Genomic DNA, 228,634 nt, shown 5'->3' with positions numbered 1-228,634 from the left:
GGGCATGACGCCGATGTCGCCGGACGTGGTGCGGGCGACAACAAGGGTGGCCTCGCCGGACCAGACATTGCGGTCCGCCGCGACCAGCTCGACGTGCAGCTCAGCAGCCAAGGTGGCTCCTCGGGTCACCACCCGGCGGGTCAGCCGGGTGTTGGGTCAAATTCTAATGGGCGTGGGGAGAGGGACGGGACACACCCGTCCCTCTCCGTTGAAACCTGCGAACCGGATGCGCCCCTCGCGGAGCGCGCCGGATCAGGAGACGCCCAGCTCCTTGGCGTTGGCCTTCAGGTCCTCGATGCCACCGCACAGGAAGAACGCCTGCTCGGGGAAGTGGTCGTAGTCACCGTCGCAGATCGCGTTGAACGCGGTGATCGACTCGTCGAGCGGAACGTCCGAACCGTCCACGCCGGTGAACTGCTTCGCCACGTGGGTGTTCTGCGACAGGAAGCGCTCGACGCGACGGGCACGGTGGACAACGAGCTTGTCCTCCTCGCCCAGCTCGTCGATACCGAGGATCGCGATGATGTCCTGGAGGTCCTTGTACTTCTGCAGGATCCCCTTGACGCGCATCGCCGTGGCGTAGTGGTCCGCCGCGATGTACCGCGGGTCGAGGATGCGGGACGTCGAGTCCAGCGGGTCCACGGCCGGGTAGATGCCCTTCTCGGAGATCGGACGGGAAAGAACCGTCGTCGCGTCGAGGTGGGCGAAGGTGGTCGCCGGCGCCGGGTCGGTCAGGTCGTCCGCGGGGACGTAGATCGCCTGCATCGAGGTGATCGAGTGACCACGGGTCGAGGTGATGCGCTCCTGGAGGAGACCCATCTCGTCGGCCAGGTTCGGCTGGTAACCCACCGCGGAGGGCATACGGCCGAGCAGGGTCGACACCTCGGAACCCGCCTGGGTGTACCGGAAGATGTTGTCGATGAAGAACAGCACATCCTGCTTCTGCACATCGCGGAAGTACTCCGCCATGGTCAGACCGGCAAGCGCGACGCGAAGACGCGTGCCCGGCGGCTCGTCCATCTGGCCGAAGACAAGGGCGGTCTTGTCGATGACGCCCGAGTCGGCCATTTCCTCGATGAGGTCGTTGCCCTCACGGGTACGCTCACCGACGCCCGCGAACACCGACACACCGTCGTGGTTGTTGGCGACGCGGTAGATCATTTCCTGGATCAGAACGGTCTTGCCGACACCGGCACCACCGAACAGACCGATCTTTCCACCCTTGACGTACGGGGTGAGAAGGTCGATGACCTTGACGCCGGTCTCGAACATCTCGGTCTTCGACTCGAGCTCGTCGAAGTTCGGGGCCTTGCGGTGGATGGGCCAGCGCTCGGTGATCTCGGCGTTCGCCTCGGGGTAGTTCAGCACCTCACCCAGCGTGTTGAACACCTTGCCCTTGGTGAAGTCGCCGACGGGGACGGTGATGCCCTCGCCCGTGTCGGTCACCGCGGCCTGGCGGACCAGACCGTCGGTCGGCTGCATCGAGATGGTACGGACGAGGCCGTCACCCAGGTGCTGCGCGACCTCGAGGGTCAGGGTCTTGAGCTTGCCGTCCTCGGCCGGGTCGGTGACCTGGACCTTGAGGGCGTTGTAGATCTCGGGCATGGCGTCGACGGGGAACTCCACGTCGACGACCGGGCCGATGACCCGGGCGACGCGGCCCGTGGCGGCGGCCGTCTCAACAGTGGTCGTCATTACTTGTCACTCCCCGCGGTCGCGTCAGCCATGGCGCTCGCGCCACCGACGATCTCGCTGATTTCCTGGGTGATTTCGGCCTGGCGGGCCGCGTTGGCAAGCCGGGAGAGGCTCTTGATGAGGTCTCCGGCGTTGTCGGTCGCCGACTTCATCGCGCGGCGGCGGGCGGCGTGCTCGGAAGCGGCCGACTGCAGCAGTGCGTTGTAGATGCGGCTCTCGACGTAGCGCGGCAGAAGGGCGTCGAGGACGTCCTCCGCCGACGGCTCGAAGTCGAACAGCGGAAGGATCTCGCCCTTCGTACCGCTCTCCTCCGCAGCCTGGTCGAGGCTGAGCGGCAGCATCCGGCTGTCGACCGCGTTCTGCGTCATCATCGACACGAATTCCGTGTAGACGACGTGCAGCTCGTCGACGCCGCCCTCGGCCGTCTCCGTCTGGATGGCCTCGATCAGCGGCCCCGCGACGCGCTTGGCGTCGGCGTAGGCCGGGCTGTCGGTGAAGCCGGTCCACGAATCCGTGACCTTGCGCTCACGGAAGCCGAAGTAGGCCAGACCCTTACGGCCGACGATGTACGTGTCGACCTCCTTGCCCTCGCCGCGCAGCCGCTCGGTGAGCCGCTCCGCCTGCTTGATGGCGTTGGAGGAGTAGCCGCCGGCCAGACCGCGGTCGCTCGTGATGAGCAGAATCGCGGCACGGGTCGGCGTCTCGACCTCGGTCGTCAGGGCGTGCTTGGTGTTCGAACCGGTCGCCACCGCGGTCACCGCACGGGTGAGCTCGGTCGCGTACGGCATCGATGCCGCCACCTTGCGCTGCGCCTTGACGATGCGCGAGGCGGCGATCATCTCCATCGCCTTGGTGATCTTCTTGGTCGCCGTGATGGCACGGATGCGACGCTTGTAGACCCGGAGCTGCGCTCCCATGAGTCAGGTCCCTTCCGTCGTCACTTGGAGACGTTGACGGCCGGTGCGTCCTCGCCCAGGAGCTTGCCGTCCGAGGTCTCGAACTGGCGCTTGAAGCCGGCGATGGCGTCAGCGATCGACGTCAGCGTGTCGTCCGACATCTTGCCGCCCTCGGCGATGGAGGTGAGGAGGTCCTTGCGCTCGCGGCGCAGGTGCTCCAGCAGCTCCGACTCGAAGCGACGGATGTCGTTGACCGGGACGTCGTCCATCTTGCCGGTGGTGCCGGCCCAGACGGAGACGACCTGCTCCTCGACGGGCATCGGCTGGTACTGGCCCTGCTTGAGCAGCTCGACCAGACGCTTGCCGCGCTCCAGCGAAGACTTCGACGCGGCGTCCAGGTCGGAACCGAAGGCGGCGAACGCCTCCAGCTCACGGTACTGGGCGAGGTCCAGGCGCAGACGGCCGGAAACCTGCTTCATGGCCTTGTGCTGGGCGGAGCCACCGACGCGGGAGACCGAGATACCGACGTTCAGCGCCGGGCGCTGGCCCGCGTTGAACAGGTCGGACTCCAGGAAGCACTGGCCGTCGGTGATGGAGATGACGTTGGTCGGGATGAACGCCGACACGTCGTTCGCCTTGGTCTCGACGATCGGCAGACCGGTCATCGAACCGGCACCCATGTCGTCGGAGAGCTTCGCGCAGCGCTCCAGCAGACGGGAGTGCAGGTAGAAGACGTCACCCGGGTAGGCCTCACGGCCCGGCGGGCGGCGCAGCAGCAGCGACACGGCGCGGTAGGCGTCGGCCTGCTTCGACAGGTCGTCGAAGATGATCAGGACGTGCTTGCCGGCGTACATCCAGTGCTGGCCGATGGCAGAACCGGTGTACGGCGCCAGGTACTTGAAGCCGGCCGGGTCGGACGCCGGGGCGGCGACGATCGTCGTGTACTCGAGCGCGCCGGCGTCTTCCAGGGCGCCGCGAACGGACGCGATGGTCGAGCCCTTCTGGCCGATGGCGACGTAGATGCAGCGGACCTGCTTGTTCACGTCGCCCGAGCGCCAGTTGTCGCGCTGGTTGATGATCGTGTCGACGGCCAGAGCGGTCTTGCCGGTCTGACGGTCACCGATGATCAGCTGACGCTGGCCGCGGCCGACCGGCACCATCGCGTCGATGGCCTTGTAGCCGGTCTGCATGGGCTCGTGCACCGACTTACGGACCATGACGCCCGGGGCCTGCAGCTCGAGGGCGCGACGGCCTTCGGTCGCGATCTCGCCGAGACCGTCGATCGGGTTGCCGAGCGGGTCGACGACGCGGCCGAGGTAGCCCTCGCCGACGCCGACGGAGAGCACCTCACCGGTGCGCTGCACCGGCTGGCCCTCCTCGATACCGCTGAACTCGCCGAGGACGACCGCACCGATCTCGCGCTCCTCGAGGTTGAGGGCGAGACCGAGGGTGCCGTCCTCGAACTTCAGCAGCTCGTTCGCCATGGCGGAGGGCAGGCCCTCCACCTTCGCGATGCCGTCGCCGGCAACGCTGACCGTTCCGACCTCCTCGCGCGAGGCCGCGTCCGGCTGGTACGACTGGACAAAGTTCTCCAGTGCGTCCCGGATCTCCTCCGGCCGGATCGTGAGCTCCGCCATCTGGGTTCCCTGCTCTCCTTGTTGGGCCTGAAGCTTCTTAGGGGTCTGGGGGCGACCCCCAGGAATCTTCTGCAAGTTCTGCACGGCCCAACCGGGCCGCTAGGAATGCGTTGTTCTAGTTGGTGGCTGGTCAGCCGGCCATGCGACGGGACGCCTCGGTGAGGCGCTCCGCGATGGTGCCGTCGATGACCTCGTCACCGACGCGCACCTGGATTCCGCCGAGGACCGCGGGGTCCACGTCGAGGTTCAGGTGCATCTGGCGGCCGTACAGCTTCGCCAGCACCGCGCCGAGACGCTGCTTCTGCACGTCGCTGAGCGGAACCGCGCTGGTCACGGTGGCGACCATGCGGTTGCGGCGCTCGGCGGCGAGCGTGGAAAGGGCTTCGAGGCCCGCTTCCAGGCTACGTCCACGCGGGTGCGTGACGAGACGCGTCACCAGGCGCTCGGTGACGGCGTTCGCCTTGCCGCCGAGCAGGCTGCGCAGCAGCTCGCTCTTGGCGGAGGCGGTGGCCGCCCGGTCGGTCAGCGCGGCGCGCAGCTCGGTGTTCGAGGAGACGATCCGGCCGAACCGGAACACCTCGTCCTCGACGTTGTCGAGCGCGTCGCCCTGCTGGGCCGCCGTGAGGTCGGCGGTGGCCGCCAGCTCCTCCAGCGAGTCCACCAGGTCACGGGACTGCGACCAGCGGGACCGCGCCATGCCGGACACCAGGTCGAGGGTCTCCCCGCCCACCTGGCCGGACAGCAGTCGGCCCACGAGCTCGGCCTTGGCCTCACCGGACTGCGCCGGGTCCGTGATGACCCGACGCAGCGAGACCTCACGGTCGAGCAGCGCGGTGACGGCTGCCAGCTCGCCGGCGAGCTTCGCCGCGTCGACGGACGTGTTGTCCGTCAGCGCGTCGAGACGCTCGCGCGCGGAGGCCAGCGCCTCGCGGCTCGCTCCGTTCATCGGGCCGCCTCGGCCTTCTCCTCAAGCTCGCTGAGGAAGCGGTCGATCGTACGGCTCTGCCGGGCGTGGTCCTCAAGGGACTCGCCGACGAGCTTTCCGGCCAGGTCGGTGGCGAGCTTGCCAACGTCCTGACGCAGCGCCTGAGCGGCGGCCTTGCGGTCTGCCGCGATCTGGGCGTGACCGGCAGCGATGATCTCCTCACGCTGCCGCTGGCCCTCTGCGCGCAGTTCTTCCTTGAGCGCAGTGCCCTGCTCCAGCGCTTCCTGGCGCAGGCGCGCGGCCTCGTGCCGGGCTTCGGCGAGCTGGGCCTTGTACTGCTCCAGGACGCTCTGGGCCTCGGTCTGAGCGGCTTCCGCCTTCTCGATACCGCCCTCGATCGCCGCGTGGCGCTCGTCCAGAACCTTGTTGATGTTCGGGAGGAGCTTCTTCGCGAGGAAACCGAAGACGATGACGAAGGCGATCAGACCGATGACGAGCTCGGGGATCGGCGGGATGAGGGGGTTCTCCACCTCAGCCGCGAGAACCAGGAGGTTCACATCAGTGCCTTTCGTCTAGTGGGCTGTTCGTCGAGACCGAGGATCAGGAGGTCGGGTAGACGAACGGCATGACCAGACCGATCAGGGCGAGCGCCTCACAGAAGGCGAAGCCGAGGATCTGGTTGGCGCGGATCAGGCCGGCAGCCTCGGGCTGACGGGCGAGAGCCTGGGTGCCGTTACCGAAGATGATGCCGACGCCGACGCCGGGGCCGATGGCCGCGAGACCGTAACCAACGGAGCTGAGGGAGCCGGTGACGGCGGCAAGGGTCTGGGACATGCCAGTTCTTCCTTCTCTTTCACGGACCGGTGGGGGTTGGCCACCGGACGAATCGGGGGTTTGAGCGGGGGCGGGCCTGGCTCAGTGGTGCTCGGCGAGCGCGCCCTGCAGGAAGCTGCACGCCAGGAGGACGAAGACGTACGCCTGGACAGCCTGGATGAAGAGCTCGAAGGCGGTCATCACGATGACCATCACGAACGAGACACCCGCGTAGGCGATGCCGATGCCGTTCAGCAGGTACCAGCTGGCGATCGTGAAGAGCAGCAGCAGGGTGTGACCGGCGAACATGTTCGCGAACAGTCGGACCGCGTGGGTGAACGGGCGGACCAGGACGTTCGAGAAGAACTCGATCAGCATGACGAGCGGGAGCACCGGGCCGAGCGACTTGTCGTAGCCGGTCAGGTTCTTGAATCCGCCGACGAAGCCGTGCCGCTTGAAGGTCACGCTCATCCAGATCACGTACACGATCGCGGCGAGGCCGGCGGGGTACGCGATGATCGACGTCACCGGGAACTGTGCCACCGGGATGATCGACCAGAGGTTCAGGATCCAGACGAAGAAGAACAGCGAGACCATGAAGGGGACGTACTTCTCGCCCTCCTTCTTGCCCAGCGTCTCGTACACGATGCCGCGGCGCACGAAGTCGTAGCCGGCCTCGGCAACCATCTGGAGCTTGCCCGGGACGACCTTCGGACTGCGGAAGGCCAGCCAGAAGAAGCCGACGATGACGACCGTGCCGAGCAGGGCCAGCAGCATCGTCTTGTTGAAGTAGGTGTTGCTGTCCGCATTGCCGAAGATCGGCTCGAACAGGAACGAGTGCAGGCCGGGAGCCGGGAAGCCACAACCGTCGAAGATGTGGCAATCGGTCTCGAAGGCGAGCACCGTCGTCGGGTCAGCACTCACCGCGGGCTCCTTCAGCGTGGCGCATAGGTACGGCAACCTCGTTGTGTCGGCGCGGCGCGAAGCCGCGGTTCGGCACTGGACTGGTGTTACGGATGGTGGGGCGGCAGTCAGGCATCGAGCCTCGCGATGGAACAGGCGTCAGCTCGTGTGCCCGGCGCCCGCAGTGCCGCATATGGCACCGGACGATAGCAGGATCCCGAACGCGCACTTATCCCGCCCCTACCCTTCACGACTTCGACCCCGGATTTTCGGGCTTTTCACCCTTGTCCGAGTCCGGTTCGACGTAAAGGATCTTGGCCTTCATGTGAGCACGGGTCTGCGCGGCGATCCACACGAGGGTGGTGGCCACGAGCGTGATCGCGAATGCCCTGGGGTTGAACAGCGTCGTGTTCTTGAACACGGCGAGGAAGACGAAAAGCAACAGGATCTGGGCCGCATAGAGCATGAGCCCCATGGCCTGGAACAGGTGCGGAAGCGACTTCGCGGTGCGCTGCAGAACGATGAATCCGATGCCCATGAACAGAATCACGACCAGCGTCGCGACGAGTGCACCGACCGCCCCCTTGCCACCGGCCACGAGACCGCTGATCACGGCGGCGATAGCGCCGGCGACAGCGGTGGGTACGGCGGTTTGCAGGAGGGGTCGGACGTCATCTGACCGCATGGCGGTTTGCTCCGCTTGTGGTGGTGGGGGCACGGGACTCGTACGGGACGAGCGTAAGCCCGGTCCGAGTAAGGTCCTCGGGCCAATGGACCGTCGCACTACGGTCCTTCGGCTCTGTCGCCGGGTTTAGTGAACGGTATCACAAACTATTTGATGAGAGCTTTACCTGCTGGGTGTGCTGACTGTCACACATGAGAGGGACCCTGCGCGTGTGTGCGCGACAGGCGTGCGACTTGTCTGCTAAAGGGGCTCCATGTCGGACATGCGCCCCCGGTCGTCAGCGGGTCGATTCGGCCTTACGCCGGTCGGGGAAGCGCGAACGGGGGCCCACGGCGGTCGCCCCGTTGACGCCGGAGACCCCTGCCGCGATCGGCCTGGCGCGCTCCGGCTCGGTGCCCGAGGCGTCTCGCGCGGCCGCCTCCGCCGCGGCCTCGGCGGCCCGCGCCGAGTGCCGGTAGCGCGGCGGGACCAGCCCCTCGGCCCAGCGCGGGGCGCGCGGGGTGAAGCGCGGCAGGAGCAGCAGGACCAGCCCCACGGCGCTGAGCGCGGCGATGGCGAGCACGATCCACATCGAGGTGGAATGCACCGAATAGGCCACCGCGCCGAAGGCGATCAGCCCTGACCAGAAGTACATGATGAGCACCGCGCGGCTGTGCGAATGCCCGAGTTCCAGCAGCCGGTGGTGCAGGTGCCCGCGGTCGGCCGCGAAGGGCGACTGGCCCTTCCACGTACGCCGGACGATGGCCAGGACCAGGTCCGCCACCGGGATGGCGATGATCGTCAGCGGCAGCACGAGGGGCATGAAGACCGGGAGCATCGCGTGCGTCGCGTTGCGCTCGCCGCCGGCGAACAGCGCCATCGCGTCCGGGTCCACCTGACCGGTCATTGAGATCGCGGCGGCGGCGAGGACCAGGCCGATGAGCATCGAGCCCGAGTCGCCCATGAAGATGCGCGCGGGATGCATGTTGTGCGGCAGGAAGCCGAGGCACATGCCCATCAGGATCGCGGCGAAGAGGGTCGCGGGGGCGGCCGCCTCGATGCCGTAGCCGAACCAGATGCGGTACCCGTAGAGGAAGAACGCGGCCGCGGCGATGCAGACCATGCCGGCGGCCAGGCCGTCGAGGCCGTCCACGAAGTTCACCGCGTTGATGGTGATCACGACGAGGGCCACGGTGAGCAGGTTGCCCTGCCACTGGGTGAGCGCGACCGTGCCGATGAAGGGCACCGGGAGCCACAGCATCGTCAGACCCTGCATGACCATCACACCGGCGGCGATCATCTGCGCGCCGAGCTTGATCAGGGCGTCGATCTCGAACTTGTCGTCGAGTACGCCGATCAGCCAGATCAGGGCCGCTCCGGAGAGCAGCGCGCGCGGTTCGTTCGACAGCTCGAAGACGCCGTTGAGGTTGCGCAGGTGGTCGGCGACCAGCAGCCCCGCGCACAGTCCGCCGAACATCGCGATGCCGCCGAGCCGCGGCGTCGGCTCGCGGTGCACGTCACGGGCGCGGATCTCCGGCATGGCCCCGGCCGCGATCGCGAACTTCCGCACGGGCCCGGTCAGCAGGTAGGTCACCGCGACCGTGACGCAAAGCGTCAGCAGATATTCACGCACGGGCTGCCCCAGATGTATCGCCGGCCATCTCAGCCCCACACATTAGCTGCGATGTCCCCTCCACCGAGGACGCGAGGGGGCGGTATCCCGGTTGCGGTACGACCTTCTTGTGCCCATTACTCCCCGTAAGGGGGAAATTCTTGCGTGAGACCGGCGACCTCCGTACGGGTCTTCGCGGCGTCCCCGCGCAGGGCCCGGGCGAACAGCGCCGCGATCTCGGGCATCTGCTCCTCCCCCATCCCCTGGGTCGTGACGGCAGCCGTGCCCAGGCGGATCCCGCGCTGGTCCCCGTACGGCAGGGCGCAGGTGTCGAGCACGATCCCGGCGGCGGCCAGCAGTCCCCGGGCGGTCGGGCCGTCCAGGCCCAGCGGCGCCGGATCGGCGGTGATCAGGTGCGTGTCCGTGCCGCCGGTGGTGATCGCGAACCCGCGCTCCTCCAGGGCCTCCGCGAGCGTCCGCGCGTTGGCGACGACCCGGTGGGCGTACGTGGCGAAGGCGGGGGTCGCCGCCTCCCCGAACGCGACCGCCTTCGCGGCGATGGTGTGCATCTGGGCCCCGCCCTGCGTGAAGGGGAACACCGCCCGGTCGACGCGCTCGGCGAACTCGGAGCCGCACAGGATCATCCCGCCCCGCGGGCCGCGCAACACCTTGTGCGTGGTCGCGCAGACGATGTCGGCGTACGGGACGGGGCTCGGCGCCGCCCCGCCGGCCACCAGCCCGATCGGATGGGCCGCGTCGGCGATCAGGTAGGCCCCGACCTCGTCGGCGATCTCCCGGAAGGCGGAGTACTCGGGGTGCCGGGGATAGGAGATCGAGCCGCACACGATCGCCTTGGGCCGGTGCGTGCGGGCCAGCTCCTGCACCTGCCGGTAGTCGATCAGCCCGGTCGCGGCGTCGACCCCGTACCCGACGAAGTCGAACCAGCGGCCGGAGAAGTTGGCGGGCGAGCCGTGCGTGAGGTGGCCCCCGTGCGCGAGCCCCATCGCCAGCACCGTGTCCCCGGGCCGCAGCAGCGCGGCGTAGGCAGCCAGCACGGCGGAGGATCCCGAATGCGGCTGCACGTTGGCGTGCTCGGCCCCGAACAGCGCGGTGGCCCGCTCGACGGCGACCCGCTCGGCCACATCGACGTACTCGCAGCCGCCGTGGTAGCGGGCGCCGGGGTACCCCTCGGCGTACTTGTTGGCGAGCGGCGATCCGAGGGCGGCGAGCACCGCGCCGGAGGTGAAGTTCTCGGCGGCGATCAGCTGCAACGTACTGCCCTGGCGCTGTCGCTCCCCGGCGAGTACGTCTGCCATCTGCGGATCCTGCTGCCGCAACAGGTCCGTGGGCTGGGTGATGACGCTCATGGCGCGACTCCAGGGGGTACCGGGTACCAGCCACTGTAGGCCGAAGCCACGCATCGCGCCTCGCGCCGGGCGGGCTGGATTGCCCGCAGGGCAATTTCAGCCTCGCCGGCGTTCGAGGCGCGGGGTCCGGGGCAGAGCCCCGGCAGCGGCGCCGCAGGTCAGCGCGAAGCGGGAACGCCCGTAAGCGCCGTGACCACCGGTTCCAGCGCCTGGTTGATCTCGTCGCCGATCGACCGGAAGAAGGTGATCGGCGCCCCGTACGGGTCGTACACCTCATCGGCGTCCGGCGAAGGAGCCAGCAGCCACCCCCGCAGCGCCGCGGCCGCCCGCACCAGCGCCCGCGCCCGCTCCGCCATGCCGTCGTCCAGCGGCGGCAGCGTGGCCGGATCTATGGCCCGCACCAGCCGGGTGAACTCCTTCAGCGTGAAGGTCCGCAGCCCGGCCGAGTGCCCCATCGAGATGACCTGCGCCCGGTGGTCGCGGGTGGCGGTCAGCACCAGGTCCGCGCGTATGACGTGCTCGTCCAGCAGCTCCCGCCCGGTGAACCCGGACGCGTCCGCCCCGAAGTCCGCCAGCACGGCGGCCGCGTTGGCCTCCATGGGGGCGCCCTCGTGACCCCACGTACCGGCGCTCTCCACGATGAGGTCGCCGGTGACGAGCCCGCCCAGCCGGTGCGACAGGGCGTGCCGCGTCAGCCGCTCGGTGATCGGTGAGCGGCACACGTTGCCGGTGCTGACGTGGAGTATGCGGAACGAGCTACTCGCTATGCCACGCCCCTCAGGGCTCACGGGGCGACCTCGAGGTCGGGTACGACCTCCCGCAGCTGCTCCGCGGTGAGCGCGCCCGCCCGCAGCAGGACGGGAACCTTCCCGGTGACGTCGACGATCGACGACGGCTGGATGCCGGGCGTCGGCCCGCCGTCCAGGTACACGGAGACGGAGTCCCCGAGCATCTCGCGGGCCGCGTCGCAGTCCTCCGGCGCCGGCTGGCCGGAAATGTTCGCCGAGGAGACGGCCATCGGGCCGACCTCGGTCAGCAGCTCGATCGCGACGGGGTGCAGCGGCATGCGCACGGCGACGGTGCCCTGGGTGTCCCCCAGGTCCCACGCCAGCGAGGGCTGGTGCTTGGCGACGATCGTCAGCGCGCCCGGCCAGAAGGCGTCGACGAGCTCCCACGCCTGCTCGGAGAAGTCCGTGACCAGGCCGTGCAGGGTGTTCGGGGAGCCGATGAGCACCGGGGTGGGCATGCCTCGGCCCCGGCCCTTCGCGGCGAGGAGGTCGTGGACGGCCTCGGGGCTGAAGGCGTCCGCGCCGATCCCGTACAGGGTGTCGGTGGGCAGCACGACGAGCTCGCCGCGGCGCACGGCGGATGCGGCTTCACGCAGGCCCGTCTTGCGGTCCGTCGCGTCGTTGCAGTCGTATCGCCGGGCCATCAGCGGGACTCCTCGTGCAGCAGGGGGGTGGCGGGATAGGTCGCGGGCGTCACGGCAGGGCCTTGCGGGCGGTCGCGAAGCGCGGGCGGTTGTTCAGGTCGGGGTGGTCGGCCGCGTCGGCCCAGCCCAGCTCCTCGGCGAAGATCCACGGGACCTGGCCGCCCTGGGTGTCGGCGTGCTCGACGACGACGATGCCGCCGGGCCGCAGCAGCCGGTGGGCGGTGCGCTCGATGCCGCGGATGGTGTCGAGGCCGTCCTCGCCGGAGAACAACGCCATCTCCGGGTCGTGGTCGCGGGCCTCGGGGGCAACGTACTCCCACTCGGTGAGCGGGATGTACGGCGGGTTGGAGATGACGAGGTCGACCTGCCCGTCCAGCTCCGGCAGCGCGCTGAGCGCGTCGCCCTGGTGAACGGTGACCCGGGAGCCCTCGGCGTTCTTGCGGGTCCACCGCAGCGCGTCCTCGGACAGCTCGACGGCGTGGACGCGCGAGCGGGGCACCTCCTGTGCCATGGCCAGCGCGATGGCGCCGGATCCGGTGCACAGGTCGACGATCATCGGCTCGACGACGTCCATCGCGCGGACGGCGTGTATGGCCCAGTCCACGACCGACTCGGTCTCGGGCCGGGGCACGAAGACCCCGGGCCCGACCTGGAGCTCCAGGTACCGGAAGAAGGCACGGCCGGTGATGTGCTGGAGCGGCTCGCGCGCCTCGCGGCGGGCGACGGCCTCCCAGTAGCGGGCGTCGAAGTCCGCGTCCTTGACGTGGTGCAGTTCCCCCCGTTTGACGCCGTGCACGAAGGCCGCGAGCTCCTCCGCGTCGAAACGCGGTGAGGGCACGCCGGCGGCGGCCAGCCGCTGGGTGGCCTGGGCCACCTCGGCAAGCAGCAAGTTCACGCTGGTCCTCCGGGCTGCTGTCGTACGGGGGGTGGAACGGGATCGATCTGTTACTGCGCGGCCGCGAGCTTCGCGGCGGAGTCGGCGTCGACGCAGGCCTGGATGACCGAGTCGAGGTCGCCGTCGAGCACCTGGTCCAAGTTGTACGCCTTGAAGCCGGTGCGGTGGTCCGAGATCCGGTTTTCCGGGAAGTTGTACGTACGGATCTTCTCGGAACGGTCCACGGAGCGCACCTGGCTGCGGCGCTGGTCGGAGGCCTCCTGCTCGGCGGCTTCCTGGGCGGCGGCCAGCAGGCGCGAGCGCAGGATGCGCATGGCCTGCTCCTTGTTCTGGAGCTGGCTCTTCTCGTTCTGGCAGGAGGCGACCACACCGGTCGGGATGTGCGTGATGCGCACGGCCGAGTCGGTGGTGTTGACGGACTGGCCGCCGGGGCCCGAGGAGCGGTACACGTCGATGCGGAGGTCGTTCATGTTGATCTCGACCTCGACCTCCTCGGCCTCCGGGGTGACGAGCACGCCGGCGGCGGAGGTGTGGATGCGGCCCTGGGACTCGGTGGCCGGAACCCGCTGGACGCGGTGCACGCCGCCCTCGTACTTCAGGCGGGCCCACACGCCCTGGCCGGGCTCGGTGGCGCCGTTGCCGCCCTTGGTGCGGACGGAGACCTGGACGTCCTTGTAGCCGCCGAGCTCGGACTCGGTGGCGTCGATGATCTCGGTCTTCCAGCCCACGCGCTCGGCGTAGCGCAGGTACATGCGCAGCAGGTCGCCGGCGAACAGGGCCGACTCGTCGCCGCCCGCGCCCGCCTTGACCTCGAGGAGCACGTCCTTGTCGTCGCTGGGGTCGCGCGGGACGAGCAGCAGGCGGAGCTTCTCGGTGAGCTCTTCGCGCTGGGCGCTCAGTTCCTTGACCTCGGCGGCGAAGTCGGGGTCGTCGGCCGCGAACTCCTTGGCCGTCTCGATGTCCTCGGCGGACTGCTTCCAGGCGCGGAAGGTCGCCACGATCGGGGTCAGCTCCGCGTAGCGCTTGTTCAGCTTGCGCGCGTTGGCCTGATCGGAGTGGACCGAAGGGTCGGCGAGCTTCTTCTCAAGGTCGGCGTGCTCGCCGACCAGTTCCTCGACCGCCTCGAACATCGGGGACTCCTGGGGTAAAAGTACGAAAGGGCTGGCAGGTGTGACGGGCCGGACGACGACAAAGGCGCCGGTCCAGCCGCCCCCGCTTGGACAGGGAGCGACCGGAGACCGGCGCCTGGGTCGCGCTACTTCTTGGCCGCACCCTTGCCGAAGCGAGCCTCGAAGCGGGCCACACGGCCACCGGTGTCGAGGATCTTCTGCTTGCCCGTGTAGAACGGGTGGCACTCGGAGCAGACCTCGGCACGGATGGTGCCCTCGGTCAGGGTGCTACGAGTGGTGAACGACGCGCCACAGGTGCAGCTGACCTGGGTCTCGACGTACTCGGGGTGAACATCGCGCTTCAAGGTGTCTCCTAGATTCGGGAGGGCACCGGGTCGCAGGAGCCGAATTGCGCACTACGTGAACCGGGGCCGACAGACCAGTCTGCCAGGACCGGGCTGCCTGTCAAAATTCTGAGGACGCCTCCCTCAACGGCAGGGGGTGTGCATCTATTCCGGGAGCGCCCCCGGGCTCCCCTACTGGACGATCGAGCCGGTCGCGCCCTTGTCGCCGGCGGAGTTCGCGGTGGCTTCCGAGGGGACCGGCCGGTCGGCGAGGAGGGCGTCCCAGACCATCTGGGACTCCTTCTTCAGCGGGGCGACGCGGTTGGGGTCGACCGGGTCCGTGGTGACCGGCAGGGTGATCATGTGCATGCCCTGCGCGTCGATGCCCTGGAGGCTCTGGGCGAAGCCCGCGAGGGACTTCACGTCACCGAGGCCGGTGTCGGTGGTGAGCGCCTTGGTGCCGGTGTCGGCGAGGTCGAGCAGCTTCTTCGGGTTGTCGAACAGGCCGATGGTCTTGACCTGCTTGATCAGCGCCTTGATGAAGGCCTGCTGGAGCTGTATTCGGCCGAGGTCGCTGCCGTCGCCGACGCTCTTGCGCGTACGGACGAGGCCGAGGGCCTGCTCCCCGTTGAGCTTGTTGGGGCCGGCCGCCAGGTCCAGGTGGCTGGCGCTGTCCTTGATGGGCTTGGTGGTGGTCACCTCGACCCCGCCGAGGGTGTCGATGATCTTCTTGAAGCCCGTGAAGTCGACCTCGATGTAGTGGTCCATGCGGATCCCCGACATCTTCTCGACGGTCTTGACCGCGCAGGCGGCCCCGCCGATGGTGTAGGCCTCGTTGAACTGCCGGCGCTGGCCGCCGGGGTCCGTCTTGCCCTTGCCGGTGGCGCACTCGGGGCGGACGGTCATGGTGTCGCGGGGTATCGACACGATGCCGGCCTGCTTGTGGCCCTCGTACAGGTGGACGATCATCGCCGTGTCGGCGCGTGCGGAGCCGCCGTCGTCCTGGCCGTACTCGGAGTTGGCGCCGCCGCGGGAGTCGGAGCCGAGGACGAGTATGTCCATCGAGCCGTTGTCGACGTTCTGCGGGCGGTCGGTGCCGAGCGCCTGGTCGATGTCGACGGTCTTCAGGTTGCCGTTCAGCTTGAAGTAGAACCAGCCGAGACCCGCCCCGCCCAGCAGGACCACGGCCGCCGCGCTCCAGGCGGCTATGACGAGGCCCCTGCGGCGCGTCGCGGGTTTGCGTCGTCGCCGGCCCGCGGCACGCCGGCCGCCGCCGTTGCTGTCCTGGCTCATGCTCTCCTCAGTCCTGAATGCGGTCCCCTGTCCCTTGACACAGACGGACGAATGCACTCCAGGGTTCCACGGCCGCCGGGGCCCCCGGACCGGGGCGGCGGAGGTCCCCTTCCGGGACGGACGCCGTGCAAGCCCGCGCCCACCTGCGGTTTCACGGCGGGACGCAGGACGGCGACCCGGGGTTCAGCCGGAACCGGCGTGTGGCGAAGGTCGCACCGTACGAACACGGCCGCCCCCGTCGCATGCGCGACGGGGGCGGCCGTGACCACAGGACGGAGACTCAGTCGTCGTTCTTGCCCGACGGGGTCGTCTTCGCGATCTGCATCAGGAACTCGGCGTTCGACTTCGTCTGCTTCATCTTGTCGAGCAGCAGCTCGATCGCCTGCTGCGAGTCGAGCGCGTGCAGCACCCGGCGCAGCTTCCAGACGATGGCGAGCTCCTCCGCGTTGAGGAGGATCTCCTCCTTGCGGGTGCCCGACGGGTCGACGTCGACGGCCGGGAAGATGCGCTTGTCGGCGAGCTTCCGGTCGAGCTTGAGCTCCATGTTGCCGGTGCCCTTGAACTCCTCGAAGATCACCTCGTCCATGCGCGAGCCGGTGTCGACCAGCGCGGTGGCCAGGATGGTCAGCGAGCCGCCGTCCTCGATGTTGCGCGCGGCACCGAAGAAGCGCTTCGGCGGGTACAGCGCGGTCGAGTCGACACCACCGGACAGGATGCGGCCGGAGGCGGGCGCCGCGAGGTTGTACGCGCGGCCCAGACGGGTGATGGAGTCCAGCAGGACGACCACGTCGTGACCCAGCTCGACGAGGCGCTTGGCGCGCTCGATGGCCAGCTCGGCGACGGTGGTGTGGTCCTCGGCCGGGCGGTCGAAGGTCGAGGAGATGACCTCGCCCTTGACCGACCGCTGCATGTCGGTGACCTCTTCCGGACGCTCGTCGACCAGGACGACCATCAGGTGGCACTCGGGGTTGTTGGTGGTGATCGCGTTGGCGATCGCCTGCATGATCATGGTCTTGCCGGTCTTCGGCGGGGCCACGATCAGGCCTCGCTGACCCTTGCCGATCGGCGACACGAGGTCGATGATGCGGGTCGTCAGCACGCCCGGGTCGGTCTCCAGACGGAGCCGGTCCTGCGGGTACAGCGGCGTCAGCTTCTGGAACTCCGGCCGCCCGCGGCCGGATTCGGGAGCCATGCCGTTGACGGAGTCCAGACGCACGAGGGCGTTGAACTTCTCGCGGCGCTCGCCGTCCTTGGGCTGGCGCACGGCACCGGTGGTGTGGTCGCCCTTGCGCAGACCCGCCTTGCGGACCTGGGCGAGGGAGACGTACACGTCGTTGGGGCCGGGCAGGTAGCCCGAGGTCCGGATGAACGCGTAGTTGTCGAGGATGTCGAGGATGCCCGCGACGGGGATCAGCACGTCGTCGTCGGCGACCTGCGGCTCGTTCGGCGCGAACTCGTCGCGGCCGCGACGGCCACGGCGGTCGCGGTAACGGCCGCGACGGCCACGGCGGCCGCCCTCGTCGTCGAAGTCGTCCTGCGGACCGTTGTCCTGGGGACCCTGGCGGTCCTGACGGCCCTGGCCCTGGCCCTGCCCGCGGCCGCCCTGCTGCTGGCGGTCGCCGCGCTCGGCACGGTCCTGACGGCCGCCCTGGCCGCCCTGCGCGCCCTGGCCCTGCTCGTCGGCCTTGGCACCGCGGTCGCGGCGGCCCTGCTGGCGGTCCCCGCGCTCGGCGCGGTCCCCGCGGTCACGACGGTCGCGACGGCCGCGGCCCTCGCCGTCCTGGCCCTGGGCCTGACCTGCGGAGACCGCCGTGGCGGCCTCTGCCTTGGCCTCCGGCTGCGCCGCCGGGGCGGTCACGGTCTCGGTCTTCTGCTCGACCTGCACCGCGGCGGGGGCCGAGCCCTCCGGGCTGCCGGACGGGGCGGTGGCCCGACGGCGACGGCGCTCGCCGACCGGCGCGTCCTCGCTGGCGGGCTGACCCGGGATCTCGATCTGCGCCGGAGCGGCGGCGGGCTTCTCGGCGGGCGCCTCGGCGGCGGCCTCGCCCGTGCGGGCCTTGCTGGTGGCGCGGCGCTTCGGCTTGGCCTCGGCGGTCTCGCCGGCGGCAGCGGAGGCTGCGGCCTTGGGGGCGCCGCCACCAGCCTGCGCCTCCTTGATGACCTCGATCAGCTGGCTCTTGCGCATCCGCGCGGTGCCCCTGATACCGAGGCCGGACGCGACCTGCTGGAGCTCGGCGAGGACCATGCCGTCAAGGCCGGTGCCGGTGCGGCGACGCTTGGGCGCGGCGCCCGCGGCGGGGGCACTGGTGTCGACAGAGGTGTCGGCAGCGCCCATCAGATCGGTGGTGTCGCTCACGAAGGGTCCTTCCCTGGAGCGGACGTCGGCCTGTCTGGCTCGGCGACCGGTTGTGCTGTCCGACAGCAGTCCTAGGTGTGGACCGTGCCGGGGCGGTGGTCCGCCGGTAGAAATACGGCGGAGAGAAACGTGCGAACGTGCATGGGTGGTTCCGGCGAGAAGCCCCCGAGCTGAAAGCGTGGGAATGTCACGCCGATTCCGGAGCGTGCTCGAAACTGCTGGAAGTGATCAAAGCAGTCGGGGAGGCTCCCGGAAGAAAGGTGGTCCCGAATGGGGACACTGAGCACCGAGCCATGACGGCTTCCGATGCGTACTTGAGACTAACACTACCGGATCCAACAGATATTCCCCCTCTCGATCACCGGCAATCACGCCCTTCCGCGCGGGCGGCCTGCCCTGGCCGCCCGCCCCTGGCCGGCTCTGCCCTGCCCTAGCCGCCCTGGGTACCCAGCGGAAGCACGCTCGCGCCCGCGGCGTCGAGCGCGAGCCGGTTGGCGGCCCACCCCTCGCCCGCGAGCTGCGCGACCTTGTCGGCCGCGTCGTTGTCGACCAGCGCGAGGACCGTGGGGCCCGCGCCGGAGATGACCGCGGGGATGCCGTCCGCCCGCAGTCGGTTCACCAGTGCGACGCTCTCGGGCATCGCCGGGGACCGGTACTCCTGGTGGAGCCGGTCTTCGGTGGCCGGCAGCAGGAACTCGGGACGCCTGGTCAGGGCCTCCACGAGCAGACCCGCGCGGCCCGCGTTGACGGCCGCGTCCACGTGCGGGACGGTGCGCGGCAGCAGGCCGCGCGCGGTCTCCGTCAGGACCGGCTTGGAAGGTACGAAGACCACCGGAACGATGGAATCGGCGGGGTCCATCCGGATCGCCTTGGCGCTCCCCCCGTCCATCCACGCCAAGGTGAAGCCGCCCAGCAGGCAGGCGGCGACGTTGTCGGGGTGCCCCTCGATCTCGGTGGCGAGCTCCAGCAGCGCCGCGTCGTCGAGCTTGGCCTCTCCGCCTATGGTCACGGCGCGGGCGGCGACGATGCCGGCGCAGATGGCGGCGGAGGAGGAGCCGAGGCCGCGGCCGTGCGGGATGCGGTTGGCGCAGACGACCTCGAGGCCGCGCGGCTGTCCGCCCAGCAGGTCGAAGGCGGTGCGCATGGAGCGTACGAGCAGGTGGCTCTCGTCCCGCGGGAGGGTGTCGGCGCCCTCACCCGCGATGTCGATGTTCAGGCCTGAGTCGGCCACCCGGACGACTACGTCGTCGTAGAGCCCCAGGGCCAGGCCGAAGGCATCGAAGCCGGGGCCGAGATTGGCACTGCTGGCGGGGACGCGCACCCGTACGGCGGCGGCGCGGAACGCTGGACCGGCCATCGTCCGATGACACTCCTTGTGACTGTGCGAGAACTTCGCTCTTCGCTGGCTCGCTGCGAAATGTACTTGAGAACGTACGACACCCGAAGGCCCTCGGGGCAGCACCACGGTCATATGCGCGGTGGCGGATGTAAGTACAGCGTATCGAAGGAAGGTTCTCATCCGACATAGGGCGCACAGGAGGCGCACGATGCGTGTCGCATCCTTTGACGGGCTGCGACCGGATCGGCCCGGCTTCGACCGCGCTTTTGTTGCGGTACGGGGCGAGTTGCCCGGCTCCGGAGGGCCGCGGGGGCCCTCCGGAACCGGCTCGGATCTCAGACCAGGCCGAGACGGATCGCCGCGGCTTCGGCGTCCACCGGAATGGTGACCGGCTGCGGAGCACCGGCGACCGCCCAGTCGGGGTCCTTCAGGCCGTTGCCGGTGACCGTGCACACGATCTTCTGGCCCGGGTCGACCAGGCCCAGCTCGGCGGCCTTCAGCAGACCGGCCACGGAGGCGGCCGAGGCGGGCTCGACGAAGACGCCCTCCTGCGCGGCCAACAGCCGGTAGGCGGCCAGGATCTGGCGGTCCGTCACCTCGTCGATGAAGCCGCCCGACTCGTCGCGCGCCTGCAGGGCGTAGTCCCACGAGGCCGGGTTGCCGATGCGGATCGCGGTGGCGATGGTGTGCGGCTCCTTGACGACCTCGCCGCGCACGATGGGCGCGGAGCCGGAGGCCTGGAAACCCCACACGCGGGGCGTACGGGAGGCCAGGCCATCGGCCTTGTACTCCTTGAAGCCCCTCCAGTACGCGGTGATGTTGCCGGCGTTGCCGACGGGCAGCACGTGGATGTCGGGGGCGTCACCGAGCGCGTCGACGATCTCGAACGCGGCCGTCTTCTGACCCTCGATGCGTACCGGGTTGACCGAATTGACCAGCGCCACCGGGTAGTTGTCGGACAGCGAACGGGCCAGGTCGAGGCAGTCGTCGAAATTGCCGTCCACCTGAAGGATCTTGGCGCCGTGCACGAGCGCCTGGCCCATCTTGCCGAGCGCGATCTTGCCGCGGGGCACGAGCACCGCGGAGACCATCCCGGCGCGCACCGCGTACGCGGCGGCGGAGGCCGAGGTGTTGCCCGTGGAGGCGCAGATGACGGCCTTGGCGCCGTCCTCCTTGGCCTTGCTGATGGCCATGGTCATACCGCGGTCCTTGAAGGACCCGGTGGGGTTCGCCCCCTCGACCTTGAGGTGCACCTCGCAGCCGGTGCGCTCGGAGAGCACCTGCGCGGGGACGAGAGGAGTGCCGCCCTCCCGGAGCGTGACCACGGGAGTCGCGTCCGTCACCGGCAGGCGGTCCCGGTACTCCTCGATGATGCCGCGCCACTGGTGGGTGCGATTGCTGCTCATGGGTCCTTACTCCCCTTCAACACGCATGATGCTGGCGACACCGCGGACGGTGTCCAGCTTCCGCAGCGCCTCGACGGTCCCCGAGAGGGCCGCGTCGGGCGCGCGGTGAGTGACGACGACGAGGGAGGCCTCGCCGTCCTTGCCCTGCTGCCGCACGGTGTCGATGGAGACGCCGTGCTCGGCGAAGGTGGTCGCGACCTGGGCGAGCACGCCCGGCTTGTCGGCCACATCGAGGGAGATGTGGTACCGCGTCACGACGTCGCCCATGGGGCTCACCGGCAGCTGGGTGTACGCCGACTCGCCCGGCCCCGTTGCCTCGGCGAGCTTGTTGCGGCAGACGGCGACCAGGTCGCCGAGGACCGCGGACGCGGTCGGCGAACCGCCCGCGCCGGGCCCGTAGAACATGAGCCGCCCGGCGGCCTCCGCCTCGACGAAGACCGCGTTGTACGCCTCGCGGACGGAGGCGAGCGGGTGCGTGAGCGGGATCATCGCGGGGTGGACGCGCGCGGTGACGGACTCGCCGTCGGCGGCCCGCTCCAGGATGGCCAGCAGCTTGATCGTGCAGCCCATCCTCTTCGCGGAGGCGAAGTCCGCGGCGCTGACCTCGGTCATGCCCTCGCGGTAGACGTCGTCGAGGCGGACGCGGGTATGGAAGGCGATGCCCGCCAGGATCGCGGCCTTGGCGGCGGCGTCGTAGCCCTCGACGTCCGCGGTGGGGTCGGCCTCGGCGTACCCGAGGGCCGTGGCCTCGTCGAGCGCCTCCTGGTAGCCGGCGCCCGTGGAGTCCATCTTGTCGAGGATGAAGTTCGTCGTGCCGTTGACGATGCCCATCACGCGGTTGATCTTGTCGCCCGCGAGGGACTCGCGCATCGGACGGACCAGCGGGATGGCGCCGGCGACGGCGGCCTCGTAGTACAGGTCCAGCCCGTGGGTCTCGGCCGCGGCGTGCAGCGCGGCGCCGTCCTGGGCGAGCAGCGCCTTGTTGGCGGAGACGACGGAGATGCCGTTCTCGAACGCGGTGGTGATCAGCGTCCGAGCGGGCTCGATCCCGCCGATGACCTCGATCGCCACGTCGATGTCGCCGCGTTTGAGCAGGGCGGTCGCATCGGTGGTGATCAGCGCCGGGTCGATGCCCTCGCGCACCTTGGACGGCCGACGCACGGCGACGCCGGCGAGCTCGACGGGCGCGCCGATCCTGGCCGTCAGGTCGTCGGCGTGCGTCGTCATGATGCGGGCAACTTCCGAGCCGACCACTCCACAGCCCAGCAGCGCCACCTTCAGCGGACGCGTACGCATCATTCGACCTACGCCTTTCGATCTTCCATCAGTACCCCGCGCGCGGCTTGCGCGCGGGGTGAGAACAAGTCTCACGCAATGGACAGCAGTTTCCACCCTCGGTCCAATGAGTGAGACGCCCTGTGAGACTCCTGAGGCCATTATTTCTGGGTTCCGAGGGGCTCTCCCAGAAATAAGGGAATCATCCGAGGTCGAGTCGCAGGAGATCTTCCTCCGTCTCGCGCCGGACGATCACCCGGGCCTGACCGTCGCGCACGGCGACGACCGGCGGCCGCAGCGCGTGGTTGTAATTGCTGGCCATCGACCTGCAGTAAGCGCCGGTGGCGGGCACCGCGAGGAGGTCTCCGGGCGCCAGGTCGGCGGGCAGGAAGGCGTCCTTCACGACGATGTCACCGCTCTCGCAGTGCTTGCCGACGACGCGGACGAGCATGGGCTCGGCGTCGGAGGTGCGGGACACGAGCGCGATGGAGTACTCGGCGTCGTAGAGGGCGGTCCGAATGTTGTCGGACATCCCTCCATCAACACTTACATACGTGCGGAGCCCTTCGAGCGGCTTGATCGTGCCGACCTCGTACAGCGTGAAGGCGGTCGGACCGACGATCGCCCGGCCGGGCTCGACGGAGATCCTCGGCGCCTTCAGCCCGGCGCTCTCGCACTCCCGGGCGACGATCTCGGTCAGCGCCTTGGCGATCTCGTGGGGCTCGCGCGGGTCGTCCGAGGACGTGTAGGCGATACCCAGCCCGCCCCCGAGGTCGATCTCGGGCAGCTCCACCCCGTGCTCGTCCCGTACGGCGGCGAGCAGCTGCACGACCCGCTTCGCCGACACCTCGAAGCCGGCCATGTCGAAGATCTGCGAGCCGATGTGCGAGTGCACGCCGAGCAGCTCCAGCGACTCGTGCCCGAGCGCCCGGCGCACCGCCTCGGCGGCGCTGCCGTCGGCCACCGCGATCCCGAACTTCTGGTCCTCGTGGGCGGTGGCGATGAACTCGTGCGTGTGGGCCTCGACCCCGACCGTCACACGGATCTGCACGGGCTGCCGCACGCCCATCTCACGGGCGATGTGCGCGACGCGGGCGATCTCCTGGAAGGAATCGAGCACGATGCGCCCGACCCCGGCCTCGACGGCCCGCCGGATCTCCCCTTCGGACTTGTTGTTCCCGTGAAAGGCGATCTGCTGGGCAGGCATCCCAGCGGCAAGCGCCGTAGCCAGCTCCCCACCGGAACACACGTCCACGTTCAGCCCTTCCTCCCGCAGCCACTTCACGATGGCCTTGGAAAGGAATGCCTTCCCCGCGTAGAACACATCTGCGTCCTTGCCGAAGGCGTGCGCCCAGGCGCGGCAGCGGGCCCGGAAGTCCTCTTCGTCGAGGAAATAGGCAGGGGTCCCGAACTCCTCGGCGAGCTTGGTGACCTCAATTCCTCCCACCATGACGACCCCATCACCGTTACGGGTGACGGTCCGGGCCCAGACCTTCTCGTCCAGCACGTTCAGGTCGGCGGGCGGCGGGGAGTAGTGCCCCTCGGGCAGGACATCGGCGTGGCGGGGCCCGGCGGGGTGCGCGGAACGGCTCATCGGTCTCTCATTTCACGGATCACAGGCGTTCGGGTGCGTCGATGCCGAGCAGGGCGAGGCCGCCGGCCAGCACCGTCCCGGCGGCTTCGGCAAGAGCCAGCCGGGCTCGGTGGGCGGCCGAGGGTTTCTCGTCCCCCTCGGGCAGTACGCGGTGCTGGAAGTCGAGCAGCGCGTCGGCCAGCTCGACGAGGTACCGGGCGAGCCGCTCGGGCGCACGGTGGTGCGCGGCGGCTTCGAGGACGAGGGGGTAATCGGCGAGGGCGCGCAGCAGCCCGGGGGCGTCGGGTACATCCCCGGCCTCCGCCCCGAACCCCATCGCGGCGGCGTTCCGCAGGAGCGCGCGGCTCCGCGCGAAGGCGTACCGCACCCGGAAGAACTCGCTGCTCTCGCCCTGCACGAGCAGCAGGCCGGAGAACCCGGGGGTCTCCCGCGCGGGCACGGCGAGCATGGCCCAGCGCGCGGCGTCGCCCCCGTACCGCGCGACCACGTCCCCGTCCCGCTTGGCGACGGGCGCGATGGAACCCGCCTCGGGCACGCCTCCACCGCGGGCGCCCTGACTCCGCACGAGCCGCAGCACGCTCTCGCGCACGACCCGTTCGCGCAGCCCGAGCCGTTCGCCATCCACCGCGACATCCACCGCGACAGCGACATCGGCGAAGGCAGTCCCTCCCCACACCAGCGCATCGCTGACGAGACGGGGAACGGACGGCGGCCGCAGCCAGAAGTTCAAGAACCCCGCGCCGGTCACCTCGACGCCTTCGATCCCCGGCTCCGCACCGAGCCGACGGGCGAGCACCCCGGCAACCTCACGGGGCGCGCACCCGGCCGCCTTGGCGACCTGAAAGGCAACGGGGGTGGCGTACTCCCCCACCCCACCGGGCCGGGTCCGCTCGACGACGACCCGCTCGGGCACGACCACACCGGCGGCGAGCTCCCCCTCCGCGACGGCGCAGCGCACGGCGCGCACGACGGTACGGGGGAGGTCAGCGGGGTTCACGGGTCCCAGCCTAGGGGAGACGCCCTCTCACCCCACGAAGGGTTTCGCCATATGAACAGGAGCCGACATTCCGGTCAGCCCCGTCCCCTCCCCGCGGGCGCCCCCCGCCGCCCGTCACGCCGGTCCTTGCGCTCGATCAGCCGCCGCACGACCCGCACCAGCTCGGTCGGCTCGAAGGGCTTGGCGAGGAACGCGTCCACGCCGGCGGCGATCCCGGCCTCGACCTCCTGCTGCGTACAGGCACTCACGATCGCAACGGGCACACCCCGGGTCCGCGGATCGGCCCGCAACTGCGAGGCGGCCCCGAACCCGTCCAGCCGGGGCATGACCACATCAAGAGTGATGACATCAGGACACACCCGATGCACCACATCCAGACACTCGGCACCATCGTTCGCGGTCACGACCTCGAAGCCCTCCAGCTCGAGATTGACCTTGATCAGCTGCCGGATGACCTTGTTGTCGTCGACAACAAGCACCCGGCCTGAGACGCCTGGCACAACTCGAGAGTAGGTCGACCGGGCCCCCCGCGTCCGGGTTTTCGCCACTTCCACCCCCTCCGGGCGACCCACCCCCCTCTCCTCCGCAAACCGGTTCCTGATCACCCCGTGGAAGCTGGTAGTGTTCAACCCGTCGCAGCAACACCAGCGACAGCGCCCCCGTAGCTCAGGGGATAGAGCAACGGCCTCCGGAGCCGTGTGCGCAGGTTCGAATCCTGCCGGGGGCACTTCGCAGGAAGTGCCCAAAGACCCCGTGATCAGCGAGTTCGCTGACACGGGGTCTTCGCGTATACGCAGCCAACTGCCGCCGCCAGCAACCGTATTACAGCCGCCGTGGACTACTCGCGGACAGGATCGGACTGGGTGATCGACGGTGCCGGTGGTCTCGGCGGCTTTGGTCGCGTTCTTGGCGAAGTAGGGGGCGACGGCCTCCGTGAGATCTTCCCCGTTGCCGAAGGCGCCGATGGGCGGCACGTCGATCTGATCTCCTCAGCGGAGCACCCAATCGTCAGCGAAGCCTGCCTCCGGGTTGGCCGGTACGACGACGCGGACTCGGGCGGCGGCTCGGACGGCGTCGGCGAGCAGGTCGAGGGTGGCCCAGGCCGGGGGCGGGGTGTGGGCCCGTCCGATCCGTCAAGCGAACTACGACGTTGGAAGTGGAGGACCCCGCGCTTTTGGTAATCGGCGACCTTGCGGAGGCGGGGCTGTTCCACGGCACCGCGCCGACGTAGTCGTCATCGGACCGAGAGGCCAGCGGGGCTGCGTCCGCTACATCGAGCAGGCATTGGCCAAGGACCGCGTGACCATCGACTTGGCCGGCATCTCCAGCGAAACCTTGCGCCCTCGCCGAGCTGGAGCACGACCTGTTACAGGTTTCTCTACCTCATAGATCACGGCCCCAACGACGTGCTTTTACCGGGCAGGTCCACAGACTGACCGACGCGCCGGAGGCTTAGGGGGGCATGGTCACTCACGCCAAAGCAGCTCCAGCCCAAAGCCGCTCCACTGATCGCCGCACTGGCGTGTGGGCGACGGTGAGTGACTGCGCTGTCGCTCTCCAACGAATCCGGACGCAGTCCGCTCGGCTACTCCGTCAGGCGGCAAGGAGGGCCCCTTGCTATACACTATCGCGACTACCCACGACCGCTTCGGCAGGGAACCAGTGACGCAGCAAAGCACACTCGATCTCGGTGTTACCTTTAGAGATAATAGGAATCAAGCCGTTCATAGCTGGTATCCCTATGTCGAGGGATTTTCTGCAGATTACGTTCGCCAGAAACTCGCTCGCCACGAAGGGGTCGCAAATGTTTACGACCCGTTCGGCGGGTCAGGCACGGTTCAATTGGTCGCTTCTCACGCCGGGGTAAATTCCTCTTACTCAGAGATTAACCCCTTCATGTCCTTCGTGGCAGAGACAAAGGTCAACTCGGCGCGTGCAGCCAGGGAAAACCAATCCGAGTTCGAGGCGGCGGCAAATCAGTTCCTGAAGCACCTGCACTCCGAACGTCTCGAGCATGAAGCAAAACTCGTCGACCTATCGGCGTACCATGAAGCTTTCCCAAAGCGTGACTTCTTCGAAGAGGATCACCTTCGCACGCTACTCGCCATCAAAGACCTAGCCTATCGCATCAGCGATGGCCGCGTATGGCTTCGCAACCTTCTGCTGCTGGCTACTGCATCCAATGCTGTAGCCAGCTCTCATATGACCCGTCGCGCGGATCTCAGGCGCCGACGGGCCAACGAATACGTTACGCGAGTCGTCAACGTCCCGGGTTTCGTGCACTCTTCCGTTACACAAATGGTTCGCGATATCAACACGATTCCGAATCAGGCGGCCTCCATGACCAAACTCTCGGAGGATTGCCGCGACGTTCGCCACAGCGAAGCAGAGCACTTCGATCTGGCAATCACATCACCACCCTACCTCAATGGGACGAATTACTTCCGAAATACTAAAATCGAGCTTTGGCTCCTCGACTTCATCAAGGCCGAGAAAGAGCTTCCGGGACTATGTAGAAAGGCTGTGACAGCTGGCATCAACAATGTCAGCAAGACTCGCACCCTGGAGCACACCTACCAAAGCGTCGAGGAGGTGGCGTCTGCGCTCGATGTGGCTTCTCCGGACAAGAGAATCCCGCTTCTGGTACGCCAGTACTTCTCTGATATGACGCAAGTTTTCCAGGCAGTGGAGCACAGTCTAAAGACTGGTGGAGAGTTCATTTTCGACATCGGCGACTCCAAGTTCTATGGCGTTCATGTCCCTACGGATCGCCTACTTGTCCAGGTAGCTGAACACGTCGGATTCGAAGTTGTGTCTGACGAGGTAATTGCTCGTAGGTACTCACGCGATCGCAGCGAGCTTCGGCAGGTCGAAATCATTTTCCGAAAGGTCTGACTGTGAAGCGCTCCGACTTGGAAGCCGCGATCGACGACTTCCAATCATCGCTCCCCTACACTGAGGGCGCATATGCAAGCCGCTCTTGGGGGCACAAGCTGCATTCCCTTTGTTCTTATCAGGGAAAATTTAAGCCGGCGATGGCCCACTGGCTTGTGAAGTCGTTCTCACCAGAGGGCGGCAGAGTTCTGGATCCCCTCGGCGGAGTGGGAACCGTGCCGTTCGAGGCAGCCCTCCTGGGAAGAAGGGCGATCACGAACGACAAAAGTCCACTCGCGGCTACAGTCGGCGCAGCCAAGATGAGGCCGCCCACGCTCAATGAAGCACTAGAGCAGATTTCTCGACTGGAAAAGCAAATGCTGACAGTCGATCTCAGTACCGACGAAATCGCCGAAGCTGAATTCGGCCTCAATGCGTCAGTTTCTGCCTACTACCATCCCGAGACGCTTTTGGAAGTACTGAGAGCTCGCAAAGTATTCCTGAAGGAGGGAGTGCGAGGCGACGCTTTCATGTGGGCATCCCTATTGCACGTTCTTCACGGCAACAGGCCGTACGCCTTGTCGCGCACCTCCCATCCGATCACTCCATTCAACCCGACCGGCGAATACATCTACAAGTCGCTAATTGAGCGATTGCAAAATAGAGTGACTTCCGCCCTTGCTGTACCACTGCCGCCGGACTTCGTAAAAGGCGAAGCTCACCATGGCGACTTCAGGGAACTGCCCAATAAAATCGCGGATCCGGTCGACGCGATTATCACAAGCCCTCCATTCATTGGGATGCGTTTCGATCGACCCAATTGGTTGAGGATGTGGTTTTGCGGCTGGGGTGCAACGGACTTCCACACCAAGAGTCTAGATTTCCTTGAGCGGCAGCAAACGAAATCGACCAGCGTCTACGCCGAATTCTTCTCGACCTGCACCCAACTACTGGCACCCGGGGGTGTAATGGCGGTGCACATTGGAAGCGGCGGCCGGGGTGATCTTGTGGGAGATCTGCGGGCTTTGGGTAAAGAGTCCCTAGATTTCGTTGGGGAGTCGGTGGAAAACGTCGAGCAGGTCGCTAATCACGGCCTCAAGGACAAGGGCCTTACAAAGCACCACCATATGCTGTTTTTCCAACGAGCCTAGGCATGTCGAGAGTTAGCGGTGGGCCTCAACATGCCGGAGGCCCACCCGCTCCATGCACTACTGTTCTTCCATCATCCTTACTGCCGCAGCACGGTCAAGCAGATCCTCATAAATTTTCGGGCTCAGGCGCTGGAGCTGTTCGCTCAGTTTGATTTCAGGGTGAAGCTCCTGAACTTTTCGGGCTACGGAAAAGAAGGTTCTAGGTTCCCAAGTAATGGCATATTTGATTATGTCATCGGTGATCTTTTCGAGCTGCTCCATGTTCACGCGTTTCTGAACAAGCTCTCCATAAGGAAGTCCACAGATTTGCGAAAGCTCCCGGAGTTGCGAATCGCTATAGAAGTCTACCGGGAAGCGATCCTTCTTGTTGTTGTTGCATTCTGCACATAGACATGTCGCATGCTCATCGATCGGCCACAGATAGGCCAGCGGACGCGTATGGTCCAGTTGCACTTGACTGAGAGAAATACTCCTTTTACAGCTGAAGCAACGTCGATCGAACCTGTCCCAGACTTGAGACTTGAGTCCCTCGCCTGTCCGCTTTTTGATTTCTTGGAGGATGCTGGACTCACGCAGGAAAATCTTTCTTTCCCGCGTGATCACCGAAGACTCGTGTAGCTGATCTACCGTACGGGATGGGTTGAAATTGTCATTGATTCTCCATTTTTTACACGACCTGCACTCGTTCTGATGGCGGGTTCGCTTTGCGTTGTGCTTGTGAAAGGCCAGTGACCCCAACTTGCTCATGTTGACGGGTAGAAGGCGCCCGCAATAGGAGCACTTCTTCAGATGTAGCAAACTACCTTCTTCTGCTATGGCTGAAGCAGTCGAGGATTCCAAGTCCGCATTGAGCGCGATCGCATGATCAAGGTAGTACGTTTCGGGGGCTATAGACCTGCCGGCCTCCAAAATCTCCTCGTGCGTGACCCCATCAGGGATTGCGGCAGGGCCAATATCAAGCCCCCACACGTCTAGCGCATCTCCCCCAGTCCAGGAGAGCTCCAGAGAAATCGGCCCCTGACCATCTGCACTCAGCGCGAACCCGACTCGCGTGAAATCTGCGGATAGATCGAACACCCCGTCCTCGGAAACCTTGCCTCGACTGAGTCGCGCCGTGAGCTCCAGAGGAGTCTCAGCGGCAATGTAGGCACCGAAAGCCACGAGGGTACCGAATGCAGTGTCGGCGGCCGGTCCGTTAGTGAAGATGAGGCGATTGTTCCAGTTCGCCGCGGGGCAGACCCTGACACTCTGAACTTGATGAAGTTCCTGATAGTCCCTTGTGGATGCATACGCGTCGTCTCGGGTTTGCTTCGCAAGGCGTCTCATGGCGGCTGATCGTAGATCACTGTGTGGACCATCCGTGGACGAATCCAGTCGTCCGCCCGCCTCGTTCAGCTCTGACCTGCCAACCCGCGACTTCGCGAAGGGGTCCCCGCTGCTTACGGCTACGGTGCCGCCGGGTCGGCGGCCCAGGCCGGGGCTTCGGGTTCGGGGGCGGCCGACTTCGGGTGGGGTCGTCCGTGGGGGATTCCGGCCAGAGTTGGCGGCGGATGCGGTCGGCGTCTTCCCGGCGGTCGGCCGCCGCCAGCCAGAGCAACAGACGGTGTAGGAACGCCGAGCGCTCAGCGGACGGCTCAGCCAGACCGAGGCCGTCCAAGAGCTGTTCCATGCGGGCCACGGTGTCCAGGGGTTCGTCGTGGGGGTGGTCTCGGGGCAGGGTGTCCTCCGGCCGGGAGGTGGGGCCGGGGTGCGGCAGGCCTTCGACCAGGTGCCGGAACAGCTCCGCCACCTCGGTGTTGTTCGCTGCGGCGGAAAGCTGGGCGAGGGGGCCGAGGAGGTCCACGGCCCCCTCGATGTCATGGTCGTGGCGGGCGAGCCACCAGACGACCGCGCTGCCCGGGGTTTCCAAGATCTCGTCCGCGAGGTATCTCCGCTTGCTCCGCTCGTACTGGCGCTCCTGCTCCCACGTGTCCTCCTCCTTCCGGAGGCCCGCGAGCTTCCGCAACCGGTCGCGGTCCTCGGGAGCGAGGGTCAGCATCACATCCGTGACCATCACGACCAGCGTGGCCGTGTCGTCCAGGGTGTGGGTGCCCAGCTTTTCCTCCAGCGTGTACTGAACGGACCCGTAGCGCTCCGGGTGTTCGCGCCGCGTCAGCTCCTGCGTCCTCCTGAGCACGCTGGCTGCCGCCAGCCCGGCCCTGTTTCCGTGCGGTACGTCGCCCTCCGTTACGGCCGGCCGCCACGACACCGAGGCGGAGAAGAGGAAGTCGTAGTCGGGCAGCATGCTGGGCACGGCCACTCTGTCCAGGTACACCTCCTGGAACGGGGCCTCGGCCGACCGCTCCGGCGGGGCCGGTGCCGTGGCCCGGAATGCTTCCTCCTAGCGGGCACGGGAACGGTCACGAAGGCGGGCGCGTTCGACTCGCTTTATGAGGACGAGACCGACTGCGGCGGCGAGGGCCGCCCCGAGGAAACTCCAGAGGATGTAGGTGTTCACTGGGTGCCTCCTGACACCGATGGTGCGAAGACGTCGTCCGCCGCGAGGCCCTGGGCCGCGTCGATCTGCTGCCAGAGCCAGGTCGCCGTGGGCTGCCGTTCCGGTCGGTTCCTCGCCCAGTCACATGTGATCGCGTACAGCTGGTTGCTGTGGCGGTCGCTGCCGGAGACGGCGTTCACAAGAACGTCGAGCGCGGGCTCGCGCCGGGCGCCGGGGGCGGGCGTGAACGCGGTCAGCCAGGCCCGGGCCGGTGGCGACCAGTAGTCCGGTGTGCTGTGGTCCATGGCAGCGCGCCACACGCCGGTCAGTTCCCGCCATGGCAGGGGCGGAGGCGGATCGCTCTCCGCGAGGAGGCCGAGGAGCAGTTCGAGGTTGCCGAGTGCCCGGGGGCCGGCCTGGGCCGGTGCCGCGATCCGGCTGATCAGGAAACGACGCAGTCCCACGTCGGCACGTACGAGTTCGAACAGTGCGTCACGGGCGTCCGCGCCGTGACGGGCGAGGTGGTGGAGCCGGACGACTGCCTGGTGAGGGTGGGTCACGGACATCATGCCCCGGCAGACCCCGGTCAGGAGCCGGAAGAGGCCGCGTGGAAGTTCCGGCGCCGTGGCCCAGACGCGGATCTTCTGCCGGATCGCCCTGCCGTGGCGCTCGTCGCTGAGCCCCAGTTCCAGGGCGGCTGTCGCCTCCCCCAGTAGGGAGGGTTGGAGGTTCCCGGCCCATTGCTCGGCCACGTCCAGGAGGTCGTCGGGGCGGCCGGCCGCGAGGACCTGCTCGGTGAAGCGCGAAACGAGGTCAGCTCGGTCGTCCCGGGTGAGGTCGTCGAGAGTGATGGTCTGCTCGATCCAGTTGCAGAGCGCTCCTCGCAGGGCGGGGAAGCTCAGCCAGAAGTGCCGGCGGACCGCCGCGTCGTACTCCAGGTGCTCGAAGGCGATCAGCCCCTCCCGGTCCCTGCGGATGCCCAGTGACTTCAGCTGGTCGAGCAGGTCGCCGCCGGCCAGGCCGGGCGGGTCCTCGACGCTGTGTCCGAGTTCTTCCAGCAGTGCGTTACGGCTGTGGAAGACCGCGTCGGCCGAGGCGCCGTGCAGCATCGCGGCTGCCAGCAGCAGCCCGCGTTCCTCGGCGGTCTCAAGGGACGCGACCTGCTGCGCCGCCTCGGCCGCCCGGTCGGTGACGGCCGCCAGCGCCTCCTCGCACCACGCATCGAACTCCGTGCCGTGCCGGCCGCCGTCCCTGGCCCGCACGACCGTCTCGCAGAAGCGCGCCAGCTCTCGCATGGGGACGTCGGTGATGAACGCCGCCAGCGCTGGGGGGCGCAGTTGGTCCGCTTCGCAGTCGATTCCGGCCACGCGCAGGCCGAGGCGGACCACCGCAATGGGCAGGGGTCGCTCCAATCGGACGGTCAGGCAGCCGAACTGGGGGTCCAGGAGGTGGTCGAGTCCGGTCGGCAGCACGACGACGAGCCGGGCCTTGGCCTGCTCAACGGCGGCTCGGTGGTACGCGAGGGTCTCCTGGGCCTCGGGGTAGTAGTCATAGGCGGTGCCGGAGAGATCGAGGAGGAAGCGGTCGTGAGGGCCGGCGTCCAAGCGCCCTTCGGGTTTGTCCGCCGTCAGCTGCTCGAAGCGGCCCTTCTCCCCGGGGCCGGTGTCCGTCGCCTCGTGAAGGAGCATGGTCGCGGCGGCGCTCCGGCCGATGCCCGGCGGCCCCTGGAGCAGGACGACCGCTCCCGGTGCTTCGAGCCGGCCGGCCGCCTCCCCGTAATGGCCAGGGTGCACGAAGCGCCTCCGCAGTTCCGCGCGCCGGTCCCGCACGATGTGCAGGCCGTCCCGGCCTTGCCCGGGCGGCTGGAAGCCCACGTACACGTGCTGCGATCCGGAACCGTGGTGTGACGGGCCCGAGCCGCCCAAGACGAAGCTGTGGGAGTCTCCCGGCATCACTCTTCGTCCTTGCGGCGCCCGGCGCTGTCGGTGGTCTGGCGCATGCGGCCGGAGTTGTCGCCCGCCACGTAGTTCACCCCCATGCCGTCACCGGAGAAGGACGGGGCATTGTGCTGAGCCCCGGAACCGGTGTGCACCGGTCCGGTGGGCTCGTTGACGAACGTCCCGACGTTCCCGTTGACATTGCCGATGCCGCGCACATCGCCGGCCTGCATGCGGACGGAAGGGGCCCCGCCCTGCGCTGGTTCCGTGTCGGACGACGGCGGCGTCTTGTCCACAGCTGCCAGTTGGGGAACGAGGTCGGCGAGATCGTCGCCGAGTCGTGTCAGGTCGATTTCGGCGCACCGGTGGTCGAATCTGCGGTACTGGCGGTCTGCCAGTCCCTCCAAGTCGCGGGGCAGCGTGCTCCGGTCGAGCCGTGTCGCGCGGCCCACGAGGACCGGGATGACGTGGGCGCCGCTCTCGAAGCCTTCCAGGATCTCGCGCCGCGTCCAGTCCTCGGGGTCTTGGAGGGCAGGGCGGCCGTCTCGGGTGGTGGCGTCCGCCCACCGGGAGCCGATCACCACAAGCAGGACCCTGCAGCGGCGCACGGCCGTGAGCAGTTGCTGGGGAAACGCCTGTCCGGGGCGGATGGACTTTGCCGGCGCGAAAGACCCGGTCGGTTCCGAATCGGCCGGACCAATCGCGTTCGATGAGGGTCGCGGTCGCTTCCTCGTCTCCGGTGCGCTAATTGACGAAGATTTCGGGCATGACGGAATTCCTCTCCTGGCATCAAAGGTGCGGGGAAGGGTGCTCGGGCGGGTTGGCCCGTTTCAGATCCGGGCGGGTTTCAGGGCCCACGCCAAGGCAGGCTGGAGGTCGCGTACGGCGCGATTGACTCGAAAGCGTCCCAGCTCGTCGGCGAGGCGCCGGATGTCACTCCGTACGGTTGCCGACGGGGCGGCGACGCTGACGTCGAGCAGCTCCCGGGCAATGGCACAGGCGTGTTCGATCTCGCCGGCCGCGGCATGGGCGAGGGCCCGCCGGAATCCGTATCGCGTCCGAGTCCTCAGCGCGTTCGGGGGAATCCTGAGGAATTCCCGGTCCAGTACTTGAGCGGCTTCCCGCGGACTGCCGAGGTCATGCAGGCACCAGCCCGTGACCATGGCCGCCGGGTCGGCCAGGTTCGTCGTCCCGATGACTGGACCTGGTTCGGCCTCTTCAGCTGCTGAGACGAAACAGCGCCGGGCCCGCTCCAGGGCCCGCATACAGGCGAGTTCGTCACCGGCGAGGGCATGTCCCTGAGCTTCGCGCTGTGCGGCCAGACCTCTGATCCTGGGCGGCACAAGCCCGTTCGACTGCGCTTGGGCGGCGAGACCGACCGTGGCGACCGCGTCGCCGTCGTAGAACGTGACGAGCGCGCGCCGGACCAGGGCGTACGCGGCGAGGTGCCGGTCACCGCCCGCCTGGGCCAGCAGTACGGCGTCCGCCGTCCAGGAAAGCGCGGCCCGGGTGTTCCCTGCTTCCTGGGCCATCCAGCCGGCGAACTCGGCGAAGCGTGAGGCGAGGAGCAGCAGCGGCAGCCTGTTGTGGGGGGGGAGAGCCCCTGGAGACGAGTCCGACGACGGCCCGCGTCTGGGACTCCAGCAGGGGCAGCAGCAGGGCTGGGTCGGAGCATTGGCCGAGCGCACGCGACTGGTCGAGTTGCGCGACGAGTGCGTCCGGCAGGGCGGTCCCGGTCGGGGCCATCGCGCTTCCCGGCCTCTTGAGGGTCCTGCCGAGCAGCGAGGTGACGCCCGATTCGAGGATGTGCCGCCGGTCGAGCTCCCATTGGCGGGCACCCGGCTCTGGAGTGGCATCGGGGCCCGCGGCCGTATCCGGCCGCTGCCCCGGCGATAAGGGTTCGGCCAGTTTCCGCAGCGCGCCACCGGCTCGGAGGAATCGGTCGACACGGTGAATAAGTTCGGCCGACGGCTGTCCCCGCCGTTGTTCCACCTTTTTCGGGCGATGTTTCCATCGGAGCCAACTCCCAAAAGTCGTCCCGCTCTTGGAGATCGATTCAGAGGAGAGTGTGACACGCGCTCCGGAATTGCGGGCGCGATCCACGAGGTTTCCTGTTGCCAGAACTGAAGGCGACGTTCCGGCCGGGCGCCGGTCACCCTCTGTGCTCGTCCTGCGTTCGGGCCGCATTCCCGGGCGGAGTCTCCGGTGGTCTGTACGAGGGAGGTGGGGTGCGGTCTGTGGGTTTGGGGGGTGGGTGGGGGTGGGGGGTGTGCCTAGGGTGGACGGCGAGGCCGCAACGTGCCGTTGACCTGGTGCTTTGCGGGGAGAGCTCGCATGAGGATGGGGCGACGCGGATGCGTGATCTGGTGGAGACGGCGCGGCAGTGGGTGGCCGAGGGGCGGGCCGGGTATCTGGCGCGGCCCGTGACCGAGCAGGGGTTCGGGCCGCGGGATCCGGGTGGGGCCGTGCTCGTCGATGCTCGGGGGGAGTGCGCCGGCAGTCTTTACCAGGGCGTTTTCGATGCCGAGCTCGTTGCCGAGGCCGGGGCCATGGGGGCCGGGCAGACCGCGCGGGTGTGCGAGGTGTCCGTGCGCGGGGCCGAGGCCGAGGAGGCGGGGCTGACGTGCGGCGGGCAGGCCGAGGTGCTGCTGCAGCCGTTGAGCGCGATCCCGGGCGAGTGGTGGGAGCTGCTCGGGAGGGGCGTTGGGGTGGCCCTGGTGACCCGGCTGAACGAGGACGCCGATCAGGCCGTGAGCGAGGTGGTCCGGGCCGACGCCGCGGCCGAGGATGACGCCTCGCGGCGGGCCGGGGAGCTGCTGGCCACGCGGCGGGCCGGGCGGGACGCGCTCTACGGGGACTCCGGGCTGGTGCTGGTGGAGGCGTACCCGTCGGCTCCGTACGTGGTCATCGGCGGCGGGGGCGAGCTGGCCGGGCTCATCGAACGGCAGGCCCTGCTGCTGGGCTGGGAAGCCGTGCTGGTGGAGGGCGCGGAGGAGGCCCGGAAGGTGATCGGAGCGCGGCGGGACTCCGCGTGCGTGGTCATGCTGAGCCACGACGAGGCGTTCGACGTGCCGACGCTGCGGTTCGCGCTGGCCGAGCAAGTTCCGTACATCGGGGCGCTCGGGTCGCGGCGTACGACGACGCGCCGGCGGGAGGGCTTGCTCGCCGCCGGGGTGAGCGAGGCCCAACTGGTGCTGGTTCACGGGCCGATCGGGCTGGACCTGGGTGCGCGGACGCCGGCTGAGACGTCGCTGGCGATCTGCGCCGAGATCCTGAGCGTGCTCGGGGCGCGCACCGGCGCGGGTGCGCTGCGGGATGCCGAGGGGCCCATAAACAGCTGACGCGCGGCACCAGGGGGGTGCCCGTGTGCGGGCCCGTGTGCGTGGCCGCGTGTGGGCGGTGGGTGATCTTGGGTGGGGGCCTCGCGGCATCACCGGGTAGCGCATATCGGAGTGAAGTGCGGGAAAATGGTCGGTATGGACACGATCCTGAGCGTGGATGCGATCGTCACCGACATCGCGTGGTTCCTGGTCGTCGGCCTGGCCGTCGTCGGCCTGCTGCTCGGCGGGTTCAAGCTGGGCCAGCGGGTCCGGGCCAAGGAGCCGCCACCCCCGGCGGCCGACGAACAGCCGCACCTGCCCAATGGTGGGGCGGTCTACGAGGTCCGCGAGGAGCGGGACCCCGTGGAGATCCCCGAGGGCGGGCTGCGGCCGCATGAGATGCAGGGCTACGGGAACTTCGGCTCCACCACCTCCAGCCATCCGGAAGACGTCCGCAAGGAACGCGAGTCCGGGTTCAAGCGCCCCGAGGGGCCGGGCCCGCACCCGCAGCCCGGGGCTCCCCCGGACGCCGGGCGGGGCGCCCACGCCTGATGCGCCACTCCCCCCTCTGACCCGCGCCTCCCTCGCGGGTCAGAGGTCTGTTCGCAGCCGGAGCACCTCCGGGGGCGGGTGGCGGGTCGAGGTGTGGCGGACTTCGGCCGTGAGGGGCGGGTCGAGGGGGTGGAAGGGGACCTCGCCGACGCCGATCGCCGTGATGGTGGGCCAGGGGCCGCGAGGGTGCGTGCGGGAGGCCAGTTCCGCCGCCAGGGCGGCGCGGAGGGCCGAGGTCAGGGGGCTGGAGACGAGGGGGGTCTCGTCGCCCACGGGGAGGACCAGCACCAGGGCCTGCGGGCGGCGCGGAGTGCCCGTGTAGCCGACCACGGCCGCGTCGCGGACGTCCGTGTGCCGCAGCTTCTGCCAGCCGCGCCGGCCGGCCGGGTAGGGCTGGTCCAGGCGTTTGACGACCAGGCCCTCGATACCGCTGGCCGGGAGGGTCTCGTACCAGGTGGCGGCCAGCTCCGGGTCCGTGGTCATGGGGACCGGCTGGAGGGGCGGGCCGAGGGGGAGCAGGAGGTCCACGAGGAGCGCGCGGCGGCGTTCGTAGGGGCGGGGGCGCAGGTCGAGGCCGGCCAGTTCGAGGACGTCGAAGGCCGCGTACGAGGCCGGCAGGCTCTGCGCGAGGACGGCCGCCCGGGCGGCGGTGGCCGCCGCGCGCCGCTGGACGAGGGCGAAGTCCGTACGGCCCGCGTGCCAGACCACCACCTCGCCGTCCAGGACCGTCCCGGCGGGGAGTTGGCGGGCGGCCGCGGCCAGGTCGGGGAAGGCGCTGGTCACGATGCGGCCCGAGCGGGCCTGGAGCGCCACGCCGTCCTCCGTGCGCAGGACGAGGAGGCGGTGGCCGTCGAACTTCGGCTCGTACGCCAGACCCGCCCCGCGCGGCAGGGTCCGTACGGCCGCCGCCAGCGCGACGCGGATCACGGCAGTCGCCCCGCCAGGCCGGGGTCGGTCAGGGGGGCGAAGAGGTCGCCGTGGCGGGCCAGGCGCGGCGGGATGTCGTCGGCCAGGAAGACCAGGTCGTCGGGGGTCCGGCAGGCCTCGACCTCCTCCCAGGAGACGGGCGCGGACACGGTCGGCCGGGCTCTGGCGCGCAGGGTGTAGGGGGCCGCGGTGGTCTTGGCGGCGGCGTTCTGGCTGTGGTCGACGAAGACCTTCCCGGGGCGCAGGGCCTTGGCCATGCGGTGCACGACGAGGTCGGGGAGGGCGCGCTCCGCTTCCTGGGCGAGGAGTTTGGCGTACGAGGAGACCTGCGCGGACGGGGTCGGCTCCAGGGGGGTGGAGACGTGCAGGCCCTTGGAACCGGAGGTCTTGGCATAGGCGCGCAGGCCGTCGGCGGCCAGGCGGTCGCGCAGCCAGAGGGCGGCTGCGCAGCATTCGACGACGGTGGCGGGCGGGCCCGGGTCCAGGTCGAGGATCAGGCGGTCCGCGACGGCGGGGCTGCCGGCCGGCCACTGGGGGGTGTGGAACTCGACGACCAGGTTGGCGGCCCACATGAGGGAGGGCATGTCCGAGACGACCACCTGTTCGGCGGTGGGCTCGTCGGAGCGCGGCACCGGGGCGGTCTTCACCCAGTCGGGCGTGCCGGGCGGAGGGTTCTTGGTGAAGAAGATCTGGCCTTCCGGGCCGTCCGGATAGCGGAGGAAGGACACCGGGCGGTTGTGGACGTGGGCGAGGAAGGTCTGCGAGATGGAGGCGTAGTAGTGCAGCACCTCGCCCTTGGTGAAGCCGGTCTCGGGATAGATGACCTTGTCGAGATTGCTGAGCGCGATGCGACGGCCCTCCACCAATGTGATCGGCGTCATACGATGAGACTGCCACGAAACAGGAGGAAGCGGGCGAGCGATGCGATCCATATGGAACGGGGCGATTTCCTTCGGCTTGGTCAGCATCCCGATCAAGCTCGTGAACGCCACCGAGAGCCACTCGATCTCCTTCCGACAGATCCACCTGAGCGACGGTGGGCGCGTGCGCTACCGCAAGGTGTGCGAGCTCGACGGGGAGGAAGTGCCGACTGAGGAGATCGGCAAGGGTTACGAGGAGGCCGACGGGTCGATCGTCCCGATCACGGAGGAGGACTTGGCGCGGTTGCCGCTCGCCACCGCCAAGACCATCGAGATCATGTCGTTCGTGCCGGCGGAGGAGATCGATCCGCTGCAGATGGACGCGGCGTACTACCTGGCGGCGAACGGGGCGACGGCGGCGAAGCCGTACACGCTGCTGCGGGAGGCGCTGAAGCGGAGCCGGAAGGTCGCGATCGCCAAGTACGCGCTGCGGGGGCGGGAACGGCTGGGGATGCTGCGGGTGGTGGGCGATGTGATCGCCATGCACGGGCTGTTGTGGCCGGACGAGATCCGGGCGCCGGAGGGGGTGGCGCCGGAGGCGTCGGTGTCGGTGCGGGAGGCCGAACTGGATTTGGCGGATGCGTTGATGGCCACGCTGGGGGAGGTCGAGCTCGGCTCGCTGAAGGACGAGTACCGGGAGGCCGTCGAGGAGATGATCGCGGCCAAGGCGGGCGGGGCGTTCGAGCCGTCGGAGGCGGTGGTGGAACCGGCCGGCGGGCAGGTGATCGACCTGATGGCGGCGCTGGAGAAGAGCGTGCGGGCGGCGAAGGCGTCTCGGGGGGAGGGCGGGGGCTCTCCCGAGGGGGAGGCGGCGGAGGTCACTCCGATCCGGCGGAAGCGGGCGGGTGCGGCTGCGGCTGCGGCTGCGGCTGCGCCGAAGGCGGTTGGGGGGAAGAAGTCGACTGCGGCTTCGGCCAAGAAGACGGCGGCGGCGAAGAAGTCGACCGCAGCGACGGGTACGGGTACGGGCAAGGCCGCGGCCAAGTCGACTGCCGCCAAGTCGACTTCGGGCACGGCGTCAGCCAAGAAGACGGCTGCGGCCGCGAAGAAGACGGCTACGCCGCGGAAGCGGACCTCCGCCTGAGCCCGGGGGCGCGGCGGGCGGGGTAGGCCTGCGGCGCCTTCCCCCACCCCGCCCCTTCCCGTAACTGGGGCTCCGCCCCAGACCCCGCTCCTCAAACGCCGGAGGGGCTGGGGTTAGCCGGGCGGGACCGGACGGGGACGGGTGGGCGGTGGGGCGTCCCCACAGGGCGTCGAACACGACCACCCTCGGCCCTCCGGCCCCTGGAAACGTCCGGCCCCGGCTGGAACGCCCTAGCCGGCCAGCCAGGTTCCGGCGTCGCGGGCCAGGGCGTACAGGGCTTCCACGTCCGGGGGTTTGAGGGTGGTCGGGGCGCCCTTGAGGGTGGCGGGGGCGGTCAGGGGTTGGAGGATCTGGAGGTCTCGGACCGTGGGGGCCACGTCGATGCGGGAGGCCTCCACCACCGCCAGGGCCGGGGTCACCTGGGCCGCCAGGGCTCGGGTGGCGCGGGCCGCCGCGCGGCGGGTCCAGCGGGGGTCCGGGCGGGGTTCCGCACGGCCCACCGTGAGGAGGAGGTCGCCGACCGCCGCGCGCTGGCGGCGGCCCGGCGCGGTGCGGACGCAGAAGACGCCCGCCGGGCCGATGAGGAGGTGGTCGATACGGCCCAGGCCGGGGAGCGGGACGCAGTGCAGGGTCCGCCAGCCGTCCGGTTCCAGGGCCTCCAGTACGTCGCCCATCCGCTGCTGGGCCGCCAGGTCCTGGCGGAGGCGGTGCCGGGCCCTGGTGCCCGCCGGGCCGTGTTCCAGCTCGCCCAGCAGGGTCTCCCCCGGGCGGTTCGGGGCGAGGTCCGCGTCCGGCGGGAGGGCGAGCCTCCGCAGGTCGGCCGCCGTGGGGACCGGGGGCGGGCCTATGGAGACCGTGCCGCTCAGGTAGGGGCGGAGGGCCGCGAGGATCGCCTCCCGCTGGTCGTCCGCCAGGACGCTGATGCGGTTCGCCTGGCGGTCGTACCAGGCCACCGCCTGCCCGTCGGGCAAGTTGACGTACAGTCTCCCGCGGCCGGCCCGGCCGACCGATGGCAGTACCTTGAGTGGCGACATCGCCCTCACCCCCCGGCGTCCATGGGAGCAGCCCCCGCGGCGCACGGCAATCCCCCGGATGTGTCTGTGTAACGACTCCGACGGAACCTTGCGACTCCGCTGTTACAAGAACGGGGCTCCGCCGCAACGGCCGGCCCTTAGGTTTGTCCCGCCTGGAGATGCCAGGCCCTGACCCTGACCAGCACCGAAGGACTCCCGTGAGCACCGTCCGCCGCCGCACTCTCGTTCGCGCCGCCGCCGTGACCGCATGCGCCGGAAGTCTGCTGGCACTGCCCACGGCCGCCGCGCTCGCCGAAGGGGTCCCCGCGGCCTCCTCCGCGCACTCCGCCGCCCCGCAGCGCACCCTCGTCAAGACCCTGGCCCTCGCGGACGGGGTGTCCACGGCGAAGGTCTACCGGGTCGCGAAGGACGCCTACCAGGCCGACATCCTGGCCGCCGACGGCCGCCGGGCCACCACCCTGACCAGCCGCGACGGCGTCACCGGTGTCGGCGGTGCCGGGGAGCTGCACGCCTCGCTGGCCTCCGACGGGCGGCTGACCTCCTGGGTCGGCGACGCCCCCGCGCAGGGCGGCCACGCCGTCGCGTACAAGACCGGGACCCGTACCGGGCAGGTCGTCCCCGTGGCGGCGGCCGCCGCGAAGACGGAGCCCGAGAGCACCGGGTCCGCCGACGCGCGGCGGCTGGGCACCCTGGCAGACGGGCCGGGTGAGGGCGTGCTGCTGCTCGCCGCCGGCGGCGGGATCGCGGCCGTCGGCGCCGCCGGGCTGGGCTTCGCGATGCTGCGCCGCGGGCGTACGGACGGCTGACATACGGGCGGCGGACGGGCTACGGATCACTGACGGACGTAACCGCCGTGCGCAAAAAGGGTGTAGCTCCGCATAAGGTTGACGCGACCGGCTGGCGTGGCGCGGGCAGGAGGGCGCGGAGTTCTGTGAACAGCTTTCCACTGCGTGCGGCCGCCGTCGCCTGCGCCCTGGGCGCGCTCGCGCTGCTCCCCCTGCTGGCGGGCTGCGGCGACACGGGCGGGCTGTCCGCGGCCGGAGCCACGCCGACCGCGCACGGGCCCGTACACCTGTGGCCGGAGCGCAAGGGCGCGTCCGTACCGCCCGCCGATCCCGGTGGCGCCCCGCCCGAGTACGTCAAGGGGATCCCGCCGGTCAAGGACCAGGACGTGCACGCCGTCGACCCGCTGGCCCTCGTCCAGGCTGAGCTTCGGGCCCGCCCGTACGCGGACGTCGGCCCCGACGGGATGCCCCGGCAGACGGCCGCCGCGATCCTCGCGTGCCCGCAGGACGGGGAGGACGGCCAGGGCGACACGGAATGCCCGGTGCTGAAGCCGTACTACCGGGACCTCACGGGCAACGGCAAGGACGAGCTGATCATCGGCATCGAGCTCGGCACCGGCCCGGACGCCCCCGAGAGGGAGATGTCCGTACGGGTGTACACGGCGGACCCCGACGGACGGCTCAACCGGATCATGGCGACCACGCAGAGCGTGATCACGGTGGAACTGGCCGGGCGGGACGTGGTCCTGCGCGTGCCCAGCGGGAACAACGGCTACGAGCTGATCACCGCCTGGTCCTGGGACGAGAAGCAGCTCACGATGCTGCCGACGCGCGAGCAGATCGTACGGGTCCCGGTGAATCCGCAGGCCCCGAGCGGCAAGCCGCGCTCCCCCCGTCCCGCGGGCCCCGGCTCGGGTGCCGGTACCGGTCCCGGCACCGGCTCGCCGTGAAGGTCCGGCTGCCCGCCTGGACGGCCACGCTGACCTGGAAGGCGGCGTGCTTCATCGTCGTGATGTGCTGCACGCTGGCGGCCCTGCTGGGCGCCCTCGTGCACGTGGAGGTGACCCGGCAGACGGTCGCCACGGCCCGGGAGAAGGCGCTCGGCAAACTGCACGACGTCTCGCGCGCCTACGAGGCCGGCGAGGCCCTGCCGCCCGGTTCCGGGCTGGACCCCGCGGGGCTGCCGCCGAAGCTGCGGAACCTGGCCGTCGCAGGACGCCGGGGCACGATGGTCGCGAACCGCGACGGCCGCCCGACGATGTGGGCGGCGGCCCCGGCGGACGGACGGGCGCTGGCCACCGCCATCGACTACGAACAGAGCGCGCGCACGATCAACGGGCTGGACAACGCGATCATCGGCTCATCGGTGCTCGCGATCGGCGGAACCCTGCTGGTCGGCGCCTTCGCGGTGACCCGGGTGACGCGGCGGCTGCACCAGACGGCGACCGTGGCCCGCCGGATCACCCAGGGCGACCTCGACGCCCGGGTGGGCGACCCGCGCACCGAGGACCCCTCGCGGCACCAGGACGAGGTGTCGACCGTCGCCGGGGCGCTGGACACGATGGCGGGGAGCCTGCAGACGAAGCTGGAGAGCGAGCGGCGTTTCACGGCGGACGTGGCGCACGAGCTGCGGACCCCGCTGACGGGTCTGCAGGCGGCGTCGGAGCTGCTGCCGGACGGCCGGCCGACGGAGCTGGTACGCGAGCGCGTGCGCACGATGCGCCAGCTGACGGAGGACCTCCTGGAGATCTCCCGGCTGGACTCGGGCAGCGAGGTGGTGGAGACCGACCTGCACCAGCTGGGCCGGCTGGCACGGCGCGTGGTCCGGGCGTCGGGGACGGACACGGAGGTGGTCGTGGTCCGGGACGCGCACGTCGAGACCGACCGGCGGCGGCTGGAGCGGGTGCTGGGCAACCTGGTGGCCAACGCGCACAGGCACGGGCGGCCGCCGGTGGTCCTGACGGTGGACGGGCCGGTGGTGACCGTACGGGACCACGGGGACGGGTTCCCCGACTACCTGATGGAGCACGGGCCGCAGCGCTTCCGGAGCGGCGGGGGCAAGGGGCACGGGCTGGGGCTGACGATCGCGGTGGGCCAGGCCGAGGCGATTGGCGCGCGGCTGTCGTTCGTGCGGGCGGAGGGCGGTGGCGCGCGTGCGGTGCTCACGCTGCCGGATGCGGGTGGCTTGGCGGAGTAGGGCCCCGCGCCTCAAACGCCGGCGGGGCTGAGGTCTGCCGGTTCCGACGGGGTCGGGTGTGTGTCGGGGCGTCCCCGCAGGGCGTCGAACACAACCACGCTCGGCCCTCCGACCCCTGGAAACGTTCGACGCCCGAGGAGACGCGCCGGCGCGCGCCCGGCCCCGGCGGGGCCCCCGTCTCGTGCGGGCCGCTGCGCGGGGCCTTCCCCCACCCCGCCCCTTCCCGAAACTGGGGCTCCGCCCCAGACCCCGGTCCTCAAACGCCGGACGGGCTGAAAGGGCGCCTCAAACGCCGGCGGGGCTGGGTGGGGGCGCCTCGAACGCCGCCGGGGCTGGGTGGCGGCGCTCAGCCCCGCGGCTGCTTCGTCCACGGCCAACGGGGCTTCGGCTTCACGCCCGTCGGGCGGTAGGCGTACTTCCAGCCCTTCTGGAGGCCCAGCCGCTTGGAGTAGCCCGACGGGACCCGCTCGTACAGCAGCACCGTCGGCGGGCCGTCCGGGTTCGGGACCGGGATCTCGTACCACTTCGGCGGGTGGCCGGTGGGGCCCAGCAGGATCGGGAGGACCCGGCCGTCCATCGGGCCGCCCTCGAAGGGGGTCGGTTGGCTTCTCACGCCACCAGTGTCACAGGAGGTGGGCGGCCTCGGAGACCACCGGGATGACCCGCCGGGCCAGGACGCCGACCGGGCCGTCGGCGGATTCGAGGGCGAGGGCGGCCCGCGCGGCGGCCGCCGTTTCGGGGTCGGTGGCCGCGGTGGCCGTCAGGAGGGCGACGAACTGGTCGACCAGCCAGTCCCGCAGCGACTCGACCTCGGGCTGCTTGCCCTCGTCGATCCAGATGAGGGAGGCCGCCTCGACGGCCGTGATCCACGTACGGACCATCATCCGCAGCCGGGGCCCGGGGGTGGGAACGGAGAGGTGGACGAGGATCTGCTCGGCCGCCGCCCGGCGGATGCCGTCGACCGTGGCCGTCGTACGGGAGGTGGAGACGACGCTTCCGCCCTGGAGAAGGGCCGCGAAGCCGGCGTCGTGTTCGTCGACGAAGGCGAGGTAGCGGTCCAGGGCCCGGGAGAGCCGCTGGGTGAGGGGGCCTTGCTGCGGTTCGGCGAAGCAGAGTTCGAGTATGTCGGCCGCCGAGCGCAGGGCGGCCTCGTACAGCTGCTGCTTGCCGCCCGGGAAGTAGCGGTAGACGAGCGGGCGCGAGACGCCCGCGGCCTCGGCGACGTCGTCGAGCGAGACCTCCTCCGGCGCCCGGTGCGCGAACAGCGAGAGGGCGGCGTCGAGGAGTTGGGCTCGCCGCTCCTCGACGCTCAGCCTGCGGTAGGCGCGTTCGGTCCGTACGGTCGTCATGCCCGCAGGGTAGACGACGCCCCGGAGGACCGGTCTTACGCGAGGAGGCCCGAGCTCTTCCACAGCCGGCGGCCGACCCCGCGCATGACGCCGATGTCGTCGAGGAAGTCGGTGAGCCGCTTGGCTCCGGTCTGCATGACCTCGCGGCGGTGGCCGCTCGCCCTGACCTGGGCGACGGCTTCGCGCCGGTCGAGGCCGATGTTGTCGTAGACGGCCGGGTTCACGAAGGCCACCGAGAACACGCGGGCGGCCTCGCCGCAGCTGACCCGGGTGAGTTCCCGCTCCCAGCGCGGGGCGGTCAGCATCTGGCGGCGCAGTTCCTCGCGGGCGTAGCGGACGTGCCGGGCCTCTTCGATGACGTGGATCCGGGTGACTCCGCGCACGAGGGGCTGGACGCGCTCGTCCGGGAAGGTCAGGCGCTGCATCCAGTCGAGGATCTCCTCGCCGAGGAGGGTGCAGGCGAAGGAGCCGGGGGTGGTGGAGACCGTCTTCAGGATCCGGGCGAGGTTGTGGTTGAGGCGGGTGACCGGGTACTCGGGGGCGCCGCCCTTCTGGATCATGCGGGCGAACATCATCGAGTGGCGGCACTCGTCGGCGATCTCGGTGAGCGCGTAGCGGACGTGGTTGCTGGTCAGGGACTTGTCGTAGATGTGCCGGACCAGCAGCTGCATGAGGATGATCTCGAACCAGATGCCGAGCGAGCCGAGCGCCGCCGCCTCGTGGCGGGAGAGGTCGATGCGCTGCTCCTCCCCCATCTTCTTCCAGAGCGGGGTGTCGTAGAGGGAGAGCAGCTCGGGCGGCCAGTAGTACTTGCCCTCGATCGTGGGGGCGTCCCAGTCGAGTTCCTTGTCGGGGTCGAAGGAGTGCTTCGCCGAGGATTCGAGCAGCCGCTCGGCGATCTGTTCGCGGTCCTTGAGCAGGCCGAGGGCGTCCCTCAGCTCGGCTCGGTGGGTCACCGTCGTCATGGCTTCGGACACCTCATGGTTGGGTTACCGGCGGTCACCGCTTATGAGACTGCCTGTCAGCAAGACCGTCAATCCCTCGCGCGCGACTTGTTGACCGCGCGTCTACCAACGTGTGACGCTGCCAACTGTCCAGTCCTGCAAGCCAGTAGGTGACAAGGGGGCGTCAGTGTCGACGCACGAGCTCTACACCAAGGACCCGGGCGAGGGCGTGTGGCAGGTCCCCTCCTCCGGCTCGGCCCGCTTCAGCTGGGAGTACGACGGGGGCCGCGAACGCCTCCTCGCGCTCTACCAGAAGGGCAAGGACAAGCAGTGGGACGGCGCCAAGCGCATCGACTGGGACATCGAGGTGGACCCGTACGATCCGCTGGGCACCCCGGACGAGGTGCTGACCCTGTACGGGACCCGGCACTGGGCCAAGCTCACCGAGAAGGACAAGGGCGAGCTGCGCCGGCACTACGCCGCCTGGAACTTCAGCCAGTTCCTGCACGGCGAGCAGGGCGCGATGGTGTGCGCGGCACGCATCGTGGAGTCGGTGCCGGACCTGGACGCGAAGTTCTACTCGGCCACCCAGACCATGGACGAGGCCCGGCACGCCGAGATCTTCGGGCGCTTCCTGCACGAGAAGGTCGGGATGCTGTACCCGATCAACGACAGCCTCCAGGGGCTGCTCGGCGACACCCTGCGCGACTCCCGCTGGGACATGCCGTACCTGGGCATGCAGGTGCTCATCGAGGGGCTGGCGCTGGCCGCGTTCGGCATGATCCGCGACACGACGGACAAGCCGCTGCCGAAGCAGATCCTGGCGTACGTGATGCAGGACGAGGCCCGCCACGTGGCCTTCGGGCGGATGGCGCTGCGGGACTACTACAAGCAGCTGACGGACGCCGAACTGCGCGAGCGCGAGGAGTTCGTGATCGAGGGCTGCTACCTGATGCGGGACCGGCTGCGCGGGGTGGAGGTGCTGGAGAACTTCGGCATCCCGAGGAAGGAGGCCGAGGAGTACAGCGAGCAGTCCGAGTTCCTGCACCTGTTCCGCAAGCTGCTCTTCAGCCGGATCGTGCCGTGCGTGAAGGACATCGGGCTGTGGGGCGAGCGGCTGCAGAAGGCTTACCTGGACATGGGCGTCTTCGAGATGGGCGATTCGAACCTCGACCTGCTGATGAGCCAGGACGAGGAGATCGCCGAGGCCCTCGACCGCGAGCGGTTCGCGGCCGAGGAGTCGGAGCGGGTGGCGGAGGTACGGGAGGCCATCGCGGAGGGGGCCGACGCCGGCTAGTGCTGTGGCCGCGCAGCCCGTACCCCCGCGCCACCGGGGCCGGGTGTGCGGCGGGGCGCCCCCGCAGGGCGTCGAACACAACCACGCTCGGCCCTCCGGCCCCTGGAAACGTTCGACGCCCGAGGAGGTGCCCCGCCGCGCGCCCGGCCCCGGCGGCCCCTGCCCCTCGGGGCGCGGGGGTGGGCCGCTGCGCGGAGCTGCTCCCCGCCCCGCCCTTCCACCGTTCCCCGGGCTCCGCCCGGACCCTCCCCCAGACTCCGTCCGGGGGTACCCCCGTCCTCAAACGCCGGACGGGCTGAATGGTGCGGCCCAGCGGCCGGCGCTACGGCGCGATCGGGAGCTGGCGCTTGTGCTCGGTGAGCCGGTAGCGGCGGGCGATGATCTCGAAGGCGCGCCCGTCCACCGGCTTGCCCTCCAGGAAGTCGTCGATGTCGTCGTACGTGACGCCCAGCGCGTCCTCGTCGGCCTTGCCCGGGTCGAGGGTCTCCAGGTCGGCCGTCGGGACCTTCCACACCAGCTCGGCGGGGGCGCCCAGGGCGTCCGCGACGGCGCGCACCCGGCGCTTGGTCAGGCCGGTCAGCGGGACGAGGTCGGCGGCGCCGTCGCCGAACTTGGTGAAGAAGCCGGAGACCGCCTCGGCGGCGTGGTCGGTGCCGACGACCAGGCCGTCGTGCGCGCCGGCCACCGCGTACTGCGCGATCATGCGCTGGCGGGCCTTGATGTTGCCCTGGACGAAGTCCTGGTGGTGCGCGTCCCGGAAGGTCACCCCGGCGGCGAGCGAGGCCGCGAGGGCGGCGTCGCTCGCCGGCTTCACGTCGACGGTGAGGACCTGGTCGGCGCGGATGAAGGAGAGGGCGAGCTGCGCGTCCTTCTCGTCCGCCTGGACCCCGTACGGCAGGCGCATCGCGTAGAAGGCGGCCTCGTGCCCGGCCGCGCGGGCCCGCTCCACCGCGAGCTGGCAGAGCCGCCCGGCGGTGGTGGAGTCGACGCCGCCGCTGATGCCGAGGACGAGGGAGCGCAGGCCGGTCGAGGTGAGCCGCTCGGTGAGGAAGGCCACCCGGCGCTCGATCTCGCGCTCCGCGTCGAAGATCTCGCTCACCAGGAGGTCCCGGGCGATCTCCTGCTGCAGTGCGGTGGACGCGGGGGACGCGGGCTCGCTCACGGCTGCTCCTCGGGGTCGTGCGCGGGGTCATGCGCGCGGGGTTATTGCGGCTGGCCGCCTCCGAAACCCTAGTCGACGGCCCGGGGGCCGGTCCCCGGGAGGAGGTGCCGATGCCGACGTACGGGGCGGTTCCGACGGGGACGGCTGTGCGGTGGGGCGTCCCCGCAGGGCGTCGAACGCAACCACGCTCGGCCCTCCGACCCCTGGAAACGTTCGACGCCCGGGGAGACGCCCCGGCGCGCGCCCGGCCCCGTCCGGGCCGGCCCGGCCCACTCCCCGGCGCCCGCGGGCGGCCACCCGCATTCTCAGCGGGCGGACAGCGCCGCCTCCATCACCGCCCGCGCGATCGGGGCGGCGGCCAGGTTGCCGCTGATCTCGCCGCGGTCCGCCGACGCGTCCTCGACCACCACCGCCACCGCGACCGCCGGCAGCGGCGCGCCCTCGGCCTTCGCCCAGGAGATGAACCACGCGTACGGGGTTCCCGCGTTGCCGACGCCGTGCTGCGCGGTGCCGGTCTTGCCGCCGACGACCGCGCCCGGGATCGCCGCGTTCCGGCCCGTGCCGTCCTCCACCACCTTCACCATCAGCTGCTGCAGCCGCATGGCGGTCGCCGGGTTCATGGCCCGGCCCAGGCTGCGCGACCCGCCGCGGCGGACCTGGTCCCCGTCGTCCTGCGTGGTCCGCTCCACCAGGTACGGGGAGTTCAGCTCGCCGCCGTTGGCGACGGCCGCCGCCACCATCGCCATCTGCAGTGGGGTGGCCTTGGTGTTGAACTGCCCGATGGAGGAGAGGGCGAGCTGGTCCTGGCTCATGTCGGTGTCGAAGTTCGAACGCGAGACCCAGGAGGGCACGCGCAGCCCGTCGTCGTTGAAGCCGAACCGTTCCGCCGCCTCCACCATCCCGCGCAGACCGACTCGCACGCCGATCTTCGCCATCACCGTGTTGCAGGACCACTGCACGGCGTCCGCCATCGAGGCGTCCTGGCAGCCCGTGCCCGCGTTCGGGAGGAGGGTGCTGGTGCCGGGGAGGGGGTACGGGTCGGGGGTCTCGGTCGGGGCGTCGACGTCCGTGACGACGCCCGCGTCGAGGGCGGCGGCCGCCGTCACGATCTTGAAGGTGGAGCCGGGAGGGTACGTCTCGCGCAGCGCCCGGTTGAGCATCGGCTTGGCGGGGTCCGCGTTCAGCCGCGTCCAGGCGTCCTTGACCCGGGCGCCCGTACCGGAGAGCAGGGCCGGGTCGTACGAGGGGCTGCTGACCAGCGCGAGGATCTTCCCCGTGGCCGGCTCGACGGCCGCGACGGCGCCGCGCTTGCCCGCGAGCCCCGTGTACGCGGCCAGCTGCATGGAGGCGCGGATCGTGGTGAGCGCGTTCCCCCCGGCGGGGCGGCCGCGCGAGAGGTCGTACCAGAGGGGGAAGGCGGAGAGCCCGGAGTCGGTGCCCGAGAGGATCCCGTCCTCGGCGCGCTCCACGAAGCTGGTCCCGTACGTCTGGGAGGAGAAGCCGGTGACAGGGGCGTAGAGCGGGCCGTTCTTGTACGTGCGCTCGTAGCGGAGGAGTTGGCCGCTGTCGCGGGAGCCGGTGATCGGGCGGCCGTCGACGAGGATGTCGCCGCGGGGCTCGGCGTAGCGCTCGATGACGGGGCGCTTGTTGGCCGGGTTCGCGCCGTAGGCGGCGGATTCCCAGACCTGGACGCGGGCGACGTTGACCAGCAGGGCGACGAGCAGGGCCGCGCAGAAGTAGGCGCACCAGCGGATGTAGCGGATCACTGGGCTGTTGCCTCCTGTGCCGGGCGCGGTCTGCGGGTGTAGCGGATCACGGGGCCGTCTCCTGCGCCGGGGCGCCGTCCGCGGACGTAGCGGATCACTGGGCCGTCTCCTGCGCCGGGCGCGGTCGGCGGGTGTAGCGGATCACTGGGCCGTCTCCTGCGCCGGGCGCGGTCGGCGGGTGTAGCGGATCACTGGGCCGTCTCCTGCGCCGGGCGCGGTCGGCGGGCGCTGTCGCTCAGGCGGATCAGCAGGGCCACGATGATCCAGTTGGTGACCACCGAGGAGCCGCCCTGGGCGAGGAAGGGCATGGCCATGCCGGTCAGCGGGATCAGCCCGGTGACGCCGCCGGCGATGACGAAGACCTGGAGCGCGACGATCGAGGAGAGCCCGGTGGCGAGCAGCCGGCCGAAGGGGTCGCGCAGCGCGAGCCCGGCGCGGAAGCCGCGGGCGACGAGGAGTCCGTAGAGGAGCAGGATCGCGGCGAGGCCGACGAGGCCGAGCTCCTCGCCGGCGGTGGCGAGGATGAAGTCCGATTTGGCCGCGAAGCCGATGAGGAAGGACTGCCCGTGGCCGAGGCCCGCTCCGAGCAGGCCGCCGGCGCCGAAGGCGAAGAGGGACTGTGCGAGCTGGCCGGGCCCCTCGCCGCGGTCGATGGAGGCGAAAGGATTCAGCCAGTCGTCGACGCGGCTGTTCACGTGCGGCTCGAAGGTCCCGACGGCGTACGCGCCGAGGCCGGCGAGGAGCAGGCCGATGGCGATCCAGCCGATCCTGCCGGTGGCGGTGAACAGCATGATCACGAAGAGGCCGAAGAAGAGGAGGGACGTGCCGAGGTCGCGTTCCAGGACGAGTACGCCGACGCTCAGCAGCCAGATCGCGAGGATCGGGCCGAGGACGCGGCCGGGGAGCAGCCGCAGCTTCCAGAAGAGGCGGCGGCCGGTGAGGGCGAGGGCGGTGCGGTTCGCGGCGAGGTACGCGGCGAAGAACACGGCGAGCAGGATCTTGGCGAACTCCCCCGGCTGGAAGGAGAGTCCGGCGAAGCGGATCCAGATGTGCGCGCCGTTGACCGCCGGGAAGAAGACCGGGACGAGCATCAGGGCGAGGGCGGCGGCGACGGAGAGGTACGCGTAGCGCTGGAGCACGCGGTGGTCGCGGAGCAGTGTGATGACGAGGATGAAGAGGGTCATCCCGAGGGCCGACCACCGGAGTTGGTCCCCGGCGGCGAGGTGGGCGGGGGTGGTCGCGTCGAGCCGCTGGATGAGGACGAGGCCGAGGCCGTTGAGCAGGACCGCGATGGGGAGCACGAGGGGATCGGCGTACGGGGCCCGCAGGCGGACGGCGAGGTGCGCGAGCAGGGCGGCCCCGGCGAGGCCGCCGGCGTAGCGGGTGGCGGGGGCGGGGATGCGGCCGGTGGTCGCGAGGCCGACGTAGAGGTAGCCGAGGACGGAGATCAGGACGGCTCCGGCGAGGAGCGCCAGCTCGACCCCGCGCCGCTTCGGGGCTCCGGCGTCGGGGGGTGGGGGCGGGGCGGGCTCCGCCACCTGTGCCGTCAGAGCGGTCATACACCGAAACGTAGCAAGCAAATGGATGCTATGTCCGTTTATGTCATAGTGTGCCGAAGAGTCGTCAGAAACGGTCAGGTCGGCGGGGGCGGGAGCGGAGGAAGCTCATGGGGCCCGTGGAGTTCATCGTCCTCGCCTTCCCGGAGGAACAGCTTCGGGTGCCCGCGGTCGAGGCCGTGATGGGGCTGCGCAAGACGGGAGTGGTCCGGCTCATCGACGGACTCGTCGCGACGAGGACGGCGGCGGGGGAAGTCCTCGCGGCGGAGTTCGACGAGTTCGTCGAACTCCAGGGCCTGCTCACGGGTCGGGAGGCGGCCCGGCTGATCGGCCCGGAGGACGTACGGGAGGCCGCGGAGCTGCTCGAACGCGGCAGCTGTGCGCTGCTGCTGCTGGTCGAGCATGTCTGGGCCGAGGACGCGGCGATCGCCGTACGGGCGGCGGGCGGGCGGATCGCGGGGTCGGTGCGGATTCCGGCGGACCGGGTGGCGGGTGACCCGGCTGACCCGGCTCACCCGGCTCACCCCCAGGTGGAGGCTTCCTGATGTTCATCCGTCCGGTGGGAGTGACGGTGCGGTCGGCGGACCGGCCCGCGGGGCACCCCCTGCTGCGGGGGCTGCTGGCACAGGCAACGGGGACGGGGACTGGCACGGTGGACGTGGACGGGCCGCGCCACGGGGTGCGCTGGAGGACGACCGGGCCGATCGAGCCGGAGGTGGTTCCGGAGGTGGAGGCGGAGGAGGTGCGGGAGGTGGTGCCGGAGGTGGGGGCCGCTGCCCCGCTGGTGGAGGAGGAGAGGTCGGAGCCCGCCCCGGTAGCGGAGCCGGCTCACCCGGAGGGCGCCCCGGCGGACGCGCTGGTGGCGGCACTGACCCAACTGGCCGCCTTGGCTCGGGAGGGGCTGCTGACCCCGCAGGAGTTCACGACGGCCAAGGCGCGGCTGCTGCGGGGGTGACGGCCGGGCGGAATCAGGGAGGGCGCGGGGGGTTTCCCGTCAGTCCCATGGTCCTTCCGTGTCGGGCCGGCCTGTAAAGGGCGCTCACTTCGTTCGCGTCGCTTCGCGATGGCCTTCGGCCACCCTTGACAGGCCGTCCCGCCACGGAAAGACAAGAGACTGCCGGGAAACCCCCAAAAGAACGGGCCGGGCGGAAAGAGGACGGACGGGCCGGTCAGGGATGTCCGACCCCCCGAGGCGAGGGGGCACGCCCCGCCTCGGGCCCTCCCAGGCCGGTTCCCGGACCCGGCAGGCGGCCACCTGCCGACAAACCTCGACCACAAGGAGCTCAGGGCCGGTGGGCGCGTCAAATCGCTACGCGCTCCTCCATGACGGCGTCTGCGGGCTGTTCGGGGCTGGTCATGGCAGTTCGGCCGTGGAGGCGGCGCGGTGCTCGGAGGCCGCGGCCGGGTCGGTCGTGGCGAGCAGGGCTGCCATCCCCTGGTGGGCCAGCGCTTCCTCGTGCCGGTATCCCAGCTTCGGGGCCAGCTCCAGTGCCTGGCGGTGCAGCCGGAGGGCTTCCTCGGGCAGGCCGGCGAGGCGGCAGGTCTCGGCGTAGGCGTTGAGGAAGCGGATCTTCCAGTGCTCCTCGAAGAGCGCGTCCAGGAGGGCGAACGCCTCGCGGTGCGCGGCGAGCGCCTCTTCGTAGCGACCCATCTGGCGCAGTGCGACGCCGAGGCAGTTGAGGGACCAGGCCTCGTTGTTCATGTGGCCGTCCTCGCGGGCCAGCGTCAGCGCGCGGTTCAGGTGGGCCGTGGCCTCGTCGGGCGCTTCGGTGGCGACGGCCACGCCGAGGGTGATCCGGGCGGTCAGGGTGGGCGGCCAGGCCGGGTCCGGATGGGGGATGTCCAGTACCTCCCGGGCGCGCTGTGCGGCCTGGTCTCGGTGACCCAGTTGCAGGAGCGACCAGGCCTCCGACGCGGCGGCGTGGGCGGCGCCCGTGGGGCAGTCGGCCTCCTCGTACAGCTTCGCGGCCAGCCGGAAGAACTCCAGCGGCTCCTCGGTCCGCCCCTCGTCCCAGCTGAGATAGCCACGCCGCATGGCCAGCTCGGCCTCGACCCGCGCGTCCCCCGCGAGCCCGGCCGCCTCGTAGGCGGCGGCGGCCTCGGCCATCCTGCCCGCGTTGTACCGGGCGAAGCCCAGATCGCTGTGGGCTTCGGCCAGTTGCAGGGGGTCGCCGAGGCGTTGGGCGGCGGTGAGTGCGCGTTCGAAGAGGAAGTTCAGGTGCGTGGTGCCGCAGCGGCGGGCGAAGTACGCGCGCAGGAACCGCGGCAGCTCGCAGACGTGCACGTCGGCGCCTACGGCGTCCGCCGTCTCGAAGGCGGCGATCATGTTCTCGTACTCCGTCGTGAGCCAGCCGATGGCCGCGTACTTGTCGCCGAACTGCGGCAGTGCGGTTGGGGGTTGGCCAGCCAGCGGGGAACGGCTGGGGGCCAGGACGGGCATCGCCGCGTCGGCGGCGGCCGCAGCGTGGACGTAGAAGTCGAGGAAGCGGCCCAGTGCCCGTTCACGGTCGGTCGGGGTGTCCTGCTCCTCGCATGCCCGGCGGGCGTGCTGGTGCACCAGGTCGTGCAGCCGGTAGCGGTCCGCCGTCGGCTGCTGGACCAGGTGCGCGTCGAGCAGGTCCTCCAGCAGCGCGCGGGCGCTGCCCAGCGGCAGGTCCGCGAGGGCCGCCACCAGGTACTCGTCGAAGGTCCCCCCGGGCAGCAGCCCCAGCAGGCGGTACAGGCGGGCCTGGGGCCGGTCCAGTTGCCGGACGGACATGGCGAGCGCGGCGTCGAGCTCGCCCGTGCCCTGCGAGAGGCGCTCGGCGAGGACGCCCACGGTCCAGCCCGGCCGGTGCCGTAGCCGGGCCGCGGCCAGGCGCAGGGCGAGGGGGAGGTGGCCGCACAGGCGCAGCACCTCGGCGGCGGATTCCGGGTCCTGGGACAGGCGGGTGTCCGCGCCGCTCGCGCGGGTCAGCAGCTCCGCGCTCTCCTCGGTGCTCAGGACATCCAGCGAGACCGGGGGCACCTCGTCCAGGCCCAGCAGCCGGTTGCGGCTCGTGATCAGGACGACGGAGGGGCCGGCGCCGGGGAGCACCGGACGTACCTGCTCGGCGTCGGCGGCGTTGTCGAGCACCACGACGGCCCGCCGCTGGGCCAGCTCCGCGCGCCAGCAGGCGGCCAGCTGCTCCAGACCCTCCTGCGGGACCCGCTCGGACGGCACGTCCAGCGCGCCGAGCAGCATCCGCAGCACGGAGTCCGGATCCATCGGCTCGCGCCCCTCGGTGAACCCGTGGAGGTCCACGTACAGCTGGGCGTCCGGGTAGTCGGCGGCGAGCCGGTGCGCCGCGTGCACCGCCAGACAGGTCTTGCCGACCCCGGCCATGCCGTCGACGGCGACGATCCGGTCGCTGTCCACCGCAGCGAGCACCGCGGCGAGTTGGGCCTCGCGTCCGGTGAAGTCGGGCACGTCGCGCGGCAGGTCGTTCCTGGGCTTCGGCTGAACCTGGCGGCTGGCCTTCGGCGGCGCCGGCAACGGGTTCGAGGAGCGTTCCCACAAGGGGCGCAGCGGACGGGGGTCACGCTTCACGAGCCGGCACAGGGCGACCACGGCGGGCCAGGGCGGCACGGTCTGTCCGCTGAGGTAGCGCGAGAGCGACGAGGAGCTCAGTCCCGCGTCCCGGGCGAGGGCGCGTACGCCTAATCCGGACAGCTCCTGCAGCGCCCTCAGCCGGCCCGCCAGCTCGTCCTGTTGTCCCACGGCCACCCCCGCCTTCCCCGTCCCGCCCGACCGCAAGTATTTCCGGCCGGTTCTCCGCTGGTCAATGGTGTTCCGGCTGTCCCACGGTGTCCCACCTCCATCGCTCCGAACCCCGCGAACGGCTGTCATGGAGTCACACACCGAGGAACAAGAGGAGCAACCGAAATGAAGTCTCGTATGCAGAACCCCGCCATGGTGCTGTCCGACGCGATGCAGCCCATCCAGGAGATCTTCAAGGCCGTGCACTCCGGCGGGGTGGACGGGCAGACGCTGGAACTGGTGCACCTGCGGGTCAGCCAGATCAACGGCTGCAGCGCCTGCGTCGACGGCGGCGCGAAGTCGGCCCGGAAGGCCGGCGTGAGCGACGAGCGGCTGGCCACGGTCGCCGCGTGGCGGGAAGCCCCGTACTTCACCGACGAGGAGCGCGCGGCCCTCGCCCTGGCCGAGGCCGCGACCCGGCTCGCCGACCGGCCCGACGCGGTGGACGACGAGGTCTGGGACGCCGCCGCCACGTACTTCGACGAGAAGCAGCTCGCCGCGATCATCCTGATGATCGGCGTCACGAACATGTTCAACCGTCTGAACGCCACGACCCGCCAGATCGCCGGCGCCTGGGGCTGAGCAAAACCGATCATACAATCCAAAAAGCCACACAACGGGAGGACGTCACCATGAAGACCACGAAGAAGGCCACCGACACCACCGCCGACAACTTCACCGACGAGGAACGCGCCGCGATGAAGGAGCGGGCCAAGGAGCTCAGGGCGTCCGCGCGCCGCACCTCGAAGGCCGACAAGGCGGCGGAGGACGAGGCCGCGGTGGTGGCGAAGATCGCGGAAATGACCGGCTCCGACCGCGTCCTGGCCGAACGCATCCACGCGATCGTCAAGGACAACGCCCCGCACCTCGCCCCGAAGCTCTGGTACGGGATGCCCGCGTACGCCAAGGACGGCAAGATCCTCTGCTTCTTCCAGAGCGCGGAGAAGTTCAAGGCCAGGTACGCGACCCTCGGCTTCAACGACCCGGCGAACCTCGACGAGGGCACCATGTGGCCCACCGCCTTCGCCCTGACGGCCCTCTCCCCGGCCGCCGAGGCCACGATCGCCGCCCTCGTGAAGCAGGCGGCGGGCTGACCTCACCCGCACGAGCCCCGGCCACCCGCTCCACGGGCCGGGGCCGCCCCATGCCCGCCGACAGCCGTCCGGCGCACCAGCCCCAGACGACCGACGGACGCCATCGTCGAGAAGCGCGTAGCGATCCGACGCGCCCCACCCGCCCCGAGGCGCTCGTGGCCGAGGCCTGCCCATGGCTGCCGCCTGCCCAGCTCGGCGACCGGCCCTCAAGGCCCCCGGCCCCGGGCCTTCCGGTGCGGGCACCAGCCCCAGACGACCGGCGGACGCCATCGTCGAGAAGCGCGTAGCGATCCGACGCGCCCCACCCGCCCCGAGGCGCTCGGCCCCGGGCCGGGGCCCGCCCCCACCAGAGCGGGGCCGGACATCCCCGACCACCCCGCCCCGGGCACTACGGACCGGCCCGTCCCTTTGGGGGTTTCCCGGCAGTCTTCGTTTTTCCGTGGCGGGACGGCCTGTCAAGGGCGGCCGAAGGCCGTCGCGCAGCGACGCGAACGAAGTGAGCGCCCTTGAGGGACCGGCCCGACGCGGAAGGACGATGAGACTGACGGGAAAGCCCCAAGACCTCTCTGCTTCCGGCCGACCAGGACCCGCCAACCGGGTGACCCCGCCCCCGCCTCCCGACCCGCCTGGCCGATTTGTCATACCGGGCGTGGAAGCATCGGGCGCCTCGGAGGTGATCCCATGTCACAGCGGCCGCTTCGCGCTGCCTGTATCGCCGCGGTGCTGCTCCTCGCCGGGCCCGTCCCGCAGGCCGGCGCCGAGCCGGCCAACCCCACCGCACCCCACCCCGCAGCCCCCGCCGCCCCCGCCGCCCCCGCCCCGGAATCCGTCGGCGTGCTGCTCACCCGTCTCCAGGGCCTGTACCAGAAGGCCGAGGAGGCCACCGAGGCGTACAACGCCACCGAGGTGGCGCTCAAGGCCGGCCAGGACGAGGAGCGGCTGCGCAGCGCCGAGCTCGGGAAGGCCCGCGGCGCGCTGGACGCCGAGAAGGCGCTGGCCGGGCGCCTCGCGCGGGAGCAGTACCAGGGCACCCGGGGCGCGCTCTCCCCGTACGCCCGGATGCTGCTCGCCAAGGACCCGCAGTCCGCCCTCGACGAGCGGCGGCTCGCCGCCCGCGAGGGGGCGCGGCGGGCCGGCGTACTGGACCGGCTCACCCGGAGCAGGAACGAGGCCGACGCGCTCGCCGCCCGGGCCCGCAAGGCCCTGGAGACCCAGCAGGCCCTGGCGGCCCGCAAGAAGGCCCACAAGGACGAGGTCGCGACACAGCTCAAGGAGGTCGAGCGGCTGCTGGCTTCGCTGACCCCCGCCCAACTCGCCCAGCTCGGCGCGCGCGAGGCCGCGGACACCGCCGCGGCCCAGCGGGAGCTGGTGGACTCCGGCCGGCTCCCCACCCGTACCGGCACGCCCACCGCGGCCGGCGGCGCGGCCCTCAGCTACGCGGCGGCCCAGATCGGCAAGCCGTACGTGTGGGGCGCGGAGGGGCCGGCCTCCTTCGACTGCTCGGGGCTCACCTCGCAGGCCTGGGCGCACGCGGGGCGGGCGATCCCGCGGACCAGCCAGGAGCAGTGGGCCCGGCTGCCGAAGGTGCCGCTGGACCAGCTGCGGCCCGGGGACCTGGTGGTGTACTTCCCGAAGGCCACGCACGTGGGCCTGTACATCGGCGGCGGCAAGGTGATCCAGGCGCCCCGGCCCGGGGCCCGCGTCAAGGTCTCCCCGATCGCCGCGAACCCGCTGCTCGGGGCGGTGCGCCCCGACCCCGACGGAACCCCGCTCGCGGAGTTCACCCCGCCACAGCTCCCTGACGAGGCCGCGGCGGGGGACGACACCGGCTACTCCTCCGAGGAGGCACCCACGGAATCCACGGAAGCCACGGAAGCCGAGACCTCCGCCAGGTAGTCCGCCGCGTCCTCCGGGTCGTAGAAGTACGCGTTGAAGTCGGCCGGGTTGTCGAAGCCGTTGGCGAATCGGTTCGCCACCGGCTGCAGCTGCCCGGCCGCACCGATCAGGTTCAGCACGTGCTCCGGCGGGACGCCCAGCATCGCGTTCGTCCACTGGGTCACCGGCTGCCCGGTGGTGAACCAGTACTTGTCGAAGGTGGCCTTCATCCACGCCTCGTCGAACGGGCCGTCCCCGTGCATCAGGATCGACGAGAGGTACGACGCCGCGCACTTGGCGGCCGAGTTCGAGCCCTGCCCCGTGATCGGGTCGTTGGCCACGACCACGTCCGCCACGCCCAGCACCAGCCCGCCGCCGGGCAGCCGCCCGATGGGCCCGCGGACCACGGGCGCGTACCGGCCCGCCAGGGTGCCGCCCGCGTCCGTCAGCTCGACCTTCGTCGCCCGCGCGTACTCCCAGGGCGTGAACTTCTCCATCAGCTCCAGCGTGAGCGCCAGGTGCTCCGCCGGGTCCTGCACGCCGTTGAAGACATCCAGCGGGCCGCCCGGGATGCCCTCCCAGAAGAGGATGTCCGCGCGCCCCGACGTCGTCAGGGTCGGCATGACGAACAGCTCGCCGACGCCCGGCACCAGGTTGCAGCGGACAGCCTCGGTCTCCGGGTGCTCCGGCCGCGGCCCGAGCCCGTGCACGTACGAGACGGCCAGCGCGCGCTGCGGGGCGTCGTACGGGGAACGCGCCGCGTTCCGCTCGAACATCGACACCAGCTCGCCCTTGCCGGCGGCGACCAGCACGAGGTCGTACGTACGGGAGAAGAAGTCCAGGTCGGCGACGGACGCGCCGTGGATGACCAGCTGTCCGCCGCGCTGCGCGAAGGTGTCCAGCCAGCCGGCCATCTTCACGCGCTGGTCGACGGACTGCGCGTACCCCTTGAGCTCGCCCAGCCAGTCGATCGCGCGGCCGGTGTCGGGAGCGGCGACCGAGACGCCGAGGCCCTCGATCTTCGGGGCCTGCTGCTCCCAGAAGTTGATCTGGAGGTCACGCTCGTGCTGGAGCGCCGTGTCGAACATGCACTGCGTCGACATGACCCGCCCGGTACGGATCTCGTCCGCCGTCCGGTTGGACATGAGGGTGACCTCGTACCCCTTCGACTGGAGTCCGAGGGCAAGCTGGAGACCGGCCTGGCCGGCTCCCACGACGAGTATCTTGCGCATCTCTCACGTTCTCTATTCGGGAGTGGTGTCGAGGGCGTGGCCCACCAGCGTCAGCAGGGATTCGACCACCGTGTGGCGGTGCCGCGCGTCCATGATCACGACGGGTACGTGCGGCGGGACGGTGAGCGCCTCGCGCACGTCCTCGGGCTCGTACGACTGCGAGCCCTCGAAGTGGTTCACGGCCACGGCGTACGGCAGCCCGCAGCTCTCGAAGTAGTCGAGCGCTGGGAAGCAGTCGCGCAGCCGCCGGGTGTCGGCCAGCACGATGCCGCCGATGGCGCCGCGCACGAGGTCGTCCCACATGAACCAGAACCGCTCCTGGCCCGGGGTGCCGTACACGTACAGGACGAGGTCGTCGTCGAGCGTGACGCGGCCGAAGTCCATGGCGACGGTGGTGGTGTTCTTGTCCGGGGTGCCGGACAGGTCGTCCGTCGGGACGCTGGCCTGCGTCATCACCGCTTCGGTGCGCAGCGGGGTGATCTCGGAGACCGAGGAGACGAACGTGGTCTTGCCGACGCCGAAGCCGCCCGCGACCAGCACCTTGACGGCGACGGGGGCGCGGGAGCGGTCGTACTGCCAGGGCTGGACGGGCTCGTCGTCGATCGAGGGCGGGTCAGAGACGGCGAAGACCACTGAGCACCCTTTCCAGCAGCGCGCGCTCGGGACGGCCCGTGCCGTGGCCCGTCCCGTAGACGCGGATCCTTCCCTGGTCGGCGAGGTCGCTGACGAGCACGCGGACCACGCCGAGCGGCAGCTTCAGCAGCGCGGCGATCTCGGCGATCGTGCGCATGCGGCGGCAGGCCTCGACGATGGCGCGCATCTCGGGCATGCGGTCGGGCTTCTGCGGGTCGGAGGCCTTCGTCTCCAGGGCGGCGACGAAGGTCTCGACGAGCAGGACCTGTGTGAACCGGGTCCGGCCGCCCGTGAGGGAGTACGGGCGCACACGGGCGGGGCGGCGGTCGGCGCCGCGTATCGGCAGCCGGTCGGAGGCCGGACTCCTCACGGGGTTTTCTCCATCGACTGGCGCAGCTCACTGCGGACTTCGGGGGTCAGGACGTGGCCGGCGCGGCCGACGAACAGGGCCATGTGGTAGGCGACGACGCTCATGTCGCAGTCGGGGGTGGCGTGCACTCCCAGCAGCGAGCCGTCGCTGATGGCCATGACGAAGACGGAGCCGTGCTCCATCGCCACCATGGTCTGCTTGACGGATCCGCCGTCCATGAGGGCGGCGGCACCGGTGGTGAGGCTGCCGAGTCCCGACACGATGGTGGCGAGGTCGGCGGAGGCGCCGCGCGGGCCCTTGGTCGTGCTCCTGGCCTGTGGTTCGCCCGCACCGGGGTCGGAGGACAGGAGCAGCAGCCCGTCCGAGGAGACCACGGCGACGGAATTGACGCCGGGTACCTCCTCGACCAGGTCGGTCAGCAGCCACTGCAGGTTGCGGGCCTGGGTGCTCAGTCCGTACGTACTGGGCGCGGTCATGTGCGTGCCTCCTGTGCGGTGTCCCCCCGGTCGGTGTGCCCCTGCGCTTGCGCTTGCTCCTGTGCCCCTGCGGCCTCGGCCGCCTCTGCCGCCTCGGCGGCGACGACCCGGCGGCCGTCCTGGGCCCCCTGGTAGAACCCGCCCAGCCGGCGCCGCAGCTCGTCGGCGTCGACGCGGCGGGGCGGCTCGGGCCGTACGTCCTCGGCGCGGCCGGCGGCGACGGAGCGCGGGGTCCGCTTGGGCAGGCCCTTGTTCGTGACGGCCTCCGCGTCGCCCTCGGCTTCGGGGTGACTGCCCTGGCGGGGCAGCCAGTTCCCCTCGGCGGGGGCGTGGCTGTGCGGGTCCGGCTCCGCCGGGGTCTCCGGTACGTCGGCCACCTGGTCGGCGGCGGCCGCGTCGGGCACGACCCGCGCGAGCAGCTGCCGCTCCCCTGCGGTGTCCAGGCCGGACTCCGGCTCCGCTGCGGCGGTGGCCGGCTCCGCCGGGACGGTGAAGACCTGGTCAGCGGGCGGCAGCCCGGCCGTGGCGGCGGGGCCCGCCAGGGCCTCGGCCAGGGTGATCGGGGCCGCGGCCGGGGCGGCGGGCTCGGCCTCCGGCTCCACGTCAGCGGTGGCCGGCTCCGCCGGGACGGTGACCACCTGGTCGGCCGACGGCAGCTGCGCCTCCTCCGGGGGAGCCGGCTCCACATCGGCGGCCGGGGCGGCGGCGGTCACCGCAGCCGGGGCGGGCTCCTCCTGGCTTGGCCGAGCGTCAGCGGAAGCGGCGCCGCGCGGGCGGGCCGGGAGGGTGTTCTCGTTGGCCTCCGCTATCACGCCCGGCAGGTGGAGCGCGGGCGCGCCCGGGGTGGCCAGGGTGTGGATCGGGGAGGCCGGCGGGGTGTCCGGGAGGAGGGAGGCGGGGACGACGACCAGCGCTTCGGTGCCGCCGTGCCGCGGGGCGCGGAGCTCCGCCGTGACGCCGTGCCGGGCCGCGAGCCGGCCGGCCACGTACAGGCCGAGGCCCAGGCCGTGTTCCGCCTCGGGCTCCTCGTCGTACGCGTCGGGATCGGCCAGGCGGGCGTTCAGCGACTCCAGGCGGTCCTCGGTGACCCCGATGCCCTCGTCCACGACGGACAGCACCACGTCACCGGAGTCCAGCAGCCACCCGGACACCTTCACCTTCGCGTCCGGCGGCGAGAACGTCGTCGCGTTCTCCAGCAGCTCGGCCAGCACGTGCGAGATGTCGTCGGCCGCGTGGCCCGCGACCTGCGTGTACGAGGGCAGGCCGGCGAGGTCGACCCGCTCGTAGCGTTCGATCTCGCTGACGGCGGCCCGCATGACGTCGACGAGCGGGACCGGCAGCCCCTGCCCGTGGCCGTGCTCCTGGCCGGCCAGGACCAGCAGGTTCTCGTTGTGGCGGCGCATGACCGTCGCCAGGTGGTCCAGCTTGAACAGGGTCGCGAGCCGGTCCGGGTCCTGCTCCTTGGACTCCAGCTCCTCGATGACCGCGAGCTGACGTTCCACCAGGCCCAGGGTGCGCAGCGAGAGCGAGACGGAGGTCGTCGACATGATGCGGCGGTGTTCTTCCAGACCCGCCCGCAGCTTCGTCAGCTCCTCCTCCAGCACCTCGCGGCTGGAGGTCAGCGCCTCGTTGCGGCCGTTGAGCCGGCGCCGGTCGGCGTCGAGCCCGGCGATCCGGGTGTGCAGGGAGACCGTCTGGTCGCGGACCGCGTTGAGGTGGCGTACGACTTCGGCGAACTCGTCGTTGCGGCCGGTGAACCGGACCGGTTCCACGGAGCCCTCCGGCGTCGCCAGCCGCTCCGCGCCGCGGCGCAGGACGGACAGCGGCCGGGTGAGCGAGCGCGCGACGGCGGTCGCGAAGCCCACGGCGAAGAGGAAGAGCACGCCCATGGCCGCGATGACCAGTTCGAGCCGGGTCACGTCGTCGTCGCGCAGGGCGGCGAGGGCGGAGGACCGCTGGCCCGCCAGCGTCGATTCCACGGACCGCATGCGGTCGATGCGGGCGGTGAGCGCGGTGCCCACGGCCGCCCCGTCGGTCTTGCGGTCGGCGGAGGTCAGGGTGGGCCGGTCGGTGAGCCGCTTGAGGTAGTCGTCGGCCGCCTTGACCTCGGGGCCGGTGACGGTCGCGGCGAGGGTCTGCCGTACGTCGGGACGCGCGGCCCGCGCGAAGTCGTCCAGGGCGGCCTGTTCCCGTACGCGGGCCCGCTGGGCGGCGGTGGTGAGCTCGTCGACCACCGCGGAGTTGGGGGCCTGGTCGCCGCGGGGGACGGCCAGTGCGGCGAGCAGCAGTCCGCGGGTGGCCGAGGCCTGCTCCACGGCCTGGCCGAGCGGGGCCAGGGGGCGGGTGGTGGCGAGGGCGTCGGTGGCGCGCGGCGGGGTCAGCTCGGCGAGCCGGTCGCCGGGGGCGAGGAGTTCGGCGATGACGCCCGCGTAGGCCTGGTGGGCGGCGAGGGCGCTGCCCTTGCCGTCGACGGCCTCGGCGCGGACGGCGCGGATGCGGGCGAGGGTGCGGGCGGTTTCCTCGTCGGCCTCGGCCTGGACCTCGGCGAGTTGCCGGTCGGTGCGGGCGGCACGCTCCTGGACGGGCCCCTTGGCGTTGCCGGGGCGGCCCTTGGCGGCGTACTCGACTGCGGCGTCGCGCTCGTCGCCGAGGAGGTGCGCGAGGGTGAGCGCCTGACCGGTCTGCTCCGCGAGGGTGACCAGGTGCTGGGAGTCGTTCAGTTCCCTCGTGGCGGAGACGACGGCGGGTGCGCCGGCCGCGAGGACGGTGAGGCCGGTGACCGCCACTCCGACGACCAGCCTGCGGCGCACGCGGACGCGTCGTCCTGCGGGGGCCGGGCCGTCGCTGGCGGTGCCGTTCTTCCGAGACCGCTTCTTCTGCACCGGTGCTCGCAATCCTGTACGTGTGCTCTTGCTCGTCTACTCGTGTGGCCGAGGTAACGGCCGGTCAACAAGTAAACGCCCCCTGCCCCCTCGTACCGCCTCAGACCTTTGCAGCGTGTTGGGGAGAGAGCCGCACATCGCCCACCCGGCCACTCGAACGAGTGAACATCACGGATGAGTTGGCTTCCAACTCGGACAGGTGGCGCCAGGGCGCTGCCGTGGACAGGCGGTTGAAAGATCGATGGGGGCTTTGGCAGGATGCCCGCCCACACCGGCGGGGGCCGACGCCTGCCGCCCGTACGGGAGCCGCGCGGGGCGGTCCGCCCCGTCCCGCTTTGGTACGGACCTGCCCGCGCGCGGGGCGGCCCGCCGGGCAGTATGTCCGTATGCGCATCGACCTCGCCTCAGCCCCCGGCAACCCGGAACGCCCCAATGAGGACTGGGCGTCGGCGGCGATCCCCGCCTCCGGCGGCGGGGTCCTGGTCGCCCTGGACGGGGTCACCCCGCCGAGCGGCGACGACGGGTGCGTGCACGGCGTGCCGTGGTTCGCGGCCCGGCTCGGCGGCCGATTGACCGAACTGTCCGGATCGCGGCGGGACATGCCGTTGCGTCGGATCCTGGCGGAGGCGATCCGCGGGGTGGCCGAGGCGCACGGGGGCGGGTGTGACCTTTCTCACGTCCGCACGCCGCAGGCGACGGTGGTGATGGTCCGCTGGGACGCGGCCTGCGTGGAGCACCTCGTGCTCTCGGACTCCGTACTGCTCCTCCAGGCGCCGGAGGGCGAGGTGACGGCGGTGCTGGACGACCGGCTGGACCGGGTGCCGCGGGAGGTGCTGCGGTCGGTGGCCGCGACGGACGCGCTGCGCAACGCGGAGGGCGGCTTCTTCACGGCGGCCGCGGATCCTGCGGTGGCGGAGCGGGCGGTGACGGGGCGCACCCCGCGCGAGCGGGTACGGGCGGTGGCCGCGCTGACGGACGGGGCGAGCCGGTGGACGGACACGTTCGGGGAGGGCGACTGGGCGGAGTGCGTGGCCTTGCTGCGCAAGGAGGGCGCGGAGGGCCTGATCGGCCGGGTCCGCGCCATCGAATCCGACCCGACACGGGCGGTCCCGCGCGGAAAGCGCCACGACGACGCGTCGGCGGTCTACGCGGAGCTGTAGTCCGGGTGGCTGCGGTGTTCCGCCAGGCCGGGGCGGGGCCTGCCCGGGCCTTCCGGCGCCGGCCGGGCAACTCCAGCCCGTCCGGCGTTTGAGGACCGGGGTCTGGGGCGGAGCCCCCCACGCGGCGGAGCCGCATATTTCGGTACGCCGGGAAGGGGCGGGGGGGGGAAGGCTCCGCGCAGCGGCCGCACCCCCGCGGGGCAAGGGCCGCCGGGGCCGGGCGCGCGCCGGCCTACTCGCCGCCCGCGTTCAACTGGTTCAGCAGGCGGGCCAGTTCCGCCACCTCGCCGCGGTCCCAGTCGGCCAGCTTGCGCATGTACTGCTCGCGGCGGGCGTCCCGTACGCGCAGGAAGCGTTCCCGGCCCTCTTCGGTGAGGCCGACCAGGAAGGCCCGGCCGTCGGCGGGGTCCGGCTCGCGGGCGACCAGGCCGAGGACCTCCAGGGCCCGCAGCTGCCGGCTCATGGTGGCCTTGCCGACGCCGAAGTACGCGGCCAGTTCGGTGGCCCGCTGCCGGCCGGCCGCCTCCAGGCGTACGAGGAGTCCGTACGCGGCCGGTTCCAGCTCGGGGTGGAGCTCGCGGGCCATCTCGCCGGAGGAGGCGCGGGCCCGCCGGAGGAAGACGGACAGTTCCCGCTCCAGGGCAAGGAACTCCTGGTCTTCGCTCGCGTGCACGTACGGCTCCTTCGGTGGTGTGTGAGCAGCCAGTATTTCGCAGCCCACCCGGCGAAGGCCCGGGACCCCGCCGGTTCCGACGGGGTCGGGAGTGCGGCGGGGTGCCCCCGCAGGGCTCCGAACTGGGCCCCCTCGGCCCTCCGACCCCTGGAAACGTTCGGAGCCCGAGGAGGTACCCCGGCGCGCGCCCGGCCCCGGCGGAACCGACCCCTTCGAACCCGGCCCGGGGTAGGCCGGCGCAGTTGCCCGGCCGGTCCGGAACTCCCGCCGGGCCGCGGCCTGGCGGGAGGCCCGGGCGGGAGGCCCGCCCGGGCCCGGCTCTCCCCCCGCCCCGCCGGACCCAGGCGTTACGCGGCGGCCGGGAGCGGGACGGCCGCTTCCGCCAGGGCCAGCGCCAGCACCTGGCGGACGTCCGTCACCGGGTGGACCTCCAGCCCCTCCAGCACCTCGGCCGGGACGTCGTCCAGGTCGGCCTCGTTGCGCTTCGGGATGATGACCGTGGTCAGCCCGGCCCGGTGCGCGGCCAGCAGCTTCTGCTTGACCCCGCCGATCGGCAGGACCCGCCCGGTGAGGGAGACCTCGCCGGTCATCGCCACGTCCGTGCGGACCGTCCGCCCGGACAGCAGGGAGGCGAGGGCCGTGGTCATGGTGACGCCCGCGCTCGGGCCGTCCTTCGGCACCGCGCCGGCCGGGAAGTGGATGTGCACGCCCCGGTCCTTCAGGTCGGCGACCGGGAGTTCCAGTTCGGCGCCGTGCGAGCGCAGGAAGCTCAGCGCGATCTGCGCGGACTCCTTCATGACGTCGCCGAGCTGGCCGGTGAGGGTGAGCCCCGCGGCCCCCGTCTCCGGGTCGGCCAGCGAGGCTTCGACGAAGAGGACGTCGCCGCCCGCGCCGGTCACGGCGAGCCCGGTGGCCACGCCGGGGACGGCCGTGCGCCGCTCGGCCGGGTCCTGGGCGGACTCCGGTACGTGGTGCGGCCGCCCGATGAGCCCCCGCAGGTCGTCGGCGCCGATGCGGAAGGGCAGTTCGCGCTCCCCCAGCTCGTGCTGCGAGGCCACCTTGCGCAGCAGGCGCGCGATGGACCGCTCCAGGGTGCGCACGCCCGCCTCGCGGGTGTACTCCCCGGCCAGCTTGCGCAGCGCGTCCTCCTCCAGCGCCACCTCGTCGGCGCCGAGGCCGGCGCGCTCCAGCTGGCGCGGCAGCAGGTGGTCGCGTGCGATGACGACCTTCTCGTCCTCGGTGTAGCCGTCGAGGCGGACGAGCTCCATCCGGTCGGCGAGGGCCTCGGGGATGGCCTCCAGGACGTTGGCGGTGGCCAGGAAGACCACGTCGCTCAGGTCCAGTTCCACCTCCAGGTAGTGGTCGCGGAAGGTGTGGTTCTGCGCGGGGTCGAGGACTTCGAGGAGGGCGGCGGCCGGGTCGCCCCGGTAGTCGGAGCCGACCTTGTCGATCTCGTCGAGGAGGACGACCGGGTTCATGGACCCGGCCTCCTTGATGGCCCGTACGATGCGGCCCGGCAGCGCGCCGACGTACGTGCGGCGGTGGCCGCGGATCTCGGCCTCGTCCCGGACGCCGCCCAGGGCGACCCGGACGAACTTGCGTCCCATGGCGTGCGCGACGGACTCGCCGAGCGAGGTCTTGCCGACGCCGGGCGGCCCGACGAGGGCCAGTACGGCGCCGCCGCGGCGGCCGCCGATGACGCCCATGCCGCGCTCGCCGCGCCGCTTGCGGACCGCGAGGTACTCGGTGATGCGGTCCTTCACGTCGCTCAGCCCGGCGTGCTCGGCGTCGAGGACGGCCCGCGCGCCCTGGATGTCGTACTGGTCCTCGGTGCGCTCGTTCCAGGGCAGTTCGAGGACGGTGTCGAGCCAGGTCCGGATCCAGGAGCCCTCGGGGCTCTGGTCACTGGACCGCTCCAGCTTGTCGACCTCCTTGAGCGCGGCCTCGCGCACCTTCTCGGGGAGGTCGGCGGCCTCGACGCGGGCCCGGTAGTCGTCGGACTCCTCGCCGTCCTTCTCGCCGTTCAGCTCGCGCAGTTCCTTGCGTACGGCTTCCAGCTGGCGGCGCAGCAGGAACTCGCGCTGCTGCTTGTCGACGCCGTCCTGGACGTCCTTGGCGATGGACTCGGCGACGTCCTGCTCGGCGAGGTGGTCGCTGAGCGCCTTGATCGCGAGCTTGAGCCGGGCGACCGGGTCGGCGGTCTCCAGCAGCTCGACCTTCTGGGCCGCGGTCAGGAACGGGGAGTAGCCGGAGTTGTCGGCGAGCGCCGAGACCCCTTCGATCTGCTGGACCCGGTCCACGACCTGCCAGGCCCCGCGCTTCTTCAGCCAGCTGGTGGCGAGCGCCTTGTACTCCTTGACGAGCTCGGTCACCGCGCCCGGCAGCGGGTCGGGCACCGTCTCGTCGACGGTCTCGCCCTCGACCCAGAGCGCGGCCCCGGGCCCGGTGGTCCCGGCGCCGATCCGGACCCGCCCGCGGCCGCGGATGAGGGCGCCGGGGTCCCCGTCGGAGAGCCGCCCGACCTGCTCGACGGTCCCGAGCACGCCCGTCCCGGCGTACGTCCCGTCGACGCGCGGCACGAGCAGCACCCGGGGTTTCCCCTTCCCCGCGCCCGCCGCGGCCTGCGCGGCCTCCACGGCGGCCCGCACCTCGGCATCGGACAGGTCCAGCGGAACGACCATTCCGGGCAGCACGACCTCGTCGTCGAGCGGCAGCACGGGCAGAGTGAGCGTTACGGACGTCGAAGCCATGATCTTCCCTCCGGCAGTGAAGTTGAGCTATGCCGACTCAATGCATCTGCGCGGCCCTATGTTCCCCAACGCCCGTTCGCCGGGGGCGAACAGTGCTCACACGGCGGAGATGCGGACGTCGCCCGAGGTGGTCTTCGCCGAGAGGCGGGAGGGGGCCGCGGGGTCCGTGGGGAGGGTGACGTCCCGGGAGCCGGAGGTGGTGGAGACCGCGAGCTGGTAGGGGGCCGGGGGGACCTTCAGGGTGACGCTGCCCGAGGAGGTCTCGGCGCGCACGGAGGAGGGGGCCTTCGCGAAGTCCAGGCGGGTGTCGCCGGAGTCCGAGCGGACGTCCGCGTCCGGGCCGGTCAGGCCGGTGGCGGTGATCGTGCCCGAGGACGTACGGATCTTCAGCGGGCCCGCGATCCGGTCGGCGGTGACCTGGCCGGAGTCCGCCGCCACCTCGGCCGCCGCGACGCCCGTCACGGTGATCCGGCCGCTGCTGCTCTCCAGCTTGACCCTGGCGGCGGCCGGGACCTCCAGGCGGTAGTCGACGTAGCAGGTGGAGGAGCCGGAGCAGCCGCTGGTGAAGGTCAGCACGCCGTCGGCGACCCGCTGGCCGGGCGTCGGCGCGGTGTCGCCGCGGTAGTGGACGGTGCGCCGGACCGTGACGCCGGGGCCGGTACCGGGGGTGACCTCGATGGAGCCGGCCCGGACATCGCCCACCTCCACGGAGGTGACGGGCTCGGTGACGGTGGCGTCGGCGGTGGCCGTCTTCTTCGGGCCGCCCCCGAAGGAATCCCCGAAGGAGCAGCCGGCCAGGAGGAGTCCGGCCCCGAGGGCGACGGCTGCGGTGCGGGCGAGGCGGGCCGGCATGGCGTGAGAAGTCATGCGTCGATGCTCGCGCGGGACGGCGGCGCGGCCGATGGTGCCGGTACCCGAACCGCGGGTGGGGTTAACCCCCGATGTTTGACCTCAAGTGGGCTTGAGGTACTACGGTTCGAGAAAGAACGATCTTGCAAGGGGGAACCGCAGATGACCACGACCCAGCACCTCACCGACACCGAACTCGCCGCGCAGCCGGCCGCGTACTGGACCGGACTGGCCTACGAAGCCCTGATCTCCTTCACCCGGGCCCGGCAGGCCGAGCTCGGCCACACCCAGCCCGGGTTCTGGCTGCTGCGCAACCTTTCGCCCAACGACCTCTCCGCCGACGGCGAAGGCATGACGATCCCTCAGCTCCAGGAGGCCATGAGCAGCTACCTGCGGCCCGAGGACGACCTGGCCGCGGAGGCCGAGGTCCTGCTGGAGCGCGGCTGGCTCACCCGCGACGGCGACGGACGGCTGTGGATCGCCGAGGCGGGCGAGGAAGCCCGCGTCGGCCTCAAGCAGCACTTCCCCGCCCTCCGCGGCGCGATCCACGAGGGCATCGACGACGCCGACTACGTCACCACGCTGAAGGTGCTCCGGCAGATGATCCTCAACGCGGGAGGCACCCTTCCCTAAGCGGGCTGCTCCGGCGCCGTGGCGGCGATGACGGAGAACACGGCGCCCTGCGGGTCGGCCAGTACGGCCATCCGTCCGGCCACCATGTCGAACGGGGGCGCCAGAACGTCGGCGCCCGCCCGCACCGCCGCGGCGCTGACGCTGTCGACGTCGTCCACGGCGAAGTACGCCATCCAGTGCGGAGGGGTGCCGGGCGGGGCCTTCTCCAGGGTCATCATGCCGCCGACGGCCCGGCCGTCGACCTGCCACTCCACGTAGCCGTCGGCGCCCTCCATCCCGGAGGGCTTCGGCGTCATGGGCAGCGTCGCCGCGTAGAACCGGCCCGCGGCGTCCGTGTCGCTGGTGCTCAGCTCGTTCCAGATCAGCGCGCCCGGCTCGTTGACGATGCCGGCACCCGTGAAGGACTTCGCCTCCCACAGCCCGAACACCGCCCCCTGCGGGTCGGCCACGACCGCCATGCGGCCGAGGTCCATGACGTCCATGCCCGGCACGACCACCTTGCCGCCGGCGTCGCCGATCCTGTCGACGGTCGTGTCGGCGTCGTCCGTGGCCAGGTACGTCGTCCAGACCGCCCGGGGCATCGGGTCGGGGGTGGTGCCGTCCGGGTTCATGGCCGCCATGATCCCGGCGACCGGCTTGCCCTTGAGCGAGCAGACCGCGTAGCCGCCGGTCTCCGGCGGCCCGGCCTCGCCCTGCCACCCGAAGAGGTCGCTGTAGAAGTCGATCGCGCTCTGCTGGTCCGGGACCATCAGGTCGATCCAGCAGGGCGTACCTGCCTTGTAGGGGCCGTTCTTCTCGGGCACGGGGTCTCCATTGGGGCGGATGGGTGAGGACGGGCGTTCCGTACCCCCACGACGCCCCGGAAATCCGCCCGTTCGGGTGACTTTGCGGCCCTCAGGTGGTCACCGGGCGCCCGTTCGAGGGAAGGCCCCACTCGCTCCAGGAGCCGTCGTAGACCGCCGCCTCCCCGTAACCGGCCAGGTCCGCGCCGAGGGCGAGCACGCAGGCGGTCACGCCGGATCCGCAGCTGAAGTAGAGCCGTTCCCGGTCCCCGGCCAACGCCTCGAAGGCCTCGCGGAGTTCCGGTGCGGGCCGCATCCGGCCGTCCTCCCGCTGGAGCTCCCCGAAGGGCAGGTTCAGCGCGCCCGGCATGTGCCCGGAGCGCAGCCCCGGGCGGGGTTCCGGGGCGGTGCCGGCGAAGCGCCCGCGCGTGCGGGCGTCGAGGACGGCGGCGGCCGGGTCGGCCAGGGCCGCGGCCACGGTGTCGCCGTCGACCAGCAGCCCGGGGCGCGGCCGGGCGGTGAAGGAGCCGCGGGGGCCGTCGTAGGACGCCGGCCGGCTTTCGACGGGCAGTCCGGCGGCCGTCCAGGCGGGCAGCCCGCCGTCCAGGACCGCGGCCCGGTCGAAGCCCATGGCGCGCAGCATCCACCAGGCGCGGGCGCTGGAGTAGACGCCGGCGGCGTCGTAGACGACGACGGTGGAGTCGTCGTCCACCCCGAGGGCCCGCATCTCCTCGGTGAACTCCCCCGCCCCCGGCATGGTGTGCGGGGCCGCGGCCACGTGGTCGGACAGCGCGCCGTCGAGGTCGAAGGGGCGCGCGCCGGGTATCCGCCGGGGGGCTCCGCGGTGTTCCCCGACGGAGGCGTCGAAGACGACGAGCCCCTCCCCGAGCCGCGGGGCGGTCCATTCGGCCGCGACGAGGGGGCCGGGGAGCGGTGTCGCGGGTGCGGGCATGCGGGGCCTCCGGGGGGCGTGCGGGCTGACCGCCCCATCCTCGCGCACCGGGCCCCCAGTGCGGCCGGCCGCTGCGCGGGGCCGGGTCCCCTACCCGCCCTTCCCCCGTTCCCCGGGGCTCCGCCCCGGACCCCGCCGTCGTCCGCCTGCGGACCGTGTCCCGGGGGCCAGCCCCCGGACCCCCGCTCCTCAAACGCCGGAGGGGCTGAAACCAGCAGCACGTGGCGGTCTACGGGAGCGAAATCCAGCCCCTCCGGCGTTTGAGGAGCGGGGTACGGGGCGGAGCCCCGGTCTTTGAGCCGCGCCCGACGGACGGCAGGAGGCAAATCCAGCCCCTCCGGCGTTTGAGGAGCGGGGTCTGGGGCGGAGCCCCAGGGGTGGCGGCGGCTCGACCGGCCGGCCCCCGGGGGTCAGGGGCAGTGGCCCGGGCGGGCGTACACCGCCACCCGCGCCCCCCGCACCCCTGTCAGCGAGCAGCGCTCGAACCCGTCCGCCAGGACCTCCCGTTTGGCCGCTTCCCCCGGGTACGGGTCCAGCGGCTGGTCGGCCGGGTCCGACAGGGCGATGACGCGCGGGGAGGCGAGCAGGGCCGCGCGGATCGCCTCCGGGGGGAGTTCCGTGCCCTGGAGGCTGCGCGAGGCCGCCGGGGAGCGGTCGAGGGCCACGTCCCGCAGCCCCTCGTAGACCCCGGGCGAGGACAGCAGCCACTCGCGCCGCCGCGAGGGCATGAACACCACCGCGTCCCCCGGCCGGGCCCGCTCGCGGACCGCGGCGGCGACCGCGAGGGCGTCGTCCTTGCGGCTGTCCGGAGTCCGGAGCCACACCGACCACCACCCGAACGGCACCAGCAGGGCCACGACCAGCAGCCACGGCCACGGCCGCCACCCGCGGAGGGCCGCCAGCCGGGCCCCGGCCAGCAGGGCGAAGCCGGCCAGCGCGTAGAGCACGTACCGGTCGACGTACCAGGGGTGCACGAGGGAGAGCGCCATCAGCAGCCCCGGCGGCAGCAGCGCGAGCGGCAGTGCGACCCGTACGAGTTCCCGTTCCGCGCCCCGCGCGAGAAACAGGGAGGCTGCCGCGAGGACCAGGTACGCCGTCCAGTCCTGCCAGCTCGGCCGGCCGAGCCAGCCCAGCTGCTGCTGCGCCTGCCGCGCGCTGACCAGGGCCAGCGGCAGCAGCAGGACCGCGACGGCCCCGGCGGCGATCCGCCAGCCGCGCGAGCGCCACGCGGCGCAGGCGTGGGCGAGCAGGGCCAGCGCGGCGAACTCGTGCAGCCAGCACCCCGCCAGCAGCACCACCGCGTACGCGGTCCAGCGCTCGCGCAGCATCAGGTACGTCGCCCACACCACGGCCGCCGCGACGAGGGCGTACGAGCGCCCCTCCTGGGCGTACGCCTGCACGGGCGGGAGCAGCGCGTACCCGAGGCCCGCGAAGAGCGCGGCCCGCTCCCCCGCGAGCCGGTGGGCGACGGCGGCCACCCCGGCGGCGGCCACGGCGGTGGCGGCGACGGAGGGCAGGCGCAGGGCCCACAGGCCGCCGTCCCAGGCGAGGAAGACGCCGTGCATCAGCAGGTAGTACAGGCCGTGCACGGCGTCGACCTCGCCCAGCAGCTCCCGGATCCCGCCGAGCGGCCGGTGCGCCACCTGCCAGGTGACGGATTCGTCGCGCCACATGCTGCCGCCGCGCTCCAGGCCCCAGAGGCCGAGGAGTACGGCGAACAGCGGAGGCAGCACGCGCCAGGGGGCGATGCGGCGGATGTCGGCCTCCGGGATGCTGTCGTTGCGGGTGTGGGGACTCCATACTCGTGGTTCGGCCCGAGTACCTGCGGAGGTGGGTGTGCGCGCGTTCCGAGCGGTGGCGGCGGTACTGCTGAGTGCGGTGGTCCTGGCGGGGTGCGGTCCGGCCGGCTCGCCCTCCGGCTCGAAGACCGGCTCCCCGGGCGGCTCGGCGTCCCAGGCGCCGTCCGACGCGCCGTCCGGCCCGCCGTCCGGGTCGTCGAGCACCAACGGGGACACGCCCCCGCCGGCCTCCCCCGGCCCCACCACCGCCGCGCCCCCCGCCGCCACCGAGACCCTCGTGCGCGTCAGCCGCAGCGGCGGCTTCGCGGGCCTGACCCACACCGTGATCGTCAAGGGCGACGGCTCCTGGACGCAGCTGGACGCCAAGGCGAAGACGACCGGCACCGGAAAGCTGTCGCCGGAGCGGCTCGACACCCTGCGCGCCGCGCTCAAGGCGGCCGACTTCCCGCACCTGCCGAGGGTGTCGACGGGCGGCCCGGTGATCTACGACGGATACACCTACGCCTTCGTCCACGGCGGCTTCGAGGTGGCCTCCGACCAGGGGTCCATGCCGCCCGCGCTGACCGCCGTACTGGACGCGCTTCCCCCCTTCACCGGGTAGGGCGACACCCTTCGCATACCGCCCCCCATCAGGACTTTCGATGCAAATCGTCCTGTGGGAACCCCGCATAGCCGCAGGCCGGAGCCTCCTCTACGCTGCACCCCTGACACACGAGACCAGACGGATCAAACAGATCAGACGGATCAGACGGATCAGCACGGGTCGGCACCGGGACGGGACATGGAACAGACACACACCACCCACAACGGCGGCGCGGCGACCCCTGGCGCCCAGCGGCGCGTACTCGTCGTCGAGGACGACCACACCATCGCCGAGGCCATCGCGGCCCGCCTGCGGGCCGAGGGCTTCCAGGTACAGACGGCCGGGGACGGGCCGGCCGCGGTCGCCGCGGCGGAGAGCTGGATTCCCGAGCTGATCGTCCTGGACATCATGCTGCCCGGCTTCGACGGGCTGGAGGTCTGCCGCCGGGTCCAGGCCCAGCGCCCGGTCCCGGTGCTGATGCTCACCGCCCGGGACGACGAGACGGACCTGCTGGTCGGGCTCGGGGTCGGCGCGGACGACTACATGACGAAGCCGTTCTCGATGCGCGAGCTGGCCGCCCGGGTCCACGTGCTGCTGCGGCGCGTGGAGCGGGCCACCCTCGCCGCGCACACCCCGCGCGGGGCCACCCTGCGCCTGGGCGACCTGGAGATCGACCACGCGCAGCGCCGGGTCCGGGTGCAGGCCGAGGACGTGCACCTGACGCCGACCGAGTTCGACCTGCTGGTGTGCCTGGCCGGGACCCCGCGCGCGGTGCTCTCCCGGGAGCAGCTCCTCGCCGAGGTCTGGGACTGGGCCGACGCGTCCGGGACGCGTACGGTCGACAGCCACATCAAGGCCCTGCGGCGCAAGATCGGCGCGGAGCGGATCCGTACGGTCCACGGCGTCGGGTACGCCCTGGAGACCCCGGCGCAGACGTGACCGGCCGCCGGCCGCCGGGGGAAGGGCTGCGGCCCTTCTCGCCCTTCTCGATCAAGACCAAGCTGGGCACGCTCGTGGTGGTGTCGGTCTTCATCACGACGGGCCTGCTGCTGGTGGCCCTGCGCACCGACACCGAGCTGCGCTTCATCACGGTCTTCTCGGTGATCGCCTCGATGCTGATCACGCAGTTCGTGGCGCACGGCCTGACCTCGCCGCTGGACGACATGACCACGGTGGCCCGGGCGATCTCGCACGGCGACTACACCCGCCGGGTGCGGGGGGCGGGGCGCCGCGACGAGCTGGGCGACCTGGCCGCCACGATCAACCTGATGGCGGACGACCTGGAGGCGGTGGACCGGCACCGCAAGGAGCTCGTGGCCAACGTCTCGCACGAGCTGCGCACGCCGATCGCCGCGCTGCGGGCGGTCCTGGAGAACGTGGTCGACGGGGTGTCGGCCGCGGATCCGGAGACCATGCGCACGATGCTGAAGCAGACCGAGCGCCTGGGCCGGCTCGTGGAGACCCTGCTGGACCTGTCGAGGGTCGACAACGGGGTGGTCCCGCTGAAGGCGCGCCGCTTCGAAGTGTGGCCGTACCTGTCGGGCGTCCTGAAGGAGTCGGGGCTGGCGGCCGCCGGCCGGCCGGGGCTGCTGTCGGGTTCGGGCGGGCACACGCGCAACGACGTACACCTGCACCTGGACGTGTTCCCGCCGGAGCTGACGGCGTACGCGGACGCCGAGCGGCTGCACCAGGTGGTGGCGAACCTGATCGACAACGCGGTCAAGCACAGCCCCCCGCACGGCCGGGTCACGGTCCGCGCCCGGGGCGGCGACGCGCCCGGGAGTCTGGCGCTGGAAGTACGGGACGAGGGCCCCGGCATACCCGAGTCGGAGCGCGCCCGGGTCTTCGAGCGGTTCAACCGGGGCAGCGCGCGCGGCGGTGACGGCGGTACCGGGCTGGGCCTGGCGATCGCCCGCTGGGCCGTGGAGCTGCACGGAGGCCGGATCGGAGTGGCCGAATCGTCACGCGGCTGCCGCATCCTCGTCACGCTTCCGGGCAGCTCGTAGGCGCGGTGTTGACGTAGGGTTCGAGTGGGAAGGACATGATCTCGGCCACACGTACCCGGGGTCCGTCAGGGGTGCGAAGCCAGGGGGCCGCAACCTCGGTGCCCCCTACCCGAACCACGCTTGTTTCCCGCCATTCCAGACGGTGAAACCCGCCGTTCGATGTGACCTGCATGACGGATGTCCCGCCCGGTCTGCATCTCACGGCCCGAGAGGCGTAGCCTTTATTCCCGCTGTCCATACCTTGTGAAGCGGAAGAGGGCGGTTGCCGCCGTGTCGCCACAGTCCCCCAGTAACCCGAGCACCACGACCGAAGCAGCAGAGGGCGGGAAGAACCCTGCCTCAGGCTTCGGCGCGAACGAGTGGCTCGTCGACGAGATCTATCAGCAGTACCTCCAGGACCCGAACTCGGTCGACCGGGCCTGGTGGGACTTCTTCGCCGACTACAAGCCGGGGGGCGCCGCCGCTCCGGTCAAGGCCGAAGAGCCCGTGAAGACCGCGACGAATGATGGCGCCTCCGCACAGGCCGCCACGACCGTCGCCGGAACTCCTCAGGTCGCCGAAGCTGCCGCCACGGGGGCGGCCAGCACCGCGCCCGCGCCGACCGCGCCGCCCACACCTGTGTCAGCTCCTGCCCCTGCTCCTGCCACCCCCTCTGGTGCCCCTGCTGTGACTGTCACCTCCCAGGCCCCGGCCGCCGCACCGGCCGCGCCCGCCACCCCCTCCGTAGCCCCGCAGAAGGCCGCGCCCGCCACCGAGGCCCCCACGGGCCCCGAGCTGGTGACGCTCCGCGGCCCGGCGGCTGCCGTAGCCAAGAACATGAACGCCTCCCTCGAGGTCCCGACGGCCACGTCCGTCCGCGCCGTCCCGGTGAAGCTGCTGTTCGACAACCGCATCGTCATCAACAACCACCTCAAGCGCGCGCGGGGCGGGAAGATCTCCTTCACGCACCTCATCGGCTACGCGATGGTGCAGGCGATCAAGGCCATGCCGTCGATGAACCACTCCTTCGCGGAGAAGGACGGCAAGCCGACCCTGGTCAAGCCCGACCACGTGAACTTCGGCCTCGCCATCGACCTGGTGAAGCCCAACGGCGACCGCCAGCTCGTCGTCGCCGGCATCAAGAAGGCCGAGACCCTCAACTTCTTCGAGTTCTGGCAGGCCTACGAGGACATCGTCCGCCGCGCCCGCGTCGGCAAGCTGACGATGGACGACTTCACCGGCGTGACGTGCTCCCTCACCAACCCCGGCGGCCTGGGCACCGTGCACTCCGTGCCCCGCCTGATGCCCGGACAGTCGGTCATCATGGGCGTCGGCTCCATGGACTACCCCGCCGAGTTCCAGGGCACCTCGCAGGACACCCTGAACAAGCTGGGCATCTCCAAGGTCATGACCCTGACCTCGACCTACGACCACCGGGTCATCCAGGGCGCGGCCTCCGGCGAGTTCCTGCGCATCGTCGCGAACCTGCTGCTCGGCGAGAACGGCTTCTACGACGACGTCTTCGAGGCGCTGCGCATCCCGTACGAGCCCGTCCGCTGGCTCCGGGACATCGACGCCTCGCACGACGACGACGTCACGAAGGCCGCCCGCGTCTTCGAGCTGATCCACTCCTACCGGGTCCGCGGCCACGTCATGGCCGACACCGACCCGCTGGAGTACAAGCAGCGCAAGCACCCCGACCTCGACATCACCGAGCACGGCCTCACCCTGTGGGACCTGGAGCGCGAGTTCGCGGTCGGCGGCTTCTCCGGCAAGTCGATGATGAAGCTCCGCGACATCCTCGGCGTGCTGCGCGACTCGTACTGCCGCACCACCGGCGTCGAGTTCATGCACATCCAGGACCCGAAGCAGCGCCGCTGGATCCAGGACCGCATCGAGCGCCCGCACACCAAGCCCGAGCGCGAGGAGCAGCTGCGCATCCTGCGCCGGCTGAACGCGGCGGAGGCCTTCGAGACCTTCCTGCAGACGAAGTACGTCGGCCAGAAGCGCTTCTCCCTGGAGGGCGGCGAGTCCGTCATCCCGCTGCTCGACGCCGTCATCGACTCGGCCGCCGAGGCCCGCCTCGAAGAGGTCGTCATCGGCATGGCCCACCGCGGCCGCCTGAACGTCCTCGCGAACATCGTCGGCAAGTCGTACGCGCAGATCTTCCGCGAGTTCGAGGGCAACCTCGACCCGAAGTCGATGCACGGCTCCGGCGACGTGAAGTACCACCTGGGCGCCGAGGGCACCTTCACGGGCCTGGACGGCGAGCAGATCAAGGTCTCGCTCGTCGCGAACCCCTCCCACCTGGAGGCCGTGGACCCGGTCCTGGAGGGTGTCGCCCGCGCGAAGCAGGACGTCATCAACAAGGGCGGCACGGACTTCACGGTCCTCCCCCTCGCGCTCCACGGCGACGCGGCCTTCGCCGGCCAGGGCGTCGTCGCCGAGACGCTGAACATGTCGCAGCTGCGCGGCTACCGCACCGGCGGCACCGTGCACGTGGTCATCAACAACCAGGTCGGCTTCACCGCCGCCCCGGAGTCCTCGCGTTCGTCGATGTACGCGACCGACGTGGCCCGCATGATCGAGGCGCCGATCTTCCACGTGAACGGCGACGACCCGGAAGCGGTCGTCCGTGTCGCGCGTCTGGCCTTCGAGTTCCGCCAGGCGTTCAACAAGGACGTGGTCATCGACCTCATCTGCTACCGCCGCCGCGGTCACAACGAGTCGGACAACCCGGCGTTCACGCAGCCGCTGATGTACGACCTGATCGACAAGAAGCGCTCGGTGCGCAAGCTGTACACCGAGTCCCTCATCGGTCGCGGCGACATCACCCTCGAAGAGGCCGAGCAGGCGCTGCAGGACTTCCAGGGCCAGCTGGAGAAGGTCTTCGCGGAGGTCCGCGAGGCCGCCACGCAGCCCGCGATCGCCCCGCCGGTCTCCCCGGCCGCGCAGGCCGAGTTCCCGGTGACCGTGAACACGGCGATCTCTCAGGACGTCGTCAAGCGCATCGCCGAGTCGCAGGTCAACATCCCCGAGGGCGTCACCGTCCACCCGCGTCTGCTGCCGCAGCTGCAGCGCCGCGCGGCGATGATCGACGACGGCACCATCGACTGGGGCTTCGGCGAGACCCTGGCCTTCGGTTCGCTGCTGATGGAGGGCACCCCGGTCCGGCTGTCCGGCCAGGACTCCCGCCGCGGCACCTTCGGCCAGCGCCACGCGGTCCTCATCGACCGGGAGACGGGCGAGGACTACACCCCGCTGCTGTACCTGTCGGACGACCAGGCCCGCTACAACGTCTACGACTCGCTGCTCTCCGAGTACGCGGCCATGGGCTTCGAGTACGGCTACTCGCTGGCCCGCCCGGACGCGCTGGTCCTCTGGGAGGCCCAGTTCGGCGACTTCGTCAACGGCGCCCAGACCGTCGTCGACGAGTTCATCTCCTCGGCGGAGCAGAAGTGGGGCCAGACCTCCGGCGTCACCCTGCTCCTCCCGCACGGCTACGAGGGCCAGGGCCCGGACCACTCGTCCGCCCGCCCTGAGCGCTTCCTCCAGCTGTGCGCGCAGAACAACATGACGGTGGCCATGCCCACGCTCCCGTCGAACTACTTCCACCTGCTGCGCTGGCAGGTCCACAACCCGCACCACAAGCCGCTGGTCGTCTTCACCCCGAAGTCGATGCTGCGTCTGAAGGCCGCGGCGTCGAAGGCGGAGGAGTTCACGACCGGTTCGTTCCGTCCGGTCATCGGTGACTCGACGGTGGACCCGAACGCGGTCAGCAAGGTCGTCTTCTGTGCGGGCAAGGTCTACTACGACCTGGAGGCCGAGCGGGAGAAGCGCGGCGTCACCGACACCGCCATCATCCGCATCGAGCGCCTGTACCCCCTCCCGGGTGCGGAGCTCCAGGCGGAGATCGCGAAGTTCCCGAACGCGGCCAAGTACATCTGGGCGCAGGAGGAGCCGGCGAACCAGGGTGCGTGGCCGTTCATCGCGCTGAACCTGATCGACCACCTCGACCTGGCGGTCGGCGCGGACGTCCCGGCGGGCGAGCGCCTGCGGCGCATCTCGCGCCCGCACGGCTCGTCCCCGGCGGTGGGCTCCGCCAAGCGCCACCAGGCGGAGCAGCAGCTGCTGCTGAACGAGGTCTTCGAAGCCTGAGCTTCGTGACCGCGGAAGGCCCGGCCCCCTTCGGGGAGCCGGGCCTTCCGGCTGTGCGGACCTGCCCGCCACTGACCTGGCCGGGGCAAGTAGAGTCCGCTTGGCGGAAGACCAGCCCCACATGTGACCGCCCGTCCTTCTTCCTCCTCGGACAGGCCTCGCACTTTGACCCCAACTCCCCGGCTGCTCCGCGGCATCGCCGCGTCAGCCGTCGTCGCCACCCTCTGCGGCCTCGTCACCGCCGCAGGCGCCTCCTCGGCCGCCGCCGCGACGGTGAACTGCCCCTCGCCGCAGTTCACCCGCGTCTTCTTCCCCGACGCCACGTTCACCGGGACGCCCGTACGGACCGACTGCGACACCGCGGTCGACGAGAACTGGGGCACCGGCGCACCGGCCGCCGGAGTGCCGGCCGACAACTTCGGCGTCCGCTGGACCCTGGCCCGGGACTTCGGTTCGGGCGGCCCGTTCACCCTGACCGCCACCGGCCAGGACGGCATCCGCGTCTACCTCGACGGGGTCCGCCAGATCGATCTGTGGAAGAACGTCTCGGCCGACCAGACGCAGAGTGTGAACGTGACGATCCCGCCGGGCACCCACACGCTGCGCGTCAACGTCGCGAACTGGACCGGCGCCGCCAACGTCAAGTTCGGCTACGCGCCCCGGACCTCGGCGGCCGACGACAAGGTCAAGCCCGTCGCCCCGACCGGCGTCAGGTCGGTGCTCGACAACGCCACCGCGCAGGCGAAGGTGTCCTGGGCCGCGAACAAGGAGATGGACCTCGGCGGCTACCGGGTCTACCGGCGGCCGGAGGGGACCACCGCCTGGACGCTGGTCCGGACCACGAAGGCGACCTCCTTCTCCGAGCTGCCGCCCGAAGGCGCCGGCCTCACCTACCACTACCAGGTGCGCGCCTACGACCTGGCCGGGAACGTGTCCGCCGCGACCGCCGGACAACCCGTGACCACGTCCACGGCCGCCACCCCCGGGACTCCCAAGGCCACCGCCGACGACGCCGGCGTCTCCCTGACCTGGCCGGCTTCCCCGGGAGCGACCGGCTACCTGGTCAAGCGGACCGGTGACCCCACGGTCCGCACGGCCGCCACGCCGAGCTTCACCGACACCACCGCCCCGCGCTCGGTCGTCTCCGAGTACCAGGTCGCGGCCGTGGACTCGGCCGGCCGGGCCTCCCGCTACAGCTGGGCGGCCACCGCTCGCCGACCGGTCGCGGCACCGCACGAGGTCACCGCGGCTCCGGTGTCGGGCCGCTACGTCGACCTGTCCTGGAAGGTCCGTCCCGGAACGGACGGCGCCTACGAGGGCTTCACCGTGTACCGCTCCACCACCCTCCCGGTGAACACCCGGACGGCGGAGGTGTTCTGCGGCAGCCGCACCTCGAAGACGCTGCCGGACGGGCGGATCCAGTGGACCTGCCAGGACAACGGGACCGCCGCCGACACCAAGTACCACTACGTGGTCCAGGGCTGGGGCACCGACCGGTACGCCGGCAACACCTCCGTGGACTCCAACACCGCCACCGTCACCACCGGTACCAAGGACCTGACCCCGCCCCCGGCGGTCACGGGGCTGACCGCGGAGGCCACCGCCTACGGCATCGTCCTGAAGTGGAACGCCAACCCGGCGGCCGACCTCCAGCGCTACGAGGTCTACAGCGGAACCCCCCTCGGTGAGGAGAAGGTCTGCTCGGCCGGCGTGAGCGCGTACCTCGGCAAGACGGACACGTCGTACCTGGTGGAGACCCTGCCGGACGGCGGCGAGCGGTGCTTCTTCGTCGATGCCGTCGACACGGCGGGCAATTCCGCCTTCCAGTGGACCGGCGAGGCTTCGGTCACGAGCGTGACCGAGCTGGACGTGACGCCGACCGTCGAGACTCCCGAGAGCGGACCGGTCTCCCTCGGCGCCGCCCGTGCGGCCTCCGGCACCGCCGTGGACCTCACGTGGAACACCGTCGCGGACGCCACGGGCTATCTGGCCTACCGGTGGAACCCGGCCACCAAGGCCTACGAGAAGCTGACCGCCAACCCCGTCACCGGCACCGCGTACACGGACTCGGGCCCGGCCACCGGCACCACCCATTTCTACCGGGTGACCGCGGTGTACGCCGACGGCAAGGAGTCGGCGCCCGGCGGGGACTACGCGATCCTCCCGCCGCACCAGTAGGACGGAAGGCGGGGCGGCGGCCGAGCACGCCCCGCCCCGCCGCACCGCCTAGGGCTGGGGTTCGAAGTCCCAGTACGGGCGGACCCGTTGCTTCGCGGAGATGGTGTGGACGTGCTGGGCGCCGAGGGTGCGGGTCAGCGCCTTGATGCCCGCGTCCTCGTGCTTCGCGGCCTCCTCGTCCTCGCGGACGGAGCGCAGGTCCGCGGCGAGGGCGATCTGCGCGCTGAGCGCCATCGGGTGGTCCGGTCCCAGGACCTGTTCCGCGCCCCGCAGCGTCTCCCGGCTCAGGGACAGGGCGTCCTCCCGGTGCCCGGTGATGTTGCGGTGCCCGGTGGCGTTCAGGGCGCAGCCCAGGGTCCACGGGTGCCGGTCGCCGAGCGCGCCCCGCATGCCGACCAGGGCCTGTTCGGCGAGGGAGAGGGCCTCCGCGCGTTCGCCCTGGGCCCGCAGGATCAGGCCCAGGTTGCCGACGGTGCCGATGCTGTACGGGTGGGCGAGGCCGAGTTGGGACTGGTAGCCGCGGACGACGTCCTCGGAGATCCGGCGGGCCTCGCCGATGTCCCCGTATTCCCTCAGGTACGTCGCGTAGTCGGAGGCCACCATCAGCGTCCACGGGTAGTCGACGCCGAAGACCCGCGTGGCCCGTTCCCACACGATCCGCAGCCGCTGCCCCGCTCCGGGGATGTCCCCGCTGCGGCGCAGGCACAGCCCGAGGTTGTGTTCGGCCCGCAGGGTCTGCGGGTGGTCCAGGCCCAGGACCTGGGTGTTGACCTTGAGGCCCTGTTCCTGGCGGGTCTGCGCCTCCCGGTAGCGGCCCATGAGCCGCAGCCCCATCGCGCAGGCGATGCCCGAGGACAGGGTGGAGATGTGGTGGGCCCTCAGGACGCGCTCGCGGCGCCGCAGGGTGTCCAGGTCGAGGTCGTAGGAGTCCTGGTAGCGGCCGAGGAGGCGGTAGGTGGCGGCGAGGTTGTTCTGGGCGGCCAGCGTGGTGGAGTCGTCCTCGCCGAGCAGCTCGCGGTAGGTGTTCAGGCAGTGCTCGAAGATCTCCCGGGCCGGCTCGAACTTGGCGATGCACAGCAGGACTCCGCCGTAGGAGCTGGTGGCGCGCAGGGTCTCCAGGTCTCGGTCGCCCCGCTCCTCGGTGAGCTCGACGGCGCGGGCCCGGGTGAGGGTCTCGGCGCGCCGGAACAGGCCGAGGTTGCGCAGGGCTCCGCCGTACTGGTAGCTGAGTTCGCGGACCTTGGGGTGGTCCTCGCCGAGCATGGCCCGCCAGGCCTGGTCGGTTTCCTCGGACAGGCGCAGGCAGGTGCGGTACTCGCCGGCGAGGATGAGGTAGCGCAGGCAGTGCAGCAGGAAGGTCTGGATGCGCGGGTTGCTGCTGGTGATCACCCCGGAGGGGCCGAGGTGCGGGATGAGTTCGGCGTACCGGGGCCAGAGCCGGGAGTCGGAGGGCCGGCCGGGGTCGGCCGCGGCGAGGACCTGGCGGACGGCTCGGGAGAGCGGTTCGGCCTCCTCCTCGGAGAGGTTCTCGCGGACGATGCCGTGGACCATGCGGTGCAGCTGTACGGTTTCCAGCCCGCCGCCGCCCTCCTCCACGGGCAGGTCGGAGTACTCCAGGCGGACGACGGAGAACTGGACGAGCTTGTTGAGGGCGGCGTTCCAGCGGATCTGGTCGTTGATCAGCCCGGCGAGCTGTTCGGGCACGTCGTCGGCGGGGAATTCGCGCAGCAGCCGCAGCGGCACGGGCCCGGGGGCGAAGAAGACGAACAGCCGCAGCAGGGCGAGGGCGTCGGGGAAGTTCTCCCGTACGTTGTTGAGGAGTATGGCCAGCGCGGTGGGGAAGGGCAGCGGGTAGTCGTCGGAGACGGTGACGGCCTCGCGGGAGTCCAGCCGGCGCTGGAGCAGCGCCAGGTAGTCGCCGACGGTCAGCGGTGAGTCGGCGAGCCAGCCGGCGGTCTGGTCGAGGGCGAGGGGGTAGTCCTCCAGGGCCTCGGCGAGCTGGTCGGCCTCGTCGGGGCTGAGCCGGCGGGCCCGGCGGCGGATGAAGGTGACGGACTCGGGGCGGGCGTAGAGCGGGACTTCGACGAGGCTGGTGTGCCGGGCTGCCCACTCGCGGTTGCGGGAGGTGATGATGACGTCGCCGGCGCCGGAGGGCAGCAGGTCGATGAGGTCGTCGGGGTTGTCGCAGCCGTCGAAGACGATCAGCCAGCGGCCGTACGGGGATCCGCGCCGCAGCGCCTCCAGTACGGCCCGGATCTGCTCGCCGTAACTGCCCGCGCCGCGGGGCAGGCCGAGGGCGGGGGCCAGGTCGGCGAGGCGTTCGCGCAGGGTGGGCCGGTCCTCGGCGGGGACCCACCACACCAGGTCGTACTCGGAGGCGAAGCGGTAGGCGTACTCGGTGGCGACCTGGGTCTTGCCGACGCCGGACAGCCCGAGGAGGGTCACGGTCGAGGCGCCGGGCGGGGCCTCGGCGAGGGCCTCGCGCAGGGTGCCGATGACGTCGTTGCGGCCGGTGAAGCGGGGGTTGCGGCGCGGGACGCGGCCCCAGATCTCGGGCGGGTCGTTGGGGAAGCGGGGGCCGCGGCGGCCCGACTCGGTGCCGATCCGGTCGGTGGGCAGCTCCAGGCGGCGCAGGACGCGGTACTCGGCCTCGTAGGCGTCCAGCCCCCACAGGTCGGTCTTCTCCAGGACGGCCACGGCGCTGGGCAGCGGCGCGTCGGTGAGGCAAACGGCCGCGTACCGGTCGGGATGGCGGTCGGTGACCGCCCGCAGCGCGGTGTTCCACTCCTCGTCCGGGTGCGTGCCCGCGGAGAAGTAGCGCTCGCTGAGGACGAGCAGGACCCGGCTCCCGGAGCGGGCGAGGTCGTCGAGGGCCGGGTCGAGGCCGGTGGTGTTCTGCGGGTCCCAGCGCTGGAGGGACACGCGGTGGCCGTGCTCCTCCAGCCGGTGGGCGATCCAGACGGCCCAGGGGCGGTTGAAACCCGCGAAGCTGATGACGAAGCGCTGGGGGCCGGCGGCTGGGCCCTGGTCCTGCCGAGTACCGGTGGTCATGCGGCCTCTCCCTGGAATCCGGGCAGTGGCAGTGGACGGGGTTGAAACCTACCGCAGCCGACGCTCCGTCAACCTCGTACGAACGCCGCGAGTTCGGGGTGTGCCTCGCACCAGGCGCGGCGTTCGCGGTCGACGGCCCGGCGGGCGGCGGTGTGCTGGTCGCCGGGGGGCGGGAGTTCGTCCATGGCCCGTTCGGCGGCGGCCATCGCGTCGGTGAACTCCCGTCCGGCGGGGGTCAGTCGCTCGTGGGCCCGCAGGGCGGGCAGTACGGCGGCCACCTGGGCGCGGATCCGGGCGTGCTGGGCCCAGGCTCCGCGGGCCCCGTAGAGGGCGGCGCGCTGCCAGTACCCGGCCAGGGCCAGGTGGGCGTAGGTGCCGTGCAGGAGTCCCTCCAGCGGGCGGGGGTCGCTGCGCCAGGGGGCCCAGTGGCGGGGGGTGCGGTCGGCGGTGTGCAGGGTCAGGACGTCGGCGAGGGCGGCCAGTTTGCCGTGCTGCACCTCGTGGACGAGGGTGGCGGCCAGCGCGGGCGGGGCCTGCGCGCGGGCCAGGACGGAGCCCGCGGCCGCGGGGAGGGTGGCGCCGCTGGAACGGGAGCCGCCGCCGAGCGGGACGAGGGAGCGCAGCAGCTGGACGGTTTCCTGCGCGCGGGTGGTGTCGTAGCGCCGGAGCAGGGTGAGGGCGCCGGCCCACTGGGTGTCCCAGCGTTTGTGGCCCTTGGGCGTGAGGCGGCGGGCGGGGCGGACGGGCGCGGGGCGCGCGGGGCCGGGTGCCCGGTAGGGGTCGAGGTCGTCGAGGGCGGTGCGGCCGCCGGGCAGGACGTGCAGGGGCAGGGTGGCGGGGTCCTCGGGGTCCCAGGAGCGTTCGGTGAGGGCGAGCGAACCGGTCCGGTCCGGGCGCAGCAGTCCGAGGGTGGGCAGGACGAGCCGGCCGTGCGCGGGCCGCAGGGTGTGGGTGAAGGCGATCCGGGCGCGCAGGGCTGCGGCGACGGCGAGGGCCCCGAGGTGGCCGAGGTCGGCGGGCGGCCCGGAGGGGGCGTGCAGCCGGCGCAGGGTCTCCTCGGCCCACACCCCGGTGGCCGGGTAGTGCAGTACGTCGCGCACCGCGTCCGGATCGCGGAGTTCGGCCTCCTCCAGGAGGGCCCAGTGGTCGGCGGCCTCCCCGGAGCGGCCGCCGGGGGCGGCGTCGAGGACGGCGCGCAGCAGGAGCAGGCGCTTGGAGCGGCGCACGTCGCGCACCAGGCGGGTGCCCTCCGCGGTCGGCTCGGTGGAGGCGAGGGCGCGCAGGACCGGGGAGGAGACGCTGAAGGCGGCGAGGGCGACGGCGGTCACGAGGCCACCCGCCGGGTCGCCGCCGCGGCCGTCACGGCGGCGGCGATGTGGCGGATCAGTGCCTGCAGGTCGGCGCAGTACACGGACGGCTGCCGGAAGCCCTCGCCGGCCCGGTAGCGGTGCGGGTAGTGGCCGCCGCCGCACACCTCCACCAGTGCGCAGGCCCGGCAGTCGGCGGCGAGCGCGTCCCGTCCGAGCTGGCGGGCGGCGAAGCCGGGGTGGTCGAGGAGCTGGTCGAAGCCGTGGGTGTGGACGCTCATGCCGGTGGCGGCGGCGCCCTCGTACGCGGATTTCAGCGAATCGGCCTGTTCGATGGAGCCGTCGGTCTCGATCACGGCGGTGGCGGCGGGCGCGAGCCCGAGGGTCTCGGTGGCGGCCGGCAGGCCGAGCAGCAGGGCGATGATCTCCTCGAAGATCCGGATGCGGGTGCGCCGCGCCCCGGCGTGCCACCAGCGTTCGAAGACGGCGAGCAGCCAGTCGGCGTACGGGGTCGCGGACGGGTGGTGGCCGGGCGGCGGGGAGCTCCAGTTGGCCAGCGGCAGCAGCAGCCCGATGGCGGGCGGGGTGAAGGCGAGCAGGGACTCGTAGGTCTCCACGGGGTCCTGGCCGAGGTCGATGACGCTCAGCACCCCGGCGTAGCTGGCGGGGTGCCGGGCCAGCAGCCGCAGGCCTCGGGCGGCGGCGCCGAAGCCGGGGCGGCCGGAGTGGTCGACGCGCCGGGCGTTGTGGGCGGGCAGTCCCCCGTCGAGGCTGACGCCGACGCGGATCCCGGCGGCGGCGAGCGCGGCGAGCCGGCCGCGGGTGAGCAGGGTGCCGTTGGTCTGGACGGTGGCGGTGACCCGGGTGCCGGGTGCGGCGGCGGCCAGGGCGGCCCGGACGGCTTCCACGGGCGCGGCGAGGGCAGCGGGCGCGGCGAGCAGCGGCTCTCCGCCGTGCAGGACGAGGTCCACGCGGGGCAGGCGGTGGGCGGCGGCGTGCTCGGCGATCCGGTCGGCGGCGCGGGTGGCGGTGGCCGGGGTCATGGCGGCGGGCTGGTCGCGCCAGCCCTCGTCGGCCATCGTGTAGACGTAGCAGTAGGTGCAGGCGAGGTTGCAGCGGCTGCGGGTCTTCAGTACGAACTGGCGTATGGGGTGGGGCCGGTGGCCTGCGGCGCGCAGGGCGGGGACGTCGAGGCGGGCGTACGGCCAGGGGGCGTGGCGGGTGTGGCGGGCGTGGTGGCCGCCGTCCGCGGGCAGCCCGGGTCCGCCGGTGATCGCTCGGCTCATCGCTGCACCTCCCCGCTGCGGACGGTCCATCCCTGCCCTGCGGCGGGCGCCGGCTAACGGCGGAAAGTGGTCAACTCGCTCAACTCGCTTTCGGGCGGCGCGGATCCGTGGTCAGTCGACTCCGGAGTCGAAGGCGTTCAGGATCTCGGCCGGGTGCGTCACCCGCTCGACCATGCCCTCTATCACCTGGGCGAGCACGGGATGGTCGATCCCGCGCAGGGTGGCCAGGTCCAGCGCGGAGAGGTCCGGCAGCCCTCCGGGGCACGCACGGCTCGCGACCGCTTCCTGATGCTGAGTCACCACGGGCTGCCCGCCCCTCTGTTGCTCCGACTTCGATGGTCCACTCACCTTTCCCCTCCCCCGGTGTGCGGAAACTGCTCAGAGGTCTGCTTCCAGGGCGCGCGTACGGGCGCGCAGGGCCTCGCGGCGCTCCTGGTCGGCGCCGGCGGCGGAGCCGAGCCGCGTCCACAGCTCCAGTGCGGAGCGGTACGCGTCCAGGGCGGCCCGGGGGCGGGCCAGCCGCTCCAGCACCTCCCCGCGCAGCTCCTGTACGCGGGCCGCCAGCCGGACGGAGGTGTCCGTGCGGTCCGGCTGCGCCGCCCGGTCGGCTTCCAACGCGGCCCGCCAGGACCGCCGGTAGGAGTCCGCGGCCCGGTCGAGCCGGTCCAGGGCCCGCGTGTGGGCGTGGATCTCCTGCTGTACGTCGCCGTGGTCGCGCAGGGCTCGGGCCCGGTCGAGGGGGCTCCGGCTCTGCCGGGCGGCCAGCTCCAGCAGGTGCTCCGCCTCCAGCAGGTCCACCGGGTCGCCCTCGTAGGCGTGCCGCAGCCGCAGCCCGGTGGCGAGGCGCCGTAGCCGGTGCGCGGCGTCGGGGTCGGACTGCGGGACCGCGGCCCTGCTGTCGCGCAGGACGCGTACGGCCGCCCCGGTGAACCGCCGCCCGTCGGCGGCCCTCGCCCGGACCAGGAGTACGTCGCCCCATTCGGGCAGCAGTTCCGCGAAGACCTCCGCGTCGCGGGGGATCAGCCGCCGGGCCCGGCCGTAGGCCTCGGCCGCGTCCTCCAGCGCCACCGGGTCGCCGTCCCGCGCGTACCGCGCCCGGTGCACCCGGGCCCGGCACACCAGGGCCGCGACCCGCAGCTCCGGGTCCCCGTCGGCCTCCTCCAGGGCGGCCGCCAGCTGCCCGGCCGCCTCCCCGAGCCACCCGGGCAGGTACCGCAGCGCCCCGGCCAGCTCCACCCGGACCCCCGCCACCCGCCGCCGGTTGGGCGCGGTGCCGCCCAGGAGGGACCTGAGAGCGGCGGCCAGGCGGGCCGCGGCCTCCTCCGCCAGCGTCGTGCGGTCGGCGGGGGCGGGGGTGTGGGGCAGCAGGGCCAGCAGGACCCGGCCCAGGGCGAGGTGCAGCTCCGGATGCGGCACGGGCCGCGGGCCGGGGCCGGAGCCCGCGAACGGCCCGCGAGCGGGACCTGGGCCCGCAACGGGGCCGCGGGCGGAACCCGCAACCGGGTCCGGGTCGGAGCCCGGGCCCCCGTCGGGATCCGGGGCGGAGCCCGGGCCCGCGACGGGAGCGGGAGCGGAGCCCGGGCCCGCAACGGGATCGCGGCCCGGGCCCCCAACCGGGTCCGGGGCAGAGCCCGGGCCCCCCACGGGATCCGGGTCCGGGCCCGTGACGGGGTCGGGGGCCGGGCCCGTGACGGGGTCGGGGGCGGAGCCCGTGACGGGGTCGGGGGCGGAGCCCGTGACGGGGTCGGGGGCGGAGCCCGTGACGGGGTCGGGGGCGGAGCCCGGGCCCGTGACGGGATCAGGGCCCGGGCCCCCAACCGAGTCCGGGGCAGAGCCCGGGCCCCCAGCGGGAGCGGGAGCGGAGGCCGGGCCCCCGTCGGAATCCGGGGCGGAGCCCGGGCCCGCGACGGGATCCCGGGCAGAGGCCGGACCCCCTACGGAATCCCGGGCAGAGGCCGGACCCCCTACGGAATCCCGGGCGGGGTCCGGGCCCACGACGGGATCCGGGGCGGAGCCCGGGCCCGTGAAGGGAGCGGGAGCGGAGGCCGGGCCCCCGTCGGGATCCGGGGCGGGGTTCGGGCCCGTGACGGGGGCGGGGGCCGGGACCGGCGGGGGCGCGAGGGTGGGGGCCGGGCCGGCCAGGGGGGCTAGGGCGGCGCGGGCCTCGTGCAGGGGCGCGGGGTCCTCTCGCAGCGCGCTCAGCCGGATCAGGGTGTCGGCCCGCCGGACCGCGCAGTCCCGGCGCAGCTGCGGGTCCGCCGCGGCGGCGCCCGCCGCGGCGAACTCCCGGTCGGCCGCGGCCAGCAGCTCCGGGTCGGGCGCGCCCGCCAGGGCCCGTTCGTACAGCACCCGGCCCCGGACGGCCCGCGCCGGCGGTGTCCGCAGGCCGGTCAGGGCCCGCTCCGCCTCGGCGAGCAGCTCCGGGTCCCGCTGGGCGGCCCACAGCCGCAGCAGGGCCCCGGCCAGCTCCGTCTCCGCCTCCTCCGGCGTTTCCCCGGGGCCGGCGGGGGCCGTCACCGCCCGGCGCAGCACGGCCACGGCCTCGTACAGGGCCCGCGCGTCCCCGTCCCCGGCCCCGTCCGCGAGCCGGGCCCGCGCGGCCCGCACGGCGCGGGACCGCTCCGGCAGCGGCGCCGGCTCCCGGGCCGGCGGGCCCTCCTCCGGGATCCCGGGCAGGTAGCGGCGTACCACCTTGGCGGAGACCTCGGCGAAGGCCCTCGGGAGCCGCCCCGCCGGGACCCCGGCCGCGTCCACGGGGCCCTCCGCCACCGGCGCCGGCGCCCCGGTGAGCTGCGAGACGGCGAGCGCGGGGAAGTTCCGTACGCCCCGCCCGAAGTGCGCCAGCACGTACTCCGAGCAGTGCTTGAGCACCAGCGCCGCCTCGTCCCGCCCCAGCGGCCCCAGCAGCACGTCCTGCACCCCGGGCACGAACTCGTACCACTGCCCGTACTCCGGCCCGGTCCGCCGCAGGAGCCCGCTGAGCAGCACCTCCGCAAGGTCGGACGGCTCCGAGTCCGGCAGCATCGTGCGCTGCACGAGCCGCATCACGGGCAGCGTCAGCGGCGCCGCCGACAGGTACACGGAGAGCTGTACGGCCCGGGGCGCGGCCGAGGACCGGAACCGCGCCACCAGCTCGCGGGGCGGCCGCGCACCCCTGGGCGGCGGCGCCGGCGCGCCGGGGTGTCCGGCCAGCACCCGGCCCACCTCGGCCGGCACCGGCCCGCTGCCCAGCCCGGCGACGAGCCGGGCCCAGGCCCCGAGGGCGGTCGCGCTCGGCGGCAGCACCGGCACGGTCAGCCCTCCCGCGGGCCGTCCGGGCAGCGGCGGCCGGTCCGCCCTGAACCGCAGCCTCCCGCCGGCTCCCTCCACCCGGGCGAGCGTGCCCCGCTCGGTGGGCAGCCAGGTGCGCCCCCACAGCCGCTGCGGCAGCGGCTGCACGACCACGCACGGCGTGCATTCGGCCCACCGGTGCAGGAGCCGCTGCGCCGCGCCCTCGCGCCACATCGGTCCGGCGCAGTCGGAGACCACGATGGTCAGGGCCCGCCCGGTCGGATCGCGCAGCTGGTCGGCGGAGCGCAGTCCGGCTCCCGCGACGGGGCCGCGCCCCAGCACGACCGCGCCGTCCGCGAGCCGGTGCAGGTAGTGCACCTGGACGTCCCGGAAGGCGCCCAACCGCTCGCACACGGTGCGCAGTTCCTCGAACATGTCCTGCCAGACGGCCATCGAGGGCGAGGCGTCCATCACCAGCCGTACGGTCGCCTCGCGCCGGCTCTCCGGCCGGAGCACCGGGATGACCAGTCCGAGGGCCCGCGCGCTGGCCTCGGCGGTGGCCGGTTCGTCGAGCACCCTGCGGGTGGGCGGGGCGGGCGGCCGGTGCCGCTGGAGGGCGCGCAGGGCCCGCTGGATGTCGAGGATGCGCGGCAGCGCGGCCGCGCCCGGCACCCGTACGGGCACGCCGGCCTCCCCGGGTGATCCGGCCCCGTCCGCCTCCGGTTCGGGGGGCGGGCGGTGCGCGCCGGGCGCGTAGAGCCGGACCTGGCCCTCTGCCTCCGGCCGGCCCGGCCCGGGCTCCGCAGGCGGCGGCCCGGCGGTGTCCTCGGCCTCCGGCCCGGCCTCCGGCTCGCGGGCCGGCTCGGCCTCCGGCTCGGGGTCCGGCACCCGGGCGGGCGCCCGCGCCCCCTCCGCGGACGGCCGCCGGATCCGCCCGGCCAGCCACAGCGCGTCGGCGATCTCCTCGGCGGAGGGGTCGAGCCCGGCCGCGCCCAGCAGGGCGGCCAGTTCACGGATGCCGGGTGCGGCGGGATCGGGCACGGCCGGTCACCTCGGGCGGTCGAGGCGCTGGATGAGCAGGTCCGCGAGGTCCTCCCGGGTGGGCGGGGCGGCGTAGTGCGTGAGGTAGACGGCGTTGAGCAGCTGGTCGGCGGCGACCAGCTCGGTCTGGGAGCGGCTGAGGAACTCCCGGATCAGGTCGGCCCCCAGCTGGGCGGCCTCCTCCCCGAGGTGGGCGCGGACCATGGTGGCGAGCCGCTTCTCGCCGGGCTGTCCGAGCTTGAGCTGGATGCAGCGCCGCAGCAGGGCGGCCGGGAAGTCCCGTTCGCCGTTGCTGGTGAGGATGATGAAGGGGAAGGCCCGGCAGCGCACCCGGCCGCCGCGGACGGTGACCTTCGCCCCGTCGTCGGTGAGGACCCGCACCTCGGGCTCGGTGTCGGCGACCCGTTCCAGCTCGGGGAGGGCGAACTCCCCTTCCTCCAGGACGTTCAGCAGGTCGTTCGGCAGGTCGATGTCGCTCTTGTCGAGCTCGTCGATCAGCAGGACGCGGGGGCGTTCGGTGGGCAGCAGGGCCGTCCCCAGCGGCCCGAGCCGGATGTACTTCCCGATCCCGGGCCCGCCCGCCTGCCCGCCCGCCTGCCCGCCGCCGCCCCCGCCCCCGCTCGCCGCGATCTGTACGTCCTGGAGGCGCGCGAGGGCGTCGTACCGGTACAGCCCGTCCTGGAGCACGGTCCGCGACACCACCGGCCAGCGCAGCACCCGCCCCAGCTTCAGCTCGTGGGCCACGGCGTGCGCGAGCGTGGACTTGCCGGTGCCGGGGAATCCGGTGACGAGCAGCGGCCGCCGCAGGTACAACGCGGCGTTGATGGCCTCCAGTTCCTCGGGCTCGGGCCGGTGCAGCTCGGCGGCCTGCCGGTGCGCGCCGAGCCTGCGCGCGATGGCCCCGTCGGCCGCGCTCGCCCCGTCGGCCGCGCCGGACCCGGCCCGTCCGCCGTCGTCCGGGTCTCCCACCGGGCCGCCGTCGAAGTCCCGCCACGGCGGCGGGTCGGGCAGCGCTTCGATCCCGTCATGGGGCTCGCCGACTCCTCGGTAGATGAGCCACTCGTCGTTCATGGACGCTCCCTATGCTCCCCATCGAATGCGAATCCGCCGCGCCGTCACAGGTCGCCTTGCAGAGGTTCCTCGTCCGGCAGCGGCCGCGCCGGGTCCTCCCACACCAGTCCCGATCCCGCGGCCCAGTACGCGTCGGGGTCGGCCGCGTACATCCGCCCGCGCAGGACCTGCAGGCGGCGCGGCAGCGCCTCGCCCCGGCCGGCCTCCGCCAGTTCCTCCCGCTGCCCGCGGTGGAAGGGCGCGCAGGGGGCTCCCGGGTCGGCCGGGGGCCGCCGGACGACCACGACCCCGTACCCGAGGTCCCGTACCGCGTGCAGCGAGCCGAGGGCGGGTTCCCCGTCCGGTGCCCGGCAGTGCACGGGCACGGTGTTGTCGGGGAGCCCGGCCAGCCACGGCGCCGACGGGCTGCGCGGCCGCCCCCGTACGCAGTCGGCCCGTTCGTCCAGGAGCGGTCCCGCCGACACCCGGCTCCAGCGGGCGGCGGCCTCGGGCGCCGGCGGCCGGCTGCCGGCCGCCCACCGGAACACCACCGGCCGCTGCACCCCCACCGGGACCCCGCCGACCAGCCGCCATTCGTCCACCGCCGCCCCGAACAGCTCCGGGTCGACGGCGACTTCGAGCACGGCGGCCGCCTCGTCGGTGTCCGTACGCCGGAACGCCTCCGCGAGCGGGGCCCGCAGCACCTCCGGCAGCGCCCTCATGGAGGCCCGCGCGCCCGAGTCCACCGGGGTCACCCGCCCCGGGTGCGCCGGGCCGGCGAGCACCGAGACCCGCCAGTCGTAGACGCCCCGCTCCCAGGCGTGCGCCCACAGCTCCAGCAGGGCCGAGGCCCCGGCCGGCAGTCCGCCCGACAGCCGGGCCGCCGGACCCCGGACCATCCGCCCGGTCAGGGCGTGCACCCGCGCCCCGCGTGCCACCAGCCCCTGTTCGCGGCGTTCGCCCAGCTCGCGCCGCTGCGGGCGCCACAGCCGCCCGGCCGCGGCCCGGGTCCAGTCCCACAGCTCCTCGTCCGCGCCGGGGGCGGCGGGCCCGCGGTAGTCGGCCACGCTCACGTCGGTGGCGTAGCGGAGCATCCCCAGGACCTCGCCCGCTCCGCCCGGCGGGTCGTAGAGCATCCCCACCCCGTCGCGCCAGCTCAGCGGGGCGGGCGGATGCGGGTCCGGTTCCTCCCCGCGGGCCGCCTCGGCCAGGGCGCGTACGACCTCGGAGGAGCCGGGCGGGGGCAGTTCGGCGAGCAGCCCGAAGAGGGTGGTGCGTTCCCCGGGGGCGAGCCGGCCGCGGCCGCCGTACCCGGGGCCGTACGGGTCCCCGTCCGGCGCGGCCAGCTCGTCCTGCACGTCCGTCCAGGTCCGGCGGGTGTCGAGGTCGCTGAGGTGCTCGTCGTAGTGGTGCAGGTCGTGGGCCTGCACGATGCGGTGGTAGAGCCCGGTCTGCCCGGGCCCGCCGCTCGGCAGGGTCCTCAGCTGCACCACGGACACGGCGAGCCCGCCGCCCCCGGTGTGCCGGCGGGCCTTGACCACGCCGACCACCTCGCCGCGTACGAGGTCCACGACGGGGCCGCCGGACATGCCGGGTTCGATCTCGTCGTCGTCGCCGAGCCGGATGGCCGCGCCGTTGCCGGCGCTGCCGCGCAGCCGGGTGGTGCGGCCGGTGATCTCGGGGGTGCCGAGGTCTTCGGTGCAGCCGAAGTACGCGACCTCGTCGAAGCGGGGTCTGGAGCGGTCGGTCAGCCAGACGCAGGCGTGCGAGACGGGCGCGAGCACCTTGACGAGCGCCAGGTCGGGCAGGTCCCACAGGGCGCCCCGCGCGGGGCGCCGCTCCTCCAGCCGCTCGGGCAGTACGCACTCCACGCGCCCGACGACCGTGCCGGTCGCGCCGTTGCCCCCGGAGGAGAAGGTGATGCCGACCTCGCGCCCGGTGATGCGCATGGTGGCCCCACCCCCTTCGCCGACCACGTGCGCGCACGTCAGGACCCAGCCGGGGGCGATGAAGAAGCCGCTCCCCCAGGTGGTCCCGGGCCCAGGGGACCCATACCCGCCCGGCGGCGCGTGGACGCGTACGGTCGCCGCCAGAACGAGGGGCTCCAGGAGCTCGAAGGCGCGCGCGGATCCGCCCGTGCGCCCGTCCGTCATCCGCGCCCCCCGCTCGTGAGGCGTCCAGGCTAGCCCCGGCCCCAGCGGTGACGGGAGGTCCGTGGCGGCCCGCGGATTATCCTGGCGGGAAACACCCCCTTGGACACGGAGCCCGACTTGTACTTCACCGATCGCGGCATCGAGGAGCTGGAGAAGCGGCGCGGCGAGGAGGAGGTCACCTTCGAGTGGCTCGCCGAGCAGCTGCGCACCTTCGTCGACCTGAACCCGGACTTCGAGGTTCCGGTGGAACGCCTGGCCACCTGGCTGGCCCGCCTGGACGACGAGGACGACGACGCCGACGAGTGAGCGGCGCCCTCTGACGAGCGACGCGAACGAGAACGGCCCGGCTGCCACGGAGGCAGTCGGGCCGTTCTCGTTGCGCGCCGGCGTACGGCGCGCGGGAGGTGCGGGGCGCCGGATCAGGCGGCCTTGGTCTCCCAGAAGATGCGGTCGATCTCGGCGATGAGCTCAAGGGCCTTCGCGCCGGTCGCCGGGTCGTTCGACGCCTTGGCGGCCGAGAGGGCCTTCAGGGTGTCGTTGACCAGGGTGTGCAGCTGCGGGTACTTCTCGAAGTGCGGGGGCTTGAAGTAGTCGCTCCACAGCACCGAGACGTGGTGCTTGGCGAGCTCGGCGCGCTGCTCCTTGATGGTGATGGCGCGCGCGCGGAAGTCGGCGTCGTCGTTGGCCTGGTACTTCTCCTGCACGGCCTTGACGGACTCGGCCTCGATGCGGGCCTGGGCAGGGTCGTACACGCCGCACGGCAGGTCGCAGTGGGCGGAGACCTTCGCCTTGGGGGCGAAGAGGCGGGAAAGCATTGGAGTGTGTCCTCCTCGTGATCGTCTTCTCAAGAGGGGAGATTACTCGCTGGAGAACCGGATTTCGCGGGCGCCCCCATGGGCTTAGGACAAAAGTCCAGGGGCTCGGCCGGACCGGTGAGCGAACGTACGGGGCCGTGAGGCAGCATGCGGGGGTGACGAGGAGGACACGCATGGTGGAGAACACGCGCCCGCGGAAGCAGTTCGGAGTGGCCGAGGTGACGGGGCCCTCGATGGTGCCCACGCTGCTGAACGGCGACCAGTTGCTGGTCCGCTACGGGGCCCGGGTCCGGCCGGGTGCGGTGGTCGTGCTGCGCCACCCCTTCCAGCAGGACCTGCTGGTGGTCAAGCGGGCGGTGGAGCGGCGGCCGGGCGGCTGCTGGTGGGTCCTCGGCGACAACCCGTACAACGAGACCGGCGACAGCACCGACTACGGGCCGGTTCCCGACGAGCTGGTGCTGGCGACGGCGGTCCTGCGCTTCCGGCCGCGCGAGGAGGGTCAGCGTTCGCTGAGGGCGCGGCTGTCCTGGGCGGTGTCGGCGGTGCGCCCGCTCTGGGCGGACGCCTCGGCCTCCAGCCGCTTGCGGGCGCGGTAGGCGGCGACGTTGGCGCGGGTGGCGCAGCGGTCGGAGCAGTAGCGCCGGGAGCGGTTGGTGGAGGTGTCGAGGTAGGCGTTGCGGCAGGGCGGGGCCTGGCACAGGCCGAGGCGGTCGGGGCCGTGTTCGGTGAGGTGGAAGGCCAGGCCGAAGGACGCGATGGCGGCGTAGCCGGCGGAGGCGTTCGAGGGGTGGTCGGCGAGGTGGATGTGCCAGTCGGGGCGTCCGGTCTCGTCGAGGGTCTCGTGGCCGGAGACCTGGGGGCTGACGGGGAACTCCATGAGCAGGGAGTTCAGCAGGTCGACGGCGAGGACGTGGTCGCCGCCGTCGGCCGCCTCGAAGACCGCGCGCAGCCGGGCCCGGACGTTGCGGAAGCGCGTGACGTCGGTGTCGGTGACGCGGCGGGCCATCTGCTGGCTGGCGCCGAACAGGGCGCGGACGGCGTCCACCGAGGTGAGCGAGTCCTTGTTGCGGGCCGGCTCCTCGGTGTTGACCAGGCGCACGGCGAAGTCCGAGTAATGGGCCAGTTCCACTTGTAGTCCTTACGGATGCGGATTAATGTCCCTCGTAACAGCTGAGACGTCTTCGAGGGTATTACGTACGGAGGGGTTCGTGATGGCGAATACGGCGAATGCGGCGGATACGGCGACTACCGGCACCGCCGCCGGCTACTGGCAGGCCTGGCAGGACAGCTGGGACCGGCAGCAGGAGTGGTACATGCCCGATCGTGAGGAGCGGTTCCGGGTGATGCTGGACATGGTCGAGGCACTGGTCGGCCCCACCCCCCGGGTACTGGATCTCGCGTGCGGTACGGGAAGTATTACGGACCGCGTCCTCAAGCGGTTCCCGGGAGCCACCAGTACGGGCGTCGATCTCGACCCGGCGCTGTTGACGATCGCCGAGGGCCACTTCGCCGGCGACGAGCGGGTCACCTTCGTGACGGCCGACCTCAAGGACCCGCACTGGCGCGCCGCGCTCCCCCACGAGACGTACGACGCCGTCCTGACCGCCACCGCCCTGCACTGGCTGCCCAGCGCGGACCTCGCCGTCCTGTACGGGCAGCTCGCGCCCCTGGTGGCCCCGGGCGGCGTCTTCATGAACGCCGACCACATGCCGGACCCGGCCACCCCGCGCATCGACGCCGCCGAGCACGCCCACCGGCACGCCGGCATGGACCGGGCCAAGGCCGCCGGGGTGGCGGACTGGCGCGAATGGTGGGCCCTGGCGGCGGCGGACCCGCTGCTGGCCGAGCCGGTGAAGAAGCGCTTCGAGATCTACGGGGAGCACGCCGACGGCGACACCCCCTCGGAGGCCTGGCACGCCCGCACCCTGCTCGACGCCGGCTTCGCGGAGGCCCGCACGGTCTGGCGCTCACCCTCGGACGCGCTGGTCCTGGGCCTGAAGTAGCCGCCCGACGCACGGACGCGGAAAGGATCACGCCACGGCGGACGGGTTTCGGTCGCTTGATCGATATTCTGTTGATCATCTACTGCCCGGCCTCATAGCTTCTCTGTGGGCTGAACGAGCCCACCGCGACGCGCCGGTCTGACCAATCGGCGGCACCGTCGCGCTCTTCAGAGGGGGAACACCGTGAAGAAGAAGCTCATCGGGGCGCTCGCGCCCGCCATCATGGCCGCCGGCGTCATGATCCCCATGTCGGCGACGCCGGCTGCCGCGGACCCGCCGTGCGGGTTCGATGTGTACGCGGACCGCATTTCGGAGAGGGAGTTCGCGGTGAACGTCGCGAGCAACCGGTGCGGTCGCAAGGTCCGGGCCTACATCAAGTGCGCCATTCCGTTCAGCGGCGCCACCTCGTACGGCCCTGAGGTGACCTCCGGGCGCAGCTACACCATGTGCTCCCGCAACACCGTTCCGGGCGAGCGGGGCTGGGAAGTCTACGAGAACGGCCGCTGGAACAAGCGCGTGGCCTGAGGCAAGTGAGAAGCCGGGGTCCCGGGGCGCTACGCCCCGGGACCCCGGCTTCGCTCATGACTACAGCACCTTGGAAAGGAACGCCTTCGTCCGGTCGTGCTGCGGGTTGCCCAGCACCTCGCGGGGGTGGCCCGACTCGACGACCACGCCGCCGTCCATGAAGACGAGGTTGTCGCCGACCTCGCGGGCGAAGCCCATCTCGTGCGTGACCACGATCATGGTCATGCCCGACTCGGCCAGGTCCCGCATGACGTCCAGGACGTCACCCACCAGCTCCGGGTCGAGCGCCGAGGTGGGCTCGTCGAAGAGCATCAGCTTCGGCTCCATGGCCAGCGCGCGGGCGATCGCCACGCGCTGCTGCTGGCCGCCGGAGAGCTGGGTGGGATAGTTCCCGCCCTTGTCGCCGAGGCCGACCCGGTCCAGGAGGCGTACGGCGCGCTCGCGCGCCACCGCCTTGGACTCGCCCTTGACCATGACCGGGGCTTCCATGACGTTCTCTATGGCGGTCATGTGCGGGAAGAGGTTGAAGCGCTGGAAGACCATGCCGATGTCCCGGCGCTGGGCCGCGACCTCGCTGTCCTTCAGCTCGTAGAGCTTGTCGCCCTTCTGCCGGTAGCCGACGAGGTTCCCGTCGACGTACAGCCGTCCGGCGTTGACCTGCTCCAGGTGGTTGATGCACCGCAGGAAGGTCGACTTGCCGGAGCCGGACGGGCCGACCAGGCAGAACACCTCACGCGGGGCGACCTCCAGGTCGATGCCCTTGAGGATGTGCGCCGCGCCGTAGGACTTGTGGACGCCCTCGGCCTTCACCATGGCAGTCGTCATCAGGCCACCGCCTTGCGGTTCGAGAAGCTGGACAGTTTCGCCTTGACCTTCTGCAGCGGCGTGGGCGGCAGCGAGCGGAGCGCGCCACGGGCGTAGCGGCGCTCCAGGTAGTACTGGCCGATGCTGAACACGCTGGTCAGGGCGAGGTACCAGATCGACGCGACGAAGAACATCTCCATCACCGCGAACGAGGTGGACGCGATGTCCTGGGCCGCGCGCAGCAGGTCGAAGTACTGCACCGCGACGACGAGCGACGAGGTCTTGAGCATGTTGATGAACTCGTTGCCCGACGGCGGCACGATCACCCGCATGGCCTGCGGCAGCACGACGCGGCGCATGGTCTGCAGCCGGGTCATGCCGAGCGCGTGCGAGGCCTCGGTCTGGCCCTCGTCGACCGACTGGATGCCGGCGCGGACGATCTCCGCCATGTACGCGCCCTCGTTGAGGCCGAGACCCAGGAGGGCGGCCAGGAAGGGCGTCATGACCTGGGTCATCTCATCCTTGTAGAACCCGAGGTTCAGGATGGGGAAGATCAGGGCGAGGTTGAACCAGATGAGCAGCTGCACGTACACCGGGGTGCCGCGGAACAGCCAGATGTAGAACCAGGCGATGGTGCTGGTCACCGGGTTCTTCGAGAGCCGCATCACGGCGAAGAGGACACCGAGCACCAGGCCCAGGGCCATCGAGGCGATGCTGATCCAGATCGTGTTGCCGACACCACGCAGGATGGTGGGGTCGAACAGCTTCTCCGGCACGGTCGCCCAGCGCACGTTGCCCTGCGAGAAGGCGATCGCGAGCATCGCGACCAGGCCGATCACGACCACGGCGCTGATCCAGCGGCCGAAGTGACGTACCGGAATGGCGCGGATCGCCTCGGGGGGTACGGCCCCGGCCGGCGGGGTGTCCGCCGGGTCCGGGACCTTGTCGAGCTTGTCAGTCACAGTGACTGCCCTTCAGAGTGCTGCAGTGGTGCGGGGACGTCAGGAGCCGGAGTTGATCTTGGCCTCGGTCACGGCACCGGAGCCCGCGTTCCACTTGTCCAGGGCGGCCTTGTAGGTGCCGTCCTTGATGATCGCGTCGAGGGCGGCCTTGAGGGCGTCGCGCAGCTCGGTGTTCTTCTTGTCGACGGCGATGCCGAAGGGGCCCGCGTCAGTGGGGTTGGCGATGGCCTCGAAGTCGTTGCCGCCGCCCGCGGTCTGCGCGATGTACGCCGCGACCGGGGAGTCGTTGAGGTCGGCGACAGCGCCGCCGGCCTTGACGCGGGTCTGGGCCTCGGCGTCCGATTCGAACGCCTCGATGGAGATCTCGCCCTTGCCGGCCGACTTGCACTTCTCGGACTGCTCCTTGGCGGCCTTCTCGTAGGTGGTGCCGCGCTGGACGGCGAGCTTCTTCCCACAGAGGTCGTCGATGGTCTTGATGCCGTCCGGGTTGCCCTTCTTGACCAGGATGCCGGTGGAGGCCATGAAGTAGTCGACGAAGTCGACGCCGGCGCCGGTCTTGACACCGTTCTCGTCCAGGCCGTCCTGGCGGGCCTTGGTGTCCGACAGCGAGGACATGACCACGTCGGTGCGGCCGGTCTGCATGCTGCTGACGAGCGTGTTGAAGGTGCCGGACTCGAACTTGAACGGAACGCCGAGCTGCTTGGACAGGGCCTCGGCGATGCCGGGGTCGACGCCGACGATCTTGCCGCCCTCGGTGAACTCCATCGGGGCGTAGGTCGCGTCCGTACCGACCTTGATGACGCCCGCGTCCTGGATCTTCTTCGGGAGCTTGGAGAACAGCGGGGCGGCGTTGTCCTTCGACGCCGAAGGGGACGAGCCCTTGTCCGTCTGGTCACCACAACCCGTGAGGATCAGGGCGCCGGCGACCGCGATCGCGCCAACCGCGGCGATCCGGGACCGGGCGGCGGTCGTACGACGGGTGGTGCTTGCGGTCATGGCTTCGTTCCTCCGGCTGGTGGAAAAGGATCGAGAAGCGGTCGGACACGCACCATCGAGTGTCGCGACCTTGTGTGATTACGGCATCTTGCCATTCGGACTGAGACATTCAGGGTGCCCGTCAGGTCAAAATCGCATAACGGGCGACCCGCCTGACCCAACAGGACTGCGGGGCAGGGCCGTCAGTGCCGCAGATACTGCCGTGACCTGGCGTTTTCGCAACAGTTTCTACGGAGCGTCTCGCCCTCCGGACACCAAGCTTTGGACTTTTAGCCAAAACCATGACAGACGACCTACAGTCGAGACGGAATCGACTCGTCTGGGCGAGCGTTCTTCGGGTAGAACAGATCCTTACACCCCTCATCCGGGGCTCAGGGCGCGCGTGCGGCGCGCCCGCGCGTACGAACCTCCCCTCCGCGGAGGCGGGCCAACCGTCGAAGCGGAGTACGTACTCGGTGCCCGCCCACCCCTTAACCAGGAGTGGCCACCCTCAACGATTCAAAGGACTTAAGGGGTCACACAAAGTGGCAGCGGAGATCGTCAACCCTCGCAGTGACAGCAGCGCGACGGACAACAACCCGGACGCGGTGTTCGCGCTGCACCGGGGCGGCAAGATGGCCATCCAGGCCACCGTGCCGGTCAACAACAAGGACGACCTGTCCCTGGCTTACACGCCGGGCGTGGCGAAGGTGTGCAGCGCCATCGCCGAGCAGCCCGAGCTGGTGAACGAGTACACCTGGAAGTCCAACGTGGTCGCCGTCGTCACCGACGGCACGGCCGTGCTCGGACTCGGTGACATCGGTCCCGAGGCCTCCCTCCCCGTGATGGAGGGCAAGGCCATCCTCTTCAAGCAGTTCGGCGGTGTCGACGCGGTTCCGATCGCGCTCGCCACCAAGGACACGGACGAGATCATCGAGACGGTCATCCGTCTCGCCCCGTCCTTCGGCGGCGTGAACCTGGAGGACATCTCCGCCCCGCGCTGCTTCGAAATCGAGCGCCGCCTGCAGGAGGCCCTCGACATCCCGATCTTCCACGACGACCAGCACGGCACGGCCATCGTGACGCTGGCCGCCATGCGCAACGCCGCGAAGCTCACCGGGCGCACGCTCGGCGACCTGCGCGCCGTGATCTCGGGCGCCGGCGCCGCGGGCATCGCCATCGCCAAGATCCTCGTGGACGCGGGCATCGGCGACGTCTGCGTCACCGACCGCAAGGGCGTCGTCTCGGCGGACCGCACCGACCTGACGGACGTCAAGGCGGAGATCGCGGGCCTGACCAACAAGACCGGCCAGACCGGTTCGCTGGAGCAGGCCCTGGCCGGCGCGGACGTCTTCATCGGCGTCTCCGGCGGCACGGTTCCGGAGGAGGCGGTGGCCTCGATGGCGAAGGACGCGTTCGTCTTCGCCATGGCCAACCCGAACCCGGAGGTCCACCCGGACGTCGCGCACAAGTACGCGGCGGTCGTGGCCACGGGCCGCTCGGACTTCCCGAACCAGATCAACAACGTGCTGGCGTTCCCGGGCATCTTCGCGGGTGCCTTCAAGGTCCGCGCCTCCCGGATCACCGAGAACATGAAGATCGCGGCTGCCGACGCCATCGCCGGTGTCGTCGCGGACGACGAGCTCACGGCCGACTACGTGATCCCGTCGCCGTTCGACACCCGCGTCGCCGAGGCCGTCGCGTCGGCCGTGGCCGCCGCGGCCAAGGCCGACGGCGTGGCCCGCCTGGCCTGACCGCTGCGCTGAGCCATAGGAAGGCCCGGCCGGATCCCCCTGGATCCGGCCGGGCCTTTTCGCGTCCGCGGGCCCGATTCAGCCTCGCCAGGGGGCCCCTCCCAGCGGTGGCCGGGGGAGTTTGAGGCGCGGGGTCTGGGGCGGAGCCCCAGGGCCCCCGAGGGCCCGCACCGCGTACGCGGCTCTGGTCGCACCGGCTCAGCCAGGGCTGGAAACCCGGCCTACCCAGCGGTAGCGTCGCGGCATGTTCGCTGCCTATGCCGCCCGAATCGACCGTGACCAGCCGCTGAACGGCCTCGAGCTGGGCGAACGCCCCGCGCCCGAGGCCCGTCCCGGCTGGGTGACCGTGAACGTCAAGGCCGCCTCCCTCAACCACCACGACCTGTGGTCGTTGCGCGGGGTGGGCCTCGGCGAGGACAAGCTCCCCATGATCCTCGGCTGCGACGCCGCCGGGATCGACCAGGACGGCAACGAGGTCGTCCTGCACTCCGTGATCGGCCAGAGCGGCCACGGGGTCGGCCCGGACGAGCCCCGCTCGATCCTGACCGAGCGCTACCAGGGCACCTTCGCCGAGCAGGTGTCCGTCCCCGCCTGGAACGTCCTGCGCAAGCCGGCCGAGCTGTCCTTCGAGGAGGCCGCCTGCCTGCCGACGGCCTGGCTGACCGCGTACCGCATGCTCTTCACCAACGCGGGCGTCCGCCCCGGCGATTCGGTACTGGTCCAGGGCGCGGGCGGCGGGGTCGCGACCGCCGCCATCGCGCTCGGCAAGGCCGCGGGCCTGCGGGTCTACGCCACCAGCCGCGACGAGGCCAAGCGCAAGCGGGCCGTGGAACTGGGCGCGGTGGACGCCTTCGAGCCGGGCGCGCGGCTGCCGCAGCGGGTGGACGCGGTCATCGAGACGGTGGGCGCGGCCACGTGGTCCCACTCGGTGAAGTCCCTGCGCCCCGGCGGCACGCTGGTCATCTCGGGCGCCACGAGCGGCGACCGCCCGGCGCACGCCGAGCTGACCCGGATCTTCTTCCTGGAGCTGAAGGTGGTCGGCTCGACGATGGGCTCGAAGGACGAGCTGGAGGACCTGCTCTCGTTCTGCGCGACGACGGGCCTGCGGCCGGTCATCGACGAGGTCCTGCCGCTGGGCCGGGCGCGGGAGGGCTTCGAGAAGCTCGCGTCCGGCGACCTCTTCGGGAAGATCGTGCTCAAGCCGTAGATGTCAATGAAGGTTGACACCCCCTCCCGCGTCAACCTACATTGACATACATGACGGAAGCTACCGATCTCGCCGAGCGGGCCGGTGACCGTGACCCGCGCGTGGGCCTGCGTGCCGTGGCCGCCCTCCGCAGGCTGCTGGAGCAGCTGGAGGCCGTACAGGTACGCAGTGCCCGCGCGCAGGGGTGGTCCTGGCAGGAGATCGCGGCCGAGCTGGGCGTGAGCCGGCAGGCCGTGCACAAGAAGCACGGGAGGGCCTGATGTTCGAACGATTCACGACCACTGCACGCGAGACCGTGGTGGGCGCCGTGGGCGAGGCCCGGCAGGCGGGGGCCGCCGCGGTCACCGAGGAGCACCTGCTCCTGTCCCTGCTGGCCCTGGGCGCCCTGGACCCCCTGGGGGTGGACCGGACCGCGGTGGCCGCGGACCTCGCGTCGGCCCGGCGCCGGGGCGGCATGACGAGGGCGGACGAGGAGGCGCTCGCGGGACTCGGCATCGACCTCACGGAGATCGTCTCCCGCATCGAGGAGACCCACGGCGAGGGCGCCCTGTCGGCCCCGGGGCCGCGAAGGCGCACGCTGGGCGCCTCGCTGCGCTCGGCCCTGGGCCGCCCGGAGCCGGACAGCCGCCACGTCCCCTTCGCCCAGGGCGCGAAGAAGACCCTGGAACGGTCCCTGCGCATCGCCCTGGCCCGCAAGGACCGCCACATCGGCCCCCTGCACCTGCTCCTCGCCCTGCTGTCCCACCCCGGCACGGTCTCCGAAGTCCTGACGGACCACGGAGTCACGTACGACAGGACCGAGTCCGCCCTGGCGGCCTGACTCCACACCCGACCCGACGGGGCACATCCAGCCCGGCGCCGCCGCACCTTCCGGCCGAGCCGGGGCACAACCAGCCCGGCGCCGCCGCACCTCCCGGCCGAGCCGGGGCACATCCAGCCCCGCCGGCGTTTGAGGCGCGGGGTCCGGGGCGGAGCCCCGGCGGCGGCGCCGCAGCCGGACTCACACATCGGCCGGGCTACGGCTTGCCCGCCCCGAAGGTCGCCGCGAGGCGCACGGCCGCCGCCGCCAGGTCGGCCCGCGCCTCGGCCACCCGCGCCGCCGTCACCCCGTGGTCCCGCGCCGCGTCCCGCACCTCGTCGCGGAAGCGGTCGAGCAGCCGGTCCAGGTCCCGGGCCGGGTCCCCGGAGGGCGCCAGATCCTCGGCCCAGCCGGTCGCGGAAGCCGCACCCGCACCGGCCCCCGCCGTGCCCCCCGCCGAAGGGGCCGTCACGCCACCGAGCCACGCACCGGCCAGGTTCCCCAGCACGCCCCCCGACTTGGCGAACTGCTCCTGCAGCTGCCCCGCGATGCGCTGGACCTCCTCGCGGGCCCGCTCCTGCGCCTCCTTGGCCTGCCGGCGGGCCTGCTGCGCCTCTTCCCGGGCCCGGCGGCTCTCGTCCTTCGCCCGCCGCGCCTGCTCCTTCCACTCCTGCCGCGCCTTGCGCAGCTCCTCCTTCGCCGCCTGCCACGACTCGTCCTCGCCCCGCATCGCGGACGCCGAAGCCGCCGCCCGCATCTCGCGCCGCAGGTCACCCGCCGCACCCCGGACGTCCTCGCGGATCTCGGCGGCCAGTTCGGTCACGGAGTCGCGGATCTCCAGCTCCAGGTCGGCGAGTTCGCCGCCGCGGTCGGCCAGCTCGGCGCGGCCCGCCTCGGTGATGGAGTACACCTTGCGCCCGCCCTCGGTGGCGTGCGTGACCAGGCCCTCGGCCTCCAGCTTGGCCAGGCGCGGGTAGACCGTGCCCGCGGAGGGCGCGTAGAGGCCCTGGAAGCGCTCCTCCAGCAGGCGGATCACCTCGTACCCGTGGCGCGGTGCCTCCTCCAGGAGCTTGAGGAGGTAGAGGCGGAGGCGGCCGTGGGCGAAGACGGGCGGCATGTCAGAGCACCTTCTTGTCGAGTGCGAGGGGGGTTTCCGGGGTGTCGGCGGCCGGCCGGCGCAGCAGCGCGATCGCACCCGACACGGTTTTGGCCCGCAGGGTGCCGGTGCCGGCGCCGAGCGTGCCGGTGATGCTCTTGGCTCCGAACTGGCCGGAGACCCGCAGGTCCTCGAAGGCGTTGGAGACGCCACCGGTGGCGGTGTTGGCCTCGACCCGCGCGTCGGCGGGGTGCGGGAGCCGGATCGCGACCTGGCCGGAGACGGAGGTGAGCGCGATGTCCACGGGCCGGGGCGCTGCCGCGTCCGGGTCCGGGTCCCGGTTCAGGTCGATGAGCATGTCTCCGCTGACCGAGTCGGCCCGTACGCTCGTGCCCGCCCCGTCGACCACCGTCAGACCGCCGGAGACCGAGTGGAACCCCAGGTCGCCGGTGACGGACTGGACTTCGACGCTGCCGGTGACGGTGTGCGCCTTGACCCGGCCGGAGAGGCCGACCAGGGTGGCGCCGCCGGAGACCCCGTTGACGTCGGTGGTGCCGGAGATCCCGGACACGAACGTGGTGGCGTCGACCACGGCGACCTGCACCCGCGTGCCGGCGGGGACGGTCAGGGTGACGCCGGCGCTGCGCTCCCAGGCCTTGCGGCCGGAGGGGGAACTGCCGGACCAGGCCTTCCAGGGCTTGGACTCGACCCACTGCTTGAAGCCCTGGGATCCGTTCCAGGGCAGGTCCTCGTAGGAGACGGTGAGGGTGCCGTCCTCCTGCACCACATAGAGCGGCGGCCCGTCGACCCCGGTCACCTCCAGCCGCGCCGGGCCCTCGTCCGCGGCGACGACGTTGACCGTGCCGCTCACGAGACGGACGCGGAGCTCGGTCACCGGCTCCTCGAAGGTGAGCTTCTGCGGTTCGGCGGCCGACCACGTCTTCTGCTCTGCCATGGTGCTGATCCTTTCTCGGGCGTGCACGGACCGGGCTCAACGCTCGCAACATATCGCGTCTTCTGACCAACACGATATATCGCGGTCGAATGAAGTCAAGCGTGCCCGGCGCCGGGCTGGCCGGCCGCGGCAGGCCTGGTATATGTTGAACGCGTTCACTTGAACGCGTTCAACACCTGGGGGGGTTCGTGGTGGAGGAAGACAAGAGGGTGTCCGCCCGGCAGTGGGGATGGGCCGTGGCGGGGGTCGTGGCGGCGGGGATCGTGGCGGCCCTCGCGTTCGTCATCGCCCCCTACCTGGCCGGGCTCTTCCTCGCCAGCGCGGTCGTGGCCGCCGTCCCGCTCGCGATGCGGCAGTGGCCGAAGGGGTTCGCCACGGCCTGCCTCGTCGTCGGGGCGGGGCTGCTGGCCTGGGCGCTGATCGGCGCCGTCGTCGGGATGTTCCTGTTCATCCCCGCGGCCCTGCTGCTGTTCGTCGCGGCCTTCGCGGACGGGCGCAACCGCCCGCGGGTATGGCCGGCGGTGGCCGCTCCCCTCGCGGCCGCGGCCGCCGTGGTGCTGTGCTACTCCCAGCCCCCGGACCCGGCGAACGAACCGCCGCCCTACTTCGAGGCGACACTCGACTCCGGCAGCCGGTACCGCGATCCGGAGTTCAAAGAGCGCAAGGAACTGCTGCGGGACTTCGGCGCCACCCGGGTCGAGGTCGGCGAGTACGGGGGCGGTCGGTTCCTGCTCACGGTGGGGATGCCCGACACCTTCCCGGACGGGCAGAGCCAAGAGGGGCTCCAGGAGAAGATCCAGCAGGTGCCGGGCGTCGTCGCAGTGCGCTTCTGCACCTTCCACACCTGCAACTAGGCCACCCTAGGCCGCCTCCAGGAGCGGGCTCGCATGGTGCCGCAGCCACTCCCGGTACGGCGGCGTGCGCAGGGCGGCCTCGCGGTAGGCCGCGCGGAGGTCCGCGTAGACCTCCGCGTGGGCGCCGGGCCGGGTCGCCAGCAGGAGCCGCACCGCGAGGGGGTCCCCCAACAGCGGCCGGATCGCCATGTCCTCCCGCGGCCCGGAGGTCGGCTGGCAGGGCGCCACCGCCTCGCCGGACACGATCAGCGAGGTCGCCGTGTGGTAGTCCGCGTGCAGCACCGGCGGATCGAGCCCGGCCCCCGCGAACACCCGCCGCAGGCCGTCCCATTCGCCGTCCACCGAGGGGTCCACCGTCCACCGGTCCCCGGCCAGGTCCCGTAACTCCACCACGGGGGAGCGCGCGGCCGGATGGTCCCGGGACATCGACACGAACTGCGGCTCCCGCTCCATCAGCACCCGCACCTGCAATCCCGCCGGCAGCGTCAGCGGGCTGCCCTCCACCTCGTGTACGAAGGCCACGTCCAGCTGCCCCGAAGCCACCATCCGCAGCAGCGCGTTGGCGGAGACGTCCACCACCAGCGAGGTCTCGGTGTCCGGCAGCCGCCGGTGCAGCCGGCGCAGCCACCCCGGCAGGGCGCGGCTGGCCGTGGAGCCGATGCGCAGCCGGGGCCCGTGGGCCTGCGCCCGCGCCTCCGCGACGAGCGCGGCCATCTCGGCGAGCAGCGGCCGCGCCCGGCCGAGGACCGTGTGGCCGAAGGGGGTGGGGCGGCAGCCGGTGCGTTCGCGCAGGAACAGCTCGCCCTCCAGGGCCCGTTCGATGCGGCGCAGCTGAGTCGTCAGGGCGGGCTGGCTCACGCCGAGCTGCCGGGCGGCCTTGTGCAGGCTGCCGGCGTCGGCGATGGCGCAGAGCGCCCGCAGGTGCCTGACCTCAAGCTCCATGTCCCGAGGGTAGGCCGGGCCGGGCGAACCGCACCAGCCACCATCAGGCCGCCGAATCCCGCCATTCTCATGGATGTTGACGTGCCGAAAGCTTCCGATAGCCCGGTGTTATCGGCGGCTGACATCATCCGCCGCCCGCTTCCGCTCCCGCAGACTCCGGTACCGAACGACCACCCCCCACCGCACCGGACGAGTAGGAGCTCCCCCACATGCGCCACTCCCGCAAGGCCGCTCTGGCCGGAACCGTCGGCCTCGGCCTGGCCGCCGCCCTCGGCACCATCGCCCCCGCGGCCAGCGCCGCCCCCGCCGCCGGCAGTGCCGAAACCTACGCCGCCTACGAAGGCTCGCAGGAGAACGCGGCCGCCAACCGCGCCTTCTTCGAGGCCGTTCAGCGCTCGGTCGCCGAGCAGCGCGCCGCGAACCCGGGTGCGCTGGCCGTGACGGTCACGTACAACACCCGCAACGCGCCGAGCTTCCGTACGCAGATAGCCCGTTCCACGCAGATCTGGAACAGCTCGGTGACCAACGTCAAGCTGCAGGAGGTGTCCTCCGGCGGGAACTTCTCGTACCGCGAGGGCAATGACTCGCGCGGCTCGTACGCGAGCACGGACGGCCACGGCCGGGGCTACATCTTCCTCGACTACCGGCAGAACCAGATCTACAACTCCACCCGGGTGACCTCGCACGAGACCGGCCACGTGCTGGGCCTGCCGGACCACTACTCGGGCCCGTGCAGCGAGCTGATGTCGGGCGGCGGCCCGGGCACCTCGTGCACGAACGCCACCCCGAACAGCACCGAGCGGGCGCGCGTGAACCAGCTGTGGGCCAACGGCCTGGTCGCCTCCGGAATGGGGACGAAGGGCTAGCCCTCGAGCGCGACGTACACCGCGCACTCCGGGTTCCGGCAGGGACCCGGAGCCCATTCAGGGATGAAGATCCCCAGGGACTTGCGCCGTCTGAGCACCGTCTCGACGGGGCTCCCGCACGCCGGGCACACCTGCTGCTCGTGCCCGGCGTGCGGGGCGATCGTCTCGTGCGGGCGCTGCTGCTGTTCACCGGCCATACCTCTACGGTAGGCCGGTTTCCCGTGTTTGCGCGGTCAGCGCTTGACGGAGTACGAGGTGATGACCTGGCCGCCGCCGAGGGCGGTGCAGCCGGTCAGCTCCAGCGGGCGCACGCCGAATCCGGCCCGGGACATCGGCATGCCGGTCCCGACGAACACCGGGTACGTCTTCACGATGTACTCGTCGATCTCGTCGGCCAGCTGGGCCGCGAGGTCGGCGCCGCCGCACAGCCAGATGTCGAGGCCGTCCTGCGCCTTGAGTTCGCGGACCTTGGCGGCGACGTCCCCGCTGATCAGCTGCACCTGCGGGTCCGGCGAGTCCACGAGGGAGCGCGAGACGACGTACTGCTCGCGCATGTGGCCGTAGGGGCTGGTCAGGCCGGCCTTGAGGCCCGGTTCGTACGTGTTGCGTCCCATGATCACCGCATCGAAGCGCCTGGGCGCGGCGTCCGCGATCCCGAACTGCGCGCGCCCCGGGGTGGCCATGGTCTCCGGGTACTCGACCTTCAGGTGTTCGATGAACTCGGGGTCGAGGAAGGTGTAGATGAAATCGGCATCGCCGTCCGGGGCTCCGATGAAGCCGTCGATGGTGGTGGCGATGAAGTACGTGAGCTTGCGCAAGCGATTCTCTTCCTTTTGGCAGTGCCACCGCACCGGGGCACGTCGACTAAAGTACTTCACCCGTAGTGGTTACGCAAGCCCTGCGGTCCTATCCCTGCGGCTTGCGCCACATCGGCCACATCAGCGGCCCGTCCGGCAGCCGTACCGCCTCACCCGTGAACTCCCAGCCCAGCCGCTCGTACAGCCTCATGCTGCGCTCGCTGCTCGCCTCCAGGTACGCCGCCACGCCCTCGCGGTCGCAGCGCTCCAGCACCGGACGGATCAGCGCGGAGCCCAGCCCCTCCCCCTGCCGGCCGGGGGCGACGGCGATCATCAGCAGGTACTCGTGCTCCTCCGCCGTGGGGTGCACCGCGCCCGTCAGCCGGCCGACCAGCTCGCACCGCTCGTTGTCCGGGTCGGCCACGGCCCGCATCTTCGCCGGGATCTCGTCCTCGCCCTCGGGCTCCCCCGCCGGGATCCGCAGCCACAGCGCGGCCGCCGAGCCGTCCGCGGCGCAGTCGATCCGGCCCTCGGCGAGCGCCACGTCCACGAAGACCCCGAGGAACTTGCCGTGCACGGCGGCCCGGTGCGCTGGGTCCGGGAAGACCCAGCTGCTCACCGGGTCGGAGCGGAAGGCCTCGTCGAGCAGCCGCGCCACCGCGTCCCGGTCCGACTGATCCGCCTGACGTATCTCCAGTACCACTGGTCACACCCTTCGCTCGGCTCCCAACATCCTTGACGGATCCTAGAGTTGGCCCACCCGAGCGAAAAGGCCCGTTCCGGCGCCGTACGGTGCCGGAACGGGCCTTCCCCCGCCCCCCTCCTCCGTGCTCACCTCGTGCGGCGCGTCACGAACTCCGCCAGCGCCAGCAGCCCGCCCGCCGCCCCGAGGTCCGGAACGGCCCGGGACAGCTGCTGCACCGCCCGGCCCATCCGGTCGGCGGCGTGGGCCTGCGCCCAGTCGCGGCCGCCGGCCCGGTCCACCGCCTCGGCGGCCCTGCGTACGTCGTCCCCGGTCATGGGACCCGCGTACAGGGCGGCCAGCTCCTCCCCCGCCCCGGTGCCCGAGGTGAGGGCGGCCACGACCGGGAGGGACTTCTTGCGGGCGATCAGGTCGGCCCCGGCGGGCTTGCCGGTGTGCCCCGGATCCCCCCAGATGCCGATCAGGTCGTCGATCAGCTGGAAGGCCAGCCCGGCCTCCCGCCCGAAGGCGTCCATCGCCTCCACCTCGTCCGACCCGGCCCCCGCGTACAGCGCGCCCAGCGCGCACGCGCAGCCGAGCAGCGCCCCGGTCTTGGCGGTGGCCATGGTGAGGCACTCGTCGAGCGAGACGTGCGGGCGCTGCTCGAAGGCGCAGTCCGCCTGCTGGCCCGCGCACAGCTCGATGACGCAGGCCGTGAGCCGGGCCGAGGCCTCGGCGGCGGCCGGGTGCGGGTCCTCGGCGAGCAGCCGCAGCGCGAGCGCCATCATGGCGTCGCCCGTGATGATCGCGTCCGGTATCCCGAAGACGGTCCAGGCGGTGTCCCGGCCGCGGCGCTGGACGTCCCGGTCGATGACGTCGTCGTGGAGCAGCGTGAAGTTGTGCGCCAGCTCCACGGCGACCGCCGCCGCCCGTACGGCGTCCTCCACCTCCCCGCCCGGGCCCCGCAGGGCCTGGGCGGCGGCCAGGACCAGGGCCGGGCGGATGGCCTTGCCCGTGGTGCCCGCGGCCGGGGTGCCGTCCGCGTGCTCCCAGCCGAAGTGGTACATCGCGACCCGCCGCATCGAACCGGGCAGGCTCTCGACCGTCCGGCGCAGCTGCGGGTTGACCGTTTCCCTCGTCCGCTCCAGCAGGGCCGCGGCCTCCTGGCCCTCACCGGTCGTCACGGCGGCGTTCACCGCGCTCAGCGCCAACGGCCGATCTCGACGTTCTCCAGTACGCCGATCGCGTCCGGCACCAGCACCGCGGCGGAGAAGTAGGCGGTGACCAGGTAGGAGATGATCGCCTGCTCGCTGATCCCCATGAAGCGGACCGACAGGCTCGGCTCGATCTCGTCCGGGATGCCCGGCTGGTGCAGGCCGATCACGCCCTGCTCCTCCTCGCCGGTGCGCATGCAGAGGATGGAGGTGGTGCGGGCGTCGCTGATCGGGATCTTGCTGCTCGGGAAGATCGGCACCCCGCGCCAGGAGGGCACGCGGTGGCCGTCGATCTCCACCGATTCCGGGTACAGCCCGCGCTTGTTGCACTCGCGGCCGAAGGCGGCGATCGCCTTGGGGTGGGCGAGGAAGAGCTTGGAGCCGCGCCGCATGCTGAGCAGCTGGTCCATGTCGTCGGGGCTGGGGGCGCCGTCGTGGGGCTGGATGCGCTGGTCGTAGTCCGCGTTGTGGAGCAGGCCGAAACCGGGGTTGTTGAGCATCTCGTGCTCCTGGCGCTCGCGCAGCGCCTCGACCGTGAGCCGCAACTGCTGCTCGGTCTGGTTCATCGGCTGGTTGTAGAGGTCGGCGACGCGCGTGTGCACCCGCAGAACCGTTTGCGCGATGGAGAGTTCGTACTCGCGCGGGCGGGCCTCGTAGTCCACGAAGGTGCCGGGGAGCACGGCCTCGCCGTGGTGGCCGGCGGCGAGGTCGATCGCGGCCTCGCCGTACGTGTTGGTGCGCTGCGCGGGCATGGTCCGTACGCGCTCGACGTGCGCGCGCAGCGAGTCGACGCGGTCGGCGAGCAGCTGGAAGTCCTGGCGGGTCAGGACCAGTGCGGTGCCGGCGGTGGCGGCGCGGGCGGTGTACTCCCAAATCGATTCTTCATCGACGAGGGAGTCCTCGCCGAAGAAGGCGCCGTCGGCGACGGTCTGCAGGACGGCGTCGTCGCCGTAGGGGCCGGGGCCGATCTGGTCGATGCGGCCGTGGGCGAGGAGGAACACCTGGTCCGACGGGCTGCCGAAGGAGGTGAGCTCCTGACCGGGCTCGAAGTCGATCTGGCGGCACCGCTGGGCGAGTTCGGTGAGGACCTCCTCGTCCTCGTAGTCGCGCAGGAGCGGGAGTTCACCGAGCTCGGCGGGGATGACCTGGACCTGGGTCCCGGTCTTGATGAACTCGACGACGCCGTTGCCGACGGAGTAGCTGAGCCGGCGGTTGACGCGGTAGGTACCACCCTGCACCGAGACCCACGGGAGCATCTTCAGGAGCCACCGCGAGGTGATCTCCTGCATCTGCGGCGCGGACTTGGTCGTGGTTGCCAAGTTCCGCGCGGCCGATGTCCCGAGACTGCGCTGCGGCGTCTGGGCCTCGGATTCGGAACCTGCCTGGACCGACATGAATCTCCCTTTCGATCACTCCATGGATCTGCGGGACGCAGCCTTTCAGCACGTAGCGTGGTGGGACCATTACACAAAAGTGTGGGACTACTCCGTCCAGGCGCGGGGCATGCTTTGGAGCCCCACTCCTCCCCCAGGGGCCACCCGGCACCCGTGCGACCCACCGGTTCCGGCCATTAATTTGCACTGCGGATGCAAGTTTCCTACCGTCGAGTACATGCGGCTCACCCGATTCACCGACCTGGCGCTGCGCGTCCTGATGCGCCTGGCGGTCGCGGAGGCGGACCTCCCGACCACGCGCGACGTGGCGGCGACCATGCAGGTCCCCTACACGCACACCGCCAAAGTGGTCGCCAAGCTGCAGCATCTCGGCCTCGTCGAGGCCCGCCGCGGCCGCGGGGGCGGGCTCGCCCTGACCCCCGCGGGGCGCGCCGCCTCGGTGGGCGGGGTGGTCCGCGAACTGGAGGGCGCGGGCGACGTCGTGGACTGCGACGGCACCGCGCCCTGCCCATTGCGCGCCGCCTGCGTGCTGCGCGGCGCACTGCGCCGGGCCCAGGAGGCGTTCTTCGCCGCGCTGGACCCGCTGACGGTGAACGACCTGGTGGCAGCCCCGACCGGGCCGCTGCTGCTGGGCATTTCGGGCAGGCCGCCGACAGGGGCCGAAAGGCCCTGAGGATCCGGGCCGGATGGCCGATTTCCGCCCGCCACCGGGCCGTCTAGGCTCAACCTGACGGGAAGTCCGAACAGAGGTCCGCACCGCGGCGGGCCTTTTTTCGGAGCAAAAATACGCATCTCACATTCCAATTAATCCAACGCGAGGAGTCCTGATGCTTTCCGAGAAGTCGGCGGCGACCGTACGAGCCACCCTGCCCGCCGTCGCAGCCGCGATCGGCGACATCGCGGACCTCTTCTACACGAAGCTGTTCGCGGCCCACCCGGAGCTGATCCGCGACCTCTTCAACCGGGGCAATCAGAACGCCGGTCTGCAGAAGCAGGCCCTCGCCGGCTCCATCGCGGCCTTCGCGACGCACCTCCTCGAACACCCCGACACCCGCCCCGACGTGATGCTGAACCGCATCGCCCACAAGCACGCCTCGCTCGGCGTCACCCGCGAGCAATACCCGGTGGTCCACCAGCACCTCTTCGAGGCCATCGTGGAGATCCTCGGCGAGGCCGTCACCCCCGAGGTCGCCGCCGCCTGGGACGAGGTCTACTGGCTGATGGCGAACGCCCTCATCGCCATCGAGGAGCGCCTCTACGCCGAGCAGCAGGTCCTCGCCGGCGACGTCTGGCGCGACTGGACGGTCACGGCCCGGACCGAGGAGACGGCGGACTGCACCACCTTCCGGCTGGCCCCCGCCGACGGCGCCCCCGCCCCCTCGCACCTGCCCGGCCAGTACGTGTCCGTCCAGGTCGAACTGCCGGACGGCGCCCGCCAGATCCGCCAGTACAGCCTCTCCACCTCGCCCGGCTCCCCGGCCCGCGCGATCACCGTCAAGCGGGTCCACGGCCCGGCCGCCGCCGGCCCCGACGGCGAGGTCTCCAACCACCTGCACGCCCGCGTCCGCGTCGGCGACGCCCTGCGCGTCTCGGCCCCGTACGGCGACCTCACCCTGCGGGACTCCGGCGCACCGGTCCTGCTCGCCTCGGCCGGCATCGGCTGCACCCCGATGCTCTCGATGCTGGAGCACCTGGCCGACACCGCGCACTCCGCGCCGGTCACCGTGCTGCACGCGGACCGCTCCCCCGCGGACCACCCGCTGCGGGACGACCACCGGGCACTGACCCACAAGCTCGATGACGCCGCCGCCCACTTCTGGTACGAGGAGTCCGCCGAGCCCGGCCACCACACCGGCCTCATGGACCTCTCGGCCGTCCCCGTCGCCCCCGGCACCGTGGCGTACCTCTGCGGCCCGCTCCCCTTCATGCGGGCGGTGCGCGAGCAGCTGATCGCCAAGGGCGTGCCGGCCGCCGACATCCACTACGAGGTGTTCGGCCCGGACCTGTGGCTGGCCTCCGCCTGACGGGTGGCCGGATCCCGCCCTAGCCCCGGAAGGGCCGCCTCCACTAAACCGGAACGTAATCGACCGGACACACACCGTGTCGGTCACGCACCGCAAAGGAGGCGGCCATGGCCGCACCCATGTCCGCGGACCGCTTCATCGACGCCCTGCGCGACGAGGGCCTGACCGTCGTCGAGGTCGGCGCCTGGCGCACCCACAACCGCAACCACAAGGGCCCCTGGGGCCCGGTGCACGGCGTGATGATCCACCACACCGTCACCCACGGCACCCCGAACACCGTCCAGCTCTGCCGCGAGGGCCACTCGGCCCTCCCCGGCCCGCTCTGCCACGGCATGATCGCCAAGGACGGCCGCGTCCACCTCGTCGGCTACGGCCGCGCCAACCACGCGGGCGCCGGCGACTCCGACGTCCTGGCGGCGGTCATCGCCGAGAAGCGGCTTCCGCCCGACAACGAGACGGACACCGACGGCAACCGCCACTTCTACGGCTTCGAGTGCGAGAACCTCGGCGACGGCGAGGACCCCTGGCCGGCGGTCCAACTGGAGGCCATCACCCGCGCGGCGGCGGCGGTCTGCCGGGTCCACGGCTGGACGGCCCGCTCGGTGATCGGCCACCTCGAATGGCAGCCGGGCAAGATCGACCCCAGGGGCTTCACCATGAACCACCTGCGCGAACGCGTCACGGAGCGCCTGAAGTAGCCCCCGGCCCGCCAGCCCCCGGCGCGGCCCCGCCCCCGCCGGGGTCACCACGGGCACCCCCTCCGACCGCCCGGCCGGCGCCTGCTCGACGTGACCCTGCCGCGGCCCACAATGGACGGGTGAAGCCCGAACCCGAGCCCGATGCCCTGCGCCCCCGTCCGCCGTCCCCGCTGGTCGAGGTGGCGGACGAGCGGTTCGAGCGGCACGGGGTGCGGCTGCTGCTCAAGCGGGACGACCTCGTCCATCCCGAGCTCCCCGGCAACAAGTGGCGCAAGCTCGCCCCCAACCTGCGGGCCGCGGCGCAGACCGGGCACGGCACCCTCGTCACCTTCGGCGGGGCCTACTCCAACCACCTCCGGGCCACCGCCGCCGCCGGGCGGCTGCTCGGGCTGGGCACCGTCGGGATCGTGCGCGGCCACGAGCTGGCCGGGCAGCCCCTCAACGACTCCCTCGCCCGGTGCGCGGCCGACGGGATGCGGCTGCACTTCGTGTCCCGGTCGGAGTACCGCCGCAAGGGCGAGCCGGAGGTGCTGGCGCGGCTGCTGGACGAGGCCGGGGCCCGGGGGGCGTACGCGGTCCCCGAGGGCGGGAGCAATGCCCTCGCCCTGCACGGCTGCGCCGAGCTGGGCCGCGAGCTGCGGGGCGCGGCCGACGTGGTCGCGGTGGCCTGCGGGACCGGCGGGACGCTGGCCGGGCTGGCCGCCGGGCTGGGGCCCGGGCAGCGGGCGCTGGGCGTGCCGGTGCTGGCGGGCGGGTTCCTGGGCGCGGAGATACGTTCCCTCCAGGCGGCCGCCTTCGGCGGTCCGGCCGGGGACTGGACCCTGGCCGAGGGCTACGACCACGGCGGCTACGCCCGGGTGCCGGCCGGGCTGGAGGCCTTCGCCGCGGACTTCGAGGCCCGGCACGCGCTGCCCGTCGAACGGGTCTACGTCGCGAAGCTGCTGTGGGCCCTGGCCGACCTCACCGCCTCCGGCGCCTTTCCCCGCGGGACCTCCATCGCCGCCGTCGTCACGGGCCGCCCGTAGCCCTCCCGGGCGGGGCTCCGCTGCCGGGCGCGGCGCCGTCCCGGGGCTCCGGGGAGCCGCCCCAACCGGCCGGTCCCGCCCAGGCAAAACCCAGCCCCGCCGGCGATTGAGGCGCGGGGTCCGGGGCGGAGCCCCGGCAGCGCGGCCGTGCCCGAACGGGGGGGGTCAGCCCGACTCGCGATAGGCGGCCGCCTCCTCCAGGTCCAGCCGCCGCAGCAGCGCCCTCAGCATCTCGTCGTCGATGCGCCGCAGGTCCCGCAGCGATACGAAGACCTCGCGCTCGGCCTCGATCATCTCGCGGGCCAGCCGCCGGTAGACGTCGTCCGCCGACTCGCCCGTCACCGGGTTGACCTCCCCCAGCCGCTCCCACACCGCGTTGCGCCGCCGTTCCAGCACGGTGCGCAGCCGGTCCGCCAGCGGCGGCGGCAGGGTGCTGTTCTCGGGCTGTTCCAGGAGCTCCGTCAGGCGCTCCTCCGCCGCCCGCGAGGCCTCGCTCTGCGCCTGCGCCTCGGCGAGGGTCTCCGCCTGCACGTCCTTCGGCGGCAGCTTCAGCGCCCTGATCAGCGGCGGGAGGGTCAGGCCCTGGACGACGAGGGTGCCGATGACCGTGGTGAAGGTCAGGAAGAGGATCAGGTTGCGGTGCGGGACGCCGACCGGCACGGAGAACGCGATGGCCAGCGAGACCACCCCGCGCATCCCGGCCCAGCCGACGATCACCGGCGCCTTCCAGTCGGTGTCGGGCTCCCGTCTGCGGATCCTCGCCGAGAGCCGCGGCAGGAAGGTCGCCGGGAACACCCATACGAAGCGGGCGACGACCACCGCGAGGAACACCGCGATCGCGTACCAGGCCGCGGCCGGGCCCTCGTACTCCCCCAGCCCCTTGAGGACCACCGGCAGTTGGAGCCCGATCAGCGCGAAGACCACCGACTCCAGCACGAAGGCGACCACCTTCCACACCGCCTCCTCCTGGAGCCGGGTCTGGAAGTCGACCTGCCAGTTCCGGTGCCCGAGGTACAGCGCGACGACGACCACCGCGAGCACCCCGGAGGCGCCCACCCGCTCCGCCGCCGCGTACGCCACGAAGGGGATCAGCAGCGACAGGGTGTTCTGCAGCAGCGGTTCCTTGAGCCGCTTGCGCAGCTGGTGGATCGGCACCATCAGCAGCAGGCCCACCCCGACCCCGCCCACCGAGGCCACCAGGAACTCCGCGATCCCGCCCGCCCAGCCGGCGCTCACCCCGACGGCCGCCGCCAGGGCCACCTTGTAGGCGGTGATCGCGGTGGCGTCGTTGACCAGGGACTCGCCCTGCAGGATGGTCGTGATGCGGTTCGGCAGCCCGAGCTTGCGGGCGATCGCGGTGGCGGCGACCGCGTCGGGCGGTGCGATCACCGCGCCCAGCACCAGTGCGACCGGCAGCGAGAGGTCCGGCATCACCAGGTAGGCCGCGTAGCCGACGGCAAGGGTCGCGAAGAGCACGTAGCCGACCGACAGCAGTGCGATGGGCCGCATGTTCGCCCGCAGGTCCAGGTACGAGCTGTCCACCGCGGCCGTGTACAGCAGCGGCGGGAGCAGCAGCGGCAGCACGATGTGCGGGTCCAGGGCGTACGAGGGCACGCCCGGGACGTACGCGGCCACCAGCCCCACCGCGACCAGCAGCAGCGGCGCGGGCACCGGCGTCCGGCGGGCCACGCCCGCGACGGCCGCGCTGCCGGCGATCAGCGCCACCAGCGGCAATACCTCCATCGAAGATCCATCCTCGTTCGTCGTGCGCCCGCGCCCGCGTCGTACGCTCGTCATCATGAGCGAGTGCACCCACGTTGCCGAACTGCCGCGCCCCGAGCCCATCCCCTCTGCCCAGACCTGCCCCGAATGTCTGGCAACCGGCAGCCATCCGGTGCAGCTGCGGATGTGCCTGGCGTGCGGGCACGTGGGCTGCTGCGACTCCTCGCCCCACCGGCACGCGACGGCGCACCACCAGGAGACCGGCCATCCGGTCATGCGGAGCTTCGAACCGGGCGAGACCTGGCGGTGGTGTTTTGTCGACGGTTCGATCGTCTGAAGCGGGGTAGGTCAACCCTCCGCCGGTTCCCCTGATTTGGGCCCCGCAGACCCCTAGCCACTGTGCGTACCCATGGGCTTACCATCAGTCACTGGGCAGCGGCATGGTCGGCCTGGGCGTTCCAGCGGGCGCCGACAGGGGTGCCGCGACACGATCGCCCGGATCGCGATAGCGTCACCGGCGAACAGAGCTCGTACCACCTTGGAGGTGAGGGTGTCCCAGATCGCAGGCGAGCCCGGGACCCAGGACTTCGTGGAAGTCCGGCTGCCCGCTGCGGGTGCCTACCTGTCGGTGCTGCGGACGGCCACGGCCGGTCTCGCGGCACGTTTGGACTTCACCCTCGACGAGATCGAGGACCTCCGCATCGCGGTGGACGAGGCCTGCGCGATCCTGCTCCAGCAGGCCGTGCCCGGCTCCGTCCTCAGCTGCGTCTTCCGCCTCATCGGGGATTCGCTGGAGGTGACCGTGTCCGCGCCGACCACCGACGGTCGCGCGCCGGAGCGCGACACGTTCGCGTGGACGGTCCTGTCGGCGCTGGCCGGCAAGGTCGAGGCCACGGTCGAGGAGAACCGGACGGTGAGCATCAGCCTCTACAAACAGCGCGGCGCGGGACCAGGCCCGGCGTGAGCGGCGGGGAGATCCCGGTGCGGGGCGGGGATCGGCCCCGGGTACGGCACGAGGTCGACGGCGGCATCCCGGAGCAGCAGCACGCCCGGCCGCACCCGGCTGAAGCGGATGCGGAAGACGGCTTTTTGGACTCGGCGGAGCGACGGGCGGGCCCTATGAGCGAGAACCAGCACGATCAAGTACAGCCACCGGAGGCCGCTGCCAAGCCCCCGGAGGAGGCCTTCGATGCACCCGGGACCTCCGGGGCCCCGGCGCATCCGGTGTTCCCGGTGACCCCGGCACTGCCGGATCCGCGCGACCGCAGCGGCGCGCGGGCCCTCTTCATCGAGCTGCGGGCGCTGCCCGACGGCTCGCCGGAGAAGGCGGAGCTGCGCAACCGGCTCGTGCGGATGCACCTGCCGCTGGTGGAGCACCTGGCACGGCGGTTCCGCAACCGCGGTGAGCCGCTGGACGACCTGACGCAGGTCGCGACGATCGGTCTGATCAAGTCGGTGGACCGGTTCGACCCGGACCGCGGGGTCGAGTTCTCCACCTACGCCACCCCCACGGTGGTCGGCGAGATCAAGCGCCACTTCCGGGACAAGGGCTGGGCGGTACGGGTACCCCGGCGCCTCCAGGAGCTGCGGCTCTCGCTGACGACGGCCACCGCGGAACTGTCCCAGCAGCACGGCCGCTCCCCCACCGTGCACGAGCTGGCCGAGCGGCTGGGGATCTCCGAGGAGGAGGTGCTGGAGGGGCTGGAATCGGCCAATGCCTACAGCACGCTCTCGCTGGACGTCCCGGACACCGACGACGAGTCGCCGGCCGTCGCGGACACCCTGGGCGCGGAGGACGAGGCCCTGGAGGGCGTCGAGTACCGCGAGTCCCTCAAGCCGCTGCTGGAGGGCCTGCCGCCGCGGGAGAAGCGGATCCTGCTTCTTCGCTTCTTCGGCAACATGACACAGTCGCAGATCGCGCAGGAGGTCGGCATCTCCCAGATGCACGTCTCGCGCCTGCTGGCCCGCACCCTGGCCCAGCTCCGCGAGAAGCTCCTCGTCGAGGAGTAGAGGACGTACGGGTTATCGGGCCTGCTCGCCGGGCCCGATGCCGAGGGCTTCGGTCGCCGTGGGGTTCACCAGGAGCGCCACGACGGCCACCGCGGCCACCGCCAGCGCCACCGCGGCGACGATCATCGCGCCGCCCGTGCTGTACAGGGTGTACGCCACCGGCAGCGCCATCAGCTGGGTGATCAGCGCCGGGCCGCGGCTCCACCGGCGGCCCAGGCGCAGGCCGCGCGCCCCGATCAGCGGCAGCGCGGCGAGGACGAGGAGGGTGATCCCGCCGGTCTCGGCCTGCTGCGGGGAGTCGGGGTCCCCGGCGATGCCCACGAACAGCATGTAGACGCCGAGGCCGGCCAGGGCCAGCCCCTCCAGCGCGGTGAGCACGGCGACCGCGGTCAGCCGCCGGGGCAGCGGGGCGGCGGCGGGCGCGACGGCGGGGGCGGGGGCCTTCTCGGGCTGCTTCTTACTCACCCCAGCAGGGTAGCGGCGCCGCCCGGAGCGCTGAGGGGACGGGCAGTACGGTCGGCATATGCGGGGGTGGGTAGGCTGGCGCTCATGCGTGCACTCCTCGTGGCCAACCCAGCAGCGACGACGACCAGCGCGCGCACGCGCGACGTCCTGATCCACGCCCTGGCCAGCGAGATGAAGCTGGAGGCGGTAACCACCGAGTACCGGGGCCACGCCCGGGACCTGGGACGCAAGGCCGCGCACGAGGGGCTCGACCTCGTGGTGGCCCTGGGCGGCGACGGCACGGTCAACGAGGTGGTCAACGGGCTGCTGCACGACGGGCCCGATCCGGAGCGGCTGCCCCGGCTGGCAGTGGTCCCCGGCGGCTCGACCAATGTGTTCGCCCGCGCGCTGGGCCTGCCCAACGACGCGGTCGAGGCGACCGGCGCCCTGCTGGACGCGCTGCGCGAGCAGCGCGAGCGGACGGTGGGGCTGGGGCTGGCGGCCGGCACCCCGGGCACGGAGGACGAGTCGGTTCCGGCGCGCTGGTTCACGTTCTGTGCGGGCTTCGGCTTCGACGCGGGCGTAGTGGGACGGGTCGAGCAGCAGCGGGAGCGCGGCAAGCGTTCGACGCACGCGCTCTACGTACGACAGCTGATGCGGCAGTTCTGGGAGGAGCCCAACCGCCGGCACGGCACGGTCACGCTGGAGCGCCCCGGTGCCGATCCGGTGACGGATCTGGTGCTGTCGATAGTGTGCAATACCTCACCGTGGACATATCTGGGCAATCGTCCGCTTTACGCCTCCCCGGAGGCGTCGTTCGATACCGCGCTTGACGTATTGGCACTGGACCGTTTGTCAACTCCGGCGGTCGCGCGGTACGCGACGCAGCTCCTGACCTCGACTCCTGAGCGGGGTCCGCACGGCAAGCACGCGGTGTCTCTGCACGATCTGACCGACTTCACCTTGCATTCGAAGGTCCCGCTTCCGTTCCAGATGGACGGTGACCACCTGGGCCTGCGCACCAGCGTTCGGTTCACAGGCGTACGCCGTGCACTGCGTGTGATTGTGTGAGTAGAAGGGCCCAAAGTCCTTTCACTCGAACGTTTACACGCCGGTCCACCCTCACGATGTAGGGCTGTGACCTAGTAGACACCGACGAATCAAAAAAAACTTTCCGGAAGGGGTTGTATCCCCGTCCGAGGTTTGCGAATCTCTTCATGGCGATCGGGACAGCCCGCAGAACCCGGCACCCACACCGCCAGAACCCCTCCACGAATCTCTGACTGACCCACCCGGGAAACCAGGTGGTCGACCTTCCCTCACGGGGGGATTCGTGAAAGCGTTCACATTCACAAGCAACCTGCCCGCAATACAAGGAGATGGAGCAGCCATGGACTGGCGTCACAACGCCGTTTGTCGTGAGGAAGACCCGGAACTCTTCTTCCCCATCGGCAACACCGGTCCTGCGCTGCTGCAGATCGAGGAAGCCAAGGCCGTCTGCCGCCGTTGCCCCGTCATGGAGCAGTGCCTGCAGTGGGCGCTCGAGTCCGGTCAGGACTCCGGCGTCTGGGGCGGTCTCAGCGAGGACGAGCGCCGCGCGATGAAGCGCCGCGCCGCTCGCAACCGGGCGCGCAACGCCAGCGCCTGACAACGACTTTCGAGCCTCGACGCGCAGCGCGTAGAACCCGTATAAGCGCTTAGCACCGTGCTCTTGGGCCCCGGACCGATCACCCTTCGGTCCGGGGCTCAGTGCTGTCCGGGCGTTTTCGCCGGGCCCGGCCCGTCACGTTGAGTGACGGACCGGCCGCTACTTCTGCGGGCTGGACGGGATGTCGAGGACGACCTTCGTGCCGCGCGGCTCCGCCGCGACCATGTCGAAGGTGCCGCCGAGCTCGCCCTCCACGAGGGTCCGTACGATCTGCAGCCCGAGGTTGCCGGCCCGCTGCGGGTCGAATCCCTCGGGCAGGCCCCGGCCGTCGTCGAGCACGGTGATCATCAGCCGGCCGTCCGCCTTGCCCGTCCCGGAGCGGACCGCCGACACCTCGACGGTGCCCCGCTCCCCCTGGGCGAAGGCGTGCTCCAGGGCGTTCTGCAGGATCTCGGTGAGCACCATCGACAGCGGAGTGGCGACCTCCGCGTCCAGGATCCCGAAGCGGCCGGTGCGCCTGCAGTCGACCTTGCCCGGGGAGATCTCCGAGACCATCGCGATCACCCGGTCGGCGATCTCGTCGAACTCCACCCGCTCGTCCAGGTTCTGAGACAGCGTCTCGTGCACGATCGCGATCGATCCGACGCGGCGCACGGCCTCGTTGAGCGCCTCGCGGCCCTGCGGGGAATCCATCCGGCGGGACTGGAGCCGCAGCAGCGCGGCCACGGTCTGGAGGTTGTTCTTCACCCGGTGGTGGATCTCCCGGATGGTCGCGTCCTTGGTGATCAATTCACGTTCGCGACGACGCAGTTCCGTGACGTCGCGGCAGAGCACCAGGGAGCCGATGCGGGTCCCCTTGGGCTTCAGCGGGATCGCGCGCAGCTGGATGACCCCGCCGTTGCCCTCGACCTCGGTCTCCCGGGGGGCCCAGCCGCTGGCCAGCTTGACGAGCGCCTCGTCCACCGGGCCGCGGGAGGGGGCGAGTTCGGCGGTGGTGTTGCCCAGGTGCTGGCCGACCAGGTCGGAGGCGAGGCCGAGCCGGTGGTAGGCGGAGAGCGCGTTCGGGGAGGCGTACGTGACCACGCCGTCGGCGTCCAGCCGGATCAGGCCGTCGCCGACGCGCGGGGAGGCGTCCATGTCGACCTGCTGGCCGGGGAACGGGAAGGAGCCCGCCGCGATCATCTGGGCCAGGTCGGAAGCGGACTGGAGGTAGGTCAGCTCCAGCCGGCTCGGTGTACGCACAGTGAGCAGGTTGGTGTTGCGGGCGATCACTCCGAGTACCCGGCCCTCGCGGCGGACGGGGATCGACTCGACGCGGACGGGCACCTCCTCGCGCCACTCGGGGTCGCCCTCGCGCACGATGCGGCCCTCGTCGAGCGCGGCGTCGAGCAGCGGGCGCCGGCCGCGCGGCACCAGGTGGCCGACCATGTCGTCCTGGTACGAGGTCGGTCCTGTGTTCGGGCGCATCTGCGCGACCGAGACGTACCGGCTGCCGTCGAGGGTGGGGACCCAGAGCACGAGGTCGGCGAAGGAGAGGTCGGAGAGCAGCTGCCACTCGGAGACCAGCAGGTGGAGCCACTCCAGGTCGGTTTCACCGAGAGCGGTGTGCTGGCGTACGAGGTCGTTCATGGAGGGCACGTGGCGAGCGTACCCCGGGTACGGCGCATGACTTTCCCCACGACGGTACTCAGGAGTATCCAGGAGGGGCGCGGGCCGCGTACTGTTGGAGGAAGCGACGGGATTCACCGTCCCGTCATTGGATGGACAGATCAGAATGGTCTAGTCCACAATTGACCCAGACTTCCGCCCTCCCCGCACAGGAGGACGGATCGAGGTAAGCCGCGTGATCTGCCCTGACTACGCAGGCACCTCTCACGGCCCGTGGGAACCGCACACCCACCGGCCGTAAGTACTCCGGGCTACGGTGCCGGACGGGTTGAGGGTCCCGTCAGGCACCGTGGCCCAGAGGAACTTCTCAGGCCGGCGGCCAGGCCAGCAGGGCCCGCGCCGCGACCGCCTCCAGCTCTTCCCGGGTCGCCCCGTCGCGCGACTGCTGGGACATCCCCTGGAGCACCGCCCCGGCATACCGGGCCAGCGCCCGCGCGTCCGTGTCCGCGGGCAGCACGCCGGTGGCCATGTCGGCCCGGATCCGGCGCTCGAACAGCTCCAGGTTGGCTTCGCGCCGCACGCGCAGGGCCTCGGCGACCTCGTCCGAGGTGGTGTTGACGGCGGCGCTGAGCACCATGCAGCCCGGCGGGTGGGCCGGATCGGTGTAGACCTCGGCGGCCTCGCGCAGGATCCGCTCGACGGCGGCGCGGGAGGTGGGCTCCTCGGCCAGCGCCACGCTCGCGAAGTCCGCGTAGCGGCCCCCGTAGACCACCACGACCTCGTCGAAGAGCTTGCGCTTGTCGCCGAAGGCCGCGTAGAGGCTGGGCGCGCTGATGCCGAGCGAGGCGGTCAGGTCGGAGATCGAGGTCGCCTCGTAGCCGCGCTCCCAGAAGGCGAGCATGGCCTTGTCGAGGGCGGCGTCGCGGTCGAAGGAGCGGGGTCTGCCGCGCTGTCCGGTCACCATGCGCCAATTCTATAGCGGGCCTTACGGAATCTGATACGGTCCTTTCTGTAGCGACCGCTAGCTAATTGCGAAGGGGGGCGCGTCATGGGCGTGCTCAAGGGGAAGACGGCACTGGTCACGGGCGGCAGCCGGGGAATCGGCCGGGCCGTGGCGGAGCGGCTGGCGCGGGACGGCGCGCTGGTCGCGGTGCACTACGGGCGCGACGAGGCCGCGGCGAAGGAGACGGTGGCCGCGATCGAGGCGGCCGGCGGGGCGGCCTTCGCGATCCGGGCCGAGCTCGGCGTCCCGGGCGACGCGCGGGCGCTGTGGGCGGCGTACGAGGCCGCGCCGGCGGCCACGGAGGGGGTGGACATCCTGGTCAACAACGCGGGGGCGGCGACGTTCGCGGGGATCGCGGACACCGACGAGGAGACGTTCGACCGGGCCCTGGCCCTGAACACCAAGGCCCCGTTCTTCGTGATCAAGTACGGGCTGGCGCGGCTGCGGGACGGGGGCCGGATCGTGAACGTGACCGGCACCCCGGACCTCGCCCTGCCAGCGATCCTGGCCACGGTCGCGGCGAAGGGCGCCACGAACGCGCTGACCCGGTCCCTGGCGGCCGAGCTCGCGCCGCGCGGGATCACCGTGAACTCGGTCGGCCCCGGCATCACCGGGACCGACCTGAACGCGGGCCTCCTCGCGGACCCCGCGACCCGGGCCCACCTGGCCTCCCGCTCGGTCTTCGACCGCATCGGCACGGCGGAGGAGGTCGCGGACGTGGTGGCCTTCCTGGCCTCCCCGGACTCCCGCTGGCTCACGGGCCAACACCTGAACGCGACGGGAGGCCTCCAGCTGGCGCTGATCTAGCGGGGGCCCCTCCCCGCGCCCCGCCGCGGGGCTGCGCCCGCACCCTGCGGCGTTCTCCGCCCCGCGCTCCGCGCCTCAAGCGCCGGCGGGGCCGAGTCTCGCCCCCGCCGTCCGCCGGGCGCGGCCCAAGGACCCGGGGCGCCGCCCCAGGCCCCGCGCCTTCCAGTCCCGCCGGGGGGCATTCCAGCCCCTCCGGCGTTTGAGGAGCGGGGTCCGGGGCGGAGCCCCGGCGGCGGCGCCGCAGCGCTCACCCGCGCCCGGACCCGGGAGGCCTAACGGGTCGATTCGGATCACCATGGATGGGGCGGAGTCCAGCCGAAGGGGCCCCGCCTCTGCTAGATTGGTCTATACCACACATCACACTCCAGATCGGCAGGCCCCGCGTGGAAGTTGTCATCGTCCCGGACGCCAAGGCAGGCGGCGAGCTCATCGCGGAGGCCATGGCCGCCCTGGTCCGCCGCAAGCCCGACGCCCTGCTCGGCGTGGCGACCGGCTCTACCCCGCTGCCCATCTACGAGGCCCTCGCCGCCAAGGTGAAGGCCGGCGAGGTCGACGCCTCCAAGGCCCGCATCTGCCAGCTCGACGAGTACGTCGGCCTGCCGGCCGGGCACCCCGAGTCCTACCGGGCCGTCGTGCTGCGCGAGGTCGTGGAGCCCCTGGGGCTGTCCGAGGCCTCCTTCATGGGCCCCGACGGCTCCGCCGAGGACGTCTCCGCCGCCTGTCAGGCCTACGACCGCGCGCTGGCCGAGGCCGGCGGCGTCGACCTCCAGCTGCTGGGCATCGGCACCGACGGGCACATCGGCTTCAACGAGCCCTGCTCCTCCCTCGCCTCCCGCACCCGGATCAAGACGCTGACCGAGCAGACCCGCGTGGACAACGCGCGCTTCTTCGACGACGACATAGACCAGGTGCCCCACCACGTCATCACGCAGGGCATCGGCACCATCCTGGACGCCCGCCACCTGGTCCTCCTGGCCACCGGCGAGGGCAAGGCGGAGGCCGTCGCGCAGACCGTCGAGGGCCCGCTGTCCGCGCTGGTCCCGGCCTCGGCGCTGCAGCTGCACCGGCACGCGACCGTCGTGGTGGACGAGGCGGCCGCGTCGAAGCTGAAGCTGGCCGACTACTTCCGGCACACGTACGCCAACAAGCCGGCCTGGCAGGGCCTGTAGCCGCCGCGGGCACACGCCGAAGGGCCGGGCTCCCCCCAGGGGTGCCCGGCCCTTCGTGCACGCGGGGTGCGGAGTCCGGGGGCGGCGGGTGCGCGGGACCGCTGCGCGGGGCCTCCCGGGCTCCGCCCGGACCCGCGCCTCAAACGCCGGCGAGGCTGGAATTGCCCTACGGGCAATCCAGCCTCGCCAGGCAAACGGCATCGGCCAAATCCAGCCCCTCCGGCGTTTGAGGAGCGGGGTCCGGGGCGGAGCCCCGATCTTTCAGCCTCGCCGGCGTTTGAGGCGCGGGGGTCCGGGGGCGGCGCCCCCGGCAGCGGCGCCGCACACGAACGGGGCGCGGGGCCCGGGGGGCGCTAGCCCCCCGCGATGACCTCCGCCGCGGCCCGCCCGCAGACGCGCGCGGCGCCGTGCGTGGCGATGTGCAGCGCCCCCCGCGGCTCCGCGCGCGGGAGGCCCATCTCGACCACCACCGTGTCCGGCCGGGCGGCGACCAGCGCGTCCAGCGCCTGCGTCATCCACGGGTGCCGGTGCGCGTCGCGGACCACGGCGACGACCGTACGGTCCCCCGCCGCCGCCAGGACCTCCGCGGCCGTGGCGCCCTGCGGGTAGGTGCCCGCCGCCGTGCCGGGGAGCAGGGACGCCAGCTCCGCGGCCACCCCCCACGGGGTCTCGTCCCCCACCGCGATGTTCGCGACCGGCGCGAGCGTGGCCACGTACGGGGTGGACAGCGGCTTGCGTGCGCCGGTGACGACCAGGGCGCGGCGGGCCGCCGTCAGGCCGATGCCGGACGCGCGGCTCCCCTCCTGCCGCGCGTCCGGAACGGCGGCCCGGCGGGTCCATTCGGCGAGCGCCCGCACCCGGGCCGCGGCGTCGGCGAGGCGCTCCTCGGGCAGCGTGCCCTCTCGGACGGCCGCGACCAGCGCGTCACGCAGCCGCAGGACGGTCCCCTCGTCGGCGAGCCCGCCGCCGACGCAGATGGCGTCGGCGCCGGCCGCGATCGCGAGCACCGAGCCGCGTTCGATCCCGTACGTCCCGGCGATGGCGTTCATCTCCATGCCGTCGGTGACGATGAGGCCCTCGTAGCCGAGCTCCTTGCGCAGCAGGCCGGTGAGGATCTGCGGGCTGAGCGTGGCCGGGCGGGTCGGGTCGAGGGCGGGCACCAGGATGTGCGCGCTCATCACGGCCTTGGTGCCGGCCTCGATGGCGGCCTTGAAGGGGACCAGCTCGCGCGCGGCCAGGGTGTCGAGGTCTACGTCGATGCGCGGCAGCGCGTGGTGCGAGTCGACGTTGGTGTCGCCGTGGCCCGGGAAGTGCTTGGTGCAGGCGGCGACGCCGGCGGCCTGGAGGCCCTCGACGTAGGCGGCGGTGTGCCGGGCGGCGAGGTGGGTGTCGGCGCCGAAGGACCGTACGCCGATCACCGGGTTGTCGGGGTTGGAGTTGACGTCCGCGGACGGGGCCCAGTTGAGGTTGACCCCGCACTCGGCGAGGCGGCGGCCCAGCTCGCGGGCCACGTCCCGGGTCAGCGCGGTGTCGTCGACGGCGCCGAGGGCCAGGTTGCCGGGGAAGGAGGAGCCGGCCCGCACTTCGAGGCGGGTGACGTCGCCGCCCTCCTCGTCGATGGCGACCAGGACGTCGTCGCGCTCGGTACGGAGCTGCGCGGTGAGCGCGGCGAGCTGCTCGGGCGAGGCGATGTTGCGGCCGAACAGGCCGACGGCGGTGAGGCCTTCGGCGACCTGGCGCAGCAGCCAGGCGGGGGCGGTGGTGCCTTCGAATCCGGGCTGGAGGACCGCGAGGGCGTCGCGGGTCAGTGTGTCGACCCGGTGCGCAAGGACAGTCATGTGCCGTTATCCCTTCACGGCGCCGGCGGTCATTCCGCCGACGGCCTTGCGCTGGAGGAAGATGAAGATCAGCAGGACCGGGACCGCGAACAGCGAGGAAGCGGCCATGGTGGCGCCCCAGTCGTTGCCGAAGGCCGTCTGGAACTCGGTCAGCCAGAGCGGCAGGGTCTGCGCGGTCTTGTCCTTGTTGAGGATCAGGACCATCGCGAACTCGTTCCAGGCGGTGATGAAGCCGAAGAGCGAGGTGGACATCAGGCCGGGGGCCAGCAGCGGGAAGATCACCTTGCGGAAGGCCTGGCCGCGGGTGCAGCCGTCGATCTGGGCGGCCTCCTCCAGGGTCACCGGGACCGCGGCGATGAAGCCGCGCAGCGTCCAGATGGTGAAGGGGAGGACCATCACGAAGTAGATCGCGGTGAGCAGCGGGAGGCTGTTCAGCATCTCGCTGTCGCGGGCGATCATGTACATCGCGATGACCATGACCTCCCAGGGCGCCATCTGGGCCATCATCACGGCGAGCACGAGGCCCTTGCGGCCCTTGAACTTCATCCGGGCGATGGCGAAGCTCGCGGCGAGGGCGACGAGCAGGGCGAGCAGGACGGCGCCGACGGTGACGACGACGCTGTTGGTGACGTACGTCCAGAAGTTCTCGACCCCGGTGGCCTTGGTGAAGTTGTCCAGCGTCGGGGTGAAGACGAAGGCCGGGTCCTTGGTGAGGATCTCGCTCGACGGCTTGAGGGCCGAGGAGAACATCCAGTACACGGGGAAGACGAAGACGGCGGCCAGCAGGAGCGCGCCGAGGTTCTTGGCGACGGTCGCGGGGCGCAGCGGCCGGCGGGTGCGGAGCTGCTGGGCGGGCTTCGCGGCGGGGGCGGGCGCCTGCGGCTCCGGGGCGGTGGTCGTGCTCACTGCTCCTCCTCCTGCTTCAGGATCAGGCGGAAGTAGAAGGACATGACGACCACGAGGATCAGGATCGTCAGGACGGAGATCGCGGCGGCGAGGCCGTAGTGGGACTGGCTCTGGCCCTCCACGTAGGCGAACACCGGGAGGATCTCGGAGGCGCGGTCGGGGCCGCCCTTGTTCATCGCGTAGACCTGGGTGAAGGCCTTGAAGACCCAGATCACCTCGAGGAACGTGGTGACGAGGAAGAAGGGCTTGAGGTTCGGGAAGACGACCTTCCAGAAGGTCTGCCAGCCGTTGGCGCCGTCCATCCGGGCCGCCTCGTACAGCTCGGCCCCGACGGTGGTCAGACCGGCGTACATGTTGAGGGCGACGAAGGGGATGGAGCCCCAGACCACGAGGACGGTGACGATCGTCAGGGTGGAGAGGCCGCTCTCGAACCAGTTGTGCTGTTCGTAGCCGGAGAACCCGGCGCTGCGCATGACCCAGTTCATGACGCCGAACTGCTCGTCGAACAGCCAGTTGAAGACCTGGACGGACGCGACGATCGGCATGGCCCAGGCCATCACCAGCGCCATCGACAGGACCAGGCGCATCCACTTGCCGAGTCGGTTGAGCAAGATGCCGATGAGGCTGCCCAGCGCCATGATCAACGCGACGTTGGCCATGGTGAAGGCGAAGCTCCGGACGACGACGGTCCAGAAGTTCGGGTCGCCGAGGAGTTCGGTGTAGTTGCCGAACCCGGCGGAGGGGTACTTCCGCTGGATGAACTCGACCTTGTTGATGTCCTGGAAGGACAGGATCACGTTCTTGATCAGCGGGTAGAGCAGCAGGCCCGCGAGGCTGATCACCGCGGGCCCGATCAGGAGGTAGGGCAGCCACCCCGAGGGGAGCGACTTTCTGCCCCCGCGAGGAGAGGCCGGTCCGGGGGCGGCGGCGCCGGCCGGCGCCTTCGGCGGTCGTCCGGCGGACTTCGGTGGTGCGTCCTCTGGAGCGCTGGTCGCCGCTCCCTGGGAGTGCACGGTCATGTCTTGGCTTCCTCGCGGTTGACTGTGGAGTCAAATGCGCGACCGGGGGTGTGGCAGGCGCCTGGGCGCCTGCCACACCCCCCGGTGCGTTCACACTGCTGGGTACAGCGGGTGCTGCTGGTACTGCTCGTACTGCTCGTACTGCTCGTACTGCGGGGTGGTGTTACTGGTTGATGCGCTTCGCGATCTCCGCGTCCGCTGCCGCGCCCGCCTTGGCGGCGTCCTCACCGTTCAGGACCTTGGTCATGAACTCCTTGATCGGGTTCGGCTCGGTCTCGACGTTCGCCCAGCCCGCGGTGACCGGGGTGATCTTGCCGTTGGCGCCGGCCTTGGCCATCGACTCGGCGAAGGAGCCCGGGGTGGTGGCGAAGTTCGCGCCGACCTGGTTCGGGAGCAGCGCGCCCTTGGTCTCGGCGGCGTACTTGGTCATCTGGTCCTTGCCGGCGGCGAGGGCCAGCCACTCCTTGGCGAGCTCCTTGTTCTTGGAGCGCTCGGACACGGCGAGGTTCGAGCCGCCGAGGAAGACGGTGCCCGGCTTGTCGGCGGTCTTGCCCGGGATCGGGAAGTAGCCGAAGTCGGCTTCCTTGCCCGCGTCCTTCAGCGCCTTCTCGGCTCCGGAGGCCTCCCAGCCGAGACCGATCCAGGAGGCGACGCCGCCCTTGGGGATGATGTCGGTGGACTGCTGCGGGGTGGCCTCGTCCTTGTCCTTCGGGGCGGTGGAGAAGGACTGGAGCTTCTTGTAGAAGTCCATCGCGGAGGCGGCCTGCGGGGTGCTCAGCTGGCCCTTCCACTTGCCGCCGTCCTTGACGGCCAGGTCGCCGCCCTCGTCCCAGACGAAGCCGGCGAGGACGTACCAGCTCTGGCCGGGCAGGTAGATCGGCTGCGAGGCCGGGTCGGCCGCCTTCAGCTTCTCCAGGCCGGCCAGCCACTCGTCGCGGGTCTTCGGCGGGGTGACGCCGGCCTTCTCGAAGGCCTTCTTGTCGTACACGACGACGCGGTTGGCGGCGTACCAGGGGGCGGAGTAGAGCTTGCCGTCGATCTCGGACGAGGCCATCATGCCCTTGGACCAGGCGTCGGCGCCGAGCTTGGCCTTGTCCTTGGTCAGGTCGGCGAGGCCGCCGGTGACCGCGTAGCCGGCGGTCTGGGTGTTGCCGAGCTCAATGACGTCCGGAGGGGTGTTCTCGGAGAGGGCCGTGGTGACCTTCTCCTGGATGCCCTTCCACTTCTGCTCCTCGACCTTGACCGTGACGCCGGGGTGCTTGGCCGCGAACTCCTTGTTGACCTCGTCGAGCCAGGCCTTCGGCGCGGAACCGTCCATCAGCCAGACGGTGATCTCCTTGGCGCCACCCGCGTCGGCCTTCGCCTTGTCGTCGCTGCCGTTGCCGCACGCCGCGACTCCGACCATCATGCCCGCGACACTGACCGCCGCGATGAGCTTGCGCTTCACGCCACCCTCCTCAGGGATGCTGCCTGCAACTTCCCTCGCCCGCCGCGGTGACGTACCAAGTACTGCCCGTGGGGCCGGGATCTGATCCATATTGGTGTAGACCAGTAGCTGGAGCTTGGCCTAGACCTTTAGGGGTGTCAAGGGTCTAATGAGCGGGCGGTCGGTCCGTTATCGGACCGACACCTGGACAGGGAGAAGGCCTGTCCCCCCGCACGTGTCACGATGTGACCGCACATATCGGAGGAGCCGGTGACGGCAGCGAAACTGGAGTCGGGAAGGCGGGCGGCGATGGCCACCGAAGGGGCGATCACGGAGCCGGAAGGCGGGGCGGCCACTCGCACGGCGCGTGTACCCAAGTACTACCGACTCAAGCGGCACTTGCTCGACATGACCGAGACCCTGCCGCCCGGCACGCCGGTCCCGCCGGAGCGCACGCTCGCGGCCGAGTTCGACACCTCGCGGACCACGGTCCGCCAAGCCCTCCAGGAACTGGTCGTAGAGGGACGTTTGGAACGGATCCAGGGCAAAGGCACCTTCGTCGCCAAGCCCAAGGTCTCCCAGGCCCTGCAACTCACCTCCTACACGGAGGACATGCGCGCCCAGGGACTGGAACCGACCTCCCAGCTCCTGGACATCGGCTACGTGACGGCTGACGACACCCTCGCCGGACTGCTGAAGATCACCACCGGCGGGCGGGTGCTGCGCATCGAGCGGCTGCGCCTCGCCAGCGGCGAGCCGATGGCCATCGAGACCACCCACCTCTCGGCCAAGCGCTTCCCCGCGCTGCGCCGTTCGCTCGCCAAGTACACCTCCCTCTACACCGCGCTGGCCGAGGTGTACGACGTCCACCTGGCCGAGGCCGAGGAGACCATCGAGACCTCGCTGGCCACCCCGCGCGAGGCCGGCCTGCTCGGCACCGACGTCGGCCTGCCGATGCTGATGCTCTCCCGGCACTCCCTGGACGCCGACGGCGAGCCGGTGGAGTGGGTGCGGTCCGTGTACCGCGGCGACCGGTACAAGTTCGTGGCCAGGCTCAAGCGCCCCGCCGTCTGACGGCCGCCGCCGGGTAGTTGCCCCATACCGCTATGCGGACGGGGTCTTACGCTCACCGGGCAATCCCCCGTAGATTCCCTGCGCTTACGCAGATGATCGACGAGGGGACGAGGGTCATGCCTGAACCGGAAGCAACAGGAACACAACAGGCCGGAACACAAGAAGACGTGGCGAGTCCGGGCACCGCGCCCGGCTCGCCCTCTCCGAAGTCCATCGCCGTATGGGTACTCGTCGCACTGATCGGCGCCATCGCCTGGGGCGTGCTCGCCATCTCCCGCGGCGAGGAGATCTCCGCCGCCTGGCTGCTCGCCGCCGCGGTCGGCTCCTACGCGATCGGCTACCGCTTCTACGCGCGCTTCATCGCGCACCGCGTCCTGAAGGTGGACCCCACCCGGGCCACCCCCGCGGAACGCCTTGACAACGGTGTCGACTTCCACCCCACCGACCGGCGCGTGCTCTTCGGCCACCACTTCGCCGCCGTCGCCGGCGCCGGCCCGCTCGTCGGCCCCGTGCTCGCCGCGCAGATGGGCTACCTGCCGGGCACCATCTGGATCGTCGCGGGCGTCATCTTCGCCGGCGCCGTCCAGGACATGGTCACGCTGTTCTTCTCCACCCGCCGCGACGGCCGCTCGCTCGGCCAGATGGCCCGTGACGAGATCGGCCCGGTCGGCGGAGTCGCCGCCCTGATCGCCGTGTTCACCATCATGATCATCCTGCTGGCGGTGCTCGGCCTGGTCATCGTGAACGCCCTGGCGCACTCCCCGTGGGGCGTCTTCTCCATCGGCATGACCATCCCGATCGCCCTCTTCATGGGCTTCTACCTGCGCGTGCTGCGGCCGGGCCGGGTCACCGAGGTCTCCGTCATCGGCGTCGCGCTGCTGCTGCTCGCCATCGTCGCGGGCGGCTGGGTCGCCGAGTCCTCCCTCGCCTCCACCTTCACGCTGGAGAAGGAGACCCTCGTCCTCTGGATGATCGGGTACGGCTTCTTCGCGTCGGTGCTGCCGGTGTGGATGCTGCTCGCGCCCCGCGACTACCTCTCCACCTTCATGAAGATCGGCACCATCGCCCTGATGGCGCTGGGCGTGGTCATCGCCATGCCGACGCTGAAGATGCCCGCGGTCACCGACTTCGCGACCCGCGGCGACGGCCCGGTCTTCGCCGGTTCGATGTTCCCCTTCGTCTTCATCACCATCGCGTGCGGAGCCCTGTCCGGCTTCCACTCGCTGGTCTCCTCGGGCACCACCCCGAAGATGATCCAGAAGGAGACCCAGGTCAGGGTCATCGGCTACGGCGCGATGCTCACCGAGTCCTTCGTCGCCATCATGGCGATGATCGCGGCCACCATCATCGATCCCGGCCTGTTCTTCGCGGTGAACTCCCCCGGCGGAGTCATCGGCACCACGGTCCAGACCGCCTCGCAGGCGGTCTCGAACTTCGGCTTCGCCATCACCCCGGACGCCCTCGCGCTGGCCGCGAAGGAGGTCGAGGAGGCGAGCCTGCTCTCCCGTACCGGCGGCGCGCCGACGTTCGCACTCGGAATGTCGGAGATCTTCTCGTCCGTGATCGGCGGCGCGGGAATGAAGGCCTTCTGGTACCACTTCGCCATCATGTTCGAGGCCCTGTTCATCCTGACGACCGTCGACGCGGGCACGCGCGTCGGACGCTTCATGCTCCAGGACACCCTCGGCAACGTGCACAAGTCCTTCAAGAACGTCAGCTGGAAGCCGGGCGTGTGGCTCGCGAGCGCCGTCGTCGTCGGCGGCTGGGGCTACTTCCTGTGGGTCGGCATCAAGGACCCGCTGGGCGGCATCAATCAGCTCTTCCCGCTGTTCGGCATCGCGAACCAGCTGCTCGCGGCCGTCGCCCTGGCCGTCTGCACCACGCTGCTGGTCAAGTCCGGCCGGCTCAAGTGGGCCTGGGTGACGGGTGTTCCGCTGGCGTGGGACGTGGCCGTGACGCTCACCGCGAGCTACCAGAAGGTCTTCTCGGACGACGTGAAGGTCGGCTTCTTCGCGCAGCGCGACAAGTACCAGGGCGGGATCGACGCGGGCAAGGTGCTGCCGCCCGCCAAGAACATGGACGACATGCACACCGTGGTCACCAACGCCACGGTGGACGGCGTGCTGTCCGCGCTGTTCGCGGTGCTGATCATCATCGTGCTGGCCGACGCCGCCCGGACCTGCCTCAAGGCCGTCGCCAACCCGGAGTCGGTACGCCTCTCCGAGGTCCCGTGGACCGAGTCGAAGATCATCGCCCCGGCCGGGCTGATCCCGACCGCGGCCGAGCGGGCCGAACTCGCCGCGGCGGGCCTGGACTCGGGCGGCGGCCGGGTCAAGGAACCGGCCGCGTCATGACCCTGCGCGGCGCGCTGGCCCGCGCCCGGTACTTCGTACGGGAGTTCTCGGGCGAGGCGGCCTACGACCGGTACGTCGCCCATGCCCGCTCCCACGACCCGCAGACGGCCGTCCCGACCCGGCGCGAGTTCGAACGCGCCCGCACCGACGCCCGCGAGGCGGACCCCCGCGAGGGCTTCCGCTGCTGCTGAACGATGCGTGAAGGGCCCCGCCGCTTCCATCGGCGGGGCCCTTCGGCGTGTTCAGCGCACCCAGTCCTTGAGGGGCTCAGTCTGGAGGTTGATGCCGACGGGGTCGGGGAGCTGTACTTCCCTGCCGAAGGGAACGGTGCGTACGGTTTCGTAGCCGGTGCCATCCGGGTCGCTGTGGACGACGACCTGGCACTTGAGCCGGTCGATGAGCAGGTAGACGGGGATACCGGTCTCCGCGTAAGCACGCGGCTTTTCGATCCGGTCGCGCCGCTCGGTGTCGGAGTCCCAGGAGGTCACCTCGACGGCCATCAGGATCGGGCCCGGATCCACCCAGTCGCCCTGCCCCACGAACGCGTCCTCGTGCGCCAGAACCCCGTCCGGAATGGCACGACCCTCTCGGTACTGTTCCGCCTTGATCCCCTGCCCCGGGTGCAGCCAGAAGTCCGGGTGATGCTGCATACAGATTCGCGTCAGCCACAGAATGATCCGCCCGTGGTCCCCGTCAGGCATGGCCTTGCTCCTCAGCACCCCACCGATGAATTCCAGTCGCAGCCCCTCCTCCTCGCGGGCGGCTATGCGGGCCAGGTGTTCGAAGCGCTCGGTCGACATGTGGGGACGTTCGGTCATGACGCTCATGCCTCGCTCGCCTTCCTGGACGGTGCTGATTCCGACCATAGCGCCGGGCACCGACACCCGTCCTGCACACTCGACCGCATGGACATCGTGATCAGGGCGGCACTGCCCGCCGAATACGAACAGCTCGGCGAGATCACCGCGCAGGCCTACCTGGGCGACGGGCTCCTCGGCTCCGGCGAGGCGTTCTACGTGGCCGTGCTCCGCGATGTCGCCGGGCGGGCCTCCGACGGGGAGGTGCTCGTGGCCGTCGATGAGGGCGTGCTGCTCGGCGGGGTGACCTTCGCCCCGCCCGGGAGCCCGCTGGCCGACGTCGCCGGGCCCGGCGAGGCCGAATTCCGCATGCTGGCCGTCTCCCGCGAGGCGCGCGGACGCGGCACGGGCGAGGCCCTGGTGCGCGCGTGCATGGCCCGCGCCCGGGAGCTGCCGGGCATCACGCACCTGGTGCTCTCCACGCAGCGCAGCATGACCGGCGCCCAGCGGATCTACGAGCGGCTCGGCTTCGTCCGCATGCCAGAACGGGACTGGGCGCCGGTTCCCGGCCTGACGCTGCTCACCTACCGCCTGGAGCTGTAGCCGCGCCGACACAACATGTGGGGGGTCGCGCAGACGCGGCCCCCCACATGTATGCTCATGCCTGCTGTCGCCGCAGGGGAATCCGGTGTGAATCCGGAACTGTCCCGCAACGGTATGAAAAGTCCGAGGACCTGCCGACGGTGCATCCGGGTCGACCGAACCGGGTGCCGATACGTCCGGGCCTCGCGGTTGGGCCGGTGGACGCCATGCGGTGTACGCGTTCCTGCCACGCCCGCATGCGCTGCCCCGCGCCCGCCCGCCGTCGACCGGGCCGAGCGAGGGAGAGCTCCCGCCGTGACCATCGCGCCTTCCGCACCGCGCGCCGAGTCCGTTTCTGGCGACAACACCGAGGGCCCGGGGGCCACGCTGCTGCGTACCCTCACCGAACTGACGGCGGACCTCCCCGACACCGACCCCGGCCGGGTCGCCGCCGCCGCGCTGCGCGGCCGCAGCGCCGCCGCCGACGACGCCGAACTGCGCGGCCTGGCCACCGAGGCCGCCGCCGGCCTGATCTCCGAGGACCCGGCGTACTCCAAGCTCGCCGCCCGCCTGCTGACGCTGGCCGTCCGCGACGAGGCCGCCGGCCAGGGCTCCACCTCCTTCTCCGGCTCCGTCGCCGTCGGCCACCGCGAGGGGCTGATCGCCGACCGCACGGCCGAGTTCGTGACGGCCCACGCGGCCCGCCTGGACGCGCTGGTCGAGCACACCCTCGCCGAGGGCGCCGACGACCGCTTCGGCTTCTTCGGCCTGCGCACCCTGCACAGCCGCTACCTGCTGCGCCACCCCATCACCCGCCAGGTGATCGAGACCCCGCAGTACTTCATGCTGCGCGTGGCCTGCGGTCTCGCCGCCGACGAGAGCGTCCAGGCCGTCGAGGAAGTCGCCTCGCTCTACCGGCTGATGAGCCGCCTCGACTACCTCCCCTCTTCCCCCACCCTCTTCAACTCCGGCACCCGGCACCCGCAGATGTCCTCCTGCTACCTGCTGGACTCCCCGCTGGACGAGCTCGACTCGATCTACGACCGCTACCACCAGGTCGCACGGCTGTCGAAGCACGCGGGCGGCATCGGCCTCTCGTACTCCCGCATCCGCGCCCGCGGTTCGCTGATCCGCGGCACCAACGGCCACTCCAACGGCATCGTGCCGTTCCTGAAGACCCTCGACGCCTCCGTCGCCGCCGTGAACCAGGGCGGCCGCCGCAAGGGTGCCGCCGCCGTCTACCTGGAGACCTGGCACGCGGACATCGAGGAGTTCCTGGAGCTCCGCGACAACACCGGTGAGGACCAGCGCCGTACGCACAACCTGAACCTCGCCCACTGGGTGCCGGACGAGTTCATGCGCCGCGTGAACGCCGACGCCGACTGGTCGCTGTTCTCGCCGGCCGACGTCCCCGAGCTGGTCGACCTGTGGGGCGACGCGTTCGACGCCGCCTACCGCAAGGCCGAGGAGTCGGGCCTGGCCCGCAAGACCATGCCCGCCCGCGACCTGTACGGCCGGATGATGCGCACCCTCGCGCAGACCGGCCAGGGCTGGATGACCTTCAAGGACGCCTCCAACCGCACGGCGAACCAGACCGCCGAGCCGGGCACGGTCGTGCACTCGTCCAACCTCTGCACCGAGATCATCGAGGTCACCAACGACGGCGAGACCGCCGTCTGCAACCTCGGCTCCGTCAACCTCGGCGCCTTCGTCGTCGACGGCGGGATCGACTGGGAGCGGATCGACGAGACCGTCCGCACCGCCGTCACCTTCCTCGACCGCGTGGTGGACATCAACTTCTACCCGACCGAGCAGGCGGGCCGCTCCAACGCCCGCTGGCGTCCGGTGGGCCTGGGCGCCATGGGCCTCCAGGACGTGTTCTTCAAGCTGAGGCTGCCCTTCGACTCCCCCGAGGCGAAGGCCCTGTCCACCAAGCTCTCCGAGCGCATCATGCTGGCCGCGTACGAGGCCTCCTGCGACCTCGCCGAGCGCAGCGGCCCGCTGCCCGCCTGGGAGCAGACCCGCACCGCGCGCGGCGTCCTGCACCCGGACCACTACGACGTCGAGCTGAACTGGCCGGAGCGCTGGGACGCGCTGCGCGCCCGCGTCGCGAAGACCGGCATGCGCAACTCGCTCCTCCTCGCCATCGCCCCGACGGCGACGATCGCCTCGATCGCGGGCGTGTACGAGTGCATCGAGCCGCAGGTCTCCAACCTCTTCAAGCGCGAGACCCTGTCGGGCGAGTTCCTCCAGGTCAACGGCTACCTGGTGGACGAGCTGAAGCAGCTCGGCGTGTGGGACGCCCAGACCCGCGAGGCGCTGCGCGACTCCTCCGGCTCGGTCCAGGGCTTCGGCTGGATCCCGGCCGAGGTCCGCGAGCTGTACCGCACGGCGTGGGAGATCCCGCAGCGCGGCCTGATCGACATGGCCGCGGCGCGCACCCCCTTCCTCGACCAGTCGCAGTCCCTGAACCTGTTTCTGGAGACGCCCACCATCGGCAAGCTGTCGTCGATGTACGCGTACGCCTGGAAGCAGGGCCTGAAGACCACGTACTACCTGCGCTCGCGCCCGGCGACGAAGATCGCCCGCGCCGCGCAGGCCGCCACCGCCGCTCCGGTGGCCCTCCCGCAGGCCGTCGACGCCGACGCGCTGGCCTGCTCCCTTGAGAACCCCGAGTCCTGCGAGGCCTGCCAGTAATGAGCACCACCCAGTCCGACAAGAACCTCCTGGACCCGGGCTTCGAGCTCACGCTCCGCCCGATGCGCTACCCGGACTTCTACGAGCGCTACCGGGACGCGATCAAGAACACCTGGACGGTGGAGGAGGTCGACCTCCACTCGGACGTCGCCGACCTCGCGAAGCTGACCCCGGCCGAGCAGCACATGATCGGCCGTCTGGTCGCGTTCTTCGCGACGGGCGACTCGATCGTGTCGAACAACCTCGTCCTGACCCTGTACAAGCACATCAACTCCCCGGAGGCGCGCCTGTACCTGTCGCGCCAGCTGTTCGAGGAGGCCGTGCACGTCCAGTTCTACCTGACGCTGCTCGACACCTACCTGCCCGACCCGGACGACCGCGCGGCGGCCTTCGACGCGGTCGAGGAGATCCCCTCCATCCGCGAGAAGGCGCAGTTCTGCTTCAAGTGGATGGACTCGGTCGAGAAGATCGACCGCCTGGAGACGCAGGCCGACCGCCGCCGCTTCCTGCTGAACCTGATCTGCTTCGCCGCGTGCATCGAGGGCCTGTTCTTCTACGGCGCCTTCGCGTACGTGTACTGGTTCCGCTCTCGGGGTCTGCTGCACGGCCTGGCAACCGGGACGAACTGGGTCTTCCGGGACGAAACCATGCACATGAACTTCGCCTTCGAGGTCGTGGACACGGTTCGCAAGGAGGAGCCGGAGCTCTTCGACGACGAACTCCAGCAGCAGGTCGTCGACATGCTCAAGGAGGCCGTGGAAGCGGAGCTGCAGTTCGGCCGCGACCTCTGCGGCGACGGCCTGCCGGGCATGAACACCGAGTCGATGCGCGAGTACCTGGAGTGCGTCGCGGACCAGCGCCTGGTCCGCCTCGGCTTCGCGCCGGTGTACGGCTCGCAGAACCCGTTCTCCTTCATGGAGCTGCAGGGCGTCCAGGAGCTGACGAACTTCTTCGAGCGCCGCCCGTCGGCCTACCAGGTCGCGGTCGAGGGCACCGTCGACCTGGACGAGGACTTCTGAGCCCTTCGGGCCTTTGGCTGTGATCGGCCGGCAGCTGCTTCGCGCAGCTGCCGGTCGATCCTGCGTTCGCGGGCCATTCCGTACAGGGAGGGACCGAGGAGGAGTGCGGCGACGGCGAGGACGACGAGGTAGTTCACGAGCGTGTTCATGACTCCACTCTCGCGAGACTGCCGAAGATCGAACAGTGGCAGGACTGTCACGAAGAGGCGAATTACTGCCACACTGGAGTCATGCCTCTGAACAACGTCGCCGTGGCCGTGGTCAACGGGGTCGCCCCCTTCGAGCTGGGCATCTTCTGCGAGGTCTTCGGGATCGACCGCAGTGCGATGGGCCTGCCTACGTACGACTTCGCCGTCTGCGCGGTGGAGGACAATCCGCTGCCCGCCGGCGACGGCATCTTCGGGCTCACGCTCCCCTACGGGCCGGACCGGCTGGAGGAGGCGGACCTGATCTGTCTGCCCGCCGACCGGGAGGCGCCCACCCGGGAGTATCCCGAGGCCCTGCTGGCCGCCCTGAACCGGGCCGTGGACCGGGGTGCGCGGTTGCTGAGCGTGTGCAGCGGTGCCTTCATGCTCGGTGCGGCGGGGCTGCTCGACGGCCGCCGGTGCACCACGCACTGGATGCACGCGCCCACCCTGATGCGCCGCTACCCGCACGCCCTGGTCGACCCCGACGTGCTGTACGTGGACGAGGGCCAGGTGATCACCTCGGCCGGCACCGCCTCCGGGATCGACGCGTGCCTGCACGTCGTCCGCCAGGAGCAGGGCTCCGAGGTGGCCAACACCATCGCGCGGCGGATGGTCGTACCGCCCCACCGGGACGGCGGGCAGGCCCAGTTCATCCGGCGGCCGCTGCCGCGCACGGCCTGCGACACCGTGGGCGAGGTGATCGCGTGGATGGCCCGCCACCTGGAGGACGAGATCACCGTCGAGCAGCTCGCCGAGCGCGCGCACATGTCCCCGCGTACGTTCGCCCGCCGCTTCCTCCAGGAGACCGGCACGACTCCCTACCAGTGGGTGCTGCGCCAGCGGGTGCTGCTCGCCCAGGAGCTGCTGGAGACCACCGACGAGACCGTCGACGCCATCGCGGGCCGCTGCGGCTTCGGGAACGCGGCCGCCCTGCGCCACCACTTCCTGCGGACGCTGGGCACCACCCCGAACTCCTTCCGGCGTGCCTTCCGCGGCCCGCGGGCCGTCGCCTGACCGTGTACGGACGCCGCAGGGCCCCGCTCCGGGATGTCGGAGCGGGGCCCTGCGTGAGCGTGCGTGGGTGGGTGCGCGTCGCGCGAGCGGTCAGGCGTTCGGGACCGTCTCGTAGCGCGGGGTGCCCTCTTCCATCTGCCGCAGGGCGTCCTTGCGGTCCCGCTTCGAGAGCCGGTCGATGTACAGGTACCCGTACAGGTGGTCGGTCTCGTGCTGGAGGCAGCGCGCGAAGTAACCGGTGCCGCGTACCTTGATCGGGTTGCCCTGGGCGTCCTGGCCCTCGACCTCGGCGTAGTCCGGGCGGGCCAGCGACGCGTAGGCGGTCGGGACCGACAGGCAGCCCTCGTTCGAGTCGTCCAGGACCCGGGTGCCCGCCGGCAGCTCCACGAGCTTCGGGTTGACCACGACACCCGTGTGGCGGTTGCCGTCGTCGTCCGGGCAGTCGTAGACGAAGACCTTGGCGTCCACGCCGATCTGGTTCGCGGCCAGGCCCACGCCCTCGGCGGCCTTCTGGCTGGCGAACATGTCGTCGATCAGCTGCGCCAGCTCGTCGCCGAACTCGGTGACGTCCTTGCACTCGCGGTGCAGGACCGGGTTGCCGACGACGGTGATCGGGCGGGCGGTTCCGCGCTCACGGTGGGCGAGCTCGCGCTCGGCACAGTCCTCCGTGTCCACGACGTACCCGTCGTTCACGATCTCGACAACCTCGTTCTCCTGCTGCGACATGTCCGCCGTACGCCTTCCGTAAGTCCAAGTCACCGGTGGTCGCCGATGGCCACCGATGGGCACCGATGTGCCCGTACAGCGTCTCAGATCAGCTGAGTGATCCCGAGCCGGACTGGGTGTCTGGTTCGAGGATGTGTTCCCACCGTGGTGGGGTGGCGTGGGCGTGGAGGTGGAATCCCGCGCCCAGTGCTGCCCCTTGTGGCCGGTGTCGGCTGGTGGTGGGTGTGCTGATCGTTGTCACGTCCTGGTGCCGGTGGGCTGCGCGGGGCAGCCGGGGCCGGTCCGTATGAGCGTGTCCCTCCGGACGCTGGCCTGCCGGACCTTGCGGCCCGGTAGGGGAGGGTGTCCGGCGTCGCCTGGGCGTCGGACGTGCTGTCTTGTGCCGGGTGGGTCCGGTCTTGGAGCGGTCCCTCCGGCGGGGCTTCGGCGCGGTCGGGGTGATGACCGCGCCCGCTTCAAGTGTGTCCACGACGGTACGGATGGCCAGGTCGCCTGTGGTGCGGTCGCAGACGGTTTTGGTCTGGTGGGTGAGGCCTCGTGATCCGATGCGCCGCCAGGCGCCCTGATCACGGTCTCCCTGCCAGGAGCAGGAGGGACAGGTGGCCCATTTCCAGCCGGGTGTGGTGGGCCGGTCGGGGGCTTTGCGGTGCCGTAGTGGGGTGAGGCATTGCGGGCAGTGCTTGGAGGTGTTGCGGGCGGGGACGGTGACGACGGCTATGCCCATCTCGGCGGCCAGATGCCTCATGCGGTCCACGATCTGCCCGCGTACCTGCAGGGAGAGACGGGTGTTGGTGGTGCGGCCCAAGCCACGGGCTTCCATCGAGCGGAGGTCTTCGACGTAGATGACGCTCGCCCCGGCGGCGATCGCCTGGTCGACCGCCCACCGGGCGGCGGCCCAGGCCAGTGCGTCGTTGAGGTTCGACCGGCGTGCGCAGACCCGGCTGAACTCCTTGCTCAGGGCGGTGTGTTTGGCAGCCAGGACGTGCTGCTCGTCTCCGGCCGTGAGCCGCTGATAGTGGCCGGTCTTGGTGTGAAGATGCTCGGACAGTCGGCGTAGCCGGTGCTGTTTGGCGAGGACACCGGCCGCCCGGAACATGCCCCCGGACCCGAGTGCGGTGATGCGGCCGTCGTCGTGGAGGCGGACCGCGCCCGCGCTGAGCAGGGTGTTCAGGCCCCAGTCCACACCGAGCGCGACCGTGTGCCCGCTGCGGGCCGTTTTCGGCACCGGGTGGGTATACGCGAGATCGGCGCGGACACGCCCCTGGTGCGGGCAGAGGGTGGGCAGGTGCAGCACCGCACCCGCGGGGATCGTAGGCGGTAGCTTGATGGGGCAGGACACCCACGTCCAATCCCGGTACGAACGCGGATCGGGCCGGGTCGGGAGCTGCAAACGCAGCAGTGCACGGCCCGGCGCATCCGCCCGCTCGATGGTGGCCTGCTGCCCGTCACAGGCCGACAACAGCAGCACCCGCGCCGCCCTGGGCGTGCTCTCCACCTCGAACACGTCAACAGGCATCCGGTCGTGCTCTTTGACGAACGCGGCGATCTGCCGGGTGCGGGAGTTGATAACGCTGGACGGCAGATGGAGCCCGCCCGGTACCGCCGCGCGTACCGCGTCCCACTCGTCCGAAGTCCGCTTCCCCAGGTCGGCGGGCCAGGTCGCGAGTACCCCGGCGGTCAAGTCGGAACGCCACGTCACAGACCGCAGCAAGCGCCCGGCCTGCTCCTGCGCCATGCGAACGATCCTGTCATTGACCCGAACGCCCTCGGGCGGCACAGCGCTCCAGCCCAGACGACGCAGCGCCATCCACGCGTTCGACGGCAGCCTCCTGCCCCCGCCGTCCACCCCGGACGCGAGCACTCCCACATCGGCTGCATTCCAGTGTGCGACCAGCAGTGCGGCGGACATGCCAGAGACCAGATCGGCTATCCAGCCAACACGTTCCGCCAGCACTGAGACCGTCAGTAGTTCACCGGTCTCCTCATCCACACCCGTCCGCAGCAGGCCAAGGGCACAAGCGGTGCGGGTGGTCTCGCCCTCGGCGACCGGCACCTTCCGCCCCACTGCTCACCCCTCACGCCGCCGGTGCTGTCATCCGATCAACGACACCCGCCACGAAAGGTCACTCATTCGACCCGCGAACCCATATCCGGTATCCACAGAGCACGACCACCCATGACGAGGACGCACACGATCGCTACGGATGCCCGAGGAACTACGTGAGCGCACGGCCCCCGGCTCAGCAGACTTCTTCGAGATCCCGCCACTCGCGGGTGTCCGGGCTGTCCGCGACCCAGCCGTCCAGCAGGCCGCGCACCAGACCTGCCGGAGCCGCGATGCCGCATTCGCGCTCGGGCACCCACAGCGAGCCCGAACCGGCCGTACGGTGCCCCAGCGGGCCGGGGTGCCCCGGTTCGCTGTGGTCGTGCGGGTCCAGGTGCTCGCCGTCGCCCTCGTCGCTCGGCATCTCGCTCTCCGAGCAGGTCCGGCACAGCAGCCGCACCGACGAGGACCAGTCCTCGGCGGCGAAGCCGGCGTCCGCGGCGAGCTGCTCCAGCGCGTCCCGGTCGGCCTCCCCGGCCGCCTCCAGCAGCACCACCCAGGTCGGCACCGGCGACGGCGCCCACAGCTCGATCTCGTCGAACACGGGGTACGAGGGGCCGGCCGCGGTGATCCGCTCGCCGTGCGGGACCCCGTCGTGCAGGACGACCTCGCCCCAGCGCCGCCCCGAGGAGGGCAGCGGGATCGAGAGGACCTCCAGCCGGGCCGGGTCCAGCCTGCGGCCCCAGACCACCTCGGCCTCGCCCTCGGGCGAGAGGCGGACGGCGGCGCTGCCGAGCTCCATGCCGACCGGCTCGCCGCTGTTCTTGCCGTTGTGGGCATTGCCGCCGGCGCCGCCGTGGGGGTCCCCGGGCACCTTCAGCCCGTACGCCTGCCAGGCCCGCCGGGCCAGCGGCCAGTCCTGGAGGGCGGTGGCGGCGATGCCGACGTTCCACCAGTCCGGGGCGCCGGTCTCGCGGTCCAGCAGGGCCACGGCGCGGAGCCCGGCGGCCCGCGCCTGCTCCCAGTCGTGCCGGAACTTGTGCAGCAGGGCCAGGTTGAACCAGGACTCGGACAGCCAGGGTTCCAGGTCCGCGGCCCTGGTCAGGAGCGCACCCGCGTCCTCGTACCGACCGTCGCCGATCAGCGTGAACGCGCGGTCGGTGGCCTGCCGCCACGAGGCGGAGGGCCGATGCCGTACCTTCCCGAAGATCCTCACGATTCCCGCCTGCCGGTCCTACGGTGCAGCCTTGCGGACACTCCCACGGTCACTCCTACTGGCATCCAACCACGCCCACTCGGACGGCCGCTCATTACCCATGGGTTACCCCGGTGGGACAGGAACAACTCTGTCACGCCCACCCCTGGCCAGAACCCTCGCCAGGCACTCCACGACCTCGGGCTGGTAGTCGCGCCCGGTGCCCAGCCGCAGGTGCTCCAGGGCGGCCAGTGAGCCGCCCGGGTGACGGCTCCCGCCGACCAGGTCGTCGTACGCGTTCACCGCGCGCACGATCCGGGCGGCGACGGGCTGGTCCCGGTACGGGTCCGCCTGCCGCTCCACCACCACCGCGACCTCGGCGGGCACGCCCGTCTGCCGGGCGACCTCCCCGCCCAGCTCGGCGATGCGGCGCGCCTCGGCGGCGGGCAGCTCGGCGGTGGCCCCGGCCGGGACCGGGTCGACGAGGGAGAGCTGGCCGATGTCGTGCATCAGCGCGGCGTACTCCAGCACCGTGAGCTCCCGCTGCGACAGGCCCAGCTCGCGGCCGACTGCGCAGCTCAGGGCGGCCACCCGGCGGGCGTGGCCGGGCGGTGTGTAGCCGGCGATCTCGGTGGCGCGGGCCAGGGAGGTGATGGTCTGGCGGTAGGTGGTGCGGATCGCGGTGATCCGGTGGAAGGACATCTGCGTCAGCAGCAGGGGGACGCTGAAGACGGGGACGGCCCACAGGCCGGCCACGGCCACGCCGAGGGCCATCACCACGCCGGTGGCGCAGATCGCCGAGCCGATGCCGAGCTGCGCCCTGAGCTCGTCGCGCAGCAGGGGCCCGTACGGCCAGCCGGTCCGGGCCCCGGCGAGCGCGGCGGCGAGCACGGCGTCGCACAGGGCGGTGAGCCCGAGGAGGCAGAGCAGGAAGACGACGAGGTACGGGCCCTGGCCGACCCACTCCCCCAGTCGGCCCGAGTTGTAGAGCGGCTGGAAACAGACGGCGGCGAAGGTGACGGCGAGGACCCGGCGGGACAGGTGGTCGAGGGCGGGGCCGCGGCCGCGGGCGACGTGCGGGACGATCCCGGCGAGTGCGGCCGCGACGACGACGGCCACGATCTGGAGCACCCCGTGGTGGGTGGGCTGCCCGGCGTTCTGGCCGAGCAGGGCGTACGCGAGGGCCCCGGCGGAGGCGAGGGGCGCGGGCTGCCGGTCGACGGGCTCGGCGGAGCCCCGCCGGTCCCTGCGGGCGAGCTCGCCGACGGCGATGAGGATGCCGAAGGCCAGGGCTATGCCGGGTTCGACGAGCCCGTTCCACAGGGTGTGCCCCAGCCCGACGGCGGTGAGCACACAGGCGGCCCCGCGCACGCCCCACACGGCCCACGTCTTCACTGGACCCCCCTGACACGCCCGCCGTCGCCCCCGGCCGCCGGGCTCTCGGCCCGGGAGCCCTCGGCGGCCCGGCCCGGCTCCGCCCCCTGCCCGGGCACCACCCGCACCCCGGCCTGCGCCCCGGCGCCGGAGGGCGAAGCGGCGCCCTGGGCCGGGAGGCCGGCCAGGGGGCCCGGCCCGGGGGCCGCCCCCGCCGCGCCACCCGGATCCCGGTTCGCCCCTGCGGCGGGAGCAACGGCGGCGGGAGCAACGGCGGGGATGACCTGGAGGTCCTCGTCGGAGGTGACCACGGGGTGCCAGCCGTGCCGGCCGATGGCCTCGGCCAGGGCCCGTACCATCGCCGGGTCGAACTGGGCCCCCGCGCACCGCTCCAGCTCGGCGAGGGCGGTGCGTACCGGCCGGGCCCGGCTGTAGGAGCGGGTGGAGGTCATCGCGTCGAAGGCGTCGGCCACCGCCACCACCCGGGCCAGCACCGGGATCTGCTCGCCGGTCAGCCCGTACGGGTAGCCCGAGCCGTCGACCCGTTCGTGGTGGTGCAGGATCGCGGCCCGGGCCTCGCCGAGGAAGCCGATGCCGCGCACCATCTCGTGCCCGTACTCGGGGTGCAGTTCGATGATCCGGCGCTCCTCGGGGGTGAGCGGCCCGTCCTTGCGCAGCAGCCGCGTCGGGACGCCGAGTTTGCCGACGTCGTGCAGGATCCCGGCGATGCGCACGACTTCGAGGCGGTCCTCGGCCATGCCCAGCTCGCGGGCGATCATCGCGGAGGCCTGGCCGACCCGCTCGCTGTGGCCCCGGGTGTAGCGGTCCTTGATGTCGACGGCCTGGACGAGGGCGCGGATGGTGGCCCGGTGGGCGGCGCGCTCGCGGTGGTACTGGGCGAAGACCCAGCAGGAGATGTACATCGGCAGCAGCACGAGGAGTGCGGCCGGGAGCCCGTAGGGGCTGCGCCACATGACGGCCATCATCAGTCCGGCGAGGCCGTGGAGGCAGTGCGGGGCGAGGGACCGGGTGAGCAGTCCGCGCCAGGCCGTGACGGCCGGGCGTCGTTCGGCGGCGGCCAGGATCCCCCCGTCGAGGGCGGTGAGCACCAGGCAGAAGGCGACGGCCGCGGCCGCCGCGGGGAGCAGCACGTACGGGAAGTCGGCCGCCCAGCCGGGCGGTCCGGAGCCTGCGGAGGATCCTCCGCCCAGCGCGGCGGGGCCGCCCAGCAGTGCGTACGTCTGCCCGGCGGCCCAGGCGGCGATCGCGTGCTGTGCGCCGTGCCAGACGCGCCGCACCCAGGCGGGCCGCTGGAGCACGGTTCCCGCGAGACCGCCGGGAAGGGCCACGAGCGCGGCGGCGGCGGGCGGGAGCAGGAAGACGGCGGCCAGCAGCACCGGGAAGAAGGCGCCGATGCCCTCGGGGACCCGGCTGCCCAGCAGCGGGCAGATCTTGACGAGCTCGCAGCCGAGGTAGAGCACGGCGAGCGTGGCCACGGCGGTCCAGTGCGTGGCGGCGGTGCCGTTGCCGGGCGTGAAGGCGGGGACGGCGCACGCCGCGGCCGCGAGGACGGCGCACAGGATGTAGACGCGCGCGGTCGGCGGAAGTACCCGCATGGCGCTCTCCTCCCCCTGAGCCGTGCAAGCCAGGTACCGAATCAAACCAGTACCGAATGGGGAGAATAAGTGGGGCCCCGAGCGAGGTGGGCCACATTTTCGGATTGCGCCGAGCGGACGCCCCCGGATTAGCACGTTCGGGTGAACGAAGTGCCCTTCCGGGGGCGGCTGTTCAAACTGCTGACCGCCGGGTCAGCCTGTGACCGGATTCTCTGCCGTGATGTCGTGTTCGGGCACGGCCTGGCCCGACCTGATCAGCTCGATCCGGCCCATCACCTTCGAGCGCAGGTCGGTCGGCACGTCGTCCGACCCGCAGCAGCGCTTGACCAGCTTCTTCACGGCCTGTTCCAGGCCGTACTTCTCCAGACAGGGGTTGCACTCGCCGAAGTGTGTCTCGAACTTCGTGCAGTCACTGTCGGGCATCTCGTGGTCGAGGAACTCATAAAGGTGGTCCAGGACCTCAGAGCAGTCCGTCTCGTGCGGCTCTCCGCAACTCATGAGCCCGAGCCTTTCCGGTCGTTCGACTCTCCCGCGCCGGCGGGCACCAGCCCGCGCTCACGGGCATAGTCCTCCAGCATTCCGCGGAGTTGACGGCGGCCACGGTGCAGTCGCGACATGACCGTACCGATGGGTGTACCCATGATGTCGGCGATCTCCTTGTACGCAAAGCCCTCTACGTCGGCAAGGTAGACCGCGATGCGGAACTCCTCCGGAATGGCCTGGAGCGCTTCCTTCACATCCGAATCGGGCAGGTGGTCGAGTGCCTGCGATTCGGCGGAGCGCAGTCCGGTCGACATGTGCGACTCGGCGCGTGCTAGCTGCCAGTCCTCGATCTCCTCCGCGGCGCTGCGCTGGGGTTCGCGCTGCTTCTTGCGGTAGGAGTTGATGAACGTGTTGGTCAGGATGCGGTACAGCCACGCCTTCAGGTTGGTGCCCTCGCGGAACTGGTGGAACGACGCGTACGCCTTCGCGTACGTCTCCTGGACCAGGTCCTCTGCGTCGGCCGGGTTGCGCGTCATGCGCAGGGCGGCCGAGTACATCTGGTCGAGGTAACCGAGGGCGTCCCGCTCGAAGCGCGCGTTGCGCTCCTGGGTCGTCTCCTCCGCATGGCCTTCGTCGGTCCCAGCGACAGGACCCACCTCCTCCGACTGCGTGGCGGCTCCGAAAGCGGATCCGCTCGAATCGGAGAATAGTCGACCTTCCCGGCCCTCCGCCGCCCGAAGCGTGCTGCGCTTGGGCGCCGGCAGAACCGTCCAGTCCAGGTCAACGGCATGCGTCTGGCTCTGGCTGATGACCTGGGTCATGCGCTCCCTCTCCTCCGACGATTTCCCGTACGTACCGACATTCGGCACAACAGACGGGCCGGGCGGCGCATTCCCGGGAACCCGACGTGTTTCGGAGAGGATTCGGAAGGGAGGATTCAGGCGGCGGGATTCGGGTGGCGGGATTCACACGGGGAGCGCCAGGAGCCATTCCGCGACCGCTTCGGTGATCACCGCGAGGGCTTCGTCCTGTGTCAGGTCGCCCTTCTTCGGCACCGCGAAGCCGTGGTCGCCGCCCGGGACCTCCACCAGCGCGTGGTCGCCCGCGGGGAACTCCTCGGGGCGCCCGAAGGGGTCCCGGCCGCCCTGGACCACGAGGGTGGGCCGCCCGGCCCCGGTGAGCTCCTCGGCGCGGGACTTCTCCGGCCTGCCCGGCGGGTGCAGCGGGAACGCCAGCGCCAGCACCCCGGCCGCGCCGAGTTCGACGGCGGTGCGGCAGGCCACCCGGGCCCCGGCGCTGCGGCCGCCGGCGACCACCGGCAGGCCGGGCTTCGCGAGGGCCGGCCAGAGCCCGCGCCAGCCCTCGTCCAGCACCTTGGGCGCGGCGGCGACCTTCTTCCCGGCGACCCGCCAGGGCTGTTCCACCAGCGCCACGGTGATGCCGCGGGCGGGCAGGGCGTCGGCGAGCGCCCGGAGGTCACGGGCCTCGATGCCGCCGCCCGCGCCGTGGCTCGCGGCGAGCACGAGCTTCGCCTTCCGGGCGGTGTGCCAGGTGATCCGGGCCTCGCCCGCGGGGGTGTCCACGCTCTCGGTACGGGTGCTCATGACTCCCATCCTGCCCGCAGCGGAACCCGGGTCAGAAGAGCGTGCCCTCCTCCGGCGCGGCCAGCTCCGCCAGCAGCTCCGGCCCGTTGTTCCGTACGTTGCTGGCGGCGGTGGACACCGGGTAGGCCCGCATCAGCCCGCCGGGCGGGGGCGCGAGGAGTGCGCGCAGCGAGCCCTCGGTGTCGGTGTCCGCGGGGTCCAGCCAGGCGTCCCAGCGGTCCGGGGTGAGCATGAGCGGCATCCGCGGGTGGATGTCGGAGAGCGAGCGGGGTCCCTCGGCCGGGCCCGCGGCCAGCGGGGTGGTCTCGGCCTCGGTGGTGATCACGGAGCAGGTGGCCCACCAGGCGAGGGGGTGTCCGTCGGGCAGGGTCCGGTCGCGCCAGAACTCGTATATCCCGGCCATGGCGAAGACGGAGCCGTCGGCGGGCAGGACGAAGTAGGGCTGCTTGCGGGCCCGCTTCTTCTTGCCCTCCACCTCCAGCTGCCGCTCGTCGTGGGCGGTGACCCACTCGTAGTAGCCGTCGGCGGGGACGATGCAGCGGCGCTGGGCGAAGGGGCGGCGGAAGGAGGGCTTCTCCGCGAGGGTCTCGGAGCGGGCGTTGATCATCCGGGCGGCGCCGTCGGGGTTCTGCGCCCAGGAGGGGACCAGCCCCCACTTCAGGACGCGCAGCTGGCGAACCGGACCGCGCTCGGGAGCGTCCTTCAAAGGACGGTCGAGGACGACGTGGACCTCTTTCGTCGGTGCCACGTTCCAGTCGGGGGCCAGGGTCTCCGTCGGCTCCCACCGCTCGATGCCGAAGGCCTCCACCAGTTCCTCGGGCCCACGACCGGCCGCATACCTTCCGCACATGCCTGCCACACTGCCATGTCTCCCGAACACGACCGCAAGGAGTCCGCCACTTCATGGACAGCAGCACGATGGCCGGCCTGTGGGACCGGCTCACGGGTATACAGACGGCGCCCGAGCAGTGGCTGGTCATCGCGACCGGGCTGGTCGCGCTGGCCGTCGTCGGCTTCCGCCCGGTGTGGCGGCTGTCGCGCAACGCCATCACCATCGCCCACGAGGGCGGACACGGGCTGCTGGCCCTGCTGACCCGGCGCCGCCTCGACGGGATCCGGCTGCACTCCGACACCAGCGGGGTCACTCTCAGCCGGGGCAAGCCGAGGGGCCCGGGGATGATCCTGACCGCCGCGGCCGGGTACACGGCGCCCTCGCTGCTCGGGCTCGGCGGGGCGCTGCTGCTGTCCGCGCACCGGATCACGCTGCTGCTGTGGGTGGCGACCGCCCTGCTGGCGGTGATGCTGGTGAAGATCAGGAACGCGTACGGGGTGCTGACGGTGGTGCTGACCGGCGCCGCGTTCGTGCTGGTGCCCTGGAAGGCGCCGGCCGAGGTGCAGGCCGTGTTCGCGTACGGGGTGGTGTGGTTCCTGCTGCTGGGCGGGGTCCGGCCGGTGTTCGAGCTGGGGGCCAAGCGCCGCCGCGGTGGGGCGCCCGACTCGGACGCGGACCAGCTGGGGCGGCTCACCCACCTGCATCCGGTGGTGTGGCTGCTCTTCTTCCACGTGGTCGCGCTGTGTTCGCTGCTCGGCGGCGGGCGCTGGCTTCTCGGCCTCTGAGACGGTCCGGCCGTGGGGCGGTGATCAAGATCCGGGGCCGTGCGGAGCCACTAAAGTGGGGGCCATGACCGAGACCCCCGCGCTCCCCGCCCTCTGGCCCGCTCCGCTCGCCGAAGCGGCCGTCCACGCCACCGTCACGGTGCCGGGGTCCAAATCCGTCACCAACCGCGCCCTGGTCCTGGCCGCGCTGGCCGCGGAGCCGGGCTGGGTGCGCCGCCCGCTGCGCTCGCGCGACTCCCAGCTGATGTCGGACGCGCTGCGCGCGATGGGCGTGGGCATCGAGGAGACCGTCTCCTCCAGCTCCGCGGGCAACGGCGAGAGCGGCGAGGCCTGGCGGATCATCCCGGCGGCCCTGCACGGCCCGACGACCGTGGACGTCGGCAACGCGGGCACGGTCATGCGGTTCCTGCCGCCCGTGGCGACCCTCGCCGACGGCGACATCCGCTTCGACGGCGACCCGCGCTCCTACGAGCGCCCGCTCGGCCAGGTCATCACCGCCCTGCGCACGCTCGGCGCCCGGATCGACGACGACGGCCGGGGCGCGCTGCCCATGACCGTCCAGGGCGGCGGGGCCCTGGAGGGCGGCACGGTCGAGATCGACGCCTCCAACTCCTCGCAGTTCGTCTCGGCGCTGCTGCTGTCCGCGCCGCGCTTCAACCAGGGCGTCGAGGTCCGGCACGTGGGCGGCAACCTGCCGTCGATGCCGCACATCCGGATGACGGTGGAGATGCTGCGCGCGGCGGGCGCCCAGGTGGACACCCCCGAGGCCGGCGGCGAGAAGGACGTGTGGCGGGTCGCCCCCGGCGCGCTGCTGGGCCGCGACATGGTCGTGGAGCCGGACCTGTCCAACGCCCAGCCGTTCATGGCCGCGGCGCTGATCACCGGCGGCACGGTCACCATCCCGGACTGGCCGCGCCGCACCACGCAGCCCGGCGACGCGCTGCGCCGCATCTTCACGGAGATGGGCGGCTCCTGCGAGCTGACCGACGAGGGCCTGGTCTTCACCGGCACCGGCAAGATCCACGGCATCGACGTGGACCTGAGCGAGGTCGGCGAGCTCACCCCGGGCATCGCGGCGGTCGCCGCGCTGGCCGACTCGGAGTCGGTGCTGCGCGGGGTCGCGCACCTGCGGCTGCACGAGACGGACCGGCTGGCCGCGCTCACCAAGGAGATCAACGCGCTCGGCGGCGACGTCACGGAGACCGCGGACGGCCTGCACATCCGCCCGCGCCCGCTGCACGGCGGCGTGTTCCACACGTACGACGACCACCGGATGGCCACCGCGGGCGCGGTGATCGGCCTGGCGGTGGAGGGCGTGCAGATCGAGAACGTGGCGACGACCGCGAAGACCCTGCCGGACTTCCCGAAGATGTGGGAAGAGATGCTCTCGGGAGCGGGAGCGTAGGGCCCGCCATGCGCAGGTACGGCAAGCACACCGACGAGGACGACATCCGCCAGCGGCCCAACCCGAAGGGCAACCGGCCGCGGACCAGCATCCGGCCCAAGCACGAGGACGCCTCCGAGGGCTTCGTCCTCACCGTCGACCGCGGGCGGCTGACCTGCCTGGTCGAGGACCGCACCGTCACCGCCATGAAGTCCAGGGAGCTGGGCCGCAAGGCGGCGGTGGTCGGGGACCGGGTCTGGATCGTCGGTGACCTGTCCGGCAAGAAGGACACCCTCGCCCGCATCGTGCGGATCGAGGAGCGCAAGTCCGTACTGCGCCGCACCGCGGACGACGACGACCCGTACGAGCGGGTGGTCGTCGCCAACGCCGACCAGCTGGCCATCGTCACGGCCCTGGCCGATCCGGAGCCGCGGCCCCGGATGATCGACCGCTGCCTGGTGGCGGCGTACGACGCCGGGCTGGAGCCGCTGCTGGTGCTCACCAAGTCCGACCTGACCTCCGCGGACAAGATCCTGGAGATCTACTCGACGCTGGGCCTGAACTACGTCGTCACCAACCGCGAGGAACTCGCGACGGGCGACGCCGCCGACCGGGTCCGCGAGCGCCTCACCGGCCGGATCACGGCCTTCGTCGGGCACTCGGGCGTCGGCAAGACCACCCTGGTCAACTCGCTGGTCGCCGAGGGCCGCCAGCGCGCCACCGGCCACGTCAACGCGGTGACCGGCCGCGGCCGGCACACCACCACCTCCGCGCTCGCGCTGCCGCTGCCCTCCGGTGACGGCTGGGTCATCGACACGCCCGGCGTGCGCTCCTTCGGGCTGCACCACGTGGACCCGTCCCGGGTGATCCTGGCCTTCCCGGACCTGGTTGCGGGGACGGAGGAGTGCCCGCGCGCGTGCAGCCACGACGAGCAGGACTGCGCGCTCGACAAGTGGGTGGAGGACGGCCACGCGGACCCGGCGCGGCTGTATTCGCTGCGGCGGCTGCTGGAGACGCGGGAGCGTCGCGAAGGCGACTGATCCGCCGTCGATCCGCGCCTGATCGTCCAGCGGTGTTTGCCCGGGACCGTGTCTGGTAAATGCATAATCGCACCAAGTGACAGGAAGTCACGTGACGCGGGGAGGCATTCGCCATGGCGTGGCTGCTGGTCGTGGTCGCCGGAATCCTGGAGACCGGTTTCGCGGTCTGCCTCAAGCTGTCCCACGGGTTCACCCGGCTGTGGCCGACGATCGCCTTCGCCTGCTTCGCTCTCGGCAGCTTCGGCCTGCTCACCCTGGCACTGAAGAAGCTGGACGTGGGACCGGCGTACGCGGTGTGGACGGGAATCGGCGCCGCCGGGACCGCCATCTACGGCATGGTCTTCCTCGGCGACCTGGTCTCCACCCTCAAACTCGTCTCGATCACCCTGGTCATCCTCGGGGTCATCGGGCTGCAGCTGTCCGGCTCGGCCCACTGAGCAGTCTGAGCAGCTCGGCCGCCCCCGGCTCCTCCCCCGGGGCCACCACGTAGGAGAGGGCGAGGCGCACCGCGAGCTCGCACCGCTGGACGTCCTCCGCGGGCATCAGCGCGGCCGCCGCCCGGTCGCGTACGGCGCGGGTCATCTGACCGGGCCCGGGCGCCCGGCCCGGCGCGGGCAGGTCCGGGTCCCAGAACCCGGTCAGCAGCGCCCGTACGAGGGGGTACGCGCGGGCCGCCCGTAAGGTCCACTCCCCCACCGCGGCCAGCCGCTCGCCGGTGCGTCCCGGGGCGGCCAGGGCCCGCTCCACCCCGTCGAGGTACCGCTCGCCCTCGCGCCGGATCAGCGCGCGGCCCAGGCCGCCCTTGCCGCCGAACTCGTTGTAGAGGGTCTGCCGGGACACCCCGGCCGCGGCCGCGACGTCCACCATCCGCACGTCCGTCCAGGGGCGCGCGGCGAGCGCCGCCCCCGCCGCCTCCAGCAGGGACTCCCGGGCTGCCGGCATCGTCGCCTCCCCCGTTTGGCTTCACGGCCAGAGTTGACGGGCCGACAGATCCTGTCAAGGGCGCCTCCCCGCCGCACTGTGGACGTCTTTGGCCGCCCCGCCGCGGTCTCGATACTGTTCGGGCATGCCCGAGTATGACGATGACCTGCGCCTTGCCCTCGAACTCGCCGACGCCGCGGACGCCACCACGATGGAGCGGTTCCGCGCCCTCGACCTGGTGGTGGAGACGAAGCCGGACATGACCCCGGTGAGCGAGGCGGACAAGGCCGCCGAGGAGGTCGTCCGGGCCGGCATCGAGGCCGCGCGCCCCGAGGACGCGATCCTGGGCGAGGAGTACGGCCTCAAGGGCAGCGGCCCGCGCCGCTGGGTCGTGGACCCCATCGACGGTACGAAGAACTACGTGCGCGGGGTGCCCGTCTGGGCGACCCTGATCTCCCTGATGGAAGAGGGCGCCGACGGGGTGTTCCGCCCGGTGGTCGGCGTGGTGTCCGCGCCCGCGCTGGGCCGCCGCTGGTGGGCCTCGAAGGGCGGCGGCGCCTTCGCGGGCGGCGCGCTCGGCGAGACCACCGCCATCGGCGTGTCGAAGGTGGCCTCGCTCGGCGACGCCTCGTTCGCGTACTCCTCGCTGAGCGGCTGGGAGGAGCAGGGCCGGCTCCCCGGCTTCCTGGACCTGACCCGCGCCTGCTGGCGTACGCGCGGCTACGGCGACTTCTGGCCGTACATGATGGTCGCGGAGGGCTCGCTCGACCTGTGCGCCGAGCCGGAGCTGAACCTGTGGGACATGGCCGCCATCGCGGCGGTGGTGGAGGAGGCCGGCGGCCGCTTCACCAGCCTGGACGGCGTGGACGGGGTGCACGGCGGGAACGCGGCGGCCTCGAACGGACTGCTGCACGCGGAGATGCTGGACCTGCTGCGCCCGCGCGCCTGAGCGTGCCCCCTTGTTGGCCCTGCGTGTCCGTGGGAATGTGAGAATCCTCCGCTTGTGCGCTTGTGAATCCTTTCTCTAGGATGCGGGCGCACCCCACCCAGGCGGAGGGACTCACCAGGAGGTGGCTCTCTTCATGCTCGTCCGTGACGCCATGAGCACCGTGATCCTCACCCTCGGACCCGCCCACACCCTCCGACAGGCGGCCTGCCTGATGTCCGGCCGGCGCGTCGGCGCGGCCGTCGTCCTCGACCCCGACCACAGCGGAATCGGCATCCTGACCGAGCGCGACATCCTCAACTCGATCGGCGCGGGCCACGACCCGGACCGCGAGACCGTGGGTGCGCACACCACCAACAACGTGGTGTTCTGCACCCCGGACGCCACCTTGCAGGAAGCCGCCGAGGCAATGGCCCACGGCGGCTTCCGGCATCTGATCGTGCTGGAACACGGCGGCCCGGTGGGCATCGTGTCCGTGCGCGACGTCATCCGGTGCTGGACGCCCGCGCGGCGTGCGGCCCAGCTGACCGGCTGAACGGCCAGGAGGGCCGGACCCCCTGGACGGGAATCCGGCCCTCCTGTTTCGGCAAGGCGGGTCAGCCGCGGAGGGCCTGGACCGCGGCCTCGAGCCGCTTGCCGAAGTCTCCGTCCGCCCGGCGGAAGTTGTCGATCGCGCGCTCGACGATGTCGTCGCGCGAGACCTTGGCGATGAAGCCGGACAGGTTCTCGATCAGGCGGGCCTTCTCGTCCTCCGAGTACAGCCGGTAGAGGTTGCCCGCCTGCACGAAGTCGTCGTCCTCGGCGTGGACGGCGGCGGCGTGGTTGCCGGTGCCGCCGGTCACGTCGACGGGCTGCCACAGCGGGCGGCCGGTCTGGTGCGGGCCGCCGAAGGAGTTCGGCTCGTAGTTCTTCGCGCCCTTGTGGCGGCCGTCGTAGAGGTAGCCGTCGCGGGAGTTGGTGCGCGCCTCGGTGGCGTGCGGGCGGTTCACCGGCAGGTGGTCGGCGTTGATGCCGACACGGTAGCGGTGGGCGTCGCCGTAGCCGAAGAGACGGCCCTGGAGCATCTTGTCCGGGGACGGGCCGATGCCGGGGACGAAGTGCGCCGGGGAGAAGATCGACTGCTCGACCTCGGCGAAGACGTTCTCCGGATTGCGGTTGAGCTCCAGCTTGCCGATCTCGATCGGCGGGTAGTCCTCGTGCGGCCACACCTTGGTGAGGTCGAACGGATTGAAGCGGTAGTTCGCCGCCTCGGCCGCCGGCATGATCTGGACCTGCACGGTCCAGGTCGGGAACTCGCCGCGCTCGATGGACTCGCGCAGGTCGCGCTGGTGCGAGTCCGGGTCCTCGCCCGCGAGCTTGTTGGCCTCGGCCTGGGTGAGGTTCTTGATGCCCTGGTCGGTCTTGAAGTGGTACTTGACCCAGAAGGCCTCGCCGGCCTCGTTGTTCCACTGGAAGGTGTGCGAGCCGTAGCCGTTCATGTGGCGGTAGCTCGCCGGGATGCCGCGGTCGCCGAACAGCCAGGTCACCTGGTGGGTCGACTCGGGGCTCAGGCCCCAGAAGTCCCACACGTTGTCGGCTTCCTGCGAGCCGGTGTACGGGTCGCGCTTCTGGGTGTGGATGAAGTCCGGGAACTTGATGGCGTCCTTGATGAAGAACACCGGGGTGTTGTTGCCGACGAGGTCGTAGTTGCCCTCTTCGGTGTAGAACTTCAGCGCCCAGCCGCGGGGGTCGCGCACCGCGTCGGCGGAGCCGAGGTTGCCCGCGACGGTGGAGAAGCGCAGGAACGTCTCGGTCTGCTTGCCGACTTCGGAGAGGAACTTCGCGCGGGTCCACTGCGAGACGTCGCGGGTCAGCGTGAAGGTGCCGTACGCGCCGGCGCCGCGGGCGTGCACCACGCGCTCCGGGATGCGCTCGCGGTTGAAGTGCGCGAGCTTCTCCAGGAGGAGCTGGTCCTGGACCAGAACGGGACCGCCGACGCCGGCCGTCTCGCTGTTCTGGTTGTCGGCGACCGGAGCCCCGGCCTCCGTGGTGAGCGGTCCCTGCGTCACGTGCGCCTCCTGCGTCGTTCCTGCATGTCCTGCCCTCGGCCTTGGCCGTACTCGATCCTACAATGGACATTGTCTAAGTCAAGGAAGGATCCAAGTCCGCAACGCTTCGGGAGTTACACCGAATCCCCTCACTGTTAGGCTGACGCCCATGAGTGACCTGCTGGAACGACTTCGCGGACGCGGCTGGCGCATGACGGCGCAGCGGCGTGTCGTGGCCGAGGTGCTCGACGGTGACCACGTGCACCTGACGGCCGACGAGGTGCACGCGCTTGCCGTGTCCAAACTGCCCGAGATCTCCCGGGCGACGGTGTACAACACCCTGGGCGAGCTGGTCACCCTGGGCGAAGTCCTGGAAGTCTCCACGGACCGCCGCGCCAAGCGGTACGACCCGAACGCCCACCGGCCGCACCAGCACCTGGTGTGCGCCCAGTGCGGCGCGATCCGCGACGTCCACCCGGCGGGCAACCCCCTGGCCGACCTCCCGGACACGGAGCGCTTCGGCTTCGTGGTCTCGGCGGTCGAGGTGACGTACCGCGGGGTCTGCCCGAACTGCGCGGGCGCCTGAACCGAACCTGAATCGATCATGATGGAGAAGGGCCCGGATCCATGGGATCCGGGCCCTTCTCCATCACATCGGCGGCGCCGCACGCGAGCGGCGCCGCAAACGACTCGAGGCCCGGATCCATGGGATCCGGGCCTCGGGCCTTCAGTAGCGGGGACAGGATTTGAACCTGCGACCTCTGGGTTATGAGCCCAGCGAGCTACCGAGCTGCTCCACCCCGCGTCGGTAAACACGACTTTACGTGAGCCTGCCCGGCAGATGCAAATCGCTTAACCGGCCAGTCCCCGCAGGAGCAAGGAGGTCAGCGTGTCGACCACGTCGGCGTCGTCCGGAGCGGCCCCACCGGTCATGGCCGCGTAGCCGAGCATCGAGATCATCGCGCCCATCGCCGCGGCCACGAGCTCCGGCTCCCCGGGCAGCTCCCTGCCCTGCTCCCGCATGTAGGCGAGGTGCTCGCGCAGCGGCGCGGTGTCCCGGAGGAGCTGCTCCCAGACCAGCCCCGACCCGGGCGGTGCGGTCATGGACTTCTGGAACAGGGCGGCCACGACCGGGAGGTGGTCGCGGAAGACGCTCCAGGTGGCGGCGACGTGCACGCGCAGCTGCTCCCGGTCGGCGAGGTCGTGCTCGCGGGGGTGCCCCTCGGCGCCGACCGCCGCGTCGACGTGGGCGCCCATGTCCGCGAGCAGCGCGTTCAGCAGTTCGTCCTTGCCGGCGAAGTGCTCGTAGAAGGACCCGGTGGAACGGCCGGCCGCCCTGGTGATGTCGGTGATCTTCGTCTGGGCGTACCCGCGCTCCAGGAAGAGCTCGCGCGCCGCCTCCTTGAGCGCCGCCTCCGTGCCGGCCGCCCGCTCCTTGCGCACTCCCACCGCGATGCTCCGCTTCCCGCTTGACGCCGTCTTCGCCCGCTCATCATACTGAACCGAGTTTCACCGAATCGAAGTTCAGTGAATGTTGATTCAGCGAAAGGGGTCGGGCATGCGTGTGTCGGTCATCGGGGGCGGCGTGGCCGGAGCGGCGAGCGCGATCGCGCTGCGCCGCGCGACGGGCGCGGAGGTCACCGTCCACGAGGCGTACGAGGACCCCGCCGGCGAGGTGGGCTCGTTCCTCAGCCTGGCCGTCAACGGGCTGCGCGGGCTGGACGAGCTCGGCTGCCTGGCCGAGGTCCAGGCGGCCGGCTTCCCGGTCGCCACTCAGCGGATGTGGGGCGCGTCCGGCAAGCTCCTGGGCGAGGTGCCGCGCGGCCGGCCGGCCGCGGAGGCCCTGCACAGCACGACGCTGCTGCGCGGCCGGCTCGTGGAGGTCCTGCGCGCTGAGGCGACCGCGGCAGGGGCCCGGTTCGTGACGGGACGGCGGGTGACGGCGTCGGAGCTGGACGGCGACCTCGTGGTGGCGGCGGACGGCATCTGGTCGGCGACCCGCACCGCGCTGGACCCGGGGGCGCCAGAGGTCCGGTACGCGGGCCTCTACAGCGTCTCCGGGATCTCCGAAGGCATCGCGGTTCCCCCGGGCACCTTCCACATGGTCTTCGGACGCCGGGGCACCTTCCTGTACGTCCCGGCGCCGGACGGCACGGTGTGGTGGTCGGCCCAGACGCCCGCACCGGAGCCTCCGGACCCGGCGGAGGTCACCCCGGAACTGCTGGCGGGGCTCTACGGGGGCGAGGAGATGCCGCTCGCCCTGATCCGGGCGGCGACGCGCATCGACCGGCCGATGCCGATGCACCGGCTGGCGGAGCTGCCCGTCTGGCACGACGACCGCACGGTCCTGATCGGCGACGCGGCGCACCCGGTGGGCGCAGGGCAGGGCGCGTCCATGGCGATCGAGGACGCGGTGGCCCTGGGCCGCTGCGTGGCGGCGGCGCCGAGCGTCCGCGCCGCCCTGACCGAGTACACCCGCCTGCGCCGCCCGCGCACCGCCCGCATGACCAAGGCCGCCGCGAGCAACCGCGACGCGAAGACCCCGGGCACACTCCAGCGCCGGATCAACGACCTCCTGATGCCACTGATCCTCCCCCGCGCCCACGCCCACGCAACGGCCTGGCTCTACCGCTGACGCCCCAGCCCCGCGAGCGTTTGAGGCGCGGGGGTCCTGGGGCAGCGCCCCCGGCAACGGCGCCGCACCCGTAGAGCTCGGCCGAGCTCCCCGCAGGGGTCAGGCCGAGATCTCCTCCGCCAGCGCCTCCCGGAGCCGCGCCGCCCGCTCCGAGACCTCCGCCGGCCCCAACTCCATCGCGCGGACGCACCACTTCTGGCCCTCCGCGAGGTCTCCGTGCCGGGCCGCCAGCAGGCCCAGCCGCAGCGCGGCCCGCCCGTGGCCCGCCACCGCGGCCCGGGTCCACCACAGCGCGGCCTCCGGCTCGCTCCCCTCGCGGGCCAGCAGCAGCCCGAGGTTGAACGCGCCGTTGCGGGAGCCGGCCTCGGCCGCCTCCCGGTACCACCGCGCGGCGACCTCCACGTCACCGCGGGCGGACGCCAGCATGCCGACCCGGACCTGCGCCCTGCGGTGGCCCAGCTCGGCGGCCCGCTCGTACCACTCCTCGCTCTCGGTCCGGGCGGCCCCGCCCACCGGCTCGCCCAGTGCCACCGGCTCCGGCGGCGGAGCCAGCGATTCCAGCAGCGCGGCCAGCCGGAAGGCCGCCTCCGCGCTGCCGCCGCCCGCCGCGCACCGCAGGTGCCGTTCGGCGGCCCGCTCCTCGCCGTCCCGGACCAGCGCGATGCCGACCTGGAGCGCCGCGTCCGTGTGGCCGGCCGACGCGGCCCGCTCGTACCACTTCAGCGCGGAGCGGTCCTCGTCGCGGCTGGCGAAGAGGATCCCGAGGTTGAAGGCGGCGTCCACGCTGCCGGCCTCCGCCGCCTTCGAGAACCACGGCTCGGCGCCCGCCGCGTCCCCGGCCTGGAGCAGCATGATGGCCAGCGCGTTGGCCGCCTCGCGGTGCCCGGCGTAGGCCGCGCGCCGGTACCACTGCTCGGCCTGCGCGGTCCGGTCCTGCGCGACGCACAGCAAAGCAAGGTTGTACGCCCCGTTTTGGTCGCCCGCGTCCATGGCGGTCCGGTACCAGCGCTCCGCGGTCTCGGTCTCGCCCCGGGCGGCGTGCAGCGCGCCCAGCGCGTTGGCGGCGTTTCCGTCGCCGTCCTGCGCGGCGCGGTGCCACCACGCGGCCGCGCTGTCCTCGTCGCCGGCGTCGCGCAGCAGGAAGCCGAGCGCGCAGGCGGCCCGGGCCTCGCCCTGCTTGGCGGAGGTCAGGTACCAGCGGCCGGCCTCCTTGAGCTCCCCGCGGGCCTCCAGCAGCGCGCCCAGGTGCAGCGCGGCACGCCGGTGTCCGCGCGCGGCGGCCTGCCGGTACCACTGCTCGGCCTCGGCCGGGTCGCCCTTGCGCAGGTGCCTCGCCAGCCGGTACGCGGCCTCGCGGTGACCCTGTTCCGCGGCAGCGCGGAACCACCGCTCGACGCCCTTGTCCCCGCGGTGCTCCAGGAGGTCGGCCAGTCCGTACGCGCCGAGCGCGTGGCCGGATTCCGCCGCCTGCCGCATCCAGTACTCGGCGGCGGGCTCGTCACCGCGCTCGCGGAAGTGGCGGCCCAGGGCGTGCGCGGCCGGTGCGGATCCGGCCACGGCGGCAACCCGCCACCAGCCGGCGGCCTCGTCCGGGTAGCCCCGCTGGTGCAGCAGTACGCCGAGGTTGTTCGCGGCGGCGCGGTCCCCTTCGCCGGTGGCGCCGCGCAGGTAGGGCTCGGCCCCGTCCAGGTCGCCGCGGCGCAGCAGCAGCGCCCCGAGCACGCTCATGGCGCCCGGGTCCCCCTTGTCGGCGGCGACCCGGTGCCGGGCCTCCAGCTCGGCGTCACTCGCGGCGTCGACCTCGCCGAACACGTCTTCCGCGCCGTGCTTGTCCGAGAAACCCGCGTCGGGCAGCGCGGTGTGCGCGTCGGCGGCCGGAGCCATCCCCTTGGCCTCCGTACCCGGTTCGGCTTCCGCCCTCGCAAACCGCCCTGTCTCCAGCAGAGTTGGCCTGTCCCCCATAAATCCCATCGTCGCATCACCTGCTACCCGCGTACACCTGGTATGTCGCAGCCAGTGAGGTCACTACAGCGTTTTGTCGACATGCCCACAGATACTTAAGTCAAACACGCCCCTGCCCCAACTCACCCGCCCCAGCTACCGCGTGTCCATCCCCGTACATTTCCGGGGCATATCCCGGACATGACGAAGGCCCGGATCCATGGGATCCGGGCCTTCGTCTTCAGTAGCGGGGACAGGATTTGAACCTGCGACCTCTGGGTTATGAGCCCAGCGAGCTACCGAGCTGCTCCACCCCGCGTCGGTGAAACCACAGTATCACGACGCGGGACGAAGCCCTCACTCCTTGATCACAAACCCCTCACTGACCGGCCGGCTTGGGCGCCGTCAGCTTCGCCTCCGCGTCGATCGCCCGCTTCAGCGCCGCCTTGATGTCCTCCTGCGCCTTGCCGAAGGCCGCCCAGTCGCCGGCCTGCCGCGCCTTCTCGGCCTCCTCGACCGCCTTCTGCGCGTCGGCGAGCGCCGCCTTGACCGTCGGGTCCTGGACGGTCGGGGGCGTGACGGTGCCGTCGCCCGGCGGCTGGACCGGGGGCACCGGCGTGGTCGGGGCCTCGGCCCCGAAGACCACGTTCAGTGCCTTCTCCAGCGTGTCCTCGAAGGCCGTCTGGCCGCCGTAGGTCACCAGCACCTTGCGCAGCAGCGGGTACTTCAGCCCGGAGCTGCGGACGTACACCGGCTCGACGTAGAGCATCCCGTCGTCGAGCGGCACCGCGAGCAGGTTCCCGTACTCGATCTCCGAGTCGCCACCGCGCAGCAGGCGGATGGACTCGGCGATCTTCGGTTCGGACTGGAACTTGCTCTGCACCTGGCCGGGGCCGTCCGGCGGCTTGCTGGTCGGCATCTTCAGGATTCGGATCTTGCCGTAGTCCGGGGTGCCCGGATCGGCGTTGACCGCCATGAAGGCGCTGAGGTTGGGCCGCTCGTTCGGCGTGAACGTCGTGGTGAGGGAGAAGACCTGGTCCTTCTCCTTCTGGCCCGGCATCTTCATCGACAGGTAGTACGGCGGAACCGCCGTGCCCGCCTTGGTCGTCGGGTCGTCCGGGACCGCCCACGCCTCACTGCCGCTGAGGAAGGTCTGCGGGTCGGTGACGTGGTAGCGGGTCAGCAGCTCGCGCTGGACCTTGAACAGGTCCTGCGGGTAGCGCAGGTGGTCCAGCAGCGGCTTGGCGATGTCGGCCTTGGCCTTCACCGTGCCCGGGAACGCCTTCATCCAGGTCTTCAGGACCGGGTCCTCGGTGTCCCACTGGTACAGGGTGACCGTGCCGTCGTACGCGTCGACGGTGGCCTTCACCGAGTTGCGGATGTAGTTGACCTGGTTCTCCTGCGCCACCACCGCGCGCTGGCTGTTGGTCAGCGAGTCCGCGGTGCTCTGGCCCAGCGTGGTGCGCGAGGCGTACGGGTAGCCGTTGGTCGTCGTGTACGCGTCGACGATCCAGACGACCCGCTTGCCGATGACGGCCGGGTAGGGCGCGCCGTCGATGGTCAGCCACGGGGCGACGGCCTCGACGCGGTCCTTCGGGGTGCGGTTGTAGAGGATCCGCGAACCCTCGCCGATGGCCCCCGAGTAGAGGATCTGCGGCTCGTTGAAGGTGAGCGCGTACGCGGCCCGGTTGATCGGGTTGTCCAGGTTGACGCCGGAGTCGCCCTTGTAGCTGGTCTCCTTCTCACCCTTGTCGTCCGAGTAGTCGAGCTCCTTCTGCGGACCGCCGACGATCGAGTACTGCTTCGTCTGCTCGCCGTAGTAGATGCGCTGCTCGAAGTCCGCGCCGAAGATCCCCTTGGAGGGGAGGTCGGACTGGGTGAAGTCCGGGGCGCCCTGGTCACCGACGGTGGTGCCCTTGGCCGCGACCACGCCGTAGCCGTGCGTGTACTTGAAGTGGTCGTTGATCCAGTTGTTCTTCGGGATGCCGCCGATGTTCAGCTCGCGCAGCCCGATGACCGTGTCCTGGCCGCTGTACCGGTCCACGGCGAGCGTGGACGGGAAGGCGTAGTAGCCCTTGACCTGCTGGAGCTGCTGGAAGGCGGGCGAGACGATGTTCGGGTCGAGGATCCGGATGCTGGCGGTCGAGTCGGCCTGCTGGCGCAGGACCGTCTTGTCCGTCTTCGGATTCGGCACGCCCGGGTAGTCCGTGACCTCGGAGCCGGCGATCCCGTAGGCGTCCCGCGTGGCCTTGATGTTCTTCTGGACGTACGGGGATTCCTTGGCCTGCTCGTTCGGCTGGACCTGGAACTTCTGCACGATCGCCGGGTAGAGCCCGCCGATCAGGATCGCCGAGAGCACCATCAGGCCGAAGCCGATGACCGGCAGCTGCCAGGTGCGGCGCCACAGCGTCGCGAAGAACAGCAGCGCGCAGATCGCGGCGATGGCGACGAGGATCGTCTTCGCCGGCAGGTACGCGTTCGCGTCGACGTACCGCAGGCCCGTCCAGTTGTCCGCGGCCTTGAAGTCGCTGGACTTCACGGCGAGCCCGTAGCGGTCGAGCCAGTACGCGACGGCCTTGAGGGTGACGAAGAGGCCGAGCAGCACCGACAGGTGCCCGGTCGCCGCGGCGGTGGCCCGGGCGCCCGGGCTGGTCACGCGCAGTCCGCCGTACAGGTAGTGCACGACGGCCGCGGCGATCACCGACAGCACGACCGCGGCGAAGCCGAAGCCGAGCAGGAAGCGGTACCAGGGCAGGTCGAAGGTGTAGAAGGACACGTCCATGTGGAACTGGGGGTCCTTCGTGCCGAAGGGCACCCCGTTCACGTACATGAGCCAGGTCTTCCACTGGCCGGCCGCCGAGGCGCCCGCGATCAGGCCGACGAGCACGGCGATGCCGAGGAGCAGCCACTTCTTGTACGGGGCGATGCTCATCCGGTAGCGGTCGAGGCTCTGCTGCTCCATCGACATCGCGCTGAGCGGCGGCCGCAGCCTGTGCGCCAGCCAGATGTTGAAGCCCACGGCCCCGGCCATCAGCAGGCCGAAGACGGCGAACAGGCCGATCTTCGTCCACAGGGTGGTGGTGAAGACCGTGGAGTACTTCACGGAGCGGAACCAGAGCCAGTCCGTCCAGAAGCCCGCGAACATGATGAAGAGCATGGCCAGGACGGCCAGCACGCCCAGGGTCATGAGGAGAGTCCGGGCTCGCCGGGAGGGGCGGCCGACTCTCATCCGTGGCCCGGAAGGGCCTCCGCCGCGGTCCGGCATCTGGAAAGCCAAGGTCCACACCTCGAAAGTCGCTGAGTCTGGTATTAACGGGGCCCCCGATCGTAGAGCCCACTCATGCAACTTACTGAGGCTTTAGTCAGTTCCCGGTATCCGGCAGAAAGGAGGCAGGATGTTGTCCATGTCCAACCTTTCGCCTTCCCCCGGCACGCCGATGGCGGCCGGCCCGCTGACCCGCGCCTGTCTCGAGATCGACGAGTACGCGGCCGGTCTCGGCTGGGACCAGCCCGCGCGGCTGTTCGCCCTCGTCGACACCGCCAAGCTCAAGAAGCAGGAGCCGCGCCTGGCGGACCAGCTCGGCCTCGACCAGGACGACGCCGGCAAGTCCTCCCTCACCCCGATCGAGCAGGACAAACTGCCTGCCGGCACCCCCCTCGACAAGTTCCTGGGCACCATCGCCTGGCCCGACGCGGTCGTCGGCTGCGCGCTGACCGTGGAGCGCCTGATGCTGCCGCCGTCCGCGGAGGCCTCCGTACCGGAGGGTCTGAACGACAAGCAGCTGGCGAAGTGGGTCGCCGGTCACCCGGAGCGGCAGGAGGTCCGCCTCACGGTGGCCGTACTGCGCGACGGCTCGCGCGAATCGGCCGTACGGCTGCGCGAGAAGGACTCCTCGACCGAGGTCCTCACCGGCGGCGGCCTGGTGCCCGGTCTGGCGGAGGCCCTGGCGGCGACCTTCTCCTAGCCTCCCGGGGGCCGGGGGGTCAGGTCAGGGCTTGGCGCCGGCTCCGCACCGGGGCAGCCCGGCCGCGTCCCCCTTGCGGATCTTCTCCAGTGCCTTGGTGGCGTCGTCGATCGTGGCGACCTTCACCAGGGTGAGGCCGTCCGGCACGTTCTTGGCGGCCGACGCGCAGTTCTCGGCGGGCGTCAGGAAGTACTCGGCGCCCGCCTGGCGGGCCCCGATGGTCTTCATCTGGATGCCGCCGATCGGGCCCACCTTGCCCGTGTCGTCGATGGTGCCGGTGCCCGCGACGAACTTGCCGCCGGTCAGGTCCTCCGGGGTCAGCTTGTCGACGATGCCGAGGGCGAACATCAGGCCGGCGCTCGGACCGCCGACGTCGGCGAGCTTGATGTCGATCGTGAACGGGAAGGTGTGGTCGGTACCCGCGCGGATGCCGACGATGGCATGGCCGTCGCCCTCCGCCTTCCCGGCCGTGATGACGACCTTGGCGGTGCCGGCGGGCTCGCGGTTCGCCTTCGCCGCCTCGGCCGCTTCCGCGGCGGGCACGATCGTGAACTCGACCGGCTCGCCGGGCTTGTGCTTGGTGACGAACTTGGCCACGTCCTCGGGCGCGGTGACCGGGGTGCCGTCCACGGCCTTGATCACGTCACCGGCGTGCAGCTTGCCCTCGGAGGGGCTGTCCTTGACCACGGAGGCGACGATCACGCGGGCGGTGACCGGGATGCCGAGCTGCTTCAGGGCCGCCACCTTGGCGCTCTGCTGCGACTGGCTGAACTCCTCGGCGTTCTCCTGGGTGGACTGCTCGTCCGTCTTGCCGTCCGGGTAGAGGTTCTCGTGCGGCACGACGATGTTGTCGTCGGCCAGCCACCCGTAGACCGCTTCCAGCAGGTTCATGTCGTAGTCCGCACCGGTGACGCGGACCGTCGTCATGTTGAGGTGGCCGCTGGTCGGGTACGTCTGGCGCCCCGAGATGCTGAGGACGGGCTCGCCGTGCGAGTCGCCGAGCGTGTTCACGGTCGGCCCGGGGCTCATCTCCGAATACGGGACCTTGATGAACACCCCTGCGCAGAGCAGCGCGAACAGCACGAGGGTGGAGGCGAGCATCGTCGCGGTGCGGCGTGGCATGGATCCGACAGTACGGGACGCCCCTGGCGGGCGGCCCCCGGGGCCGGTCCGTACGGGGCCGGTCCGCGGAACTCTCAGCCGATTCTCACGAGGCGCTCACGGGCCACTCACGGGGCGGTCACCGGGCAGTCACCGGGCACTCACGGGACGCGTCAGACGGCGTCGGAACCGGAGTGCGCGTCGGCCTTGACCCTGGCCTGATCGGCCTTGCCCATGGCCTCGCGGAAGCGGGCGTAGCCGGCGAGCTCGGATATGTCGCCTTGCGTACGGTCGCGTGCCGCCCAGCTGCCCCATATCCCCGCGCCGATCGCGGCGAACAGCGGAATCAGCAACCACACCAGAGACGCCATGGGCGTGCCTCCCTACCCCGAAGTACGTGTCGTTGGTGGCTTCAACGCTCGTGCCCGTGGGGGGGTTACGCAAATCGAGGGCGTGTTGCGCGGCCGAACGGGTGCGAGGCTACCCCCTTTCGGGGGCGACCTCCCGACCGGGGGTTAGCAGGCTTCGGCCGACCGCGCCGGACTCCGTCCGTCGGCCTGCCCTGCCGGCCTGCCCTAGCAGGCGCCGACCCACTCCTCCGAGCCGTCGGCGAACGTCTGGTGCTTCCAGATCGGGACCTCGTGCTTGAGGTCGTCGATCAGCATGCGGCAGGCCTCGAAGGCCTCGCCCCGGTGCGGGCAGGACACGGCCACGACGACCGCGAGGTCGCCGACGGACAGGTCGCCGACGCGGTGCACGGCCGCCAGCGCGCGGACCGGGTACTTCGCCACGACGCGTTCGGCGACGCGGCGCATCTCGGCCTCGGCGGTGGGGTGGCAGGAGTAGCCGAGCGAGTCGACGTCCGCGCCGCCGTCGTGGTTGCGCACCGTGCCGACGAAGAGCGTCGTACCGCCCGTCGCGTCGTCGCCGACGGCCTGGAAGACCTCGTCGATCGAGAGCGGGGTTTCACGGATCGCGAGCAGCCGGATCGGGTCCGAAGCGGCCTGCTCGCCGGGGTGATCGAAGTGCGGTGCCATGCCTTCATCGTGCCCTAGCCGCTGACGCGGCGAAATAGCAGATTCGCCCGGCACGGCCCCGCCGCCTTGGGAGCCTCCTACCAGCCACCCGCGAGGCCCGGGGCAAACCCGGCCCCGCCGGGGGCACATCCAGCCCCGCCGGCGTTTGCGGCGCGGGGTCCGGGGCGGAGCCCCGAAAAGCCCGGGCGCAGCCCGGGGGCGCTTGCGCGGCGGCGCCGCGGGAGGCGGCGGGGTCCGGGGCCCGGCTCAGAGGCCCCGGCGCCTGCGGGCCGCCCGGACCACCGCGGCGGCACCCAGCAGCGCGACCGTCGCCCCCGCCGCACCCGCGGCCGTGGCGTCCTTGCGGCCCAGCCGCCGCCCCGCGACGGTGTGCCGGCCCGAGACCTCCTGGAGGAGCTCGGCCAGCACCTCCTCGTTCGTCCACCGCGGCCGCCACCCCGCCGCGTGCAGCCCGCTGACGCTGACCACCCACGGGTGCATCGTGTACGCGAGGTCCCCCGCCGGGGACGGCGTCAGGCCGATGCGGTGCAGCCTCGCCGCCGCGCCCAGCGCGACCGCAGACGGGAGCTCCATACGGCGGATGCCGCTCAGCTCCTCGACCTCCTCCTGCTCCAGCCAGCCCTCGCAGCCCACCGCCAGCTCGCCCTCGACCTTCTCCAGCGCCGCGTACTCCAGCGCGCTGACCAGGTCCTCCACGTGGCAGAACTGCCACGTCGGCCGGGAGCCGGCCACCACCAGCAGGCGCGGGGACTCGAAGTACCGGGTCAGCGCGGTGTCCGTACCGCCGACGAGGACCGCCGGGCGGACCACGGTCACGTTCAGCCCGGGGTGCGCCCGCGGCGCCCGGCGCCCCAGCCGCTCGATCTCCAGCAGGTCGCCGACGCCGGTCGCCTCGGCGGTGGCCCGCAGCTCGGAGTCCTCCGAGAGCGGGATGTCGTTGTCCGGCAGGGCCCCGTAGACCATCGCCGAGGTGCACAGCACGACCCGGTGGACCCCGGCCGCCGCGGCGGCCGTCAGCACGGTCTGGGTGCCGCGCACGTTGTACGCCGTACGGGCCGCCGGGTCGGTCTCGAGGTCGAGGTCCAGCGCGAGGTGGACCACCACGTCGGCGCCGCGCAGCTTCTCGGCGATCGCCGGGTCCCGTACGTCCAGCACGTGCCACTGCGCGTCCGCGCAGTCGCCCCGCCGCTCGTCGATGGCGACGACCTGCTTGACCTCGTCGGACGCGGCCAGGCGGTTCACCAGGGCGGCGCCCACCCCCGTCGCGGCGCCGGTCACGGCGATCACGGGCCCGCGCACGGCCGGGTTTCGCGGCTGGCGAACACCGGGGACGCTCTCGCCGTGCCCAGGGCGGTTTTCGGCGTCGTGCGCCGCTCGGGCGTGCTTATCCGACTGCGGATCCGGGGAACTCACCAGGCGTCTCCAGCGGTTGTCTTCAGTAGGGACGCGCCGTGACGCGTACCTACCAGGTGATGTCCATCCTGCCGCAGCCCAGGACCGGGCGGAGCACCGAGCCCTCAAGCGGCTCTGGTGTCTACGCTGGGTGGTGTTGTCGGACCATTGCCCGTCGGCTCCCGCCGGCGGCCCTACGAGCCGAGGAAACCCGTGAGCGACACCCCATTCGGATTCGGCCTTCCGCCGGAGGAGCCGGAGAACGGCGACGAGGGCAAGAAGAAGGGCAATCAGGGCGGTCAGGGCGGCCCGAATCCGTTCGGGTTCCCGGGCATGGGCCTGCCGGGCGGCGCCGGCGGCCAGGGCGGTGCGGACAACCCGTTCGCCGCGATGTTCGGTTCGATGAACCCCAATGACCTGGGCGCGGCCTTCCAGCAGCTCGGCCAGATGCTGAGCTACGAGGGCGGTCCCGTGAACTGGGACATGGCCAAGGACATCGCCCGCCAGACCGTCGCGCAGGGCACGTCGGACGGCGTGAAGGACGCGAGCGTCGGCATCGCCGAGAAGTCCGCCGTCGAGGAGGCCGTGCGCCTCGCCGACCACTGGCTGGACGGCGTGACCTCGCTGCCCTCGGGTGCCACCACGGCCGTGGCGTGGAGCCGCGCCGAGTGGGTCGAGGCGACCCTGCCGGTGTGGAAGGAGCTCGTGGACCCGGTCGCCGAGCGGGTCGGCGCGGCGATGGGCAGCGTGCTGCCCGAGGAGATGCAGGCCATGGCGGGCCCGCTGCTCGGGATGATGCGCTCCATGGGCGGGGCCATGTTCGGCCAGCAGATCGGCCAGGCCGTGGGCGTGCTCGCGGGCGAGGTCGTCGGCTCCACCGACATCGGGCTGCCGCTGGGCCCGGCCGGGAAGGCCGCGCTGCTGCCGCTGAACATCGAGAGCTTCGGCAAGGACCTGGGCGTCCCCTCGGACGAGGTACGGCTGTACCTGGCGCTGCGCGAGGCGGCGCACGCCCGGCTGTTCGCGCACGTGCCGTGGCTGCGCTCGCACCTGTTCGGCGCGATCGAGGGCTACGCCCGCGGCATCAAGGTCGACACCTCCAAGCTGGAGGACGTGGTCGGGCAGCTGGACCCGTCGAATCCGGAGCAGCTCCAGGAGGCGCTCCAGGGCGGCATGTTCCAGCCGCAGGACACCCCCGAGCAGAAGGCAGCCCTGGCCCGCCTGGAGACGGCGCTCGCGCTGGTCGAGGGCTGGGTCGACGCCGTGGTGCACGAGGCGGCCAAGCCCCGTCTGACCTCGGCCGACGCGATGCGCGAGACCATGCGCCGGCGGCGCGCCTCGGGCGGCCCGGCGGAGCAGACCTTCGCGACGCTGATCGGCCTGGAGCTGCGTCCGCGCCGGCTGCGCGACGCCTCGCGGCTGTGGGCCTCGCTCACCGACGCGCGCGGGGTGGACGGCCGGGACGGTCTGTGGGAGCACCCGGACATGCTGCCGACGGCCTCCGACCTGGACGACCCGGACGGCTTCGTGCACCGGGAGCAGCTGGACTTCTCGGAGATCGACAAGATGCTCGGCGAGGCCGCCGAACGGCGGGACGAGAACGGCAAGGACGGCGACGAGAACAAGTGAGCCTGCACGAAGACGCGGTCCTCGTCCTGAAGGGCTACGAGGACCAGCCCGAGCTGCGCGACGTCTACCTGGAGCACCTCGCCGCCCATGAGGACGGGGTGTACAAGCCCTGCCAGGCCGGTCACGTCACCGGCAGCGCCCTGGTCATCGACCCGGTGGGCGGCCGGGTCCTGCTGACCCTGCACAAGAAGCTCGGCATGTGGCTGCAGATGGGCGGCCACTGCGAGCCCGGTGACGAGACGCTCGCCGGGGTGGCGCTGCGCGAGGCCGTCGAGGAGTCGGGCATCGCGTCGGGGCTGAGCCTGCTGCCCGGCGGGCCGGTGCGGCTGGACCGGCATCCGATCCCGGCGCCGTGCAACTGGCACCTGGACGTGCAGTACGCGGCGCTGGCCCCGGCCGGCGCGGTGGCGGAGATCAGCGAGGAGTCCCTGGACCTGCGCTGGTTCCCGTACGAGGAGGTGCCGGCGGTGGCCGACGGCTCTGTCGTGGAGCTGCTGGAGGCGACCCTGGCGCGGCTGGGCGGCTGAGCGGTCGCGGAATGCGGCGAAGGGGCGGCCCCTCCTCGGGACCGCCCCTTCGCCGTGCCTGCCCGGACCGCTAGTTCCAGGCGTTGTTCTGGTTCTGCGCGCGGGAGCCGTGCTGGCCCATGCCGACCTGGGCGGCGAGGCCCTGGCCGATCTGGGCGTTCTGCGGCGGCATCGCCTCGCTGGGCTGGACCAGCGCGATGCCGGTGCCGAGGAAGCTGAGCTCCCAGCCCTCGCCCGTGTTGCCGCGGCGCCGCCAGACACCGCTGGAGTGGGTCTGGGCCTGCATCTGCACCCGCAGCGAGGTGGACCAGGCGACGATGGCGTCCGCGTCGACGTTGACGTACTTGTCGGGCGTGACCTGCATCGCCAGCGGCTGCCCGGAGGTCATCAGCGCGACCTTGCCGCGGCCGCTGATGTTGAGCTGGTACTTGCCGGAGCCGGAGATCCCGTACTGGCTGTCCACCGCGATGACCTCGGTGTGCAGGGTGGAGTCCAGGGCGAGGACGTAGTTGCTGTCGACCGTGAGGCCGTCCTGGTCCACGTCCACGAGGTGCACGTACTGCGCCAGGTTGGCGAGGTAGACCGTGCCCTGCCCGGAGCAGCGCATGAGGTCCAGGCCCTCACCGGTGCGGGCGCGGGCCCGGCGCTGGTTGCTCGACTGGTACTCGCCGTCGAAGTCGATGAGGCCCTGGTAGGCGACCATCGCGCCCTTGCGGGCGAGTACGTCGTCGGTGCCCGTCAGCGAGACCCGCAGCAGCTGCGGGTTCTGGATGGTGTACCGCTCCTGGGACTGCGCCTCGGCGTGGGCGAAAAGTGCGCTCTGCATGATGTTCCCGCTCCCCCTCAGCCCCGGACCCGGAGCCGGTCGGTGCTGTCCTCGCTGGGCTGGATGACGACGATGCCCTGGCCGGAGAAGGCCATCTGGTAGGCCTCCCCGCTGCCGCGGCCGAGGATCGACGAGGCCTTGAAGCTCCGCTTGCCCTTGACCTTGAGGTTCGGCGACCAGGCGACGAGCGCGTCGGGGTCGACGTACGTCTCGTCGTCGCCGCGCCCGCAGTCGACCACGATCGGGGTGCCGCGGGAGGTGAGGGCGACCCAGCCGGTGCCGGCGACCTCGACGTTGAACAGGCCCTGGCCGGCGAACTTGGCGAGGCCCTTGACCCGCTCGACGCCCCACTGGAGGTGCGCGTCGAAGGCGAGCAGGTTGGTGCCGTTGACGGAGAGCGAGTCGTTGTTCAGGTTGATGACGACGACGTCGGCGCCGTAGTCGGCGAGGTAGAGCAGGCCGTCGCCGGTGCACTTCATCAGCGGTGCGCCTTCGCCCGTGATCCACTGCGAGGCCATCTGGCGGACGGCCGGCGGATTGGGCTCGTACTGGACGAAGCCCTCGTAGGCGACCATCGAGCCGGTGCGGGCGAAGAGGTCCTGGCCGCTCTGCATGGCGACCTTGAGCATGGCCCGGCCGTGGTTCTCCATGCGGGCCGTGACGGGGGTCGGGGCGAAGCCCGCGAGTTGCTGGTTCATTGCGTTCATGTCGGGCTCCCTCAGACCTCGTACGGCTGGACGACGATGAAGTTGCCGGGAGCGCCGCGGAACTGGAGGTTCACGGTCTCCCCGCTGTGGCCGGGGTAGGCGTTGCGCCGGAGCCGGACCTGGCTGGACAGGATCACCTGCGAGGCGGAGGACCACGCCACGATGGCGTTGCTGTCCGCGAAGGTGGTCGGGGTGACGGGCAGGACGACCGGGACGCCGTGCGTCTTGACGATCACGGTGCCCGTGCCCTGGAACTGCATGGTGAACAGGGCGCCGCCGGGGATGCCGTGGCCCTCGATGCGGCGGACCTCGTGCTGGAGCGACTCGTCGAAGGCGAGCACGTTCTCCGCGGAGACGCAGATGCCGTCGCCCTGGAGCTCGATGGCGTGCAGGTGGGCGCCGTTCTCCGCGAGGAAGACCTGGCCGCGGCCGGTGCAGCGCATGAGCTGCATCTCCTGGCCGGTGGCGTTGCCGACGATGCGGCCGGCGAAGCCCGCTCCCTTGTAGCTGAAGTCGACCTTGCCCTGGTACAGGACCATGCTGCCCTGGCGGGCCAGGACGGCCTGGCCGCCCATCGCGAGGTCGACCCGCATGAGCTGCTGGTTCTGCGGGGTCCAGCGGGTGCCCGTGGGGGCTTCCTTGTACGGCTGGAGGGCGGCGGCGAGGCCGGGCGCCGCGGCCGCGGCCTGCGGGGCGTAGCCGGGCTGCTGGCCGTACGCGGGCGGCTGCTGGCCGTAGGCCGGGGGCTGCTGACCGGGGACCTGGCCCGGCACCTGGCCGTAGCCGGGCTGGGGCTGCTGCCCGTAGGGGGCCGGCGCGGGGGCGGGCGGGGGCACCTGGCCGTACGCGGGCGGCGCCGCGGGGGCCGGGGCCATCGGCGCGGCCATGGTGGGCGCGCTGTGCTGCGGGTACGCCTGCGGCTGCGGGGCGGGTGCCTGCGGGGCCTGGGCGGGCCCGCCGAAGGCGGGCGCGGGGGCCGGTGCCTGCGGGGCCGGTGCCTGCGGGGCCGGGGCGCCGAAGGCGGGTGCCGGGGCGGCGGACTGCGGCGGCGCGGCGAAGCCCGGCGCGCCGGCGGCCTGGGCCGGCACCTGCTGCTGCGGCTGCTGCTCCTCGGCGACCTCGCCGCCGAAGTTCTTCAGCAGGGCGTCGAGCCCGCCGTCGAAGCCCTGGCCGACGGCCGCGAAGCGCCAGACGTCCTTCAGGTAGAAGTCGCCGAGCATGACGGCCCGCTCGGTGGTGAACTCCGAGCCGTTGAAGGCGTAGCGGACGACCTCTTCGCCGCCCGCCACGATCCGGATGTAGCCCGGGCCGATCTGCGACATCTGTCCGGCACCGTCGATGGTGGCCGTGAAGGACAGCTTGTGGATGTTCGCCGGAATGCGGTCCAGTGTCACCCGGAAGGATTCCGTGTCACCGGACTGCGCGCCGAGCTGCTGGATGGACTCCTCCGGCGACTTCGGCTGGTTGAAGAAGACGAAGTAGCGGTCGTCCGACAGCTGCTCGTTGACATCGAGGCCGAAGCAGCTGATGTCGAAGGCGAGTCCGGGTCCGGCGATCTGGACGCCTACATACAGATCTGTGCCCGCCGTGAGATCACTGATCTTGGCCTTGTGGCCGCGTTGGAATTCCCTGGCCATACGTAACGACCGTCCCCCATCCCGACTGTGAATACGTGCCGCTCAGGCTAACGGCAACTGCCGACATCCGGCCAAGTCGGTACCGACCCGGTACATATCACGCTGTGTCACCTCGGGCCCGGAGCTATTCCTCGCGGGCGGCCGGGACCTTCGGCAGCCGCTCGGCGGCGACCACCCCCTCCAGGTACCCGCGGGCGCGCTCGGTCCTCGGGTAGGCCTCCAGCAGCTCCCAGAAGCGGGGGCCGTGGCCGGGGACCAGGAGGTGCGCGAGCTCGTGCAGGAGCACGTAGTCGACGACGTACTCCGGCATCCCCTGGAGCCGGTGGGAGAGCCGGATGCTGCCCTCGGCGGGGGTGCAGGAACCCCAGCGGGTGTTCTGGTTGGTGACCCAGCGGACCGTGCGGGGGCGTGCGCGGCCGCCGAAGTACTGCTCGGACAGACGCTCGGCGCGCTCGCCCAGTTCCGTGTCCCCGAGGGTCCGTTTGCTCTCCTGGGCGGCCAGCTTGTCGAGCATGACGCCCACCCAGCGCTGCTCCTCGGCCTCGGACATCCGGGCAGGGATGAGGACGACCGTACGGTCACCCTCGCGGTAGGCGGATACGGTCCTGCGGCGGCGCGCGCTCCGGCGGACTTCGACGGCGCGCTGCGATGGGTCGGCGGACACGGCACGACGGTACCCGGTAGCCGTCGCGGAAGTCCCGCTCGTCCAGGGTTCGAACATGATCGATTCACAGTGGATCCACGGAACACCCCTTTTCTCCATCTCATATGCCTAATACCCCTCCCCTGTGGACAAATTTCTGCACGCAATTCGCCGGGCGGGCACTGTTGCGGAAGTGGACGGGGAAATCGGGTTCGAGGGGGACTGAGATGTATCCGAAGGTGAAGCCGGCGCTGGCGCGGGCCTGGCGGGATCTGCAGACGGTGCAGTTCGGGGTGACGCCGGCGCACGCGGTGGTGCTCGGACCGGTCGACACGGCGACGGGCGCGCTGATCGACCGGATCGACGGGACGCGGGGGATGGAGCTGCTGCGGGCCGAGGCCGCCGCGATGGGGCTGCCGGACGGTCAGGCGGACGAGGTGGTGAGGCGGCTGGCCGGGGCGGGGCTGATCGACGACGCGACCGCGGGCGGTCGGCGGGCGCAGGCCGTGCGCGAGCGGCCGGAGGCCCTGGAGCGGCTCGGGCCCGATCTGGGCTCGCTCTCCCTCGTCCACCGGGAGCCGGGCGGAGACTTGCGGGGTGTGGCCGCGCGCCGGGCGATACGGGTCCAGGTGCGCGGGAGCGGCCGGGTGGGCGGGGTGATCGCCTCGGTCCTGGCGGGCGCCGGTGTCGGCCGGGTCGAGGTCCTCGACGGCGGCCGGGTGGAGCCGGCGGACGTGGCCCCGGGCGGGCTCGGGCCGGGCAGCGTGGGCGGACTGCGGGCGGAGGCGGCCGGGAAGGCGGTGCGCGCGTGGGCCCCGGGTCCCGCTCCGAGAGCCGCGGAGCGCGAGGGGCCGGAACCGGGGCTGGCCCTGGTGGTGGTCGCGCCCCGGGACGGGCTGGCGGCCTGGGCCCCGGATCCCGAGATCTCGGCGGGCTGGGTCGCCACCGGCGTCCCCCACATGTTCGCGGGGGTGTTGGAGGGCACCGGGGTGGTCGGGCCGCTCGTCCTGCCGGGTGCGACGGCCTGCGCGGGGTGCATGGAACGCGAGCGCGTGGACGGGGATCCCGGCTGGCCGAGGATGCTGGTGCAGTGGAGGTCGCGGCACCGCCGCCGTGCGGGCGCCGCCTGCGACCTGGGCCTGTCCACGGCGGTGGCCGGCCTGGCCGCCGCCCATGCGCTGTCGTTCCTCGACGGTGAACTGCCCGCCAGCACCGGCTCCCGCTGGGAGGCGGCCCTGCCCACCCTGCACTGGGAGGCCGCCCCGGTGCGCCCGCATCCCGACTGCCCCTGCGGGGCGGGCGCGGAGCGTCCAGCGGCGCTGGAGTACGCCGGAGGAGGATCGGGAGCGACCGGCCGGTAGGGCCATGACAGGATGCGTTGGGGCTGTCGGAGCGGAGGGGCCGTCCGGGCCCGCCGCTTGCGGCGCAGCTGTCTGGGAAATGGAGGGGCGCATGTCTGATCTTCCCCGGAAGGCGGTCACCCGTACCGCCAAGCTGGCCGCGCTGCCGCTCGGCATCGCGGGCCGGGCCACGTGGGGGCTGACCAAGCGGATCGGCGGCAAGTCGGCGGAGATAGTGGCGCGCGAGCTCCAACAGCGCACCGCCGAGCAGCTGTTCCGCACGCTGGGAGAGCTGAAGGGCGGTGCCATGAAGTTCGGGCAGGCCCTGTCGGTCTTCGAGTCGGCCCTGCCCGAGGAGGTGGCCGGGCCGTACCGGGCGGCGCTGACCAAGCTTCAGGAGGCGGCTCCACCGCTGCCCGCGGCGACGGTGCACCAGGTGCTGGCGGAGCGTCTCGGCGCGGACTGGCGGGACCTGTTCGAGGAGTTCGAGGACAAGCCGGCCGCGGCGGCCTCGATCGGCCAGGTGCACCGGGCGGTGTGGCACGACGGCCGGGCGGTGGCGGTGAAGGTGCAGTACCCGGGTGCGGGTGAGGCACTGCTGTCGGACCTGAAGCAACTGGGCCGCTTCGCGGGGCTGCTGGGTCCGCTGATCCCCGGCATGGAGATCAAGCCGCTGATCAAGGAGTTGCGGGACCGGGTCTCCGAGGAGCTCGACTACGAGCTGGAGGCCGAGGCCCAGCGGGCGCACGCGGACGCCTTCGTGGACGACCCGGACGTGGTCGTGCCGGATGTCGTGCACCAGGGCGACCAGGTGCTGGTGACCGAGTGGATGGAGGGGACGCCGCTGTCGGAGGTGATCGCCGACGGCACCGACGAGGAACGCGACCGCGCCGGTCAGCTGCTCGCCCGGTTCCTCTTCTCCGGGCCCGCGCGCACCGGTCTGCTGCACGCCGACCCGCACCCGGGCAACTTCCGCCTGATACCGGCGGCGGACGGCCGGATGCGGCTGGGCGTCCTGGACTTCGGGACGGTCGACCGGCTGCCCGGGGGCTGGCCCAAGCCCATCGGCAGGTCGCTGCGGATGACCCTGGACGGTGACGCGGAGGGGGTCTACGGGCACCTGTGCGCGGAGGGCTTCGTGAAGGAGTCCATCGAACTGGACCCCGACGCGGTGCTGGACTACCTGAAGCCGATCATCGAGCCCGCCGAGGCCGAGGAGTTCACCTTCACCCGGCCGTGGCTGCGCGGCCAGGCGGCGCGGATCGCCGATCCCCGCTCCCCCGCGCACCAGTTGGGCCGGCAGATCAATCTGCCGCCCTCGTACCTGCTGATCCACCGCGTGACGCTGAGCACCATCGGGGTGCTGTGCCAGCTGGGCGCGACGGTGCGGCTGCGGGACGAACTGGAGACCTGGCTGCCGGGGTTCGCTTCCGACGAGTGACGCCGTGAGGCGGTCACCACCAGGAGGAGTCGAGCCTGCCCTCGATCGCGCGGAGGTTGGCGCGCGCGCAATCGACGCAGAAGTACTCTCTGGTCCCGTTCTCCACCGAACAGGTCCAGGTGGGCGGGGGGCCGCCCGGGGGCGACTGGGTGCCGCAGCGCGCGCAGACGACGGGCTGGGCCTCGGGTCCCGGGGAGGGGCGGGGAGTCGGCTGGTCCACCTACAGACGATATCCCCGTGCGGGGTGGACAGCCGTCCGCAACGCACCGGGGGGACCGGTCCCTTCGGACCGGTCCCCCCGGTGGTGATGTCTTCAGCTCTTAGTGCATGACGGCCATGGCCAGCGCGCGGCGGGCGCGCAGCGAGACGCGCTCGGCCCGCCGCTGCATGCGGCGAGCGGCGACCAGGCGCATGGCGAGACGCTCGGCGTCCACCTCACGCATGCGGTCGTCCATATGGGCACGAGCCAGGGCTTCTGGGATGAGTTGCATTTCGCGGGTCCTGTTCTGACGCGAGGTGATCGCGCCTGCGGTGATGAAGTCTGCGTGGGCGGCGCCGTGCGGCTGCTCGCTCGTGGTGTAGGGGGACATGAGGGCCTGCTTCAGGGGGTCGTGCGTGAGGGGGCGGTCGATGGTTCCGAGGGCGGTCATGCCGCTGCAACCGGGTTCTTGCGCGGACGGCCACGCGGCCGCTTGCGGGCCACGACGACACCCTGGACGAAGAGCTCGCCACCCCAGACGCCCCAGGGCTCGCGGCGCTCGGTCGCCCCGGCGAGGCAGGCCTCGACGAGCGGGCAGGTACGGCACAGGGACTTCGCGTACTCGACGTCCGCCGGGGACTCGGCGAAGAAGACCTCGGGGTCGAAGGTGCGGCAGGGAACCGGGACGCCGAGGTTCTCGATGGCGTCGTCGAGCGCGGTCAGCGCGGTGAGCGGGGTCAAGGTGGAGTCCTCCGGGACTGCGGGCGGGGAGAGAGTCTGGGTCTGCGATACGGACGGGGCGTGCGCTTCGAGTTGCACGGTGTTTTCTTCCTCGTCTTGTCGGCTAGTCGTTCCGGCCGGTCGGCCGGTCGCGGCTGGTCCTGGTTCTGCCAGTCCCGAGGCCCCTTCGCTCCGTCGTCCCCGTTCGGGGACAAACAGAAGGGCCGCGGATCCCGGGTGGGGTTCCGCGGCCCTGAAGGCGCCGGCCTGATCTCACGATCAGGCTGGATCACTCCAGGGTTCGAGCCCACGGAAGGCCCACATCAGGTGGTGCTGCTGCTTCGTCGTCTGCTTCTGGGATCCGGCACCGGCTGCGGCGGCGGGGCCATAGGCGCCATGCGCCTGGGCTTCTGCTGCCAGTACTGCCACCGGTGCCTGGATCGGTCGCTCATTGCGCCGCTCACTGACCGGAAGGGTCGCCAGCAGGGCGCGGCGGTCGGCGGAAATCGCGGACACACCGGTACCCAGGAGGGAGACGGAACCGAGCAGGCAGGAAGCGTCGACCGAGCGATCGGTCATTTTGGTGAAGGTCATGAAGCTGGTCACTGGTCTCGCCTCCTCTCGGCGTCTCGGGGACCTGGCCCGGGGGCCCGTCCCATGCGTATTCGGATAAGTACAGCACGGATCCAGGGCTTCGGAGAAGCCACCGTTTCCGTTGCTAAGAACCTATGGGTCTTCGCCGGGCATGTGCAAACTATTTTTCCGACGAGTTTCTACGCGTCGTCAGAATCTCCCGTTCCGGGCTCCTGGCCAGCGCAGATGGCCAGGACATCGGCTCCGTACCGGTCGAGCTTGCGGACGCCCACTCCGGAGATCATCGCGAGCTCGCCGTCCTCCGAGGGCGCGGCCTCCGCGATGGCCATCAGCGTCTTCTCCGTGAAGACGCAGTAGGCGGGCAGTCCTTGCTGCTTCGCCTGGACCGCGCGCCAGGCCAGAAGCCGCTCGTAGAGTCCTTCGTCCATGTCGGACGGGCACTCTTCGCAGCGCATCAGCTTGAGCTCGCCGGCCTCGGTCAGGGTCTTGCCGCACACCCGGCACAGCGTGGGGCCCCGGCGGCCGCGCTTGCGGGCCGCACGGTCGGCCGGGGAGCCCGGGAGGCTTCCCGGGGCCGCGGAGCCCGGCCGCAGGCCGTTCAGGAAGCGGCTGGGGCGTCGGGAGGCCCTGCCGCCGGGGGCGCGGGAGAGCGCCCAGGACAGGGTCAGGTGGACCCGCGCACGGGTGACGCCGACGTAGAGAAGCCGGCGTTCCTCCTCGACCTGCTCGTCGGTCTTGGCGTAGGTGATCGGCATCATGCCGTCGGTGAGGCCGACCAGGAACACGGCGTCCCACTCCAGGCCCTTCGCCGCGTGCAGCGAGGCCAGGGTGACGCCCTGGACGGTCGGCGCGTGCTGGGCGGCCTTGCGCTCCTCCAGCTCGACGGTGAGGTCGGCCAGGTTGGCGCCGGGGCGGGAGCGGGCGAAGTCCTCGGCGAGGCGGACCAGGGCGGCCAGCGATTCCCACTGGTCGCGGACGGCGCCGGAACTGGCGGGCGGCTCGGCCGTCCAGCCGGTGGAGCTGAGCACGGCGCGGACCTGGGAGCCCAGTTCCACGACGTCGTCGAGGAGCGGGTCGTTGCCCCCGGAGCGGGCGGCTCCGCGCAGCGCGAGGATCGCCTTCTGGACTTCCTGGCGCTCGAAGAACCGCTCGGCCCCGCGCAGCTGGTAGGGGACGCCGGCGTCGGCGAGGGCCTGCTCGTAGACCTCGGACTGGGCGTTGATGCGGAAGAGCACGGCGATCTCGCCGGCCGGGACGCCCGCGGCGATGAGGTCGCGGATCCGGCGGGCGACGCCCTCGGCCTCGGCCGGCTCGTCCGGGTACTCGGCGTAGAGCGGGTCGGGGCCGGTGTCCCGCTGGGAGATGAGTTCCAGCCGGTGCTCGGCGGCCCGGCCTTTGGCCTGCGCCAGCAGCCCGTTGGCGAGGTGGACCACCTGGGGGGTGGAGCGGTAGTCGCGGACCAGCTTGACCACGGTGGCCTGCGGGTAGCGGGCGCGGAAGTTCAGCAGGTGGTCGGGGGTGGCGCCGGTGAAGGAGTAGATGGTCTGGCTGGCGTCGCCGACGACGCAGAGGCTGTCGCGCTCGCCGAGCCAGAGGTCGAGCAGCCGCTGCTGGAGGGGGCTGACGTCCTGGTACTCGTCGACCACGAAGTGCTGGTACTGGGCGCGGATCTGCTCGGCGATGTCGTGCCGGTCCTGGAGGATGCCGACGGTCAGGAGCAGCACGTCCTCGAAGTCGATCATCGCGCGGTCGCGCTTCAGCTGCTCGTACGTGCCGTAGATCTGGGCGATCTCGGCCAGGTCCCGGGGGGCCTCGCGGCCCGCCTTGAGGGCGGCCGCCGGATAGTCGGCGGGCACGGTCTGGGTGACCTTGGCCCACTCGATCTCGCCGGTGACGTCGCGCAGCTCTCCCCGGTCGAGGCGGATGCGGCAGCGCGCGCCGGCCTCGGCAACGAACTGGATCTTGCGCTCCAGCAGCCGGGGCACGTCCCCGCCGACCGCCTTGGGCCAGAAGTACTGGAGCTGGCGCAGGGCCGCGGAGTGGAACGTGCGGGCCTGGACCCCGCCCGCGCCCAGCGCGCGCAGCCGGCCGCGCATCTCGCCGGCGGCGCGGTTGGTGAAGGTGACGGCGAGCACGCTGGCGGGCATCAGCTGGCCGGACTGGACTCCGTAGGCGATCCGGTGGGTGATCGCCCGGGTCTTGCCGGTACCGGCGCCCGCGAGCACGCACACCGGCCCGCGCAGGGTCGTCGCGACCTCGCGCTGCTCCGGGTCCAGGCCCAGGAGCACCGCGTCGGCCGAGTCCGGGGAGCCGGCGGAGGCGGGGAAGGATGGGGAGTGCGTTGCTGCTGTCACCCCGCAATGCTGCCAGGTCTCGTGGGCCGGGCGGGAAACTTGTCCACAGGGCACCCGGATCCGTCGTACTTGACATACGAGTGACGGGACGGTCGGGAATGGCGGCGCGGTCGCGTACGTTCGAGTACTCGGACCGCCGGGCCTCCACGGACCACCGAGCCTTCACGAAAGAGAGCGCAGCATGCAGGACACGGGCACCGTCACGATGTACAGCACGACCTGGTGCGGCTACTGCCGCCGGCTGAAGACCCAGCTGGACCGGGAAGGCATCGCGTACAACGAGATCAACATCGAGCTCGACCCGGCGTCCGCGGCGTTCGTGGAGAAGGCGAACGGCGGCAACCAGACCGTTCCCACCGTGCTCGTGAAGTCCGCCGCGGGCAGCGAGTCCGTCATGACGAACCCGAGCCTGGCGCAGGTCAAGCAGGCCCTGGCCGTCTGAGCGGACACGGCGCGCGCACCAGAAAGGCCCCCGCCGCGGCGGGGGCCTTCTGATGTGACGTGATGTGACGAAGGTTACGGAGCGGCGAACCTCACGCGGCCGGCTTCGGCAGCGGCTCCCCGTACCAGCGCTCGACGAGGCGCGCGGCGATGGAGATGCCCGACGGGGGCAGCACCTCGCCCGTCTCGAAGGCGTGGCGCAGCTCCTCGCGGGAGAACCAGCGGGCCTCCTGGATCTCCTCGCCGTCCACGTTGATCTCCTGCGTGGTGGCGCGGGCGGTGAACCCGAGCATCAGGCTGTACGGGAAGGGCCACGGCTGGCTGGCCACGTACTCGACCTCGCCGACCTTGACGCCCGCCTCCTCCCACACCTCGCGGACGACGGACTGCTCGATGGACTCGCCCGGCTCCACGAAGCCGGCCAGGGTCGAGAAGCGGCCCTCGGGCCAGTGGACCTGTCGGCCGAGCAGCGCGCGGTCCTGGTCGTCGGTGACCAGCATGATCACGGCCGGGTCGGTGCGCGGGTAGTGCTCGGCGCCGCAGCCCGGGCAGCGGCGGATGTGTCCGGCGGCCGCGACGACCGTGCGCTCGCCGCAGCGGGAGCAGAAGCGGTGCATCCGCTGCCAGTTCTCCAGCGCGACCGCGTGGACCATCAGCCCGGCGTCGCGCGGGCCCAGCAGCAGTCCGGCCTCGCGCAGGCCGGCCGGGCGGGCCGACTGGTCCATGCGGCCGGGCAGCGAGTCCTTCTGCAGCGCGAAGTACCGTACGCCGTCGTCGTCGGTGCCCAGGAAGTAGCGGTGCGTCTCGGTGGCCGGGGCCTCGAAGGCCGGGGTCATCACGATGCCGGTGCCCCCGTCGGGGGTGTCGTCGATCAGCACCTGGCCGCCGGAGACGACGAAGACGCGGGTCGTGGGGTGGCTCCAGGCGGCGGCGAGCCAGGCCTCGTCGAGGCGGTGGTGCGCGGCGCGGTCGATCCCGCTGGGCGCGGCGAGCGACAGCGGGCGCTCGGTACGGGTGCTCACAGGTACTTCCAACTCCCCCGGTGGTGGGACAAGGCAGGCGTACGGACTACAGCTGCGGCCGGCGCGGCGGGCGCGGGTGCCGGTGTCATGCGGGCTCCCGGCGGTGGGTCTCGGCCAGGTCGCCCCAGAGGTAGGCGGTCGTCTCGACGCCCTTGAGGAGGAGGTCCAGCTCGACCTTCTCGTTCGGCGAGTGCCAGCCGTCGGACGGTACCGAGATGCCGAGGAACAGGACGGGCGCGTCCAGGACGTCCTGGAGGTCCGCCGCCGGGCCGGAGCCGCCCTCGCGGGTGAAGCGGACCTTCTGGCCGAAGGCGCGGCCCATGGCCCGTACGACGGACTGCAGCGCCGGGTGGTCCAGCGGGGTCAGGCACGGGCGGGTCGGGGCGCCGAAGGTGATGGAGTGGCGGATCCCGGCCGGGATACGGGCGGCGACCCAGTCCGTGACGGCCGCCTCGATCTCGTACGGGTCCTGCCCGGACACCAGGCGGAAGGACAGCTTCAGGTGCGCGGAGGCGGGGACGATCGTCTTGCCGCCGGGGCCCTGGTAGCCGCCGCCGATGCCGTTGACCTCGGCGGTCGGGCGGGCCCAGACGCGCTCCAGGGTGGAGTAGCCGGCCTCGCCGGAGGCCGCGTGGGACTTGGCCGTGCGCAGCCACTCGGACTCGTCGAAGGGCAGCTCGGCGATGAGCGCGCGCTCGGCTTCGGTGAGCTCGGCGATGCCGTCGTAGAAGCCGGGGACGGTGACCCGGCCGTCCTCGTCGTGCAGGGCGGCGACCAGGCGGGCGGCGACGGTGGCCGGGTTGGGCACGGCCCCGCCGAAGGCGCCGGAGTGGATGTCCTGGTCCGGGCCGTGGAAGTCGATCTCGCAGTCGGCGACGCCGCGCATGCCCGTGCACACGGTGGGGGTGGTCTCGGACCACATCCCGGTGTCGGAGACGATCACGACGTCGGCGGCGAGGTCGGCGGCGCGGGCCTCGACCAGCGCCCGGAAGTGCGGGGAGCCGGACTCCTCCTCGCCCTCAATGAGGAGCTTCAGGTTCACGGCGGGGGCGGCGGCGCCGGTGGCCGCCAGGTGGGCGCGTACGCCGAGGGTGTGGAAGAAGACCTGGCCCTTGTCGTCGGCGGCGCCGCGGCCGTACATCCGGCCGTCCTTGACCACCGGCTCGAACGGCTCGGTGTGCCAGCCGTCGGCGAGGGCGGCGGGCTGCACGTCGTGGTGGCCGTAGACGAGGACGGTCGGGGCGTGCGGGTCCTCGCTCGGCCAGTGCGCGAAGACGGCGGGGGCGCCGGTGCCGTCGGCGGTCTCCCACATGGCGGTGACCGGGAAGCCGGTCTCCTTGAGCTTGGCTGCCAGCCATTCGGCGCTGCGGCGTACGTCGCCCTCGTGCTCGGGCTGCGCCGAGACGGACGGGATGCGCAGCCACTCGGCGAGGTCGTCGAGGAAGGCGGCGCGGTGGGTGTCGATGTACGTGCGGACGACGCTGTCCGGCGTGCTGAGGCTCATGCCCACGAGCCTAACCGTCCGCCTGATGGTCACCGCCCGTGCCCGATTTGCCTTGGAGGATCCGCTCAAGGCGGGCCCGGTCGGGCAGGTTGCGGGGGCGGATGACACGGCCGCTGCGCACGTGCAGGAACGCGGCGCTGACCTGGGCGAGGGGGGTGTTCGTGGCCTCCGCCCAGGCCAGGCGGTAGACGGCGAGCTGGAGGGGGTCGGCCTGGGTGGTGCGGCCGGTCTTCCAGTCGACGATCTCGTAGCCGCGGCCGTCGTCCGTGCGGTACACGGCGTCGATCCGGCCGCGGATGACCCGCCCGGCCAGTGTGAGCTGGACCGGGGCCTCCATGCGGTGGGGAGGGCGGTCGGCGTACTCGCTCCGCTCGAAGGCGGCCTTGAGGGACTCGAGGTCGGCCTCGTCCGCGACTTCCTGGTCGGAGCCGGGCAGCTCGGTGGCGGGGTCGAGGACGTCGAGGAGCGGGAGCGGGAGCTCGTCGAAGCGGGACTCCACCCAGGCGTGGAAACGCGTGCCCTGGCGTGCCGCGGGCTGCGGGGGCTTGGGCATGGGGCGGGCGAGGTCGCGTACGAAGCCCTGTTCGTCGGCGGCGAGCCGGAGCAGCTGGCTCGCGGAGAGGGCGGCCGGCAGCTCGACGTCCCGCACGGCGGCGCGGGCCCGGCGGAGCTCGCCCTCCAGGGCATCGAGGTCCCGGTCCCAGGAGGCGATGGCGCGGGCCTCTTCGGGGGTGAGGGGGGTCTGGCCGACCGGGCCGGTGGCGGTGGCGGTGGGGCCGGCGTACGGGGCCGCGCCCCGGGCCCCGGGCGGGGGCGGGGTGGCGGCCCCGGGCGCGGCTGCGCTGGGGGCCGCTGCGCCGGGGGCGGGCCGGTCGGCCTCCGGCCAGAGGGCGTCGTACGGGTCGGCGGGGCCGCGCGGGGCGGATTCTTCCCCCACCCCGCCCCTTCCCGAAACCGGGGCTCCGCCCCGGACCCCGGTGGGGGGCACGCCCGCGGCGCCCGGCGCGGCTGCGTCGCCGGTGGGCCCCGGCACGGCCCAGGGCTCCGCGGCCCAGGCGTCGTCGAGGCCCGGCCCGGCGGCAGGGGTCGGGGCGGCGGCCCCGGGGGCGGCTGCGCCGTCGACCGGCCGGGGCTCGGCCCAGGCTTCGCCTGCCCAGGGGTCGTCCAGGTCAGGCCCGGCGGCAGGGGTCGGGCCGGCCCAGGGGTCGGCGGGGTCCGGGTCCCCGGGCTGGGCGGCCGGCCACGGCTCGTCGTCGTAGGACGGGTCCTCGCAGTGCGGGGGCCAGAGGTACGGGTCCTCCGCGGGCGGTGTCGGCGGGACGGCCAGGTAGGACTCGACCAGGGCCGCCGCCGCGCGGCGCAGGGTGAGGGAGGCCGGGTCCAGGGGCAGGGGCCAGGAGTGGTCGGGGGTGGAGTCGTCGGCGAGGGCGGGGTTCTCGTCGGCCGGGTCGGGTTCCTCCGCCCACGCCTCGATCTCGCCGAAGCCGGCCGCGCAGTGCTCGTAGAGGGCCGACAGGAACGCGGACGGGCCGCGGCGCTTCTTCTGCGTCGGGCCCCACCAGTGGCCCGAGGCCAGGAGGAGGGAGCGGGGGCGGGTGAAGGTCACGTAGCCGAGGCGGAGCTCTTCCGTGGCCTTGTGGTCCTTGAGGGCCGCCTTGAAGGACTTCAGGCCGGCCGAGGTCCAGGCCGGATCCCCCGGCAGGGTCGCGGCGTCGCCGCGCAGGGCGTACGGGAGCACCTTCGCGTACGAGGTCCAGGCCTCCGGCGCCTTCTCCTTCGGGAAGGAGCCCGCGCAGAGGTCGGGGACGACGACCACGTCCCACTCCAGGCCCTTGGACTTGTGGGCCGTCAGCACCTTGACCGTGTTCTCCCCGCCCGGCAGGGCGTGGTCGAGGCCCTTCTCGTACTGGGCGGCCGTGCGCAGGAACGCGAGGAAGGCGAGGAGAGTGGCCTCGCCGTCGAGGGCGGCGAAGCCGGCGGCTACGTCCATGAAGTTGGAGAGGGTCTCGCGGCGGCGTGCCGCGAGGGCGTGCGGGGACGCGGAGAGTTCCACGTCCAGGCCGGTGGCGGTCAGGACGCGGTGCAGGACGTCCATCAGCGGATCGGCGAGGGAGCGGCGCAGCTCGCGCAGTTCCTGGGCGAGGTGCGCGAAGCGGACCCGGGCCTCGGCGGAGAACGGGAGGTCGTCCGGGGCCTGTCCGGCGCCGTCGAGGAAGGTCTCCAGGGCGTCGGCCAGGGAGATGATCTCCGCCGGGTCCACGCCTTCGACGGCCGCCGCGAGCCGCTCGTCCGCGTCCTGCGACGAGGAATCCGCGCGGCCCACCAGCAGGCGTGCGCGGCGGCCCAGCAGGGCCAGGTCGCGCGCGCCGATGCGCCAGCGCGGGCCGATGAGGAGCCGGACCAGGGAGGCGTTGGCCCCCGGGTCCTGGAGCACCTCGCAGACCGCGACCAGGTCCGCGACCTCGGGGAGGTGGAGCAGGCCGGACAGGCCGACGACCTCCACCGGCACGTCCCGGGCCACCAGGACGGCCTGGATCTGCGCGAAGTCCCCCGCCGAGCGGCACAGCACCGCGATCTCCCCGGGCTCGGTGCCCGTTCGCACCAGGTGCGCGACGGAGTCCCCGAGCCATGCGAGCTCCTCGGCGTGAGTCGGCAGGAGCGCGCAGCGCACGTATCCGGCCTGCTCCTCGCCCGGCGCCGCGCGCAGCGCCTCGACGCCCTCGTGCATGGCGCGCAGCGGGGCGGCGAGCCCGTTGGCGAGGTCGAGCAGGCGGCCGCCGCTGCGCCGGTTCTCGCTGAGGGAGAGCCGGGTGGCGGGGCTGCCGTCGGCGTGCGGGAAGTGCTCGGGGAAGTCGTCGAGGTTGGCGACGGAGGCGCCGCGCCAGCCGTAGATGGCCTGGCAGGGGTCGCCGACGGCGGTCACCGCGTGCCCGGTGCCCGCGCCGAAGAGGCCGGAGAGCAGGAGGCGCTGGGCGACGGAGGTGTCCTGGTACTCGTCGAGGAGGACGACGCGGAACTCCTCGCGCAGCAGCGCGCCCACCTCGGGGCGGGTGGTGGCGAGCCGCGCGGAGAGGGCTATCTGGTCGCTGAAGTCGAAGAGGTCGCGGGAGCGTTTGGCGGCGCGGTAGCGGGCGACGAGCTCCAGCAGTTCGAGGCGGCCGCGCACGGCCTCGGGGACCTTGCGCAGGTCCTCGTTGGTGAGCTTGGTGCCGGCGAGGACGTCCAGGAGGGCGGTGTCGTACGCGCGCAGTCCGTCCGGCTCGACCAGGTGCTCGGAGAGCTCCGCGTCGAGCGCGAGCAGGTCGCCGACCAGGTCGGGGAGGGATTTGGTGAGCGAGGGGTACGGGCCGGGGGCCTCGCGCAGGACCTTCGCGGCGAGCTGGAAGCGGGTGGCGTCGGCAAGCAGGCGGGAGGCGGGCTCCAGGCCGATGCGCAGGCCGTGGTCCTTGAGGAGCTGCCCGGCGAAGGCGTGGTACGTGGAGATGCGCGGCTCGCCGCCGACCGCGTCGGCGTCTGCCGGGGAGGGGTCCGGGTCGGTGATGCCGGCCCGCGCGAGGGCTTTGCGTACGCGCTCGGCCAGCTCGCCGGCGGCCTTGTTGGTGAAGGTCAGGCCGAGGACCTGCTCGGGCGCGACCGCTCCGGTGCCGACGAGCCAGACCACGCGGGCGGCCATGACGGTGGTCTTGCCGGAGCCGGCGCCCGCGACGACGACCTGCGGGGCGGGCGGGGCGGTGACGCAGGCCATCTGTTCGGGCGTGAAGGGGATCCCGAGGAGCTCCTTGAGCTGCTCGGGGTCGGTGAGGACGGGGGGACGCGCGGACACCTCAAAAGGCTAGCCGCACGGACCGACAGCCCCGACCGCCCGCTCATTCCACGGTCTGGCGGCCCTCGGGGCGGGCGCTGCACGAGGCGCGGAACGAGCAGTGGTCGCACTGCCGGCCGGTGGCGGGCGCGAAGCGCTCGTCGAGGACCCGGCCCGCGGCGTTGGCGAGGAGGTCGCCGACCCACTCGCCGTGGAGCGGCTGCTGGGCCTGGATCTTGGGGTCGTCGGAGCCCTGGCGGAGCTGTACGAGCTCGGCCCCGCCGGGCTCGGGGCGCAGCCCGTCGAAGACCTCGTCGACGGCTCCCTCGCGGACGGCGAGCTGGTAGACGGCGAGCTGGGGATGGCGCGCGACCTCGGCCTTCGTGGGCGAGGACTTGCCGGTCTTGAAGTCGACGACGTACGCGCGCCCCTGCGGGTCCGCTTCGACCCGGTCCATGGAACCCCGGATGCGGACGGCGTACTCGCCCGCGTCGAGCGTGACGTCGAACTCGTGCTCCGTGGCCACGGCGGCCCGGCCGCCGCGGTCGGTGGTGTGCCAGCGCAGGAAGCGTTCGAGGGCGGCGCGGGCGTTGTCCTTCTCCTGGCGGGACTTCCAGGGCGCGTCGAAGGCCAGGGCGTCCCACACGGAGTCGAGGCGTTCCATGAGGACGGCCAGGTCGGCGGGGGTGCGGCCGGAGGCGACCTCGTCGGCGAGGACGTGGACGACGTTGCCGAAGCCCTGGGCGGCGGTGGAGGGGGCGTCGGCCTTCACCTCGCGGCCGAGGAACCACTGCAGGGAGCAGGTGTTGGCGAGCTGGTCCAGGGCGCTGCCGGACAGGGTGACGGGCCGGTCCCGGTCGCGCAGCGGGACGCTGCTGCGGGTGGGCTCGTACAGGCCCCACCAGCGCTGCGGGTGCGCGGCGGGCACGAGGGGGCGGTCCTCGTCGTCGGTGAGAGCGGCGAGGCGGGCGAGACGGCGGGCGGCCGCCTCGCGCAGCGCGGGCGAGGCGTCGGGGTCGACGGTGGTGGCGCGCAGCTCCGCGACGAGCGCGGGAACGGCGAGGGGGCGGCGGGGGCGGCCGCTGACGTCCTTCGGGGTGACGCCGAGCTCGGTGAGGAAGCGGGAGGGCTGGTCGCCGTCCTCGGCCGGTGCCTTGACGGCGGTGACGACGAGGCGGTCGCGGGCGCGGGTGGCGGCGACGTAGAAGAGCCTGCGCTCCTCGGCGAGGAGCGCGCCGGGGGTGAGGGGTTCGGCGAGGCCGTCGCGGCCGATGCGGTCGGCCTCCAGGAGGGAGCCGCGGCGGCGCAGGTCGGGCCAGAGGCCCTCCTGGACGCCGGCGACGACGACGAGGCCCCATTCGAGGCCCTTGGAGCGGTGGGCGGTCATGAGGCGGACGGCCTCGGGGCGGGTGGCGCGGGTGGTGAGGGTGTCGGCGGCGATGTCCTCGGCCTCGAGCTGTTCGAGGAAGTTGAGGGCGCCGCGGCCGCCGGTACGTTCCTCCGCGCGGGCGGCGGTGTCGAAGAGGGCGCAGACCGCGTCGAGGTCGCGGTCGGCGTTGCGGCCGGCGGTGCCGCCGCGGCGGGCCTGACGCTCGAGCCGCTGCGGCCAGGGGGTGCCGTCCCAGAGGGTCCAGAGGGCCTCTTCGGCGGTGCCGCCGCCCTGGAGGAGCTCGCGGGCCTTGCGCAGGAGCAGGCCGAGGCGCTGCGCGCCGCGGGCGTAGGCGGGGTCGTGCGCGGTGAGCCGCTCGGGCTCGGCGAGGGCGCGGGCGAGCAGTACGTCGGAGGGCGCGGGCACCTTGACGCCCGCGGCGCGCTCCTCGTCGCGCAGGGCGCGGCCGAGGCGGCGCAGGTCGGCGGCGTCCATCCCCCCGAGGGGGGAGGCGAGGAGGGTGAGCGCGGCCTCCACCCCGATCCAGCCGTGGGCTCCGCCGGGCTCGCCGCTCTCGGGGTCCGGCCCCGGCCCCGGCTCGCCCGCGGCGGGGTCGGCGGCCTCGGCGGGGCCGGGGGAGGTTTCCCGCCCACCCGCCCCAACGTTGCGAGCAAGCTCGCCCGCCTCGGCCGGGGCCGCGCCTGCGGCGGGGCCTGGGGAAGTCTCCCGCCCACCCGCCCCGAGGTTGCGAGCAAGCTCGCGCGCCTCGGCCGGGGCCGCGGCGGCGGCGACGGCGGGGTCGGCGTCCGGCCCCCGGCCGGGGGCGCCTGCGGCGGGCAGCTCGGGGTCCGGCCCCGGGCCCTGCTCGTCCGTGGCGGAGTCCGTGGCGGGCGCCGCAGGCGGGACGGAGGGGGCACCCGGGGTGGCGTCGGACGGGCTCGCCGCAGGCGGGACGGCGGGGGCGGCCTCGCCCAGCGCAGGCGGCGGGGTGGGGGCGGCCTCGCCGCGCGCAGGCGGCGCGGTGGGGTCGGCTGGGCTCGCCGCAGGCGAAGCGGCGGCGGTGCGGAGGGCGGTGAGGAGGGGGGCTACCGCCGGTTCGTGGCGGAGGGGGGTGGCGGTGGCGTCGGTTTCCGCCGGGACGCCCGCCGTGATCAGGGCGCGGCGCATCGCCGGGAGGGTGCGGCCGCCGGAGCGGACCAGGACGGCCATGTCCTGCCACGGGACGCCGTCCTCCAGGTGGGCGCGGCGCAGTATGTCGGCGATGTTGTCCAGCTCGGCGCCCGCCGTGGGGTACGTGTACACCTCCACCGCGCCGCCCTCCCGGGTCGGAGCGAGGTCGCGGTGCGCGCGTACGGCGGCTGCCGGGAGGCGGGGCAGCGGCATGCGGGTGGTGAGGAGGCGGGTGGCCGCCAGGAGGTCGGCCCGGGAGCGGCGGCCCACCGTGAGGGCCCGTACGTCCGCGCCCGGGAAGGCGGACTCGAAGTCCAGGGTGTTGTTGATGTCGGCGCCGCGGAAGGCGTAGATCGACTGGTCGGGGTCGCCGAAGGCGACCAGCGTGCCGGCCGGGCCGGTCAGCGCGCGCAGCAGCCGCAGCTGGGAGGCGTCCGTGTCCTGGTACTCGTCCACGAAGATCGCGTCGTAGGAGGAGGCGAGGGACGGGGTGCGCTCCGCCAGGAGGACGGCCCGGTGCAGCAGCTCCGCGTAGTCCAGCATGCCCTGGAGGTCCAGGACGTCCAGGTACTCGGAGAGGAAGGCCGCCGCCGCCTTCCAGTCCGGGCGGCCGATCCGCTCGGCGAAGGAGGACAGGGCGGAGGGGCCCAGGCCCAGCTCGCGGGCGCGGGCCAGCACGGCGCGGACCTCGTCCGCGAAGCCGCGCGTGGTGAGGGCGGCCCGCAGGTCGTCCGGCCAGCGGATGGCGTCGGCGGGGCGGAGCCGGCGCTGGCCCTCCAGGAGGGTGCGGACCATGACGTCCTGCTCGGGGCCCGACAGCAGCCGCAGCGGGTCCGCGAAGAGGTCGGTGTCCTGGTGGGCGCGGACCAGGCCGTAGCAGAAGGAGTGGAAGGTGGTGGCCTGCGGCGCCCGCGCGCCGCCGAGGCGCAGGGCGGCCCGGTCGCGCAGTTCCACCGCGGCCTTGCGGCTGAAGGTGAGGATGAGGATGCGGGAGGGGTCCGTGCCCGCTTCCACGCGGGCCGTCACCGCTTCGACCAGCGTCGTCGTCTTGCCCGTGCCCGGTCCGGCGAGGACCAGCAGGGGGCCGCCGGGGTGCTCAACCACCGACCGCTGGGCTGCGTCCAGCACAGGGGGATCCACCCGTTCCGGCCCGGTGCGCACGAGGCGGTACGCGTCGGGGGTCCGCGTACGCCGCCGTTCGGTGCGGCGGTCGGAGTCGGAGGAAGGGGTGATCACGTGAGGTGCCGGTCCTGGTCGTCCTGGGCGTGCTGGCCGGTGGGCTGGGTCTGCGGGCCGCGCCGCGGCGGTCCGCGGAGAAGCCGAAGAGGCAACGCTACGGCAACCGGGCGACGCCGCGCAGTCCCCCCGGGTACCCCGTACGGGCGTTCGCACTGTCACTCGACCGCCCGCCCGGGCCCCGCATGGCCGAAGCTGTCAGGTGTGAGCCTCGTCGCGCGTGCCGTCCCGTCCGGGATCCCCGGGGTCCCCGTCCCAGCGCGCCCGGCGCATGTCCAGCCGTGCCTCGCCGCCCGCCGTCCGGCGCAGCGGGGTGGCCTCCGCGCGGTAGTGCTCCAGCGCGCGCAGCTCGTGTCCGGGCAGGGGTACGCCGTCCGCCCGCACCACCCGCCACCAGGGCACGGCTCCTCCGTAGAGGGCCATGACGCGGCCGACCTGACGCGGTCCGCCCTCGCCGAGCCACTCGGCGACGTCCCCGTACGTCATCACCCGGCCGGGCGGAATCCGCTCGGCCACCTCCAGTACGTGCTCCGCGTAGGCGGGCAGCTCCTCGCTCATTCGGCCCATGGTGCAGCACGCCGGCGGCCCGTCGGCGGAAGCTCGGGTTCCATACCGGCGCGCACCCTGATGCCCCGCTCCCCGGTCGGTCCGTGCCACCATCTTCCGGGCGGTGACTGGTGATACGTGATCAAGAAGAGACGGATGTGACGACGAAGGAGCAGGGTGTGAGCCCTCCGAACGGCGCGGCGGCGAACGACGACGCGCGCCCTTCCGACGGCATCGACGACGGCACCCACAACCGCGCTCATGAGGACGGCACCCGCCCGGATTCCACCGGGCACGGTCGCGAGGACGGCCCCGGGGAGGGCCCCGGAGCGGGCCCCTTCAACGGCCCCGAGGACGGCCCCCACGGACATGTCCCCACGGCCGCGGACCAGGTCGAGGTCGACGAACCGCTGCTCGCCGCCCGTGTGCACCGGCCGTCCGACCTCGTACGCCTCCTCGTCGGCATCCTCGGCATCGCCGTCGTGCTCGGCATCTCCGCCTTCGCCCACGGCACCACCGCCGGCCTGGAAGCCGACATCAACCAGGGCACCGGCGCCGCACCCGACCTGCTGATCAAGGTCGCCGCGCTCGTCTCCAGCATCGCCGTGCTGCTGCTCCCCGTCGCCTTCGCCATCGAGCGGCTGATCAAGCGCGACGGACTGCGCATCGCCGACGGCGTGCTCGCCGCCGTTCTCGCGCACGGGGTCACCCTCGCCACCGACCTGTGGGTCTCCCAGGCTGCCCCCGAGACCATCCAGGACGCCCTGACCCTCCCCGCCGGCACCGCCGGGGACCTCACCGATCCGGTGCACGGCTACCTCGCGCCCGTGATCGCGTACATGACCGCCGTCGGAATGACCCGCAGACCGCGCTGGCGCGTGGCGCTGTGGGTGGTGCTGCTGCTCGACGCCTTCACGATGCTGGTCAGCGGCTACACCACACCCTTCTCGATCATCCTCACCGTGCTCATCGGCTGGAGCGTGGCGTACGGAACCCTGTACGCCGTCGGCTCGCCGAACGTGCGCCCCACCGGGCAGAACCTGCTCGCGGGACTGCGCCGGGTCGGCTTCCAGCCGGTCAGCGCGATGCGTGCCGAGATCACCGAAGGCGGCCCGGAGGCCTCCGAGACCGGCGACCGGGGGCGGCGCTACCACGTCACCCTGGAGGACGGGCCACCGCTCGACGTCACCGTCGTCGACCGCGAACAGCAGGCCCAGGGCTTCTTCTACCGGGTCTGGCGCCGGCTCACTCTGCGCGGCATCACCACCCGGCGCAGCCTGCAGTCGCTGCGCCAAGCCCTCGAACAGGAGGCCCTGCTCGCGTACGCGGCCATCGCCGCCGGGGCGAACGCGCCGAAGCTGATCGCCACCTCCGAGCTGGGCCCGGACGCGGTGATGCTCGTGTACGAGCACCTGGACGGCCGGACCCTGGACTCCCTCTCCGACGAGGAGATCACGGACGACCTGACCCGCAGCACCTGGAAGCAGGTGCGCGCCCTGCAGTCGCGCCGGATCGCGCACCGGCGGCTCACCGGGGACGCACTGCTGGTGGATCGTTCCGGCAACGTCATCCTCACCGACCTGCGCGGCGGCGAGATCGCGGCCGGCGACCTGGTCCTGCGGATGGACGTCGCCCAGCTGCTCACCACGCTCGGCCTGCGGGTCGGCGCCGAGCGCGCGGTCGCGTCGGCGGTGTCGGTGCTCGGCCCCGACATCGTGGCCGACTGCCTGCCGCTGCTCCAGCCGATCGCGCTGAGCCGGTCCACCCGGGCGACGCTGCGCAAGCTGGCCCGGGAGCGGGCGGACCGGCAGCGGGAGGCCGTACTGGAGTCCTCGCGGGCGGCGAAGGCGGCGCGCGAGGCGGACGCGGCGGACGCCGGCGGGTCGGGCTCCGCGTCGGCGGCGGCCGACCGCAAGGCCCAGAAGAAGGCGCTGGACGACGCGCTGGACGGGGCCCGCGAAGAGGACCTCCTCAGCCAGATCCGCCAGCAGGTGCTGCTGATCCGCCCGCAGGCCCCGGTGGAGCCGGCCCGGCTGGAGCGGATCCGGCCGCGCACGCTGGTGTCGTTCATCGCGGGCGCGTTCGGCGCGTACTTCCTGCTCACGCAGCTCGCGCACGTGGACTTCGCGACCATCGTCGGCAAGGCCCAGTGGGGCTGGGTCGGGGCGGCGCTGGCCTTCTCGGCGCTGAGCTACTTCGCGGCGGCGATGAGCCTGCTGGGCTTCGTGCCGGAGCGGGTGCCGTTCCTGCGGACGGTGGTCGCGCAGGTCGCCGGGTCCTTCGTGAAGCTGGTGGCGCCGGCGGCGGTGGGCGGTGTCGCCCTGAACACCCGCTTCCTCCAGCGGGCCGGGATCCGGCCGGGGCTCGCGGTCGCGAGCGTGGGCGCCTCGCAGCTGTTCGGGCTGGCGAGCCATATTTTGCTGCTGCTTTCGTTCGGCTACCTGACCGGGACCGAGAAGACGCCGGAGATGACGCCGTCCAGGACGGTCATCGCCGGTCTGCTGACGGTGGCGGTACTGGTCCTGGTGGTGACGGCGGTCCCGTTCATGCGGAAGTTCGTCGTGACGCGGGTCCGGGCGCTGTTCGCGGGCGTGGTGCCGCGCATGCTGGACGTGCTCCAGCGGCCGCAGAAGCTGCTGACGGGCATCGGCGGGATGCTGCTGCTGACGGGCTGCTTCGTGATGTGCCTCGACGCGTCGATCCGCGCGTTCGGCGGCGGCGAGGCCATCAGCTACGCGAGCATCGCGGTGGTCTTCCTCGCGGGCAACGCGCTCGGTTCGGCGGCGCCGACGCCGGGTGGCATCGGGGCTGTGGAGACCACGCTGACGCTGGGTCTGATCGCGGCGGGCCTGGAGAAGGAGGTCGCGATCTCGGCGGTGCTGTTGTTCCGGCTGATGACGTTCTGGCTGCCGGTGCTGCCGGGGTGGGTGTCGTTCAACTTCCTGACCCGCAAGGAAGCCATTTAGCCTCCGGCTCGGTGCGCGTGTGGGGGTGTGCCCGTCACCCCTACGGCGCTCCGCGCCCGCGCCTCAAACGCCGGCGGGGCTGGGATTTGCTGCGCAAATCCAGCCCGCCGGGCGGAAACTCCAGCCTCGCCGGCGCCCACCCAGCCCCGCCGGCGTTTGAGGCGCGGGGTCTGGGGCGGAGCCCCAGTTTCGGGAAGGGGCAGGGTGGGGGAAGGCCCCGCGCAGCGGCCCGCGCGCAAGGGGCCGCCGGGGTCAGAGCACCGCGGGCAGCGTCAGCAGCAGCGCCGCCGAGCAGGCCAGTTCGACCGCGCCCACCACCGGCACCCGCACCCCCCGGCCCGGGAGGGCGGCGGCTCGGGCCAGGTAGGCCGCGAAGGGGGCCGCCAGCCAGGGCGAGAGGCAGGTCGCCGCCGCCAGGGCCGCCGCGTGGTAGGTCACCGAGCCGACCCGGTACGCCCGGGAACCGCGCTCCCGGATCATCGTCTTGACGTACGGGACCGTCCCCGCGAAGTAGAGCAGGCAGGCCACCGCCGCCGGCCAGGCGGCACCAGGCCCGAGGCCCCCCAGGCGGGCCGCCACCAGGAGCATCCCGCACGCCGGGACCACCGCCGCCAGCCCGTTGGCCAGGGCCCGCTCCCGGTTCCGCCAGGCGTGGTGGGTGTTGACCGCCACGAACGGCGCGGCGAGCAGCGCGGCCACCAGCAGTCACGGGTGCAGTGCCGCCGCCGGGAGCGCCGTCACCGCGAAGGCCGCCGCGAACACCAGCGTCGGGAGCCGGTGCCGCCGCGCCGACCGCAGGCCCCGCGCGTGCAGGCGTAGCCACTGCTGGCCGTGGAAGACCGCGATGTATCCGAGGAGCCACGCCGCGAACAGCAGCGCGTGCGCCCACCCCGGCCGGGGGGCCATCAGCGTGCCCGCCAGGAACGGCACCGCGAGCATCGCCCACGCCCCGTGCTGGTCCGGGAGCCATGTGCGTCCTGATCTTCTCGCCATCGTCAATTGGAATTTCTGCGCGCAATTTGCCTCCACCGCAGTGAAGTTGGACCACATCCAGCCTGGCATCCACTCGGCCTGTGAAATACCGGAAAGAGGTCACGCCCGCACGGGACCTTTGTCACCGGGTTCGGCTTTTCGGCGGGCGTAGCGTCGATACGCACCATTGTTTTCGGCCTGGAGGGTCGCTTTGCAGGAGCGTCAGGACGCCGCGGACCCACTCGTCAGGGCGGGCAGTTTCTTCACCCGCGCCGAGGTCTCCGAGGACCTGCGCACCGTCCATCACACGGGCGGTCGCGCGGGCGAGGCCTTCTACCGGGACCGGTGGAGCCACGACAAGGTCGTGTACTCGACCCACGGCGTCAACTGCACCGGCTCGTGCCGGTGGAAGGTGTACGTCAAGGACGGGATCATCACCTGGGAGACCCAGGCCACCGACTACCCGTCCGTGGGCCCGGACCGGCCCGAGTACGAGCCCCGCGGCTGTCCTCGTGGGGCTTCCTTCTCCTGGTATTCGTATTCGCCCACCCGGGTGCGCTACCCCTATGTGCGGGGCGTGCTGCTGGAGATGTACCGGGAGGCGAAGGAGCGCCTCGGCGATCCCGTGCTGGCGTGGGCCGATGTCCAGGGCGACCCGGAGCGCCGCCGCGCCTACCAGCGGGCCCGCGGCAAGGGCGGTCTGGTGCGGGCGAGCTGGGAGGAGGCGACGGAGATCGTCGCCGCCGCGCACGTGCACACCGTCAAGGAGCACGGCCCGGACCGCGTCGCCGGCTTCTCGCCGATCCCCGCGATGTCGATGGCCTCGCACGCGGCCGGCGCCCGCTTCCACTCCCTCATCGGCGCGCCGATGCTGAGCTTCTACGACTGGTACGCCGACCTGCCCGTGGCCTCCCCGCAGGTGTTCGGAGACCAGACCGATGTGCCGGAGTCCGGTGACTGGTGGGACGCCGCGTACCTGATGATGTGGGGCTCCAACGTCCCCGTCACGCGTACGCCCGACGCGCACTGGATGGCGGAGGCGCGTTATCGGGGCCAGAAGGTCGTCACCGTCTCCCCGGATTTCGCGGACAACACGAAGTTCGCCGACGAATGGATGCATCCGCACCCCGGCACGGACGGTGCGCTGGCCCTGGCGATGGGGCACGTCATCCTGAAGGAATTCTTCGTCGAGAAGGAGACGCCCTTCTTCGCGGATTACGTGCGGAAGTACACCGATCTGCCTTTCCTCGTATCGCTCAAGGAGACGGAACAGGGGCTGGTGCCGGGAAAGTTCGTCACCGCCGCCGATCTCGGGCGGGAAACGGAGAACGCGGACTGGAAGACCGTCCTCATCGACGACGCGACGGGTGAGCCGGTCGTCCCGAACGGCACGCTCGGGCACCGCTGGGGGAAGAACGAGACCCCGGAGTGGAATCTGGACCTCGGCGGGACCGTTCCCCGGCTGACGCTGCTGGGAGAGGGCGGCACCGCCGAGGTCAAGCTGCCGCGGTTCGAGGACGACGAGCGTGGCGGCACCGTGCGCCGCGGGGTCCCTGTCCGCCGCCTCGGCGGGCGGCTCGTCACCACCGTGTTCGACCTGATGCTGGCCCAGTACGGAGTCGGCCGCGCGGGCCTGCCCGGCCAGTGGCCCACCGGCTACGAGGACGCCTCCCAGCCCGGCACCCCCGGCTGGCAGGAGTCGCTGACCTCGGTCCCCGCGGCCCAGGCCGCCCGCGTGGCGCGGGAGTTCGCGCGGACGGCCGAGCAGTCGAAGGGCCGCTGCATGATCCTCATGGGCGCGGGCACGAACCACTGGTTCCACTCCGAGACCATCTACCGCTCCTTCCTCGCCCTCCTCACCCTCACCGGCTGCCAGGGCCGCAACGGCGGCGGCTGGGGCCACTACGTCGGCCAGGAGAAGTGCCGCCCGGTCACCGGCTGGGCCACGCTCGCCGCCGCCTCCGACTGGTCGCGTCCGCCGCGCCAGATGATCGGCGCGGCCTGGTTCTACCTCCACACCGACCAGTGGCGTTACGACACCCTCCCCGCCGAGGCCCTGGCCTCCCCGCTGGGCACGGGCGCCTTCGAGGGCATGACGGGATCCGACTGCCTGGCGGCGAGCGCCCGGATGGGCTGGATGCCGTCCTACCCGACCTTCGACCGCAATCCGCTGGAGCTGGGCGAGGCCGAGGACCCGGTCGGCGAAACGGTTCGCCGCCTCAAGGACGGCACGCTCGGCTTCGCCGGCGAGGATCCCGACGCGCCCCGCAACTGGCCGCGCGTGCTCAACGTATGGCGGGCGAACCTGCTCGGCTCCAGCTCCAAGGGGAACGAGTACTTCCTCAAGCACCTCCTCGGCACGCACTCCAACCTCCCCGAGGACGGCCCGCGCTGCATGCCGAAGGACGTCACGTACCGGGAGGAGGACGTGGAGGGGAAGCTCGACCTGCTGATGACCATGGACTTCCGGATGACGTCCACGACGCTGCTGTCCGATGTGGTCCTGCCGGCCGCCACCTGGTACGAGAAGCACGACCTGTCCTCCACGGACATGCACCCCTTCCTGCACGCCTTCACCCCGGCCGTGGACCCGCCCTGGCAGGCCCGCTCCGACTACGACGCCTTCCGCGGCCTGGCCGAGCGCTTCGGCGCACTCGCCAAGACCCACCTGGGCGTGCGCAAGGACCTGGTGGCGACCGCCCTCCAGCACGACACCCCGGGCGGTGAGATGGCCCAGCCGGGCGGGGTCGCCCTCGACTGGTCGAAGGGCGAGTGCGAGCCCGTACCGGGCCGGACGATGTACAACCTCGCCGTGGTGACGCGCGACTACGGGGCGGTCGGCGAGAAGTTCGCCGCGCTCGGCCCGCTGGTCGACGGGCTCGGCGTGACCACGAAGGCCATCACCTTCGACGTGGCCGAGGAGGTCGCGTACCTCGGCGAGAAGAACGGCCTGGTCAGGGGCGGGGTCGCCGACGGCCGCCCGCGGCTGGACACGGCGCGGCGGGCCTGCGAGGCGATCCTCTCCCTGTCCGGCACCTCCAACGGGCGCCTCGCCACCCAGGGCTTCGAGACCCTGGAGAAGAAGGTCGGCACGCACATGGCCCACCTGGCCGCCGAGGCCGAGGGCAAGCGGATCACCTTCGCGGACACCCAGGCCCGCCCGGTCCCGGTGATCACCTCGCCGGAGTGGTCGGGCTCGGAGGCCGGCGGGCGCCGCTACACCGCCTTCACCGTCAACACCGAGCACCTCAAGCCCTGGCACACCCTCACCGGCCGCCAGCACTTCTTCATCGACCACGACTGGCTGCACGAGGTCGGGGAGTCGCTCCCCGTCTACAAGCCGCCGCTGAACATGCACACCCTGTACGGGGAGCCCGAGTTGGGCGTCGTCGATGAGAACGCGAAGTCGGTCGCGGTGCGGTATCTGACCCCGCACAACAAGTGGGCCATCCACAGCCAGTACCAGGACAACCTCTACATGATGACGCTGGGCCGCGGCGGCCAGACGGTGTGGATGTCCCCGCAGGACGCGGAGGCGATCGGCGTCGCCGACAACGACTGGATCGAGGCCGTCAACCGCAACGGCGTGATCACCGCCCGCGCGATCGTCTCCCACAAGATGCCGCCCGGCACGGTGTACATGAACCACGCCCAGGAGCGGACCGTCGGCGTCCCGAAGACGGAGAAGACGGGCCGCCGCGGCGGCATCCACAACTCGCTGACCCGGGTGATGCTCAAGCCCACCCACCTCATCGGCGGCTACGCCCAGCTGACCTGGGCCTTCAACTACCTGGGCCCGACCGGTAACCAGCGCGACGAGGTGACGGTCATCCGCCGCCGCGACCAGAAGGTGGAGTACTGACGGAGATGCGCGTCATGGCACAGATCGCGATGGTCATGAACCTCGACAAGTGCATCGGCTGCCACACCTGCTCGGTCACCTGCAAGCAGGCGTGGACCAACCGGCGGGGCACCGAGTACGTCTGGTTCAACAACGTCGAGACCCTCCCCGGCCAGGGCTACCCGCGCCGCTGGGAGGACCAGGAGAAGTGGAAGGGCGGCTGGGAGCGCACCCGCTCCGGCCGGCTCCGCCTGAAGGCCGGCGGCCGGCTGAAGAAGCTGGGGAGCATCTTCGCCAACCCCCACCTGCCCGAGATCGACGACTACTACCAGCCCTGGACCTACGAGTACAAGAACCTCACCGAGGCACCGGCGGGCGACGACCTGCCCACCGCCCGCCCGGTCTCACAGGTCACCGGCGAACCGATCGACACGATCGAGTGGGGTCCGAACTGGGACGACAACCTCGGCGGCGCCCCCGCCCACGCGCCCCGGGACCCGATCGTGGAGAAGATCCGCGACGAGGTCGGCGAGAAGATCCGCTTCGAGTTCGAGCAGAGCTTCATGTTCTACCTGCCCCGGATCTGCGAGCACTGCCTGAACCCGGCCTGCGTCTCCTCCTGCCCCTCGGGCGCGATGTACAAGCGCGAGGAGGACGGCATCGTCCTCGTCGACCAGGACCAGTGCCGCGGCTGGCGGATGTGCGTGACCGGATGCCCGTACAAGAAGGTGTACTTCAACCACCAGACCGGCAAGGCCGAGAAGTGCACCTTCTGCTTCCCGCGCATCGAGGTCGGCATGCCGACCGTCTGCTCGGAGACCTGCGTCGGGCGGATGCGCTACCTCGGCGTGATGCTCTACGACGCCGACAAAGTCGCCGAAGCGGCCGCCGTGGAGGACGAGCAGGACCTCTACCCGGCGCAGGTGGAGTGCTTCCTCGACCCGTCCGACCCCGCCGTGATCGCCGCCGCCCGCGCGTCCGGCATCACCGAGGAATGGCTCGAAGCGGCCCGGAACTCGCCCGTCTACGACCTCATCGCCACCTACCAGGTCGCCCTCCCGCTGCACCCGGAGTACCGGACCATGCCCATGGTCTGGTACGTGCCCCCGCTCTCCCCCGTCGTCGAGGCGGTCGCCGCCACCGGCAGCGACGGCGAGGACGCGGGCAACCTCTTCGGGGCCATCGACGCGCTGCGCATCCCCGTCGAGTACCTCGCGGCGATCCTCACCGCGGGCGACACCCACGCCGTCGAGGCGGTGCTGCGCCGGATGGCCGCGATGCGCGCCTACATGCGGCGGGTCAACCTCGGTGAGGAGAGGGACGAGTCCATCGCGGAGGCGGTCGGGCTCACCGGCGTCGAGATGGAGGACATGTTCCGGCTCCTCGCCATCGCCAAGATCGAGGACCGCTTCGTGGTCCCCAGTGCCGCGCGCGCCGACGCGGACGCGCTCGCCGAATCCCATCCGCTGGACGACGGCTGCCCCGTGGGTGCGGTGAGCGAGCCGCGCGTGATGCTCAACCTCAGCCCGACCAGGAGGAGTTCGTGAACCCCGAGACCCCCGATGCCCTGGTGCGCCTCGTCGCCGGCTGCGCCCTGCAGTACCCCGGCGACCATTTCCACGACGAACTCCCGCGGCTCCGTGCGGCCCTCGCCGGGGCGCCCGCCGAACCGGCCGCGCTGCTCGGCTCCTTCCTCGACCACGCCGAGTCCCTGGGCCCGATCGAGCTGTGCGCCGAGTACACCTCCACCTTCGACACCCGGGGCCGCCGCTGCCTCTACCTCACCTGGTGGGTGGACGGCGACACCCGCCGCCGGGGGCTGTCCCTGGTCCGGTTGAAGCGGATCTACCGGGACTTCGGGCTGGAGTTCGCAGGCGAGGAGCTGCCCGACTTCCTGCCCGTGGCCCTGGAGTTCGCCGCGCTGCGCGAGGAGGCCGGCACGGAGCTGCTCCAGGAGCACCGGGCCGGGCTGGAGCTGCTGCGGATCGCGCTCACCGACGCCGGATCCCCGTACGCGCGGGTGCTGGAAGCGGTCTGCGCGACGCTGCCGGGCCCGTCCCCCGAGACGAAGGCCGAGGCGAAGGCGCTCGCGCGCAGCGGGCCGCCGCAGGAACTGGTGGGCGCCGGATCGCCCCTCGAACCCTTCGGGCCGGGCATCGACATGCCGCGGGACCTACCCTGGCCCACCCTCGCGGAAAGGCGGACGGCCTGATGGACCTCCTGCTGTGGGGCGTGCTCCCGTACGTCTCGGTCGTCCTGCTGATCGCCGGCACGGTCTGGCGGGCCCGCTACGACACGTTCGGCTGGACCACCCACTCCACGCAGCTGCACGAGTCGCGGCTGCTGCGCATCGGCTCGCCGCTGTTCCACTTCGGGATGCTCTTCGTGGTGCTGGGGCACGTGGTGGGCCTGCTGATCCCGATGGGCTGGACCGACGCGATCGGGATCAGCGATCACACGTACCACCTGCTGGCCGTGTCCACGGGCGCGGTGGCGGGCGTGGCGGCCGCCGCCGGGATCGGCATCCTCGTCCACCGGCGCTTCACGGTGCCTGCCGTGCGCCGGGCGACGCTGAAAAGCGACCACCTGATGTACACCTTCCTGCTCGGCGCGATGGCCCTCGGCCTGGCGGCGACGGTCCTCAACTCCACGGGGATGACCGGCGGCTACAACTACCGCGAGGGCATCTCGGTCTGGTTCCGCAGCCTGTTCACCCTCACCCCCGACTACCACCTGATGGCGGGCGCCCCGCTCGCCTTCAAGCTGCACATCCTGTTCGGGTTCACCCTGTTCGCGCTGATCCCGTACTCGCGGCTGGTGCACATGTTCTCGGCGCCGCTGAAGTACCTGTTCCGGCCGTACGTGGTCTACCGGCGGCGCGATCCGCGGCAGCTGGCCAACCGGCCGTCCAAGCGCGGATGGGAGCGGGTGTCGTGAGGCCGCGCACCGTGGTCCGCCGGCCCCGGCACGCCGTGTCCGAGCGGCCGTTCATCGTCATCTGGGAGGCCACCCGGGCCTGCCCGCTGGCCTGTCTGCACTGCCGGGCCGAGGCGCAGACCGCCCGCCACCCCGGGGAGCTGGACGGCGCCGACGCCCGCCGGGTGATGGACCGGGTCGCCGGGTTCGGCAGGCCGAGCCCGCTCTTCGTGATCACCGGCGGGGACCCGTTCCAGCGCGCCGACCTCACGGAGCTGATCTCGTACGGGACCTCGCTGGGCCTGCGCGTCGCGGTCTCCCCCTCCGGTACGCCGACCCTCACGCGGGACAACCTCGCCGCCGTCCGGGACGCGGGCGCGGTGGCGCTGTCGCTCTCCCTGGACGGTTCGACGGCCGAGCGGCACGACGCCTTCCGGGGCGTCCCCGGGGTGTACGACTGGACCCTGGACGGCTGGCGGGCGGCCCGGGAGCTCGGGCTCAAGGTGCAGGTCAACACGACCGTCACGCGTGACGGTCTGGAGGACCTGGCCGATGTCGCGGCGCTCGTGAAGCGCGAGGGCGCGATGCTGTGGTCGGGTTTCGTCCTGGTCCCCACGGGCCGCGGGGAGCAGCTGGACCCGCTCACCCCCGGCGAGATCGAGGACATACTGCACTTCCTGTACGACTGCGGTTCGGTGATGGCCACCAAGACCACCGAGGGGCACCACTTCCGCCGGGTCGCCCTCCAGCGCGCCGTCCTCGACGCGCGCGGGGAGCGCCCGGAACTGGGCCCGCTGTACCGGCGGCTGACCGCCCGTGCGGTGGAGCTGGGGGTCTTCGAGGGGGAGCGGCGGGCGGTGCGCCGCCCGCCGATGGACGTCTCCTCGGGGCGCGGCTTCGTCTTCATCTCGCACACGGGCGAGGTGCACCCCTCCGGCTTCCTGCCCGTCTCGGCGGGCAACGTCAAGGACCGGCCGCTGACCGAGATCTACCGGGAGTCGGAGCTGTTCGAGCGGCTGCGGGACCCTGATCTGCTACGCGGGAAGTGCGGGGCGTGCGAGTACAAGACGGTGTGCGGCGGTTCGCGCTCGCGGGCGTACGGGTTCACGCGCGACGTGCTGGAGGCGGACCGGTACTGCGCGTACGAGCCCGGCAGCTTCCCCTATCCGGACGATGTCCGGGCTCTGGCCGAAAGGACGAGGCGCCGGCCCACGACACCGGCATAAGTTTCAAGTGGGAACAAATCGGTCGCGTCGGTCGCGGGAGAAGACAATGCGTTCAGTGATCGTCATCGGTGGCGGAATCAGCGGACTGGCCGCCGCATGGCAGTTGCGCGGCCAGGCCGACGTGACCGTACTGGAGAGCCACGGCAAGGTCGGCGGCAAGCTCCGCACCGGCACCATCGCCGGAATCACCGTCGACGAGGGCGCCGAATCCCTCATGGCCCTGCGGCCGGAGGCCGTGGAGCTGGCGGCCGCCGTCGGACTCGGCGACGCCCTGTGCGACCCGGCGAAGGCGCCGATCACCATCTGGACGGGCGGCGCGCTGCGGCCGCTGCCGGCCGGGCACGTCATGGGCGTCCCGACCGACCCCTCGGCCCTGATCGGCACCGGACTGCTCTCGCCGCCGGGCGTGGCGCGGGTGGCCGCGGAGGAGAACCTCCCGGCGGCGCCGCTGACCGAGGACTGCTCGGTCAGCGACTACCTCTCGGCACGGTTCGGCCAGGAGGCGGTGGACCGGCTCGTGGAACCCCTGCTCGGCGGGGTCTACGCCGGGCGCGCCGAACGGCTCTCGCTGCGCGCGGCCATGCCGAGGATCGCGGCGCTCGCGGAACAGGGCGGCCCGCTGCTGCCGGCCCTGCGGCGGATGAGGGCGGCGGGCGCGCCGCGGTCGGCGCCGGTGGCCGTCCAGGGCGTGGTCGGCGGTACCGGACGGTTCCCGCTCGCGGTCGCCGAGGCCTGCGGGGCGCGGATCCTGACGGGCACCACGGCGCGCTCCCTCCAGCGGCTGCCGGGTGACCGGTGGCGGGTGCAGGCCATGACGGGCGACGGGGCCCTCACCATCGAGGCGGACGCGGTCATCCTGGCGCTGCCCGCCTTCGCCGCGGCGGAGCTGCTGCGCCCGCACTCCCCGCCGGCGGAGGCCGAGCTCTCCGCGATACCGCACGCCTCCACCGCGGTGATCACGATGGCGTTCTCCCGCGCCCAGGCCCATTTCCTCCCGGAGGGCAACGGCTTCCTGGTCCCGCCGGTGGACGGGCACACCCTGAAGGCGGCGTCCTTCCTCTCCAACAAGTGGTCCTGGCTGCGTTCCGCGGCCCCCGACACCTTCGTCCTACGGGCCTCCATCGGCCGCATCGGCGAGGACGAGCTGCTCTCCCGCCCGGACCGGCACCTGGTGCGCTCCGCGATCGGCGAACTCCACCGCGCGGTGGGCCCGATGGGCGAGCCGCTCGCCGCCCGCGTGACCCGCTGGGAGCGGGGCCTGCCCCAGTACGGCGTCGGCCACCGCGACCGCGTGCGCCGCATCCGCGAGGCCACCGCGAAGCTCCCGGGGCTGGCGCTGTGTGGTGCGGCCTACGAGGGCGTGGGCGTAGCCGCCTGCGTGGCCACGGGCCGAGCCGCCGCCAAGGCGACCCTGTCGCCCTGACACCCCGAACCGTCCGGCTCCGCCGAGACGCTGAGCAGGGCGGGCCCAGCCGCGGGGCGGGCGCAAGGCGTGGGGCGGGCGCAAGCCGAGCGGCCGGGCACCCGTTCGGGTCAGCGCGGGGGCGTGGGGAGGGGCGGGCGCTGAGGATGGGGGCATGTCCACAAACGCCTGGCGGGTCACCGCCGCCGCCACGCTCGCCGCCGCGCTGCTCGCCACCGCCGGCTGCTCCGACGACGGGAGCGGGAGCGAGAGCGGGAAGGAGGCGAACGCCGACGGCGGCCGGCCGGCCAAGCCGCTGAAGTGGGAGAACTGCCCCGCCCCCACCCCCCTGGAGGGCGGCGGCCAGGCCCCGCCCAAGGGCTGGCAGTGCGCCACCCTCGACGTCCCCCTGGACTACGCGAAGCCCGAGGGCGAGACCATCCCGATCGCCCTGATCCGGGCCAAGGCACGGGACAAGGACAAGCGGATCGGGTCGCTCGTCTTCAACTTCGGCGGCCCCGGCGGCTCCGGCATCACCACCCTGCCCGGCGCCGCCAAGGAGTACGAGGCGCTGCGCTCCCGGTACGACCTGGTCAGCTTCGACCCCCGGGGGGTCGGCCGCAGCGCGCCCGTCCGCTGCGAGGACGACAAGCAGCTGGACGCGTACTACGCCCAGGACGCCTCCCCCGACACCCCCGAGCAGGAGAAGGCGTTCGTCGAGAACATCCGGCAGTTCCAGCGGGCCTGCGAACGCAATTCCGCCAAGGTGCTCCCCCACGTGGGGACGGAGAACGCCGCCCGCGACATGGACCGCATCCGCCAGGCCCTCGGCGACGAGAAGCTGCACTACTTCGGCATCTCCTACGGCACCGAGCTCGGCGGGGTCTACGCCCACCTGTTCCCGAAGAACGTCGGCCGGGCCGTCTTCGACGCCGTCGTCGACCCGACCAAGACCTCCGAGGAGAGCGCGCTCGGCCAGGCCAAGGGCTTCCAGCTCGCGCTCGGCAACTTCGCCCAGGACTGCGTGGACCGCGGCGACGAGTGCAAGCTCCCGGGCAGCACCGCCAAGGAGGTCGAGGCGAACGTCATCAAGCTCCAGAAGGAGCTGTCCGTGAAGCCGATCCCCGGCATCGGCGACCGGCAGCTCACCGAGACCACCGCGACCAACGGCATCGCCCAGGCCCTGTACTCCAAGGAGCTGTGGCCGCTGCTGGAGCAGGGCCTCGACGAGGCCGACGGCGGCCAGGGGCAGCTGCTGATGGCGCTCTCCGACGCCCTCAACGGGAGGAACGAGCACGGCCAGTACAGCAACATCGGCGCCGCCAACTCCGCGATCAACTGCGCGGACTCCAAGGACCGTTACACGCTGGAGCAGACCAAGGCCAAGCTGCCGGACTTCCGTTCGGCCTCGCCCGTGTTCGGGGACTTCCTCGGCTGGGCCATGATGGGCTGCACCGACTGGCCGGTCGCGGGCGCCTGGGAGACCCCGGACGTCTCCGCCCCCGGGGCCGCCCCGATCCTGGTGATCGGCAACACCGGCGACCCGGCCACCCCGTACGAGGGCGCGCGCAAGATGGCGGAGCGGCTCGGCAAGGGCGTCGGCGTGGAGCTCACGTACAAGGGCGAGGGCCACGGCGCGTACAACAGCGGCGACACGTGCGTCCAGGACAAGGTCAACACGTACCTCCTGGAGGGCAAGCCTCCCGCCTCCGGCGCTGTGTGCACGGCGGGCGCAACCCCGACCCCGTCCAGCCCCGCCGGCGTTTGAACACGCGAAGGGGCCGTACCTCAGCGAGGTACGGCCCCTTCAGCCACGGCCTAGTACACCGGCTTCTCGGGCTCGATCTGGTGGACCCAGCCGATGACGCCGCCACCGACGTGGACCGCGTCCGCGAAGCCCGCGGACTTCAGCACCGCGAGGACTTCCGCACTGCGGACACCCGTCTTGCAGTGCAAGACGATGCGCTTGTCCTGCGGCAGGTCCTGCAGGGCGGTGCCCATCAGGAACTCGCCCTTGGGGATCAGCTTCGCGCCGGGGATCGAGACGATCTCGTACTCGTTGACCTCACGGACGTCGATGATCTCGATGGGCTCCTCGGTGTCGATCCACTCCTTGAGCTGCTTGGGAGTGATGGTCGAACCGGCGGCCGCCTCCTGGGCCTCTTCCGACACGACGCCGCAGAAGGCCTCGTAGTCGATGAGCTCGGTGACGGTCGCGTTCGGACCGCAGACCGCACAGTCGGGGTCCTTGCGGACCTTGACCTGGCGGTACTGCATCTCCAGGGCGTCGTAGATCATCAGACGGCCGACCAGCGGCTCGCCGACGCCCGTGAGGACCTTGATGGCCTCGGTGACCTGGATGGAACCGATGGACGCGCAGAGCACGCCCAGCACGCCGCCCTCGGCGCAGCTCGGGACCATGCCCGGCGGCGGGGGCTCCGGGTAGAGGCAGCGGTAGCACGGGCCGTGCTCGGACCAGAAGACCGAGGCCTGGCCGTCGAAGCGGTAGATCGAACCCCACACGTACGGCTTGTTCAGCAGCACGCAGGCGTCGTTGACGAGGTAGCGCGTGGCGAAGTTGTCCGTGCCGTCGACGATGAGGTCGTACTGGCTGAAGATCTCCATCACGTTCTCGGCTTCGAGCCGCTCTTCGTGAAGGACCACGTTGACGTAAGGGTTGATGCCCAGCACGCTGTCGCGGGCCGACTCGGCCTTGGAACGGCCGATGTCCGCCTGGCTGTGGATGATCTGGCGCTGCAGGTTCGACTCGTCGACCTCGTCGAACTCGACGATGCCCAGCGTGCCGACGCCGGCCGCGGCCAGGTACATGAGGGCGGGCGAGCCGAGGCCGCCGGCGCCCACGGCGAGCACCTTCGCGTTCTTCAGGCGCTTCTGGCCGTCCATCCCGACATCGGGGATGATCAGGTGACGCGAGTACCGGCGGACCTCGTCAACGGTGAGCTCAGCAGCTGGCTCGACCAGGGGTGGCAGCGACACGGGGACTCCAAGGTCATCCCCGCGGACGCGGGGAGTATTTGTAGGTTGTTCTATCCCGTAACAGTGCCACGCCCTTTTTCATTCCGAGACACCCGTCCCGATCCTCGAGACGATTTCGTCCCAGTACGCGGGCATCGAGGTCCACGGGTCCCGGTCGGCGGCGCCCCGCCGGTCGGTGAACCAGATCGTGCCGGCGCCCTGCCAGCGGGCGATCCGGACCGCCTCCTCCAGGTGCGTGCGCGGCACCCCGTGGACGAGGTGGCAGAAGCGCTCCGCGGGATGGTCGGCGGTCCACTCGGCCACCTGTGACCAGCGGTAGTCGGCCCAGGCGCCGGAGAAGGTGACCAGTTGGTCGGCGGCCTCCGCGTAGCCCTCGTAGGGGTGGGTGCCGTGCCCGAGCACGATCCGTAAGCCCTCCCCCAGTCCGCGCAGGGCGTCCGAGATCCGGCGCACCGCGGCCAGGTCCGCCTTGTCGGCGGGGGCCCCGGCCAGGTAGAAGCCGCCGACCCCGTACCAGTCGCGGAAGCGGTGGGCGTCGGAGACCAGCTCGCCGAAGGAGCGTGCGCCGTCGCGCATCGCGAGATGGCCGAGCACCGTGCCGCCCGCCGTACGCAGCTTCGCGGCCGCCTCCGTGCAGTGCGGGTCGGGGCGCCCGCCCGGGCCGTCCGTGACATTGAGCACGGCCCAGTGCAGCGGGGTGCCGGGGCGGGTCAGCTCGGCCCACTCGACGGGGGCGAGCAGCGGGTGCGCGTAGCCGGGGATGCCGAGACCGAGGCTGCCGGCCTCGGTCGCGGCGGCCGTCGCGGCCCCGGGCGGGGTGGTCAGATGCGGCACGCCGCCTCCATCCAGATGTCCGCGAGGGACTCCTCCAGGTTGATCCGGGGCCGCCAGCCGAGCCGGTCGCGGGCGGTCCGGACGTCGGCCTGCTGCCAGGCACCGCAGCCGTCGGGGTACGGGTACGGCTGCGGGGCCGTGGCGGCGAGCTGCTCGGCGGTGGCCTCGGAGCGCGGGGACCCGATGGCGGAGAGCCCGCCGGGGCGCCCGGGCTGGGGTCCGCCGTGCGGGACGTCCAGCTCGTGCAGGGCGCCCCCGTAGCCGGCGACCCGCGCCAGCACGGCGGCCGCGTCGCGCAGCCGGACCGCGCGGCCGGTGCCGATGTTCACCACGCCCTGGGCCGCCGACAGGGAGGCGGCGTGCACGGCCCGCGCCACGTCCCGTACGTCCACGAAGTCGCGCTGCACGCCGAGCCCGCTGAGCTTGAGCTCCCCGTCGCCGGACTGCATGGCGCGGCGCATCGCCTCGGCGAGCCGGCCGAGCGGGGATCCGGCGGGGGTGCCGGGGCCGACGGGCGAGAAGACGCGCAGCACGACGGCGTCCAGCCCGGAGCCGAGCACCAGCTCGGTGGCGGCCAGTTTGCTGACTCCGTACGGCCCGCCGGGTCTCGGCACGGCGTCCTCGGCCGTCGACGACCCGGGCTGGCTGGGCCCGTACTCGGCGGCACACCCGAGCTGGACGAGGCGGGCCCCGCAACCGCTGCGGCGCAGCGACTCGCAGATGGTCGCCACGGCCACGGTGTTGTGCCGGGTCAGCTCCCGGGCCCCGCCCCGGGTGGCGCCGGCGCAGTTGATGACGACGCCCGGGTGGACGGCGTCGAGGAAGCGGGTGAGCGCACCGGGGCTGCCGGTCGCGAGGTCGAAGCGGACGTCGGCGTCGTCGCCGCGGCCGAGCGCGGTGAGCTGCACGGCGGGGTCGGCGAGCAGCCGGTCGGCGACGTAGCGGCCGAGGTATCCGTTGGCTCCGATCAGCAGCACCCTCATCGCGTGGCCCCTTGGTTGGTTGGCTGGCCGGTCATGTCCTTGTTCTCCTTGTGAATGGGTGGATGGGGCGACGTCAGGGACGTGCGTGCGCGGAAGCCCGGGACAGCACGAGTACGGCCTGTACGAGGAGTCCCGCGGCGGCGGCGAGGACCGCCGCCGGGAACGGGACCAGGGCGAGCGCCAGCGCCGCGGCGACCGGTCCCGTGCGGGTGCCGTGCCGGAGCAGGAGGCGGGTCAGGAACAGCAGCAGGGCGAACGGCACGGCCACGCCCGCCGGTGCCCCGGCGAGGGCGGCCGCCCCGGCGGCGGCCGCGGTGAAGATCGCGGCCACCACGAGGAACAGGGGCCGGGCCCGGTCCGCGAACTCCTCCAGGGCGCGGCTCCCGGCGAGCCGGGCCCGGGCCTTGGCGGCGTACGCCTCGGCGGCCAGGTGGGCGGGGGCGACGGCCAGCGCGAGTCCGACGCCGAGGGCGGTGCCGTGCCGGTGCACGGCCCAGCCGACGACGGCCGCGGCGAGCAGGTACGGGCCCCACGCGAACCGCCGCCCGGCGGGCCGGCCGGGCCACACGAGCGCGGCGACGGTGACCACCGCGGCCAAGGCCCCGGCCCACGCCGGCCCGGCGGCGGCCGCCCCCAGCCCGACGGCCCCGGGCAGCAGGGCGTACCCGAACCCCCGGAACGCCGGGGCCGGGGCCGGGGCCCCTGCGGGGACGCTCCCGGGGTGCTCCGCGCGGGGGGTCCGGGCGTACAGCTCCTCGGCGAGCGAGAAGACGTCCCGGTGCCGGAACCGCGCGGCGGTCCGGTCGGTGATCCCGTGCGCCTCCAGCCCGGCGGCGATCTCCAACGGGTCGACGGCCCGCTCGCACAACTCCCGATGCCGGTGCAGCAGCGCCTTGACCGGATCCCCCGCGGCCCGTCGCCGGGCCATTCCAGCCCCGTCGGCGTTTGAGGCGCGGGGGTCCGGGGGCAGCGCCCCCGGCAACGGCGCCGCACCCACCTGCGCACCCGGCTCGACCGTGGTCATACGGCAGCCTCCGAGGCGGGAGCCGCACCGGCGGGAGCCGGATCCGGCACGGCCCACGAGGGGCTCGTCCAGTGCCCCGGGACCCGGGCCTCGGCGGGCCGGGCGAAGGGGATCACCCCGTCAGGCCGCGTCGCGGACCCCCGCGCCAGCAGGGCCAGGTAGACGTCCCGGAAGGCGCCCACGTTCTGCTCGACGGTGAACAGCTCCAGCGCCCGCGCCCGCGCCGCCGCACCCAGCCGCTGCGCCCGCTCGGGATCCCGCAGCAGCGACAGGCACGCGTCGGCCAGCGCCCGCGGATTGCGCGGCGGTACGACGAGCCCCGTACCGCCGATGACCTCGCACACCGCGCCCACGTCCGTCGACACGGTGGCCCGGCCGCTGAACATCGCCTCGGCCAGGGTGATCGGGAAGCCCTCGATCACCGAGGACAGCACCACGATCCGGCCCGCCCCGTACGCCTCCGCCGAGGACGCGGCGTCGGGTCCGCCGATCTCCTCGAAGGTGACGGGGTTCTCCCCCACCGTCACGGCGTCCGCGGCCTCGTCGGGGAAGATCTGCGCCGCCAGCGAGCGGCAGTCGGCGAGGTAGCCGGGGGCCACGGCGGTGGCGAAGATCCGCAGCCGGGTCCCCGGCTCGGCCTTGCGGACCTCGGCGAAGGCGTGCAGCAGCCCCACGAGGTCCTTGGCGGGCTCTATCCGCCCGACCCACACGAGCGTGTCGGGGTCCCCGCAGTCCGGGGCCTCGCCGACGGTGGCGAATCGGTCCGCCTCCATCCCGGGGTAGACCGTCCGCACCCGCTCCCGGGGTGCTCCGCACCGCTCCTGCCAGCGCCGGGCGTGCGCGTTCCCGGGTGTCAGGAGGTCGGCGGCGGCGTAGATCTCGCCGGCCAGCCGGAGGTGGAAGGCGGCGAGCAGGGCCCGCACGGTGGGCCGGGCCGCCCGCCGCTGCTCCAGGTAGTGGGAGCGGAGCTGGACCCCGTACTCGGTGACCAGCAGCGGGACCCCGAAGAAGCGTTTGGCCAGCAGCCCGGGGATGGCCGCCACCCCGCCCGCCGCCGCGTGGCAGACGTCGACCGCGCCGAGACCGCCGGGTTCCTCGTACCAGTCGAGGGACAACGGCCGCAGCATGCGCTCCAGTTCGTCGACGAACTCCAGCAGGTCCACCACCTGCACCGCCTGTACGGTGCGGCTCGCGCCCGGCGCCCGGCAGGCGGCCTCCAGCACCCGCACGGCGGACTCCGACCGCAGCGCGGCGTACAGCCCGCCCTGGTCGCGCCCGAGTTCGGCGAGCCCGTACAGCCCGTCGGAGAACGGCCCGGCCTCGTCCGCGCAGATGCCCCGGACCAGGTCCTTGAAGCAGTCGGCGAACCGTCGCCGCTCGCGCCGGCCGTAGGTCCGCCCGTCGTCCGCGGGGGCCCACAGGGGGGCCGTGCGGACCCGGGTGACGTGGTCGGGGAGCAGCACCCGCGCACGCTCCTGGTCGGCGTCGCGACTCAGCGCGTAGAGCTCGAACTCGTGCTGCGGGAGCCCGCGCACGAGCCGGTCGCACCACAGCCTGGCCTCGCCCGTCGCATACGGATAACCACCTTCCGTGAGTAGTCCGATCCGCACGAGTGGCACCCCCGTTCTCCCGTTCCAGGCGGTCGCCGTCGGTCTGGCGACCCGCCGCGGGAGAACTCAAGCGGATATGCGAAAGGCGCGGCGGACGGTTGTCCGTCGCGCCACCGGAAGGGGTGAAGTGTCGTAACTTTCCCCTACGGTTCGCGTTTGAGCGCGCTAGGAAGAGCGTGGGGTGCTGTGCGAAACCCCGGCGCAGCCGCTCTGGGTGCCTCAACTACCCGGATACACCCAGGGGTTGGGCTTGCACTGAATGCCGTCGATGTCGAGGGACTTGGTCTGCTGCTGCATGATCGGGGCGAGCGCGCCGGGCGTCTTGCAGCTCACGTGCCCGTGGCCCAGGCGGTGGCCGACCTCGTGGTTGATGAGCATCTGGCGGTAGCTGAACATCTGCTCCGGGCCGTACGTCGCCGAGCCCTGCGCCCAGCGGAACGCGTTGATCATCACCCGCTCGGTGGACGCGGAATCGCAGGAGACGTTGTCGATGGTGGTGTCCAGGCCCGACTTGGCGCACCACTTGCCGGTGGTCCCCGGGCTGGCGAGGGTGACCACGAAGTCGGCGGTGCCGCCCGGCACCCGCTCGAAGGTCATCGCGCCGCCGTGACCCCAGCTGCGGTCGTCGTTGAGGGTGCGGTGGACGGCCTCGGCGAAGAGCGCGGAGTCCAGGGCGAGGCCCTGTTCGACGTCGACGCGGTAGCGCACGAGCCTGCCCTTGCCGGGGGCCTTGGCGACTCCGGGCACGGTGTCGAAGGTGCCGGGGCCGGTGAGCTTCGCGTCGATGGGCAGCTGCTGGGCCATCTTCTGCTCGTACGTCGGCTCCGGCGCGGCCGGAGCGGGCGGGGCGGCGGGGGTGGTGGCGACGGGAGCCTGCGGCGACGGGCTGTTGGCGGCGTTGTCGGCCGGGACCTCGCCGGGGGCGGCGAGCGGGTTCGGTTTCGCGCCCTCGCCCTCCGAGGTCACCTGGCCCGCGACGACCACGGCGAGGACGGTGGTGACGGCGGCCGCGGCCATCCCGGTGTACGTACGGACCTTCAGGCCGCGGCCGGAGCCGGGGCGCTCGGCCTCGGGGGCGACGGGATCCGCCGGCCCCCGCGGCCCGGGCACGCGCACCTTGCGGTGGGAGCCGGTGGAGGTGACGGGGTCGGGCGCGGACACCGGCGGGGGCGCGGGCGCGGCGGCCGGCATCGGCGCCGGCTGCGCGAGGTTGATCTGCGGGAAGCCCACCGCGGGCGTGCCGAAGGCGGGGGTGTCGGTGTCCAGGAGGGCGGTCGGCGCGGAGGCGGAGCGGGGGCGCGGTGCCCCGCGCCAGTCCCCGTACCGGGAGCCGGTGTCGGGGCCGGCGCCCCAGGCGCCGCCGGATTCGTAACTCTGGGGGTGTCCGCCGGCCCGCAAGTCCTGGGGCACGTACCCCTGGTGGGTGACGGTGGGTTCGGGCCGGCGCCGGGCGCGCGGCTCCTCGAAGACGTGGTCGTACTCGTACTCGTACTGGTTCTCGTACCCGTACCCGTACTCGTAGTCGTACCCAAGGTGGCGCTCCGGGCCCGGTGCCGCCGGGGCGGGGGCGGGATCCGGGGCCGGGGCAGCGGCAGGGGTTTTTCGACTATGTCGTCCCACGGTTCTCAGCCCTTGCCGTCTTCGGTATCTCGGAGCAGCTCCCGGAAGGCGGCGGCCACCACCTCGGGGTACTCCATCATCGCCACGTGTCCGGCCTCGGGCAGCGTCAGCAGCCGCGAGCCGCGGAAGGACGCGGCGGCCTTGCGCGCCATACGGTACGAGACCAGCTGGTCCCGGCCACCGTAGACGAGCAGCGTCGGTGCGAGCACCCGCTGTGCCTGACGCCACAGTCCGTGCTGCCCGCCCAGGGTGTAGGCGTCGACGATGCCGCGCGAGGAACGGGTCATGGCGTCCCAGAAGTACGGCAGTTCCATCCGCCGCTCCATCTCCGCGACGGCGCCCCGGAAGCCCTCGGGACTCACCCGTGCGGGGTCTCCGTAACAGAGGTCCGTCACTCCCCGGGTGCGCTGTTCGGCGCTCATGCCCCGGGTCAGCCGGCTGAAGAGGGCGGCCACGCCGGGCACGGCGAGCATCGCGGTCGGCACGGCGCCCTTCTGCACGCGCAGCTCGGGCAGGGCGGGCGAGACCAGCGTCAGGGTGCGCACGAGGTCGGGCCGGACGGCCGCGACCCGGGTGGAGACGGCGCCGCCGAGGGAGTTCCCGAAGAGGTGCACCGGGCCGCGGCCGGCCGCGTCGAGGTGGCGGATGACGGCGCGGGCGAAGGCCGTCACCGAGTAGTCCCGGTCGCCGGGCGGCGGGGACCAGCCGAAGCCGGGCAGGTCGACGGCCTCCCCGTCGACGGTGCCGGCCAGCTGCCCCATGAGCGCCGACCAGTTCTGCGAGGAACCGCCGAGTCCGTGGACGAACAGCGCGGGCGGCAGGTCCGCGGCCAGCGGCGGGCGGACCCGGAAGTTGAGCTCCAGCCCGGGCAGCACGACGGTGCGCGACTGCTCCCCTTCGGCCACCGGAGCGGCTCCCACCAGGGAGGACAGCTCGGCGGTGGACCGTACGCCCGGCAGCTCGGTGGAAGACATGCGGGCAATGTTACGAGACGATCACGCCCGACCTCCTGTGTTCGCGGTCACAGATGTGTGGAGATCCCTATAGCGGGGTATCCGCGATCCTCCTAGGCTCGTAAGTGAACCAAGGAAGCGAGGGCAGCGGCATGACTGTCGACCCTGCGGAGCCGGACAGCTTCCGGGAGCAGTTCCCGGAGGCCCTGGACGCCGAGGCGCCCGAGGCGGACGTGGCGGAACAGCTGGCCGAGTTGCAGCCGGGCGAGGACGACCCGGTCTCCGGCCGGGAGCGGGGCGAGGCCGCCGACGGCGACGCCGCCGAGCAGGCGCGAGTGGTGCCGCTGGACGAGGACGACTACCGCTGACCAGCACATCCGACCGGTCCGTACCGCGAGAAAACTCGGCTTGAACCCTACAGATTCGGTTACCGAAAAGTACGATGGCGGCGCGGCGCAGAGCGCACTGTGTTCTTAGAGAAAGTGGGAGGCGGCGTGACAGCCATCGAGCAGACCGAGGCAGCGCGTCCGCGGGGCACGCGACTGCCGCGCCGAGCCCGGCGCAACCAGCTGCTGGGCGCGGCCCAGGAGGTTTTCGTCGCGCAGGGTTACCACGCGGCGGCGATGGACGACATCGCCGAGCGCGCCGGGGTGAGCAAGCCGGTGCTGTACCAGCACTTCCCGGGCAAGCTCGACCTGTACCTCGCGCTGCTGGACCAGCACTGCGAGGCGCTGTTGCTCGCCGTGCGCGGCGCGCTGGCCTCGACGACGGACAACAAGCTGCGCGTGGCCGCGACGATGGACGCCTACTTCGCGTACGTGGAGGACGAGGGCGGCGCCTTCCGGCTGGTCTTCGAGTCCGACCTGACGAACGAGCCGGCGGTGCGCGAGCGCGTCGACCGCGTCTCGCTCCAGTGCGCCGAGGCCATCTCGGACGTCATCGCCGAGGACACCGGCCTGTCCAAGGACGAGTCGATGCTGCTGGCCGTGGGCCTGGGCGGGGTCTCGCAGGTCGTGGCGCGCTACTGGCTGTCCAGTGAGAGCCCGGTCGCCCGGGACACGGCGGTCGGTCTGCTGACCTCGCTGGCGTGGCGCGGTATCGCGGGCTTCCCGCTGCACGGCACGGAGGCCGGCCAGGCCTGACCGGCCGTTGTTCGCTGCGAGCGTGTCCGCTCCGCGCGGTTCGCGTCGCCTCTCCGGGCTAATGTGGACCGCGTACGGCGCGGCTGATCGCGCGAAACGGACCGTCGGAGGGACAAAGCCGTGGAGGTCAAGATCGGCGTGCAGCACGCACCCCGGGAGATCGTGCTGGAGAGCGACCTGAGCGCCGAGGAGCTGGAGCGCATCGTCGCCGCCGCACTGTCCGGCACGGAGCCGCTGCTGAGCCTCACCGACACCAAGGGTCGCAAGGTCCTGGTGCCGTCCGACCGCCTGTCGTACGTCGACCTGGGCGAGCCGGCGGCGCGCAAGGTCGGTTTCGGCGCGCTCTGACGGCGTTCGGAACGCACGCAGAACTGGGCGAAACGGCCCGGTGGTTGATTCCACCGGGCCGTTTCCCTTTCTTCCGCTTCGGGTAGGACGGCAGTGACCCGGTTTACCCCGACGTGTGGGAGGGACCTCATGCTGCTGATGGAAGCGCTCGGCTCTGCTCTGCTGGGCCTCGCCCTGTCCGCGACGGCCGCGCGAGCGCTGGCGCGGCGGCTGCCCTCCGTGAGAGTCGTGCTGGTCAGCGGGGTGCTGGGGGCGCTTTTCGGCGCGTATCTGACGCACACGGCGCTGGGTCCCGGGCACAACACCCTGGCGGCGACCTTCACCGGCGCGGTGCTGGTGTCGGCGGTGGTGCTGTCGCTGCTGCTCCGTCCGGCCTCCGGGCCCCGCAGGCCGTCCCACAGGACTCCGTTTTCGCTCCCGTCGCGGGGATGACTAGCGGCCTGTCGCCATGGTCGCCCGCTTCGTCGAAGCCCTACGCCGACGGCCCCCGCGCACGGTTCGCGCAGGGGCCGTCGGTGCGTACGGGTACGGCTCAGGCCGCCAGGCCCAGGGCCGCCATGCGCTTGGTGTGGGCCTTGGTGATGCGGGTGAACATCTCGCCGACGGCCGCCAGGTCGAAGCCGGCCGCCATCCCGTCGACGCCGCCGACCAGCATCGTGGACAGCGCGTCGCGCTCCGCGACCACGCGCTGGGCCTGCGAGAGGGCCTCGCCCATCAGCCGGCGGGCCCACAGGGCGAGCCGGCCGCCGCAGCGCGGGTCCGCCTCGATGGCGGCGCGGACCTTCTCGACGGCGAAGTTTCCGTGGCCGGTGTCGTCGAGCACGCCGAGGACGAGCGCCCGGGTGTCGGTGTCGAGGTGGCTGGCGACCTCGCGGTAGAAGTCGCTGGCGATCGAGTCGCCGACGTACGCCTTGACCAGGCCCTCCAGCCAGTCCGACGGCGCGGTCTGGCGGTGGAAGTCGTCGACGCCCTTGGCGAAGGGCTCCATGGCGGCGGTGGGCTCGGCCTCGATGGCGGCGAGCCGGTCGCGCAGGCGCTCGAAGTGGTGGAACTCGGCGGAGGCCATGGCGGCGAGCTCGGCCTTGTCGTCGAGGGTGGGCGCGAGCTTCGCGTCCTCCGCGAGGCGCTCGAAGGCCGCGAGCTCGCCGTACGCGAGCGCGCCGAGCAGGTCCACGACGGCGGCGCGGTACTGGGGCGAGGCGGAGGCCGCCGCCCAGTCCTGGGCGGCGATGCCCACGGCTTCGGCGGGGGTGCTGTCGTCGGCGGGCGAGGCGTTTTCAACGGTCGACATGCTCCGCACAATAGCCCGCCGAAAGGCGCATCAAGTCACCACACCTACTCACTGTCGGAGGACCTAAACGCGCCTACCCGGTGAATTCACCCGACACACCTGCGCGAATCCGGGGTACAGTGGTAATGCGCCTGCCGGATACTCGGCGGGCCATCCGAATGAGGATGCCCGGTCGGTGGCCCGATCGGCTCCAACCGACCGCCCTCGGTGTGGTGCGTACGTTCATGCGTACCGCCTCCCACGAGGGGCCCCCTCAGCGGCAGATGCGCTTGAGCGAAGGCTAGTGGTCCCGCGCGGCTTCGTACGCAGTAGTACTGCAAGCACAGCACGGTACGACCCCCCTCGCCGCCTCGCGCCGCGTCTCACAGAAGAGGCAGCACCCTGACTACGTTCCGAGACCTCGGGATCTTTCCCGAGACGGCCGAAGCCCTTGAGGCCGTCGGCATTGTGTCCCCCTTCCCGATCCAGGAGATGACCCTCCCCGTCGCCCTTTCGGGCACGGACGTCATCGGCCAGGCCAAGACCGGAACCGGCAAGACGCTCGGTTTCGGCCTTCCCCTGCTGGAGCGGGTCGTCGTCCCCGCGGACGTCGAGGCCGGCCGGGCCAAGCCCGAGCAGCTGACCAACGCTCCGCAGGCCCTCGTGGTGGTTCCGACCCGCGAGCTGTGCACCCAGGTCACCAACGACCTGCTCACCGCGGGCAAGGTCCGCAACGTCCGCGTCCTCGCCATATACGGCGGCCGCGCGTACGAACCCCAGGTCGAGGCGCTCAACAAGGGCGTCGACGTGATCGTCGGCACCCCGGGCCGCCTGCTCGACCTGGCCGGGCAGCGGAAGCTCGACCTGTCGCACGTCAAGGCGCTCGTCCTGGACGAGGCCGACGAGATGCTCGACCTGGGCTTCCTGCCCGACGTCGAGAAGATCATGGGCTACCTGCCCGCGAAGCGTCAGACCATGCTGTTCTCGGCGACCATGCCGGGCGCGGTCATCGGCCTGGCCCGCCGGTACATGACGCAGCCCACGCACATCCGCGCCGTCTCCGAGGACGGCGAGGGCGCGACCGTCGCGAACATCACGCAGCACGTCTTCCGTGCGCACAACATGGACAAGCCGGAGCTCGTCTCCCGCATCCTGCAGGCCGACGGCCGCGGGCTGGCCATGATCTTCTGCCGTACCAAGCGCACGGCGGCCGACATCGCCGAGCAGCTGGAGAAGCGCGGCTTCGCATCCGGCGCCGTCCACGGCGACCTGGGCCAGGGTGCGCGCGAGCAGGCGCTGCGCGCGTTCCGCAACGGCAAGGTCGACGTGCTGGTGTGCACCGACGTCGCCGCGCGCGGTATCGATGTCGAGGGTGTGACCCACGTCATCAACTACCAGACGCCGGAGGACGAGAAGACCTTCCTGCACCGCGTGGGCCGCACCGGCCGCGCGGGCAACAAGGGCACCGCCGTCACCCTGGTCGACTGGGACGACATCCCGCGCTGGCAGCTGATCAACAAGGCGCTGGAGCTGGACTTCCACGACCCGGTCGAGACGTACTCCACGTCCCCGCACCTGTTCGAGCAGCTGAACATCCCGGCCGGCACCAAGGGCATCCTGCCGCGCGCCGAGCGCACGCGGGCCGGCCTGAAGGCCGAGGAGCTCGAGGACCTGGGCGAGACCGGCGGCCGCGGTGGCCGTGGCGGCCGCGGTCCGGCCGCCGCCGCCGCCGTGGCGACGGAGGAGCGCCCCGCGCGCACCCGTACGCCGCGCCAGCGCCGCCGTACCCGTGGCGGTGCGGAGCTGGGTGCAGAGGCCTCCGCCGTCACTCCGGTGGCCGAGGCTCCGGCGGCTCCGGCCGCCGACGAGCCGCGCAGGCCGCGCCGTCGCCGCACCCGTGTGGGCACGGTGCCGGCCCAGGCGGTCGAGGCGGCTCCGGTCGTCGAGGCGGCTCCGGTCGTCGCGGCTCCGGTCGCGGAGGCCCCGGTCGCCGAGGCCCCGGCTGCCGAGGCCCCGGTCAAGGCGCGCCGTACGCGGACCCGCAAGGTCGTCGAGGCCGCGCCCGAGCCGGACTTCCAGATGGCCCCGCTCGTGGAGCCCGTCAGGACGCTGCGCCGGCCGGTCCGGAAGGTCGAGACGGCCAACGAGCCGGACTTCCAGATGGCTCCGCCGGTCGAGCCGGTGAAGGCCCGCCGTACCACCCGGACCCGCAAGGCCGCCGAGGCCGCTCCGGTGACTCCGGTCGCGGAGGCCCCGGCCGAGGAGGCTCCGGCCAAGCCGAAGCGGACCCGGACCCGCAAGGTCGCCGAGGCCGCTCCGGCCGTCGCCGAGGCCGCCGCCGTGGCGGAAGAGGCTCCGGCCAAGCCGAAGCGGACCCGGACCCGCAAGGTCGCCGAGGCCGCTCCGGCCGTCGCCGAGGCCGCCGCGGTGGCCGAGGAGGCTCCGGCCAAGCCGAAGCGCACGCGCACCCGCAAGGCCGCGGCCGCGGCCGCGCCGGAGGCGTAAGCGCCACCGGCTCCCGTACCGCACCGATGGCCCCGGCCCCTTTCGAGGGGGCCGGGGCCATCGGCGTACCGGGGCTGCCCGCGAAACGTACGGGCCGGTAACCTCGGGCCATGAGCAAGCCGCCGCGCCTCACCCTGCCGTCCGTCGCCCGCGCGTACCGCCTGTCCACCTCCCGCGGCGAGTTCGCCGTGCACGAGGCCGGCGGGCCCGCCCGCGGCACCGCCCTGCTGGTCCCCGGGTTCACCGGGAGCAAGGAGGACTTCATCGGCCTCCTGGAGCCCCTGGCCGCCGCCGGGTACCGGGTGGTCGCCGTCGACGGGCGGGGGCAGCACGAGAGCCCCGGCCCGCGCGAGGAGGCCCCGTACGCCCTGGAGGAGCTGGCGCAGGACGTCCTCGCGCAGGCCCGGGCGCTGGAGGCGGGCCCGGTGCACCTGGTCGGCCACTCGCTCGGCGGGCTGATCTCGCGGGCCGCCGTCCTGCGCGACCCCTCGCCGTTCGCCTCGCTGACCTTGATGAGCAGCGGGCCGGCGGCGATCTCGGAGGAGCAGCAGGCCCGTACGAAACTGCTGGTCGCCGCACTGGAGGCGATGGGCGACACTGCGCCCGATCAAAGCATGCCGGGGATCTGGGCGGCGATGCGGGCCCAAGACTCCGAGGACGCGGTCGCGGACTCCCCCGAGCTGGCGGGGTTCCTGCGCGGGCGGTGGCTGGCCACGGCGCCCGAGCAGTTGATCGTCACGGGCCGGGTGCTGATCTCCGAGCCCGACCGGGTGGACGAGCTCCGCACGGTCGGCCTGCCGAAGCTGGTCCTGTCCGGCGAGGTCGACTACGCCTGGCCGGTCCCGCTGATGGACGAGATGGCGCGGCGGCTGGGTGCGGAGCGGGTGGTCGTGCCGGGCACGGAACACTCGCCGAACGCGGAGTCGCCGGGGGTCACGGCGGGCGCGCTGGCCGCGTTCTGGGACTCCGCCACGGACTCCCGCACCCGCTAGTACTTAGCCAGTGAAAAAATTTCTTTAGCGTAGGGAATGATTGCGGCTTACCCTTCGTTAACACCTGTGCAAGGTGAACACCGACGAAGGGAGAAGCCCGTGCGCTTCGAGATTCTGCGCCTGGACGACGTCGACGGAACCGCCGTGGACAGCACCGTCGTGGACGCGTCCTCCGTCAACCGGATCGTGCAGCAGGCCGCGGCCGTCGGCCAGCGCATTCTGATCCGACCGGCCGAGAGCGCGTCCAACTGACGACGCGCGCGATACGTCGACGCCCCCGCACCGATTTTCCGGTGCGGGGGCGTTCGCATACGCGGGGGCGTCAGGCGCCGCGCACCACCTGGAGCACGCCGTTGATGATCTGCTGGACGGCGATGGCGGAGAGCATCATGCCGGCGAGCCGCGTCACGAGCACGACACCGCCGTCCTTGATGACCCGAATGATCACCAGCGAGTAGCGCATGGTGAACCACAGCACCACGTGCATCGCGATGATCGCGGACCAGACGGAGATCTGGCCCGCGGCCCCGTCGGCCTTCTGCACGGCGAGGATGACGGACACGATCGCGCCGGGCCCGGCCAGCAGCGGCATTCCGAGCGGGACGAGGGCCACGTTCACGTCCTTGGTCTGCTTCGGCTCGTCGGTCTTGCCGGTGAGCAGGTCCAGCGCGATGAGCAGGAGCAGCAGACCACCGGCGATCATCAGCGCCGGAACGGAGACGTGCAGGTAGTCCAGGATCTGCTGGCCGCAGATACCGAACACGGCGATGACGCCGAAGGCCACGCAGACGGCCTGCCAGGCCATGCGGCGCTGCACTTTGACGGGGCGCCCGGAGGTCAGGGCGAGGAAGATCGGCGTGATCCCCGGGGGGTCCATAATCACAAAAAGCGTGAGAAAGAGGGATCCGAAGACGGCGAAATCAAACACAGTGATGCCTTGCAGAAGAGGGGTGTCGCGACATGGGGGTATCGCGCAGAAGCAGAAGGAAATTGCACGATCGGGAGGGAGCGGAAGCGGGGGCGATGGAGCGGGCGGGCCGAAGGCCGCCGGTCAGCTCGCGCGTCCGCCGGCGCCGGGCACCGGGAAGGCCCCGGTCGCGCGGCGCGTGATCTCGCCGTAGATCTCGGGGTCGGTCGTGTACTCCCCGAGGCGGCAGGTCTTGCGGCTGCCGTGGTAGTCGCTGGAGCCGGTGGTCAGCAGACCGAGGTCCGCGGCCAGGCCGCGCAGCCGGACGCGGGTGTCGGCGTCGTGGTCCATGTGGTCCACCTCGATGCCGTCCAGGCCCGCGGCCGCCAGCTCGGCTATCGCGGCCTCGGGCACGCACTCGCCGCGCTTGACGGCGAGGGGGTGCGCGAAGACGGTGACCCCGCCGGCCGCCTTGACCAGGCGGATGGCGTCGAACGGGTCGAGCTCGTGCTTCTCGGCGTACGCGCGGCCGCCGTCGGCGAGCCAGTCGGGCGTGAAGGCGTCCGACACGGTGGGCACGACGCCCAGCTCCACGAGGGCGGTGGCGATGTGCGGCCGCCCGACGGAGCCCTCGCCGGCGATCCGGGCCACCTGCTCCCAGGTGACGTCCACGCCGAGGTCCTGGAGCTTGCCGACCATGGTCTGCGCGCGCGGGGTCCGGTCGTCGCGCACGAGCTCCCGCTCGCGGGCGAGCTCCGGCTCCTCGGGGTCGAAGAGGTACGCGAGCATGTGCATCCCGACGCCGTCGAGGCGGCAGGACAGCTCGGCACCGGTGACCAGGGTCAGCCCGGCCGGCACCGCGGCGATGGCCTCGGCGTACCCGCCGACGGTGTCGTGGTCGGTCAGCGCGACCACGTCCAGCCCGGCGGCCGCGGCGTTGCGCACCAGCTCGGCGGGGGTGTCCGTACCGTCGGAGGCCGTGGAGTGGGCGTGCAGGTCGATGCGCACAGCCGGGCTCCATGGTTCACGCGGACGGGGGACACTCCAGGGTACCGCCCACAAGGCGGGTGGTGGCCCCACGGGGCGTGGCGTACGGGGCTCACGGCGCGGGCCGGCCATCTCCCCCTCGGGGCGTGGGGGCGGGGCGGTGTTTGCCCAGGCGCCCCCTGGGTGCGGCGGTGGCTTCGCGGTTGGCGGGGTCCGGGCCGGCCGGAATCAGAGATGTCCTGGGGGGTTTCCCGTCAGTCCCATAGTCCTTCCGTGTCGGGCCGGCCTGTAAAGGGCGCTCACTACGTTCGCGTCGCTTCGCGATGGCCTTCGGCCACCCTTGACAGGCCGTCCCGCCACGGAAAGACAAGAGACTGCCGGGAAACCCCCAAAAGAACGGGCCGGGGGATAGAAGAAAGGGGCGGGTCAGTCAGGGATGTCCGACCCCGCCCGGTAGGGGGCACGCCCTGCCTCGGGCCCTGCCATCTCTTCCCCGCCCCGGGCAGGCGGCGCAGCCGCCAATGAACCTCGACCACAAGGAGCTCGGGGCCGGTGGGCGCGTCAAATCGCTACGCGCTCCTCGAAGACGGCGTCTGCAACCGGTCTTGGGCTGGTCTAGGCGCAACGGATCGCTACGCGCTCCTCGATGACGGCGTCCGACGGCAGTCTGGGGCTGGTCTAGGCGCCACGGATCGCTACGCGCTCCTCGATGACGGCGTCCGACGGCAGTCTGGGGCTGGTCTAGGCGCCACGGATCGCTACGCGCTCCTCCATGACAGCGTCCG

At 71.9% G+C, this 228,634-nt stretch carries 200 protein-coding genes, 3 tRNA genes, 1 pseudogene and 1 riboswitch (1 of these 205 running past the window's edge); of the genes and pseudogenes, 79 read left to right on the top strand and 125 right to left on the bottom strand.

What is annotated here, in order from left to right:
• From AB0O21_RS03920 to AB0O21_RS03805, 24 genes are all read right to left on the bottom strand, one after another.
• Positions 1-111, bottom strand: partial view of a F0F1 ATP synthase subunit epsilon gene (locus tag AB0O21_RS03920; protein ID WP_365165847.1) — the start only. It extends 267 nt beyond the left edge of the window; only the first 111 of its 378 coding nucleotides appear in the window; the start codon lies at positions 109-111; its stop codon lies beyond the left edge, outside the window.
• A 141-nt stretch (positions 112-252) separates the two neighbouring features.
• Positions 253-1,695, bottom strand: coding sequence for a F0F1 ATP synthase subunit beta (gene atpD, locus AB0O21_RS03915; RefSeq protein ID WP_365165844.1), 1,443 nt, complete (start codon positions 1,693-1,695; stop codon positions 253-255).
• Entirely contained in the window at positions 1,695-2,612 is a 918-nt protein-coding gene (locus AB0O21_RS03910) for a F0F1 ATP synthase subunit gamma (protein WP_365165842.1), read from the bottom strand. The genes atpD and AB0O21_RS03910 overlap by 1 nt, the downstream gene beginning before the upstream one ends.
• Before the next feature lie 20 nt (positions 2,613-2,632).
• Positions 2,633-4,228, bottom strand: a complete 1,596-nt coding sequence (gene atpA / locus AB0O21_RS03905; protein ID WP_351151261.1) for a F0F1 ATP synthase subunit alpha — start codon at positions 4,226-4,228, stop codon at positions 2,633-2,635.
• Between the two features lie 130 nt (positions 4,229-4,358).
• Positions 4,359-5,174: a F0F1 ATP synthase subunit delta gene (locus AB0O21_RS03900; protein ID WP_365165840.1), complete on the bottom strand. Its 816-nt coding sequence runs from the start codon at positions 5,172-5,174 to the stop codon at positions 4,359-4,361.
• Positions 5,171-5,710 carry a F0F1 ATP synthase subunit B gene (locus AB0O21_RS03895; protein WP_365165837.1) on the bottom strand — a complete coding sequence of 180 codons (540 nt, stop codon included), beginning with the start codon at positions 5,708-5,710 and terminating at the stop codon, positions 5,171-5,173. The genes AB0O21_RS03900 and AB0O21_RS03895 overlap by 4 nt, the downstream gene beginning before the upstream one ends.
• Positions 5,711-5,753: 43 nt before the next feature.
• Complete coding sequence (gene atpE, locus AB0O21_RS03890; RefSeq protein WP_079429787.1) at positions 5,754-5,987, bottom strand: ATP synthase F0 subunit C; 234 nt, start codon at positions 5,985-5,987, stop codon at positions 5,754-5,756.
• A gap of 81 nt (positions 5,988-6,068) precedes the next feature.
• Complete coding sequence (gene atpB / locus AB0O21_RS03885; RefSeq protein WP_365165835.1) at positions 6,069-6,890, bottom strand: F0F1 ATP synthase subunit A; 822 nt, start codon at positions 6,888-6,890, stop codon at positions 6,069-6,071.
• A gap of 226 nt (positions 6,891-7,116) precedes the next feature.
• Positions 7,117-7,554, bottom strand: a complete 438-nt coding sequence (locus AB0O21_RS03880) for a hypothetical protein (RefSeq protein WP_365165833.1) — start codon at positions 7,552-7,554, stop codon at positions 7,117-7,119.
• A 277-nt stretch (positions 7,555-7,831) separates the two neighbouring features.
• Positions 7,832-9,166 carry an MraY family glycosyltransferase gene (locus AB0O21_RS03875; RefSeq protein WP_365165831.1) on the bottom strand — a complete coding sequence of 445 codons (1,335 nt, stop codon included), beginning with the start codon at positions 9,164-9,166 and terminating at the stop codon, positions 7,832-7,834.
• A 116-nt stretch (positions 9,167-9,282) separates the two neighbouring features.
• Positions 9,283-10,512 (bottom strand): serine hydroxymethyltransferase, encoded by a 1,230-nt coding sequence (gene glyA / locus AB0O21_RS03870; RefSeq protein ID WP_365165829.1) that lies wholly within the window; start codon positions 10,510-10,512, stop codon positions 9,283-9,285.
• A 158-nt stretch (positions 10,513-10,670) separates the two neighbouring features.
• A complete protein-coding gene (locus AB0O21_RS03865; protein WP_365165827.1) occupies positions 10,671-11,300 on the bottom strand; it encodes a protein-tyrosine-phosphatase in 630 nt (209 codons plus the stop codon).
• Positions 11,297-11,944, bottom strand: a complete 648-nt coding sequence (locus AB0O21_RS03860; protein ID WP_365165825.1) for an L-threonylcarbamoyladenylate synthase — start codon at positions 11,942-11,944, stop codon at positions 11,297-11,299. The genes AB0O21_RS03865 and AB0O21_RS03860 overlap by 4 nt, the downstream gene beginning before the upstream one ends.
• Before the next feature lie 49 nt (positions 11,945-11,993).
• Positions 11,994-12,839 carry a peptide chain release factor N(5)-glutamine methyltransferase gene (prmC, locus tag AB0O21_RS03855; protein WP_365165823.1) on the bottom strand — a complete coding sequence of 282 codons (846 nt, stop codon included), beginning with the start codon at positions 12,837-12,839 and terminating at the stop codon, positions 11,994-11,996.
• 50 nt (positions 12,840-12,889) lie between these two features.
• Positions 12,890-13,969, bottom strand: coding sequence for a peptide chain release factor 1 (prfA, locus tag AB0O21_RS03850; protein WP_365165820.1), 1,080 nt, complete (start codon positions 13,967-13,969; stop codon positions 12,890-12,892).
• Positions 13,970-14,094: 125 nt separating this feature from the next.
• A complete protein-coding gene (rpmE, locus tag AB0O21_RS03845; RefSeq protein WP_007266580.1) occupies positions 14,095-14,313 on the bottom strand; it encodes a 50S ribosomal protein L31 in 219 nt (72 codons plus the stop codon).
• Between the two features lie 171 nt (positions 14,314-14,484).
• Positions 14,485-15,585 carry an LCP family protein gene (locus AB0O21_RS03840; protein ID WP_365165817.1) on the bottom strand — a complete coding sequence of 367 codons (1,101 nt, stop codon included), beginning with the start codon at positions 15,583-15,585 and terminating at the stop codon, positions 14,485-14,487.
• A 280-nt stretch (positions 15,586-15,865) separates the two neighbouring features.
• Complete coding sequence (gene rho / locus AB0O21_RS03835) at positions 15,866-17,941, bottom strand: transcription termination factor Rho (RefSeq protein ID WP_365165815.1); 2,076 nt, start codon at positions 17,939-17,941, stop codon at positions 15,866-15,868.
• Positions 17,942-18,371: 430 nt separating this feature from the next.
• A complete protein-coding gene (thrB, locus tag AB0O21_RS03830; protein ID WP_365165812.1) occupies positions 18,372-19,298 on the bottom strand; it encodes a homoserine kinase in 927 nt (308 codons plus the stop codon).
• Positions 19,299-19,615: 317 nt separating this feature from the next.
• Positions 19,616-20,686, bottom strand: coding sequence for a threonine synthase (gene thrC / locus AB0O21_RS03825; protein WP_365165809.1), 1,071 nt, complete (start codon positions 20,684-20,686; stop codon positions 19,616-19,618).
• A gap of 6 nt (positions 20,687-20,692) precedes the next feature.
• Positions 20,693-21,982 carry a homoserine dehydrogenase gene (locus tag AB0O21_RS03820; RefSeq protein WP_365166373.1) on the bottom strand — a complete coding sequence of 430 codons (1,290 nt, stop codon included), beginning with the start codon at positions 21,980-21,982 and terminating at the stop codon, positions 20,693-20,695.
• Positions 21,983-22,163: 181 nt separating this feature from the next.
• Positions 22,164-23,555, bottom strand: a complete 1,392-nt coding sequence (lysA, locus tag AB0O21_RS03815) for a diaminopimelate decarboxylase (RefSeq protein WP_365165806.1) — start codon at positions 23,553-23,555, stop codon at positions 22,164-22,166.
• 19 nt (positions 23,556-23,574) lie between these two features.
• A complete protein-coding gene (gene nrtL / locus AB0O21_RS03810; RefSeq protein ID WP_365165804.1) occupies positions 23,575-24,552 on the bottom strand; it encodes an ArgS-related anticodon-binding protein NrtL in 978 nt (325 codons plus the stop codon).
• Positions 24,553-24,626: 74 nt separating this feature from the next.
• Positions 24,627-25,124, bottom strand: coding sequence for a response regulator (locus AB0O21_RS03805; protein WP_365165801.1), 498 nt, complete (start codon positions 25,122-25,124; stop codon positions 24,627-24,629).
• A gap of 83 nt (positions 25,125-25,207) precedes the next feature.
• Here AB0O21_RS03805 and AB0O21_RS03800 point away from each other — a divergent pair.
• The 3 genes from AB0O21_RS03800 to AB0O21_RS03790 all read left to right on the top strand — a co-directional run bounded on the left by AB0O21_RS03800 (position 25,208) and on the right by AB0O21_RS03790 (position 28,577).
• Positions 25,208-25,279: transfer RNA gene (locus AB0O21_RS03800), tRNA-Arg, on the top strand.
• Between the two features lie 935 nt (positions 25,280-26,214).
• Entirely contained in the window at positions 26,215-27,447 is a 1,233-nt protein-coding gene (locus tag AB0O21_RS03795; RefSeq protein WP_365165798.1) for a restriction endonuclease, read from the top strand.
• A 2-nt stretch (positions 27,448-27,449) separates the two neighbouring features.
• Positions 27,450-28,577, top strand: a complete 1,128-nt coding sequence (locus AB0O21_RS03790) for a hypothetical protein (RefSeq protein WP_365165796.1) — start codon at positions 27,450-27,452, stop codon at positions 28,575-28,577.
• A 57-nt stretch (positions 28,578-28,634) separates the two neighbouring features.
• Here the strand turns inward: AB0O21_RS03790 and AB0O21_RS03785 are convergent, their stop codons facing one another.
• The 5 genes from AB0O21_RS03785 to AB0O21_RS03765 all read right to left on the bottom strand — a co-directional run bounded on the left by AB0O21_RS03785 (position 28,635) and on the right by AB0O21_RS03765 (position 34,522).
• Positions 28,635-29,903, bottom strand: a complete 1,269-nt coding sequence (locus AB0O21_RS03785; RefSeq protein WP_365165794.1) for a hypothetical protein — start codon at positions 29,901-29,903, stop codon at positions 28,635-28,637.
• Positions 29,904-29,919: 16 nt separating this feature from the next.
• Positions 29,920-30,870 (bottom strand): hypothetical protein, encoded by a 951-nt coding sequence (locus AB0O21_RS03780; RefSeq protein WP_365165792.1) that lies wholly within the window; start codon positions 30,868-30,870, stop codon positions 29,920-29,922.
• A 200-nt stretch (positions 30,871-31,070) separates the two neighbouring features.
• Positions 31,071-33,005 (bottom strand): hypothetical protein, encoded by a 1,935-nt coding sequence (locus AB0O21_RS03775; RefSeq protein WP_365165790.1) that lies wholly within the window; start codon positions 33,003-33,005, stop codon positions 31,071-31,073.
• Positions 33,005-33,574 (bottom strand): TIR domain-containing protein, encoded by a 570-nt coding sequence (locus tag AB0O21_RS03770; RefSeq protein ID WP_365165788.1) that lies wholly within the window; start codon positions 33,572-33,574, stop codon positions 33,005-33,007. The genes AB0O21_RS03775 and AB0O21_RS03770 overlap by 1 nt, the downstream gene beginning before the upstream one ends.
• Positions 33,575-33,820: 246 nt before the next feature.
• Entirely contained in the window at positions 33,821-34,522 is a 702-nt protein-coding gene (locus AB0O21_RS03765; protein WP_365165786.1) for a DNA-binding protein, read from the bottom strand.
• Between the two features lie 822 nt (positions 34,523-35,344).
• Here AB0O21_RS03765 and AB0O21_RS03760 point away from each other — a divergent pair.
• A complete protein-coding gene (locus AB0O21_RS03760) occupies positions 35,345-36,331 on the top strand; it encodes an XdhC family protein (protein ID WP_365165784.1) in 987 nt (328 codons plus the stop codon).
• A gap of 135 nt (positions 36,332-36,466) precedes the next feature.
• Entirely contained in the window at positions 36,467-36,862 is a 396-nt protein-coding gene (locus tag AB0O21_RS03755; RefSeq protein WP_365165782.1) for a DUF6479 family protein, read from the top strand.
• Positions 36,863-36,901: 39 nt separating this feature from the next.
• Here AB0O21_RS03755 and AB0O21_RS03750 read toward each other — a convergent pair whose 3' ends face one another.
• Both AB0O21_RS03750 and ligD read right to left on the bottom strand, forming a co-directional pair.
• A complete protein-coding gene (locus tag AB0O21_RS03750; protein ID WP_365166371.1) occupies positions 36,902-37,786 on the bottom strand; it encodes an ATP-dependent DNA ligase in 885 nt (294 codons plus the stop codon).
• Positions 37,786-38,670, bottom strand: a complete 885-nt coding sequence (ligD, locus tag AB0O21_RS03745; protein WP_365165780.1) for a non-homologous end-joining DNA ligase — start codon at positions 38,668-38,670, stop codon at positions 37,786-37,788. The genes AB0O21_RS03750 and ligD overlap by 1 nt, the downstream gene beginning before the upstream one ends.
• Before the next feature lie 40 nt (positions 38,671-38,710).
• Here ligD and AB0O21_RS03740 point away from each other — a divergent pair, with 40 nt between their 5' ends.
• Positions 38,711-39,793 (top strand): Ku protein, encoded by a 1,083-nt coding sequence (locus AB0O21_RS03740; protein ID WP_365165778.1) that lies wholly within the window; start codon positions 38,711-38,713, stop codon positions 39,791-39,793.
• Positions 39,794-40,023: 230 nt separating this feature from the next.
• Here AB0O21_RS03740 and AB0O21_RS03735 read toward each other — a convergent pair whose 3' ends face one another.
• Positions 40,024-40,827, bottom strand: coding sequence for a nuclease-related domain-containing protein (locus AB0O21_RS03735; RefSeq protein WP_365165776.1), 804 nt, complete (start codon positions 40,825-40,827; stop codon positions 40,024-40,026).
• 197 nt (positions 40,828-41,024) lie between these two features.
• On the opposite strand from AB0O21_RS03735, the gene AB0O21_RS03730 reads away from it, so the two are divergent.
• The 3 genes from AB0O21_RS03730 (at position 41,025) to AB0O21_RS03720 (ending at position 43,809) form a co-directional block, all read left to right on the top strand.
• The gene (locus AB0O21_RS03730; RefSeq protein ID WP_365165774.1) at positions 41,025-41,633 is read left to right on the top strand and encodes a hypothetical protein; all 609 of its coding nucleotides are present in this window, start codon (positions 41,025-41,027) and stop codon (positions 41,631-41,633) included.
• A 125-nt stretch (positions 41,634-41,758) separates the two neighbouring features.
• Positions 41,759-42,562 carry a hypothetical protein gene (locus tag AB0O21_RS03725; protein WP_365165772.1) on the top strand — a complete coding sequence of 268 codons (804 nt, stop codon included), beginning with the start codon at positions 41,759-41,761 and terminating at the stop codon, positions 42,560-42,562.
• The gene (locus AB0O21_RS03720) at positions 42,559-43,809 is read left to right on the top strand and encodes a HAMP domain-containing sensor histidine kinase (RefSeq protein WP_365165770.1); all 1,251 of its coding nucleotides are present in this window, start codon (positions 42,559-42,561) and stop codon (positions 43,807-43,809) included. Before AB0O21_RS03725 ends, AB0O21_RS03720 begins: the two co-directional genes overlap by 4 nt.
• A 346-nt stretch (positions 43,810-44,155) precedes the next feature.
• On the opposite strand, the gene AB0O21_RS03715 is transcribed toward AB0O21_RS03720, so the two are convergent.
• The 3 genes from AB0O21_RS03715 to AB0O21_RS03705 are packed head-to-tail and all read right to left on the bottom strand — an operon-like array spanning position 44,156 to position 46,123.
• Entirely contained in the window at positions 44,156-44,422 is a 267-nt protein-coding gene (locus tag AB0O21_RS03715) for a hypothetical protein (protein ID WP_365165768.1), read from the bottom strand.
• Between the two features lie 10 nt (positions 44,423-44,432).
• Positions 44,433-45,158, bottom strand: coding sequence for a helix-turn-helix domain-containing protein (locus AB0O21_RS03710; protein WP_365165766.1), 726 nt, complete (start codon positions 45,156-45,158; stop codon positions 44,433-44,435).
• Between the two features lie 35 nt (positions 45,159-45,193).
• The gene (locus AB0O21_RS03705; RefSeq protein ID WP_365165764.1) at positions 45,194-46,123 is read right to left on the bottom strand and encodes a diiron oxygenase; all 930 of its coding nucleotides are present in this window, start codon (positions 46,121-46,123) and stop codon (positions 45,194-45,196) included.
• A gap of 166 nt (positions 46,124-46,289) precedes the next feature.
• On the opposite strand from AB0O21_RS03705, the gene AB0O21_RS03700 reads away from it, so the two are divergent.
• On the top strand, positions 46,290-47,399 hold the full coding sequence (locus AB0O21_RS03700; protein ID WP_365165762.1) for a ferritin-like domain-containing protein: 1,110 nt from the start codon (positions 46,290-46,292) through the stop codon (positions 47,397-47,399).
• Between the two features lie 322 nt (positions 47,400-47,721).
• Here AB0O21_RS03700 and nadE read toward each other — a convergent pair whose 3' ends face one another.
• The 3 genes from nadE to AB0O21_RS03685 form a co-directional block, all read right to left on the bottom strand.
• Entirely contained in the window at positions 47,722-48,561 is an 840-nt protein-coding gene (nadE, locus tag AB0O21_RS03695; protein WP_365165759.1) for an ammonia-dependent NAD(+) synthetase, read from the bottom strand.
• Positions 48,562-48,866: 305 nt separating this feature from the next.
• Positions 48,867-50,327, bottom strand: coding sequence for a penicillin-binding transpeptidase domain-containing protein (locus AB0O21_RS03690; RefSeq protein WP_365165757.1), 1,461 nt, complete (start codon positions 50,325-50,327; stop codon positions 48,867-48,869).
• A gap of 188 nt (positions 50,328-50,515) precedes the next feature.
• Positions 50,516-51,886: an FtsW/RodA/SpoVE family cell cycle protein gene (locus tag AB0O21_RS03685; RefSeq protein ID WP_365165755.1), complete on the bottom strand. Its 1,371-nt coding sequence runs from the start codon at positions 51,884-51,886 to the stop codon at positions 50,516-50,518.
• 107 nt (positions 51,887-51,993) lie between these two features.
• Between AB0O21_RS03685 and AB0O21_RS03680 the strand changes: the two genes are divergently transcribed.
• Complete coding sequence (locus tag AB0O21_RS03680; RefSeq protein ID WP_365165753.1) at positions 51,994-52,428, top strand: DUF6325 family protein; 435 nt, start codon at positions 51,994-51,996, stop codon at positions 52,426-52,428.
• Positions 52,428-52,838 (top strand): hypothetical protein, encoded by a 411-nt coding sequence (locus AB0O21_RS03675; protein ID WP_365165751.1) that lies wholly within the window; start codon positions 52,428-52,430, stop codon positions 52,836-52,838. The genes AB0O21_RS03680 and AB0O21_RS03675 overlap by 1 nt, the downstream gene beginning before the upstream one ends.
• Before the next feature lie 399 nt (positions 52,839-53,237).
• On the opposite strand, the gene AB0O21_RS03670 is transcribed toward AB0O21_RS03675, so the two are convergent.
• The gene (locus AB0O21_RS03670; RefSeq protein ID WP_365165748.1) at positions 53,238-55,622 is read right to left on the bottom strand and encodes a tetratricopeptide repeat protein; all 2,385 of its coding nucleotides are present in this window, start codon (positions 55,620-55,622) and stop codon (positions 53,238-53,240) included.
• A gap of 165 nt (positions 55,623-55,787) precedes the next feature.
• On the opposite strand from AB0O21_RS03670, the gene AB0O21_RS03665 reads away from it, so the two are divergent.
• From AB0O21_RS03665 to AB0O21_RS03655, 3 genes are all read left to right on the top strand, one after another.
• Positions 55,788-56,243, top strand: coding sequence for a carboxymuconolactone decarboxylase family protein (locus tag AB0O21_RS03665; RefSeq protein WP_365165746.1), 456 nt, complete (start codon positions 55,788-55,790; stop codon positions 56,241-56,243).
• A 50-nt stretch (positions 56,244-56,293) separates the two neighbouring features.
• Entirely contained in the window at positions 56,294-56,755 is a 462-nt protein-coding gene (locus AB0O21_RS03660) for a DUF1801 domain-containing protein (protein WP_365165744.1), read from the top strand.
• 681 nt (positions 56,756-57,436) lie between these two features.
• A complete protein-coding gene (locus AB0O21_RS03655; protein WP_365165742.1) occupies positions 57,437-58,651 on the top strand; it encodes a C40 family peptidase in 1,215 nt (404 codons plus the stop codon).
• Here the strand turns inward: AB0O21_RS03655 and AB0O21_RS03650 are convergent.
• Genes AB0O21_RS03650 through AB0O21_RS03630 form a run of 5 tightly spaced genes read right to left on the bottom strand, consistent with a single transcriptional unit; the run spans position 58,585 to position 64,223 of the window.
• Positions 58,585-59,862 (bottom strand): styrene monooxygenase/indole monooxygenase family protein, encoded by a 1,278-nt coding sequence (locus AB0O21_RS03650; protein WP_365165739.1) that lies wholly within the window; start codon positions 59,860-59,862, stop codon positions 58,585-58,587. The genes AB0O21_RS03655 and AB0O21_RS03650 overlap by 67 nt on opposite strands.
• A 12-nt stretch (positions 59,863-59,874) precedes the next feature.
• Positions 59,875-60,495: an ATP/GTP-binding protein gene (locus AB0O21_RS03645; protein WP_365165736.1), complete on the bottom strand. Its 621-nt coding sequence runs from the start codon at positions 60,493-60,495 to the stop codon at positions 59,875-59,877.
• Positions 60,476-60,865 carry a DUF742 domain-containing protein gene (locus AB0O21_RS03640; protein ID WP_365165734.1) on the bottom strand — a complete coding sequence of 130 codons (390 nt, stop codon included), beginning with the start codon at positions 60,863-60,865 and terminating at the stop codon, positions 60,476-60,478. Before AB0O21_RS03640 ends, AB0O21_RS03645 begins: the two co-directional genes overlap by 20 nt.
• On the bottom strand, positions 60,862-61,341 hold the full coding sequence (locus AB0O21_RS03635) for a roadblock/LC7 domain-containing protein (protein WP_365165732.1): 480 nt from the start codon (positions 61,339-61,341) through the stop codon (positions 60,862-60,864). Before AB0O21_RS03635 ends, AB0O21_RS03640 begins: the two co-directional genes overlap by 4 nt.
• The gene (locus AB0O21_RS03630; RefSeq protein ID WP_365165730.1) at positions 61,338-64,223 is read right to left on the bottom strand and encodes a nitrate- and nitrite sensing domain-containing protein; all 2,886 of its coding nucleotides are present in this window, start codon (positions 64,221-64,223) and stop codon (positions 61,338-61,340) included. The genes AB0O21_RS03635 and AB0O21_RS03630 overlap by 4 nt, the downstream gene beginning before the upstream one ends.
• Positions 64,224-64,609: 386 nt before the next feature.
• On the opposite strand from AB0O21_RS03630, the gene AB0O21_RS03625 reads away from it, so the two are divergent.
• The gene (locus tag AB0O21_RS03625; RefSeq protein ID WP_365165728.1) at positions 64,610-65,383 is read left to right on the top strand and encodes a hypothetical protein; all 774 of its coding nucleotides are present in this window, start codon (positions 64,610-64,612) and stop codon (positions 65,381-65,383) included.
• A gap of 232 nt (positions 65,384-65,615) precedes the next feature.
• Here the strand turns inward: AB0O21_RS03625 and AB0O21_RS03620 are convergent, their stop codons facing one another.
• The 3 genes from AB0O21_RS03620 to AB0O21_RS03610 all read right to left on the bottom strand — a co-directional run bounded on the left by AB0O21_RS03620 (position 65,616) and on the right by AB0O21_RS03610 (position 69,673).
• On the bottom strand, positions 65,616-66,056 hold the full coding sequence (locus AB0O21_RS03620) for a MarR family transcriptional regulator (RefSeq protein ID WP_365165725.1): 441 nt from the start codon (positions 66,054-66,056) through the stop codon (positions 65,616-65,618).
• A gap of 347 nt (positions 66,057-66,403) precedes the next feature.
• Positions 66,404-68,806 (bottom strand): endopeptidase La, encoded by a 2,403-nt coding sequence (gene lon / locus AB0O21_RS03615; protein ID WP_365165723.1) that lies wholly within the window; start codon positions 68,804-68,806, stop codon positions 66,404-66,406.
• A gap of 96 nt (positions 68,807-68,902) precedes the next feature.
• Positions 68,903-69,673 (bottom strand): DUF4097 family beta strand repeat-containing protein, encoded by a 771-nt coding sequence (locus tag AB0O21_RS03610; RefSeq protein WP_365165721.1) that lies wholly within the window; start codon positions 69,671-69,673, stop codon positions 68,903-68,905.
• A 144-nt stretch (positions 69,674-69,817) separates the two neighbouring features.
• Between AB0O21_RS03610 and AB0O21_RS03605 the strand changes: the two genes are divergently transcribed.
• Complete coding sequence (locus tag AB0O21_RS03605; RefSeq protein ID WP_365165719.1) at positions 69,818-70,288, top strand: MarR family transcriptional regulator; 471 nt, start codon at positions 69,818-69,820, stop codon at positions 70,286-70,288.
• On the opposite strand, the gene AB0O21_RS03600 is transcribed toward AB0O21_RS03605, so the two are convergent.
• The 3 genes from AB0O21_RS03600 to AB0O21_RS03590 form a co-directional block, all read right to left on the bottom strand.
• Complete coding sequence (locus AB0O21_RS03600; protein ID WP_365166369.1) at positions 70,285-71,037, bottom strand: VOC family protein; 753 nt, start codon at positions 71,035-71,037, stop codon at positions 70,285-70,287. The two genes, AB0O21_RS03605 and AB0O21_RS03600, sit on opposite strands and share 4 nt — an antisense overlap.
• Before the next feature lie 145 nt (positions 71,038-71,182).
• Positions 71,183-72,022, bottom strand: a complete 840-nt coding sequence (locus AB0O21_RS03595; protein ID WP_365165717.1) for a sulfurtransferase — start codon at positions 72,020-72,022, stop codon at positions 71,183-71,185.
• A gap of 410 nt (positions 72,023-72,432) precedes the next feature.
• A complete protein-coding gene (locus tag AB0O21_RS03590) occupies positions 72,433-74,037 on the bottom strand; it encodes a hypothetical protein (protein WP_365165715.1) in 1,605 nt (534 codons plus the stop codon).
• Between the two features lie 61 nt (positions 74,038-74,098).
• Here AB0O21_RS03590 and AB0O21_RS03585 point away from each other — a divergent pair, with 61 nt between their 5' ends.
• From AB0O21_RS03585 to AB0O21_RS03565, 5 genes are all read left to right on the top strand, one after another.
• Complete coding sequence (locus AB0O21_RS03585) at positions 74,099-74,422, top strand: hypothetical protein (RefSeq protein ID WP_365165713.1); 324 nt, start codon at positions 74,099-74,101, stop codon at positions 74,420-74,422.
• 180 nt (positions 74,423-74,602) lie between these two features.
• On the top strand, positions 74,603-75,343 hold the full coding sequence (locus AB0O21_RS03580) for a response regulator transcription factor (protein WP_365165711.1): 741 nt from the start codon (positions 74,603-74,605) through the stop codon (positions 75,341-75,343).
• The gene (locus tag AB0O21_RS03575; protein ID WP_365165710.1) at positions 75,340-76,410 is read left to right on the top strand and encodes a HAMP domain-containing sensor histidine kinase; all 1,071 of its coding nucleotides are present in this window, start codon (positions 75,340-75,342) and stop codon (positions 76,408-76,410) included. The genes AB0O21_RS03580 and AB0O21_RS03575 overlap by 4 nt, the downstream gene beginning before the upstream one ends.
• Positions 76,411-76,680: 270 nt before the next feature.
• Positions 76,681-80,547: a multifunctional oxoglutarate decarboxylase/oxoglutarate dehydrogenase thiamine pyrophosphate-binding subunit/dihydrolipoyllysine-residue succinyltransferase subunit gene (locus AB0O21_RS03570; RefSeq protein WP_365165708.1), complete on the top strand. Its 3,867-nt coding sequence runs from the start codon at positions 76,681-76,683 to the stop codon at positions 80,545-80,547.
• Positions 80,548-80,712: 165 nt separating this feature from the next.
• On the top strand, positions 80,713-82,725 hold the full coding sequence (locus tag AB0O21_RS03565; RefSeq protein WP_365165706.1) for a PA14 domain-containing protein: 2,013 nt from the start codon (positions 80,713-80,715) through the stop codon (positions 82,723-82,725).
• A gap of 48 nt (positions 82,726-82,773) precedes the next feature.
• Here AB0O21_RS03565 and fxsT read toward each other — a convergent pair whose 3' ends face one another.
• From fxsT to AB0O21_RS03530, 7 genes are all read right to left on the bottom strand, one after another.
• Entirely contained in the window at positions 82,774-85,776 is a 3,003-nt protein-coding gene (gene fxsT, locus AB0O21_RS03560) for an FxSxx-COOH system tetratricopeptide repeat protein (protein WP_365165704.1), read from the bottom strand.
• Between the two features lie 68 nt (positions 85,777-85,844).
• A complete protein-coding gene (locus AB0O21_RS03555) occupies positions 85,845-87,104 on the bottom strand; it encodes an HEXXH motif-containing putative peptide modification protein (protein ID WP_365165702.1) in 1,260 nt (419 codons plus the stop codon).
• Positions 87,101-88,369, bottom strand: coding sequence for an FxsB family cyclophane-forming radical SAM/SPASM peptide maturase (locus tag AB0O21_RS03550; RefSeq protein ID WP_365165699.1), 1,269 nt, complete (start codon positions 88,367-88,369; stop codon positions 87,101-87,103). The genes AB0O21_RS03555 and AB0O21_RS03550 overlap by 4 nt, the downstream gene beginning before the upstream one ends.
• 111 nt (positions 88,370-88,480) lie before the next feature.
• Positions 88,481-88,669: an FxSxx-COOH cyclophane-containing RiPP peptide gene (fxsA, locus tag AB0O21_RS03545; RefSeq protein ID WP_365165697.1), complete on the bottom strand. Its 189-nt coding sequence runs from the start codon at positions 88,667-88,669 to the stop codon at positions 88,481-88,483.
• Positions 88,670-88,747: 78 nt separating this feature from the next.
• Entirely contained in the window at positions 88,748-92,680 is a 3,933-nt protein-coding gene (locus AB0O21_RS03540) for an SAV_2336 N-terminal domain-related protein (protein ID WP_365165695.1), read from the bottom strand.
• Between the two features lie 6 nt (positions 92,681-92,686).
• Positions 92,687-93,751 carry a MoxR family ATPase gene (locus AB0O21_RS03535; protein WP_365165693.1) on the bottom strand — a complete coding sequence of 355 codons (1,065 nt, stop codon included), beginning with the start codon at positions 93,749-93,751 and terminating at the stop codon, positions 92,687-92,689.
• A gap of 44 nt (positions 93,752-93,795) precedes the next feature.
• Positions 93,796-95,883 carry a trypsin-like peptidase domain-containing protein gene (locus AB0O21_RS03530; protein WP_365165690.1) on the bottom strand — a complete coding sequence of 696 codons (2,088 nt, stop codon included), beginning with the start codon at positions 95,881-95,883 and terminating at the stop codon, positions 93,796-93,798.
• Positions 95,884-96,000: 117 nt separating this feature from the next.
• Here AB0O21_RS03530 and AB0O21_RS03525 point away from each other — a divergent pair, with 117 nt between their 5' ends.
• On the top strand, positions 96,001-96,189 hold the full coding sequence (locus AB0O21_RS03525) for a DUF6104 family protein (protein ID WP_030709801.1): 189 nt from the start codon (positions 96,001-96,003) through the stop codon (positions 96,187-96,189).
• A 113-nt stretch (positions 96,190-96,302) separates the two neighbouring features.
• On the opposite strand, the gene sodN is transcribed toward AB0O21_RS03525, so the two are convergent.
• The gene (gene sodN, locus AB0O21_RS03520; protein ID WP_030709803.1) at positions 96,303-96,698 is read right to left on the bottom strand and encodes a superoxide dismutase, Ni; all 396 of its coding nucleotides are present in this window, start codon (positions 96,696-96,698) and stop codon (positions 96,303-96,305) included.
• Positions 96,699-96,871: 173 nt separating this feature from the next.
• Here sodN and sodX point away from each other — a divergent pair, with 173 nt between their 5' ends.
• Positions 96,872-97,294, top strand: a complete 423-nt coding sequence (gene sodX, locus AB0O21_RS03515) for a nickel-type superoxide dismutase maturation protease (RefSeq protein WP_365165687.1) — start codon at positions 96,872-96,874, stop codon at positions 97,292-97,294.
• Here the strand turns inward: sodX and AB0O21_RS03510 are convergent.
• Positions 97,198-97,827 (bottom strand): CGNR zinc finger domain-containing protein, encoded by a 630-nt coding sequence (locus AB0O21_RS03510; protein ID WP_365165685.1) that lies wholly within the window; start codon positions 97,825-97,827, stop codon positions 97,198-97,200. The two genes, sodX and AB0O21_RS03510, sit on opposite strands and share 97 nt — an antisense overlap.
• Before the next feature lie 82 nt (positions 97,828-97,909).
• Between AB0O21_RS03510 and AB0O21_RS03505 the strand changes: the two genes are divergently transcribed.
• Both AB0O21_RS03505 and AB0O21_RS03500 read left to right on the top strand, forming a co-directional pair.
• Complete coding sequence (locus tag AB0O21_RS03505) at positions 97,910-98,701, top strand: class I SAM-dependent methyltransferase (RefSeq protein ID WP_365165682.1); 792 nt, start codon at positions 97,910-97,912, stop codon at positions 98,699-98,701.
• 183 nt (positions 98,702-98,884) lie between these two features.
• On the top strand, positions 98,885-99,226 hold the full coding sequence (locus tag AB0O21_RS03500) for a hypothetical protein (RefSeq protein WP_365165679.1): 342 nt from the start codon (positions 98,885-98,887) through the stop codon (positions 99,224-99,226).
• A 60-nt stretch (positions 99,227-99,286) separates the two neighbouring features.
• On the opposite strand, the gene AB0O21_RS03495 is transcribed toward AB0O21_RS03500, so the two are convergent.
• The 3 genes from AB0O21_RS03495 to AB0O21_RS03485 all read right to left on the bottom strand — a co-directional run bounded on the left by AB0O21_RS03495 (position 99,287) and on the right by AB0O21_RS03485 (position 101,988).
• On the bottom strand, positions 99,287-100,051 hold the full coding sequence (locus AB0O21_RS03495) for an amino acid ABC transporter ATP-binding protein (RefSeq protein WP_365165676.1): 765 nt from the start codon (positions 100,049-100,051) through the stop codon (positions 99,287-99,289).
• Complete coding sequence (locus AB0O21_RS03490; protein WP_365166367.1) at positions 100,051-100,920, bottom strand: amino acid ABC transporter permease; 870 nt, start codon at positions 100,918-100,920, stop codon at positions 100,051-100,053. The genes AB0O21_RS03495 and AB0O21_RS03490 overlap by 1 nt, the downstream gene beginning before the upstream one ends.
• A 111-nt stretch (positions 100,921-101,031) precedes the next feature.
• Positions 101,032-101,988 carry an ABC transporter substrate-binding protein gene (locus AB0O21_RS03485; RefSeq protein ID WP_365165673.1) on the bottom strand — a complete coding sequence of 319 codons (957 nt, stop codon included), beginning with the start codon at positions 101,986-101,988 and terminating at the stop codon, positions 101,032-101,034.
• Between the two features lie 536 nt (positions 101,989-102,524).
• Here AB0O21_RS03485 and AB0O21_RS03480 point away from each other — a divergent pair.
• The 4 genes from AB0O21_RS03480 to AB0O21_RS03465 all read left to right on the top strand — a co-directional run bounded on the left by AB0O21_RS03480 (position 102,525) and on the right by AB0O21_RS03465 (position 105,748).
• On the top strand, positions 102,525-103,721 hold the full coding sequence (locus tag AB0O21_RS03480; RefSeq protein ID WP_365166365.1) for an NADP-dependent malic enzyme: 1,197 nt from the start codon (positions 102,525-102,527) through the stop codon (positions 103,719-103,721).
• A gap of 244 nt (positions 103,722-103,965) precedes the next feature.
• Positions 103,966-104,928, top strand: coding sequence for a zinc-binding dehydrogenase (locus AB0O21_RS03475; RefSeq protein ID WP_365165670.1), 963 nt, complete (start codon positions 103,966-103,968; stop codon positions 104,926-104,928).
• 50 nt (positions 104,929-104,978) lie between these two features.
• Complete coding sequence (locus AB0O21_RS03470; RefSeq protein WP_054220957.1) at positions 104,979-105,188, top strand: helix-turn-helix domain-containing protein; 210 nt, start codon at positions 104,979-104,981, stop codon at positions 105,186-105,188.
• A complete protein-coding gene (locus AB0O21_RS03465; protein ID WP_365165665.1) occupies positions 105,188-105,748 on the top strand; it encodes a Clp protease N-terminal domain-containing protein in 561 nt (186 codons plus the stop codon). Before AB0O21_RS03470 ends, AB0O21_RS03465 begins: the two co-directional genes overlap by 1 nt.
• 196 nt (positions 105,749-105,944) lie before the next feature.
• On the opposite strand, the gene AB0O21_RS03460 is transcribed toward AB0O21_RS03465, so the two are convergent.
• Both AB0O21_RS03460 and AB0O21_RS03455 read right to left on the bottom strand, forming a co-directional pair.
• Positions 105,945-106,844 (bottom strand): helix-turn-helix transcriptional regulator, encoded by a 900-nt coding sequence (locus tag AB0O21_RS03460; protein WP_365165662.1) that lies wholly within the window; start codon positions 106,842-106,844, stop codon positions 105,945-105,947.
• A gap of 1 nt (position 106,845) precedes the next feature.
• Entirely contained in the window at positions 106,846-107,778 is a 933-nt protein-coding gene (locus tag AB0O21_RS03455; protein WP_365165660.1) for a hypothetical protein, read from the bottom strand.
• Between the two features lie 209 nt (positions 107,779-107,987).
• Between AB0O21_RS03455 and AB0O21_RS03450 the strand changes: the two genes are divergently transcribed.
• Positions 107,988-108,632 (top strand): hypothetical protein, encoded by a 645-nt coding sequence (locus AB0O21_RS03450; protein ID WP_365165657.1) that lies wholly within the window; start codon positions 107,988-107,990, stop codon positions 108,630-108,632.
• A gap of 6 nt (positions 108,633-108,638) precedes the next feature.
• Here the strand turns inward: AB0O21_RS03450 and AB0O21_RS03445 are convergent, their stop codons facing one another.
• Entirely contained in the window at positions 108,639-109,574 is a 936-nt protein-coding gene (locus tag AB0O21_RS03445; protein ID WP_365165655.1) for a LysR family transcriptional regulator, read from the bottom strand.
• A gap of 209 nt (positions 109,575-109,783) precedes the next feature.
• Between AB0O21_RS03445 and snpA the strand changes: the two genes are divergently transcribed.
• Positions 109,784-110,440, top strand: a complete 657-nt coding sequence (gene snpA / locus AB0O21_RS03440; RefSeq protein ID WP_365165653.1) for a snapalysin — start codon at positions 109,784-109,786, stop codon at positions 110,438-110,440.
• Here snpA and AB0O21_RS03435 read toward each other — a convergent pair.
• The 5 genes from AB0O21_RS03435 to AB0O21_RS03415 form a co-directional block, all read right to left on the bottom strand.
• Positions 110,437-110,637 (bottom strand): hypothetical protein, encoded by a 201-nt coding sequence (locus AB0O21_RS03435; RefSeq protein WP_365165650.1) that lies wholly within the window; start codon positions 110,635-110,637, stop codon positions 110,437-110,439. The genes snpA and AB0O21_RS03435 overlap by 4 nt on opposite strands.
• A 36-nt stretch (positions 110,638-110,673) precedes the next feature.
• Positions 110,674-111,258 (bottom strand): dihydrofolate reductase family protein, encoded by a 585-nt coding sequence (locus tag AB0O21_RS03430; protein ID WP_365165648.1) that lies wholly within the window; start codon positions 111,256-111,258, stop codon positions 110,674-110,676.
• A gap of 88 nt (positions 111,259-111,346) precedes the next feature.
• Entirely contained in the window at positions 111,347-111,940 is a 594-nt protein-coding gene (locus tag AB0O21_RS03425; RefSeq protein ID WP_365165646.1) for a GNAT family N-acetyltransferase, read from the bottom strand.
• A 128-nt stretch (positions 111,941-112,068) separates the two neighbouring features.
• A complete protein-coding gene (locus tag AB0O21_RS03420) occupies positions 112,069-113,124 on the bottom strand; it encodes a family 2 encapsulin nanocompartment cargo protein polyprenyl transferase (protein WP_365166362.1) in 1,056 nt (351 codons plus the stop codon).
• The gene (locus tag AB0O21_RS03415) at positions 113,121-114,527 is read right to left on the bottom strand and encodes a family 2B encapsulin nanocompartment shell protein (protein WP_365165644.1); all 1,407 of its coding nucleotides are present in this window, start codon (positions 114,525-114,527) and stop codon (positions 113,121-113,123) included. Before AB0O21_RS03415 ends, AB0O21_RS03420 begins: the two co-directional genes overlap by 4 nt.
• 217 nt (positions 114,528-114,744) lie before the next feature.
• On the opposite strand from AB0O21_RS03415, the gene AB0O21_RS03410 reads away from it, so the two are divergent.
• The 4 genes from AB0O21_RS03410 (at position 114,745) to AB0O21_RS03395 (ending at position 118,274) form a co-directional block, all read left to right on the top strand.
• Positions 114,745-115,200, top strand: coding sequence for an Rrf2 family transcriptional regulator (locus AB0O21_RS03410; RefSeq protein ID WP_365165641.1), 456 nt, complete (start codon positions 114,745-114,747; stop codon positions 115,198-115,200).
• Between the two features lie 154 nt (positions 115,201-115,354).
• Entirely contained in the window at positions 115,355-116,551 is a 1,197-nt protein-coding gene (locus AB0O21_RS03405; RefSeq protein ID WP_365165639.1) for a globin domain-containing protein, read from the top strand.
• Between the two features lie 107 nt (positions 116,552-116,658).
• Entirely contained in the window at positions 116,659-117,249 is a 591-nt protein-coding gene (locus tag AB0O21_RS03400) for an N-acetylmuramoyl-L-alanine amidase (RefSeq protein WP_365165636.1), read from the top strand.
• 119 nt (positions 117,250-117,368) lie between these two features.
• Positions 117,369-118,274: a pyridoxal-phosphate dependent enzyme gene (locus AB0O21_RS03395; RefSeq protein ID WP_365165634.1), complete on the top strand. Its 906-nt coding sequence runs from the start codon at positions 117,369-117,371 to the stop codon at positions 118,272-118,274.
• A gap of 165 nt (positions 118,275-118,439) precedes the next feature.
• Here AB0O21_RS03395 and AB0O21_RS03390 read toward each other — a convergent pair whose 3' ends face one another.
• Entirely contained in the window at positions 118,440-120,017 is a 1,578-nt protein-coding gene (locus tag AB0O21_RS03390) for a Na+/H+ antiporter (protein WP_365165632.1), read from the bottom strand.
• Between the two features lie 55 nt (positions 120,018-120,072).
• On the opposite strand from AB0O21_RS03390, the gene AB0O21_RS03385 reads away from it, so the two are divergent.
• The 3 genes from AB0O21_RS03385 to AB0O21_RS03375 all read left to right on the top strand — a co-directional run bounded on the left by AB0O21_RS03385 (position 120,073) and on the right by AB0O21_RS03375 (position 122,006).
• On the top strand, positions 120,073-120,333 hold the full coding sequence (locus tag AB0O21_RS03385; protein ID WP_329379379.1) for a UBP-type zinc finger domain-containing protein: 261 nt from the start codon (positions 120,073-120,075) through the stop codon (positions 120,331-120,333).
• Positions 120,334-120,546: 213 nt separating this feature from the next.
• Positions 120,547-120,960, top strand: coding sequence for an anti-sigma regulatory factor (locus AB0O21_RS03380; protein WP_365165629.1), 414 nt, complete (start codon positions 120,547-120,549; stop codon positions 120,958-120,960).
• Positions 120,957-122,006: an RNA polymerase sigma factor SigF gene (locus tag AB0O21_RS03375; protein ID WP_365165627.1), complete on the top strand. Its 1,050-nt coding sequence runs from the start codon at positions 120,957-120,959 to the stop codon at positions 122,004-122,006. The genes AB0O21_RS03380 and AB0O21_RS03375 overlap by 4 nt, the downstream gene beginning before the upstream one ends.
• A 12-nt stretch (positions 122,007-122,018) precedes the next feature.
• On the opposite strand, the gene AB0O21_RS03370 is transcribed toward AB0O21_RS03375, so the two are convergent.
• Positions 122,019-122,471 carry a hypothetical protein gene (locus AB0O21_RS03370; RefSeq protein ID WP_365165624.1) on the bottom strand — a complete coding sequence of 151 codons (453 nt, stop codon included), beginning with the start codon at positions 122,469-122,471 and terminating at the stop codon, positions 122,019-122,021.
• An 84-nt stretch (positions 122,472-122,555) separates the two neighbouring features.
• On the opposite strand from AB0O21_RS03370, the gene AB0O21_RS03365 reads away from it, so the two are divergent.
• Together AB0O21_RS03365 and AB0O21_RS03360 are read left to right on the top strand one after the other, a co-directional pair.
• Positions 122,556-123,521, top strand: coding sequence for a diacylglycerol kinase family protein (locus tag AB0O21_RS03365; protein ID WP_365165621.1), 966 nt, complete (start codon positions 122,556-122,558; stop codon positions 123,519-123,521).
• A gap of 319 nt (positions 123,522-123,840) precedes the next feature.
• Complete coding sequence (locus tag AB0O21_RS03360) at positions 123,841-124,098, top strand: WhiB family transcriptional regulator (protein ID WP_003953983.1); 258 nt, start codon at positions 123,841-123,843, stop codon at positions 124,096-124,098.
• A gap of 159 nt (positions 124,099-124,257) precedes the next feature.
• Here AB0O21_RS03360 and AB0O21_RS03355 read toward each other — a convergent pair whose 3' ends face one another.
• Both AB0O21_RS03355 and AB0O21_RS03350 read right to left on the bottom strand, forming a co-directional pair.
• Positions 124,258-125,727, bottom strand: coding sequence for a PAS domain-containing sensor histidine kinase (locus AB0O21_RS03355; protein ID WP_365166360.1), 1,470 nt, complete (start codon positions 125,725-125,727; stop codon positions 124,258-124,260).
• Between the two features lie 346 nt (positions 125,728-126,073).
• On the bottom strand, positions 126,074-126,670 hold the full coding sequence (locus tag AB0O21_RS03350) for a TetR/AcrR family transcriptional regulator (RefSeq protein ID WP_365165618.1): 597 nt from the start codon (positions 126,668-126,670) through the stop codon (positions 126,074-126,076).
• Between the two features lie 84 nt (positions 126,671-126,754).
• Here AB0O21_RS03350 and AB0O21_RS03345 point away from each other — a divergent pair, with 84 nt between their 5' ends.
• Together AB0O21_RS03345 and nagB are read left to right on the top strand one after the other, a co-directional pair.
• Entirely contained in the window at positions 126,755-127,516 is a 762-nt protein-coding gene (locus tag AB0O21_RS03345; RefSeq protein WP_365165615.1) for an SDR family oxidoreductase, read from the top strand.
• A gap of 383 nt (positions 127,517-127,899) precedes the next feature.
• Complete coding sequence (gene nagB / locus AB0O21_RS03340) at positions 127,900-128,685, top strand: glucosamine-6-phosphate deaminase (RefSeq protein WP_365165613.1); 786 nt, start codon at positions 127,900-127,902, stop codon at positions 128,683-128,685.
• Positions 128,686-129,038: 353 nt separating this feature from the next.
• On the opposite strand, the gene AB0O21_RS03335 is transcribed toward nagB, so the two are convergent.
• From AB0O21_RS03335 to AB0O21_RS03320, 4 genes are all read right to left on the bottom strand, one after another.
• Entirely contained in the window at positions 129,039-130,523 is a 1,485-nt protein-coding gene (locus tag AB0O21_RS03335) for a glycoside hydrolase family 3 protein (protein ID WP_365165610.1), read from the bottom strand.
• A 6-nt stretch (positions 130,524-130,529) separates the two neighbouring features.
• On the bottom strand, positions 130,530-131,348 hold the full coding sequence (locus AB0O21_RS03330) for a carbohydrate ABC transporter permease (protein ID WP_365166358.1): 819 nt from the start codon (positions 131,346-131,348) through the stop codon (positions 130,530-130,532).
• 77 nt (positions 131,349-131,425) lie between these two features.
• Complete coding sequence (locus tag AB0O21_RS03325; protein WP_365165607.1) at positions 131,426-132,448, bottom strand: sugar ABC transporter permease; 1,023 nt, start codon at positions 132,446-132,448, stop codon at positions 131,426-131,428.
• 163 nt (positions 132,449-132,611) lie between these two features.
• The gene (locus tag AB0O21_RS03320; RefSeq protein ID WP_365165604.1) at positions 132,612-133,895 is read right to left on the bottom strand and encodes an extracellular solute-binding protein; all 1,284 of its coding nucleotides are present in this window, start codon (positions 133,893-133,895) and stop codon (positions 132,612-132,614) included.
• A gap of 288 nt (positions 133,896-134,183) precedes the next feature.
• Between AB0O21_RS03320 and AB0O21_RS03315 the strand changes: the two genes are divergently transcribed.
• The 3 genes from AB0O21_RS03315 (at position 134,184) to AB0O21_RS03305 (ending at position 137,493) form a co-directional block, all read left to right on the top strand.
• Positions 134,184-134,948: a GntR family transcriptional regulator gene (locus AB0O21_RS03315; protein WP_215015257.1), complete on the top strand. Its 765-nt coding sequence runs from the start codon at positions 134,184-134,186 to the stop codon at positions 134,946-134,948.
• Between the two features lie 116 nt (positions 134,949-135,064).
• Complete coding sequence (locus tag AB0O21_RS03310) at positions 135,065-137,302, top strand: carbon starvation CstA family protein (RefSeq protein ID WP_365165601.1); 2,238 nt, start codon at positions 135,065-135,067, stop codon at positions 137,300-137,302.
• The gene (locus AB0O21_RS03305) at positions 137,299-137,493 is read left to right on the top strand and encodes a YbdD/YjiX family protein (protein WP_365165598.1); all 195 of its coding nucleotides are present in this window, start codon (positions 137,299-137,301) and stop codon (positions 137,491-137,493) included. Before AB0O21_RS03310 ends, AB0O21_RS03305 begins: the two co-directional genes overlap by 4 nt.
• 51 nt (positions 137,494-137,544) lie before the next feature.
• Here AB0O21_RS03305 and AB0O21_RS03300 read toward each other — a convergent pair whose 3' ends face one another.
• Positions 137,545-138,129: a Uma2 family endonuclease gene (locus AB0O21_RS03300; protein WP_365166355.1), complete on the bottom strand. Its 585-nt coding sequence runs from the start codon at positions 138,127-138,129 to the stop codon at positions 137,545-137,547.
• Positions 138,130-138,207: 78 nt separating this feature from the next.
• On the opposite strand from AB0O21_RS03300, the gene AB0O21_RS03295 reads away from it, so the two are divergent.
• The 3 genes from AB0O21_RS03295 to AB0O21_RS03285 all read left to right on the top strand — a co-directional run bounded on the left by AB0O21_RS03295 (position 138,208) and on the right by AB0O21_RS03285 (position 142,397).
• The gene (locus AB0O21_RS03295) at positions 138,208-138,702 is read left to right on the top strand and encodes a GNAT family N-acetyltransferase (protein ID WP_365165596.1); all 495 of its coding nucleotides are present in this window, start codon (positions 138,208-138,210) and stop codon (positions 138,700-138,702) included.
• A 44-nt stretch (positions 138,703-138,746) separates the two neighbouring features.
• A riboswitch (cobalamin riboswitch) is annotated at positions 138,747-138,856 on the top strand.
• A gap of 140 nt (positions 138,857-138,996) precedes the next feature.
• The gene (locus AB0O21_RS03290) at positions 138,997-141,378 is read left to right on the top strand and encodes a ribonucleoside-diphosphate reductase subunit alpha (protein WP_365165594.1); all 2,382 of its coding nucleotides are present in this window, start codon (positions 138,997-138,999) and stop codon (positions 141,376-141,378) included.
• A complete protein-coding gene (locus tag AB0O21_RS03285) occupies positions 141,378-142,397 on the top strand; it encodes a ribonucleotide-diphosphate reductase subunit beta (RefSeq protein ID WP_365165592.1) in 1,020 nt (339 codons plus the stop codon). The genes AB0O21_RS03290 and AB0O21_RS03285 overlap by 1 nt, the downstream gene beginning before the upstream one ends.
• On the opposite strand, the gene AB0O21_RS03280 is transcribed toward AB0O21_RS03285, so the two are convergent.
• Positions 142,349-142,546 carry a hypothetical protein gene (locus AB0O21_RS03280; protein WP_365165590.1) on the bottom strand — a complete coding sequence of 66 codons (198 nt, stop codon included), beginning with the start codon at positions 142,544-142,546 and terminating at the stop codon, positions 142,349-142,351. The genes AB0O21_RS03285 and AB0O21_RS03280 overlap by 49 nt on opposite strands.
• An 81-nt stretch (positions 142,547-142,627) precedes the next feature.
• On the opposite strand from AB0O21_RS03280, the gene AB0O21_RS03275 reads away from it, so the two are divergent.
• Positions 142,628-143,599 (top strand): helix-turn-helix domain-containing protein, encoded by a 972-nt coding sequence (locus tag AB0O21_RS03275; protein ID WP_365165588.1) that lies wholly within the window; start codon positions 142,628-142,630, stop codon positions 143,597-143,599.
• 90 nt (positions 143,600-143,689) lie between these two features.
• On the opposite strand, the gene def is transcribed toward AB0O21_RS03275, so the two are convergent.
• The 9 genes from def to AB0O21_RS03230 all read right to left on the bottom strand — a co-directional run bounded on the left by def (position 143,690) and on the right by AB0O21_RS03230 (position 153,491).
• Positions 143,690-144,325, bottom strand: coding sequence for a peptide deformylase (def, locus tag AB0O21_RS03270; RefSeq protein WP_365165586.1), 636 nt, complete (start codon positions 144,323-144,325; stop codon positions 143,690-143,692).
• An 88-nt stretch (positions 144,326-144,413) separates the two neighbouring features.
• Positions 144,414-146,378: a zinc ribbon domain-containing protein gene (locus AB0O21_RS03265; RefSeq protein WP_365165583.1), complete on the bottom strand. Its 1,965-nt coding sequence runs from the start codon at positions 146,376-146,378 to the stop codon at positions 144,414-144,416.
• A 187-nt stretch (positions 146,379-146,565) separates the two neighbouring features.
• Positions 146,566-147,585, bottom strand: a complete 1,020-nt coding sequence (locus AB0O21_RS03260) for a hypothetical protein (protein WP_365165581.1) — start codon at positions 147,583-147,585, stop codon at positions 146,566-146,568.
• 105 nt (positions 147,586-147,690) lie between these two features.
• Entirely contained in the window at positions 147,691-148,959 is a 1,269-nt protein-coding gene (locus tag AB0O21_RS03255; protein ID WP_365165579.1) for an HD domain-containing protein, read from the bottom strand.
• On the bottom strand, positions 148,956-150,554 hold the full coding sequence (locus tag AB0O21_RS03250; RefSeq protein WP_365165577.1) for an HD-GYP domain-containing protein: 1,599 nt from the start codon (positions 150,552-150,554) through the stop codon (positions 148,956-148,958). Before AB0O21_RS03250 ends, AB0O21_RS03255 begins: the two co-directional genes overlap by 4 nt.
• Before the next feature lie 192 nt (positions 150,555-150,746).
• Positions 150,747-151,052, bottom strand: a complete 306-nt coding sequence (gene rsrA, locus AB0O21_RS03245; protein WP_365165574.1) for a mycothiol system anti-sigma-R factor — start codon at positions 151,050-151,052, stop codon at positions 150,747-150,749.
• Positions 151,049-151,693 (bottom strand): sigma-70 family RNA polymerase sigma factor, encoded by a 645-nt coding sequence (locus AB0O21_RS03240; RefSeq protein ID WP_365166352.1) that lies wholly within the window; start codon positions 151,691-151,693, stop codon positions 151,049-151,051. Before AB0O21_RS03240 ends, rsrA begins: the two co-directional genes overlap by 4 nt.
• A gap of 309 nt (positions 151,694-152,002) precedes the next feature.
• A complete protein-coding gene (locus AB0O21_RS03235; protein WP_365165572.1) occupies positions 152,003-152,641 on the bottom strand; it encodes an alpha/beta family hydrolase in 639 nt (212 codons plus the stop codon).
• Positions 152,642-152,672: 31 nt separating this feature from the next.
• Positions 152,673-153,491, bottom strand: coding sequence for an SOS response-associated peptidase (locus tag AB0O21_RS03230; RefSeq protein WP_365165570.1), 819 nt, complete (start codon positions 153,489-153,491; stop codon positions 152,673-152,675).
• A gap of 53 nt (positions 153,492-153,544) precedes the next feature.
• On the opposite strand from AB0O21_RS03230, the gene AB0O21_RS03225 reads away from it, so the two are divergent.
• From AB0O21_RS03225 to AB0O21_RS03210, 4 genes are all read left to right on the top strand, one after another.
• Positions 153,545-154,258, top strand: coding sequence for a M50 family metallopeptidase (locus tag AB0O21_RS03225; protein ID WP_365165568.1), 714 nt, complete (start codon positions 153,545-153,547; stop codon positions 154,256-154,258).
• A 64-nt stretch (positions 154,259-154,322) separates the two neighbouring features.
• Entirely contained in the window at positions 154,323-155,663 is a 1,341-nt protein-coding gene (gene aroA / locus AB0O21_RS03220; protein WP_365165566.1) for a 3-phosphoshikimate 1-carboxyvinyltransferase, read from the top strand.
• A gap of 8 nt (positions 155,664-155,671) precedes the next feature.
• Positions 155,672-156,682: a ribosome small subunit-dependent GTPase A gene (gene rsgA, locus AB0O21_RS03215; RefSeq protein ID WP_365165564.1), complete on the top strand. Its 1,011-nt coding sequence runs from the start codon at positions 155,672-155,674 to the stop codon at positions 156,680-156,682.
• Positions 156,683-156,795: 113 nt separating this feature from the next.
• Positions 156,796-157,119 (top strand): multidrug efflux SMR transporter, encoded by a 324-nt coding sequence (locus tag AB0O21_RS03210; protein ID WP_007266432.1) that lies wholly within the window; start codon positions 156,796-156,798, stop codon positions 157,117-157,119.
• Here the strand turns inward: AB0O21_RS03210 and AB0O21_RS03205 are convergent.
• Positions 157,085-157,624, bottom strand: a complete 540-nt coding sequence (locus AB0O21_RS03205) for a TetR/AcrR family transcriptional regulator (protein ID WP_365165562.1) — start codon at positions 157,622-157,624, stop codon at positions 157,085-157,087. The two genes, AB0O21_RS03210 and AB0O21_RS03205, sit on opposite strands and share 35 nt — an antisense overlap.
• 124 nt (positions 157,625-157,748) lie before the next feature.
• On the opposite strand from AB0O21_RS03205, the gene hisN reads away from it, so the two are divergent.
• Entirely contained in the window at positions 157,749-158,552 is an 804-nt protein-coding gene (gene hisN / locus AB0O21_RS03200) for a histidinol-phosphatase (protein WP_365165559.1), read from the top strand.
• A gap of 133 nt (positions 158,553-158,685) precedes the next feature.
• Positions 158,686-159,084, top strand: a complete 399-nt coding sequence (locus AB0O21_RS03195; RefSeq protein WP_365165556.1) for a CBS domain-containing protein — start codon at positions 158,686-158,688, stop codon at positions 159,082-159,084.
• A gap of 61 nt (positions 159,085-159,145) precedes the next feature.
• On the opposite strand, the gene AB0O21_RS03190 is transcribed toward AB0O21_RS03195, so the two are convergent.
• Positions 159,146-160,597 carry a catalase gene (locus AB0O21_RS03190; RefSeq protein ID WP_365165554.1) on the bottom strand — a complete coding sequence of 484 codons (1,452 nt, stop codon included), beginning with the start codon at positions 160,595-160,597 and terminating at the stop codon, positions 159,146-159,148.
• A 148-nt stretch (positions 160,598-160,745) separates the two neighbouring features.
• On the opposite strand from AB0O21_RS03190, the gene AB0O21_RS03185 reads away from it, so the two are divergent.
• Complete coding sequence (locus tag AB0O21_RS03185; RefSeq protein ID WP_365165552.1) at positions 160,746-161,162, top strand: Fur family transcriptional regulator; 417 nt, start codon at positions 160,746-160,748, stop codon at positions 161,160-161,162.
• 145 nt (positions 161,163-161,307) lie between these two features.
• Here the strand turns inward: AB0O21_RS03185 and AB0O21_RS03180 are convergent.
• Together AB0O21_RS03180 and AB0O21_RS03175 are read right to left on the bottom strand one after the other, a co-directional pair.
• A tRNA-Met gene (locus AB0O21_RS03180) sits at positions 161,308-161,381 on the bottom strand.
• Between the two features lie 47 nt (positions 161,382-161,428).
• Entirely contained in the window at positions 161,429-162,025 is a 597-nt protein-coding gene (locus tag AB0O21_RS03175) for a TetR/AcrR family transcriptional regulator (RefSeq protein ID WP_365165550.1), read from the bottom strand.
• Between the two features lie 109 nt (positions 162,026-162,134).
• On the opposite strand from AB0O21_RS03175, the gene AB0O21_RS03170 reads away from it, so the two are divergent.
• Positions 162,135-163,211, top strand: a complete 1,077-nt coding sequence (locus AB0O21_RS03170; RefSeq protein ID WP_365165548.1) for an NAD(P)/FAD-dependent oxidoreductase — start codon at positions 162,135-162,137, stop codon at positions 163,209-163,211.
• 99 nt (positions 163,212-163,310) lie between these two features.
• On the opposite strand, the gene AB0O21_RS03165 is transcribed toward AB0O21_RS03170, so the two are convergent.
• The 3 genes from AB0O21_RS03165 to AB0O21_RS03155 form a co-directional block, all read right to left on the bottom strand.
• Positions 163,311-165,182, bottom strand: a complete 1,872-nt coding sequence (locus AB0O21_RS03165) for a tetratricopeptide repeat protein (RefSeq protein ID WP_365165546.1) — start codon at positions 165,180-165,182, stop codon at positions 163,311-163,313.
• Between the two features lie 215 nt (positions 165,183-165,397).
• Positions 165,398-165,471: transfer RNA gene (locus tag AB0O21_RS03160), tRNA-Met, on the bottom strand.
• A 60-nt stretch (positions 165,472-165,531) separates the two neighbouring features.
• The gene (locus AB0O21_RS03155) at positions 165,532-168,417 is read right to left on the bottom strand and encodes a UPF0182 family protein (protein WP_365166350.1); all 2,886 of its coding nucleotides are present in this window, start codon (positions 168,415-168,417) and stop codon (positions 165,532-165,534) included.
• Positions 168,418-168,547: 130 nt separating this feature from the next.
• Between AB0O21_RS03155 and AB0O21_RS03150 the strand changes: the two genes are divergently transcribed.
• On the top strand, positions 168,548-169,117 hold the full coding sequence (locus AB0O21_RS03150; protein ID WP_365165543.1) for a PPA1309 family protein: 570 nt from the start codon (positions 168,548-168,550) through the stop codon (positions 169,115-169,117).
• Between the two features lie 24 nt (positions 169,118-169,141).
• Here the strand turns inward: AB0O21_RS03150 and AB0O21_RS03145 are convergent, their stop codons facing one another.
• The 4 genes from AB0O21_RS03145 to AB0O21_RS03130 form a co-directional block, all read right to left on the bottom strand.
• Complete coding sequence (locus tag AB0O21_RS03145) at positions 169,142-170,239, bottom strand: PDZ domain-containing protein (RefSeq protein WP_365165541.1); 1,098 nt, start codon at positions 170,237-170,239, stop codon at positions 169,142-169,144.
• Positions 170,240-170,391: 152 nt separating this feature from the next.
• Positions 170,392-170,589, bottom strand: coding sequence for a hypothetical protein (locus tag AB0O21_RS03140; protein ID WP_365165539.1), 198 nt, complete (start codon positions 170,587-170,589; stop codon positions 170,392-170,394).
• A 204-nt stretch (positions 170,590-170,793) separates the two neighbouring features.
• Positions 170,794-171,255: a molybdenum cofactor biosynthesis protein MoaE gene (locus AB0O21_RS03135; RefSeq protein ID WP_365165537.1), complete on the bottom strand. Its 462-nt coding sequence runs from the start codon at positions 171,253-171,255 to the stop codon at positions 170,794-170,796.
• Between the two features lie 246 nt (positions 171,256-171,501).
• On the bottom strand, positions 171,502-172,554 hold the full coding sequence (locus AB0O21_RS03130) for an SDR family oxidoreductase (protein WP_365165535.1): 1,053 nt from the start codon (positions 172,552-172,554) through the stop codon (positions 171,502-171,504).
• 306 nt (positions 172,555-172,860) lie between these two features.
• On the opposite strand from AB0O21_RS03130, the gene AB0O21_RS03125 reads away from it, so the two are divergent.
• Both AB0O21_RS03125 and AB0O21_RS03120 read left to right on the top strand, forming a co-directional pair.
• Positions 172,861-174,276, top strand: a complete 1,416-nt coding sequence (locus AB0O21_RS03125; RefSeq protein WP_365165533.1) for a zinc-dependent metalloprotease — start codon at positions 172,861-172,863, stop codon at positions 174,274-174,276.
• A complete protein-coding gene (locus AB0O21_RS03120) occupies positions 174,273-174,803 on the top strand; it encodes an NUDIX hydrolase (protein WP_365165531.1) in 531 nt (176 codons plus the stop codon). The genes AB0O21_RS03125 and AB0O21_RS03120 overlap by 4 nt, the downstream gene beginning before the upstream one ends.
• A 70-nt stretch (positions 174,804-174,873) precedes the next feature.
• Here AB0O21_RS03120 and AB0O21_RS03115 read toward each other — a convergent pair whose 3' ends face one another.
• The 4 genes from AB0O21_RS03115 to AB0O21_RS03100 all read right to left on the bottom strand — a co-directional run bounded on the left by AB0O21_RS03115 (position 174,874) and on the right by AB0O21_RS03100 (position 178,694).
• Complete coding sequence (locus AB0O21_RS03115; protein WP_365165529.1) at positions 174,874-175,629, bottom strand: AIM24 family protein; 756 nt, start codon at positions 175,627-175,629, stop codon at positions 174,874-174,876.
• A gap of 17 nt (positions 175,630-175,646) precedes the next feature.
• Positions 175,647-176,327 (bottom strand): AIM24 family protein, encoded by a 681-nt coding sequence (locus AB0O21_RS03110; protein WP_365166348.1) that lies wholly within the window; start codon positions 176,325-176,327, stop codon positions 175,647-175,649.
• 20 nt (positions 176,328-176,347) lie between these two features.
• Positions 176,348-177,973: a TerD family protein gene (locus tag AB0O21_RS03105; protein ID WP_365165526.1), complete on the bottom strand. Its 1,626-nt coding sequence runs from the start codon at positions 177,971-177,973 to the stop codon at positions 176,348-176,350.
• 124 nt (positions 177,974-178,097) lie between these two features.
• A complete protein-coding gene (locus tag AB0O21_RS03100) occupies positions 178,098-178,694 on the bottom strand; it encodes a M48 family metallopeptidase (RefSeq protein ID WP_365165524.1) in 597 nt (198 codons plus the stop codon).
• Between the two features lie 149 nt (positions 178,695-178,843).
• Between AB0O21_RS03100 and AB0O21_RS03095 the strand changes: the two genes are divergently transcribed.
• Positions 178,844-179,977, top strand: a complete 1,134-nt coding sequence (locus tag AB0O21_RS03095) for a TOMM precursor leader peptide-binding protein (protein WP_365165522.1) — start codon at positions 178,844-178,846, stop codon at positions 179,975-179,977.
• Between the two features lie 91 nt (positions 179,978-180,068).
• Complete coding sequence (locus AB0O21_RS03090; protein ID WP_365165520.1) at positions 180,069-181,397, top strand: AarF/ABC1/UbiB kinase family protein; 1,329 nt, start codon at positions 180,069-180,071, stop codon at positions 181,395-181,397.
• Positions 181,398-181,410: 13 nt separating this feature from the next.
• On the opposite strand, the gene AB0O21_RS03085 is transcribed toward AB0O21_RS03090, so the two are convergent.
• The 5 genes from AB0O21_RS03085 to AB0O21_RS03065 form a co-directional block, all read right to left on the bottom strand.
• Positions 181,411-181,617 (bottom strand): hypothetical protein, encoded by a 207-nt coding sequence (locus AB0O21_RS03085; RefSeq protein ID WP_365165518.1) that lies wholly within the window; start codon positions 181,615-181,617, stop codon positions 181,411-181,413.
• A 100-nt stretch (positions 181,618-181,717) separates the two neighbouring features.
• Positions 181,718-182,047 (bottom strand): hypothetical protein, encoded by a 330-nt coding sequence (locus tag AB0O21_RS03080; RefSeq protein ID WP_365165516.1) that lies wholly within the window; start codon positions 182,045-182,047, stop codon positions 181,718-181,720.
• Positions 182,044-182,415 carry a WhiB family transcriptional regulator gene (locus AB0O21_RS03075; RefSeq protein WP_365165514.1) on the bottom strand — a complete coding sequence of 124 codons (372 nt, stop codon included), beginning with the start codon at positions 182,413-182,415 and terminating at the stop codon, positions 182,044-182,046. Before AB0O21_RS03075 ends, AB0O21_RS03080 begins: the two co-directional genes overlap by 4 nt.
• 180 nt (positions 182,416-182,595) lie before the next feature.
• Positions 182,596-182,910 carry a hypothetical protein gene (locus AB0O21_RS03070; protein WP_365166346.1) on the bottom strand — a complete coding sequence of 105 codons (315 nt, stop codon included), beginning with the start codon at positions 182,908-182,910 and terminating at the stop codon, positions 182,596-182,598.
• Positions 182,911-183,089: 179 nt separating this feature from the next.
• A complete protein-coding gene (locus AB0O21_RS03065) occupies positions 183,090-185,318 on the bottom strand; it encodes an ATP-dependent DNA helicase UvrD2 (RefSeq protein ID WP_365165512.1) in 2,229 nt (742 codons plus the stop codon).
• Between the two features lie 127 nt (positions 185,319-185,445).
• Between AB0O21_RS03065 and AB0O21_RS03060 the strand changes: the two genes are divergently transcribed.
• Entirely contained in the window at positions 185,446-185,706 is a 261-nt protein-coding gene (locus AB0O21_RS03060) for a mycoredoxin (protein ID WP_329379483.1), read from the top strand.
• 91 nt (positions 185,707-185,797) lie between these two features.
• Here AB0O21_RS03060 and nudC read toward each other — a convergent pair whose 3' ends face one another.
• From nudC to AB0O21_RS03035, 5 genes are all read right to left on the bottom strand, one after another.
• The gene (gene nudC, locus AB0O21_RS03055; RefSeq protein WP_365165509.1) at positions 185,798-186,739 is read right to left on the bottom strand and encodes an NAD(+) diphosphatase; all 942 of its coding nucleotides are present in this window, start codon (positions 186,737-186,739) and stop codon (positions 185,798-185,800) included.
• A 73-nt stretch (positions 186,740-186,812) separates the two neighbouring features.
• Positions 186,813-188,231, bottom strand: a complete 1,419-nt coding sequence (locus tag AB0O21_RS03050; RefSeq protein WP_365165506.1) for a dipeptidase — start codon at positions 188,229-188,231, stop codon at positions 186,813-186,815.
• Between the two features lie 10 nt (positions 188,232-188,241).
• A complete protein-coding gene (locus tag AB0O21_RS03045) occupies positions 188,242-192,054 on the bottom strand; it encodes an ATP-dependent DNA helicase (RefSeq protein WP_365165504.1) in 3,813 nt (1,270 codons plus the stop codon).
• 43 nt (positions 192,055-192,097) lie between these two features.
• On the bottom strand, positions 192,098-195,712 hold the full coding sequence (locus AB0O21_RS03040) for an ATP-dependent DNA helicase (RefSeq protein ID WP_365166344.1): 3,615 nt from the start codon (positions 195,710-195,712) through the stop codon (positions 192,098-192,100).
• A 294-nt stretch (positions 195,713-196,006) separates the two neighbouring features.
• Positions 196,007-196,375, bottom strand: coding sequence for an MGMT family protein (locus AB0O21_RS03035; RefSeq protein WP_365165502.1), 369 nt, complete (start codon positions 196,373-196,375; stop codon positions 196,007-196,009).
• Positions 196,376-196,485: 110 nt separating this feature from the next.
• Between AB0O21_RS03035 and AB0O21_RS03030 the strand changes: the two genes are divergently transcribed.
• Positions 196,486-199,320 carry a lysylphosphatidylglycerol synthase transmembrane domain-containing protein gene (locus AB0O21_RS03030; protein WP_365165499.1) on the top strand — a complete coding sequence of 945 codons (2,835 nt, stop codon included), beginning with the start codon at positions 196,486-196,488 and terminating at the stop codon, positions 199,318-199,320.
• Between the two features lie 252 nt (positions 199,321-199,572).
• Here AB0O21_RS03030 and AB0O21_RS03025 read toward each other — a convergent pair.
• A pseudogene (locus AB0O21_RS03025) lies at positions 199,573-200,313 on the bottom strand (YwiC-like family protein).
• A gap of 190 nt (positions 200,314-200,503) precedes the next feature.
• Between AB0O21_RS03025 and AB0O21_RS03020 the strand changes: the two are divergent.
• The 7 genes from AB0O21_RS03020 to AB0O21_RS02990 all read left to right on the top strand — a co-directional run bounded on the left by AB0O21_RS03020 (position 200,504) and on the right by AB0O21_RS02990 (position 211,445).
• Complete coding sequence (locus AB0O21_RS03020) at positions 200,504-204,154, top strand: nitrate reductase subunit alpha (protein ID WP_365165497.1); 3,651 nt, start codon at positions 200,504-200,506, stop codon at positions 204,152-204,154.
• Between the two features lie 5 nt (positions 204,155-204,159).
• A complete protein-coding gene (narH, locus tag AB0O21_RS03015; RefSeq protein ID WP_365165495.1) occupies positions 204,160-205,680 on the top strand; it encodes a nitrate reductase subunit beta in 1,521 nt (506 codons plus the stop codon).
• The gene (gene narJ, locus AB0O21_RS03010) at positions 205,677-206,345 is read left to right on the top strand and encodes a nitrate reductase molybdenum cofactor assembly chaperone (protein WP_365165493.1); all 669 of its coding nucleotides are present in this window, start codon (positions 205,677-205,679) and stop codon (positions 206,343-206,345) included. The genes narH and narJ overlap by 4 nt, the downstream gene beginning before the upstream one ends.
• Positions 206,345-207,070, top strand: coding sequence for a respiratory nitrate reductase subunit gamma (gene narI, locus AB0O21_RS03005; protein ID WP_365165491.1), 726 nt, complete (start codon positions 206,345-206,347; stop codon positions 207,068-207,070). Before narJ ends, narI begins: the two co-directional genes overlap by 1 nt.
• Positions 207,067-208,275, top strand: coding sequence for a TIGR04053 family radical SAM/SPASM domain-containing protein (locus AB0O21_RS03000; RefSeq protein ID WP_365165489.1), 1,209 nt, complete (start codon positions 207,067-207,069; stop codon positions 208,273-208,275). Before narI ends, AB0O21_RS03000 begins: the two co-directional genes overlap by 4 nt.
• A gap of 46 nt (positions 208,276-208,321) precedes the next feature.
• Positions 208,322-209,698, top strand: coding sequence for a protoporphyrinogen oxidase (hemG, locus tag AB0O21_RS02995; protein WP_365165487.1), 1,377 nt, complete (start codon positions 208,322-208,324; stop codon positions 209,696-209,698).
• Between the two features lie 154 nt (positions 209,699-209,852).
• Positions 209,853-211,445: an alpha/beta hydrolase gene (locus AB0O21_RS02990; RefSeq protein ID WP_365165485.1), complete on the top strand. Its 1,593-nt coding sequence runs from the start codon at positions 209,853-209,855 to the stop codon at positions 211,443-211,445.
• A gap of 50 nt (positions 211,446-211,495) precedes the next feature.
• On the opposite strand, the gene moeZ is transcribed toward AB0O21_RS02990, so the two are convergent.
• From moeZ to AB0O21_RS02955, 7 genes are all read right to left on the bottom strand, one after another.
• Positions 211,496-212,674, bottom strand: coding sequence for an adenylyltransferase/sulfurtransferase MoeZ (moeZ, locus tag AB0O21_RS02985; RefSeq protein WP_365165483.1), 1,179 nt, complete (start codon positions 212,672-212,674; stop codon positions 211,496-211,498).
• A gap of 78 nt (positions 212,675-212,752) precedes the next feature.
• Entirely contained in the window at positions 212,753-213,508 is a 756-nt protein-coding gene (locus tag AB0O21_RS02980) for a spherulation-specific family 4 protein (RefSeq protein ID WP_365165482.1), read from the bottom strand.
• The gene (locus AB0O21_RS02975) at positions 213,496-214,491 is read right to left on the bottom strand and encodes an NAD-dependent epimerase/dehydratase (protein WP_365165480.1); all 996 of its coding nucleotides are present in this window, start codon (positions 214,489-214,491) and stop codon (positions 213,496-213,498) included. The genes AB0O21_RS02980 and AB0O21_RS02975 overlap by 13 nt, the downstream gene beginning before the upstream one ends.
• Positions 214,492-214,564: 73 nt before the next feature.
• Positions 214,565-215,515 (bottom strand): hypothetical protein, encoded by a 951-nt coding sequence (locus tag AB0O21_RS02970; protein WP_365165478.1) that lies wholly within the window; start codon positions 215,513-215,515, stop codon positions 214,565-214,567.
• Positions 215,512-217,125, bottom strand: coding sequence for a DUF3492 domain-containing protein (locus AB0O21_RS02965; RefSeq protein ID WP_365165476.1), 1,614 nt, complete (start codon positions 217,123-217,125; stop codon positions 215,512-215,514). The genes AB0O21_RS02970 and AB0O21_RS02965 overlap by 4 nt, the downstream gene beginning before the upstream one ends.
• A 219-nt stretch (positions 217,126-217,344) precedes the next feature.
• Positions 217,345-218,745, bottom strand: coding sequence for a DUF3152 domain-containing protein (locus AB0O21_RS02960; protein WP_365165474.1), 1,401 nt, complete (start codon positions 218,743-218,745; stop codon positions 217,345-217,347).
• A gap of 5 nt (positions 218,746-218,750) precedes the next feature.
• Entirely contained in the window at positions 218,751-219,719 is a 969-nt protein-coding gene (locus AB0O21_RS02955; protein WP_365165472.1) for an alpha/beta hydrolase, read from the bottom strand.
• A 131-nt stretch (positions 219,720-219,850) separates the two neighbouring features.
• On the opposite strand from AB0O21_RS02955, the gene AB0O21_RS02950 reads away from it, so the two are divergent.
• From AB0O21_RS02950 to AB0O21_RS02935, 4 genes are all read left to right on the top strand, one after another.
• Positions 219,851-220,066, top strand: coding sequence for a hypothetical protein (locus AB0O21_RS02950; protein WP_365165470.1), 216 nt, complete (start codon positions 219,851-219,853; stop codon positions 220,064-220,066).
• Positions 220,067-220,192: 126 nt separating this feature from the next.
• On the top strand, positions 220,193-220,840 hold the full coding sequence (locus tag AB0O21_RS02945; RefSeq protein WP_365165468.1) for a TetR/AcrR family transcriptional regulator: 648 nt from the start codon (positions 220,193-220,195) through the stop codon (positions 220,838-220,840).
• A gap of 120 nt (positions 220,841-220,960) precedes the next feature.
• Positions 220,961-221,188, top strand: a complete 228-nt coding sequence (locus tag AB0O21_RS02940) for a DUF3107 domain-containing protein (RefSeq protein WP_329379530.1) — start codon at positions 220,961-220,963, stop codon at positions 221,186-221,188.
• Between the two features lie 132 nt (positions 221,189-221,320).
• On the top strand, positions 221,321-221,620 hold the full coding sequence (locus AB0O21_RS02935; protein WP_365166342.1) for a hypothetical protein: 300 nt from the start codon (positions 221,321-221,323) through the stop codon (positions 221,618-221,620).
• 100 nt (positions 221,621-221,720) lie between these two features.
• On the opposite strand, the gene AB0O21_RS02930 is transcribed toward AB0O21_RS02935, so the two are convergent.
• Positions 221,721-222,479, bottom strand: coding sequence for a ferritin-like fold-containing protein (locus tag AB0O21_RS02930; protein ID WP_365165465.1), 759 nt, complete (start codon positions 222,477-222,479; stop codon positions 221,721-221,723).
• A gap of 471 nt (positions 222,480-222,950) precedes the next feature.
• Between AB0O21_RS02930 and AB0O21_RS02925 the strand changes: the two genes are divergently transcribed.
• The 3 genes from AB0O21_RS02925 to AB0O21_RS02915 all read left to right on the top strand — a co-directional run bounded on the left by AB0O21_RS02925 (position 222,951) and on the right by AB0O21_RS02915 (position 226,207).
• Positions 222,951-224,963 (top strand): DEAD/DEAH box helicase, encoded by a 2,013-nt coding sequence (locus AB0O21_RS02925; RefSeq protein WP_365165463.1) that lies wholly within the window; start codon positions 222,951-222,953, stop codon positions 224,961-224,963.
• A 110-nt stretch (positions 224,964-225,073) separates the two neighbouring features.
• Positions 225,074-225,955 (top strand): alpha/beta hydrolase, encoded by an 882-nt coding sequence (locus tag AB0O21_RS02920; protein WP_365165461.1) that lies wholly within the window; start codon positions 225,074-225,076, stop codon positions 225,953-225,955.
• Positions 225,956-226,054: 99 nt separating this feature from the next.
• Positions 226,055-226,207 carry a hypothetical protein gene (locus tag AB0O21_RS02915; protein ID WP_365165459.1) on the top strand — a complete coding sequence of 51 codons (153 nt, stop codon included), beginning with the start codon at positions 226,055-226,057 and terminating at the stop codon, positions 226,205-226,207.
• Between the two features lie 70 nt (positions 226,208-226,277).
• On the opposite strand, the gene AB0O21_RS02910 is transcribed toward AB0O21_RS02915, so the two are convergent.
• The gene (locus AB0O21_RS02910) at positions 226,278-226,883 is read right to left on the bottom strand and encodes a MarC family protein (RefSeq protein WP_365165456.1); all 606 of its coding nucleotides are present in this window, start codon (positions 226,881-226,883) and stop codon (positions 226,278-226,280) included.
• 123 nt (positions 226,884-227,006) lie between these two features.
• On the bottom strand, positions 227,007-227,870 hold the full coding sequence (locus AB0O21_RS02905) for a PHP domain-containing protein (protein ID WP_365165454.1): 864 nt from the start codon (positions 227,868-227,870) through the stop codon (positions 227,007-227,009).
• Positions 227,871-228,634 lie beyond the last annotated feature (764 nt).

Source organism: Streptomyces sp. NPDC091371 (assembly GCF_040684275.1).
GTDB lineage: Bacteria > Actinomycetota > Actinomycetes > Streptomycetales > Streptomycetaceae > Streptomyces.
Note: the sequence above shows the minus strand (reverse complement) of the source record. Positions and strands in the feature narration are given on the sequence as shown.

Bases quoted from the DNA above. Each gene is read 5' to 3' on its own strand.
- atpD (WP_365165844.1), bottom strand. From the start codon at position 1,695: ATGACGACCACTGTTGAGACGGCCGCCGCCACGGGCCGCGTCGCCCGG.
- AB0O21_RS03910 (WP_365165842.1), bottom strand. From the start codon at position 2,612: ATGGGAGCGCAGCTCCGGGTCTACAAGCGTCGCATCCGTGCCATCACG.
- atpA (WP_351151261.1), bottom strand. From the start codon at position 4,228: ATGGCGGAGCTCACGATCCGGCCGGAGGAGATCCGGGACGCACTGGAG.
- AB0O21_RS03900 (WP_365165840.1), bottom strand. From the start codon at position 5,174: ATGAACGGAGCGAGCCGCGAGGCGCTGGCCTCCGCGCGCGAGCGTCTC.
- atpE (WP_079429787.1), bottom strand. From the start codon at position 5,987: ATGTCCCAGACCCTTGCCGCCGTCACCGGCTCCCTCAGCTCCGTTGGT.
- AB0O21_RS03880 (WP_365165833.1), bottom strand. From the start codon at position 7,554: ATGCGGTCAGATGACGTCCGACCCCTCCTGCAAACCGCCGTACCCACC.
- glyA (WP_365165829.1), bottom strand. From the start codon at position 10,512: ATGAGCGTCATCACCCAGCCCACGGACCTGTTGCGGCAGCAGGATCCG.
- AB0O21_RS03860 (WP_365165825.1), bottom strand. From the start codon at position 11,944: ATGGCCCGGCGATACGACTGCAACGACGCGACGGACCGCAAGACGGGC.
- prfA (WP_365165820.1), bottom strand. From the start codon at position 13,969: ATGTTCGAGGCGGTCGAGGAACTGGTCGGCGAGCACGCCGACCTTGAG.
- AB0O21_RS03840 (WP_365165817.1), bottom strand. From the start codon at position 15,585: ATGAGCCAGGACAGCAACGGCGGCGGCCGGCGTGCCGCGGGCCGGCGA.
- thrB (WP_365165812.1), bottom strand. From the start codon at position 19,298: ATGGCCGGTCCAGCGTTCCGCGCCGCCGCCGTACGGGTGCGCGTCCCC.
- thrC (WP_365165809.1), bottom strand. From the start codon at position 20,686: ATGAGCAGCAATCGCACCCACCAGTGGCGCGGCATCATCGAGGAGTAC.
- AB0O21_RS03820 (WP_365166373.1), bottom strand. From the start codon at position 21,982: ATGCGTACGCGTCCGCTGAAGGTGGCGCTGCTGGGCTGTGGAGTGGTC.
- lysA (WP_365165806.1), bottom strand. From the start codon at position 23,555: ATGAGCCGTTCCGCGCACCCCGCCGGGCCCCGCCACGCCGATGTCCTG.
- AB0O21_RS03785 (WP_365165794.1), bottom strand. From the start codon at position 29,903: ATGAGACGCCTTGCGAAGCAAACCCGAGACGACGCGTATGCATCCACA.
- AB0O21_RS03775 (WP_365165790.1), bottom strand. From the start codon at position 33,005: ATGCCGGGAGACTCCCACAGCTTCGTCTTGGGCGGCTCGGGCCCGTCA.
- AB0O21_RS03765 (WP_365165786.1), bottom strand. From the start codon at position 34,522: ATGGCCCAGGAAGCAGGGAACACCCGGGCCGCGCTTTCCTGGACGGCG.
- AB0O21_RS03760 (WP_365165784.1), top strand. From the start codon at position 35,345: ATGCGTGATCTGGTGGAGACGGCGCGGCAGTGGGTGGCCGAGGGGCGG.
- AB0O21_RS03755 (WP_365165782.1), top strand. From the start codon at position 36,467: ATGGACACGATCCTGAGCGTGGATGCGATCGTCACCGACATCGCGTGG.
- ligD (WP_365165780.1), bottom strand. From the start codon at position 38,670: ATGACGCCGATCACATTGGTGGAGGGCCGTCGCATCGCGCTCAGCAAT.
- AB0O21_RS03740 (WP_365165778.1), top strand. From the start codon at position 38,711: ATGCGATCCATATGGAACGGGGCGATTTCCTTCGGCTTGGTCAGCATC.
- AB0O21_RS03735 (WP_365165776.1), bottom strand. From the start codon at position 40,827: ATGTCGCCACTCAAGGTACTGCCATCGGTCGGCCGGGCCGGCCGCGGG.
- AB0O21_RS03710 (WP_365165766.1), bottom strand. From the start codon at position 45,158: ATGACGACCGTACGGACCGAACGCGCCTACCGCAGGCTGAGCGTCGAG.
- AB0O21_RS03705 (WP_365165764.1), bottom strand. From the start codon at position 46,123: ATGACGACGGTGACCCACCGAGCCGAGCTGAGGGACGCCCTCGGCCTG.
- AB0O21_RS03685 (WP_365165755.1), bottom strand. From the start codon at position 51,886: ATGACCGCTCTGACGGCACAGGTGGCGGAGCCCGCCCCGCCCCCACCC.
- AB0O21_RS03680 (WP_365165753.1), top strand. From the start codon at position 51,994: ATGGGGCCCGTGGAGTTCATCGTCCTCGCCTTCCCGGAGGAACAGCTT.
- AB0O21_RS03675 (WP_365165751.1), top strand. From the start codon at position 52,428: ATGTTCATCCGTCCGGTGGGAGTGACGGTGCGGTCGGCGGACCGGCCC.
- AB0O21_RS03665 (WP_365165746.1), top strand. From the start codon at position 55,788: ATGAAGTCTCGTATGCAGAACCCCGCCATGGTGCTGTCCGACGCGATG.
- AB0O21_RS03660 (WP_365165744.1), top strand. From the start codon at position 56,294: ATGAAGACCACGAAGAAGGCCACCGACACCACCGCCGACAACTTCACC.
- AB0O21_RS03655 (WP_365165742.1), top strand. From the start codon at position 57,437: ATGTCACAGCGGCCGCTTCGCGCTGCCTGTATCGCCGCGGTGCTGCTC.
- AB0O21_RS03650 (WP_365165739.1), bottom strand. From the start codon at position 59,862: ATGCGCAAGATACTCGTCGTGGGAGCCGGCCAGGCCGGTCTCCAGCTT.
- AB0O21_RS03635 (WP_365165732.1), bottom strand. From the start codon at position 61,341: ATGACCGCGCCCAGTACGTACGGACTGAGCACCCAGGCCCGCAACCTG.
- AB0O21_RS03625 (WP_365165728.1), top strand. From the start codon at position 64,610: ATGCGCATCGACCTCGCCTCAGCCCCCGGCAACCCGGAACGCCCCAAT.
- lon (WP_365165723.1), bottom strand. From the start codon at position 68,806: ATGGCTTCGACGTCCGTAACGCTCACTCTGCCCGTGCTGCCGCTCGAC.
- AB0O21_RS03610 (WP_365165721.1), bottom strand. From the start codon at position 69,673: ATGACTTCTCACGCCATGCCGGCCCGCCTCGCCCGCACCGCAGCCGTC.
- AB0O21_RS03605 (WP_365165719.1), top strand. From the start codon at position 69,818: ATGACCACGACCCAGCACCTCACCGACACCGAACTCGCCGCGCAGCCG.
- AB0O21_RS03600 (WP_365166369.1), bottom strand. From the start codon at position 71,037: ATGGTCCCGGACCAGCAGAGCGCGATCGACTTCTACAGCGACCTCTTC.
- AB0O21_RS03595 (WP_365165717.1), bottom strand. From the start codon at position 72,022: ATGCCCGCACCCGCGACACCGCTCCCCGGCCCCCTCGTCGCGGCCGAA.
- AB0O21_RS03580 (WP_365165711.1), top strand. From the start codon at position 74,603: ATGGAACAGACACACACCACCCACAACGGCGGCGCGGCGACCCCTGGC.
- fxsT (WP_365165704.1), bottom strand. From the start codon at position 85,776: ATGACCACCGGTACTCGGCAGGACCAGGGCCCAGCCGCCGGCCCCCAG.
- AB0O21_RS03550 (WP_365165699.1), bottom strand. From the start codon at position 88,369: ATGAGCCGAGCGATCACCGGCGGACCCGGGCTGCCCGCGGACGGCGGC.
- AB0O21_RS03535 (WP_365165693.1), bottom strand. From the start codon at position 93,751: ATGAACGACGAGTGGCTCATCTACCGAGGAGTCGGCGAGCCCCATGAC.
- AB0O21_RS03530 (WP_365165690.1), bottom strand. From the start codon at position 95,883: ATGACGGACGGGCGCACGGGCGGATCCGCGCGCGCCTTCGAGCTCCTG.
- sodN (WP_030709803.1), bottom strand. From the start codon at position 96,698: ATGCTTTCCCGCCTCTTCGCCCCCAAGGCGAAGGTCTCCGCCCACTGC.
- sodX (WP_365165687.1), top strand. From the start codon at position 96,872: ATGGTGGAGAACACGCGCCCGCGGAAGCAGTTCGGAGTGGCCGAGGTG.
- AB0O21_RS03505 (WP_365165682.1), top strand. From the start codon at position 97,910: ATGGCGAATACGGCGAATGCGGCGGATACGGCGACTACCGGCACCGCC.
- AB0O21_RS03495 (WP_365165676.1), bottom strand. From the start codon at position 100,051: ATGACGACTGCCATGGTGAAGGCCGAGGGCGTCCACAAGTCCTACGGC.
- AB0O21_RS03485 (WP_365165673.1), bottom strand. From the start codon at position 101,988: ATGACCGCAAGCACCACCCGTCGTACGACCGCCGCCCGGTCCCGGATC.
- AB0O21_RS03475 (WP_365165670.1), top strand. From the start codon at position 103,966: ATGTTCGCTGCCTATGCCGCCCGAATCGACCGTGACCAGCCGCTGAAC.
- AB0O21_RS03470 (WP_054220957.1), top strand. From the start codon at position 104,979: ATGACGGAAGCTACCGATCTCGCCGAGCGGGCCGGTGACCGTGACCCG.
- AB0O21_RS03465 (WP_365165665.1), top strand. From the start codon at position 105,188: ATGTTCGAACGATTCACGACCACTGCACGCGAGACCGTGGTGGGCGCC.
- AB0O21_RS03460 (WP_365165662.1), bottom strand. From the start codon at position 106,844: ATGCCGCCCGTCTTCGCCCACGGCCGCCTCCGCCTCTACCTCCTCAAG.
- AB0O21_RS03455 (WP_365165660.1), bottom strand. From the start codon at position 107,778: ATGGCAGAGCAGAAGACGTGGTCGGCCGCCGAACCGCAGAAGCTCACC.
- AB0O21_RS03445 (WP_365165655.1), bottom strand. From the start codon at position 109,574: ATGGAGCTTGAGGTCAGGCACCTGCGGGCGCTCTGCGCCATCGCCGAC.
- snpA (WP_365165653.1), top strand. From the start codon at position 109,784: ATGCGCCACTCCCGCAAGGCCGCTCTGGCCGGAACCGTCGGCCTCGGC.
- AB0O21_RS03435 (WP_365165650.1), bottom strand. From the start codon at position 110,637: ATGGCCGGTGAACAGCAGCAGCGCCCGCACGAGACGATCGCCCCGCAC.
- AB0O21_RS03415 (WP_365165644.1), bottom strand. From the start codon at position 114,527: ATGTCGGTCCAGGCAGGTTCCGAATCCGAGGCCCAGACGCCGCAGCGC.
- AB0O21_RS03410 (WP_365165641.1), top strand. From the start codon at position 114,745: ATGCGGCTCACCCGATTCACCGACCTGGCGCTGCGCGTCCTGATGCGC.
- AB0O21_RS03405 (WP_365165639.1), top strand. From the start codon at position 115,355: ATGCTTTCCGAGAAGTCGGCGGCGACCGTACGAGCCACCCTGCCCGCC.
- AB0O21_RS03400 (WP_365165636.1), top strand. From the start codon at position 116,659: ATGGCCGCACCCATGTCCGCGGACCGCTTCATCGACGCCCTGCGCGAC.
- AB0O21_RS03390 (WP_365165632.1), bottom strand. From the start codon at position 120,017: ATGGAGGTATTGCCGCTGGTGGCGCTGATCGCCGGCAGCGCGGCCGTC.
- AB0O21_RS03385 (WP_329379379.1), top strand. From the start codon at position 120,073: ATGAGCGAGTGCACCCACGTTGCCGAACTGCCGCGCCCCGAGCCCATC.
- AB0O21_RS03365 (WP_365165621.1), top strand. From the start codon at position 122,556: ATGCGTGCACTCCTCGTGGCCAACCCAGCAGCGACGACGACCAGCGCG.
- AB0O21_RS03360 (WP_003953983.1), top strand. From the start codon at position 123,841: ATGGACTGGCGTCACAACGCCGTTTGTCGTGAGGAAGACCCGGAACTC.
- AB0O21_RS03355 (WP_365166360.1), bottom strand. From the start codon at position 125,727: ATGAACGACCTCGTACGCCAGCACACCGCTCTCGGTGAAACCGACCTG.
- AB0O21_RS03350 (WP_365165618.1), bottom strand. From the start codon at position 126,670: ATGGTGACCGGACAGCGCGGCAGACCCCGCTCCTTCGACCGCGACGCC.
- AB0O21_RS03345 (WP_365165615.1), top strand. From the start codon at position 126,755: ATGGGCGTGCTCAAGGGGAAGACGGCACTGGTCACGGGCGGCAGCCGG.
- AB0O21_RS03335 (WP_365165610.1), bottom strand. From the start codon at position 130,523: ATGACTGTCCTTGCGCACCGGGTCGACACACTGACCCGCGACGCCCTC.
- AB0O21_RS03325 (WP_365165607.1), bottom strand. From the start codon at position 132,448: ATGACCGTGCACTCCCAGGGAGCGGCGACCAGCGCTCCAGAGGACGCA.
- AB0O21_RS03315 (WP_215015257.1), top strand. From the start codon at position 134,184: ATGGCCACCGAAGGGGCGATCACGGAGCCGGAAGGCGGGGCGGCCACT.
- AB0O21_RS03310 (WP_365165601.1), top strand. From the start codon at position 135,065: ATGCCTGAACCGGAAGCAACAGGAACACAACAGGCCGGAACACAAGAA.
- AB0O21_RS03305 (WP_365165598.1), top strand. From the start codon at position 137,299: ATGACCCTGCGCGGCGCGCTGGCCCGCGCCCGGTACTTCGTACGGGAG.
- AB0O21_RS03300 (WP_365166355.1), bottom strand. From the start codon at position 138,129: ATGAGCGTCATGACCGAACGTCCCCACATGTCGACCGAGCGCTTCGAA.
- AB0O21_RS03295 (WP_365165596.1), top strand. From the start codon at position 138,208: ATGGACATCGTGATCAGGGCGGCACTGCCCGCCGAATACGAACAGCTC.
- AB0O21_RS03285 (WP_365165592.1), top strand. From the start codon at position 141,378: ATGAGCACCACCCAGTCCGACAAGAACCTCCTGGACCCGGGCTTCGAG.
- AB0O21_RS03280 (WP_365165590.1), bottom strand. From the start codon at position 142,546: ATGAACACGCTCGTGAACTACCTCGTCGTCCTCGCCGTCGCCGCACTC.
- AB0O21_RS03275 (WP_365165588.1), top strand. From the start codon at position 142,628: ATGCCTCTGAACAACGTCGCCGTGGCCGTGGTCAACGGGGTCGCCCCC.
- def (WP_365165586.1), bottom strand. From the start codon at position 144,325: ATGTCGCAGCAGGAGAACGAGGTTGTCGAGATCGTGAACGACGGGTAC.
- AB0O21_RS03250 (WP_365165577.1), bottom strand. From the start codon at position 150,554: ATGCGGGTACTTCCGCCGACCGCGCGCGTCTACATCCTGTGCGCCGTC.
- rsrA (WP_365165574.1), bottom strand. From the start codon at position 151,052: ATGAGTTGCGGAGAGCCGCACGAGACGGACTGCTCTGAGGTCCTGGAC.
- AB0O21_RS03235 (WP_365165572.1), bottom strand. From the start codon at position 152,641: ATGAGCACCCGTACCGAGAGCGTGGACACCCCCGCGGGCGAGGCCCGG.
- AB0O21_RS03230 (WP_365165570.1), bottom strand. From the start codon at position 153,491: ATGTGCGGAAGGTATGCGGCCGGTCGTGGGCCCGAGGAACTGGTGGAG.
- AB0O21_RS03225 (WP_365165568.1), top strand. From the start codon at position 153,545: ATGGACAGCAGCACGATGGCCGGCCTGTGGGACCGGCTCACGGGTATA.
- aroA (WP_365165566.1), top strand. From the start codon at position 154,323: ATGACCGAGACCCCCGCGCTCCCCGCCCTCTGGCCCGCTCCGCTCGCC.
- rsgA (WP_365165564.1), top strand. From the start codon at position 155,672: ATGCGCAGGTACGGCAAGCACACCGACGAGGACGACATCCGCCAGCGG.
- AB0O21_RS03210 (WP_007266432.1), top strand. From the start codon at position 156,796: ATGGCGTGGCTGCTGGTCGTGGTCGCCGGAATCCTGGAGACCGGTTTC.
- AB0O21_RS03205 (WP_365165562.1), bottom strand. From the start codon at position 157,624: ATGCCGGCAGCCCGGGAGTCCCTGCTGGAGGCGGCGGGGGCGGCGCTC.
- hisN (WP_365165559.1), top strand. From the start codon at position 157,749: ATGCCCGAGTATGACGATGACCTGCGCCTTGCCCTCGAACTCGCCGAC.
- AB0O21_RS03195 (WP_365165556.1), top strand. From the start codon at position 158,686: ATGCTCGTCCGTGACGCCATGAGCACCGTGATCCTCACCCTCGGACCC.
- AB0O21_RS03185 (WP_365165552.1), top strand. From the start codon at position 160,746: ATGAGTGACCTGCTGGAACGACTTCGCGGACGCGGCTGGCGCATGACG.
- AB0O21_RS03170 (WP_365165548.1), top strand. From the start codon at position 162,135: ATGCGTGTGTCGGTCATCGGGGGCGGCGTGGCCGGAGCGGCGAGCGCG.
- AB0O21_RS03165 (WP_365165546.1), bottom strand. From the start codon at position 165,182: ATGGGATTTATGGGGGACAGGCCAACTCTGCTGGAGACAGGGCGGTTT.
- AB0O21_RS03155 (WP_365166350.1), bottom strand. From the start codon at position 168,417: ATGCCGGACCGCGGCGGAGGCCCTTCCGGGCCACGGATGAGAGTCGGC.
- AB0O21_RS03150 (WP_365165543.1), top strand. From the start codon at position 168,548: ATGTTGTCCATGTCCAACCTTTCGCCTTCCCCCGGCACGCCGATGGCG.
- AB0O21_RS03145 (WP_365165541.1), bottom strand. From the start codon at position 170,239: ATGCCACGCCGCACCGCGACGATGCTCGCCTCCACCCTCGTGCTGTTC.
- AB0O21_RS03140 (WP_365165539.1), bottom strand. From the start codon at position 170,589: ATGGCGTCTCTGGTGTGGTTGCTGATTCCGCTGTTCGCCGCGATCGGC.
- AB0O21_RS03135 (WP_365165537.1), bottom strand. From the start codon at position 171,255: ATGGCACCGCACTTCGATCACCCCGGCGAGCAGGCCGCTTCGGACCCG.
- AB0O21_RS03115 (WP_365165529.1), bottom strand. From the start codon at position 175,629: ATGCAGAGCGCACTTTTCGCCCACGCCGAGGCGCAGTCCCAGGAGCGG.
- AB0O21_RS03110 (WP_365166348.1), bottom strand. From the start codon at position 176,327: ATGAACCAGCAACTCGCGGGCTTCGCCCCGACCCCCGTCACGGCCCGC.
- AB0O21_RS03105 (WP_365165526.1), bottom strand. From the start codon at position 177,973: ATGGCCAGGGAATTCCAACGCGGCCACAAGGCCAAGATCAGTGATCTC.
- AB0O21_RS03100 (WP_365165524.1), bottom strand. From the start codon at position 178,694: ATGTTCGAACCCTGGACGAGCGGGACTTCCGCGACGGCTACCGGGTAC.
- AB0O21_RS03095 (WP_365165522.1), top strand. From the start codon at position 178,844: ATGTATCCGAAGGTGAAGCCGGCGCTGGCGCGGGCCTGGCGGGATCTG.
- AB0O21_RS03090 (WP_365165520.1), top strand. From the start codon at position 180,069: ATGTCTGATCTTCCCCGGAAGGCGGTCACCCGTACCGCCAAGCTGGCC.
- AB0O21_RS03080 (WP_365165516.1), bottom strand. From the start codon at position 182,047: ATGACCGCCCTCGGAACCATCGACCGCCCCCTCACGCACGACCCCCTG.
- AB0O21_RS03070 (WP_365166346.1), bottom strand. From the start codon at position 182,910: ATGACCTTCACCAAAATGACCGATCGCTCGGTCGACGCTTCCTGCCTG.
- AB0O21_RS03060 (WP_329379483.1), top strand. From the start codon at position 185,446: ATGCAGGACACGGGCACCGTCACGATGTACAGCACGACCTGGTGCGGC.
- AB0O21_RS03050 (WP_365165506.1), bottom strand. From the start codon at position 188,231: ATGAGCCTCAGCACGCCGGACAGCGTCGTCCGCACGTACATCGACACC.
- AB0O21_RS03035 (WP_365165502.1), bottom strand. From the start codon at position 196,375: ATGGGCCGAATGAGCGAGGAGCTGCCCGCCTACGCGGAGCACGTACTG.
- narH (WP_365165495.1), top strand. From the start codon at position 204,160: ATGCGCGTCATGGCACAGATCGCGATGGTCATGAACCTCGACAAGTGC.
- narI (WP_365165491.1), top strand. From the start codon at position 206,345: ATGGACCTCCTGCTGTGGGGCGTGCTCCCGTACGTCTCGGTCGTCCTG.
- hemG (WP_365165487.1), top strand. From the start codon at position 208,322: ATGCGTTCAGTGATCGTCATCGGTGGCGGAATCAGCGGACTGGCCGCC.
- AB0O21_RS02990 (WP_365165485.1), top strand. From the start codon at position 209,853: ATGTCCACAAACGCCTGGCGGGTCACCGCCGCCGCCACGCTCGCCGCC.
- AB0O21_RS02975 (WP_365165480.1), bottom strand. From the start codon at position 214,491: ATGAGGGTGCTGCTGATCGGAGCCAACGGATACCTCGGCCGCTACGTC.
- AB0O21_RS02970 (WP_365165478.1), bottom strand. From the start codon at position 215,515: ATGACCACGGTCGAGCCGGGTGCGCAGGTGGGTGCGGCGCCGTTGCCG.
- AB0O21_RS02955 (WP_365165472.1), bottom strand. From the start codon at position 219,719: ATGTCTTCCACCGAGCTGCCGGGCGTACGGTCCACCGCCGAGCTGTCC.
- AB0O21_RS02950 (WP_365165470.1), top strand. From the start codon at position 219,851: ATGACTGTCGACCCTGCGGAGCCGGACAGCTTCCGGGAGCAGTTCCCG.
- AB0O21_RS02930 (WP_365165465.1), bottom strand. From the start codon at position 222,479: ATGTCGACCGTTGAAAACGCCTCGCCCGCCGACGACAGCACCCCCGCC.
- AB0O21_RS02925 (WP_365165463.1), top strand. From the start codon at position 222,951: ATGACCCTCCCCGTCGCCCTTTCGGGCACGGACGTCATCGGCCAGGCC.
- AB0O21_RS02920 (WP_365165461.1), top strand. From the start codon at position 225,074: ATGAGCAAGCCGCCGCGCCTCACCCTGCCGTCCGTCGCCCGCGCGTAC.